This window comes from Micromonospora fulviviridis (assembly GCF_014648395.1).
GTDB lineage: Bacteria > Actinomycetota > Actinomycetes > Mycobacteriales > Micromonosporaceae > Micromonospora > Micromonospora fulviviridis.
The window spans coordinates 112,546-340,205 of the sequence record NZ_BMRA01000002.1; the positions used below are offsets into that span (position 1 = coordinate 112,546).

General features: G+C 74.1%; 205 protein-coding genes, 4 pseudogenes and 1 riboswitch (2 of these 210 only partly in view). Of the genes and pseudogenes, 69 read left to right on the plus strand and 140 right to left on the minus strand.

The window, feature by feature from the left end; all coding sequences use genetic code 11:
• Together IEY96_RS05490 and IEY96_RS05495 are read right to left on the minus strand one after the other, a co-directional pair.
• Positions 1 to 70 carry the 5' end (the start) of a DUF6311 domain-containing protein gene (locus IEY96_RS05490; protein WP_189193708.1) on the minus strand. The gene continues 1,718 nt to the left of window position 1, outside the view, so only the first 70 of its 1,788 coding nucleotides appear in the window; the start codon lies at positions 68 to 70; its stop codon lies beyond the left edge, outside the window.
• Positions 28 to 1,836 (minus strand): DUF6311 domain-containing protein, encoded by a 1,809-nt coding sequence (locus tag IEY96_RS05495; RefSeq protein WP_229791454.1) that lies wholly within the window; start codon positions 1,834 to 1,836, stop codon positions 28 to 30. The genes IEY96_RS05490 and IEY96_RS05495 overlap by 43 nt, the downstream gene beginning before the upstream one ends.
• Positions 1,837 to 2,076: 240 nt before the next feature.
• Between IEY96_RS05495 and IEY96_RS05500 the strand changes: the two genes are divergently transcribed.
• The 3 genes from IEY96_RS05500 (at position 2,077) to IEY96_RS05510 (ending at position 4,920) form a co-directional block, all read left to right on the plus strand.
• Positions 2,077 to 3,261 carry a hypothetical protein gene (locus IEY96_RS05500; RefSeq protein ID WP_189193710.1) on the plus strand — a complete coding sequence of 395 codons (1,185 nt, stop codon included), beginning with the start codon at positions 2,077 to 2,079 and terminating at the stop codon, positions 3,259 to 3,261.
• A gap of 189 nt (positions 3,262 to 3,450) precedes the next feature.
• Positions 3,451 to 4,272 carry a helix-turn-helix domain-containing protein gene (locus IEY96_RS05505; RefSeq protein WP_189194248.1) on the plus strand — a complete coding sequence of 274 codons (822 nt, stop codon included), beginning with the start codon at positions 3,451 to 3,453 and terminating at the stop codon, positions 4,270 to 4,272.
• 66 nt (positions 4,273 to 4,338) lie between these two features.
• Entirely contained in the window at positions 4,339 to 4,920 is a 582-nt protein-coding gene (locus IEY96_RS05510) for a dihydrofolate reductase family protein (RefSeq protein ID WP_189193711.1), read from the plus strand.
• Between the two features lie 346 nt (positions 4,921 to 5,266).
• On the opposite strand, the gene dxs is transcribed toward IEY96_RS05510, so the two are convergent.
• From dxs to IEY96_RS05530, 4 genes are all read right to left on the minus strand, one after another.
• Complete coding sequence (gene dxs / locus IEY96_RS05515) at positions 5,267 to 7,213, minus strand: 1-deoxy-D-xylulose-5-phosphate synthase (protein WP_189193712.1); 1,947 nt, start codon at positions 7,211 to 7,213, stop codon at positions 5,267 to 5,269.
• 69 nt (positions 7,214 to 7,282) lie between these two features.
• On the minus strand, positions 7,283 to 8,443 hold the full coding sequence (locus IEY96_RS05520) for an anhydro-N-acetylmuramic acid kinase (protein WP_189193713.1): 1,161 nt from the start codon (positions 8,441 to 8,443) through the stop codon (positions 7,283 to 7,285).
• A gap of 13 nt (positions 8,444 to 8,456) precedes the next feature.
• Positions 8,457 to 9,695, minus strand: a complete 1,239-nt coding sequence (locus IEY96_RS05525) for a class I SAM-dependent RNA methyltransferase (RefSeq protein WP_189193714.1) — start codon at positions 9,693 to 9,695, stop codon at positions 8,457 to 8,459.
• Positions 9,692 to 11,755: an APC family permease gene (locus tag IEY96_RS05530; protein WP_189193715.1), complete on the minus strand. Its 2,064-nt coding sequence runs from the start codon at positions 11,753 to 11,755 to the stop codon at positions 9,692 to 9,694. Before IEY96_RS05530 ends, IEY96_RS05525 begins: the two co-directional genes overlap by 4 nt.
• Before the next feature lie 157 nt (positions 11,756 to 11,912).
• Between IEY96_RS05530 and IEY96_RS05535 the strand changes: the two genes are divergently transcribed.
• Positions 11,913 to 12,578 (plus strand): potassium channel family protein, encoded by a 666-nt coding sequence (locus IEY96_RS05535; protein WP_189193716.1) that lies wholly within the window; start codon positions 11,913 to 11,915, stop codon positions 12,576 to 12,578.
• A 2-nt stretch (positions 12,579 to 12,580) separates the two neighbouring features.
• A complete protein-coding gene (locus IEY96_RS05540; protein ID WP_189193717.1) occupies positions 12,581 to 13,273 on the plus strand; it encodes a potassium channel family protein in 693 nt (230 codons plus the stop codon).
• A 19-nt stretch (positions 13,274 to 13,292) separates the two neighbouring features.
• Here the strand turns inward: IEY96_RS05540 and IEY96_RS05545 are convergent, their stop codons facing one another.
• The 4 genes from IEY96_RS05545 to dut form a co-directional block, all read right to left on the minus strand.
• Positions 13,293 to 13,967 carry a DUF3159 domain-containing protein gene (locus tag IEY96_RS05545; RefSeq protein WP_189193718.1) on the minus strand — a complete coding sequence of 225 codons (675 nt, stop codon included), beginning with the start codon at positions 13,965 to 13,967 and terminating at the stop codon, positions 13,293 to 13,295.
• The gene (locus IEY96_RS05550) at positions 13,964 to 14,344 is read right to left on the minus strand and encodes an OB-fold nucleic acid binding domain-containing protein (protein ID WP_189193719.1); all 381 of its coding nucleotides are present in this window, start codon (positions 14,342 to 14,344) and stop codon (positions 13,964 to 13,966) included. Before IEY96_RS05550 ends, IEY96_RS05545 begins: the two co-directional genes overlap by 4 nt.
• A 258-nt stretch (positions 14,345 to 14,602) precedes the next feature.
• The gene (locus tag IEY96_RS05555; protein ID WP_189193720.1) at positions 14,603 to 15,256 is read right to left on the minus strand and encodes a DUF3710 domain-containing protein; all 654 of its coding nucleotides are present in this window, start codon (positions 15,254 to 15,256) and stop codon (positions 14,603 to 14,605) included.
• 25 nt (positions 15,257 to 15,281) lie between these two features.
• Complete coding sequence (dut, locus tag IEY96_RS05560) at positions 15,282 to 15,779, minus strand: dUTP diphosphatase (RefSeq protein ID WP_189193721.1); 498 nt, start codon at positions 15,777 to 15,779, stop codon at positions 15,282 to 15,284.
• 86 nt (positions 15,780 to 15,865) lie between these two features.
• On the opposite strand from dut, the gene IEY96_RS05565 reads away from it, so the two are divergent.
• Positions 15,866 to 16,357, plus strand: coding sequence for a DUF3093 domain-containing protein (locus IEY96_RS05565; protein WP_189193722.1), 492 nt, complete (start codon positions 15,866 to 15,868; stop codon positions 16,355 to 16,357).
• Positions 16,358 to 16,378: 21 nt separating this feature from the next.
• Here IEY96_RS05565 and IEY96_RS05570 read toward each other — a convergent pair whose 3' ends face one another.
• Together IEY96_RS05570 and IEY96_RS05575 are read right to left on the minus strand one after the other, a co-directional pair.
• Positions 16,379 to 17,155: a hypothetical protein gene (locus tag IEY96_RS05570; protein ID WP_189194249.1), complete on the minus strand. Its 777-nt coding sequence runs from the start codon at positions 17,153 to 17,155 to the stop codon at positions 16,379 to 16,381.
• Positions 17,156 to 17,368: 213 nt separating this feature from the next.
• Entirely contained in the window at positions 17,369 to 17,665 is a 297-nt protein-coding gene (locus IEY96_RS05575; protein ID WP_091269374.1) for a DUF4193 domain-containing protein, read from the minus strand.
• A gap of 434 nt (positions 17,666 to 18,099) precedes the next feature.
• Here IEY96_RS05575 and IEY96_RS05580 point away from each other — a divergent pair, with 434 nt between their 5' ends.
• A complete protein-coding gene (locus IEY96_RS05580) occupies positions 18,100 to 18,612 on the plus strand; it encodes a LytR C-terminal domain-containing protein (RefSeq protein WP_189194250.1) in 513 nt (170 codons plus the stop codon).
• A gap of 65 nt (positions 18,613 to 18,677) precedes the next feature.
• Here IEY96_RS05580 and IEY96_RS05585 read toward each other — a convergent pair whose 3' ends face one another.
• Positions 18,678 to 19,499 carry an inositol monophosphatase family protein gene (locus IEY96_RS05585; protein ID WP_189193723.1) on the minus strand — a complete coding sequence of 274 codons (822 nt, stop codon included), beginning with the start codon at positions 19,497 to 19,499 and terminating at the stop codon, positions 18,678 to 18,680.
• A gap of 287 nt (positions 19,500 to 19,786) precedes the next feature.
• Between IEY96_RS05585 and IEY96_RS05590 the strand changes: the two genes are divergently transcribed.
• Both IEY96_RS05590 and IEY96_RS05595 read left to right on the plus strand, forming a co-directional pair.
• Entirely contained in the window at positions 19,787 to 21,403 is a 1,617-nt protein-coding gene (locus IEY96_RS05590) for an RNA polymerase sigma factor (RefSeq protein WP_189193724.1), read from the plus strand.
• Positions 21,404 to 21,648: 245 nt separating this feature from the next.
• Positions 21,649 to 21,882 (plus strand): DUF7455 domain-containing protein, encoded by a 234-nt coding sequence (locus IEY96_RS05595; RefSeq protein WP_013284786.1) that lies wholly within the window; start codon positions 21,649 to 21,651, stop codon positions 21,880 to 21,882.
• 172 nt (positions 21,883 to 22,054) lie between these two features.
• Here IEY96_RS05595 and IEY96_RS05600 read toward each other — a convergent pair whose 3' ends face one another.
• From IEY96_RS05600 to IEY96_RS05610, 3 genes are all read right to left on the minus strand, one after another.
• The gene (locus tag IEY96_RS05600; RefSeq protein ID WP_189193725.1) at positions 22,055 to 23,788 is read right to left on the minus strand and encodes a DEAD/DEAH box helicase; all 1,734 of its coding nucleotides are present in this window, start codon (positions 23,786 to 23,788) and stop codon (positions 22,055 to 22,057) included.
• Positions 23,789 to 23,973: 185 nt separating this feature from the next.
• Complete coding sequence (locus tag IEY96_RS05605) at positions 23,974 to 24,624, minus strand: trimeric intracellular cation channel family protein (RefSeq protein WP_189193726.1); 651 nt, start codon at positions 24,622 to 24,624, stop codon at positions 23,974 to 23,976.
• A 40-nt stretch (positions 24,625 to 24,664) separates the two neighbouring features.
• Positions 24,665 to 24,883 (minus strand): DUF3039 domain-containing protein, encoded by a 219-nt coding sequence (locus tag IEY96_RS05610; protein WP_030502976.1) that lies wholly within the window; start codon positions 24,881 to 24,883, stop codon positions 24,665 to 24,667.
• A gap of 88 nt (positions 24,884 to 24,971) precedes the next feature.
• Between IEY96_RS05610 and IEY96_RS05615 the strand changes: the two genes are divergently transcribed.
• Positions 24,972 to 25,907 carry a pseudouridine-5'-phosphate glycosidase gene (locus IEY96_RS05615; protein WP_189193727.1) on the plus strand — a complete coding sequence of 312 codons (936 nt, stop codon included), beginning with the start codon at positions 24,972 to 24,974 and terminating at the stop codon, positions 25,905 to 25,907.
• On the plus strand, positions 25,904 to 26,800 hold the full coding sequence (locus IEY96_RS05620) for a carbohydrate kinase family protein (RefSeq protein ID WP_189193728.1): 897 nt from the start codon (positions 25,904 to 25,906) through the stop codon (positions 26,798 to 26,800). The genes IEY96_RS05615 and IEY96_RS05620 overlap by 4 nt, the downstream gene beginning before the upstream one ends.
• Before the next feature lie 35 nt (positions 26,801 to 26,835).
• Here IEY96_RS05620 and IEY96_RS05625 read toward each other — a convergent pair whose 3' ends face one another.
• Positions 26,836 to 27,192: a DUF3099 domain-containing protein gene (locus IEY96_RS05625; RefSeq protein WP_189193729.1), complete on the minus strand. Its 357-nt coding sequence runs from the start codon at positions 27,190 to 27,192 to the stop codon at positions 26,836 to 26,838.
• Positions 27,193 to 27,298: 106 nt separating this feature from the next.
• On the opposite strand from IEY96_RS05625, the gene IEY96_RS05630 reads away from it, so the two are divergent.
• Together IEY96_RS05630 and IEY96_RS05635 are read left to right on the plus strand one after the other, a co-directional pair.
• Positions 27,299 to 27,610, plus strand: coding sequence for a hypothetical protein (locus IEY96_RS05630; protein WP_229791413.1), 312 nt, complete (start codon positions 27,299 to 27,301; stop codon positions 27,608 to 27,610).
• A complete protein-coding gene (locus IEY96_RS05635) occupies positions 27,600 to 27,911 on the plus strand; it encodes a YlcI/YnfO family protein (RefSeq protein ID WP_189193731.1) in 312 nt (103 codons plus the stop codon). The genes IEY96_RS05630 and IEY96_RS05635 overlap by 11 nt, the downstream gene beginning before the upstream one ends.
• 4 nt (positions 27,912 to 27,915) lie before the next feature.
• On the opposite strand, the gene IEY96_RS05640 is transcribed toward IEY96_RS05635, so the two are convergent.
• The 4 genes and pseudogenes from IEY96_RS05640 to IEY96_RS05655 all read right to left on the minus strand — a co-directional run.
• Positions 27,916 to 29,148 carry a low temperature requirement protein A gene (locus IEY96_RS05640; protein WP_189193732.1) on the minus strand — a complete coding sequence of 411 codons (1,233 nt, stop codon included), beginning with the start codon at positions 29,146 to 29,148 and terminating at the stop codon, positions 27,916 to 27,918.
• A gap of 70 nt (positions 29,149 to 29,218) precedes the next feature.
• Entirely contained in the window at positions 29,219 to 30,418 is a 1,200-nt protein-coding gene (locus IEY96_RS05645) for a low temperature requirement protein A (protein WP_189193733.1), read from the minus strand.
• A gap of 61 nt (positions 30,419 to 30,479) precedes the next feature.
• Positions 30,480 to 31,064 (minus strand): HhH-GPD-type base excision DNA repair protein, encoded by a 585-nt coding sequence (locus IEY96_RS05650; protein ID WP_189193734.1) that lies wholly within the window; start codon positions 31,062 to 31,064, stop codon positions 30,480 to 30,482.
• Between the two features lie 95 nt (positions 31,065 to 31,159).
• Positions 31,160 to 32,374 (minus strand): annotated as a pseudogene (locus tag IEY96_RS05655) (S8 family peptidase); the annotation flags it as partial.
• A gap of 184 nt (positions 32,375 to 32,558) precedes the next feature.
• Here IEY96_RS05655 and IEY96_RS05660 point away from each other — a divergent pair.
• Both IEY96_RS05660 and dtd read left to right on the plus strand, forming a co-directional pair.
• The gene (locus IEY96_RS05660; protein WP_189193736.1) at positions 32,559 to 34,043 is read left to right on the plus strand and encodes a DUF7782 domain-containing protein; all 1,485 of its coding nucleotides are present in this window, start codon (positions 32,559 to 32,561) and stop codon (positions 34,041 to 34,043) included.
• Positions 34,043 to 34,465 (plus strand): D-aminoacyl-tRNA deacylase, encoded by a 423-nt coding sequence (dtd, locus tag IEY96_RS05665; protein WP_189193737.1) that lies wholly within the window; start codon positions 34,043 to 34,045, stop codon positions 34,463 to 34,465. Before IEY96_RS05660 ends, dtd begins: the two co-directional genes overlap by 1 nt.
• An 88-nt stretch (positions 34,466 to 34,553) precedes the next feature.
• Here the strand turns inward: dtd and IEY96_RS05670 are convergent, their stop codons facing one another.
• On the minus strand, positions 34,554 to 35,342 hold the full coding sequence (locus tag IEY96_RS05670; RefSeq protein ID WP_189194251.1) for a sporulation protein: 789 nt from the start codon (positions 35,340 to 35,342) through the stop codon (positions 34,554 to 34,556).
• 225 nt (positions 35,343 to 35,567) lie between these two features.
• Here IEY96_RS05670 and sigB point away from each other — a divergent pair, with 225 nt between their 5' ends.
• Positions 35,568 to 36,554 carry an RNA polymerase sigma factor SigB gene (gene sigB, locus IEY96_RS05675; RefSeq protein WP_189193738.1) on the plus strand — a complete coding sequence of 329 codons (987 nt, stop codon included), beginning with the start codon at positions 35,568 to 35,570 and terminating at the stop codon, positions 36,552 to 36,554.
• A gap of 65 nt (positions 36,555 to 36,619) precedes the next feature.
• On the opposite strand, the gene IEY96_RS05680 is transcribed toward sigB, so the two are convergent.
• Genes IEY96_RS05680 through IEY96_RS05690 form a run of 3 tightly spaced genes read right to left on the minus strand, consistent with a single transcriptional unit; the run spans position 36,620 to position 41,287 of the window.
• On the minus strand, positions 36,620 to 39,175 hold the full coding sequence (locus IEY96_RS05680) for a bifunctional acetate--CoA ligase family protein/GNAT family N-acetyltransferase (RefSeq protein WP_189193739.1): 2,556 nt from the start codon (positions 39,173 to 39,175) through the stop codon (positions 36,620 to 36,622).
• Between the two features lie 25 nt (positions 39,176 to 39,200).
• Positions 39,201 to 40,382, minus strand: a complete 1,182-nt coding sequence (locus IEY96_RS05685) for an acetoin utilization protein AcuC (protein WP_189193740.1) — start codon at positions 40,380 to 40,382, stop codon at positions 39,201 to 39,203.
• Positions 40,383 to 40,429: 47 nt separating this feature from the next.
• Positions 40,430 to 41,287 (minus strand): sulfurtransferase, encoded by an 858-nt coding sequence (locus tag IEY96_RS05690; RefSeq protein ID WP_189193741.1) that lies wholly within the window; start codon positions 41,285 to 41,287, stop codon positions 40,430 to 40,432.
• A gap of 98 nt (positions 41,288 to 41,385) precedes the next feature.
• Between IEY96_RS05690 and IEY96_RS05695 the strand changes: the two genes are divergently transcribed.
• Complete coding sequence (locus tag IEY96_RS05695) at positions 41,386 to 42,072, plus strand: iron-dependent transcriptional repressor DtxR (RefSeq protein ID WP_189193742.1); 687 nt, start codon at positions 41,386 to 41,388, stop codon at positions 42,070 to 42,072.
• A gap of 27 nt (positions 42,073 to 42,099) precedes the next feature.
• On the opposite strand, the gene IEY96_RS05700 is transcribed toward IEY96_RS05695, so the two are convergent.
• The 6 genes from IEY96_RS05700 to IEY96_RS05725 form a co-directional block, all read right to left on the minus strand.
• Positions 42,100 to 42,648: a hypothetical protein gene (locus IEY96_RS05700; protein WP_189193743.1), complete on the minus strand. Its 549-nt coding sequence runs from the start codon at positions 42,646 to 42,648 to the stop codon at positions 42,100 to 42,102.
• Positions 42,649 to 42,777: 129 nt separating this feature from the next.
• The gene (locus tag IEY96_RS05705; RefSeq protein WP_189193744.1) at positions 42,778 to 44,037 is read right to left on the minus strand and encodes a sialidase family protein; all 1,260 of its coding nucleotides are present in this window, start codon (positions 44,035 to 44,037) and stop codon (positions 42,778 to 42,780) included.
• Positions 44,030 to 44,584: an RNA polymerase sigma factor gene (locus IEY96_RS05710; protein ID WP_229791414.1), complete on the minus strand. Its 555-nt coding sequence runs from the start codon at positions 44,582 to 44,584 to the stop codon at positions 44,030 to 44,032. Before IEY96_RS05710 ends, IEY96_RS05705 begins: the two co-directional genes overlap by 8 nt.
• A 91-nt stretch (positions 44,585 to 44,675) precedes the next feature.
• Positions 44,676 to 44,918: a DUF5522 domain-containing protein gene (locus IEY96_RS05715; protein WP_189193745.1), complete on the minus strand. Its 243-nt coding sequence runs from the start codon at positions 44,916 to 44,918 to the stop codon at positions 44,676 to 44,678.
• Between the two features lie 43 nt (positions 44,919 to 44,961).
• Positions 44,962 to 45,939 carry an asparaginase gene (locus IEY96_RS05720; protein ID WP_189193746.1) on the minus strand — a complete coding sequence of 326 codons (978 nt, stop codon included), beginning with the start codon at positions 45,937 to 45,939 and terminating at the stop codon, positions 44,962 to 44,964.
• Positions 45,936 to 46,577, minus strand: coding sequence for a class I SAM-dependent DNA methyltransferase (locus IEY96_RS05725; protein WP_189193747.1), 642 nt, complete (start codon positions 46,575 to 46,577; stop codon positions 45,936 to 45,938). Before IEY96_RS05725 ends, IEY96_RS05720 begins: the two co-directional genes overlap by 4 nt.
• Positions 46,578 to 46,734: 157 nt before the next feature.
• Between IEY96_RS05725 and IEY96_RS05730 the strand changes: the two genes are divergently transcribed.
• The 3 genes from IEY96_RS05730 to IEY96_RS05740 all read left to right on the plus strand — a co-directional run bounded on the left by IEY96_RS05730 (position 46,735) and on the right by IEY96_RS05740 (position 49,682).
• The gene (locus tag IEY96_RS05730) at positions 46,735 to 47,991 is read left to right on the plus strand and encodes an MFS transporter (protein ID WP_189193748.1); all 1,257 of its coding nucleotides are present in this window, start codon (positions 46,735 to 46,737) and stop codon (positions 47,989 to 47,991) included.
• A gap of 96 nt (positions 47,992 to 48,087) precedes the next feature.
• On the plus strand, positions 48,088 to 48,429 hold the full coding sequence (locus IEY96_RS05735; RefSeq protein WP_189193749.1) for a YciI family protein: 342 nt from the start codon (positions 48,088 to 48,090) through the stop codon (positions 48,427 to 48,429).
• 32 nt (positions 48,430 to 48,461) lie between these two features.
• Positions 48,462 to 49,682 carry an RNA polymerase sigma factor gene (locus IEY96_RS05740; RefSeq protein ID WP_373293525.1) on the plus strand — a complete coding sequence of 407 codons (1,221 nt, stop codon included), beginning with the start codon at positions 48,462 to 48,464 and terminating at the stop codon, positions 49,680 to 49,682.
• Between the two features lie 135 nt (positions 49,683 to 49,817).
• On the opposite strand, the gene IEY96_RS05745 is transcribed toward IEY96_RS05740, so the two are convergent.
• The 4 genes from IEY96_RS05745 to nrdR all read right to left on the minus strand — a co-directional run bounded on the left by IEY96_RS05745 (position 49,818) and on the right by nrdR (position 55,174).
• Positions 49,818 to 50,552 carry a nucleotidyltransferase domain-containing protein gene (locus IEY96_RS05745; RefSeq protein WP_189193751.1) on the minus strand — a complete coding sequence of 245 codons (735 nt, stop codon included), beginning with the start codon at positions 50,550 to 50,552 and terminating at the stop codon, positions 49,818 to 49,820.
• Positions 50,553 to 50,699: 147 nt separating this feature from the next.
• Positions 50,700 to 51,635, minus strand: a complete 936-nt coding sequence (locus tag IEY96_RS05750; protein ID WP_189193752.1) for a DUF2332 domain-containing protein — start codon at positions 51,633 to 51,635, stop codon at positions 50,700 to 50,702.
• Positions 51,636 to 51,747: 112 nt separating this feature from the next.
• The gene (locus IEY96_RS05755; protein ID WP_189193753.1) at positions 51,748 to 54,645 is read right to left on the minus strand and encodes a vitamin B12-dependent ribonucleotide reductase; all 2,898 of its coding nucleotides are present in this window, start codon (positions 54,643 to 54,645) and stop codon (positions 51,748 to 51,750) included.
• A gap of 34 nt (positions 54,646 to 54,679) precedes the next feature.
• On the minus strand, positions 54,680 to 55,174 hold the full coding sequence (gene nrdR, locus IEY96_RS05760; protein ID WP_189193754.1) for a transcriptional regulator NrdR: 495 nt from the start codon (positions 55,172 to 55,174) through the stop codon (positions 54,680 to 54,682).
• Positions 55,175 to 55,719: 545 nt separating this feature from the next.
• Between nrdR and lexA the strand changes: the two genes are divergently transcribed.
• Entirely contained in the window at positions 55,720 to 56,502 is a 783-nt protein-coding gene (lexA, locus tag IEY96_RS05765) for a transcriptional repressor LexA (protein ID WP_189193755.1), read from the plus strand.
• 54 nt (positions 56,503 to 56,556) lie between these two features.
• On the opposite strand, the gene IEY96_RS05770 is transcribed toward lexA, so the two are convergent.
• Together IEY96_RS05770 and hflX are read right to left on the minus strand one after the other, a co-directional pair.
• A complete protein-coding gene (locus tag IEY96_RS05770) occupies positions 56,557 to 58,146 on the minus strand; it encodes a hypothetical protein (protein ID WP_189193756.1) in 1,590 nt (529 codons plus the stop codon).
• Between the two features lie 50 nt (positions 58,147 to 58,196).
• Positions 58,197 to 59,660, minus strand: a complete 1,464-nt coding sequence (gene hflX / locus IEY96_RS05775; RefSeq protein ID WP_189193757.1) for a GTPase HflX — start codon at positions 59,658 to 59,660, stop codon at positions 58,197 to 58,199.
• Positions 59,661 to 59,856: 196 nt separating this feature from the next.
• On the opposite strand from hflX, the gene IEY96_RS05780 reads away from it, so the two are divergent.
• Complete coding sequence (locus tag IEY96_RS05780) at positions 59,857 to 61,329, plus strand: NAD-dependent malic enzyme (RefSeq protein ID WP_189193758.1); 1,473 nt, start codon at positions 59,857 to 59,859, stop codon at positions 61,327 to 61,329.
• Positions 61,330 to 61,494: 165 nt separating this feature from the next.
• Here the strand turns inward: IEY96_RS05780 and dapF are convergent, their stop codons facing one another.
• From dapF to IEY96_RS05795, 3 genes are read right to left on the minus strand one after another with little or no spacing between them, the layout of a single operon-like run.
• Entirely contained in the window at positions 61,495 to 62,340 is an 846-nt protein-coding gene (dapF, locus tag IEY96_RS05785; RefSeq protein ID WP_189193759.1) for a diaminopimelate epimerase, read from the minus strand.
• 7 nt (positions 62,341 to 62,347) lie between these two features.
• On the minus strand, positions 62,348 to 63,373 hold the full coding sequence (miaA, locus tag IEY96_RS05790) for a tRNA (adenosine(37)-N6)-dimethylallyltransferase MiaA (protein WP_189194253.1): 1,026 nt from the start codon (positions 63,371 to 63,373) through the stop codon (positions 62,348 to 62,350).
• Positions 63,256 to 63,975 carry a class III extradiol dioxygenase subunit B-like domain-containing protein gene (locus IEY96_RS05795; RefSeq protein WP_189193760.1) on the minus strand — a complete coding sequence of 240 codons (720 nt, stop codon included), beginning with the start codon at positions 63,973 to 63,975 and terminating at the stop codon, positions 63,256 to 63,258. The genes miaA and IEY96_RS05795 overlap by 118 nt, the downstream gene beginning before the upstream one ends.
• Positions 63,976 to 64,177: 202 nt before the next feature.
• Here IEY96_RS05795 and IEY96_RS05800 point away from each other — a divergent pair, with 202 nt between their 5' ends.
• The gene (locus IEY96_RS05800; protein ID WP_189193761.1) at positions 64,178 to 65,386 is read left to right on the plus strand and encodes a DUF349 domain-containing protein; all 1,209 of its coding nucleotides are present in this window, start codon (positions 64,178 to 64,180) and stop codon (positions 65,384 to 65,386) included.
• A 350-nt stretch (positions 65,387 to 65,736) separates the two neighbouring features.
• On the plus strand, positions 65,737 to 67,353 hold the full coding sequence (locus tag IEY96_RS05805) for a cellulase family glycosylhydrolase (protein ID WP_189193762.1): 1,617 nt from the start codon (positions 65,737 to 65,739) through the stop codon (positions 67,351 to 67,353).
• 50 nt (positions 67,354 to 67,403) lie between these two features.
• On the opposite strand, the gene miaB is transcribed toward IEY96_RS05805, so the two are convergent.
• Entirely contained in the window at positions 67,404 to 68,903 is a 1,500-nt protein-coding gene (gene miaB / locus IEY96_RS05810; protein WP_189193763.1) for a tRNA (N6-isopentenyl adenosine(37)-C2)-methylthiotransferase MiaB, read from the minus strand.
• 52 nt (positions 68,904 to 68,955) lie between these two features.
• Between miaB and IEY96_RS05815 the strand changes: the two genes are divergently transcribed.
• Complete coding sequence (locus tag IEY96_RS05815) at positions 68,956 to 69,183, plus strand: DUF2277 domain-containing protein (RefSeq protein ID WP_189193764.1); 228 nt, start codon at positions 68,956 to 68,958, stop codon at positions 69,181 to 69,183.
• A gap of 134 nt (positions 69,184 to 69,317) precedes the next feature.
• Here the strand turns inward: IEY96_RS05815 and IEY96_RS05820 are convergent, their stop codons facing one another.
• Complete coding sequence (locus tag IEY96_RS05820; protein ID WP_189193765.1) at positions 69,318 to 69,797, minus strand: hypothetical protein; 480 nt, start codon at positions 69,795 to 69,797, stop codon at positions 69,318 to 69,320.
• A 224-nt stretch (positions 69,798 to 70,021) separates the two neighbouring features.
• Positions 70,022 to 71,011, minus strand: coding sequence for a selenide, water dikinase SelD (selD, locus tag IEY96_RS05825; RefSeq protein WP_189193766.1), 990 nt, complete (start codon positions 71,009 to 71,011; stop codon positions 70,022 to 70,024).
• A 197-nt stretch (positions 71,012 to 71,208) separates the two neighbouring features.
• On the opposite strand from selD, the gene IEY96_RS05830 reads away from it, so the two are divergent.
• The 4 genes from IEY96_RS05830 to IEY96_RS05845 all read left to right on the plus strand — a co-directional run bounded on the left by IEY96_RS05830 (position 71,209) and on the right by IEY96_RS05845 (position 74,528).
• Complete coding sequence (locus tag IEY96_RS05830) at positions 71,209 to 71,964, plus strand: amino acid ABC transporter ATP-binding protein (protein ID WP_107078201.1); 756 nt, start codon at positions 71,209 to 71,211, stop codon at positions 71,962 to 71,964.
• Positions 71,965 to 72,020: 56 nt separating this feature from the next.
• Entirely contained in the window at positions 72,021 to 72,887 is an 867-nt protein-coding gene (locus tag IEY96_RS05835; RefSeq protein WP_189193767.1) for a glutamate ABC transporter substrate-binding protein, read from the plus strand.
• A gap of 79 nt (positions 72,888 to 72,966) precedes the next feature.
• On the plus strand, positions 72,967 to 73,641 hold the full coding sequence (locus IEY96_RS05840) for an amino acid ABC transporter permease (RefSeq protein WP_189193768.1): 675 nt from the start codon (positions 72,967 to 72,969) through the stop codon (positions 73,639 to 73,641).
• Positions 73,641 to 74,528: an amino acid ABC transporter permease gene (locus tag IEY96_RS05845; protein ID WP_189193769.1), complete on the plus strand. Its 888-nt coding sequence runs from the start codon at positions 73,641 to 73,643 to the stop codon at positions 74,526 to 74,528. The genes IEY96_RS05840 and IEY96_RS05845 overlap by 1 nt, the downstream gene beginning before the upstream one ends.
• Before the next feature lie 67 nt (positions 74,529 to 74,595).
• Here the strand turns inward: IEY96_RS05845 and rny are convergent, their stop codons facing one another.
• The 8 genes from rny to IEY96_RS05885 all read right to left on the minus strand — a co-directional run bounded on the left by rny (position 74,596) and on the right by IEY96_RS05885 (position 83,541).
• Positions 74,596 to 76,362 carry a ribonuclease Y gene (gene rny / locus IEY96_RS05850; protein ID WP_189193770.1) on the minus strand — a complete coding sequence of 589 codons (1,767 nt, stop codon included), beginning with the start codon at positions 76,360 to 76,362 and terminating at the stop codon, positions 74,596 to 74,598.
• Positions 76,363 to 77,219: 857 nt separating this feature from the next.
• Positions 77,220 to 77,924: a 3-keto-5-aminohexanoate cleavage protein gene (locus IEY96_RS05855; RefSeq protein ID WP_189193771.1), complete on the minus strand. Its 705-nt coding sequence runs from the start codon at positions 77,922 to 77,924 to the stop codon at positions 77,220 to 77,222.
• Between the two features lie 145 nt (positions 77,925 to 78,069).
• A complete protein-coding gene (locus tag IEY96_RS05860; RefSeq protein WP_189193772.1) occupies positions 78,070 to 78,768 on the minus strand; it encodes a regulatory protein RecX in 699 nt (232 codons plus the stop codon).
• 14 nt (positions 78,769 to 78,782) lie between these two features.
• The gene (gene recA / locus IEY96_RS05865) at positions 78,783 to 79,829 is read right to left on the minus strand and encodes a recombinase RecA (RefSeq protein WP_091269420.1); all 1,047 of its coding nucleotides are present in this window, start codon (positions 79,827 to 79,829) and stop codon (positions 78,783 to 78,785) included.
• Positions 79,830 to 80,013: 184 nt separating this feature from the next.
• A complete protein-coding gene (locus IEY96_RS05870) occupies positions 80,014 to 80,214 on the minus strand; it encodes a DUF3046 domain-containing protein (protein ID WP_091311984.1) in 201 nt (66 codons plus the stop codon).
• Positions 80,215 to 80,217: 3 nt separating this feature from the next.
• Positions 80,218 to 81,561, minus strand: a complete 1,344-nt coding sequence (locus IEY96_RS05875) for an MFS transporter (protein WP_189193773.1) — start codon at positions 81,559 to 81,561, stop codon at positions 80,218 to 80,220.
• A gap of 70 nt (positions 81,562 to 81,631) precedes the next feature.
• A complete protein-coding gene (locus IEY96_RS05880; protein ID WP_189193774.1) occupies positions 81,632 to 82,774 on the minus strand; it encodes an acyl-CoA dehydrogenase family protein in 1,143 nt (380 codons plus the stop codon).
• A gap of 50 nt (positions 82,775 to 82,824) precedes the next feature.
• The gene (locus IEY96_RS05885) at positions 82,825 to 83,541 is read right to left on the minus strand and encodes a GNAT family N-acetyltransferase (protein WP_189193775.1); all 717 of its coding nucleotides are present in this window, start codon (positions 83,539 to 83,541) and stop codon (positions 82,825 to 82,827) included.
• 93 nt (positions 83,542 to 83,634) lie between these two features.
• Between IEY96_RS05885 and IEY96_RS05890 the strand changes: the two genes are divergently transcribed.
• Positions 83,635 to 84,288 (plus strand): 4a-hydroxytetrahydrobiopterin dehydratase, encoded by a 654-nt coding sequence (locus tag IEY96_RS05890; protein ID WP_189193776.1) that lies wholly within the window; start codon positions 83,635 to 83,637, stop codon positions 84,286 to 84,288.
• Between the two features lie 3 nt (positions 84,289 to 84,291).
• Here IEY96_RS05890 and IEY96_RS05895 read toward each other — a convergent pair whose 3' ends face one another.
• Both IEY96_RS05895 and IEY96_RS05900 read right to left on the minus strand, forming a co-directional pair.
• A complete protein-coding gene (locus tag IEY96_RS05895; protein ID WP_189193777.1) occupies positions 84,292 to 84,990 on the minus strand; it encodes a UdgX family uracil-DNA binding protein in 699 nt (232 codons plus the stop codon).
• 226 nt (positions 84,991 to 85,216) lie between these two features.
• Positions 85,217 to 86,554 carry an aminotransferase class I/II-fold pyridoxal phosphate-dependent enzyme gene (locus IEY96_RS05900; RefSeq protein WP_189193778.1) on the minus strand — a complete coding sequence of 446 codons (1,338 nt, stop codon included), beginning with the start codon at positions 86,552 to 86,554 and terminating at the stop codon, positions 85,217 to 85,219.
• 37 nt (positions 86,555 to 86,591) lie between these two features.
• On the opposite strand from IEY96_RS05900, the gene IEY96_RS05905 reads away from it, so the two are divergent.
• Together IEY96_RS05905 and leuE are read left to right on the plus strand one after the other, a co-directional pair.
• The gene (locus IEY96_RS05905; RefSeq protein ID WP_189193779.1) at positions 86,592 to 87,839 is read left to right on the plus strand and encodes a bifunctional pyridoxamine 5'-phosphate oxidase family protein/GNAT family N-acetyltransferase; all 1,248 of its coding nucleotides are present in this window, start codon (positions 86,592 to 86,594) and stop codon (positions 87,837 to 87,839) included.
• Entirely contained in the window at positions 87,836 to 88,504 is a 669-nt protein-coding gene (gene leuE / locus IEY96_RS05910) for a leucine efflux protein LeuE (protein ID WP_189193780.1), read from the plus strand. Before IEY96_RS05905 ends, leuE begins: the two co-directional genes overlap by 4 nt.
• 16 nt (positions 88,505 to 88,520) lie before the next feature.
• Here leuE and IEY96_RS05915 read toward each other — a convergent pair whose 3' ends face one another.
• From IEY96_RS05915 to IEY96_RS05960, 10 genes are all read right to left on the minus strand, one after another.
• Positions 88,521 to 89,447, minus strand: coding sequence for a sporulation protein (locus tag IEY96_RS05915; RefSeq protein WP_189193781.1), 927 nt, complete (start codon positions 89,445 to 89,447; stop codon positions 88,521 to 88,523).
• Positions 89,448 to 89,566: 119 nt separating this feature from the next.
• Positions 89,567 to 90,631 carry a hemolysin family protein gene (locus tag IEY96_RS05920; protein ID WP_189193782.1) on the minus strand — a complete coding sequence of 355 codons (1,065 nt, stop codon included), beginning with the start codon at positions 90,629 to 90,631 and terminating at the stop codon, positions 89,567 to 89,569.
• A complete protein-coding gene (locus IEY96_RS05925; RefSeq protein WP_189193783.1) occupies positions 90,628 to 91,983 on the minus strand; it encodes a hemolysin family protein in 1,356 nt (451 codons plus the stop codon). The genes IEY96_RS05920 and IEY96_RS05925 overlap by 4 nt, the downstream gene beginning before the upstream one ends.
• A gap of 161 nt (positions 91,984 to 92,144) precedes the next feature.
• Complete coding sequence (gene mnhG, locus IEY96_RS05930) at positions 92,145 to 92,477, minus strand: monovalent cation/H(+) antiporter subunit G (RefSeq protein WP_189193784.1); 333 nt, start codon at positions 92,475 to 92,477, stop codon at positions 92,145 to 92,147.
• A 34-nt stretch (positions 92,478 to 92,511) separates the two neighbouring features.
• Positions 92,512 to 92,775 (minus strand): MrpF/PhaF family protein, encoded by a 264-nt coding sequence (locus tag IEY96_RS05935; RefSeq protein WP_189193785.1) that lies wholly within the window; start codon positions 92,773 to 92,775, stop codon positions 92,512 to 92,514.
• Positions 92,772 to 93,428 (minus strand): Na+/H+ antiporter subunit E, encoded by a 657-nt coding sequence (locus IEY96_RS05940; protein WP_189193786.1) that lies wholly within the window; start codon positions 93,426 to 93,428, stop codon positions 92,772 to 92,774. Before IEY96_RS05940 ends, IEY96_RS05935 begins: the two co-directional genes overlap by 4 nt.
• Complete coding sequence (locus IEY96_RS05945; RefSeq protein ID WP_189193787.1) at positions 93,425 to 94,933, minus strand: Na+/H+ antiporter subunit D; 1,509 nt, start codon at positions 94,931 to 94,933, stop codon at positions 93,425 to 93,427. The genes IEY96_RS05940 and IEY96_RS05945 overlap by 4 nt, the downstream gene beginning before the upstream one ends.
• Complete coding sequence (locus IEY96_RS05950; protein WP_189193788.1) at positions 94,930 to 95,412, minus strand: Na(+)/H(+) antiporter subunit C; 483 nt, start codon at positions 95,410 to 95,412, stop codon at positions 94,930 to 94,932. Before IEY96_RS05950 ends, IEY96_RS05945 begins: the two co-directional genes overlap by 4 nt.
• Positions 95,413 to 95,467: 55 nt before the next feature.
• Entirely contained in the window at positions 95,468 to 98,302 is a 2,835-nt protein-coding gene (locus IEY96_RS05955; RefSeq protein WP_189193789.1) for a Na+/H+ antiporter subunit A, read from the minus strand.
• A gap of 121 nt (positions 98,303 to 98,423) precedes the next feature.
• Positions 98,424 to 98,792 carry a hypothetical protein gene (locus tag IEY96_RS05960; RefSeq protein ID WP_189193790.1) on the minus strand — a complete coding sequence of 123 codons (369 nt, stop codon included), beginning with the start codon at positions 98,790 to 98,792 and terminating at the stop codon, positions 98,424 to 98,426.
• 170 nt (positions 98,793 to 98,962) lie between these two features.
• Between IEY96_RS05960 and IEY96_RS05965 the strand changes: the two genes are divergently transcribed.
• From IEY96_RS05965 to IEY96_RS05985, 6 genes and pseudogenes are all read left to right on the plus strand, one after another.
• The gene (locus tag IEY96_RS05965) at positions 98,963 to 103,744 is read left to right on the plus strand and encodes an Lhr family helicase (protein ID WP_189193791.1); all 4,782 of its coding nucleotides are present in this window, start codon (positions 98,963 to 98,965) and stop codon (positions 103,742 to 103,744) included.
• Positions 103,745 to 104,270: 526 nt separating this feature from the next.
• Positions 104,271 to 104,777, plus strand: a complete 507-nt coding sequence (locus IEY96_RS05970) for a GNAT family N-acetyltransferase (RefSeq protein ID WP_189193792.1) — start codon at positions 104,271 to 104,273, stop codon at positions 104,775 to 104,777.
• The gene (locus IEY96_RS05975; RefSeq protein ID WP_189193793.1) at positions 104,774 to 105,568 is read left to right on the plus strand and encodes an SAM hydrolase/SAM-dependent halogenase family protein; all 795 of its coding nucleotides are present in this window, start codon (positions 104,774 to 104,776) and stop codon (positions 105,566 to 105,568) included. Before IEY96_RS05970 ends, IEY96_RS05975 begins: the two co-directional genes overlap by 4 nt.
• A 45-nt stretch (positions 105,569 to 105,613) precedes the next feature.
• A pseudogene (locus tag IEY96_RS33315) lies at positions 105,614 to 105,787 on the plus strand (DNA-formamidopyrimidine glycosylase family protein); the annotation flags it as partial.
• A gap of 201 nt (positions 105,788 to 105,988) precedes the next feature.
• Positions 105,989 to 106,594, plus strand: a pseudogene (locus tag IEY96_RS05980) (zinc finger domain-containing protein); the annotation flags it as partial.
• 181 nt (positions 106,595 to 106,775) lie between these two features.
• The gene (locus IEY96_RS05985; RefSeq protein WP_189193795.1) at positions 106,776 to 110,387 is read left to right on the plus strand and encodes a fibronectin type III domain-containing protein; all 3,612 of its coding nucleotides are present in this window, start codon (positions 106,776 to 106,778) and stop codon (positions 110,385 to 110,387) included.
• Positions 110,388 to 110,511: 124 nt separating this feature from the next.
• On the opposite strand, the gene pspM is transcribed toward IEY96_RS05985, so the two are convergent.
• From pspM to IEY96_RS06020, 7 genes are all read right to left on the minus strand, one after another.
• On the minus strand, positions 110,512 to 111,291 hold the full coding sequence (gene pspM / locus IEY96_RS05990; protein ID WP_189193796.1) for a phage shock envelope stress response protein PspM: 780 nt from the start codon (positions 111,289 to 111,291) through the stop codon (positions 110,512 to 110,514).
• A 16-nt stretch (positions 111,292 to 111,307) separates the two neighbouring features.
• Complete coding sequence (locus tag IEY96_RS05995) at positions 111,308 to 112,156, minus strand: PspA/IM30 family protein (RefSeq protein WP_189193797.1); 849 nt, start codon at positions 112,154 to 112,156, stop codon at positions 111,308 to 111,310.
• A 167-nt stretch (positions 112,157 to 112,323) separates the two neighbouring features.
• The gene (locus IEY96_RS06000) at positions 112,324 to 112,773 is read right to left on the minus strand and encodes a helix-turn-helix domain-containing protein (RefSeq protein ID WP_189193798.1); all 450 of its coding nucleotides are present in this window, start codon (positions 112,771 to 112,773) and stop codon (positions 112,324 to 112,326) included.
• Between the two features lie 225 nt (positions 112,774 to 112,998).
• Positions 112,999 to 113,562: a CinA family protein gene (locus tag IEY96_RS06005; RefSeq protein WP_189193799.1), complete on the minus strand. Its 564-nt coding sequence runs from the start codon at positions 113,560 to 113,562 to the stop codon at positions 112,999 to 113,001.
• A gap of 98 nt (positions 113,563 to 113,660) precedes the next feature.
• Positions 113,661 to 114,242, minus strand: coding sequence for a CDP-diacylglycerol--glycerol-3-phosphate 3-phosphatidyltransferase (gene pgsA, locus IEY96_RS06010; protein ID WP_148428135.1), 582 nt, complete (start codon positions 114,240 to 114,242; stop codon positions 113,661 to 113,663).
• A 47-nt stretch (positions 114,243 to 114,289) separates the two neighbouring features.
• The gene (gene rimO, locus IEY96_RS06015) at positions 114,290 to 115,828 is read right to left on the minus strand and encodes a 30S ribosomal protein S12 methylthiotransferase RimO (RefSeq protein ID WP_189193800.1); all 1,539 of its coding nucleotides are present in this window, start codon (positions 115,826 to 115,828) and stop codon (positions 114,290 to 114,292) included.
• 75 nt (positions 115,829 to 115,903) lie between these two features.
• On the minus strand, positions 115,904 to 116,827 hold the full coding sequence (locus IEY96_RS06020) for an ornithine cyclodeaminase family protein (RefSeq protein ID WP_189193801.1): 924 nt from the start codon (positions 116,825 to 116,827) through the stop codon (positions 115,904 to 115,906).
• A 95-nt stretch (positions 116,828 to 116,922) separates the two neighbouring features.
• Positions 116,923 to 116,988: riboswitch (guanidine-III (ykkC-III) riboswitch) on the plus strand.
• 52 nt (positions 116,989 to 117,040) lie between these two features.
• On the opposite strand from IEY96_RS06020, the gene IEY96_RS06025 reads away from it, so the two are divergent.
• Together IEY96_RS06025 and IEY96_RS06030 are read left to right on the plus strand one after the other, a co-directional pair.
• Positions 117,041 to 117,355 (plus strand): DMT family transporter, encoded by a 315-nt coding sequence (locus IEY96_RS06025; protein ID WP_189193802.1) that lies wholly within the window; start codon positions 117,041 to 117,043, stop codon positions 117,353 to 117,355.
• A 96-nt stretch (positions 117,356 to 117,451) separates the two neighbouring features.
• The gene (locus IEY96_RS06030; protein ID WP_189193803.1) at positions 117,452 to 117,697 is read left to right on the plus strand and encodes a hypothetical protein; all 246 of its coding nucleotides are present in this window, start codon (positions 117,452 to 117,454) and stop codon (positions 117,695 to 117,697) included.
• Between the two features lie 60 nt (positions 117,698 to 117,757).
• On the opposite strand, the gene IEY96_RS06035 is transcribed toward IEY96_RS06030, so the two are convergent.
• On the minus strand, positions 117,758 to 120,202 hold the full coding sequence (locus IEY96_RS06035; RefSeq protein WP_189193804.1) for a DNA translocase FtsK: 2,445 nt from the start codon (positions 120,200 to 120,202) through the stop codon (positions 117,758 to 117,760).
• Positions 120,203 to 120,315: 113 nt separating this feature from the next.
• Here IEY96_RS06035 and IEY96_RS06040 point away from each other — a divergent pair, with 113 nt between their 5' ends.
• Both IEY96_RS06040 and IEY96_RS06045 read left to right on the plus strand, forming a co-directional pair.
• Entirely contained in the window at positions 120,316 to 120,795 is a 480-nt protein-coding gene (locus tag IEY96_RS06040; RefSeq protein WP_189193805.1) for a type III secretion system chaperone family protein, read from the plus strand.
• Positions 120,792 to 122,369, plus strand: a complete 1,578-nt coding sequence (locus IEY96_RS06045) for a type III secretion system chaperone family protein (protein WP_189193806.1) — start codon at positions 120,792 to 120,794, stop codon at positions 122,367 to 122,369. The genes IEY96_RS06040 and IEY96_RS06045 overlap by 4 nt, the downstream gene beginning before the upstream one ends.
• A gap of 86 nt (positions 122,370 to 122,455) precedes the next feature.
• On the opposite strand, the gene IEY96_RS06050 is transcribed toward IEY96_RS06045, so the two are convergent.
• The 6 genes from IEY96_RS06050 to IEY96_RS06075 all read right to left on the minus strand — a co-directional run bounded on the left by IEY96_RS06050 (position 122,456) and on the right by IEY96_RS06075 (position 129,638).
• Positions 122,456 to 124,012: a S1 family peptidase gene (locus IEY96_RS06050; protein WP_189193807.1), complete on the minus strand. Its 1,557-nt coding sequence runs from the start codon at positions 124,010 to 124,012 to the stop codon at positions 122,456 to 122,458.
• Positions 124,013 to 124,196: 184 nt separating this feature from the next.
• A complete protein-coding gene (locus IEY96_RS06055) occupies positions 124,197 to 125,885 on the minus strand; it encodes a ribonuclease J (RefSeq protein ID WP_189193808.1) in 1,689 nt (562 codons plus the stop codon).
• A 51-nt stretch (positions 125,886 to 125,936) separates the two neighbouring features.
• Positions 125,937 to 126,863, minus strand: a complete 927-nt coding sequence (dapA, locus tag IEY96_RS06060; protein WP_189193809.1) for a 4-hydroxy-tetrahydrodipicolinate synthase — start codon at positions 126,861 to 126,863, stop codon at positions 125,937 to 125,939.
• A 52-nt stretch (positions 126,864 to 126,915) separates the two neighbouring features.
• Entirely contained in the window at positions 126,916 to 127,653 is a 738-nt protein-coding gene (gene thyX / locus IEY96_RS06065) for an FAD-dependent thymidylate synthase (RefSeq protein WP_091321886.1), read from the minus strand.
• Between the two features lie 139 nt (positions 127,654 to 127,792).
• A complete protein-coding gene (locus IEY96_RS06070) occupies positions 127,793 to 128,419 on the minus strand; it encodes a DUF2752 domain-containing protein (RefSeq protein WP_189193810.1) in 627 nt (208 codons plus the stop codon).
• On the minus strand, positions 128,409 to 129,638 hold the full coding sequence (locus tag IEY96_RS06075) for a winged helix-turn-helix domain-containing protein (protein ID WP_189193811.1): 1,230 nt from the start codon (positions 129,636 to 129,638) through the stop codon (positions 128,409 to 128,411). The genes IEY96_RS06070 and IEY96_RS06075 overlap by 11 nt, the downstream gene beginning before the upstream one ends.
• 87 nt (positions 129,639 to 129,725) lie before the next feature.
• Here IEY96_RS06075 and IEY96_RS06080 point away from each other — a divergent pair, with 87 nt between their 5' ends.
• Positions 129,726 to 130,277, plus strand: a complete 552-nt coding sequence (locus IEY96_RS06080; protein WP_189193812.1) for a GNAT family N-acetyltransferase — start codon at positions 129,726 to 129,728, stop codon at positions 130,275 to 130,277.
• Here IEY96_RS06080 and IEY96_RS06085 read toward each other — a convergent pair.
• Positions 130,176 to 131,486, minus strand: coding sequence for a glycosyltransferase 87 family protein (locus IEY96_RS06085; protein ID WP_189193813.1), 1,311 nt, complete (start codon positions 131,484 to 131,486; stop codon positions 130,176 to 130,178). The two genes, IEY96_RS06080 and IEY96_RS06085, sit on opposite strands and share 102 nt — an antisense overlap.
• A 35-nt stretch (positions 131,487 to 131,521) precedes the next feature.
• On the opposite strand from IEY96_RS06085, the gene IEY96_RS06090 reads away from it, so the two are divergent.
• From IEY96_RS06090 to IEY96_RS06100, 3 genes are read left to right on the plus strand one after another with little or no spacing between them, the layout of a single operon-like run.
• A complete protein-coding gene (locus IEY96_RS06090) occupies positions 131,522 to 132,103 on the plus strand; it encodes a GNAT family N-acetyltransferase (RefSeq protein WP_189193814.1) in 582 nt (193 codons plus the stop codon).
• Positions 132,104 to 132,139: 36 nt separating this feature from the next.
• A complete protein-coding gene (locus IEY96_RS06095) occupies positions 132,140 to 133,171 on the plus strand; it encodes a sigma-70 family RNA polymerase sigma factor (RefSeq protein WP_189193815.1) in 1,032 nt (343 codons plus the stop codon).
• Positions 133,172 to 133,181: 10 nt separating this feature from the next.
• Positions 133,182 to 133,562: a VOC family protein gene (locus IEY96_RS06100; protein WP_189193816.1), complete on the plus strand. Its 381-nt coding sequence runs from the start codon at positions 133,182 to 133,184 to the stop codon at positions 133,560 to 133,562.
• A gap of 46 nt (positions 133,563 to 133,608) precedes the next feature.
• Here IEY96_RS06100 and IEY96_RS06105 read toward each other — a convergent pair whose 3' ends face one another.
• The 4 genes from IEY96_RS06105 to IEY96_RS06120 all read right to left on the minus strand — a co-directional run bounded on the left by IEY96_RS06105 (position 133,609) and on the right by IEY96_RS06120 (position 137,944).
• The gene (locus IEY96_RS06105) at positions 133,609 to 134,496 is read right to left on the minus strand and encodes a carbohydrate ABC transporter permease (RefSeq protein WP_189193817.1); all 888 of its coding nucleotides are present in this window, start codon (positions 134,494 to 134,496) and stop codon (positions 133,609 to 133,611) included.
• 1 nt (position 134,497) lies between these two features.
• On the minus strand, positions 134,498 to 135,616 hold the full coding sequence (locus tag IEY96_RS06110; protein ID WP_189193818.1) for a carbohydrate ABC transporter permease: 1,119 nt from the start codon (positions 135,614 to 135,616) through the stop codon (positions 134,498 to 134,500).
• 65 nt (positions 135,617 to 135,681) lie between these two features.
• Positions 135,682 to 136,929 (minus strand): sugar ABC transporter substrate-binding protein, encoded by a 1,248-nt coding sequence (locus IEY96_RS06115; RefSeq protein ID WP_189193819.1) that lies wholly within the window; start codon positions 136,927 to 136,929, stop codon positions 135,682 to 135,684.
• A gap of 25 nt (positions 136,930 to 136,954) precedes the next feature.
• Positions 136,955 to 137,944 (minus strand): substrate-binding domain-containing protein, encoded by a 990-nt coding sequence (locus tag IEY96_RS06120; protein ID WP_189193820.1) that lies wholly within the window; start codon positions 137,942 to 137,944, stop codon positions 136,955 to 136,957.
• Between the two features lie 146 nt (positions 137,945 to 138,090).
• On the opposite strand from IEY96_RS06120, the gene IEY96_RS06125 reads away from it, so the two are divergent.
• Positions 138,091 to 140,190 carry an amylo-alpha-1,6-glucosidase gene (locus IEY96_RS06125; RefSeq protein ID WP_189193821.1) on the plus strand — a complete coding sequence of 700 codons (2,100 nt, stop codon included), beginning with the start codon at positions 138,091 to 138,093 and terminating at the stop codon, positions 140,188 to 140,190.
• Positions 140,191 to 140,290: 100 nt separating this feature from the next.
• On the opposite strand, the gene IEY96_RS06130 is transcribed toward IEY96_RS06125, so the two are convergent.
• From IEY96_RS06130 to truB, 8 genes are all read right to left on the minus strand, one after another.
• Positions 140,291 to 140,758, minus strand: a complete 468-nt coding sequence (locus IEY96_RS06130) for a GNAT family N-acetyltransferase (RefSeq protein ID WP_189193822.1) — start codon at positions 140,756 to 140,758, stop codon at positions 140,291 to 140,293.
• Between the two features lie 217 nt (positions 140,759 to 140,975).
• Positions 140,976 to 141,911: a helix-turn-helix domain-containing protein gene (locus tag IEY96_RS06135; protein ID WP_189193823.1), complete on the minus strand. Its 936-nt coding sequence runs from the start codon at positions 141,909 to 141,911 to the stop codon at positions 140,976 to 140,978.
• Positions 141,912 to 142,010: 99 nt separating this feature from the next.
• On the minus strand, positions 142,011 to 142,778 hold the full coding sequence (gene dapB, locus IEY96_RS06140) for a 4-hydroxy-tetrahydrodipicolinate reductase (RefSeq protein WP_189193824.1): 768 nt from the start codon (positions 142,776 to 142,778) through the stop codon (positions 142,011 to 142,013).
• 59 nt (positions 142,779 to 142,837) lie between these two features.
• A complete protein-coding gene (locus IEY96_RS06145) occupies positions 142,838 to 144,187 on the minus strand; it encodes a M16 family metallopeptidase (RefSeq protein ID WP_189193825.1) in 1,350 nt (449 codons plus the stop codon).
• Positions 144,188 to 144,331: 144 nt separating this feature from the next.
• Positions 144,332 to 146,707 carry a polyribonucleotide nucleotidyltransferase gene (locus tag IEY96_RS06150; protein ID WP_189193826.1) on the minus strand — a complete coding sequence of 792 codons (2,376 nt, stop codon included), beginning with the start codon at positions 146,705 to 146,707 and terminating at the stop codon, positions 144,332 to 144,334.
• A gap of 219 nt (positions 146,708 to 146,926) precedes the next feature.
• The gene (gene rpsO / locus IEY96_RS06155; protein ID WP_043962418.1) at positions 146,927 to 147,196 is read right to left on the minus strand and encodes a 30S ribosomal protein S15; all 270 of its coding nucleotides are present in this window, start codon (positions 147,194 to 147,196) and stop codon (positions 146,927 to 146,929) included.
• 206 nt (positions 147,197 to 147,402) lie between these two features.
• Entirely contained in the window at positions 147,403 to 148,329 is a 927-nt protein-coding gene (locus IEY96_RS06160) for a bifunctional riboflavin kinase/FAD synthetase (protein WP_091312167.1), read from the minus strand.
• 30 nt (positions 148,330 to 148,359) lie between these two features.
• Positions 148,360 to 149,244: a tRNA pseudouridine(55) synthase TruB gene (truB, locus tag IEY96_RS06165; protein ID WP_189193827.1), complete on the minus strand. Its 885-nt coding sequence runs from the start codon at positions 149,242 to 149,244 to the stop codon at positions 148,360 to 148,362.
• Positions 149,245 to 149,353: 109 nt separating this feature from the next.
• Between truB and IEY96_RS06170 the strand changes: the two genes are divergently transcribed.
• Positions 149,354 to 150,382 (plus strand): hypothetical protein, encoded by a 1,029-nt coding sequence (locus IEY96_RS06170; RefSeq protein ID WP_189193828.1) that lies wholly within the window; start codon positions 149,354 to 149,356, stop codon positions 150,380 to 150,382.
• A 70-nt stretch (positions 150,383 to 150,452) separates the two neighbouring features.
• The gene (locus IEY96_RS06175; RefSeq protein ID WP_189193829.1) at positions 150,453 to 150,752 is read left to right on the plus strand and encodes a hypothetical protein; all 300 of its coding nucleotides are present in this window, start codon (positions 150,453 to 150,455) and stop codon (positions 150,750 to 150,752) included.
• Positions 150,753 to 150,781: 29 nt separating this feature from the next.
• Here IEY96_RS06175 and IEY96_RS06180 read toward each other — a convergent pair whose 3' ends face one another.
• The 11 genes from IEY96_RS06180 to rimP all read right to left on the minus strand — a co-directional run bounded on the left by IEY96_RS06180 (position 150,782) and on the right by rimP (position 161,804).
• Positions 150,782 to 152,107 carry an MATE family efflux transporter gene (locus tag IEY96_RS06180; protein ID WP_189193830.1) on the minus strand — a complete coding sequence of 442 codons (1,326 nt, stop codon included), beginning with the start codon at positions 152,105 to 152,107 and terminating at the stop codon, positions 150,782 to 150,784.
• Between the two features lie 657 nt (positions 152,108 to 152,764).
• A complete protein-coding gene (locus IEY96_RS06185; RefSeq protein ID WP_172968016.1) occupies positions 152,765 to 152,974 on the minus strand; it encodes a DUF6186 family protein in 210 nt (69 codons plus the stop codon).
• A complete protein-coding gene (locus IEY96_RS06190) occupies positions 152,974 to 153,384 on the minus strand; it encodes a hypothetical protein (protein ID WP_189193831.1) in 411 nt (136 codons plus the stop codon). Before IEY96_RS06190 ends, IEY96_RS06185 begins: the two co-directional genes overlap by 1 nt.
• An 86-nt stretch (positions 153,385 to 153,470) precedes the next feature.
• Positions 153,471 to 154,517 carry a DHH family phosphoesterase gene (locus IEY96_RS06195; protein ID WP_189193832.1) on the minus strand — a complete coding sequence of 349 codons (1,047 nt, stop codon included), beginning with the start codon at positions 154,515 to 154,517 and terminating at the stop codon, positions 153,471 to 153,473.
• Positions 154,514 to 155,002, minus strand: coding sequence for a 30S ribosome-binding factor RbfA (rbfA, locus tag IEY96_RS06200; RefSeq protein WP_189193833.1), 489 nt, complete (start codon positions 155,000 to 155,002; stop codon positions 154,514 to 154,516). Before rbfA ends, IEY96_RS06195 begins: the two co-directional genes overlap by 4 nt.
• Positions 155,003 to 155,195: 193 nt before the next feature.
• Positions 155,196 to 155,489 carry a DUF503 domain-containing protein gene (locus IEY96_RS06205; protein WP_107077425.1) on the minus strand — a complete coding sequence of 98 codons (294 nt, stop codon included), beginning with the start codon at positions 155,487 to 155,489 and terminating at the stop codon, positions 155,196 to 155,198.
• Between the two features lie 34 nt (positions 155,490 to 155,523).
• On the minus strand, positions 155,524 to 156,573 hold the full coding sequence (locus IEY96_RS06210; RefSeq protein WP_189193834.1) for a TRM11 family SAM-dependent methyltransferase: 1,050 nt from the start codon (positions 156,571 to 156,573) through the stop codon (positions 155,524 to 155,526).
• A gap of 80 nt (positions 156,574 to 156,653) precedes the next feature.
• Positions 156,654 to 159,659, minus strand: coding sequence for a translation initiation factor IF-2 (gene infB, locus IEY96_RS06215; protein WP_189193835.1), 3,006 nt, complete (start codon positions 159,657 to 159,659; stop codon positions 156,654 to 156,656).
• A gap of 93 nt (positions 159,660 to 159,752) precedes the next feature.
• Positions 159,753 to 160,088: a YlxR family protein gene (locus IEY96_RS06220; RefSeq protein ID WP_189193836.1), complete on the minus strand. Its 336-nt coding sequence runs from the start codon at positions 160,086 to 160,088 to the stop codon at positions 159,753 to 159,755.
• 16 nt (positions 160,089 to 160,104) lie between these two features.
• The gene (gene nusA, locus IEY96_RS06225) at positions 160,105 to 161,148 is read right to left on the minus strand and encodes a transcription termination factor NusA (RefSeq protein WP_189193837.1); all 1,044 of its coding nucleotides are present in this window, start codon (positions 161,146 to 161,148) and stop codon (positions 160,105 to 160,107) included.
• Positions 161,145 to 161,804: a ribosome maturation factor RimP gene (gene rimP, locus IEY96_RS06230; protein WP_189193838.1), complete on the minus strand. Its 660-nt coding sequence runs from the start codon at positions 161,802 to 161,804 to the stop codon at positions 161,145 to 161,147. Before rimP ends, nusA begins: the two co-directional genes overlap by 4 nt.
• Before the next feature lie 265 nt (positions 161,805 to 162,069).
• Between rimP and IEY96_RS06235 the strand changes: the two genes are divergently transcribed.
• The 7 genes from IEY96_RS06235 (at position 162,070) to IEY96_RS06265 (ending at position 168,556) form a co-directional block, all read left to right on the plus strand.
• Positions 162,070 to 162,519: a hypothetical protein gene (locus tag IEY96_RS06235; RefSeq protein WP_189194255.1), complete on the plus strand. Its 450-nt coding sequence runs from the start codon at positions 162,070 to 162,072 to the stop codon at positions 162,517 to 162,519.
• On the plus strand, positions 162,516 to 162,956 hold the full coding sequence (locus tag IEY96_RS06240) for a ferritin-like domain-containing protein (RefSeq protein ID WP_189193839.1): 441 nt from the start codon (positions 162,516 to 162,518) through the stop codon (positions 162,954 to 162,956). The genes IEY96_RS06235 and IEY96_RS06240 overlap by 4 nt, the downstream gene beginning before the upstream one ends.
• 69 nt (positions 162,957 to 163,025) lie before the next feature.
• Complete coding sequence (locus IEY96_RS06245) at positions 163,026 to 163,607, plus strand: PadR family transcriptional regulator (RefSeq protein WP_189193840.1); 582 nt, start codon at positions 163,026 to 163,028, stop codon at positions 163,605 to 163,607.
• Positions 163,608 to 163,754: 147 nt separating this feature from the next.
• Complete coding sequence (locus IEY96_RS06250) at positions 163,755 to 164,477, plus strand: ABC transporter ATP-binding protein (protein ID WP_107079393.1); 723 nt, start codon at positions 163,755 to 163,757, stop codon at positions 164,475 to 164,477.
• Entirely contained in the window at positions 164,474 to 167,161 is a 2,688-nt protein-coding gene (locus IEY96_RS06255) for an FtsX-like permease family protein (protein ID WP_189193841.1), read from the plus strand. The genes IEY96_RS06250 and IEY96_RS06255 overlap by 4 nt, the downstream gene beginning before the upstream one ends.
• Positions 167,162 to 167,230: 69 nt before the next feature.
• Positions 167,231 to 167,710: a nitroreductase family deazaflavin-dependent oxidoreductase gene (locus IEY96_RS06260; protein ID WP_189193842.1), complete on the plus strand. Its 480-nt coding sequence runs from the start codon at positions 167,231 to 167,233 to the stop codon at positions 167,708 to 167,710.
• 108 nt (positions 167,711 to 167,818) lie between these two features.
• A complete protein-coding gene (locus IEY96_RS06265; RefSeq protein ID WP_229791417.1) occupies positions 167,819 to 168,556 on the plus strand; it encodes a nucleotidyltransferase domain-containing protein in 738 nt (245 codons plus the stop codon).
• A gap of 15 nt (positions 168,557 to 168,571) precedes the next feature.
• Here the strand turns inward: IEY96_RS06265 and IEY96_RS06270 are convergent, their stop codons facing one another.
• Together IEY96_RS06270 and map are read right to left on the minus strand one after the other, a co-directional pair.
• Positions 168,572 to 169,288, minus strand: coding sequence for a VIT1/CCC1 transporter family protein (locus tag IEY96_RS06270; RefSeq protein ID WP_189193843.1), 717 nt, complete (start codon positions 169,286 to 169,288; stop codon positions 168,572 to 168,574).
• Positions 169,285 to 170,142, minus strand: coding sequence for a type I methionyl aminopeptidase (gene map / locus IEY96_RS06275; RefSeq protein ID WP_189193844.1), 858 nt, complete (start codon positions 170,140 to 170,142; stop codon positions 169,285 to 169,287). Before map ends, IEY96_RS06270 begins: the two co-directional genes overlap by 4 nt.
• 94 nt (positions 170,143 to 170,236) lie before the next feature.
• Between map and IEY96_RS06280 the strand changes: the two genes are divergently transcribed.
• The gene (locus IEY96_RS06280) at positions 170,237 to 170,551 is read left to right on the plus strand and encodes an STAS domain-containing protein (protein ID WP_229791418.1); all 315 of its coding nucleotides are present in this window, start codon (positions 170,237 to 170,239) and stop codon (positions 170,549 to 170,551) included.
• A gap of 19 nt (positions 170,552 to 170,570) precedes the next feature.
• On the opposite strand, the gene IEY96_RS06285 is transcribed toward IEY96_RS06280, so the two are convergent.
• The 15 genes and pseudogenes from IEY96_RS06285 to pcaF all read right to left on the minus strand — a co-directional run bounded on the left by IEY96_RS06285 (position 170,571) and on the right by pcaF (position 188,762).
• A complete protein-coding gene (locus IEY96_RS06285) occupies positions 170,571 to 174,227 on the minus strand; it encodes a SpoIIE family protein phosphatase (RefSeq protein WP_189193846.1) in 3,657 nt (1,218 codons plus the stop codon).
• A 123-nt stretch (positions 174,228 to 174,350) separates the two neighbouring features.
• Positions 174,351 to 175,088, minus strand: coding sequence for a gamma-glutamyl-gamma-aminobutyrate hydrolase family protein (locus tag IEY96_RS06290; RefSeq protein ID WP_189193847.1), 738 nt, complete (start codon positions 175,086 to 175,088; stop codon positions 174,351 to 174,353).
• Positions 175,089 to 175,143: 55 nt separating this feature from the next.
• Positions 175,144 to 175,911, minus strand: coding sequence for a 3-oxoacyl-ACP reductase (locus IEY96_RS06295; protein WP_189193848.1), 768 nt, complete (start codon positions 175,909 to 175,911; stop codon positions 175,144 to 175,146).
• A gap of 1 nt (position 175,912) precedes the next feature.
• The gene (locus IEY96_RS06300) at positions 175,913 to 177,268 is read right to left on the minus strand and encodes an aldehyde dehydrogenase family protein (protein ID WP_189193849.1); all 1,356 of its coding nucleotides are present in this window, start codon (positions 177,266 to 177,268) and stop codon (positions 175,913 to 175,915) included.
• 38 nt (positions 177,269 to 177,306) lie between these two features.
• On the minus strand, positions 177,307 to 178,671 hold the full coding sequence (locus tag IEY96_RS06305; protein ID WP_189193850.1) for a glutamine synthetase family protein: 1,365 nt from the start codon (positions 178,669 to 178,671) through the stop codon (positions 177,307 to 177,309).
• A 165-nt stretch (positions 178,672 to 178,836) separates the two neighbouring features.
• Positions 178,837 to 179,103: a hypothetical protein gene (locus IEY96_RS32510; RefSeq protein WP_229791419.1), complete on the minus strand. Its 267-nt coding sequence runs from the start codon at positions 179,101 to 179,103 to the stop codon at positions 178,837 to 178,839.
• Positions 179,100 to 179,624 (minus strand): phosphotransferase, encoded by a 525-nt coding sequence (locus IEY96_RS32515; protein ID WP_229791420.1) that lies wholly within the window; start codon positions 179,622 to 179,624, stop codon positions 179,100 to 179,102. The genes IEY96_RS32510 and IEY96_RS32515 overlap by 4 nt, the downstream gene beginning before the upstream one ends.
• Positions 179,608 to 180,411, minus strand: coding sequence for an inositol monophosphatase family protein (locus IEY96_RS06315; RefSeq protein ID WP_189193851.1), 804 nt, complete (start codon positions 180,409 to 180,411; stop codon positions 179,608 to 179,610). The genes IEY96_RS32515 and IEY96_RS06315 overlap by 17 nt, the downstream gene beginning before the upstream one ends.
• A gap of 46 nt (positions 180,412 to 180,457) precedes the next feature.
• Positions 180,458 to 180,907, minus strand: coding sequence for an iron chaperone (locus tag IEY96_RS06320; protein ID WP_189193852.1), 450 nt, complete (start codon positions 180,905 to 180,907; stop codon positions 180,458 to 180,460).
• Between the two features lie 261 nt (positions 180,908 to 181,168).
• Positions 181,169 to 182,758, minus strand: coding sequence for an amino acid permease (locus IEY96_RS06325; RefSeq protein ID WP_189193853.1), 1,590 nt, complete (start codon positions 182,756 to 182,758; stop codon positions 181,169 to 181,171).
• 286 nt (positions 182,759 to 183,044) lie between these two features.
• On the minus strand, positions 183,045 to 183,791 hold the full coding sequence (locus IEY96_RS06330; protein WP_189193854.1) for an MBL fold metallo-hydrolase: 747 nt from the start codon (positions 183,789 to 183,791) through the stop codon (positions 183,045 to 183,047).
• A 47-nt stretch (positions 183,792 to 183,838) separates the two neighbouring features.
• Positions 183,839 to 184,339: a DUF456 domain-containing protein gene (locus IEY96_RS06335; RefSeq protein ID WP_189193855.1), complete on the minus strand. Its 501-nt coding sequence runs from the start codon at positions 184,337 to 184,339 to the stop codon at positions 183,839 to 183,841.
• A 113-nt stretch (positions 184,340 to 184,452) separates the two neighbouring features.
• A pseudogene (locus IEY96_RS06340) lies at positions 184,453 to 186,594 on the minus strand (putative bifunctional diguanylate cyclase/phosphodiesterase); the annotation flags it as partial.
• Positions 186,595 to 186,600: 6 nt separating this feature from the next.
• Entirely contained in the window at positions 186,601 to 187,419 is an 819-nt protein-coding gene (locus tag IEY96_RS06345) for an SAM-dependent methyltransferase (protein WP_189193856.1), read from the minus strand.
• 137 nt (positions 187,420 to 187,556) lie between these two features.
• Positions 187,557 to 188,762, minus strand: coding sequence for a 3-oxoadipyl-CoA thiolase (gene pcaF, locus IEY96_RS06350; RefSeq protein WP_189193857.1), 1,206 nt, complete (start codon positions 188,760 to 188,762; stop codon positions 187,557 to 187,559).
• Positions 188,763 to 188,871: 109 nt separating this feature from the next.
• Between pcaF and IEY96_RS06355 the strand changes: the two genes are divergently transcribed.
• The 4 genes from IEY96_RS06355 to IEY96_RS06370 all read left to right on the plus strand — a co-directional run bounded on the left by IEY96_RS06355 (position 188,872) and on the right by IEY96_RS06370 (position 193,101).
• Positions 188,872 to 189,837 (plus strand): glutathione S-transferase family protein, encoded by a 966-nt coding sequence (locus IEY96_RS06355; protein WP_189193858.1) that lies wholly within the window; start codon positions 188,872 to 188,874, stop codon positions 189,835 to 189,837.
• Positions 189,830 to 190,453: a DUF998 domain-containing protein gene (locus tag IEY96_RS06360; RefSeq protein WP_189193859.1), complete on the plus strand. Its 624-nt coding sequence runs from the start codon at positions 189,830 to 189,832 to the stop codon at positions 190,451 to 190,453. Before IEY96_RS06355 ends, IEY96_RS06360 begins: the two co-directional genes overlap by 8 nt.
• A 228-nt stretch (positions 190,454 to 190,681) precedes the next feature.
• Positions 190,682 to 191,971 carry a dicarboxylate/amino acid:cation symporter gene (locus tag IEY96_RS06365; protein ID WP_189194257.1) on the plus strand — a complete coding sequence of 430 codons (1,290 nt, stop codon included), beginning with the start codon at positions 190,682 to 190,684 and terminating at the stop codon, positions 191,969 to 191,971.
• A 62-nt stretch (positions 191,972 to 192,033) separates the two neighbouring features.
• A complete protein-coding gene (locus tag IEY96_RS06370; protein WP_189193860.1) occupies positions 192,034 to 193,101 on the plus strand; it encodes an NADH:flavin oxidoreductase/NADH oxidase in 1,068 nt (355 codons plus the stop codon).
• Between the two features lie 124 nt (positions 193,102 to 193,225).
• Here the strand turns inward: IEY96_RS06370 and IEY96_RS06375 are convergent, their stop codons facing one another.
• The 6 genes from IEY96_RS06375 to IEY96_RS06400 all read right to left on the minus strand — a co-directional run bounded on the left by IEY96_RS06375 (position 193,226) and on the right by IEY96_RS06400 (position 202,519).
• Positions 193,226 to 196,720: an ABC transporter ATP-binding protein gene (locus IEY96_RS06375; RefSeq protein ID WP_189193861.1), complete on the minus strand. Its 3,495-nt coding sequence runs from the start codon at positions 196,718 to 196,720 to the stop codon at positions 193,226 to 193,228.
• Positions 196,721 to 196,809: 89 nt separating this feature from the next.
• A complete protein-coding gene (locus IEY96_RS06380; protein ID WP_189193862.1) occupies positions 196,810 to 197,403 on the minus strand; it encodes a TetR/AcrR family transcriptional regulator in 594 nt (197 codons plus the stop codon).
• 10 nt (positions 197,404 to 197,413) lie between these two features.
• Entirely contained in the window at positions 197,414 to 199,564 is a 2,151-nt protein-coding gene (locus IEY96_RS06385) for a YhgE/Pip family protein (protein WP_189193863.1), read from the minus strand.
• Positions 199,561 to 200,253 carry an ATP-binding cassette domain-containing protein gene (locus IEY96_RS06390; RefSeq protein WP_189193864.1) on the minus strand — a complete coding sequence of 231 codons (693 nt, stop codon included), beginning with the start codon at positions 200,251 to 200,253 and terminating at the stop codon, positions 199,561 to 199,563. The genes IEY96_RS06385 and IEY96_RS06390 overlap by 4 nt, the downstream gene beginning before the upstream one ends.
• Before the next feature lie 121 nt (positions 200,254 to 200,374).
• Entirely contained in the window at positions 200,375 to 201,214 is an 840-nt protein-coding gene (locus IEY96_RS06395; RefSeq protein ID WP_189193865.1) for a GNAT family N-acetyltransferase, read from the minus strand.
• Between the two features lie 78 nt (positions 201,215 to 201,292).
• Complete coding sequence (locus IEY96_RS06400; RefSeq protein WP_189193866.1) at positions 201,293 to 202,519, minus strand: MFS transporter; 1,227 nt, start codon at positions 202,517 to 202,519, stop codon at positions 201,293 to 201,295.
• Positions 202,520 to 202,640: 121 nt separating this feature from the next.
• Here IEY96_RS06400 and IEY96_RS06405 point away from each other — a divergent pair, with 121 nt between their 5' ends.
• The gene (locus tag IEY96_RS06405; RefSeq protein WP_189193867.1) at positions 202,641 to 203,231 is read left to right on the plus strand and encodes a PadR family transcriptional regulator; all 591 of its coding nucleotides are present in this window, start codon (positions 202,641 to 202,643) and stop codon (positions 203,229 to 203,231) included.
• Between the two features lie 63 nt (positions 203,232 to 203,294).
• Here the strand turns inward: IEY96_RS06405 and IEY96_RS06410 are convergent, their stop codons facing one another.
• On the minus strand, positions 203,295 to 204,116 hold the full coding sequence (locus tag IEY96_RS06410; protein ID WP_229791421.1) for a class I SAM-dependent methyltransferase: 822 nt from the start codon (positions 204,114 to 204,116) through the stop codon (positions 203,295 to 203,297).
• Between the two features lie 127 nt (positions 204,117 to 204,243).
• Here IEY96_RS06410 and IEY96_RS06415 point away from each other — a divergent pair, with 127 nt between their 5' ends.
• Positions 204,244 to 204,930 carry a winged helix-turn-helix transcriptional regulator gene (locus tag IEY96_RS06415; RefSeq protein ID WP_189193869.1) on the plus strand — a complete coding sequence of 229 codons (687 nt, stop codon included), beginning with the start codon at positions 204,244 to 204,246 and terminating at the stop codon, positions 204,928 to 204,930.
• A 58-nt stretch (positions 204,931 to 204,988) separates the two neighbouring features.
• Here IEY96_RS06415 and ispG read toward each other — a convergent pair whose 3' ends face one another.
• The 5 genes from ispG to IEY96_RS06440 all read right to left on the minus strand — a co-directional run bounded on the left by ispG (position 204,989) and on the right by IEY96_RS06440 (position 210,001).
• Entirely contained in the window at positions 204,989 to 206,161 is a 1,173-nt protein-coding gene (gene ispG, locus IEY96_RS06420; protein WP_148428262.1) for a flavodoxin-dependent (E)-4-hydroxy-3-methylbut-2-enyl-diphosphate synthase, read from the minus strand.
• Between the two features lie 9 nt (positions 206,162 to 206,170).
• A complete protein-coding gene (locus IEY96_RS06425; RefSeq protein WP_189193870.1) occupies positions 206,171 to 207,418 on the minus strand; it encodes a M50 family metallopeptidase in 1,248 nt (415 codons plus the stop codon).
• Positions 207,418 to 208,629: a 1-deoxy-D-xylulose-5-phosphate reductoisomerase gene (gene dxr, locus IEY96_RS06430; RefSeq protein ID WP_189193871.1), complete on the minus strand. Its 1,212-nt coding sequence runs from the start codon at positions 208,627 to 208,629 to the stop codon at positions 207,418 to 207,420. Before dxr ends, IEY96_RS06425 begins: the two co-directional genes overlap by 1 nt.
• A 306-nt stretch (positions 208,630 to 208,935) precedes the next feature.
• Positions 208,936 to 209,406: a YcxB family protein gene (locus IEY96_RS06435; RefSeq protein WP_189193872.1), complete on the minus strand. Its 471-nt coding sequence runs from the start codon at positions 209,404 to 209,406 to the stop codon at positions 208,936 to 208,938.
• 52 nt (positions 209,407 to 209,458) lie between these two features.
• Complete coding sequence (locus IEY96_RS06440) at positions 209,459 to 210,001, minus strand: GNAT family N-acetyltransferase (RefSeq protein WP_189193873.1); 543 nt, start codon at positions 209,999 to 210,001, stop codon at positions 209,459 to 209,461.
• A 50-nt stretch (positions 210,002 to 210,051) separates the two neighbouring features.
• On the opposite strand from IEY96_RS06440, the gene IEY96_RS06445 reads away from it, so the two are divergent.
• Both IEY96_RS06445 and IEY96_RS06450 read left to right on the plus strand, forming a co-directional pair.
• Positions 210,052 to 210,894: a YhjD/YihY/BrkB family envelope integrity protein gene (locus IEY96_RS06445; protein WP_189194258.1), complete on the plus strand. Its 843-nt coding sequence runs from the start codon at positions 210,052 to 210,054 to the stop codon at positions 210,892 to 210,894.
• Positions 210,895 to 211,008: 114 nt separating this feature from the next.
• Positions 211,009 to 212,610 carry a phytoene desaturase family protein gene (locus tag IEY96_RS06450; protein WP_189193874.1) on the plus strand — a complete coding sequence of 534 codons (1,602 nt, stop codon included), beginning with the start codon at positions 211,009 to 211,011 and terminating at the stop codon, positions 212,608 to 212,610.
• Here the strand turns inward: IEY96_RS06450 and IEY96_RS06455 are convergent.
• A complete protein-coding gene (locus IEY96_RS06455; RefSeq protein ID WP_189194259.1) occupies positions 212,591 to 213,244 on the minus strand; it encodes a TMEM175 family protein in 654 nt (217 codons plus the stop codon). The two genes, IEY96_RS06450 and IEY96_RS06455, sit on opposite strands and share 20 nt — an antisense overlap.
• 107 nt (positions 213,245 to 213,351) lie before the next feature.
• Complete coding sequence (locus IEY96_RS06460) at positions 213,352 to 214,932, minus strand: Rieske 2Fe-2S domain-containing protein (protein WP_189193875.1); 1,581 nt, start codon at positions 214,930 to 214,932, stop codon at positions 213,352 to 213,354.
• A 234-nt stretch (positions 214,933 to 215,166) separates the two neighbouring features.
• Between IEY96_RS06460 and IEY96_RS06465 the strand changes: the two genes are divergently transcribed.
• Complete coding sequence (locus tag IEY96_RS06465; protein ID WP_107074543.1) at positions 215,167 to 215,391, plus strand: DUF2631 domain-containing protein; 225 nt, start codon at positions 215,167 to 215,169, stop codon at positions 215,389 to 215,391.
• 75 nt (positions 215,392 to 215,466) lie between these two features.
• On the opposite strand, the gene IEY96_RS06470 is transcribed toward IEY96_RS06465, so the two are convergent.
• From IEY96_RS06470 to IEY96_RS06505, 8 genes are all read right to left on the minus strand, one after another.
• Positions 215,467 to 216,573 (minus strand): DivIVA domain-containing protein, encoded by a 1,107-nt coding sequence (locus IEY96_RS06470; protein WP_189193876.1) that lies wholly within the window; start codon positions 216,571 to 216,573, stop codon positions 215,467 to 215,469.
• A 30-nt stretch (positions 216,574 to 216,603) separates the two neighbouring features.
• Positions 216,604 to 217,749, minus strand: coding sequence for a dual-specificity RNA methyltransferase RlmN (gene rlmN, locus IEY96_RS06475; RefSeq protein WP_189193877.1), 1,146 nt, complete (start codon positions 217,747 to 217,749; stop codon positions 216,604 to 216,606).
• Between the two features lie 104 nt (positions 217,750 to 217,853).
• Positions 217,854 to 219,266, minus strand: coding sequence for a phosphatidate cytidylyltransferase (locus tag IEY96_RS06480; RefSeq protein ID WP_189193878.1), 1,413 nt, complete (start codon positions 219,264 to 219,266; stop codon positions 217,854 to 217,856).
• Between the two features lie 256 nt (positions 219,267 to 219,522).
• Entirely contained in the window at positions 219,523 to 220,080 is a 558-nt protein-coding gene (gene frr, locus IEY96_RS06485; RefSeq protein WP_189193879.1) for a ribosome recycling factor, read from the minus strand.
• A gap of 86 nt (positions 220,081 to 220,166) precedes the next feature.
• Positions 220,167 to 220,934 (minus strand): UMP kinase, encoded by a 768-nt coding sequence (gene pyrH, locus IEY96_RS06490; protein WP_091268664.1) that lies wholly within the window; start codon positions 220,932 to 220,934, stop codon positions 220,167 to 220,169.
• A gap of 165 nt (positions 220,935 to 221,099) precedes the next feature.
• Positions 221,100 to 221,927: a translation elongation factor Ts gene (gene tsf, locus IEY96_RS06495; protein ID WP_189193880.1), complete on the minus strand. Its 828-nt coding sequence runs from the start codon at positions 221,925 to 221,927 to the stop codon at positions 221,100 to 221,102.
• A 134-nt stretch (positions 221,928 to 222,061) separates the two neighbouring features.
• Entirely contained in the window at positions 222,062 to 222,904 is an 843-nt protein-coding gene (gene rpsB / locus IEY96_RS06500) for a 30S ribosomal protein S2 (RefSeq protein WP_189193881.1), read from the minus strand.
• Positions 222,905 to 223,321: 417 nt separating this feature from the next.
• Positions 223,322 to 224,341, minus strand: coding sequence for a hypothetical protein (locus IEY96_RS06505; RefSeq protein WP_189193882.1), 1,020 nt, complete (start codon positions 224,339 to 224,341; stop codon positions 223,322 to 223,324).
• Positions 224,342 to 224,562: 221 nt separating this feature from the next.
• Here IEY96_RS06505 and IEY96_RS06510 point away from each other — a divergent pair, with 221 nt between their 5' ends.
• The 3 genes in view from IEY96_RS06510 to IEY96_RS06520 are tightly spaced (at most 2 nt apart) and all read left to right on the plus strand, a layout consistent with a single transcriptional unit that may run on beyond the window.
• A complete protein-coding gene (locus tag IEY96_RS06510; RefSeq protein WP_189193883.1) occupies positions 224,563 to 224,922 on the plus strand; it encodes a YraN family protein in 360 nt (119 codons plus the stop codon).
• A gap of 2 nt (positions 224,923 to 224,924) precedes the next feature.
• Positions 224,925 to 226,445 (plus strand): YifB family Mg chelatase-like AAA ATPase, encoded by a 1,521-nt coding sequence (locus IEY96_RS06515; RefSeq protein ID WP_189193884.1) that lies wholly within the window; start codon positions 224,925 to 224,927, stop codon positions 226,443 to 226,445.
• On the plus strand, positions 226,442 to 227,660 hold the 5' portion of the coding sequence (locus IEY96_RS06520) for a DNA-processing protein DprA (RefSeq protein WP_189193885.1). 20 nt of this gene lie beyond the right edge of the window; 1,219 of the gene's 1,239 nt are visible here — the first part of the coding sequence; its start codon is at positions 226,442 to 226,444; the stop codon falls past the right edge of the window. The genes IEY96_RS06515 and IEY96_RS06520 overlap by 4 nt, the downstream gene beginning before the upstream one ends.

Genomic DNA, 227,660 nt, shown 5'->3' on the forward strand with positions numbered 1-227,660 from the left:
GCGCGGGCTCGGGGCGGTCCGGGCCGGTCAGGCGGACGGGCTGGTCAGTGTCCGGACGTCCCACAACCACACGTCCAGCTCCTGCCGGGCGGGCCCGACCAACTGCTCCACGGTGCGGCGCAGCGGCTCGGCGTTCTGCTCGTTCAGCGGCAGCACCACGATGGCGGCCCGCCAGTGCCGCAGCTCGTCGAGGAAGCGCCGGCGCTGCCGGTCGTCGAGCTTCGGCGTACGCCCGGTGGCCTCGACCTCGGCGAGCAGCTCACCGATGCCGCTGGGCCGGCCACCGAAGCGGCCCGGGTCGCCGGTGACCCCGTTGCGCGGCGCGAGGAAGTAGCCCCCGGGGATCTTGAAGGCCAGGTCGGTGCTGGCCGCCCAGCGCATCGGGTCGGTGTTGCCCATGGCCGGCACCGGCACGGAGACCAGCGTCTGGTCCGGCCCGACGTACTGCCGCCACCGGTCGGCCGTGATGAACTTCGGCACGGCCGGGCGGGTGGTGACCCGCAGCGGCATCGGCGCGACGGGCAGCAGCGCGAACACCAGGCCGGCGGCGGTCAGGGTACGCACGGTGCGCCGCTCCACGACCCGCAGCGCCGCCGCCCGCTCGACGGCCAGGGCCAGCAGCACCCCGATGACCACGGTGGTGATGAGGCCGAACCGGGTCGGCACCACGGCGTCCAGCAGTGGCAACCTGACCAGCAGCTCCCACGGGCCGGTGATGAGGTCCCGGTCCCACCACGAGACCCGCTCGCCGAGGGAGAGCACGGCGAAGAACAGCCCCGTCGCGGCGAGCGCCCGGACCACCACCTCCCGGCGCAGCCAGACCACGATGCCGACGGCCAGCAGCGACAGGCTCCAGCCGAAGAAGGCGTTCTCCTCCGAGTAGTTCGGCGCCAGGTTGACGTTGGCCCGCTCGTTGCCGCCCAGCGTGGTGGAGCCGGGCGTGAAGAACGCGGCGATGTCGTTGCCGTAGTCGCGGACCGTGTCGCTGAGCCCGTGGTACGCCATCGGCCCCGCGAACTGCACCCACAGCGGGTAGGCCAGCAGCGCCCCGGCGAGCACCGCGCAGACGGCCAGCCCGACGCCGAGCGGCCGCCACGCGGCGGCCCACCGCTCGCGCTGCTGCACCACCACGCCGACCAGGAACACCCCGCAGGCCAGCGCCGTGAAGAGCAGGATCTCCTCGTTGACGAACGCCTGCGCGGTGACCAGCAGGGCGAGCAGCGCGCCGTCGCGGACCGGCCGGGTGGAGCGGGTCAGCACCAGCACCCGCCACACGATGAACGGCAGCAGGAACTGGCTGATGATGTTCGGATGCCAGTTGGCGTGCGACAGCATGGCCGGCGAGAACCCGCAGAACCAGGCGCCGACGGCGGCGGCCAGCCGGTTGCGGACCAGGTGCCGGGAGAGCACCCGGTACCAGGCGGCGGCCGTGCCGGCGAGACCCAACGTGACCAGGGTGACGAAGGAGACCGCCGGTCCGAACAGGAGGGTCACCGGCACCATCGGGATGCCGAGGGCCAGGATGGCGGTGTTCGCCATCAGGTTGACGCCGTCCGGATAGTTGAACTGGTCGGTGTAGAACGGGTACTCGCCGTGCAGCACGACCCGCACCGAGTGGGCCAGGAAGAACTGCACCTGCGCCGGGTCGCTGCTGTAGAGCGCGGCCACCCGGCCGGCCGGGTCGGCCCAGATCCCGCTGGTCACCCAGAGTGCGGCGAGCAGGAACACCCCGTACACGGCCAGGTCCTGCCGGCGCGGCGTCCACCGCCACCGCCGCCGGACCGCCGGCGCGGCCCCCTCCGGGTCACGCGCGGTGACCGGGGGTTCCTCGACCAGGACGGAGAGCGGTCCGCCCGAGGCGTCCGCGTCCGGCGTCGAATCGCCACGGGGCTCGGCAGGCGTCACAGTCGGCGGAGTCTACCGGAGCAGGAGAATGGTGTACGAATCGCACGCCGCACCGTCCTCTGTGGTCATCAGCCGAAAGGGTGAGCCGGTCGCGGCCGGGTGACCGGACGTCTCGTACCATGTGGGCTTCCGGACACGGCTGGTGAAGACGGGATTCAGGGGGCGTACAGGGTGGTTTCAGTCCGTCGACGCGGCACGACGGTCACCGCGCTGCTGGCCCTCCTGCTGACCGGCTGCGGCCCGGTCGCCGGGCGGCAGCCCGCGGCGCTGCCGGTCGGCTACGACAGCCTCGACGGCACCCTGAAGGTCTGGCCGGCGCGGGGCAACCTGGCCCGCGACGCCGCCGCGACCGCCGGCATCACCGCCGCCGTCCGCGACTGGCGCTCCCCCGTCGACGACCGCGCCCACCTCGCCTCCTCCGGCATCCTCTACTCCGGCGAGGTCGCCGGCTCACCGCTCGCCCTGGTCGCCGCCGACGTGCCCGGCGAGGCCGCCTCCTGGCTGCTGCAACTCGACCGCGACGGGCAGCGCTGGCGGGTCGCCCACGCCACCGAGTACACCGACCCCGGCTACCTGGTCTACTCCGACGTGCTGCCCGTCCAGCAGCCCGCCGGCCGCCGGTACCTCACCTCCGCCCGGGTCGAGCGGCTGCTCGGCCCCGACGGCAAGGCGCTCCCCGCGGCCGACGGCATCACCGGACCGGTCGCCGTGCCCGCCTGCCAGGCGGTGGCGGTGACCGCGACGCTGCGGCCCACCCGCTCGCTGCCGCGCGGCCGGGCCGCGGACCGCGTCCTCGACCTGGGTACGGCCACTCTTGCACCTCGTTATCCGCTCGTGCGGGACGAGACGGGGTCGGGGAAGCGGGCGCTGACCGGGCTGGACACCTGCGTGCTCGCCGGCAAGCGGGGACCGTTCGGGAGCGTGCCGCGGCGGATCGGGGATCGGCAGGCGCCTCGCTCGGTGCCGGAGTCCTGGCCGATGGCGAAGATCTCTGTTCGGTCGCTGGGGTCGATGGCCCTGGGTGGTGGCGAGCCGGGTGAGCTGGAGCAGCTGACGTGGGAGAGCGCTACCGGGACGATGACCGCCGTGGTCTACCGGCCGGCTGGCGGTGGCGCTCCCGTCGTCTCTCCCGCCGATCGGTCTACGACGCTTCAGGCGTACTACCTGCCGGTGGCGGGGCAGCCCCTCGCCGTGCTGAGTTGGCGGGCCCGGGATGCCTCGTTCGCCGCGCCGCCGGGGACTACTCGGCTGGTGGACCGGCCCGGTCTTGTGGTGGTGGCGCAGCCGGATCGGAAGCAGACGTTCAGCCTGGCGGGTACGGAGAAGACCTGGTACCGGTCCGTGGGCGGGCGCTGAGTCCGTCTGCGGTTGCGGTGGTGGGGTTCGGCCCGTGGGTTGCGGCTTCGTTGGCCGCCGCTGGCGATCTTGGTACGAATTGGCCCCTTTAGGGGCCCTTTCCGTCCAAGATCTTCCGCGTTGGTCGTTAGACGAGGGCGATGCCGGCGGGGCGTCGGCGATACTGCGGGCGTGGAGTACGTGTCCAGAGTGCCGCGACCGCCGCTGGACGGGCTGATCGACGACCTTTACTACCTGGAGGGTGCGTCGCCGTACGCCCGGCTGACGCTGCCGCCGATGCCGGCGGCGTTGCTCATCGTCAACCTCGGGGCGCCGTTCCGCATCCGCGCCGGCACCGACATCGAGACGGCCGAGTACGCCGACGGCTGCGTGGTCACCATGCCCACCCGCGCGTTGGAGTTCGGCTACCCACTCCGGACCCGGTCCGTCGGCGTGCACTTCAAGCCGTGGGGGCTGGCGCCGTTCCTGCGGATGCCCGCGGCCGAGCTGTGTGACCGGCCGGTGACGGTAGAGCAGGTTTGGGGCCGGCCCGCCATTGCTGAGCTGCGAGACCGGCTGGCCACGGCGGACGGACCGCACGAGATGCTGACGCTGCTCGAGGAAGAGCTGACACGACGGCTGTGCGAGACCGCCGGCCTGGGACTGGTCCGCCATACGAGCAGCGTCATCGCGGCGACCAGCGGGGCGGTGGCGATCGGCGACCTGAGGGTGGCAGCCGGTGTCAGCAGCACTCATCTGGCACAGCGGTTCAAGGAGCTCATCGGCGTCACGCCGAAGCGGCTGGCCCGCACCTACCGCTTCGCCGCCACCGTGTTCGCGATCAACCCCGCCGAACCGATCGACTGGGGCGACCTCGCCGGTCGCGCAGGCTACTTCGACCAGGCCCACTTCGGCCACGAGTTTCGGGCGTTCACCGGGCTCACGCCGACCCGGTACGTCGAAGTTCGGCGGCAGTTCCTGCGCGAGCATCCCGGCCACGTGCTGGACAGCTGGCCGCTGCCGGCCGATTGATTTCTTACAAGAGCGACAGCTGACGACACGCCAATATGGGGGCATCCCAAAGCAGAGGAGCGCCCCATGGGCAAAGTAGTCATGTACAGCTCGGTGTCGGTGGACGGCTTCGTCGCGGACGAGAATGACCAGCCCGGACCGCTGTTCGACTGGTTGTCCAGCGGTGACGTGCCGTTGGACGAGAGCGGCGAGTTGAAGGTGTCGCAGACGTCTTACGACTACACCCGGCCGTACTGGGACCAGATCGGGGCGACAATCGTCGGCCGCCACGTCTTCGACATGACAGACGGCTGGGACGGGAAGCCTCCGGGCGGGGTCGACCACGTGGTCGTCGTGACGCACCGGCCGAAGCCCGAGGGCTGGGACCCCGAGGCGCCGTTCCACTTCGTCGACGGCGTCGAGGCAGCCGTGGCCACAGCGCAGGAGCTGGCGGGTGACCGCATGGTCGAGGTCGCCGCTGGCGAGGTCGGTGGCCAGGTACTTGCCGCGGGCCTGGTCGACGAGGTGCGCATGGACGTCGTACCCGTCGTGTTCGGGTCCGGCAAGCGCTACTTCGGGTCGGTCCACGCGCAGCACCTGTTGGAGGATCCTGACGTGGTGATTCAGGGCAACCGGGTGCTTCACCTGCGCTATCGGGTGCGCCGTTGACCAATCTGAGGGCTCGCGTAGCGCCAGGCGTGCTGTCGGCGGACCGACGTTGGCGCTGGACCACCATCAAGGGTCAACCACTCCGTGATTACCTGGCTGACGCAAAGAGACTTCGGAAACATCAATCTGATGTGGGTGGAGGGGTTCTTGCAGGTAGTCGAGGACCTGCCCTCGCTCACGGCCATCGAGCTTGTCGGACCCGGGTTACGGCTCCCAACCTGGCCCGAGCCCTCGCCTGGCTCACCCCGCCCCAAGCAGCCGGAGTAGACAGGCCGCGAGCAAGGCATCTAGATGCCGAACGGGCGGCCCCGCGCAAAGCAGGACCGCCCGTTCGACCAAGCTGAGATCAGTTCTTCGCGGTTGCCTCGTCGGCGGCCGTCTCGACGGACTGGGCGTCCAGCCCCGAGATCCACCCGGTCACGTCCCGCGCCACGTCCTGAGCCGTCAGCCCCAGGTCCGCGAGGATCTGCGCCCGGGTCCCGTGCGGGTGCCAGTCCGCCGGCACACCGAGGTCCTTCACCGGCACCCGAACGTCGGCGTCCCGCATGGCCTGGGCGAGGGCGGAACCCACACCACCGACCCGCACCCCGTCCTCGACGGTGACGACGAGCCGGTGCCCGGCAGCCAGCTCGACCAGCTCGGCCGGCACCGGCCGCACCCAGCGCGGGTCGACCACGGTCACGCCGTACCCCTGCTCGGCGACCCGGGTGGCGACCTCCATGCCGAGGCCGGCGAAGGAGCCGACCGCGACGAGCAGCACGTCGGTACGCGCCGACTCCGCCAGCACGTCCACCGGACCGACCCGGCGGACGGCCGGCAGGTCGGCGGCCACGGTGCCGGTCGGGAAGCGCAGGATGGTCGGGCCGTCGTCCACGGCGACCGCCTCGCGCAGTTCCTCGCGGAGGGTGGCCGAGTCGCGGGGCGCGGCGATCCGCAGGCCCGGCACCACGCCGAACACCGACATGTCCCAGATGCCGTAGTGGCTGGGGCCGTCGGGGCCCGTGATGCCGGCCCGGTCGAGCACGAAGGTGACCGGCAGCTTGTGCATGGCCACGTCGAGCAGGACCTGGTCGAAGGCCCGGTTGAGGAAGGTGGCGTAGACGGCGACCACCGGGTGCAGGCCGCCCATGGCGAGGCCGGCCGCAGAGGTGGCGGCGTGCTGCTCGGCGATGCCCACGTCGTACACCCGGTTGGGGTACTTGCGGGCCAGGGTGGCGATGCCGGTGGGCTCGGCCATGGCGGCGGTGATGCCGACCACGTCGGGGCGCTCGTCGGCGATGGCCGTCAGCTCGTCGGCGAAGACGTGGGTCCACTTCACCGACGGCGCGGCGAGCAGCTTGCCGGTCTCGATGTCGAACGCGCCGCCCGGGCCGTGCAGGCGGTCCGCCTCGTCCTCCTCGGCAGCGCGGTAGCCGTAACCCTTGCGGGTGACGGCGTGCACGATCACCGGGCCGCCGAAGTTCTTGGCGGCGCGCAGCGCCGACTCGACGGCGGGGACGTCGTGGCCGTCGACCGGGCCGACGTACTTGATGCCGAGGTCCTCGAACATGGCCTGCGGGGCGACCGCGTCCTTGATGCCCTTCTTGACCGCGTGCAGCACCTCGTACATGGGCCTGCCGACCAGCGGGGTCGAGCCGAGGGCGTCCTTGACGGTGTCGAGCACCTTCTCGTAGCTCGGGTTGAGCCGCAGCGACGACAGGTGGTCGGCGAGGCCGCCGATGGTCGGCGAGTAGGACCGGCCGTTGTCGTTGACCACGATGACGAGGGGGTTGCCGGCGGTGGCGATGTTGTTCAGCGCCTCCCAGCACATGCCGCCGGTGAGCGCGCCGTCGCCGACCACGGCGACGACGCTGCGCTTCTCGCCGCGCAGCGCGTACGCCTTGGCGAGGCCGTCGGCGTAGGAGAGGGCGGTGGAGGCGTGCGAGTTCTCGATGAGGTCGTGCTCGCTCTCCGCCTGGCTCGGGTAGCCGGAGAGGCCACCGCGCTGGCGGAGCTTGTCGAAGCCCTCCTGCCGGCCGGTGACGATCTTGTGTACGTAGGCCTGGTGGCCGGTGTCGAACAGGAGCCGGTCGCGCGGCGAGTCGAAGACCCGGTGCATAGCCAGGGTCAGCTCGACCACGCCCAGGTTGGGGCCGACGTGCCCGCCGGTGCGGGAGACCTTGGCGATCAGGAAGTCCCGGATCTCGGCGGCGAGGATGTCCAGCTGCTCGGCCGTCATCCGCTTCACGTCCTGCGGGCCGCGGACGGTGCCCAGCAGCCGACCGTGGTTGGCCGTGCCCTCTTCAACACTCATGACCGAAGAGTCTATCGGCCACCCGACAGCCCGCAGCGCGGCCGTGGATCTTCCCAGGTCAGGGCCCGATCAGGGGACGACGACCAGCCGGCGCGGCGGATCCGCCGGGGTGGCCGCCCAACCCGGGCCGGCGGGGGTCCAGGCGCCCAGCACGGCGGCCCGGGAGGCCCCGGTGACCGACGGGATGGCTCCGGGCAGCCCGTGCCAGGAGAGCCACCCCAGCAGGGCGAACGCGTACGCCTCCTTGGCCTGGGCCGGCACCCCCAGCTCGTCGGTGGTGCGCAGCCGCCAACCCCCCTCCCCCAGCGCGGCGAGCCGGGCCCGGAGTGTGGGGTTGCGCACTCCCCCGCCGGCGGCGATGACCTCGGTCACCCCGTGCCGGTCGCAGGCGTCGGCGACGGTCCGGGCGGTCAGCTCGGTGAGCGTGGCCAGCACGTCGTCGGCGGCCACTGGCTCCCCCAGGGCGGCCAGCCGGTCGTCCAGGTAGCCGCCGTGGAACAGCTCCTTGCCGGTCGACTTGGGCGGGGGCGCGGCGTAGTAGGGCTCGGCGAGCAGCAGCGCCAGCAGCCCCTCGTGCACCCGGCCGGCCGCCGCCCGGGCCCCGTCCAGGTCGCAGGGGCGGTCCAGAAAGCGCCGGGCCGCCGCGTCCAGCAGGGCGTTCGCCGGGCCCACGTCGTACCCGAGGACCGGCGCGCCGGGCGCGACCACGGTGAGGTTGGCGATCCCGCCGAGGTTGAGCGCCGCGCGCGGCCCGGCGGCCGCGTCGAGCAGCAGCGCGTCGAAGGCCGGGACCAGGGGCGCGCCCTGGCCGCCGGCCGCCACGTCCGCCGATCGCAGGTCGTGCAACACGGGTACGCCCACCCGGGCGGCCACCCGGGCCGGCGCGCCGAGCTGGAGGGTGCCCCGCACCCGGCCCGCCTCGACCCAGTGGAAGACGGTCTGCCCGGGCGACACCACCACGTCGGCCACGCCCCCGGCCAGCTCGACGCCGGCCGCCGCCGCCTCGGCGAAGACCTCGCCGAGGCGATTGTCCAGCCGGCAGACCGCCTCGATGGTGGTGGCCGCCGGGGGCAGCAGCGCGCCGATCTCGGCCCGCAGGTCGTCGGGGTAGTCCAGGCTGCGGTGCCCGAGCGGGCGCAGCCGCAGCGTGTCCCCGTCCCGGGTGAACTCGGCCGCCACCACGTCCACCCCGTCGTACGAGGTGCCCGACATCAGCCCGACGATCTTCATCGGGCCAGGCTAGTCACTCCTCGGGCGGCAGGAACAGCCCGACCAGCTCGACGTGCTGGGTCATCGGGAACAGGTCGAAGCCGCGCAGCGCGGCGAGCCGCCAGCCGGCCCCGGTGAAGGTGCGCACGTCCCGGCCGAAGGCGGCCGGGTCGCAGGCCACGTACGCGATCGCCCGCGGGCCGGCCGCGACGACGTCCCGCACCACCGGGGCGCCCGCGCCGGAGCGCGGCGGGTCGAGCACCACGAGGTCGACGGGGCCGGTGACCCGGCGGCGGGCCAGCGCGGTCTCCACCCGGGCGGCGACCACCTCGACCCGGGGCAGGTCGGCCAGGTTGGCCCGGGCCGCGTCCACCCCCTCCTGGCTCGACTCGACGAGGGTGACCCGGGCGTCGCCGACCCGGCCGGCGAGGGCCGCGGCGAACAGCCCGGCGCCGCCGTAGAGGTCCCAGGCGGTCTCCCCGGGGCGCGGGTCGAGCAGGTCGAGCACCGCCCCCACCAGGGTGTCGGCCGCGGCGGGGTGCACCTGCCAGAAGCCGGACGCGGGCAGCGTCCAGTCCCGGCCGGCGGCCACCTCGCGGACCTCGGCCGGGCCGCTCACCGGGGTGGGGACCCCCTCGGCGAAGGCGACCACGCTCACGTCACCGCCGGTGGAGGCGACCGTCTCGACGGCGTCGGCGTCCGGCCAGCGGGCCCCGCTGGGGGCCAGCACGGGCAGCTCCTGGATGGCCGGGTGGGCGATCCGGCAGCGGTCGATCGGCACGACCTCGTGCGAGCGGTGCTTGAGCAGCCCGGCCCGGCCGGCGGCGTCGACCGCGTAGCGGACCCGGGAGCGCCAGCCCAGCGGCCCGCCGGGCAGCGCCTCGACCCGGACGCCGAGCGCGTCGACCTGGTCGTCGGTGAGCCCACCCAGCCGGGTGAGCTGCTCGCGCACCACGGCGGCCTTCCAGTCGAGCTGGGCGGCCGGCGTGACGTGCTGGAGGTCGCAGCCGCCGCACCGGCCCGGCTTCGCGTACGGGCAGGGCGGCTCGACCCGGTCCGCCGACGCGGTGAGGATCTCCACGGCGTCGGCGCGGGCGAAGCCCCGGTGCAGCTCGGTCACCTCGGCCACCACCCGCTCGCCGGGCAGCGCGTGCCGGACGAAGACCACCTGGCCGTCGACCCGGGCCACGCAGTGCCCGCCCGGTGCGACCGCGTCCACGGTCAGCTCGACCCGCTGCGCCTCCTCCAGCCCGGTACGGGCCGGCGCGGTCACGGGCGGTCCCCCGAACCGCTCTCGCCGGGCGGCGCGGAGACCACCGGCGGGACGGTGGGCGGCAGGGTGCTGCGCGGGGCCACCCGGGGGCCGCGCGCCGGGCCACGGGTGAGCGTGGCGTCCAGCCGGTCCAGGTTCTTGCTGGCGGTCGAGGCGAGCTGCCAGGGCACGCTGGTGACCATCACGCCCGGCTCGAAGAGCAGCCGCCCCTTGAGCCGCAGCGCGCTCTGGTTGTGCAGCAGGTTCTCCCACCAGCGGCCCACCACGTACTCGGGGATGAAGACGGTGACCACGTCGCGGGGTGACTCCCGGCGGGTCGACGCCACGAAGTTGAGGATCGGCCGGGTGATCTCCCGGTACGGCGAGTCGATGACGGTCAGCGGCACCGGCAGCTCGCGCCGCTCCCAGTCGGCCTGGAGGTCCCGGGTGTCCTTGTCGTCGACGTTGACCGTGACCGCGGTGAGCGTGTCCGGCCGGGTGGCCCGGGCGTAGGCGATGGCCCGCAGGGTGGGCTGGTGCAGCTTGCTGACCAGCACGATGGCGTGGTTGCGGGCGGGCAGCACGGCCCGCTGCTCGGTCGGCTCCAGCTCCGCAGAGATCCGGTCGTAGTGCCGGCGGATGGCCAGCATGAGCAGGTAGATCACCGCCATGGCGGCGATCGCGATCCAGGCGCCCAGCAGGAACTTGGTGATCAGCACGATGACCAGCACCACGCCGGTCATCGCCATGCCGAAGGCGTTGATCGCCCGGGAGCGGACCATCCGGGCGCGCGCCTCCGGGTCCCGCTCGGTGCGTAGGTGCCGGTTCCAGTGCCGGATCATGCCGGCCTGGGAGAGCGTGAACGAGACGAACACGCCGACGATGTAGAGCTGGATGAGCCGGGTCACCTCGGCCTGGAAGCCGATGATCAGCACCACCGCGAAGACGGCCAGGAAGACGATGCCGTTGGAGAAGGCCAGCCGGTCGCCCCGGGTGTGCAGCTGGCGGGGCAGGTAGCGGTCCTGGGCCAGGATCGACCCGAGCACCGGGAAGCCGTTGAACGCGGTGTTCGCGGCCAGGAACAGGATCAGCGCGGTCATGCCGGCGACCACGTAGAGCAGCACCGAGCCGTCGCCGAACACGGTCTGGCCGAGCTGGGTGGTGACGGTCTTCTGCACGTACCCGTCGGGCCCGGAGATGATCTGGGACGGGTCCTCGACGAACTGGAGGCGGGTCAGCTTGGCCAGCCAGATGATGCCGACCAGCATGCTGACGGCGATGGTGCCGAGCAGCAGCAGGGTGGTCGCCGCGTTCTTCGACTTCGGGGTCTTGAACGCGGGCACGCCGTTGGAGATCGCCTCGACGCCGGTGAGCGCCGCGCAGCCGGAGGAGAAGGTGCGCAGCAGCAGGAAGATCAACGCGAAGCCGGTGACGCTGTGCTCGGCCTCGATCTGCAAGCCGGCGCTCGGCGCCCGCAGGTCGTCGCCGAGGATGAAGATCCGGACCAGCCCGGTCAGCAGCATGCCACCGATGACGATCACGAAGCCGTAGGTGGGGATGGCGAACGCGGTGCCGGACTCGCGCAGGCCGCGCAGGTTCATCGCGGTGAGCACCACGACCGCGATGACCGCGATGAGCACCTTGTGGGTGGCCACGAAGGGCACCACCGAGCCGAGGTTCGCCACGCCCGAGGAGACCGACACCGCCACGGTGAGCACGTAGTCGACCAGCAGCGCGCTGGCCACCGCGAGCCCGGCCCGGGGCCCGAGGTTGACCGTCGCCACCTCGTAGTCGCCGCCGCCGGAGGGGTAGGCGTGCACGTTCTGCCGGTAGCTGGCCACCACGGTCAGCATCACCACGACGACCGCGAGGGCGATCCACGGGGAGAACAGGAAGGCCGACGCACCCGCGATCGAGAGCGTCAGGAGGATCTCGTCGGGGGCGTAGGCGACGCTGGAGAGCGCGTCGGAGGCGAAGACCGGCAGCGCGATGCGCTTCGGCAGGAGGGTGTGCTGGAGGCGGTCGGACCGGAACGGTCGACCGACGAGGAGTCGCTTCAGCAGCGAGGTGGGTCTGGCCACAACCGCCAAGAGTACGACCACCCCCGGTCCGGTGGTGGGGGTGCCTGATCGCCCCGCTCGCGACCGCGCGGTACGGTCGGTCCCCCGCCGGGCGCGGGGACGTGGCAGGCTCGCAGGCGACGGGTCAGCGGGCGGCACCGTGGGAGGAGCGGACAGCGTGCATGTCGTGATCATGGGCTGCGGCCGGGTCGGGTCGACCCTGGCCCACAGCCTGGAGTCCCGGGGGCACTCGGTGGCGGTGATCGACCAGGACGCGGACGCGTTCCGCCGTCTCGGCCCGGACTTCGCCGGCATCACGGTCACCGGCGCCGGCTTCGACGGCGAGGTGCTGCGCCAGGCCGGCATCGAGCGCGCCGACGCCTTCGCCGCGGTCTCCAGCGGCGACAACTCCAACATCATCTCGGCCCGGCTGGCCCGGGAGACCTTCGGCGTGTCCCGCGTGGCCGCCCGGATCTACGACCAGCGCCGCGCCCAGGTCTACGAGCGCCTCGGCATCCCCACCGTGGCCACGGTGCGGTGGACGGCCGAACGGATGCTGCGCCATTTGGTCCCCGAGGGCAACGTGGAGATCTTCCGCGACCCGACCAGCACCGTCTCGATCATCGAGGTGCCGGTGCACAAGGACTGGATCGGCCGGTCGCTGCGCCACCTCGAGGAGGCCACCGGCGCCCGGGTGGCCTACCTGATCCGGTTCGGGATCGGCACCCTGCCGACCGCCTCCACCGTGGTGCAGGAGGGCGACCAGGTCTTCATGCTGGTGACCGACGACATCGCCGCCTCGGTCACCTCGGTGGCGGCGGCGCCGCCCGAAGGGGGGCAGTGAGCATGCGCATCGCCATCGCCGGCGCGGGCAACGTGGGCCGGTCCATCGCCCAGGAGCTGATCGACAACGGCCACCAGGTGATGTTGATCGAGCGGCAGCCCAAGATGCTCCGGCCCGACCGGGTGCCGGCCGCCGACTGGGTGCTCGCCGACGCCTGCGAGCTGGCCAGCCTGGAGGAGGCCAACCTTGCCGGCTGCGAGGTGGTCGTCGCGGCCACCGGCGACGACAAGGTCAACCTGGTGGTGTCGCTGCTGGCCAAGACCGAGTTCGCGGTGCCCCGGGTGGTGGCCCGGGTCAACCGGGCCGAGAACGAGTGGCTCTTCACCGAGCAGTGGGGCGTGGACGTCGCGGTGAGCAAGCCGCGGGTCATGGCCGCGCTGGTCGAGGAGGCCGTCACCGTCGGCGACCTGGTCCGGCTCATGACCTTCCGGCAGGGCGAGGCCAACCTCGTCGAGATCACCCTGCCGCCCACCGCGCCCTACGTCGGGCAGCCGATCCACGCGGTGCCGCTGCCCCGGGACGCGGCGCTCGTGGCGATCCTGCGCGGCAAGCGGGTGCTCGTGCCCAGCCCGGACGACCCGATCGAGGCCGGCGACGAGCTGATCTTCGTGTGCACGGCGGCGGTGGAGGACGAGGTCCGGGCGGTGATCCTCGGCCCGGACAGCGTCGGGCGCAACCGCGAGCGGCTGCCCTGACCGAGTGGCGCCCGGGGGCTCAGGCCCCCGGCAGCGGCGTCGGCGCGGTCTCCCGGGTGACCCGGCGCACCACCCAGACGGTGATCAGCAGCAGCAGCGCGTACGGCGGGTAGCCCAGGGCGAGCCGGGCCACGCCCAGCGCGGTGTCCTGGTGGGCCAGGTAGAGCCCGGCCTGCACGCCGACCTTGGCCAGCCACACCACGCCCCAGAGCACGGTGAGCTGGGTGAAGGTGCGCACCAGCTTCGGGTCGTCGCGCCACTCGGAGCGGCCCTTGGCCACCAGCACCGACCAGATCCAGCCGACCAGCGGCTGCTTGATGGCCGCCGAGAGCAGCAGGGCCAGGCCGTAGCCGATGCCGTAGAGGATGCCGGGGAGGTAGAAGTCGCGCTCGTCGCCGGTACGCCACGCGATGGCCGCGCCGATGGCGATGCCGACCAGGCCGTTGACCGCGTGCCGCACCGGCCGGCGCTGGGCCAGCCGCAGCCCGGCGATCAGCAGCGCCACCGCCACCGAGGCGATCACGGCGGGACGCAGGTCGCCCACCACGTTGGCGAGCACGAAGACCACCACGGGGATGCTCGACTCGACCAGGCCCCGCCAGCCGCCGAGCTGGTCGGCCATCTGCTCGGCCATGCTGGGCAGCCGCTCGTCCTCCGGCCCGAGTTCCGGCTCGGTGTGCTGTCCGGTCGTCACTTCGGCGACTCCAGCTCGTAGTACGGGTTGTAGATCACCTTGCGGTCGTCCCGTACGGCCACCCGGCCACGGGCGGTGAGGTGCCGGCCCGGCTCGATGCCGGCGATGTGCCGCCGACCGAGCCACACCAGGGTCACCACGTCGCTGCCGTCGTAGAGGTCGGCCTCCAGCGTGGGCAGGTTGGTCCGGGGCGTGTAGACCACGGTGCGCAGCCGCCCGGTGACCGAGACCACCTGGCCGCGCATGCACTGGCGGGCCGGCATGCCGCCGCACTCGGCGCTCTCCCGTTGCAGCTCCTGCGCCTCGATCTCGGCCTCGCTCGCGGTGAGCCGTTGCAGGAACCGCCGCAGCGACACCCGGCTCTCGTCGGTCGTCATGACCTCCGCGTCACCCTCTCCATGCCGGCCGGCTCGTGCCGGCTCCCTGGATCGGCCGGCCGCGCCGGCAGCGGCCCCGCAGGTGGCGGAACCGTCCCGCCAGCGTACGCCGATCCGGCCCGGCGGCGGGACCGGCGTCGGAGGGCGTACGCCCCCGGGGCCGGGCGCGGATCCGCCCGCCGCGGCCTGGCCCGGACACGCGACGGGCCCGGCGTCGTCGACGTCACGCCGACTCCGACCGGGCCCGGATCGCGGTGCTCAGGCCTCGCGCTGCTGCGGCGCGCCCTCCTGCTCGGCCTGCTGCTCGGCCATCTCGCGGGGCAGCCGCAGCGGCAGCGGCTCGCGGACCGGCTTGGCCTCGTGGCCGCGGTCGACGACCAGGCCGTCCAGGCAGGCCGCGAGAGGGCCGGCGGCGACCGGGTTGGTGGCGGCCTCGCCCTGGTAGACCCCGCGCACCATCCAGCGCGGCCCGTCGATGCCGACGAAGCGCAGGTCGGTGATGCCGTCCGGGGTGCGGACGCGGGCCCGCAGCTCGGTGCCGTACTCCCCCTCGACCTCCTGGGCCGCGGCGCCGTCGTTGAACAGCGACTGCCGGATCTCCTCGCGCACCTCGTCCCAGATGCCGTCGGAACGGGGCGCGGCGAAGACGCCGAGCTGGAGGGCGTTCTGGCCGTGCACCAGCACCACCTGCTGGATCACGCCCTGCGGGTCGGCCTGCACCCGCACCTCGACCTCCGGCACCGCCGGGATCTGCAGGCTGCCCAGGTCGAGCCGGGGCGCGTCGGGCGCCTCGGTGACGTCGTACGGGCCGCGGGCCGGCGGCTGCGGGGTCTCCTCGGTGTCGAGGACCCCGGCGTCCCGCTCGTCACGCGCGTGCCGCGCGCCCTCGGCCCGCTTACGGGAGAAGATCACTGCGCCCACCCTCCGCTGTTCGCACTCACCCTGCCACCTCTTCCGTCCGCCCGCCCGCCGGAGCCGGGACCAGCCCGGCGTGCCCGCCGGTGGAGCCGTGCCCGCCGGTCCCGCGCCGGGACGCGGGCAGCTCGGCCACCGGCTGGAACTCGGCCCGGGCGACCCGCTGGACCACGAGCTGCGCGATCCGGTCGCCGCGGCTGATCTTCGCCGGCGTCTCCCGATCATGATTGATCAGGTTGACCAGGATCTCACCCCGGTAGCCGGCGTCGACCGTACCGGGCGCGTTGAGCACCGTCACGCCGAGCCTGGCCGCCAGCCCCGATCGGGGGTGCACCAGGCCGACGTACCCCTCCGGCAGCGCGACGGCCACGCCGGTCGGCACCAGGGCCCGCCCGCCCGGCGGCAGCTCCACGTCCGCGGCGGCCACCAGGTCCGCGCCGGCGTCGCCGGGATGGGCGTACGCCGGCAGCGGCAGCTCCGGGTCGAGCTGTCGTACGGGCACGGGTACGACGTCTGTCACGGTCATCCTCTTCCGTCCGGTCCTTGCGGGGGTGACCCTGCCATCCTGCCGGTTCGCCGGCCGCCCGCGCGCCGTACCCTCGGACTGTGCGTCAGTCGTCATCCTCGACCGCCCCCGTGGCCGCCCCGCCCGGGTACGCGGAGCGCCTCGGGCTGCCCTGGTGGGCCTGGCCGGTCGGCCTCGCCCTCGCCGGGCTGCTCGCCGCCGAGCTGTGGATGGGCGCGACCGGCGTCCGTGCCTGGCTGCCGTTCGTGCTGCTGCTCCCCGCGGCGGTGGCCACGCTCTGGTGGATGGGCCGGATCCGGGTCACCGTCGAGGCCGGCGAGCTGCGGGTCGACGACGCCCACCTCCCGGTGCGCTTCGTCGCCGACGCGGTGCCGCTGGACGCGGCCGGCCGGCGCGAGGTGCTCGGCGTCGGCTCCGACCCGCTCGCGTTCGTGGTGCAGCGCCCCTGGGTGGGCGGCGCGGTGCAGGTGGTGCTGAACGACCCCGACGACCCCACCCCGTTCTGGGTGGTCAGCAGCCGCCGCCCGGTCGAGCTGGCCGCGGCCCTGCTCGCCGCCCGCGACGCCGGCTGACCCGCCCGGCGGTCCCCCGGTTCAGGGGTGCGTGCCGGGCAGCGCGCGCGCCTGGTGGCGGAGGTCCTTGCGGAGCTGGTCGCCGAGGGTGCGGGTGGCCCGCCGGTTGAGGTAGCCGGCCACGGCGGCGCCGGTCAGGAACGGGCCGAGCGTGGTGAGGTTGCGGCCGAATCGGCGCAGCAGGCTGTCGCGCAGCTCGCGGCGGGCGGCGGTGCCCAGCACCGCGCTGACCCCGACCCCCGGCATCATGGGGTTGACCCCGCGCTGGGTGGCCCAGGACTGCACCAGCGCCACCGCCCGCTGCGCTCCCCCGGCGGGCAGCGGCACCCGGTGCACCTCGTGCAGCTCGCCGATCAGCTTCAGCTCGATCGCCACCACGGCGACCGTCTCGGCGGCCAGCAGCACCGGGGCGGAGAGCAGGGTCGGGGTGACCGCCCACTCGACCGCGGCGACCCCGCCGCCGGCCGCGCCGACACCGGCGGTGGCCCGGGCCGCGTTGCGGATCAACCGGTCGGCGAGGGCGTCGTCGTCCAGGTCGGGGAAGTGCTTCCGGAGCGTGGCCCGGTCGCGGATCGGCACGCGCGGGGCGATCTCGGCGACGGTGTCGGCCATCCACCGGACGGCGGCCTTCGGCTTGTACAGGTCGGTGATGCCGCGGGCGCGGGCCTGGCCGACCAGCCGGGTGAGCAACTGCCGGCGGCGGGCCACGGGCAGGTCGTCCGCGGTCAGCGCGGCGACGGTCGCGCCGAGCTGGTCGGCGTCCGTTGTGGGTGGCGCCGGCTCGGCGGAGGCATCCACGTCCGGCGTCCTTCCGGTCGACCGGTCGGCGCCGCCCCCGTCGGCGTCCGGCCCGTCGGCCCGCTCGCTGCGCTCGCTCACCCGTCCGCCCTCCTGCTCCGCGCGGCGTGACAGCCGCCGGTACGAGTCAAGCAGCTTCCCGCCACCGGCGCACGGCGGCTCCATGAGCGGCGGCCCCGTCGAGGAGGCCGCCGCCGGTGTCTCGTGTCGGGGTCAGACGCACTCGCGGCAGATCAGCTCGCCGTTGCGCTCGACCGCCAGCTGGCTGCGGTGGTGGACCAGGAAGCAGCGGGCGCATCGGAACTCGTCCTGCTGCATCGGTAGCACCTTGACCGTGAGCTCCTCGTCGGCCAGGTCGGCGCCGGGCAGCTCAAAGCTCTCGGCCACCTCGGCCTCGTCGACGTCCACGGCGCCCGACTGTGTGTCGACGCGTCGGGCCTTGAGCTCTTCCAGGCTGTCCTCGCCGAGGTCGACCTCGTCGCGACGCGGGGCGTCGTAGTCGGTGGCCATCGGTTTCACTCTCCCATATCGATATGGTCGCTTCCGGTTGTAACGCCGGACGACGCTGTTTCGGTTCCGCTGGCCGGCCACCAAATGTGTCGGTCACCCGACCCGACCGTCGGGGCCGGGCCGCCAGGAAGGAACTCCCCCAGCGAGCGCGGAACCTTACCCCCCCTTTGGGCGAGGCATGTATACCGCCCTCGCGGCAGAGATGTACGCCCCTGCGCCCGAAGTTGTTCCCAATGTGACTCAGGCGACACGAAGATAGGGGTAGTAGTACCCGTTCCCCCGGTGGCGCGCCGGCATGTCGGACTGTTTCCACGCGACGGCCGGACAAGCGTTAACCTCAGCGGCGTACTCGACGGCCGGCGGGGCGGACCGACCGCCGGCGGCCGCCGCCACCCAAACACCGTCCGGGAGCGCCCAGAATGAGTTTTGCGCGAGTGCGGGCACTCGTTGTCGTCGGACTGCTGGCGGTCACCGCCCTGGTCTTCGTCGTAGTCGCGCTGGTCCGCGACACGCAGGGCACGGCCAGCACCGCCGAGGACTGCCCGCAGGGCTGGCCGGTCGCCGACCTGCGCCTGCGGGAGCAGAAGGACGTCAAGATCAACGTCTACAACGGCAACCCGGACGAAGTCGGCCTGGCCGGCAGCGTCGCGGACGACTTCCGCAACCGCAAGTTCCAGGTGAAGAAGGTGGGCAACGCCAAGCCCGTGGACAACGTGGCGGTGCTGCGCTTCGGCCCCAAGGGCGTCGGCTCCGCGCACCTGCTGCGGGCCTACTTCCTCAACCAGGCCAAGCTGGAACCCGACCTGAAGCGCAAGGACGACACGGTCGACGTGGTCCTCGGCAACGGTTTCCAGCAGTTGGCCACCACCACCGAGGTCAACCAGTCCCTCGGCGACCTCGGCTCGCCGGAGGCGCCGGCCGGCAGCTGCGCGGGCCCGGTCAGGTAGCGGTCGGCTCCCGAAAGAGTGGCCTCCCCCGACGGGGCGGCCACTCTTTCCGCGTGTCTGGACCGTCACGGGCCGCCGGAGGCGTCCAGCGCGGCGAGCCGGGTGTGCAGCGGCTCGTGCAGGGCGGGCGGCGCGGCGAGCACCAGGTCCGGGCCGGGCGGCCGGCCCGACAGCCCGGTCACCAGCAGCCCGGCCTCCCGGGCCACCAGCCCGCCCGCGGCGAGGTCCCAGGCGGCCAGACCCTTCTCGTAATAGGCGTCCACCCGGCCCTCGGCGGCCAGGCAGAGGTCGAGCGCGGCGGCGCCCATCCGGCGGATGTCGCGCACCTGCGGAATCAGTTCGGCGACCACCCGGGCCTGGTGCGCCCGGCGTCCGGCGTCGTAGCCGAACCCGGTGGCGATCAGCGCCTGCCCGAGGTCGGTCTCGGCGGAGCAGCGCAGCCGCTCCCCGTCCCGCCAGGCACCGCCGCCCGCGGTGGCCGTCCACTCCTCCCCGGTGGCCACGTTGCGCACCACCCCGGCGACCACCTCGCCGGCCACCTCGGCGGCCAGGGAGACCGCGCAGTACGGCAGCCCGTAGAGGTAGTTGACCGTGCCGTCGATCGGGTCGACGATCCAGCGCACCCCGTCCTCGGCGGCCGGGCCGGTCTCGCCCGTGCCGTACTCCTCGCCCAGCACCGCGTCGCCGGGGCGCAGCGTCCCCAGCGCCGCCAGCACCTGCCGCTCCACCGCCCGGTCGGCGGCGGTGACCACGTCGGTGACGGTGCTCTTGGTCGCGGCGACCGAGACCCCCTCGGCCCGCATCCGGTGCGCGGTGGCCGCAGCGTCCCGGGCCACCTCGACGGCGATCGTGAGCAATTCCTGCGGCGTGGGTGCCGAGGCGGTCATGTTCGTCCCCTTCCGGCACGACCCGGACCGGCCGGTTCGTGCGCGGGTATCATCCTTACAAAGTCCACAACTGCGTCTAATCGGCGGTCCGTACGGCAGGTCCACCGTGCGGCGCAGGATGATCGCCGCAGACGGCGTTACAATTCACCCTGCCCCACGCGCCACGGACCGCCAGCGACCGGCCGGCCCGGGACACGGGGGTCCCTCAACGACATCGCCCGGCACGGCGTCCCGTGCTGCGCCGGACGACCCGGCCGTGCTCGCTCTTCGCCTCCGGAAGGTCATTCGTGACAGAACCACGCCAGACCGGCGCCGACGTTCGCTCGCTCACCGACACCCTGATCGCCCACGCGCAGAGCGCCGGCGGCCAGCTCACGTCGGCCCAGCTCGCGCGCACCGTCGAGTCCGCCGAGGTGACCCCGGCCCAGGCCAAGAAGATCCTCCGCGCGCTCTCCGAGGCGGGCGTGACGGTGGTCGTGGACGGCTCGGCGAGCACCCGCCGCCGGGTCGCCGCCGCCCGGTCCGCCACCCCGGCCTCGCGGGCCACCACCGCCAAGACCACGAAGAAGGCCGCCGCGCCCGCCCCGAAGCAGGCGCCGGCCGCCGAGGAGGCCCCGGCCCCCGCCCCGCGGAAGGCGACGGCGCGCAAGGCCGCCGGCGCCAGCACCACCGCCGAGGTGGCCGCCAAGGCAGCCGCCCCGGCGAAGGCCACCAAGACGACCCGGGCCACCAAGGCCACCGTCGCCGCCAAGAACGCCGCCGCGAAGCCGGCGAAGGACGGGGCCAAGGGCGAGGGTGCCGAGGGTGAGATCGACCCGGAGGAGCTCGCCGCCGAGATCGAGGACGTGGTGGTCGAGGAGCCGGCCGAGCTGACCCAGGCCGCCGAGACCGACGCGGCCAACTCCGCCACGGACAACGACTTCGAGTGGGACGACGAGGAGTCCGAGGCGCTGAAGCAGGCGCGCCGGGACGCCGAGCTGACCGCCTCCGCCGACTCCGTCCGGGCCTACCTCAAGCAGATCGGCAAGGTGCCGCTGCTCAACGCCGAGCAGGAGGTCGAGCTCGCCAAGCGGATCGAGGCCGGCCTCTACGCCGCCGAGCGGCTGCGCGCCGCCGACGAGGGCGAGGAGAAGCTCACCCGCGACATGCAGCGCGACCTGATGTGGATCTCGCGGGACGGCGAGCGGGCCAAGAACCACCTGCTGGAGGCCAACCTCCGGCTGGTCGTCTCGCTGGCCAAGCGCTACACCGGCCGCGGCATGGCCTTCCTCGACCTCATCCAGGAGGGCAACCTCGGCCTGATCCGCGCGGTCGAGAAGTTCGACTACACCAAGGGCTACAAGTTCTCCACCTACGCCACCTGGTGGATCCGCCAGGCCATCACCCGCGCCATGGCCGACCAGGCCCGCACCATCCGCATCCCGGTGCACATGGTCGAGGTGATCAACAAGCTTGGCCGGATCCAGCGCGAGCTGCTCCAGGACCTGGGCCGCGAGCCCACCCCGGAGGAGCTGGCGAAGGAGATGGACATCACACCGGAGAAGGTGCTGGAGATCCAGCAGTACGCCCGGGAGCCCATCTCGCTCGACCAGACCATCGGTGACGAGGGTGACAGCCAGCTCGGCGACTTCATCGAGGACTCCGAGGCGGTCGTCGCGGTCGACGCGGTGTCGTTCTCGCTCCTGCAGGACCAGCTCCAGCAGGTCCTCCAGACGCTGTCCGAGCGGGAGGCCGGCGTGGTACGCCTGCGCTTCGGCCTCACCGACGGCCAGCCGCGCACCCTGGACGAGATCGGCCAGGTGTACGGCGTGACCCGGGAGCGCATCCGGCAGATCGAATCCAAGACCATGTCCAAGTTGCGGCACCCCTCGCGTTCCCAGGTGCTCCGCGACTACCTGGACTGACCGCCACGCGTCAACCAGCCGTGTCGGTTTGATCACCAGCCGTAGAACACTCTCCGGTGACCTGACGGTTGCCCGTTTGTGATCGTTGACGTGGCACCCTTGGTGCACGGCACACTGTCTTCCACGCCAGGTGTGACCTCCGTCCCCGACGGGCACACAGGGAAGGCAGGGCCCGAGAAGGGTGTTGCACGATAGGTGAGCAACCGAAGAGAGTGTTCATCGGTGACGACCAGAGGAGGAAGGCGATGACCCCGACCCTCACGCCGCCGCCCGAGACGGTGAGCCCCCCGGCCGCCGATGAACGGTGCGACCGCTGCAATGCTGCCGGCAAGCTCCGGATCACTCTGGCGGGTGGGAGCGAGCTGGTGTTCTGTGGGCACCACGCGAACAAGTACGCGGAGGATCTCGTGAAGATCACCGTGCGCTACGCGTCGGACCCGGAGTTCAGCTGGCGTGGCGCCGATCTGATGGCGAACTGAGTACGAGGAATCCGCAACTCGACATAAGCCGGCCGGAGGTCCCCAGGGACCTCCGGCCGGCTTTTGCGTACCCCCGGACGGGAGCGTTGATCAAGGAGTTTGCGTCGGAATCGGGCCGGATCCCGACGCAAACCTCTTGATCAACCAGACCGGGCGGGGCGGGGCGGGGCGGTCAGAGGGTTTGGACCGTTGCAATGCGTTCTTCGAGCTGCTCGATCGTGGCCTGGGCGCTCGGGGGGCCGCCGCAGAGGCGGCGCAGCTCGGCGTGGATCTTGCCGTGGGGCTGGCCGGTGCGGTGGTGCCGGGCTGCCACGAGGGCGTTCAGCTGCCGCCGGAGGGCCACCCGACGCTGGGCGGCACTCATCGGGGCCGGGGGCGCCGTCGGGGCCGCAGCGGCCGGCTCAGCGGTCCGCTGGGTGGCCCGGCGCCGCTGCGCGGCGAGCTGCTCGGCCTGCCGCTTGGTGAGCAGCATCGAGACCTGGTCGGCGGTGAGCAGCCCCGGCAGGCCGAGGTATTCCTCCTCCTCCGGGGTGCCCGCCTGGGCGGCCGTGCCGAACGACGCCCCGTCGAAGATCACCTGGTCCAGCTCGGCGGTGGCGGACAGTGCCGCGAACCGCTTCTCCAGCTCGCCGCTGGCCTGGTCGTCCCGCTGGGCGCGCTCCAACAGGTCGTCGTCGAGCCCGTCGGAGTCCTTCGGCTTGCCGAGCACGTGGTCCCGCTCGGCCTCCATCTCGCTGGCCAGCCCCAGCAGGTGCGGCACGCTGGGCAGGAAGACCGAGGCGGTCTCGCCCGGCCGGCGGGCCCGGACGAACCGGCCGATCGCCTGCGCGAAGTAGAGCGGGGTGCTGGCGCTGGTCGCGTAGACGCCGACGGCCAGCCGGGGGATGTCGACACCCTCGGACACCATCCGGACCGCGACCAGCCAGCGCTGCTCGGAGGCCGCGAACGTCGCGATCCGCGCGGACGCGCCCTGGTCGTCGGAGAGCACCACAGCGGCCTTCTCACCGGTCACCTGCTCCAGCAGCTTGGCGTACGAGCGGGCCACCTGCTGGTCGCTGGCGATCACCAGGCCGCCGGCGTCGGGCATGCCGTTGTTGCGCAGCACGGTCAGCCGGGCGTCGGCGGCCCGCAGCACCTGCGGCATCCAGTCACCGGCCGGGTCCAGCGCGGTCCGCCAGGCCTGCGCGATGAGGTCCTGGGTCATCGGCTCGCCCAGCCGGGCGGCCAGTTCCTCACCGGCGTTGGTGCGCCACCGGGTCTCCCCCGAGTACGCCAGGAAGAGCACCGGCCGGACCACGCCCTCGCGCAGCGCGTCGGAGTAGCCGTAAACCGAGTCGGCGCGGGAGCGGAGCAGCCCGTCCCCGCCGCGCTCGTAGCTGACGAACGGGATCGGGTTGTCGTCGGAGCGGAACGGCGTACCGGTGAGCATCAGCCGGCGTACCGCGGGCTCGAAGGCCGCCTTGACGCCGTCGCCCCAGGTCCGCGAGTCGCCCGCGTGGTGGATCTCGTCGAGGATGACCAGCGTGCGCCGGGTCATGGTGCGCCGCCGGTGCACCTGTGGCGCCATGCCGACCTGGGCGTACGTGACGACCGCGCCGTGGAAGTCGGCCGCGGAGTGCAGGTCGGCGTTGCGGAAGGCGGCGTCGAGCTGGATGCCGACCCGGGCGGCGGACTCCGCCCACTGGGTCTTCAGGTGCTCGGTCGGCGCGACCACGGTGACCGCCTCGACCGTGCCGTCGTTCAGCAGTTCGGCGGCGATCCGGAGGGCGAACGTGGTCTTACCGGCGCCGGGCGTGGCGACCGCCGTGAAGTCCTCGGTGCGGCGGCGCAGGTACTCCACCATCGCCTTGCGTTGCCAGGCACGCAGGGGTGGGAACGTGTCGAGCGCCGGCAACCGCGGTGCCACGCGTAGCTCCTCTCCGCTCGCAGGCGGGGACGGGCCCCGCCCGGCCGAGGGCCACGGGTACCGCCGCCCATGAAAACGCCCTCGCGCATGGGTGCCGCGAAGGCCGACTCAGCATAACCAGCGGGGGCGTCACGCCCCACTCGACGCCACGCTGGTCACATCCGCCCACCCCGCCTCGACAGGGCTCAGACCTGCGGTCCCCGGGCGCCGGTGCGCGGCGGCCGCAGGGCCGGCACCGGGGCGGACCAGCGCCGCCGCAGCGCGATCAGGCGCAGCGCGAAGACGAGGACGGCCGCGGCGGTCAGCGGCCCCGCGGTCGCCACGCCGTACGTCGACAGCAGCGCCACCGCGATCGACCCGGCGAGCGCTGCCACGGCGTAGATCTCCCGGCGCAGCACCACGGGGATCTCGCCGGTGAGCAGGTCGCGGCCCAGCCCGCCGCCGATCGCGGTGAGCATGCCGATCATGCAGGCGCCGACGGCCGGCACGTGGGCGTCGAGGGCCTTGAGCGTGCCGGTGACGGTGAACAGGGCGAGACCGGCCGCGTCGAGCACCAGGACGGTGGTGCGCAGCCGGGCGAACTGGGGATGCAGCCAGAAGATGGCGGCCGCGGTGACCGCCGCGGTGACCGCGTACCGCCAGTCGGCGAAGGCCAGCGGCGGCACCTCGTCGATGACCAGGTCGCGGAAGATCCCGCCGCCGAGGGCGGCCACGACGCCGACGAAGACCACCCCGAAGAGGTCGAGCCGTTTGGCCACCGCCGCGGAGGCGCCGGAGGCGGCGAAGACCGCCACACCGGTGAGGTCGGCGAGGAGCAGTGGGGTGGAGGTGGTCACCGCCGCAGGTTACGCGGGCGGCCGGGGAGGCCGCCCGGGATCACTCGGCGTACGAGTCGTAGATCTCCTTGCACTTCGGGCACACCGGGGAGCCCGGCTTGGCCGCCTTGGTGACCGGAAAGGTCTCGCCGCAGAGGGCCACCACGAAGGTGCCCATGACGGCGCTCTCCGCGATCTTCTCCTTGCGGACGTAGTGGAACATCTCCGGGCCGGTGTCGGCGTCCTTCAGCTCGGGACGCTCGAGAACCTCTGTACTCACGTCTACACCTCCAACGGTCCAGTTTTGCAGGTCGATCCGGCCCGGTCCACCTGGGCCCGCGGCGGGAGCGGCCCGTACCGTAGCCGAAGTGACCAACTTTCACATCAGTCTCGGCACCGAGGTGGCCGACGCCCTGCGCGACGGGCGTCCGGTCGTCGCCCTGGAGAGCACCATCGTCTCGCACGGCCTGCCCCGGCCGGACAATCTTCGCGTCGCGCGCGAGATCGAGCAGGCGGTCCGGGACGCGGGGGCCGTCCCGGCCACCATCGGCATGGTCGCCGGTGAACTGATCGTGGGGCTGGACGACGCCCAGCTCACCCGGCTCGCCACGGTCGACGGGGTGAGCAAGCTCTCGGTACGCGACCTGGCCGTGGCGGCGGCGACGGGCGCGGACGGCGCCACCACGGTGGCGGCGACCAGCGCGGTGGCCGCGGCGGCCGGGATCGGCGTCTTCGCCACCGGCGGGCTCGGCGGGGTGCACCGGGAGGCCGCGCAGACCTTCGACGAGTCCGCCGACCTGGTCACCCTGGCCCGGACCCCGATCGCGGTGGTCTGCGCCGGGGTGAAGTCGATCCTCGACGTGGGCGCCACCCTGGAGCGGCTGGAGACCCTCGGCGTGAGCGTGGTCGGCTACCGCACCCGCCGCTTCCCCGGCTTCTACCTCACCGACGCCGGCTTCGACCTGGACTGGTCGGTGGAGTCGCCCGAGCAGGCCGCCGACGTGCTGGCCGCCCGCCGGGAGCAGGGCGTGCACCACGGCGGGCTGATCGTGGCGAACCCGCTGCCGGTGGACGAGCAGCTCGACCCGGCGCTGCACGACCGCACCCTCGCCACGGGCCTGGAGATGCTGGCCCGCGACGGGGTGACCGGCAAGGCGGTGACCCCGTTCCTGCTGGCCCACTTCCACTCCGCCACCGAGGGCGCCAGCCTGGCGGTGAACGTCCGGATCATCCTGCGCAACGCCGACCTGGCGGCGCGGATCGCGGTCGCCTCGGCGGCCCACCGCACCGTTCCCTCGGCATGAGCCCCGCGCCACGCATCATCGTCGTCGGCGACGTGATCACCGACGTGCTCGCGGTGCTCTCCGGCCCCCTGGCCACCGGCTCGGACACCGCGGCCGGGATCCGGTTCAGCGGCGGCGGCCAGGCGGCCAACACCGCGGCCTGGCTGGCCGGACAGGGAGCGGCCGTCACCCTGGTCGCCGCCGTCGGCGACGACGAGACCGGCCGCGAGCGGGTCGCCGAGCTGGACCGGGTCGGGGTGACCTGCGCGGTGGAGCGCCACGAGGGCTACCCGACGGGCACGGTCATCGTGCTCACCCACGACGGGGAGCGCACCATGGTCAGCCAGCGGGGGGCGAACCTGCGGCTGACCGCCGGGCACGTCGACCGGACCGTCGCGGCGGCGCCCGACGCCGGGCACCTGCACCTGTCCGCGTACACCCTGCTGGACGTCGGGTCGCGCGGCGCGGGCCTGCGCGCGCTGGCCGCGGCGCGCGAGCGCGGGCTGACCACGAGCGTCGACGCGGCCTCCGCGGCCCCGCTGCGGCGGGTCGGCACGGCCTTCCTGACCTGGGTACGCGACGTCGACCTGCTGCTGGTCAACACGGACGAGGCGACGGTGCTGGCCGGCGGGCTGGACCCGGCGGCGCAGGCCCGGGCGCTGACCTCGGTGGCCCGGCGGGTGGTGGTGAAGCGGGGCGCGGCCGGCGCGGTCTGGGTGGACCGGACCGGACTGGTCGAGACGGCTCCGGCGCCCGGGGTGGCCGTGGTGGACGTGACCGGGGCGGGCGACGCCTTCGCCGCCGGCCTGCTCACGGCCTGGCTGGCCGGCGCGACCCCCCGCGCCGCACTGACCCGGGCCGGCGACCTGGGCGCCCTGGCGGTCACCACGGTGGGCGCCCGCCCCCAGCCGTGACGGCGGTCGGTCCGGGCGGCTGCCGCCCGGACCGGTCAGGGTTCGGCGTCGATGACCTTGTGGGGGAGTTCCTCGGACGTCAGGGCCATGGGTGGGGTCTCGTCGCGGTGGCGGGGTTGGAACCGTCCGGCCAGCCGGTGCTGTTCCTTGGGCGGGCGGTCGTTGGCCAGCAGCACGGCCAGCCAGGGGATGAGCACCATCCCGAGACCGCAGAGCGGCAGCCAGAGCCAGAGCAGCGGTGCCTTGACAACGACCAGGACCGCACCGATCACCAGGCACGCGACCCGGATTCCCATCATCAGCACGTAACGCTTCTGCCGGCTGGTGAGCTGGTCGTCCTGGCTGCGCGAGGCGTCGGTGATCAGGATCGGCTGATACGCCTGACGCTTCACCACGGACCTCCTCGAGGGGATTACGACTCATCCTGTCACCCCTGACGGTTGATCGGCGAAAATCGTGACAAGGCAGTCCGTGTTACGCCCGTGGTACGCTCGCCCCGTGGGCAACCGGTTCAGCTTCTCCGACGAGGCGTTGGACAACCTGCGGGTCTACGACGTCACGCCGGGGGAAGTCTGGGAGGCCCTGCACAGCACGCGGCGGGTCATCCGGCACCTCGGGGACGACGTCATGGTGGTCTACGCGACCGACCACCGGGGGCGACGCCTCGCGGTGCTGCTGGCCGAGGCCGACGGCACCGACAACGACTGGGACATCCTCTCCGCCCGCGAACTGAGCGACGTCGAGGCCAAGCGCTACGACGACGCGGTGCGGAGGTCACGCCGACGAGGAGGCGGTCACGATGCACCGTAACGAGGCGACCAAGCGGTTCCACGACACCGGCGACGCGCTCGCCGACCTGATCGACGACACCCAGCCCGCGGAGCTGCCCACCCCCGACACCGACGTGCCGATGGTCAGCCGCTCGGTGCGCCTGCCGCTGGAGACGTACGAACGGGTCCGGGCGGCCGCCGAGACGCGCGGCATCGGGGTGACCACGCTCATGCGCCAGTGGATCGAGGCCGGCCTGGCCGACCTCGACGACTCCGCCACGGTCTCCCTGGCCGACGTGCGCCGGGCCCTGGCGGCGCTCTCCCGCCCCACCGCCGCCTGAGCCGTCACGCCTCCGGGCCGCGGCTCTCCGGCCCCGTGCGCCCGATCGGGGAGGCCGACATCTCCGGCGGGCGACCCCGGCTGCGCCGCGCGTCCGCCAGCGCCACCACCGCCAGCACGGCGGCCACCACCCACAGGGCCCGCACGGCGGGACCGTGCGCCAGCAGCGGGACGAGCAGGACCAGCGCGCCCCCGCCGAGAATCCGGGGCAGCGAGATCCGGCCGAAGATCTCGTACTCGAAGCGGGCCCGGCCGGCCAGGAAGAGCAGCGGTCCGCCCACCACGAAGAGCAGCAGGGCCGCGTCGGTCCGGTGGAACGGCTCGGCGATGGCCACCTCGTAGCCGACCGCCGTGGTGAGCACCCCGAGCACGATGACCAGGTGGGTGATCGTGGCCGACGTGCCGAGCCGGCCGGGCACGCGCGCCCGCCGCAGCGCCTCGCCGAGGAGGCGCCCGGCCCGGTGGAAGTAGATCCGCCAGAGCAGCGCCGTGGTGACGAAGGCGACCACGAAGGCGCCGGCGCCCTGGCGGGAGAACTTCTCGCCGCTGTACGTCACGCCGATGACCAGGATCGACTCGCCCAGCGCGATGAGGAAGATCTGCTGGTACCGCTCGGCCAGGTGCTCGCCGGCGATCCGCCAGCCGAGGGTCGGCGAGGATCCGAGCCGCGGCAGCGGCCAGCCCGTGAACAGGGCGGCGTAGTCGAGCAGGAGCGCGAGGGCCCAGAGCGGCAGGCGCATCTCGTCCGGGCCCAGCGCGCCGCCCAGCCAGAGCGGCGCGGTCGCCCCCGCCCAGGCGGCCAGCCGGAGCGGCACCAGCCGCCGCGGATGGCCGCGCAGCGCGGCGGCGATGACCAGGGGCCGTCCGAACATCACCGCCACGTACGCGGCGGCGAACGGCAGCGCGCGCTCCTCCAGGGCCCGTGGCAGCGCCACCCCCATCACCAGGCTGGCGAACATGGTCCCGACCACCACGGCCTGGATGACGGCCTGCTCCGGCTCGTAGCGGCTGGTCACCCAGACGGTGATCGTCCACACCAGCCACAACACCAGGAAGAGCAGCACGGTACGGCCCACCGCGAAGGCCAGCGACCACCCGGTGGCAGGCAGGCTGTTGATGAGCCGCTGCGAGACCCGGGTCAGCGCGAAGACGAACACCAGGTCGAAGAAGAGCTCCAGGAAGGTGGCGCGCGCGGAACTCCCCGGCGGGCGCAGCAGCGCCGCAGCCCCTTCGTCCACCGTGACCCCCGTCCGCCGTCCTGCCTCCCAACGAGGCGGGCGCCGCCCCGGTTGCGTGTCCCCGGGCGGGTCACATCGGCGAGGCAGGGCGTTCCGGCGGGCGGCCCCGGGCCCGCAGCGCGTCCGCCACGGCCATCCCGGTCAGCACCGCCGTGACGCCGGCGGCGATGCCGAGCAGCGGCAGCCGGCTCAGCAGCGGCACCCCGAGGACCAGGAGCAGCAGGCCGACCACGCGGGACCGGGAGACCCGGCCGAACACCTCGTACTCGAACCGGGCCCGGCCGATCACGAACAGCGCCGGGCCCCCGACGATGGCCGCCACCCGGACCACGTCGGCGTGCCCCGCGGGCTCCGCGATGGCCACCTCGTAGCCGACCGCCGCGGTCACGATGCCGGCGATCATCGTCAGGTGGGTCCAGGTGGCCGACAGGCCGAGCCGGGCCGGCTGCCGGGCCTCGGCCACCGCCTCGACCAGCACCGAGCCCGCCCGGTGGAAGTAGATCCGCCAGAGCAGCACGGTGGTGGCGAAGGCGTCCACGAGGGCGATCCAGCGCAGCAGCGTGAAGTCGCTGCCGCTGAACCCGACGCCGGCCACGAAGATCATCTCGCCGAGCGCGATGATGGTGAACTGCTGGTACCGCTCGGCCAGGTGCTCGCCGGTCACCGTCCACGCCGTGGCCGACGCCCGGCCCAGCCGGGGCACCGGCCAGCCGGTGACCAGACCCAGGTAGTCGATCGCCAGGGCCACCCCCCAGCAGAGCAGCCGCAGGTCCTCCCCGACCAGGCCGCCGACGAGCCAGGGCACGGCCGAGACGGCCGACCAGACCAGGATGCGGCTGGACAGGTGCCGCTGGACGTGCCGGCGCAGCGCCACCGTCAGGTAGATCGAGCGGCCCAGCTGAATGGAGACGTACCCGGCGGCGAAGCTCAAGCCGTGCGCGCCGTACGCGTCCGGCACCGAGACCGCCATCACCAGACTGCCGAACATGGACCCGACCATTACCGCCTGGATCGGCGGTTGCTCGGGGTCGTAGTGGCTGGTGGCCCAGGCGGTCAGCGACCAGACCATCCAGAGGGCGAGCAGCAGGAACAGCGTCTGCGCCAGTTCCAGCGGGAGGCGTTCGCCGCCTATCGCCACGTCGGTGATCAGGCGCTGCGAGACCCGGGTGAACGCGAAGACGAAGACGACGTCGAGGAAGAGCTCCAGGAAGGTCGCACGGTGACTGCCCCCGCCGCCGCGCAGGAGTTCCGCCCCCCGCTCGTCCGTCATCACCCGCCCGCCGTGACCGCCTCGACGATCATGCAACGAGCCAGGGTGGGACCGGGTTGCGTCAGCCCTTCGCGGCCTTCGCCTCCGCCTTCATCCGCTGCTTGTACTCGCGGACCCGGCGCAGCGACTCGGGATCGGTCACGTCGGCCACCGAACGGTACGCGTCCACGTCGCCGTAGCCGCCGGCCGCCTCGCGCCAGCCGTCCGGGGTGATCCCGAACCGCTTGCCGAGCAGGGCGACGAAGATCTGCGCCTTCTGCCTGCCGAAACCGGGCAGCTCGCCGACCCGGCGCAGCAGCTCCCGCCCGTCGGCCGCCTCGGACCAGAGCCGGGCCGGGTCGCCGTCGTAACGCTCGACCAGCGCCCGGCACACCTCCTGCACCCGAGCCGCCATGGCCTTGGGGAACCGGTGCAGTGCCGGCGGCCGGGCGAAGATCTCGACCAGGGCCTCCGGGGGGTGTTCGGCCAGCTCCCGGGCGTCCGGCTCGTGGCCGAGCCGCTGGGCGAGCACGTAGGGAGAGGAGAACGCCTTCTCCATCGGCACCTGCTGGTCCAGCACCATGCCGAGGAGCAGCGCCAGCGGGCTGCGCGCCAGCAGCTCGTTGGCCTGCGGGTCGATGGGCAGCGAGAGCGTCATGCCCTCCATCCTGCCCCGCCCGCCGCCGCCCGTGTGCGCGACACGGCCCGGTGGACAGGGGTGGGGTCCACCGGGCCGTGGGGCCGCGCGACGCGTCAGTTGACGACGAAGAGCAGCCGGTTCGGCGAGCCGGAGCCGGGGTTGGTCACCTTGCCGGTGGTGGCGTTGGTGGTCAGGTAGCTGGCCACCTGCGCCGGGCTGTACGACGGGTTGGCGCCGAGCACCAGCGCCGCCGCGCCCGCCACGTGCGGCGAGGCCATCGAGGTGCCGCTCAGCGTGCTGCTGGCGGTGTCACTGGTCCGGTACGCGGAGACGATGCTCGACCCGGGGGCGAAGATGTCCACGCAGGAGCCGTAGTTGGAGAAGGACGAGCGCGCGTCGCTGCTGGTGGTGGAGCCGACGGTGATCGCGGCGGCGGCCCGCGCCGGCGAGTAGTTGCAGGCGTTGGCGCTGGAGTTGCCGGCCGCCACCGCGTACGTGACGCCGGAGTTGACCGAGTTGGTCACGGCGTTGTCGATCGAGCTGCTGACGCCGCCACCGAGGCTCATGTTGGCGACCGCCGGCTTCACCGCGTTCGAGGTGACCCAGTTGATGCCGCTCACCACGCCGGTGGTGCTGCCGCTGCCGGAGCAGTTGAGCACCTTCACGGCGACCAGCCGGACGCCCTTGGCCACGCCGTACCGGGTGCCGCCGACGGTGCCGGCCACGTGGGTGCCGTGGCCGTTGCAGTCGGTGTTGTTGGTGTCGACGGTGTTGGTGCCCCAGGTGGCCCGGCCGCCGAAGTCGGTGTGGGTGGTCCGAATGCCGGTGTCGATGATGTACGCCCGGACGTTCGAGGCCGTGTTCGGGTAGGTGTAGCTGGCGTTCAGCGGCAGGTTGCGCTGGTCGATCCGGTCGAGGCCCCAGGACGGCGGGTTGGTCTGGGTGGCCTGGGCGCGGACCACCCGGTCCTGCTCGACGTACGCGACGGCCGGGTCGTCCGCCAGCCGGCGGGCCTGGGCGGGGCTCAGCTTCGCGCTGTAGCCGGTCAGGGCGGAGCTCCACACCGTGCCGACGCTGCCGCCGTAGCGCTTCGCCAGGCCGGCGGCCCGGTCCGGCACGGCGGTACGGGCGGTGAGGCTGTTCGCGGCGCCGACCGTGTCGCTCTTCAGCACGACGAGGTAGCTGCCGCTGATGGCGTCGGGGGCGGAGGCGTAGCGGACGTCGCCGGTCGGCGCGGCGAGGGCGGGGGTGGAGGCGGCGGCGGCGAGGGCCGCGGCGGCGGCCGTGACGGCGAGCGCGCGCAGCGCACGCCGCCGGGGAACGGACACGTCGGACATCGTCTGGCTCCCTACCGGGCGCTCCCGGGCTCGTGGCCACCGGGACGCCCATCGACGGATGTTGGCGCAGATGCTAGTCATGCATCGATGAACATGAAAGAGATAACGGCCGATACAGTGGGCTGGCGGTATGGATCCGCCGGGTGCCGGCCGGGCGGGCGCCCCGGCGAGGCAGGATGACGACGTGGACCGTCACGACATGCTGCTCTCCCCCGCCGGGGTCGACGCGCTGCGCACCGCCCTGACCCGGGCGCGCTTCACCGCCAACGGCATCGCCGACCGGCTCGGCCCGCAGGCCACCGGCGCGGTCGCCCGCAACGACTACCGGGCCGCGCTGCGCGCCACCGAGGACCGCGATCCGCTGGGCACGCTGATCCGGGTCTTCATCTGCGACCAGACCGAGCCGGAGCCCGTGGTGGCCGCCGCGCTCGCCCCGCTGACCGTCGAGGAGGCGCTCGCCGGGGGCCTCGTCGAGCGGCACGGCGAGGGGCTGCGCGCCGGCGTCGACCTGGAGCCGTACGGGGACGACTGGTTCGTGCTCGCCGACGTGCCGGCCAGCGCCCGGCCCGGCCGCCCGCTGCACGCCGAGCACGTGCTGGGCATCGGCGGCGCCACCCAGACGCTGATCGGCGCGACCGTGCGCCGGCCGGTGGAGACCGCGCTGGACCTGGGCACCGGCTCGGGCGTCCAGGCCCTGCACCTGTCCACCCACGCCCGCCGGGTGACCGCCACTGACGTCTCCGAGCGGGCGCTGCGCTTCGCCGCCACCACCGCCGCCCTCAACGGGCAGGACTGGGAACTGCTCCGCGGCGACCTGGTCGCCCCGGTGGCCGGCCGCCGGTTCGACCTGGTGGTCAGCAACCCGCCGTTCGTGGTCGGGCCCGGCACCACCACGCACGTCTACCGGGACTCGGGCCGGGTCGGCGACGCGATCGGCGCCGAGCTGGCCGCCGCCGCCCCGCACCTGCTCACCGAGGGCGGGACCATGCAGTACCTGGCCAACTGGGTGCACGTCACCGGCGAGGACTGGGCCGAGCGGGTGACCGGCTGGTTCGCCGGCACCGGGCTGGACGCCTGGGTGATCCAGCGCGAGGTGGCGGACCCGATGGCGTACGTCAACCTGTGGCTCACCGACGTCGGCGAGGTGGCCGACCCGCAGCGGATGGCGGCCTGGCTGGACTGGTTCGACGCGCACAAGGTCGAGGCGGTCGGGTTCGGCATCGTCTCGCTGCGCCGCGCCGGCCACGACGAGCCGGTCGTCCGGGTGGAGGACCTGCGCCAGCGGGTGGAGCCGCCACTGGGCGACCGGGTGGGCGAGTGGTTCGACCGGCAGGACTGGCTGCGCGCCCGGGACACCGACGGGTTGCTCGCCGCCCGCTACCGCGCCGCCGACGAGCTCCAGCTGCGCCAGGAGGCCACCATGGGCGAGGAGGGCTGGGCCGTGGACCGCCAGGTCCTCGCCATGCCGCGCGGGCTGCGCTGGTCCGAGGAGATCGACCCGCTGGTGCTCGCCCTGGTCGGCGGCGCGGACGGCCGGCTGCCGCTGCGCGACCAGCTCGCCCTGCTCGCCGCCGCGCACGACGTCGCCCCGGAGGAGCTGGCAGAGGCGGCCGGGCCGATCGTGGCGCACCTGGTCGAGCGGGGCATCGTCGAGCCGGTGGCGGACTGATGCGGGCCGTGGTGCAGACGGTCGGCCGGGCCGCCGTGACGGTCGACGGCGAGGTGGTCGGCGAGATCGCCGACGGGCTGCTGGTGCTGCTCGGGGTGACCCACACGGACACCCCGCAGGTGGCCGCCACCATGGCCCGCAAGATCCACGAGCTGCGCATCCTGGACGATGAGCGCAGCGCCGCCGACACCGGCGCCCCCGTCCTCGTGGTCAGCCAGTTCACCCTCTACGGCGACGCCCGCAAGGGCAGACGCCCGAGCTGGACCGCCGCCGCCCCCGCGGACCAGGCCGAACCCCTGGTGGAGACGGTGGTACGAGAGCTACGCCAACGAGGCGCCAAGGTGGAGACCGGCCGCTTCCGCACCCACATGCTGGTGGAGAGCGTCAACGTAGGCCCCCGCACCCTCCTCCTGGACCTGTAACCCCCGCACCGCCTCGTCGATCAAGAAGTTCGCGTCGGAAATCGGGCCGGCCGAGACGCGAACTTCTTGATCAACGGGGAGAGGCAGGTCAGAAGAAGAGGCCGCGGCGGGAGAGGGACTGGCGGAGCCAGCCGTCGAGCTGGGCGGTCCAGTCGGTGCGGTCCGCCGTGGCGTGGTCGACCGTGAAGCGGCCGAAGGCGTCGCGCCCCTCGGTGAACAGGCCACCGCGCTTGTCCAGCTCCAGCACCACGTGCATCTGGTGCGGGTCGGTGACGAAGGTGAGTTCGAGCTGGTTCATGGCACCCGCGTACTGGGGCGCCGGGTGGAACTCGATCTCCTGGTAGAACGGCAGGCTCTGCCGCAGGCCGTAGATGTGGCCGCGCTCGACGTCGGCCCGGGCGAACCGGAAGCCCAGCCGCAGCAGCGCCTCCAGCAGCCGCTCCTGGGCCGGCAGCGGGTGCACCGCCACCGCGTCCAGGTCGCCCTTGTCGACCGCCCGGGCCACCTCGAGCTCGGTCCGCAGTCCCATGGTCATGCCGTGCAGGTGCTGGCCGTACAGGTCGGTGAGCGGGGTCTCCCAGGGCACCTGGAAGCGGAACGGCACGTCGTACCGCTGCCCCGGGTCCAGCCGGAACGGGCCGGTCACCTGGGCCCGGCCGAACTCCTGCGTGGTGTCGTACTCGGAGTCGCCGCTCTCCACCTCGACCCGGGTGACCAGACCGAGTGCGACGTAGCTCACGTCCACCGGGTGCTCCCCACCGACCACCTGGATCCGGCCCTCCAACTGGCCGCCGGGACGGCAGTTCGGGTTGGCCAGCACCGTCTCCACCGACGGTCCACCCACACCCATCGCCTGCATGAGCCGCTTGAAGACCACCACGTCCTCCGATCGCCTGAGCGTGCCGAGCCTCGCTGGCCGGCCGCTGGCACGGTAACCGGGCCCGGCAAGGCACAGCCGAGGTTCCGCCCGGATTGCTGTCGGGTCCCCGATCGCCTCACTCCCGTTTCACGCGCCGCCCGCCAAGCTGTTCATCACCGGCACCACCGCGCCGGCGAACGGCACGGAACCGGTACGGCACGACGGACACGGGGAGAGACAGAGATGGCCCAGCAGATGATCGAGCACCAGGAACTGGACGTCACCCTGACCGACCTGGACGCCACCGACGAGCGCGGCGTCTCCACGGACCTGGTCCGGGCGTACCTGAACGGCATCGGCCGCACCAAGCTGCTCACCGCGGCGCAGGAGGTCGAGCTGAGCAAGCGCATCGAGGCCGGCCTCTTCGCCGAGGAGAAGCTCTCCACCTGCACCCCGGTCTCCAGCGAGCTGCGCGCCGACCTGGAGCTGATCGCGGCCGAGGGCCGCGCCGCCAAGGACCACCTGCTGGAGGCGAACCTGCGGCTGGTGGTGAGCATCGCCAAGCGCTACACCGGTCGCGGCATGGCCTTCCTCGACCTCATCCAGGAGGGGAACCTCGGCCTGATCCGCGCGGTCGAGAAGTTCGACTACGCCAAGGGCTACAAGTTCTCCACCTACGCCACCTGGTGGATCCGCCAGGCCATCACCCGCGCCATGGCCGACCAGGCCCGCACCATCCGCATCCCGGTGCACATGGTCGAGCAGGTCAACCGGATGGTCCGGGTCCGCCGCGAGCTGTCGGTCACGCTGGGCCGGGAGCCCACCGTCGCCGAGGTGGCCACCGCGCTGGAGATCCCGGAGTACCAGGTGATCGAGCTGATCTCGTACGACCGGGAGCCGGTGAGCCTGGACCAGACGGTCGGCGAGGACGGCGAGAGCGCGCTGGGCGACTTCGTGGCCGCGGTGGACCCCAACGCGGAGCCGGGCGACGCCGCCGCCGACGGCGAACTGCGCAACGAAGTACGCATCGTGCTGGCCACCCTCTCCCAGCGGGAGCAGGCGGTGATCCGGCTGCGGTTCGGCCTGGACGACGGCCGGCAGCGCACCCTCGACGAGGTGGGTCGCGAGTTCGGGCTGTCCCGGGAGCGGATCCGGCAGATCGAGAAGGTGACCCTGCTCAAGCTGCGCGCCCCGGAGCGGGCCAACCGGCTGGAGGCGTACGCCTGCTGACCCCGACCCCGACAGGCCCCGGCGGTTCGCCGGGGCCTGTCGCGCTTGAAGCCGGGGCCTGAGCCTCACAGCCGGCGCGGGCCGGTGTCGGGGCGGGGCGCCTCGGCGCCGGTGCGGACGGTGGCGTGCAGCACCGAGATGCCGTCCGGCCGGGCCAGCACCGGGTTGAGGGTGAGCGACCGCACCCGGGGCTGCTCGTCGGCGAGCCGCCCGACCCGCAGCAGCAGGTCGACCAGGGCGGCCCGGTCCACCGGCGCGGCGCCCCGGTGCCCGCGCAGCAGCGGCGCGGCCCGTGGCTCGTCGACCAGTTCGGCGGCGTCCCGGTCGGTCAGCGGCACCGCCCGCCAGGCCCGGTCGCCCAGCAGCTCGGTGGCCACGCCGCCCAGGCCGAAGCCGACCACCGGCCCGAACGCCGGGTCCTCCACCAGCTCCACCACGCAGGCCACCCCGGGCGGCACCATCGGCTGCACCAGCACGTCCGCGCCGAACACCGGGGCCATCTCGGCGTACGCGCGGCGCAGCGCGGCGGCGTCGGCCAGGTCGAGCCGCACCGCGCCCAGGTCGAGGCGGTGCCGCAGCCCGGAGGCGGCCGCCTTGAGGGCGACCGGCCAGCCGAGCCGTTCCGCCGCCGCCACCGCCTCCTCGACCGAGCGCGCCGGCGCCGACTCCACCACGTCTATCCCGTACGCGCGCAGCAGCGCCGCCGTTTCCGCCCCGTCGGGGCGCAGCGCGGCCTGCCCCGCCGACCGGTCGACCCGGTCCAGCTCGGGCAGCACGCCGGGCGGGCGGCGCAGCCAGTCGGCGTACGTGGTGACCCGGGCCAGGGCCCGGACCGCCTCCTCCACGCTCGGGTACGCGGGCACCCCGACGGGCACCCGGCCGGCGAGGAAGGTGGCCACCACCGGCTTCCCGGTGGTCCGCGCGTCGGGCAGCGCGGCGGTGAAGTCGCCCTCCGGGTCGGTGAGCTGGCCGGGCAGCGGCGGCGCGAAGACCGCCACCACCGCGTCCACCCGCTCGTCGGCGGCGGAGGCGGCGAGCGCGGCGGCGTACTCGGCGGCGGTGGCCCGGGGGCCGACGTCGTGCGGGTAGCCGTCGGCCACGGTGAGGCCCTGGGCCGCGCAGGCCGTGGCGGCCAGCCCGGTCAGCGCCGAGGAGTTGCCCACCACGGCGACCCGGCGGCCGGCCGGCAGCGGCTGGTGGGCCAGGAGCACGCCGACGTCGAGCAGTTCGGCGACGGTGTCCACCCGGATCACCCCGGACTGGGCGAAGAGCGCGCTGACCGCGGCGGCGTCCAGGGCCGGGGCGTCACCGACCCCCGGCGGGCGGGCCAGCGAGGCGAGCGCCACCACCGGCTTGCTGCGGCCGATCCGCCGGGCCAGCCGGGCGAACTTGCGCGGGTTGCCGAACGTCTCCAGGTAGAGGGTGATGACGTCGGTGCCGGGATCGTCCTGCCAGTACTGGAGCAGGTCGTTGCCGGAGACGTCGGCCCGGTTGCCGGCGGAGACGAAGCTGGACAGGCCGAGGCCGCGCCGGGACGCCTCTGCGAGCAGGGCCACCCCGAACGCACCGGACTGGCTGAAGACGCCGACCCGGCCGGGGGCGGGCAGCACCGGGGCGAGGGTGGCGTTGAGGCGTACCGCCGGGTCGGTGTTGGCCACGCCGAGGCAGTTCGGGCCGACCACCCGCATGCCGGCCAGGTGGGCGGCGCGGACCAGGGCGCGCTGGGCGGCCGCCCCGGCCGGGCCGGACTCGGCGAACCCGGCGGAGATCACCACCAGCCCGTGCGCGCCGGCCTTCGCGGCGTCGGCGACCACCTCGGTCACCGCCTCGGGGGCGACGGCCACCACGGCCAGGTCGACGTCCTCGCCGGCGTCGGCCGCCGACGGGTACGCGGGCAGCCCCGCCACGGTGGCCGCGGTCGGGTGCACGGGGACGATCGCGCCGGTGAACCCGCCGTCGCGCAGGTGCCCGAGCAGGGCCGCGCCGACCCCCTGGCCGGTGGTGCTGGCCCCGTAGACGGCGATGCCGCGCGGGGCGAGCAGCCGGGCGATCGAGCGGGCCTCGGTGCGGTGCTCCCGGCCGCGCTGCACCTCCAGGGTCGCCTCGGTGGGGGCGATCGGGAAGTTCAGGTGCACCACGCCGTCGGCGTACTGGCGCTGGACCTGGTAGCCGAAGTCGGAGAAGACCCGCAGCATCGTCCCGTTGGCGGGGAGCACCTCGGCCACGAAGTGCACGATGCCGTAGCGCCGGGCCGCGTCGGCCAGGTGCTCCAGCAGCACCGAGCCGATGCCCCGGCCCTGGTACGCGTCCTCCACCACGAAGGCCACCTCGGCCTCGGGCGAGGCGGGGCCGAGCCGCTCGTACCGGCCGACGGCGACGATCCGGTCGCCGGCCAGCACCACGAACGCCTCCCGGTCGCGGTGGTCGACGTTGACGAACCGTTGCAGGTCCCGCTCCGGGATGCGCGGGTACGGTGAGAAGTAGCGCAGGTAGCGGGTGCGCTCGGAGAAGCGCGAGTGCATCGCCACGATCGCTTCGGCGTCGTCCGGACGAATCTGTCGCAGCTGGACGGTCGTGCCGTCGCTGAGCAGCACGTCCACCGGTTGCTCCACGGTGGTCACCGGTCGGCCCTCCCCACCCGGCGGATCAGTCGCGCGGGTCGTGCGGGTCGAGCCCGAGCAGCGGGAAGACCGCCTTGCGGGTCGCCGCGACGGCCCGGTCCACCGCGGTCGGCTCGCCGCTCGGCTGCCACGGCTGGTACGACGGGTCGACGTCGTCGGTCATCCGCAGCGGCACCTCGTGCCCGGGCCGCCGTCGCGCCGCCAGTTCCCGCCAGCCCGGCGGGGTGAGCGTGGCCGGGTCCAGCGGCTCCCCGGTGGCCACCGCGAGCAGGTGCGTCCAGGCCCGCGGCACCACCTCGACCAGCGCGTACCCGCCGCCGCCGGTGGCCACCCAGCGGCCGTCGCACAGCTCATCGGCGAGCGCGCGCAGTGTCCGGTAGGTGGCCCGCTGCCCGTCGACGGAGAGGTGCAGGTCCGCGAGGGGGTCGAGCCGGTGCCCGTCCGCCCCGCACTGGGTGACCAGCACCTGCGGCCGGAACGCCCGCAGCACCGACGGCACGATCGCGTGGAACGCCCGCTGCCAGCCCGCGTCGCCGACCCCGGGCGGCAGCGGCACGTTGACCGCGGAGCCCTCCGCGCCCGGGCCGCCGGTCTCGTCTGGGAACCCGGTGCCGGGGAAGAGCGCCAGCGGCGTCTCGTGCAGGCTGACCGTGAGCACCCGTGGGTCCCGGTAGAAGATCTCCTGCACGCCGTCGCCGTGGTGCACGTCCACGTCCACGTACGCGATCCGCTCCGCGCCCAGGTCGAGCAGGCGGGCGATGGCCACCGCCGGGTCGTTGTAGACGCAGAAGCCTGCGGCCCGGGCCGGCATGGCGTGGTGCAGCCCGCCGGCCACGTTGACCGCCCGCCGCGCGTCGCCGCGCCAGACCGCCTCGGCCGCGGCCACGCTCGCCCCGGCGATCAGCGCGCTCGACTCGTGCATGCCCTCGAAGACCGGGTTGTCGGAGGTGCCGAGGCCGAAGCCGGCGAAGAGCGGGTCCCGGGGCGCGGCCCGCACGGCGTCCAGGTAGCGCGGGTCGTGCACCCGGGTCAGCAGCGCGTCGTCGGCCGGCTCCGGCTTCACCAGCCGGACCCCGGGCCGGTCCAGCACCCCCAGCTCGCGGGCGAGCGCCATGGTCAACTCGACCCGCACCGGGTCGAGGGGATGGTCGCCCATGTCGTACCCGAGCAGGGCCTCGTCCCACACCACCACCGTGTCGTCGGCCATGGGGCCATCGTCGCACGCGGCCCGGGACGGGCCCACCGCACGCGCGGCTAGCGGCCGGATGTCTCCCCGGTGGCCACCGGACGGTCCGGGTCGGCCACCCAGTTGCTCCACGAGCCGACGTACAGGGCGGCGTCCGGGCGGCCGGCCAGGTGCAGCGCCAGGACCGCCTGGGCGGCGGTCACCCCCGAGCCGCAGTACGCCCCGACCGGCGCGCCCTCGGCCACCCCGGCGGCGGCGAACCGCTCGCGCAGCGCCTCGGCGGCGGGGAAGCGCCCCTCGGCGACGTACCCGGGGGCGGGCAGGTTGGCCGCGCCCGGGATGTGCCCGGCGACCGGGTCGATCGGCTCGGTCTCGCCCCGGTAGCGGGGCGCGGCCCGCACGTCCAGCAGCACGCCGGTGTCGGCGGCGGCCAGCCGGGCGGCCTCCCCCGCGTCCAGCACCGGCAGCTCGCCCGGGGTGACCGTGACGTCCCCGGGCGGGGGCGCCGGAGCCTCGGTGGAGAGCGGCAGGCCGGCCGCGACCCAGGCCGGGAAGCCGCCGTGCAGCACCCGGACCGCCCGGTGGCCGGCCCAGCGCAGCGTCCACCAGGCGCGGGCGGCCGACATGCCGTCGCCGCCGTCGTACACCACCACGGGGTGCCCGGCGCGCACGCCGGCGGCCCGCAGCGCGGCCTGAAGCGCGGCGGGGTCGGGCAGCGGGTGCCGGCCGGCGGCGCCGGGCCGGCCGCAGAGCTCGGTGTCCAGGTCGACGAAGACGGCGCCGGGCAGGTGACCGGCCAGGTAGTCCTCCCGGCCGGGCGGCCCGGCGAGCCGCCAGCGGACGTCGAGCAGGGTGGGCGGGTCGGCGCGGTCGAGCTCGGCGGCGAGCCGGTCGGGCTCGACCAGCAGGTCTTCGGTTCCGGACATGCGGTCCAGTCAACACCATCCGGGTAGCGACCTCGCGGTTCGGCGGCCCTTGATCGTCGGGGGTCCGGGGTAGCATCGAACGCCGGAGGGCCGCTGACGTGAAGCATGACCTGGTCGACACGACCGAGATGTACCTGCGCACCATCCTCGAGCTGGAAGAGGAGGGGGTGCCGCCGCTGCGTGCCCGGATCGCCGAGCGGCTGAAGCAGAGCGGTCCCACCGTCAGCCAGACCGTCGCCCGGATGGAGCGCGACGGCCTGCTCACCGTCGAGGGCGACCGGCACCTGACGCTCACCGCGCTGGGCCGCGGCACGGCGGTTTCGGTCATGCGCAAGCACCGGCTGGCCGAGCTGCTGCTGGTCAACGTGATCGGGATGCCCTACGAGGAGGCCCACGAGGAGGCCTGCCGGTGGGAGCACGTGATGAGCGACGCGGTGGAGAAGCGGGTCTACGACCTGCTCAACCGCCCGACCCGCTCGCCCTACGGCAACCCGATCCCGGGCCTGGAGGAGCTGGGCGACCCGGGCCTGCGGGAGACCGAGACCGCGGAGGGCGAGCGCAACCTGGCCTTCCCGGGCCTCTCCGGGCCGGTGGTGGTGCGGCGGATCTGCGAGAGCGTGCAGACCGACGCGGACGTGCTGCGGCAGTTGCACGCGGCCGGCGTCGACCCGGGCGCCACGGTCACCGTGGCCCAGGAGCGCGACGGCGTCTCCATCGACCGCTCCGGTGACCGGGTGCGGCTGCCCCGCGAGGTGGCCTCCCGGGTCTTCGTCGCGGCCCGCTGACCCGCCCGATCCCACCCCGACCGGCGGTCAGAGCTGCCGGGTGTCGATCACCTTGGCGAGGTTGACCAGCTTCCCGGCCACCTTGTCGGCCTCCGCCGTGGCCGTGCCGCGCGGGCTGGTCCAGCGCAGCGTGGCCAGCCGCCCCTCGCTGGCCAGCCAGCCCACCTCGGCCGTCGGGCCGACCTTCGCGGTCTTCGGCAGCGTGTGCCGGTAGCCGATCTTCCCGAGCTTGGTGACCTTCTTCGCGCCCCGGGGCAGCACGTCCAGGGTGAAGGTCGACGTGTCGATCGACGTGTCGGTCACCGTGAGGGTCAACTCCGGCAGCACGGCCTGCTCGGCGCGGACCACGCAGGTGTGGGTGTCGCCCTTGTCCATGGCGGCGGCCACGTCGAACCTGCCGCCGGTGTGCTTGGCGATCACCGCGAAGTCGAGCAGCCGGCACGCCCCGCCCGACGAGGCCGCGGAGACCTCGACGGCCCTCGGTTCCGCCGCCGGCGCCGCCACCGGCGGGACCTCCCTGGCGCAGCCGGCGGTCAGCAGTACGGCCGAAGCGGCCAACCAGGTACGGGCGCGCACGGGAAGACCTCCGCGATCGTCGGCGGGTGCCCCCCGCCGGAACTCCGTCGAACACCGTACGGGGCACCCGACGGGGGCGAAAGTACCCGGGTGCTCCCGGCGGGCGGCCGCCGGGAGCACCGGATCCGATCAGGGCAGCTCGGGCGGGTCGAGCCAGCTCCAGTTCGCGCCGTCCGTGGAGAGCCAGACACCCTTGCTGTCCGGCCAGCCGGTCTGCACGAAGCCACCCGGCACCGGACGCGGATCGGCCCCCGGCCCCAACGCGGTGCGGCGCCACGTCGCACCGCCGTCGGAGCTGGCGAGCATCAAGGGATCCTCCCCGGCGGAGATGCCGGCCTGGACCACCAGCACCCCGTCCGGCCGCAGTGCGGCGCGGATGGTGCGGTCGCCGACGGCGGCCGTGCCGGCGGCCCGGGTCCAGGTGGTGCCGCCGTCCGCGCTGCGCCACACGACGAGGCTGCCGCGCACCCGACCGATCGCATAGACCGTGCGCCCGTCCCGGGTGGCGACGGCGGGGCCACCGACGTCGTCGGAGGCGGTGAGGTCGTCGGGGAACGCGTGCCGTGACCAGGTGCGCCCACCGTCGCGGCTCACCTCCACGGCACCGCCGGTCCCGATGATCCGGCCGTCGGTGGCGGTGCGCTCGCCGGTGAACCCGCTGACCCACAGGCCCGCTTCGGCGGGCACGCTCTCCACCAGCATCGCGTTGTGCAGTGTCGACCGCCGGCCGAGCTGCACGACGTCTCCGGTGGCCGGGTCGACCGCGACGAGCGGCTCGGTGGTGGGGCCCGAACGTCGGCCGAGAACATGCCAGCCCGCCGGCAGCGCCTCCGCCGTCCGCGGCTGCACCTTTCGCCAGTTCCTGCCGCCGTCCGTGCTGGCGATCCACTCGGCGTAGCGGTCGTCGGGAGCGGACCGGGGAACGTACCGGGCGACCAGGGTGCGTGGTCCGGCCGCCCGCAGGTCCAGCGTGGCGTTGACGGGCACCGGCAGATCACCGGTACGCCAGTGCCGACCGCCGTCCTCCGTGCCCGCCCAGCGGATCCCGCACCCGCCGCACCCGCTCCAGCGCAGGTAGATGTGGTTCAGGTCCCCGGCGACGGGCCGCCCGGTCACCACCCCTTGATCCGTGCCCGGGCTGGGTGTGCCGCCGGGGGTGGGCATGAAGTCCGGGGTACGGACCCCACTGATTCCCACCGACGGCGGCGCCGGAGCGTCCGGACGGGCCGCCACGGCGACACCCGAACCGGCGAGCAGCATGGCCGCGGTCGCGACGGTCAGTACGCGCCGGCGGCGGCGCCGCCGGGCGACGGCGACGACCTTTTCGAACTGGGGCTTGAAGCCGTGGTACGCGGCATCCTTCAGCCCGGTGAAGTCCAGCTCAGGCATGACGCACCTCCTGCTCGGTCCGGCCTGTCGTGCGGGTGGACGCGCGCAAGGGCGGTGGTCGGTCGTCGTCAGCGAGGTGCTCGCCGAGCGCGCGGCGTGCCCGGACCAGTCGGGTCTTGACCGCCTCCACCGAGCACCCCATCGCCAGCGCCACCTCGCTGACCGGCAGGTCCGCCAGGTGGTGGAGCACGACCGTCTCCCGAGCCTCGCGGGGCAGCCGCTGCAGCGCGGCCACGAGGGCGACATGGTCGGCGCTGAGCGCCGGAGCGCTGGACGGTGCCGGGTCGAGCCGGCCCGAGCGCACCAACCCGTGCAGCAGCACCCGGCGACGGTGCCGGGAACGCGCGACGTTCAACGACACCGTCCGCAGCCATGCCTCCGGGTTGGTCACCTCCCGGAACAGGGCCGGCCGGGACAGCGCCCGGACGAACGCCTCCTGCACCACGTCCTGCGCCTCGGCGTAGTCGCCCGTCATCGCGTACATCTGGGCCACCAGGCGGGCCGCCGAGGCGGCGTACACCTGCCTGATCTGCTCCTGCAGGTCCACATCGTCCCCTCCCGAGTCGATCACTTCACTGCGTACGACTGTCGGGCGGGCAGGGCGGTGACATCCTGCCGAACGAGATTCGGCGGTGGACCTAGTCGGTCACGTACGGACAGTGCCGGCATCCTCGCCCGCAGCACGTGCCGCGGCGGGCCAGGAAACCGGCGCTGAGCACGAAGAGCCCGGTGGCCGGGTCGAGGTAGCCGGCCTCACCGGCGGCCAGGGCAGCGGTGTGCGCGGCCAGGATCCACTCCCGGTCGGGGTGGTCGGGCGACAGCCGCGACGGGTGCGGCTCGGTCAACGGCCGGTCCGCCAGCGGTCGTCGCTCTCCGGTCACCGGGCGAGTCTACGGAGCCCGCGTGGCCCCCTCCGGCGCCGGTTCAGCCGTGCCGGGCGAACGCCGCTTCGACCGCCGCCCGGTCCGCACCGCCGGCCAGCAGCATCCGGAGCAGCACCTTGGCCTTGTACGGGTCGAGCAGCCCACCGCAGACCAACCCGCGCCGCCGCAGGTCGGTCTCCGAGCCGACCGCGCCGTAGGTGTCGCGCAGCACCGAACCCGCTCCCGTCCGCGAGGCGAGCACCACCGGCATCCGCGCGGCCAGCTCGCCCAGCGCCGGGGCGAAGTCCGGCGGCACGTGACCCACCCCGAAACCGGCCACCACCAGCCCGTCCAGGCCCGGCGCGAGCGCGTCGAGCAGCGCCAGGTCGTCGTCGAGGGTGACGGTGTGCAGCGCCACCCGGGTGGCGGCGAGCCGGTCCCGGTCCACCGGCGGCAGCGGCGCGTGTCGGGGCGGGCGGGTGAGCAGGCGTACCGCGCCCTCGATGACGTGCCCGAGCGGGCCGGCGTTGGGCGAGGCGAAGGTGGCCGTACTGGTGCTGTGGGTCTTGCGGACGAAGCGGGCGGCGTGGATCTCGTCGTTGAACGCCACGAGCACGCCGAGGTCCCGCGCGGCCGGCGCGGCGGCGACCCGGGCGGCCGCGAGCAGGTTGGCCGGGCCGTCGGGGCCGGCCAGGGTGGGGTTGCGCATGGCGCCCGTGAACACCAGCGGCTCGGGGTGCGGCCAGACCAGGTCGGCGAGGAACGCCGTCTCCTCCAGGGTGTCGGTGCCCTGGGTGACCACCACGCCGGCCGCCCCGTCGGCGACCGCCGCGCCGGCCGCGTCCACCAGGTCCAGGATCTGCCGGTACGCCAGGGCGGCGCTCGGCACCGCCTCGACGTCCCGCACGTCGAGCGGGATGCCGGCCAGCCCCGGTACGGCGGCGGTGAGGTCGGCGCCGGTGAGCCGGCTGACCACTCCCCCGGAGCCGGTGCCCGCCATGGCGATCGTGCCGCCCAGCGTGAAGAGCGCGACGGTCACCGCTCGGCCTTGCGGGCGAGCAGGAACGCCTGCGGTCCCCGGTCGAGTTCCTCCGCTTCGCGGACCAGCGTGGCGTGCACGGCCAGCCCGGCCGCCGTGAGCTGCTCGGCCAGCCGGTCCGGCGGCAGCCAGTACACGTCGTACGAGACGGTGTGGCCGTACGCCTGCTCCAGCCGGATCCGCTCGTCGCCGGCCTTGACCGCGATCAGCAGGTGACCGCCCGGGGCGAGCACCCGGTGGAACTCGGCGAACACCTCGGGCAGCAGGTCCGGCGGCAGGTGGATGATCGAGTACCAGGCCACGAGGCCGGCCAGCGCCGCGTCGGGGATGTCGAGCGCGGTCATCGAGCCGACCTCGAAGCGCAGCTCCGGATGGTTCCGGCGGGCCACCTCGAGCATGCCCGGGGAGAGGTCGACCCCGGAGATGTCGAGCCCGAGACCGCGCAGGTGGGCGGTGATCCGGCCGGTCCCGCAACCCGCCTCCAGCACCGGCCGGCCGGGCCCCACCAGCTCGGCGAACGCGGCCAGCATCCCCCGGTCGAGCGGGCCCTCCAGCACGTCGGGGATCAGCCGTGCGTAGTCCACGGCCACCGTGTCGTAGGCGGCGCGCGTCTCGGTGAGCCAGTTCGGTTCGATCATGAAACCCGACCCTAGTCCCCGGCCGGCCCGGCGTCCGCCCGCACCCGACCCCGGGTAGGCCACGGACGCCTCCGGCCGGCGGAAATGCCGCGCCCCGCGGCGGGCCGGCGGGATACCGTGCCGGGTCGCACGTGACCCCGACGGACAGGCCCCAGCGGTGACCCAGCAACTCACGCCCCCCACGACCGGAACCCGCACCTCGCTGTGGCGCAGCCGGGACTTCCTGCTGCTGTGGAGCGGCCAAACGGTCAGCGAGGTCGGCACCCGGATCTCCGGGGTGGCGGTGCCGCTGCTCGCCGCGGACGTGCTCGACGCCACCGTCTTCCAGGTCTCGCTGCTCACCTTCCTGGCCTGGCTGCCGTACCTCGTCTTCTCGCTGCCCGCCGGGATGCTGGCGGACCGGGTCGACCAGCGGCGGCTGATGATCGCGTGCGACCTGGGTCGCGCGGCGCTGCTGCTGTCGGTGCCGGTGGTCGCCCTGGTCGGGCACCTCACCCTGGCCTTCCTGTACGCGGTGGTCGGGCTCACCGGCGTGCTGACCGTCGCGTTCACCGTGGCGTACCGGAGCCTGCTGCCGGCGCTCGTCCCGGCGGACGCCCTGACCTCGGCGAACGCGCGGCTGGAGGTGAGCGAGAACCTGGCCCAGCTGGCCGGGCCGAGCGCCGGCGGCGTGCTCGTCGGGCTGCTCGGCGCGGCCCGTACCTTCGTGGCCGACGCCGCCAGCTTCCTGGCCAGCGCGGTCACGTTGCTGCTGGTCCGGCACCGCCCGGCGCCGCACGCCAACGTCCGGGTGCCGGTCCGGGCGGCGCTGACCGAGGGGCTCGGTTTCATCCGCCGGCAGCGGATCCTCGCCCTGGTGCTCGCCTGCACCGCCACCTCGAACTTCTTCGTCATGGCCGCCCACGCCATCGAGGTGCCGTACCTGCTGCGCGTGCTGCACGCCAGCCCGGCCACCATCGGCCTCCTGTTCAGCCTGGGCTCGGTCGGCGGGCTGCTGGCCGGCGTGCTGGCCGGACGGGTCACCGCGCTGCTCGGCGGCGCCCGGACCATCTGGGTGTCGATGGCCGCGCCCGGCCCGCTCTACCTGCTGATGCCGCTGGCCCGGCCCGGTTGGGGCGCCCTGCTCTACGCGGTCGGCACGGCGGCGTTCGCGGCCAACGCGGTGCTGTTCAACGTGGCGGCCATGTCCTACCGGCAGCGGGTCACCCCGGCCCGGCTGCTCGGCCGGGTCAACGCCGCGTTCCTCTGGATCTGCTACGGCGCCATCCCGCTCGGCGCCCTGCTCGGCGGCGCCCTCGGCACCCGGCTCGGGCTGCGCCCGGCGCTGCTGGTCTGCGTGCTCGGCATGTGGAGCGCGGCGCTGTTCGTGGTCCTGTCTCCGCTGCGCCGGATGCGGGACTTCGCGACACCGTGAAAAGAGGCAAGATTTTTCCCGGGCCGCTGTCGAATCCGGCCGCGCCCGTCCGTCGGTGAGACGGAAGAGGGAAACGACAACCTCAAGGAGAGACCGATGGCCCAGTACGCAGTCCTCATCTACTCGCCCGCGCCCGCCGACCCGATGGACCTGACCCCGGACTACGTGGCCCTGCTGGAGCGGTACGGGGACCAGGTCGCCGAGCTGGGCGGGCAGATCGTCACGGGGTTCGCGCTCCAGCCGAGCACCACGGCCACGGCGATCCGCGGCGACGTGGTCACCGACGGCCCGTTCATCGAGGCCAAGGAGGTCGTCGCCGGGTTCTTCATCCTGGAGGCGCCCGACCTGGACGTGGCCCTGAAGATCGCCAAGCTGAACCCGGCGACCATCGACGGCGGCGTCGAGGTCCGGCCGCTCTTCCAGCCGCCGGCCGAGTGAGCGACGCGGCCACGGTCGCCGCCGAACGCGCCGTGGCGGACGCGCACCGTCGCGAGTGGGCCTTCGTGCTCGCCGCGACGGCGCGCGTCGCCGGCGACCTCGACGTGGCGGAGGAGTGCGTGCAGGACGCGTACCTCGCCGCGCTGGCCGCCTGGGCGCGGGACGGCGTACCCGACAAGCCGGGCGCCTGGCTGACCGCCACGGCGAAGCGCAAGGCGCTCGACGTGCTGCGCCGGGAGAAGGTGTTCCGGTCGAAGATGCCCCTGCTCGTCGAGCCCGCGGAGGCCGAGATGGCGGAGGACACCGGCGGGGACGCGGTCCCGGACGACCGGCTGCGGCTGGTGTTCACCTGCTGCCACCCGGCGCTGGCTCGGGAGGCCCAGGTGGCGCTGACCCTGCGCCTGGTCTGCGGGGTGGCCACCGGCGACATCGCCCGGGCGTTCCTGGTCACCGAGACGACCATGGCGGCCCGGGTCACCCGGGCCAAGAAGAAGATCGCTGCGGCGCGGATCCCGTACCGGGTGCCGGACGCCGCCGAGCTGCCCGAACGGCTCGACGCCGTGCTCACCGTGATCCACCTGCTCTTCACCACCGGGCACACCGCGCCCACCGGGGCCGGCCTGGTCCGCGCCGACCTGGTCGACCGGGCGGTGCACCTGACCCGGATGCTGCTCGCCCTGATGCCCGACGAGCCGGAGGTACGCGGGCTGCTCGCCCTGCTGCTGCTCACCGACGCCCGCCGGGCCACCCGCACCGATGGCGACGGGCGGCTGCTGGTGCTGGAGGAGCAGGACCGGTCCCGCTGGGACCGGGCCGCCATCGCCGAGGGCAACCACCTGGTGCTCGGGGCGTTCCGCACCGGCCGGGTCGGCCGGTACGCCCTCCAGGCCGCCATCGCCTCCCTGCACGCGGTCGCGCCCAGCTACGCGGCGACCGACTGGCCCCAGGTCGTCCGCCTCTACGACGAGCTGCTGAAACGCTGGTCGTCCCCGGTGGTGGCGCTGAACCGGGCCGTCGCCGTGTCCATGGTCGACGGGCCGGCCGCGGCCCTGGCCGAGGTCGACGCCCTGGCCGCCGACCCCCACCTGGCCGGCTACCACTACCTGCCCGCCATCCGCGCCGACCTGCTCCGCCGCCTCGACCGGCCCGCGGAGGCCGCCGACGCCTACCGGGCCGCGCTGGACCTGGTCGACAACGAGGCAGAACGCGCCTTCCTCGTCGCCCGCCTCGCCGAGGTCACCGAGGCGGATTGATCCGCCGACCGCCGGCCGTGCCCGTCCCGCCGGTCGCGCCTGTCGGGCTGAGTCGGCCGTCATGTCGGCGTCGTTCGTGATGTCAGCTCGATGTGACGTCGGTGCACGCCGCGCCGGAGGGTCGCGGCAACAACCTCAGGATGGACCAGGGGAGACACGGCGGGCCCGGCGCACCGTGCGGCGGGCGTCGCGCCAGGCGATCAGGGCGGTGCGGAGCCGGGGCGAGGTGACCGACCCGCCCCGGCGGCGGGCCCGCAGCTGGTTGACCAGCCAGGCCGGGGCGGCGGCCGCCTCGACCGCGGCGGTCTTGGTGAGCAGGTCGCCGTGGTGGAGGGCGTGCCGGCCGCGGGCCATCGAGGTGAGGCCGAGGTCGGCGAGGGTGGGATCCAGCCAGAGCCACGGTCGCCGGGCGGCCCAGGCCCAGTAGCCGGTGAGCTCGTCGCGGGCGGCGGCCCGCACGTCGTCGTCGCTCATCGGCGGGAACGCCTCGCCGGGTGGGCGGCCGAAGACGGCGTACCCGTGCCGGACCAGCTCCACCCGGGTGATCCCGGACAGGATGCGCTGCACGAGCTGCCCGTGTGTCCACGTCGGATGCTTCCGCTGGACGTCCGGAATGGTGGCGCTGTCGACGTAAACGCAGCCCAGGTGCAGCCCGGCGGCGCTGCCCGCGTCGAGGCGGCGGTGCACGGTCGCGAGCGTGGCCTGCCGGGCGGCGTCGACCGGGCCGTCGATCAGCGCCACCAGGTCGAGATCGCTGACACCGGGCCGGTGGTCGCCGGTCGCCAGCGACCCCGCGACCAGCAGGTCGGTGACCCAGCCGAGCGCCGCGACGTCGGCGGCGAACTCCTCCACGGCGGGCGGCGTCACCATGGCCTCAGTCTACGAACGGTCCATGCGGTCCGGCGGAGCCGCCGCCCTCCGGCGCTCGGCGGTGAATCTTGGAGACTTTCCGTTCCCAGCGAACGGAAACTGTCCAAGATTCACCGTGTCCGGACCGGTCGTCGGGCACGAAGGGCTCTACGCGAACCAGGTGATCGCCTGGCCGTGGCCGCGGGTCCAGGCCAGCGGCTCGCCGTCGAGCGCCAGCACGTTGTGGAACCCGCCGGGCGGCGGCTCCGGCAGCGCCGCGTACGGCAGCACGTCGGGGTCCTCGTTGGCGATCCAGTGCCCGGGCAACCCCCGCACGACCTCGGCGAACGCCTCCCGCCGGGCTGGCGGCACCTGGTACAGCACCGAGGTGTGGAACACCACCAGGGTCGCGTCCCGGGGCGCCCGCGCGGCCAGCGCTGGCAGGTCGTCCACGAGGTCACCCCGGACCAGCCGCGGCGGGTCGGCGGCGGCCACGGCCGACGCGGCCCGCAACCGCTCGCGGCGGTGCCCGTGCTCCGGCCAGATGAGCGCGTCCAGCCACGCCACGTCGGCCGGGTCGGTCACGTCGAGCGGATTGAGGTCCAGGCCGGCCCGCCACACCACCTCGGGCCGGCGGGCCGGGGGCGCCGTCCCGCTGATCGCGCAGTCGAGGACCGGTTCACCCGTGCCGAGCGGGTGGTCGCCGTAGCGGTAGGCGTACCGGTCGGGGTAGAGATTCAGGCCCGCGGAGGCGCCGACCTCCAGCAGGGCGAGCGGCTGCGGCAGCGCCGCCAGCACCGGCAGGAGTACGGCACACCGGCCCGGCTCGTTGGTCTGCGTGGCCCGGACCCGAAGCTCCGCCTCGACGGCCGGCCAGTTCGCCAGCACGTACGCGCGGAAGGCGGCCGGATCCGTGACGGGGCCGCCGAGCAGCCGGACAACGGCGAAGAGCAGGTTCGGCTGGCGCTTGGCCGGCGGCAGGGTGTCGACCCGGGCCAGCAGCTCGTCGTCGCGGGAGACCGCCTCCGACAGCCGCTCGTACGCGTGCGACACCCCGCGCGCCTCCCGCGCGGCGAAGGTGGCGTAGCGGTCCCCGGTGGTCATGGCCCGAGCATCCCAGCCGGACGCCGTCGCGGGCGACGTGAGCTTCGTCCCGTCCCCGGAAAGCCGCGAGCGCGGCAGGGATGTCCCTGCCGCGCTCACGAGCGGTCGTACGTCAGCTGCAGCCGCTGGTCGAGCCGCAGCCCTCGCAGACGTAGCAGCTACCGGCGGGCCGCATCTTGGTGCCGCAGGTGAAGCAGAGCGGCGCGTCCGCGGCCTTGCCGATCACGGCCTCCAGCAGTTCGGTGCTGGAACCCACCGACGGCGCCGGCTTGGCGGCGGCCACCTCGGCCATCTCCTGCGCCGGCTGGGCCACCGGGCCGGTCTTCGGCTCGGGCGCCTCGACCGGGGCGGAGGCGGCCATCGCGGTGAGGTCCGCACCGCTCGCCTCCGCCTCCGCCTCGGCCGCGAGCTGGGCGGCCCGCTCCTTGGCCGTGAAGATGCCCAGCTCCGCGCGGCGCTCGTACGGCAGGAAGTCCAGGGCCAGGCGACGGAAGATGTAGTCCATCACGGAGGCCGCCATGCGCACGTCCGGGTCGTCGGTCATGCCGGCCGGCTCGAAGCGCATGTTGGTGAACTTGCTGACGTACGTCTCCAGCGGGACGCCGTACTGGAGACCGATGGAGATGGCCACCGAGAAGGCGTCCATCACGCCGGCCAGGGTCGAGCCCTGCTTCGACATCTTGAGGAAGACCTCGCCGAGGCCGTCGTCCGGGTACGACGAGGCGGTGAGGTAGCCCTCCGCGCCGCCGACCGAGAACGAGATGGTCTCCGACGGGCGCTTCTTCGGCAGCCGCTTGCGGACCGGCCGGTATTCCACGACCTTCTCCACGACCTTCTCGACCGCGGCTGCCGGGGCCTGGGTCTCGGCGGCGGTCTTGTTGGACTTGGCCACCGACAGCGGCTGGCCGACCTTGCAGTTGTCCCGGTAGATCGCCAGCGCCTTGAGGCCGAGCTTCCAGCCCTCGAAGTAGATCTTCTCGACGTCCTCGACGGTGGCCTGCTCGGGCATGTTGACCGTCTTGGAGATCGCGCCGGAGACGAACGGCTGGATCGCCGCCATCATCCGCACGTGGCCCATCGGGGCGATCGACCGCTCCCCCATGGCGCAGTCGAAGACCGGGTAGTGCTCCGGCTTGAGGCCCGGGGCGTCCACCACGTGGCCGTGGTCGGCGATGTGCTCGACGATCGCCTCGACCTGCTCCTCGGGGTAGCCGAGGCTGCGCAACGCGCGCGGCACGGTCTGGTTGACGATCTGCATCGAGCCGCCGCCGACCAGCTTCTTGAACTTGACCAGCGCCAGGTCCGGCTCCACGCCGGTCGTGTCGCAGTCCATCATGAAGCCGATGGTGCCGGTCGGCGCGAGGACGCTGGCCTGGGAGTTGCGCCAGCCGTTCTTGTCACCGATCTTGTTGCCGAGCGTCCACTGCTTGGTGGCCTCGCGCTGGACCGCGGTGGCCACGGTGCCGGTCGGCTTGATGGCGTCGTTGGCGGCGGCGTGCTTGCGCATGACCCGCTTGTGCGGCTCCGCGTTGCGGGCGTAGCCGTCGTACGGGCCGACGACGCCGGCCAGCTCGGCGGAGCGGCGGTAGGCGGTGCCGGTCATCAGCGAGGTGATCGCCGCGGCGACCTCCCGGCCCTGCTCCGAGTCGTACGGAAGGCCGGAGGCCATCAGCAGCGCGCCGAGGTTGGCGTAGCCGATGCCGAGCTGCCGGTAGGCGCGGCTGGTCTCACCGATCTTCTCGGTCGGGAAGTCGGCGAAGCAGATCGAGATGTCCATCGCGGTGATGACGAACTCGACCGACTTGACGAACTTCTCCACCTCGAATCCGCCGTCGGCGCGCATGAACTTCATCAGGTTCAGCGAGGCCAGGTTGCACGAGGAGTTGTCCAGGTGCAGGTACTCCGAGCACGGGTTCGACGCGGTGATCCGCCCGGTCTCCGGGCAGGTGTGCCAGTCGTTGATGGTGTCGTCGTACTGCAGGCCGGGGTCGGCGCACTCCCAGGCCGCCTGGGAGATGCTGCGGAACAGCTTCTTGGCGTCGATCGTCTCGATGACCTGGCCGTCGAGCCGGCCGCGCAGGTCGAAGCCGCCGCCGTTCTCCACCGCGGTCATGAACTCGTCGGAGACCCGGACCGAGTTGTTGGCGTTCTGGTACTGCACGCTGACGATGTCGGCGCCGCCCAGGTCCATGTCGAAGCCGGCGTCCCGCAGCGCGCGGATCTTGTCCTCCTCGCGCGCCTTGGTGACCACGAACTCCTGGATGTCCGGGTGGTCCACGTCGAGGATGACCATCTTGGCCGCCCGCCGGGTGGCGCCGCCGGACTTGATGGTGCCGGCGGAGGCGTCCGCGCCGCGCATGAAGCTGACCGGGCCGGAGGCGTTGCCGCCGGAGGACAGCAGCTCCCTGGAGGAGCGGATCCGGGACAGGTTGACGCCGGAGCCGGAGCCGCCCTTGAAGATCAGCCCCTCCTCCTTGTACCAGTCCAGGATGGAGTCCATCGAGTCGTCGACGGCCAGGATGAAGCAGGCGCTGACCTGCTGCGGCGACGGCGTGCCGACGTTGAACCAGACCGGCGAGTTGAAGCTGAACACCTGGTGCAGCAGCATCCAGGTCAGCTCGTGCGCGAACACCTCGGCGTCGGCCGGGGTGGCGAAGTAGCCGTACTCCTCACCGGCGGTGCGGTAGGTGCCGACCACCCGGTCGATCAGCTGCTTGAGCGACCACTCCCGCTCCGGGGTCCCCACCGCGCCCCGGAAGTACTTGGTGGTCACGATGTTGGCCGCGTTGACCGACCAGGACTCGGGGAACTCCACCCCGCGCTGCTCGAAGTTGATCGAACCGTCCCGCCAGTTCGTCATCACGACGTCGCGGCGCTCCCAGGTGACCTCGTCGTAGGGATGCACCCCCTCGGTCGTCCAGACGCGCTCGATCTTCAGCCCTGTCCCGGCCTTGTTCCGTGACTTGCTGGTCGTCACGCCCTCGCCCCCCTCGTCAGCGCGGTCACCCACCGCGCGTCGTCAAACTGTCAGAAATCCGTGGAACTCAGCTGGTCGCGCCGGCGGCCTCGACCGCCCCGGCGCCCTCCCGGGCGCGCGCGGCTTCCCGCAGCGTCTCGATCTCGCGCTCGAAGTCGGCGAGCGAGTCGAAGGACCGGTAGACACTGGCGAACCGCAGGTACGCCACCTCGTCGAGGTCGCGCAGCGGCCCGAGGATGGCCAGCCCGACCTCGTGGCTGGGGATCTCGGCGGCCCCCTTGGCCCGGACGGTCTCCTCCACCTTCTGCGCGAGCAGCGCGATGGAGTCGTCGTCGACCGGCCGGCCCTGGCACGCCTTGCGCACCCCGCCGATGATCTTGGTGCGGCTGAACGGCTCGGTCACCCCGCTGCGCTTGACCACCGCGAGCACCGCCTCCTCGACGGTCGTGAACCGCTTGCCGCACTCCGGGCAGGAACGCCGCCGGCGGATGAGCTGACCGTCGTCGGCCTCCCGCGAGTCGACCACCCGGGAGTCGGCGTGCCGGCAGTACGGACACCGCATCGCCTGACCTCCTTCATCGACCGCGGCCCGCCGACCGCCTCCGGGCACGCGTCACCGCGGCGGCACCATCTCTCGATGGCCGCCGCCGGGTCGGCGGTGCGGGAGTGCAGTCGGTAACCGGACCCAACCTGTAGGCGACTTACGCCCGTGCAACCACAACATCTAGGGGTCGACCGTATGTCGTCGCACTAGCGAGGTCAAGTTGGCCGGCGTGTCCGGCGCGTCATCAGAATCACTCACCCGTGCCACCCCGTCCCCGACGTACCGAGGAACCCAACGGCTGGGCGCCGCTCGGGTCACGGGACGTCGAGATGGAACATGCGTTCGAGAGCGACGTACCATTTATCAGAACAGGCGTTCGGAAATCCAGGATTTCGGGGCGACACGCCGACAACAGGTCGTACAGATGTTTGAAAATGGCCGATCTCACCTATACGGTCAACAACGACCGGGCGCGGCGGATCGCGGCGGACCGGTCGACAGCACCACCTGAGCACGCACCACGAGCCGACGAGGCACCCAGCGCCGACCAGGGAGGGACGGACGTGACCGAGGACCGGGCCAGCCGGCAGAAGAACCCGCAGCCGATCGACGGGGCGGGGCCGCCGGCGACCCGTCGACCCCGCACCGCGCGCAGCCGGGCGGCCCAGCCCGCCGTGCGTCCGGTCACCCCGGTGGTCAGCAGCTTCCCCGACCCGACGACGGTCGACCTCACGGCCCGGCAGCGCCGGATCCTGGAGTTCATCCGCACCTGGGTCGAGCGCCACGGCTACCCGCCGAGCGTGCGCGAGATCGGCGAGGCGGTCGGCCTGGTCTCCCCGTCCAGCGTCGCCTACCAGCTCAAGGAGCTGGAGAAGAAGGGCTTCCTGCGCCGCGACCCGAACCGGCCGCGCGCCGTGGACGTCCGGGCCCCGGGCGACGTCGACGACGAGGCGGCCCGCGCCCAGCGCCCCGCCCCGGCGTACGTGCCGATGCTGGGCCGGATCGCCGCCGGTGGCCCGATCCTCGCCGAGCAGGCCGTGGAGGACATCTTCCCCCTCCCCCGCGAGCTGGTCGGTGAGGGCGAGGTCTTCATGCTCCAGGTCAAGGGCGACTCGATGCTCGACGCGGCGATCTGCGACGGCGACTGGGTGGTGGTCCGGCAGCAGCCGACCGCCGAGGTCGGCGACATCGTGGCGGCCATGCTCGACGGCGAGGCGACCGTGAAGACCTACCGGCGACGCGACGGGCACGTCTGGCTGATGCCGCAGAACCCGGCCTTCGACCCGATCCCCGGCGACGACGCCACCATCATGGGTCGTGTGGTCGCCGTGCTGCGCCGCATCTGAGACGAAAAGAAAGGGGTGACCGCCGGTCGGGCGGTCACCCCTTTCTTCGTGCGCTCAGTAGCGGTCGCCCCGGTACTCCCGGCCGCCGCCGGAGAACTGGCCGTACTGCTGGCCCCGGTCGCCGTAGCCGCCGTCGCGTGGATCCCGGCGGTCGTGCTCCCGGCGCGGCGGTTCGCCGCGGCCCGGGCCGTAGCCGCCACCGCCGCCGGGCCGGCCGCCGTAGCCGCCACCGCCCGGGGATCCCCCGCCGTAGACGCCGCCACCCTGCGGGCGACCACCGCCCTGGGGGCCGCCGCCGTAGACCGCGCCTCCACGACCGCCACCGCCCTGCGGTCGGCCGCCGCCGTAGACCCCGCCGGCCGGGCGCCCGCCGTTCGCCGGTGCGCCACCGTAGACCCCGCCCTGGCCGCCACCGCCGCCGTAGACCCCGCCGCGCGGCGGGGCGTCGGGCGGGTTGCCCGACGGCGGGTAGCCGGGGTTGCCCGGGAACTCGTCGCCACGGTCGTCGGTGGGCTCTGCGGGCGGCGCCGGCTTGCGGCGAGCCTTCAGGATGCCGAAGATGCCCGCCCCGACCATGAGCGCGCCGAGCACGCCGAGCGCCGCGATCAGGTACGTGATCTCGTCCAGGGTGAGCCCCTCGATCCAGGACTTCTCCGCGGCCGGCTTGGTGACGTCCTTGCCGGCGTTGGGCAGCGCCTCGACCCCGGTGGTGGCCGGGGGGTAGCTGAGGATGTCGATCGGGTCCGTGGCGTCCAGGAGGCCGCCGTCGGAGACGGTGACGAAGGACCTGCCGTCGGCCGTGTAGGAGATGGCCTCGCCGAACGGGTCGGCGAGGGGGGTGACCCGGGGCTTGCCGGTGGTCAGCGCCCCGACGATGTTGCCGCCGGTCACGTCGAACTCGAAGGCGTCGCCGTAGGTGCGCAGCACCACCTTGCTGCCGTCGGGCGAGCGGGCCGCGCCGGTGACCAGCAGCCGGCCGGGGCCGCCGAGCTTGTTCTCGGTGTTGGTCTTGGGGAGGGTGACCTCGCCGACCTTCTTCATCGGGATGGCCTCGGGGTCACCGCTGCTCTTGAACTTCGCCGTCGGCGTGAAGATCTCCGACTTCCCGGACAGGTCCTTGGTGATGACCAGCGGCAGGTTGTCGTCGCCGACGAGCAGCGCCTCGGCGTCGTGCGGCTCCTTGCCCGGGTAGGTCAGCCGGTGCAGCACCGGCTGCTTCGACCCGGTCAGCGGCATGGTCCAGATCGCGACCCGCTCCCGGCGGGTCTTGGCCTCGACGTTGTCGCCGGTGTCGGCGATCCAGAGCGTCTTCTTGTCCGGCCCGACAGCCAGGTCCTCGGTGTCGTACGGGCCGGAGCCCGAGTAGTTGACCGGGGTCTTGGCGATCGCGCACTTCGTGTCGAGGAAGAAGACCCGCTTACGGCTCGCGATGTCGGTGCCGTCGTTGATCACGACATAGCCGGTGCTGGTGGCGACCAGGCCGGACAGCTCCCGCAGCCGCTCGTCCTCGATGGTGCACTTCTTCTTGGGAGCCACGGCCAGCACGGGGGCCGCGGCGGGTGCCGCCAGGGCGACCCCGGCCGGCGCCACGACCGCGCCGACGAGGCTCAGCGCGATCGTGACCGAGGAGACAGCGTGCCGCATGGCGCCAAGTGTCGCACGACCCGCGTTTCCGGCGGGTGACGCCGGACGGCTCACCGCCCGGCGCCCACCCGTTCCTCGCTGGTGAGCCGGTCCCCCGCCCGGTACGGCGCGAGTTCGGCGGCCAGCGCCTGACCCACCCGGACGTGCAGCAGGGTGCCCTCGGGCAGGTGCGCGGTGCTGAGCACCTCGCCCTGCCGGTGCACCCGGGCCACCAGGTCACCCCGGTCGTACGGGAGCACCGCCCGGACCTCGACGGCCGGCCGCGGCAGCCGCTGCTCGATCGCCTCGCGCAGCCCGTCGACCCCGCGCCCGCTGTGCGCGGAGACGAGGACCGCCTCCGGCCAGAGCCGCTTGAGCCGCAGCAGCGTCTCCTCGTCGGTGGCGTCGGTCTTGTTGATCACCAGCAGCTCGGGCAGCCGGTCGGCGCCCACCTCGGCGAGCACCTCGCGGACCGCGCGGACCTGCTCCTCCGGGTCCGGGTGGGTGCCGTCGACCACGTGCACCACCAGGTCGGCGTCGCCGACCTCCTCCAGCGTCGAGCGGAACGCCTCGACGATCTGGTGCGGCAGGTGCCGGACGAACCCGACCGTGTCGGAGAGGGTGTAGAGCCGGCCGTCGGAGGTGGTGGCCCGGCGGGTGGTCGGGTCCAGGGTGGCGAACAGCGCGTTCTCCACCAGCACGCCCGCCCCGGTGAGGCGGTTGAGCAGGCTGGACTTGCCGGCGTTGGTGTAGCCGGCGATGGCCACCGCGGGCACCGCGTTGCGGGAACGGCGGGCACGCTTGGTCTGGCGTACCGTCGCCATGCTCTTGATCTCGCGGCGCAGCCGCGCGATCCGGTGCCGGATCCGGCGCCGGTCGGTCTCGAGCTTGGTCTCACCGGGACCGCGCAGGCCCACGCCGCCGCCGGCGCCACCGCCGCGGCCGCTACCGCCGGTCTGCCGGGAGAGGCTCTCACCCCAACCGCGCAGTCGCGGCAGCAGGTATTCGAGCTGGGCCAGCTCGACCTGCGCCTTGCCCTCGCGGCTCTTGGCGTGCTGGGCGAAGATGTCGAGGATCAGGGCGGTCCGGTCGACCACCTTGACCTTGGTGCGCTGCTCCAGGTTGCGCAGCTGCGACGGGGACAGCTCACCGTCGCAGATGACCGTGTCGGCGCCGGTGGCGAGCACCACCGCGCCCAGGTCGTCGACCTTGCCCCGACCGATGTACGTGGCCGGGTCGGGCCGGTTGCGCCGCTGGATCAGCCCCTCGAGCACCTGGGAGCCGGCCGTCTCGGCCAGCGCCGCGAGCTCGGTGAGGCTGTTGTCCGCGTCGTCCTGGGTCCCCTCGGTCCAGACGCCCACGAGGACGACCCGCTCCAGCCGGAGCTGGCGGTATTCGACCTCGGTGATGTCGGTGAGCTCGGTGGAGAGGCCGGGGACCCGCCGCAGCGCCTGCCGCTCCGACAGCTCGTACTCGCCCGTGGTGGCGTCGAGCTCGTCGTCCTCGTAGGGAAGGAAGGTCTCCTGCTCTCGCAAACCGCGACTCCTGTCCGTTATGTCTTTTGTCGGGGCATTTCCCGTTCGCATGAGCATCCTGACACGTACCAACGCGCGACGCACCTGCTATATGCCCGTGGCGCTACTAACCGGTAGCGGGGTCGGGTGCCGGCCGACCTGGGCAGGCGAGTAGAAATGCCAGGCGAGCCGCTCAGCGCCGACGGAGGAGTTCTACGTGGCCAACACCCGACTGCCGAGTGCCGGATTCTCGATCACGATCCGGATCGCGGTGCCCGCGGACGCCTCCTCCATCGGGCGGCTGACCACCGCGGCGGGCGAGGCCGGCGCCATCGTCACCGCCCTGGACGTGGTCGACTCCGACCCGACCCACGTGATCGTCGACCTCACCTGCGACACCGCCGACTCCAACCACGCCGACCAGGTGGTCGACGCGCTGACCGCGCTCGACGGGGTGGACGTCCGCAAGGTCTCCGACCGGACGTTCCTGCTGCACCTCGGCGGCAAGATCGAGGTCAGCTCGAAGGTCGCGCTGCGCACCCGCGACGAGCTGTCCCGCGCGTACACCCCGGGGGTGGCCCGGGTCTGCATGGCGATCGCCGAGAACCCGGCCGACGCCCGCCGGCTCACCATCAAGCGCAACACCGTGGCCGTGGTCAGCGACGGCTCCGCCGTGCTCGGCCTCGGCAACCTCGGGCCGGCCGCCTCGCTGCCCGTGATGGAGGGCAAGGCCGCGCTGTTCAAGCGCTTCGGCGGGGTGGACGCCTGGCCGGTGGTGCTGGACACCCAGGACACCGACGAGATCGTGCAGATCGTCAAGGCGATCGCGCCCGCGTACGGGGGCATCAACCTGGAGGACATCGCCGCGCCGCGCTGCTTCGAGATCGAGGCCCGGCTGCGCGAGGCCCTGGACATCCCGGTCTTCCACGACGACCAGCACGGCACCGCGATCTGCGTGCTGGCCGCGCTGACCAACGCGCTGCGGGTGGTGGGCAAGCACCTCTCGGACGTGCGGGTCGTGGTCTCCGGCGCCGGCGCGGCCGGCACCGCGATCATGAAGCTGCTGCTGCGGCAGGGCGTGGGCGACATCATCGCGTACGACCGGCAGGGCGCCCTGCACCGCGGGCTGCCCGACCTCAACCCGGCCTGGCAGTGGCTGGCGGAGCACACCAACAAGGAGAACTACTCCGGCGACCTGCCCGGCGCGGTGCGCGGCGCGGACGTGTTCATCGGGGTGAGCGCGCCGAACCTGCTCACCGGCGAGGACATCGCCACCATGGCCAAGGACGCCATCGTCTTCGCGCTGGCCAACCCCGACCCCGAGGTGGACCCGCGGGAGGCCCGCAAGTACGCCGCCGTGGTCGCCACCGGCCGCTCCGACCAGCCGAACCAGATCAACAACGTGCTCGCCTTCCCGGGCGTCTTCCGCGGCATGCTCGACGCGCACGCCGAGGAGTTCACCGAGGAGATGGCGATCGCGGCGGCCCGGGCCATCGCGGACGTGGTCGGCGAAGACAAGATCAACCCGACGGTGATCGTGCCGAGCGTCTTCGACTCGCGGGTCGCCCCCGCGGTGGCCGCCGCCGTCCGCGCCGCCGCCCAGAACCCGGCCACGACACCCCCGCCGGCCGCCGACCCGGGCCCCGCCGACCTCCCGGAAATCGCGGCCAACGCCAGCGCCACCCCCTGACAGCGCCTTGTGGGTGCATCTGTGGTCGCTAGCGCGACAACAGATGCACCCAAACCCGGCCCCGGCGGCGCGCCCCCGGCGCCTTCAGGTGTTGATCAAGAAGTTTGCGTCGGGAACGGGCCTGTTTCAGACGTAAACTTCTTGATCAACTCGGCAGGGCGGTCGTTACGCGCCAAGCGCGGGCAGCGTGATCTCGCCGGTGGCGATCAGCACGGCTGGGCCGGCGAGCCAGCAGGTCTCGTCGGTGATCGTGATCGTTAGGCGGCCGCCGGGGACGTCGACGGTCATCGTGCCGGTCTCCCGGCCGGCGTCGCGCAGCGCCACCGCGGCCACCGCGCATGCGCCGGTGCCGCAGGAGAGCGTCTCGGCCGAGCCCCGCTCGTAGACCCGCATGAGCACGTGCCCGTCGGTGCCCTCGACCGGCTCGCCGGGGGTGGTGAACTCGACGTTCACCCCGGACGGGAAGACGGACGGGTCGATGTCGGGCGCCCGGGTGAGGTCCAGGACGTTCAGGTCCAGGCTGGCCGGCAGCGCGCAGACCAGGTGCGGGTTGCCCACGTCCACCGCCGCGCCGGTCAGGGTGAGCCCGCCCACCGTGGCGGTGGCCGTGTCGTACAGCCGGGGGCGGCGCATCTCGACGGCGACCTCGGCGCCCTCGACCCGGGCCCGGACCAGGCCGGCCCGGGTGGCCACGGGCAGCGCCGCGCCGGACGGGGTGGCCAGCCCGGTCTCCAGCAGGTAGCGCACGAAGACCCGGGCGCCGTTGCCGCACATCTCGGCGAACGAGCCGTCGGAGTTCCAGTAGTCCATGAACCACTCGGCCTCGCCGGCCAGCGCCACGCCCTCCGGGTGCTTGGCGGCGCGTACCACGCGCAGCACGCCGTCGCCGCCGATGCCGCGCCGCCGGTCGCAGAGCGCGGCGACCAGGCCGGGCGTCAGGTCGAGCGCCCCGTCCGGGTCGGGCAGGATGACGAAGTCGTTGCCGGTGCCGTGGCCCTTGGTGAACTCCACGCCTCCATCATTCCCGATGCTCGGCGACCACCCGCAGCGCAGTGTCGAGAAACGCGGGCGAGGCCGAGTCCAGCCAGTGGATTCGCGGGTCGCGGCGGAACCAGGAGCGCTGCCGGCGGACGAACCGCCGGGTGGCCCGGATGGTCTCCTCGTACGCCTGCGTCTCGGTCAGCTCCCCGGCCAGGTAGCGCAGCACCTGCTGGTAGCCGAGCGCCCGGCTGGCCGTACGCCCCTCGGGCAGGCCCTGGCCGACCAGCGCCCGCGTCTCGTCGACGAGGCCGTCGGCCCACATCCGGTCCACCCGCAGCGCGATCCGCTCGTCGAGCAGCGCGGTGTCCAGGTCGACGCCGAGCTGCACCGACGGGTAGTGCGGCGTCGGCGCGGGCAGCGACGCGGTGAACGGCGCGCCGGTCAGCTCGACGACCTCCAGGGCCCGGACGATGCGCCGGCCGTTGCTGGGCAGGATGCCCGCCGCGGCCACCGGGTCGGCCTCGGCCAGCCGGGCGTGCAGCGGGGCCGGGCCGACCGCGGCCAGCTCCGCCTCCAGCCGCTCCCGCACCGCCGGGTCGGTGCCGGGGAACTCGAACTGTTCCAGCACGGCCCGTACGTAGAGCCCGGAGCCGCCGACCAGCAGCGGCACCTTTCCCCGGGCCAGGATGTCGTCGACCGCCGCGCGGGCCAGTTTCTGGTATTCGGCGACGCTGGCCGGCTCGGTCACCGGCCAGATGTCGAGCAGGTGGTGCGGCACGCCCTCCCGCTCGGCCGGGGTCAGCTTGGCGGTGCCGATGTCCATGCCCCGGTAGAGCTGCATCGAGTCGGCGTTGACCACCTCGCCGTCGAGGGCGTGCGCCAGGGCGATGCTCAGCGCGGACTTGCCCGCCGCGGTCGGCCCGACCACGGCGACGACGGTTCCGCTCACACCTTCTCCCAGTTCGCCACGAAGTAGGCAACGCCGTAGGGGGCCTGGTGGTAGCTGACGTCGCCACGCCAGTCGCCGCCCGCCGCCCGGACCGCGCCGGCCAGCACCTGCCAGGGCGCCCGCCCGGCGGCCTTCAGCTCCGCCGACAGCACCGGGTCCAGGCCGAGCAGGGCCTCGACGTCCGCGCCGGCCAGGGCCGCGGCGACCCCCTCGTCGTACGCGGGCGCGCGCGGGTCGTCGTAGCCGGGCGCCTTGACGCCCCGGCAGGCCGACCCGTCCCCGAGCACCAGCAGCGCGGTCCGCTCGTCCGCCCCCGCCACCAGCTCGGCGCCGAGGGCGGCGCACTCGGCCGGGGACGCGTCGGCGGCGACCGCCCGGGCCAGCCGGGGCAGCTCGGTGCCGGACCGGTTCACCAGCCAGGCGCCGATGGTCAGGCTCAGCGGCAGGCGGTCACTCCCGGCGCAGTTGACCTTCCAGAGCCGCACCTGCCGGTCCAGCCCGAAGGGACGCAGCGAGCCGTGGTCGGCGCTGCCGAACCGTTCCGTCTCCGGCCCGGCGCCGAGCAGCAGGATCACCTCGGGGTCGGCGGCGAGCAGCCGGGCCACGGCCGCGTCGGCGGCGGCGCGGAGGTCGTCCAGCTCGGGCGCGGCGGCGCCGGCCAGCTCGGGCACGATCAGGGGCGGGTGGGGGCAGACGGCGGCGGCGACCAGGGGCACCGGTCCAACCTATCCGTATCCCCCGGTGCGTCCCCGCGCCGATCCGGTCATCGAGGCGCTACGACACCGTATGGTCACGGTCGACGACAGGCGCTCGACACGGACCGGGTCGGACCTGTGACAATGCCGGGAGAACTTTGCTGCGCCGTGGCGGCGATCGCGGGAGGTGTCCCGTCGACGCCGGGAGAACGAGGATGGGCACATGAGCGACTGGACTGCCTTCGGACGGGTCGACGAGGACGGCACCGTCTACGTCAAGACCGCCGAGGGCGAGCGGGTGGTCGGATCCTGGCAGGCGGGGGCACCGGAGGAAGGGCTCGCCCACTTCGCCCGGCGCTTCGCCGACCTGGTGACGGAGGTGGACCTGACCGAGGCCCGGCTCAACTCGGGCGCGGCGGACGCCGGCCACTCGCTGACCACGATCCGGCGGATCCGCGCCTCGCTGGCCGAGGCACACGTCGTCGGCGACATCGACGCCCTGGCCGCGCGCCTGGACAAGCTGGCCACGGTGGCCGAGGAGAAGGCCGGCGAGGCCAAGGCCGCCCGGGACGCCGCCCGCGGCGAGGCCCTCGCGCGCAAGACCGCCCTGGTCGAGGAGGCGGAGAAGCTGGCCGCCGAGTCGACCGGCTGGAAGACCGCCGGCGACCGGCTCAAGGAGATCCTCGACGAGTGGAAGACCATCCGCGGGGTCGACAAGAAGGCCGACGGTGAGCTGTGGAAGCGGTTCGCGGCCGCGCGCGACGGCTTCACCCGCCGCCGGGGCGCCCACTTCGCCTCGCTGGACCAGCAGCGCAAGCAGGCGCAGGGGATCAAGGAGGAGCTGGTCGCCGAGGCCGAGAAGCTCAAGGAGTCGACCGACTGGGGCACCACCGCCAACCAGCTCAAGGACCTGATGGCCCAGTGGAAGGCCGCGCCGCGCGCCTCCAAGGAGGCCGAGCAGAAGCTCTGGGAACGGTTCCGGGCGGCGCAGGACGAGTTCTTCACCCGGCGTAGCGAGGTCTTCTCGGCGCGGGACAACGAGCAGCGCGCCAACCTGGAGCGCAAGCAGGCCCTGCTCGCCGAGGCCGAGGCGCTCGACGTCGACGCCGACCCGAAGGGCGCCCAGGCGAAGCTGCGCGAGATCCAGGCGCAGTGGCACGAGGCCGGCCGGGTCCCCCGCGAGGCCGCCGCCGGGCTGGAGCGCCGGCTGCGCGCCGTGGACGACAAGGTCCGCGAGGTCATGGACTCGGCGTGGCGGCGCACCTCCAAGGAGGACAACCCGCTGCTGGCCCAGATGCGGGCCCAGGTCGCCGAGGCCGAGGACCGGCTGGCCCGGGCGCAGGCGGCCGGCGACACCCGCCGGATCAAGGAGGCCGAGCAGGCGCTCGCCTCGAAGCGGCAGTTCCTCCAGCTGGCCGAGCAGGCCGGCTGAGCCGAGCTTCACCGGGAGCCCCCGGTCCCGCCTCGGGACCGGGGGCTCTCCCGTGTCCGGCGCCGGCCGGGAACGGGAAAGCGTCTTCCCGGCCCGGTCCCCCGGTCGCGTGTTGACGCATCGAGGCGGGCTGATCAAAATGGGCGGCAGAGCCAGGTTCCGCACCGGCGCGAGGGCACGACGGCACGACCCGCCGTCGGGATTCGCCGGTGCCTCCCTCCGCGAGTGGCCGTCCACGTGACACGGCCCGGCGCGCGCTGTCCGCGTACTCGATGACGAGCGGGCCGTCTCCCTTGGTCTTTCCGCCCGCGGCGCTCGCGCGGCGCGGGCATCCGAAGTGGAGCTCGCCAATGCACCGACCCACCGCCCTCGGCGGCGCCCTCGCGGCGCTCGCCACCGCCGCCGCCGGCGTCCTCGTCGCCGCCGCCGTCAGCACCACACCGGCCGCCGCCGCCACCGGCGGCACCGGCACCGGCTACCTGCACACCAGTGGCAACAAGATCGTCGACAGCACGGGGGCCACGGTCCGGCTCACCGGCATCAACTGGTTCGGCATGGAGACCGACAACAAGACCTTCCACGGCCTGTGGTCGAGCAACCCGTGGCGCGGCCAGCTCGACACCATGGCCCGGCTCGGCTACAACACGCTGCGCATCCCCTACTCGAACGACGCGCTGAAGCCGGGCGCGACGGCCACCGGCATCAACGACTTCGTCAACCCGGACCTGGTCGGCCTCTCCCCGCTGCAGATCCTCGACAAGGTCATCGACTACGCGGGCAGCAAGGGGATGCGGGTCATCCTGGACCGGCACCGGCCCACCTCGGCCGGGCAGTCGCCGCTCTGGTACACCTCGACGGTCTCCGAGGCGACCTGGATCGCCGACTGGAAGATGCTCGCCCAGCGGTACGCGAACAACCCCACGGTGATCGGCGCGGACCTGCACAACGAGCCGCACGCCGAGGGCACCAACCCGGCGGCCACCGGCGCCTGCTGGGGCTGCGGTGACACCGCGCGGGACTGGCGGCTGGCCGCCGAGCGGGCCGGCAACGCGATCCTCGGGGTGCAGCCGAACTGGTTGATCTTCGTGGAGGGGGTGAGCTGCCCGAGCGGCGGCCTGTCGAACGTCTGGGACAACGACCCGAGCAACGACGAGGACTGCGGCTGGTGGGGCGGCAACCTGTCGAAGGCCGGGCAGTTCCCGGTCCGGCTCAACGTGGCCAACCGGCTGGTCTACTCCCCGCACGAGTACGCCACCTCGGTCTACCACCAGGCGTGGTTCGACGACCCGACCTACCCGGCGAACATGCCGGCGATCTGGGACAGGTACTGGGGCTACCTCTACAAGCAGAACCTCGCGCCGATCATGATGGGCGAGTTCGGCACCACGCTCCAGGACCCGAAGGACAAGGTGTGGTTGCAGAATCTCATGGCGTACACCGGGACCGGCGTGACCGGGATGTCCTTCACCTACTGGTCGTGGAACCCGAACTCGGGTGACACCGGCGGCATCGCCAACGACGACTGGACCACCATCAACCAGGCCAAGCAGGACATCCTCCAGCCCTACCTGATCCCGCCGACCGGTGGTGGCGGCAACCCCACCCCGACCCCGACCGGGTCCGGCTCGCCGTCCCCGTCACCCACCACGCCCGCGCCGACCGGCGGCTGCACGGCCACGTACAAGCAGGTCAACGCGTGGCAGGGCGGTTTCCAGGGGGAGCTGACCGTGAAGAACACCGGCACGGCCGCGCTCAACCCGTGGTCGGCCACCTGGACCTGGCCGTCCGGGGTGACCCTGGCCAGCGGCTGGAACGCCACCGTCACCCAGTCCGGCACCACCGTCACGGCGGCCGCACCGACCTGGGCGGCGTCGCTGGCGCCGGGCGCGTCCGTGACCATCGGTTTCACCGCCAACGGCACGGCCGCCGCGCCGGGCTCCGTGAAGCTCAACGGCACCGCCTGCTGAGACGCGACGGCCGGGGCCGCCACGGGGCGGTCCCGGCCGTCGGCGGTCGTTCAGTGGGCGGCGCAGCCGCCGGTGGGGGCGGGCACCGCGGCCGGCGCGCCGATCGTCGGCAGCCCGAGCAGCACCCCGGGGGTACGCGGGGAGCGCCCCGCCTCGGCCGCGTCGCCGGCCCGGGTGCGCCGGTGCGACAGCGGCTCACCGTCGGCGTTCAGGTGGTGCGGGGCGGCGTAGGTGACCGTGGTGTGCACGATGTCGCCCGGCCGGATCTGCCCGGCCAGCGACCCGGCGTCGAAGTGCACGAGCCGGCCGTCCCGGGCCCGGCCGGACAGCCGGCCGGTGCGCTCGTCCTTGCGCCCTTCGCCGACCGCGACCAGCACCTCGACGGTCTCCCCGACCAGCTTCCGGTTCTCCGCCCAGGTGATCTCCTCGACCGTGGCGATCAGCCGCTCGTACCGCTCCTGCACTACCTGCTTGGGCAGCTGGCCGTCCATGGTCGCGGCCGGGGTGCCGGGGCGCTTCGAGTACTGGAAGGTGAACGCGGACGAGAAGCGGGCCTCCCGGACCACGTCGAGGGTCTTCTCGAAGTCGGCGTCGGTCTCGCCGGGGAAGCCCACGATGATGTCGGTGGTGATCGCCGCGTCGGGCATCGCCGCGCGGACCTTCTCGATGATCCCCAGGTACTTCTCCGACCGGTACGAGCGGCGCATGGCGCGCAGCACGTCGTCGGAGCCGGACTGGAGCGGCATGTGCAGCGAGTGGCAGACGTTCGGCGTCTCGGCCATCGCGGCGATCACGTCGTCGGTGAAGTCCTTCGGGTGCGGGCTGGTGAACCGGACCCGCTCCAGCCCGTCGATGTCACCGCAGGCCCGCAGCAGCTTGCCGAAGGCGTACCGGTCGCCGAACTCGACGCCGTAGGAGTTGACGTTCTGCCCGAGCAGCGTCACCTCCAGCACGCCCTCGTCGACCAGGGCGCGCACCTCGGAGAGGATGTCGCCGGGCCGGCGGTCCTTCTCCTTGCCGCGCAGGGAGGGCACGATGCAGAACGTGCAGGTGTTGTTGCAGCCCACCGAGATCGACACCCAGCCGGCGTACGTCGACTCGCGCCGGGTCGGCAGCGTGGACGGGAACACGTCGAGGGATTCGAGGATCTCCACCTCGGCGGCGGTGTTGTGCCGGGCCCGCTCCAGCAGCACCGGCAGCGAGCCGATGTTGTGGGTGCCGAAGACCACGTCCACCCAGGGGGCCTTGCGGACGATCTCGCCGCGGTCCTTCTGGGCCAGGCAGCCGCCGACCGCGATCTGCATCCCCGGGTGCTTGTCCTTCACGGGGCGCAGATGACCCAGGTTGCCGTAGAGCCGGTTGTCGGCGTTCTCCCGGACGGCGCAGGTGTTGAACACCACCACGTCGGGCTGCTCGTCGGCCTCGGCGGCGCGCACGTAGCCGGCCTGTTCGAGCAGGCCGGAGATGCGCTCGGAGTCGTGCACGTTCATCTGGCAGCCGTACGTGCGCACCTGGTAGGTGCGCGGGCTGCCCGCGGCTGCGGTAGTCATGACCCGGACAGCGTATCCGGGCGGAGCTGGTCGGACCGAACGAGGAGGAGCCGTGTGCCGGAGCATCAAGACCCTGCGTGAGCCGTACGTCCCGGTGGTGACCGAGGAGGACGTCCGGGCAGCCGCGCTCCAGTACGTCCGGAAGATCTCCGGGTTCCGCGCCCCCGCGCCGCACAACGCCGCCGCGTTCGACTCGGCGGTCGACGCCGTGGCGGCGGCCACCGCCACGCTCCTGGACCAGCTCGTGGTCCGGGGCCAGCAGCCGGCGGCCCGAGGCTGAACCTGCCGGGGCGGCCCCTCGCCGCCGGTCACGCGGCTGGGTGCTCGGCCCGCTGTGCCGGGGCCGGCCCCTCGCCGCCGGTCACGCGGCTGGGTGCTCGGCCCGCTGTGCCGGGGCCGGCCCCTCGCCGCCGGTCAGGCGGCGGCGAGGGCCGGGGCGACTGAGTCGGGGGCCCACCGGGAGCGGTGGCACTGCGACCAGCCCCGGCAGCGGGGATCCGCCACGGTGCAGAGCCGCTGGTCGCTGAGGACCTCGCCGTCGTCGGTCTCGACCACGTCGAAGTGCACCGGGCGGATCGTGCCGTCCGGGCTGACCAGCAGGTGCCGCCCGGCGTCGAGGGTGTCGTCGCGCATCAGGCAGTTGCGGTCCAGCAGCCGGGCCAGCGCCGCGATGCTGGGCAGCTCCGGCAGGCGCTCGGGCACGCCGTAACAGTCGACCACGGTCCCGTACACCCCGGGCGCCTCCCACACGTCGCAGACCACCGCGTACGCGGGAAGCCGGGCCGGGTCGGCCACCGCGAGGGGCATCACCACCCGACCGAGCGCCTCGGCCAGCGCCGGGTAGACCTCCACGGGCGCCGCGCCGTCGATTCTCCAGTTCCACAGCTCGGTCATGCCGCCTCCTCGCTGCGCTCGTCCCACCGGCCTCCGGATCGGGCCTTACTGACGATGGTGGGGTGCATATGACCTCAGCCGGGCGCAAGTTACCGGTCTGTGACCATTCCGGGCAAAATTTCCCCGGGCGACGTTGCCCAGAGTAGCGGGAAGATGACAGTTTATCGGGTATGGTGCCGCGTTCGCGGCAGGAATCACCGGGAGTGGCGCCGCCTTCGCGGCTTTCAGCGGACCCGGATCAGGTGCTCGCTCGCCGGCAGCAGCTCACCGATCACCGTGCCGCCCGGGACCTCGCCCGCGACCAGCAGCCCGCCCGAGGTCTGCGCGTCGGCCAGCAGCAGCCGCTCCCCCTCGTCGACCCCGCCGAAGTCGGTCCACGGGGTCACCCAGTCGAGGTTGCGCCGGGTGCCGCCGCTGACGTACCCGTCGCGCAGCGCCTGCCGGGCGCCGGGCAGGTAGGGCACCGCGGCCGCGTCGATGGCCACGGTGAGCCGGCTGGCCCGGGCCACCTTCGAGGCGTGCCCGAGCAGCCCGAAGCCGGTCACGTCGGTGCCGCAGCGGATCCCGGCCGCGACCGCCGCCCGGGCCGCGTCCCGGTTGAGCCGGGCCATCGAGGCGACCGCCTCGGGGAACCGCTCCCCGGTCCGCTTGTGCCGGGTGTTCAGCACGCCGACGCCGAGCGGCTTGGTCAGCGACAGCGGCAGGCCGGCCCGGCCGGCGTCCAGGGTGATCAGCTCCTCGGGCCGGACCACCCCGGTGACCGCCAGGCCGTACTTCGGGCCGTCGTCGTCGACGCTGTGCCCGCCGGCCAGGTGGCAGCCGGCCTCCCGGGCGACGTCCTGACCACCGCGCAGGACCTCCCGGGCCAACTCCAGGGGCAGCACCTCGCGGGGCCAGCAGAGCAGGTTGAGCGCGACGAGCGGGGTGCCGCCCATGGCGTACACGTCGGAGAGCGCGTTGGCGGCGGCGATCCGCCCCCAGTCGTACGCGTCGTCGACGACCGGGGTGAAGAAGTCCGCGGTGCTGACCAGGCCGGTGCGCTCGTCCAGCCGGACCACCGCGGCGTCGTCGCCGTGCTCCAGACCGACCAGCAGGTCGGCGGCGCCGGTGGCCGGACCGAGGCCGGCGACCATCGTCTCCAGCTCGCCCGGCGGGATCTTGCAGGCGCAGCCGCCGCCGCGGGCGTAATCGGTCAACCGCAGCGGCACTGTCATCCCCACATGATCTCCGCGAACCGTCGTGGCCGCCACTCGGAGGCCCCGTTTGGTGACGGAATTCGGACTCACGGGTACGGCCGTGACCGGTGTTACCGCTCCGTGACCATTCGAGTTGCGTTCCGCCACATCACCCCGCCTACAGTGGCCCAACCGGGGGTCTCGCGACCCCACTTTCCGTACGGACGACAGGGACGGTGGACGACGTGACGACGGGCGAACCGCTGATCGTGCTGGACGGGGTGAACAAGTGGTTCGGCCCCCTGCACGTGCTGGACGACGTGTCGCTCTCCGTCGGCAGGGGCGAGGTGGTCGTGGTCATCGGCCCGTCCGGCTCCGGCAAGTCGACGCTCTGCCGGACGATCAACCGGCTGGAGCCGATCAACTCGGGCACCATCACCTTCGACGGCACCCCGCTGCCGGCCGAGGGGAAGGCGCTGGCCAAGCTGCGCAGCGAGGTCGGCATGGTGTTCCAGTCGTTCAACCTCTTCGCGCACAAGACGATCCTGGAGAACGTCACCCTCGGCCCCGTGAAGGTGCGCGGGGAGAAGCCGGCCGCCGCCCGTGAGCGCGGCCTGGCCCTGCTGGACCGGGTCGGCATCGCCAACCAGGCGGAGAAGTACCCGGCACAGCTCTCCGGCGGCCAGCAGCAGCGGGCCGCGATCGCCCGCGCGCTGGCCATGCAGCCCAAGGCGATGCTCTTCGACGAGCCCACCAGCGCGCTCGACCCGGAGATGGTCGGCGAGGTGCTGGAGGTGATGACCTCCCTGGCCCGCGACGGCATGACCATGGTCGTGGTCACCCACGAGATGGGCTTCGCCCGGCACGCGGCCAACCGAGTGATCTTCATGGCCGACGGCAAGCTCGTCGAGGACGCGCCGCCGGCGGAGTTCTTCGCCAACCCCCGCAGCGAGCGGGCCAAGGACTTCCTCTCCAAGATCCTCACCCACTGAGCGTCCGTAGTGGAGTGCGCCGTCCCCCGGCGGCTCCGTCGAAGAAGGAGATGAGTATGCGTATGAAGCGCGTGGCGGCGGTCGCCGCGGCGGCGACCTTGGCGCTCGGCATGAGCGCCTGCGGCGGCGACGGGGACGGCGGCTCCGGCAGCAGCGGGGCCAAGGGCATCATCGGCAAGGCGCAGAGCCAGAAGAAGCTGGTCATCGGCGTGAAGGCCGACCAGCCGGGCCTCGGCCTCCAGACCGGCAGCCAGTACGAGGGCTTCGACGTCGAGATCGGCAAGATCGTGGCCAAGGGCCTCGGTGTGGACGCCGGCAACATCGAGTGGAAGACCACCGTCTCGGCCAACCGCGAGCCCTTCATCCAGCAGGGCACCGTCGACCTGGTGGTGGCCACCTACACCATCAACGACGAGCGCAAGAAGAAGGTCAACTTCGCCGGGCCGTACTTCATCGCCGGCCAGGACCTCCTGGTCAAGGCGGACTCCACGCTCGCCGGCCCGGAGGCGCTGGACGGCAAGACGGTCTGCTCGGTGACCGGCTCGACCCCGGCCAAGCGGATCCAGACCGAGCACCCGAAGGCCAAGCTCCAGCAGTTCGACTCGTACTCGAAGTGCCTGCCGCTGCTGGAGAGCGGCAAGGTCGACGCGGTGACCACCGACGACATCATCCTGGCCGGCTACGCCGCCCAGTCCCAGTACGCCGGCAAGTTCAAGGTGGTCGGCAAGCCCTTCTCCACCGAGCCCTACGGCATCGGCCTGAAGAAGGACGACAAGGACGGCTGCGAGAAGGTCAACGAGATCCTCAAGGCCGCTGCCTCGGACGGCTCCTACAAGGCCGCCTGGGACGCCACCCTGGGCAAGAGCGGCAAGGCCGCGCCCGAGCTGGACACCACCAAGCTGACCAACTGCGGCAGCGTCTGACCGGTTCCGGGGCCGGCATCCCTAGGGGTGCCGGCCCCGGCCTGTCACGACGCCGACGACGTGCCCCGGGAGTCGACGCATGCACGTATTCGCTGATCCGACCAACCTCGACGCGTACCTGTCGGGCTTTCTCTGGATCCTCAAGCTGACCGGCGCGTCGGCGGTCCTCGCGCTGGTGCTCGGCGTGCTCCTCGCCGCGTTCCGGGTCTCCCCGGTGCCGGTACTGCGGGGCTTCGGCGCGGCCTGGGTCAACATCTTCCGCAACACGCCGCTGACGCTGATCATCTTCTTCTGCTACTTCGGCCTCTACACGACGCTCGGGCTGACCCTCTCCGACGACCTGGACCTGAACAACTACTGGCTCGGCGTCGTCGGCCTGTCGGTCTACACCGCCGCGTTCGTCTGCGAGGCGGTCCGCTCCGGCGTCAACACCGTCCCGGCGGGTCAGGCGGAGGCGGCCCGCGCGATCGGGCTGACCTTCTTCCAGACCCTGCGGATCGTGATCCTGCCGCAGGCCGGGCGGGCCGTGGTGGCCCCGCTGGGCAGCGTGCTCATCGCGCTGTGCAAGAACGCCACGATCGTCGGCACCATCGGCCTGATCGAGGCGTCCAGCGTGATGAAGGACCTGATCAACAGCAACGGCGACGCGGTGATCGCGATCTTCGCCGTCTTCGCCGGCACCTTCGCCGCGCTCCTCATCCCGACCGGCTACTTCTTCGGCTGGCTGGCCAACCGACTGGCGGTGAAGCGCTGATGAGCACCAGCACCGTTCTCTACGACCACCCGGGGCCGCGGGCGCGCGTCCGCAACGCGGTGCTCAGCGTCGTCTTCGGCGTCGGCCTGGCCGCCCTGCTCTGGTGGGTCTACGCCAAGTTCGACCAGGCCGGGCAGTGGGAGGGCAGCCTCTGGCAGCCCTTCACCGAGGCGCCGACCTGGACCCAGTTCATCCTGCCCGGCCTGCGGCAGACCCTGCTCGCCGCCGCCACCGGCATGGTGCTGTCGCTGGCCTTCGGCATCCTGTTCGCGGTCGGCCGGCTCTCCGACCACTGGTGGGTCCGGGTCCCGGCCGGCGCGGTCGTGGAGTTCTTCCGCGCCGTGCCGCTGCTCCTCATGATCTTCTTCATCTTCTACGGCGTGCCGTTCCTCATCCAGGGGCCGGTCCCGGCGTTCTGGGCGGTGGTCGTCGGTCTGACCCTCTACAACGGGTCGGTGCTGGCCGAGGCGTTCCGCGCCGGCATCCGCTCGCTTCCGGGCGGGCAGTCCGAGGCCGCGTACGCCGTGGGCATGCGGAAGAGCCAGGTGATGCGGCTGATCCTCGTGCCGCAGGCCGCCCGGGCCATGCTGCCGGTGATCGTCAGCCAGCTCGTCGTGCTGCTCAAGGACACCGCGCTCGGCTACATCGTGGCCTTCCCCGAGCTGCTCCAGCGGGGCGTCAACGACCTCTCGGCCAACCGGGGCAACGTGGTCGCCGCCGCGATCGTGGTGGCCGCCATCTACATCGTGATCAACTCGCTGCTGACCACGCTGGCGAACTGGCTGGACCGGCGTACCCGGCGGCGGGGCTTCCGGATCCCGAAGCAGGCCGCGGCGCCGGACTCGACCCCGGCCGGCGGCGCCACGGTGGCCGAGCCGCAGGGCTGACACCGACCCGTCGCGAAGGGCCGGCCCGGATCACCGGGCCGGCCCTTCGTCGCTCTCGCCGTCGTGGTCAGCGGGCGATCTCGGTGACCCGGGACTCGCGCACCACGGTCACCCGGATCTGACCGGGGTAGGTCAGCTCCTCCTCGATCTGCTTGGCCACGTCCCAGGCCAGGACCGCGGCGCCGATGTCGTCCACGTCCTCCGGCTTGACCATCACCCGGATCTCCCGGCCCGCCTGCATGGCGAAGACCTTCTCCACACCGAGCTTGCCGGCCGCGATCTCCTCGATCCGCTCCAGCCGCTTGACGTACGCCTCCAGGCTCTCCCGCCGCGCCCCCGGCCGCCCGCCCGAGCAGGCGTCCGATGCCTGGGTGAGCACGGCCTCGATGGTCTGCGGCGGCACCTCGTTGTGGTGCGCCTCGATGGCGTGCACCACGTCCTCGCTCTCCCCGTACTTGCGGGCCAGGTCGGCGCCGATGATGGCGTGGCTGCCCTCCACCTCGTGGGTGAGCGCCTTGCCGATGTCGTGGAGGAAGGCGCAGCGCTTGATGGTGGGCACGTCCAGCCGCAGCTCGGCGGCCATGATCCCGGCGATGTGCGCCGTCTCCACCAGGTGCTTGAGCACGTTCTGCCCGTACGACGTCCGGTAGCGCAGCCGCCCCAGCAGGGTGACCAGCTCCGGGTGGATCTCGGTGATGCCGACCTCGACCAGGGCGTCCTCGGCGGCGCGGTGGCAGAGCTCCTCGACCTCGTGCCGGGCCAGGTCGTAGACCTCCTCGATCCGGTGCGGGTGGATCCGGCCGTCCAGCACCAGCTTCTCCAGGGTGAGCCGGCCGACCTCCCGGCGTACCGGGTCGAAGCAGGAGAGCAGGACCGCCTCGGGGGTGTCGTCGATGATCAGGTTGACCCCGGTGACCGACTCGAAGGCGCGGATGTTGCGCCCCTCCCGGCCGATGATCCGCCCCTTCATCTCGTCCCCGGGCAGGTGCAGGACGCTGACCACGCTCTCCGCGGTCTGCTCGCTGGCCACCCGCTGGATGGCGTCGACCACGATGTGCCGGGCGCGCTGCTCGGCGGTGTTCCGCGCGTCGGCCTCGATCTCCCGGACCAGCAGCGCGGCCTCCCGCTTGGCCTGCCCCTCGATCGACTCGACCAGCTCGGCCCGGGCCGTGTCGGCGGTCAGCCCGGCCACCCGCTCCAGCTCGCGGCGGCGCTGCTCCTCCGCCTCGGCGAGCGCCTGCTCCCGCTCCACCAGTGCGGCCTCCCGGGCGGCGAGCGCGGCGCTGGCGGCGGTGAGCTGCCGCTCCCGCTCGGCGAGCCGCTCCACCTCCTCGGTGTGCAACCGCTCCCGCTCGTCCATCCGGGCGGCCCGCCGCTCGACCTCGGCGGCCTGCTCCCGGGTGGTCGCGGCGAGCACCGCCACCTCCCGCTCGCCGCTGCGCCGGGCCGCGGCGCGAAGCTGCTCGGCGTCCGTCTCGGCCTGCTTGTGCGCCCGCTCCAGCACCGTGTCGGCCTCGGCCCGGGCGTCGTCGAGCACCCGGCGGGCCTCGGCCCGGGCCGCCTTCGCCTCGGCCTTGGCGGCGGCCGCCTCGGCGCGGGCCGCGGCGGCGGCCGACTTCGCCACGTCGATGGTGCTGTTCGCCTCGTCGGCGGCGGTGCGCAGGGCCGCCAGGGACTGCTCCTGGCGGTCCTTCTCGGCGATGAAGGCCGGATCCTCCGGGGCCGGCGCGAGGCTGAGCCGCCGCAGGGTACGCACGCCGAACAGGACGGCGCCGACCACCACGACGACGAGCAGCAGCACGACCGCGAGGATGACGACGTCGAAGCCGCTCATGCGGCTGCTCCGAGCCGGTGCGCGCCTTCTGCGACCCGGTCCGGGCAGCCGCCCGGCGAGGAGCGGCCGGCAGCGCCTGGAAGACCGCCGGTGAACCTGTGCCGCCCCGTCATGGCCGCCTCCCCTGAACGTCGTCGCCGCAGGCGGCGTGCGGATGGGCACGCACCTGCGACTCTGGACGCCCGACCGGAGCGGCTGGCTGTGGGTAGCTTTCCGTCGGCGGTGCCCACGCGAGGGCATCGCCGGCGGCCGGTTGCAGTTGTCGGGTCGGCTCCGGACCGGCCGTCCGGAGCTTGCCGTCAAGGGCCGGTGAAGCTGGCCAAAGTGATGCTGTTCTGTTACGCGATCTATGTTGTGCGCTTAGCCTGCGCTGGTCGGGCAATGTGAGCCTGTATGGCGAGGCTAGGTCTCCGGGGGCCGTTCGGTCAAGAACTCATGATCAAACCACCCGGACGGAGCGAAGTTGCGGCGTCACGCAGAGCTGTCCAGATGCCGGACACGGCCGGACAAATTTCCCCCGTCCCGGCCGCCTCGGTCACGTTCCCGACCTGCTCAGAGCCGCAACGCGACCGTCACCGGCCGCCGCTCGGGTTGACCTGTCGCCCCGGTCGGCGGGCCGGCAACTTTCCGCAAGGGTGACTCGCATGTCACCCCTTGCCGCCCATCCGGCGCCCGATCCGGTCCGCGGACGCTGACGCGTGAACGACCCACCGCCCCTCCGGTCGGGTGCGCGGATCCTGGCGAGTTTCCGTTCCAGGCGAACGGCACCTCTCCAAGATCGCGGCGCACCAGGAGAGCGCGAGGGAGCGGGCGCGGGGACGCAATTGACGGGGGGGCAGCGGGCGCGACGTTGGCGCTCAGCGGGCGCCGAGGGCGTGGGCCGTCATCACCAGCGCCGGGTTGTCCGGGGCGACGGTGCCGTCCGGCAGGACCAGGGTGTCCTCCAGGCCGATCCGGGTGTCCAGGCCACGGCGGACCGCCTCGGCGAGCACCGGCCAGGTCGCCGGGCCCTCGCCGTGCAGCAGCACCGGCGGGCGGTCGCCGGGCAGGGCGGCGAGGATGGCGGCGGCGTCGGCAAGGGCCACGTCGACCGGTTCGGCCAGGCACTCGACGAGAACCCGCCCGGTCGGCACCGGCCAGCGGCGCCAGGCGTCGACCGCGGCCACCGTCCAGAGGCCGGCCTCGACCATGACGCCCCGCTCGTGCAGGGCGGCCGCGACGGCCGCCGCACCGGGCTCGTGGGCGTTGACCGAGGCGAAGTCGGGCAGCACCGTCCAGGCGCGTACGGCGGCGACCCGGTCGGCGGGCTCGGCGGCGATCCAGGCGCCGGTGCTCACCCCGACCGGCAGGCCGGGCCGGGCGGACCGGATCGCGGTGACCGCCGCGGCGATCACGGCCGGGTCAAGGGACTCGGCACCACCGGCGTCACGCGGGTGCACGTGCACCGCCGCCACCCCGGCCGCCGCGCACCGGACCGCCTCGGCCGCCAACTCGTCCGGCGTCACCGGCACGGCGGGATGCTCCTCCCGCCGCCGTCCCCCGTTCAGACACGCCTTCAACACGGCCGCCCACCTCCCCAGGAGTCGATCATGATGTTGTCGGCCCCGACCCGGCCCGCGCGCCGGCCCGCGCCAGGCCGCGGAAGGCCGCACCAGGCCGCGGAAGGCCGAGCCAGGCCGTGGCAGGCCGAGCCAGGCCGGGGCCGGGTCAGTCGAGGGGGCGGGAGGTGGGGTCGAGGTCGTTCTCGGCGTCGGCGAGGGCGTCGGCGTCGATGTGTTCGGCGAACTCGGCCGCCTCGGCGCTCTGCGCGGCCAGCGCGTCCTTCACGGCCCGGATGGCCACGCCGGCCGGGTAGCCCTTGCGGGCCAGCATGCCGACCAGGCGACGGAACACGGCGTCGGGCTCGCCCCGGGCCGAGCGCAGCTTCCGCTCCACCAGCACCCGGGCGGTCTCCGCCTCGGTCTCCTCGTCGATTTCGTCGAGCGCCTCGCCGGCCACCTCGCCGTCGACGCCGCGCTGGCGCAGCTCGTTGGCGAGCGCCCGGCGGGCCAGCCCGCGGCCGGTGTGCCGGCTGCTCACCCAGGCACGGGCGAAGGCGGCGTCGTCCACGATGCCGACCTCGTCGTAGCGGTCGAGGACCTGGTCGGCGACCTCCTCGGAGATGCCCCGCTTCGCCAGGGCGCCGGCCAGCTCGGCGCGGGTACGCGGCCGGACCGCGAGCTGCCGGAGGCAGATCTCCCGGGCCAGCTCGGCCTCGTCGCGCGGCGGCGCGGGCGTCGCCTCGGCGTCGGGCTCCTCGGCCCGGCCCCGGCGGCCGCGGCGCGGCCGGGGTGGGGTGGTGGCGTCACCCGTGCGGGGCGGGCTGGCGTCCCAGCCCCGCCCCGTACGGGCGCGTCGTCCTGCCACGGGTCAGCCGGGGATCAGAAGTCGACCGGCGGCAGCTCCGGGCCGCCGGCGGCGTCGCCCGCGCCGGTGCCGACGCCGAGCTTCTCCAGGATCTTCTTCTCGATCTCGGCCGCCACGTCCGGGTTCTCCCGGAGGAACTCGCGGGCCTTCTCCTTGCCCTGGCCGAGCTGGTCGCCGTCGTAGGTGTACCAGGCGCCGGACTTGCGGATGATCGCCTGCTCCACGCCGACGTCGATCAGCGAGCCCTCGCGGGAGATGCCCTTGCCGTACATGATGTCGAACTCGGCCTGCTTGAACGGCGCGGCCACCTTGTTCTTCACGACCTTGACCCGGGTGCGGTTACCGACCACGTCGGTGCCGTCCTTGAGGCTCTCGATGCGGCGCACGTCGAGCCGGACCGAGGCGTAGAACTTCAGCGCCCGACCACCGGTGGTGGTCTCCGGGCTGCCGAACATCACGCCGATCTTCTCGCGGAGCTGGTTGATGAAGATCGCCGTGGTGCCCGTGTTGTTGAGCACGCCGGTGATCTTCCGGAGCGCCTGGCTCATCAGCCGGGCCTGGAGACCCACGTGGCTGTCGCCCATCTCGCCCTCGATCTCGGCGCGCGGCACCAGGGCCGCCACCGAGTCGATCACGATGATGTCGATCGCGCCGGAGCGGACCAGCATGTCGGCGATCTCCAGCGCCTGCTCACCGGTGTCCGGCTGGGAGACCAGCAGGGCGTCGGTGTCGACACCGAGGGCCTTCGCGTACTCCGGGTCGAGCGCGTGCTCGGCGTCGATGAAGGCGGCGATGCCGCCGGCCCGCTGGGCGTTGGCCACCGCGTGCAGGGCGACCGTGGTCTTACCGCTGGACTCCGGACCGTAGATCTCGACGACCCGGCCGCGCGGCAGGCCGCCCACGCCGAGCGCCACGTCGAGCGCGATGGAGCTGGTGGGGATGACCGCCGTCTGCACGACGGGCCGCTCCCCCAGCCGCATCACCGAACCCTTGCCGAACTGCTTGTCGATCTGAGCGAGAGCAAGGTCGAGTGCCTTCTCCCGGTCCGGCCCTGCCGCCATCGTTGCCACCCCTGCCTTCGCCGGCGTCTTTCCTGAGCTTCGCGTCACGCGGACACGCTAGGCGCTGGGTCCGACAGAAAACCAGCCGACGGGCCGCGAGCTGTGGACGAGCACCCCGCTGTGGACAATAGCCGAACAGGTGTACGACTCGACAAGCGACACGCGGAACCGGCGAAAAGGCTGCTCAGCGTAGTCGCGCGGGCACCCGGTCGGGATACGCGGCGACCACCGCGCGCCACACCACGTGCGTCTCCTCACCCCCCGCGAGGGCCTGTTCGATGGTCCGCCCGCCGAGCTGGGACAGCACCTGGTCGCTGGCGATGCTGGCCGCGTAGCCCGGCCCGAACGCCTCCTCCAGCCGTGCCCAGAAGTCGGTCAGCCGCACGTGTCACTCCTCCTTGTCGGGCACCTCGTCCGCGGGACGCCGGAGTTCCTCCGGCGCCCCGACCGGCGCCGGACGCAACGCTAGCGCCACCAGCGGCACCACCGCGATCGCCGCCAGCAGGGTCAGGGTCGGATAACCCACGGCCCGCATGACAAACCCGCTCGCCGCCGCCGCGCCCGCCCCGGCCAGTCCCATGACCAGGTCGGACAGGCCCTGCACGCCGGGCCGGTCGGCGGTGGGCACCGACTCGGACAGCAGCGTCGAGCCGGCCACCATGGTGCCCGACCAGCCCAGCCCGAGCAGGGCCAGACCCACCGAGAGCAGCGGCGTGTGGTGCCCGGCGGTGCCGGCGACCGCGCAGGCGGCCAGCAGCAGGGCCACCCCGCCGAGGATCACCGGACGCCGGCCCAGCCGGTCGGTGAGCCAGCCGACCAGCGGGGAGAGCGCGTACATGCCGGCGATGTGCAGGCTGAGCACGATGCCGACCACCCGCAGCACGTCCGCGTCGGAGTGCGACTCGCCGAGGCGTACCGGGGTCATCGACATCACGGCGACCATCACCAGGTGGCCCATGGCCACCGCGGCGATGCCGAGGCGGGCGGCGGGCCGGTCGCGTACCGTGCGCCAGGCCGCGACCATGCCCGCGCGGCGCCGGGCCGACGATCCCGGTGCGGCGCCCGGGTCGGCCGGGATCTCGGCCGCCGCCAGCCGGCGGGCGGTGAGCAGCGGGTCCGGCCGGAGCAGCACCGCCAGTACGGCGGCGGCCAGCACGAACGCGGCGGCGCTGAAGGCGAACGGGCCGGCCAGCGCCGGCAGGCCCCAGCCGCGGGTGGTGGCGTCGGCGAGCGCGGCGAAGTTCGGCGCGGCCACCGCGCCGATGGTGGTGGCCCAGACCACGAGCGAGAGCTGGCGTCCCCGGCGGGCCGGCTCGGCCAGGTCCACGGCCGTGTAGCGGGCCTGGAGGTTGGCCGCGGTCCCGCCGCCGAAGAGCAGCATGCCGAGGAAGAGCAGCGGCACCAGGTGCACCACGGTGGAGACCACCACGAGCACGCCCCCGACCGCCCCGACCAGGTACGCGGTGACCAGCCCCGGCCGCCGCCCCCGGGCCGCCATGATCCGGGTGACCGGCACGGCGAGCAGCGCGGCGCCGACCACCCCGGCGCTCTGCGCCACCCCGGCCAGCGCGGTGCCGGCGACCCGGGCGGCGAGCAGCGCGCCGACCGAGATGCCGATGGTGACGCCGATGCCGCCGATGATCTGGGTGAGGAAGAGCAGCCGGACGGTGCGCCGCTGGATCGGGGCGACGTCGAGCCGGCTCGTCGCCGGCGTGGTCAGGTCGGTGGCCATGACGGATGCTCCTCGGGTAAGGGGTGACCCATCCTCCCGCACCCGACCGGGTCACCGGCACCCGGTTTAGCTAGAGGCCGAGCCCCCGGCCGATGATCTCCTTCATGATCTCGGTGGTGCCGCCGTAGATGGTCTGCACCCGGCTGTCCAGCCAGGCCTTCGCCACCGGGTACTCCAGCATGAAGCCGTAGCCGCCGTGCAGCTGCACGCAGCGGTCGGCGACCTTGTTCTGCAGCTCGGTGGTCCACCACTTGGCCTTCGCGGCGTCGGTCACCGAGAGCCGGCCGGCGTCGTACTCGGCCACGCAGTGGTTCACGAAGGTCCGCGCGATGGTGACCTCGGTGTCCAGCTCGGCCAGGAGGAACCGGTTGTGCTGGAACCGCCCGATCGGCCGGCCGAACGCCTCCCGGGAGCGGGCGTAGTCGAGGGTGAGCGCGAGCAGCTTCTCCGCCGCCGCCACCGCGGCCACCGCGATGCTCAGCCGCTCGCGGGGCAGGTTGGCCATCAGGTGGTAGAAGCCGTGGTTCTCGGTGCCGATCAGGTTGTCCGCCGGCACCCGGCAGTCGTCGAAGAACAGCTCGGCGGTGTCGTTGGCCTTCAGGCCGACCTTGGCCAGCCGCCGGCCCCGGCCGAAGCCGGGCGTGCCGGTCTCCACCACGATCAGGCTCACCCCGTGCGCGCCCTGGTCGGGGGCGGTCTTGGCGACCACCACCACGAGGTCGGCCAGCTCGCCGTTGGTGATGAACGTCTTCTGCCCGTTGAGCACCCAGCTGTCGCCGTCGCGGACCGCGCTCGTGCGGATGCCGGCCAGGTCGCTGCCCGCGCCGGGCTCGCTCATCGCGATGGCGGTGACCAGGTCGCCGGAGCAGAAGCGCGGCAGCCAGCGCTTGCGCTGGTCGTCGGTGGTCAGCTCGGTCAGGTACGGGGCCACCACGTCGTTGTGCAGCCCGAAGCCCAGCCCGGTGCAGCCGGCCGCGATGATCTCCTCGTCGAGCACCGCGTTGAACCGGAAGTCCCGCTGGCCGCCGCCGCCGTACTCGGGGTCCACGTCCATGCCGAGCAGCCCGGCCGCGCCCGCCTTGCGCCACACCTCCCGGTCGACGATCCCGTCGGCCTCCCAGCGGTCGTGGTGCGGCACGGCCTCCCGGGCGAGGAACTGGCGGCACAGGTCCCGGAACTCCTGGTGGACGGGCTCGTAGAGATGCTGCTCCATGGCGGCCAGTCTGGCACCGCGCACCCGTCCTGCCCAGAGGCGAACCGTGCTCAGCTCCACCAGGTGGCGTCGGTGACCGGGACGAAGCCGAGCGAGTCGTAGAGCGGTCGGCCGGCGCGCGCCGCGGTGAGCGTCATCGGCACCTCGCCGAGCCGGCCGAGGACGCCGTGCAGCAGCGCCCGCCCCACGCCCCGGGAGCGGTGCTCGGGCAGGCTGGTCATCCAGTACAGGCCGACCGCCTCGTCCCGCACGGTCAGGCAGGCGCCGGCCGGCTCGCCGCCCGAGTGGACCAGGAAGAACCGCACCTCGGGCCGGTCCAGCAGGGCGGCCGGGAACGCCTCGCCGGGGCGGCGCGGCCGGAGCGGTTCCAGGGGGAAGCCGCGCACGATCACGTCCTCGACGGTGTCGAGCTGGTCGGGGCGCTCGACCGGGGTGACCGGCAGGGACGGTGCGGGCAGCGGAGCCGGACGGCGGACCAGCACCGGCAGGCTGCGCGGGGTGAGGCCGAGGTCGGTGAGGTCCACCGCGGCGTACTGGTCCTCGACGGTGACCGGGCCGACCCGCCGGCGGACCAGGTCGGCCAGCGCGGCCCGGTCGTCCGGGGACGGGTCCGGGGCGCGCAGCAGGATCCGCAGCCCGGTGCGGGGGCTGCCGGTCACCGCGAGGAGGCCCGGCCGGCGTACCAGCCCGTGGCCCCGGGCCTCGGCGAGGGCCGTCCAGAGGGCGGCGGCGTTGCGCACGGACAGGTCAAGATCAGCGGCGGTCATGCCGCGACGCTACGGCCCGCGCCGTCCGCCGCGCAGGTCCATTCCGCCGCCGTCGCACTGGTCCAGTGCCCCCGGGTACGCCAGCATGGCGGGATGAGCACGCTGACCGGAGCGCAGATCGCCGACGCCGACCTGGACGGCTGGGCCTATCTGCTCGGCGCCCTGCAGACCCGCATCCGTACGCCGAACTTCGCCGCCGGACTGTCGCTGGTGGACGCCATCGGCGCCGAGGCCGAGCGGCGGGACCACCATCCCGACCTGGACCTGCGCTACACCCACGTCGACGTGCGGCTCTGGTCGCACGACGCGGGCGGGGTCACCGACCGCGACATCCGGCTGGCCCGGGCCATCTCCGCGCTCGCGGCCGAGGCCGGCCTGTCGCCGGCGCACACCGGCGTGTCCCGGCTCGAACTCGCCCTGGACAGCCCCGACTTCGCCGCCGTGCTGCCGTTCTGGCGGGCGGTGCTGGGGGTGGAGCACCGGGCCGGGCCGGGGCCGGGTGACGAGGTGCGCGATCCGGCCGGCGCGCTGCCCACGGTGTGGTTCCAGGAGTCCGGGCGGGACGAGCCCCGCCAGCGCTGGCACCCCGACGTGTGGGTCGACCCGGCCGAGGTCCAGCCGCGCATCGAGGCCGCGCTCGCCGCCGGCGGGACGCTGGTCAGCGACGCGGAGGCACCGCACTTCTGGGTGCTCGCCGACTCCGACGGCAACCGGGTCTGCCTCTGCACCTGGCAGGGGCGCGACTGAGCCTCAGCGCAGCGCGCGGGCGGCCACCTTCAGGTCCTTGACGAGCCCGTCGTACGCGACGTCCTGGTTCTCGGCGCGCAGCACCGCGGACGGGTGGATGGTGGCCAGCAGCCGGGCCGCCGGGGCGTCGGCGACCGTGCCGGCGCTGTCCACCGGGACCCGGGCGAAGTCCTCCGGGTGCTGGGCGGCGGCCGGCCACGGCATCAGCTCGCCGCGCTGCTTCGTGACCCGGAAGGTCGGGCCGAGCAGGGCCTTGGCGGCGGTGGCGCCGAGCACCACCACGATCTCCGGGTGGAGCCGGGCGAACTCGGCCACCAGCCAGGGCCGGCAGGCGGTGATGTGCACCCGGTCCGGCGTCTGGTGGATCCGCCGCTTGCCGCGCAGCTCGAAGCGGAAGTGCTTGACGGCGTTGGTGAGGTAGATGTGGCCGGGGTCGATGCCGGCGTCGTCCACCGCCTTGCGCAGCAGCCGGCCGGCCGGGCCGACGAACGGCAGCCCCTTCTGGTCCTCCATGTCGCCGGGCTGTTCCCCGACGAGGACCACCCGGGCGCTCTCGTCGCCGCGGCCGAACACCGTCTGCGAGGCGTCCCGGTAGAGCTCGCAGCCCTGGCAGCCGGCCGCGGCGGCGCGCAGCTCGTCGATCGTGTCCGCCTGCGGCGGGATGAACTCCTGGGCTCCGGGGGCGCTCTCGGTCTCGGCCATCCCTGCTTTATATACCGGTTTCGGCATCGACGCCGGATGCGCCCGGGGCCGGGTCAGTATCCGGAGCCGCCGCCACCGCCGCGCGAGGCCAGCGCGATCGCGATGATCACCAGGATGATCACCACCGCCGCCACGCCGATCCAGAGACCGGTTCGGGATCCGTTCGAAGCCATGGTTCGCACCTCCGGGCCGCGGTTACCCGCCGGCGACCGGGCCATGCCACGGCTCAGGCGCTGAAGCCGGCGGGCGACGGCCGGACCGCGCGGGCCACGGCGTCGGCGAGCGGGCCGAGGTCGGCCTCGTCGAGCGTGCTGACGGTGATCCGCACGCCGGGCGCCGCGGCGATCCGGTTCAGCGCGCCGGGGGCCACCGACCAGCCGGCGTCCCGCAGGGCGGTGACCGCGACCGTCTCGTCCGGCACCGGCACCCAGACGTTGATGCCGGTCCGCCCGTGGGCGGCCAGCCCGCGCGCCGCGAGGGCGTCGACCAGCCCGTCGCGCCGCCGCTCGTAGCTCTCCGCCGCGCGGCCCACGAGGTCGGCGGTGGCGGGGTCGCGCCAGAGCGACAGGACCAGCCGTTGCAGCACGGTGGAGACCCAGCCGGCGCCGACCCGGGACCGGCCGGCCACCCGGGCCACGGTGGCCTCGTCGCCGGCCAGCACGGCGAGCCGCAGGTCCGGGCCGTAGGGCTTGCTCACCGACCGGACGAAGGCCCACGCGGGGGTCGCCCCGGCGAGCGGGTGCAGGGGTACGCGGGCCAGCTCGGCCGCGTGGTCGTCCTCGATCAGCAGCAGGTCGGCGCGGCCGGCGAGGAGCGTACGCAGCTCGGCGGCCCGGTCGGCGGAGACCGCGGCGCCGGTGGGGTTCTGGGCCCGGCTGGTGACGATCAGCGCGCGGGCCCCGGCGGCCAGCGCGGCCCGGACCCCGGGCGCGGTGGGGCCCTCGTCGTCCACCGGCACCCCGATGGCGCGCAGCCCGAGCGCGGCGAGCAGGTCGAGCAGGTTGGCCCAGCCGGGGTCCTCGACGGCCACCGCGTCGCCGGGGCGCAGGTGGGCGGCGAGCAGCCGTTCGATGCCGTCGAGCGCGCCACCGGTCACGGTGATCTCGTCGGCCGGCACCCCGTCGGCGGCGAGCCGGTCCCGGGCGGCGGCGGCCAGCTCGGGCAGGACGGCGTCGGCCGCGTATCCGCCGGGTGCGCGGAACTCGGTGGCGAGCGCGGCCAGGTGCGGGCCGAGTGGCGGCAGCAGCCGGCTGTCGGGATTGCCGGCGGAGAGGTTGCGGCCGCCGGGCAGCGGCGGGGGCATCAGCGCGGAGCGGCGGCTCGCCACGGGCGGGCGGGGGCGGACCCGGGTGCCGTGCCGGCCGGCGGTGACGACCAGGCCGCGCTGCCGCAGCTCCTGGTACGCCTTCGCGACGGTGGCCGGGCTGACGCCGAGCTCGACGGCGAGGGCGCGGACGGCGGGCAGGGCGGCGCCCGGGGCGAGGTCACCGGCGCGGATGCCGGTTTCCACGCTCGCCGAAATCGCCGCCGACGAGGAGCCGCTGATCTGATAACGTGCTGCCACAGTTCGGAGATTGTACTAGCACGAAGGTGGATGTCGCATGTACCCCCCGACCGAACGGACCACCGCCACCCGAATGCGGGCCCGGATGAGCTACGACGAGGCCGCCGCCCACGCCGTGCTGGACGAGGCGTACCACTGCACGCTCGGGTTCACCGTGGACGGCGAGCCGCGACTGCTGCCCACCCTGCACGTCCGCGTCGGCGACACCCTCTACCTGCACGGCTCCACCGGCAGCCGGCCGCTGCTCGCCGCCCGCGACGACGCCGGGCTGCCGATCTGCGTCGCGGTGACCCTGCTCGACGGCCTGGTCTTCGCCCGTTCGCAGTTCAACCACAGCGCGAACTACCGGTCCGTGGTCGCCCACGGCACCGCCCACCTGGTCACCGACGAGCGGGAGAAGCTCGCCGTGCTCACCGCGCTGGTGGAGAAGGTGGCCGCCGGGCGCAGCACGGACAGCCGCCCGCCGAGCCGGCGCGAGCTGGCCGAGACCGCCGTGCTGGCGCTGCCGCTGCGCGAGGTGTCGGTCCGCGCCCGGGCCGCCGGGGCCGACGACGATCCCGTCGACCTCGACCTGCCGCACTGGGCGGGGGTGGTGCCGCTGCGGCTCGTCCCGGGCGTGCCGGAGCCGGCAGCCGGGGTGACCGCGCCGGTGCCCGCGTACCTGCGGCCGGCCCCGTCGCCCTGGCTGGAGCCGGTGGTGCTGCGCGGCGACCACGTGGTGCTGGAGCCGCTCGACGAGTCCCACGCCGAGGAGCTGTACGCCGCCCTCGACGACGAGGAGGTCTGGCGGTACGTCGGCACTCCGCGCCCGGGCGGCGTCGAGGAGATGGCGGCCTACGTCCGGTCGGCGTTGGACGCCCACCGGCGCGGGGTGCGGATGCCCTGGGTGCAGCGCTGCGCGGTCACCGGCGCGGTGGTCGGCACCACCTCCTACTACCAGCCGGACCCGGACCTGCGGACCGTGGAGATCGGCTACACCCAGCTCGGCCGGCCGTGGTGGCGCACCGGGATCAACACCGAGGCGAAGCTGCTGCTGCTCACCCGGGCCTTCGAGGAGCTGGACGCCATCCGGGTCACCTGGCAGACCAGCTCGCTCAACGAGCGCTCGCAGCGGGCCATCGAGCGGCTCGGCGCGGTCCGGGAGGGGACCCTGCGGTCCAACCGGCGGCGCGCCGACGGCACCTGGCGGGAGTCCGCGCTCTACTCGATGCTCGCCTCGGAGTGGCCAAACGCACAGGTCACCCTGCGGGAACGGCTTCGCCCGGCGGTGCCCGCGGCGTCATGATGACCGGCGTGCTGGGGATCACCGACATCTGGACGTACGTGCTGGGCACCGTGGCGATCGTGCTGCTACCCGGGCCGAACTCGCTCTTCGTGCTCTCCACGGCGGCGCGCCGTGGCGTGGCGGCCGGCTACCGGGCCGCCGGAGGCGTGTTCGTCGGCGACTCGGTGCTGATGTTCCTCTCCGCCGCCGGGGTGGCGTCGCTGCTCAAGGCGTACCCGGCGCTCTTCCTCGTGATCAAGTACGCCGGCGCCGCGTACCTCGGGTGGTTGGGCCTGGCCATGCTGCGCGGCGCCTGGCGGCGCTGGCGCGACCGCAACGACCCGGCGACGCCGCGGCTGATCGACGCGGCGGAGCCGGCGGCGGTGCGCAGCCCGTTCCGGCGGGCGCTGGTGATCAGCCTGCTCAACCCGAAGGCGATCCTCTTCTTCATCTCCTTCTTCATCCAGTTCGTCGACCCCGGGTACGCCTGGCCGGCGCTGTCCTTCCTGCTGCTCGGCCTGATCGCCCAGGTGACCAGCGCGCTCTACCTGACCGCGCTGATCCTCACCGGCACCTTCCTGGCCGCCCAGTTCCACCGCCGGCAACGGCTCGCCGCGACGGGCACCACGGCCGTCGCGGTGCTCTTCCTCGGCTTCAGCCTGAAACTCGCCACCGCCTCGGTCTGACCCGCGACGGCCCCGCTCAGGTGCCGTCGCCGCCACCGCCGCCGCCGACGCCCGCGCCGCCGGCCGTGCCGCCGAGACCGTAGCCGGGGGCGACGGGCTCGTCGGGCGGGCGGCTGACGTGCGCGGACTCGCTGATCTTGGCGGACCAGTCGGCGTGCGCGGCGGCCGCCGCGTGCCGGTCGATGGCGTGCCGCAGCCAGCCGTCCACGGTGGCCACCCAGTCGCGCCGGTCGGCCCCCGCGTGCCAGGCCCGGAACCGGCTGATGCTCTGGTGGGTGATCCCGGCCAGGGAGAGCCGGCGGTCCATCCAGAGCAGCACCTCCAGCCCCGCCGCGTTCGTCACGAAGATCACCTCCAGTTCGGTGATCGGGCCGGCGTAGAGCGGGGCCACCCAGTAGCCCAGCCGCTGGTGGAACGGGAGCGCCTGCTCCACCCCGGGCAGCCGCCCCTGCTGGAGCCCGGCCTGCCGCATGACGAAGCCGAGGGTCTCCAGCGCGGCGAGGACGTGCTGCTGGGTGGGGATCGGGTGCACGAACACCGGCACCATGGCGCCCTGGTCCAGGTCCGGGTCGACGGACACCTCGGTACGCAGCCCGGTGCGCAGGCTCATCAGCGGAACCCCGCCGAAGATCGTCACCGGGGTCTCCCACGGCAGCGGGATCGCGAAGTCCACCGCCCGCCGCCGGTCCGCCGGCACCACGAACCGGCCGGCGATCGGCACCTGGTGGTACTGGACCAGCCGGCGGGGCGACTCCGGGTCCTCCGGCTCGACCTGGGCGACCAGGCCGAGCCGGATGTGCCGGACGGCGACGTCGTTGCCGCCGGCGGCCAGGGTGACCCGGCCGGGCAGGCGCAGGCCGGGGCGGGTGCTCGGGTTGGGCAGCGTGGTGCTCACCGACAGCCCGGTCCACACGGACTCCGACGACACCCCGGTCAGCCGCATGCCGCCGGCATTCCCGCTGCCCGCTCCCCCATTCGCCGCCCGCGGCTCACGGTGTGGGTGCGTCTGTTGTCGCTGGAGCGACAACAGACGCACCCGAAGCGGCTCCGGAGAGCGGGGCGTCAGCGCATGCGGCGGCCTCGGGGCACCGGGTCGGTCTCGTCGTCGAACTCGCCGATGACCTCCTCGAGGAGGTCCTCCAGTGCGACGAAGCCGATGGGCCGGGTGGGGCCGCCGCCGTTGCTGACCAGCGCCAGCTGGGCCTGCCGGCCCCGCATGGCGGCCACCGCCTCGGTGACCGACGCCTCGCCGGGCAGGGTGAACGCCGGGGTCATCAGCTCCTCCGCGGTGGCGGGCCGGCCGGTGGTGACCGCGCGGACCGCCTCGCGGACGTGGACGAGGCCGCAGACCTCGCCGCCCGCGTCGACCACGGCCAGCCGGGACCGGCCGCTGTCCCGGGAGACGTGCTCGATCCGCTCGGCGGTGTCGTCCCGGCGTACCGTGACGATCCGGTCGAACGGCTCCATCACCTGCGCGACGCTGGTCCCCTGCAACTCCAGCATGCTGGTCAGCATCTGGTGCTGCTCGGCGCCGAGCAGCCCGTGTTCGCGGGACTGCTCCAGCAGGATCCGCAGCTCGTCCGGGCCGTGCACCTGGGCGAGCTGGTCCTGCTGGCGGACGCCGACCAGCCGCAGCACGGCGTTCGCGAGGGCGTTGAGTGCGGACAGCACCGGGCGGGCGACCCGGGCGAAGGCCCGGAACGGCAGCGCCAGCAGCAAGGCCGAGCGCTCCGCGTCGGTGATGGCCCAGGACTTCGGGGCCATCTCGCCGACCACCAGGTGCAGGAAGGTCACCAGGGCCAGCGCGAACAGCAGCCCGACCAGGTGACTGACCGCGTCCGGCAGCCCGACCGCGTGCAGCAGCGGGCTGAGCAGGTGCTCGATGGCCGGCTCGGCCAGCGCGCCGAGGCCCAGGGTGCACAGGGTGATGCCGAGCTGGGCGCCGGCCAGCATGAGGCTCAGCTCGCGGACGCCGTCCAGCGCCGCGCGGGCCGCCCGGCCGCCCCCGGCGGCCGACTGTTCCAGGCGGTACCGCTTCGCCGCGACCAGCGCGAACTCGGCCGCCACGAAGAAGCCGTTGAGCGCCAGGAGCACCGCGGAGAAGAAGAGCGCGAACCCGGGGCTCATGCCGCCTCCTCCCCGTGCGCGCCGGCGGTCGTCCGAAGCCGGACGGAGTCGGCCACGTGCCGGTCCACGGCCAGCACCTCGACGAGGGCGCGCGGCTCGGCGTCCGGCTCCTCGCCGTCGACGGCGAGGGCGATCTCCAGCCGGTCGCCGACCTCGGGCACCCGGCCCAGCTCGCGCATGACCAGGCCGGAGAGGGTGTCGTACTCGGGCGCCTCGGGCAGCGCGATGCCGGTGCTGTCGGCGACCTCGTCGATCCGCCAGCGGGCCGGCACCACCCAGGAGCCGTCGTCCTGCCGGGCGGGCGCCCGCTCCGGCGGGTCGTCCTCGTCGCGGATCGGCCCGACCAGCTCCTCGGCGATGTCCTCCAGCGTGATCACGCCGGCGAAGCCGCCGTACTCGTCGACGACGCAGGCGAGCTGGCGGTGCCCGACCCGGAGCCGGTCCAGCACCGTCGGCAGCGGCAGCGTCTCCGGCACCAGCAACGGGGGTACGGCCACCGCGGCGACCCGGGTGGTCGCCCGCTCGGCCGGCGGCACGCCGAGCACGTCGGCGATGCCGACCACCCCGACCAGGTCGTCGACGCCCTCGGCGCCGCGCACGGGGAACCGGGAGTGGCCCGTGTCGAGCAGCTCGACGACGCGGCTGACCGGCTCGTCGGCCCGTACGGTGTGCACGTCGACCCGGGGGACCATGGCCTCCCCGGCGGTCAGCTCCCGGAAGTCGAGGCCCCGGTCGAGCAGGTCGGACATCTCGGCGTCGAGGTGCCCCTCCTCCCGGGACTCGGCGATGATCTGTTCCAGGTCCTCCGGGGTGGCGCCGCTGGGCAGCTCCTCGATCGGCTCGATGCCGAACCGGCGGAGCAGCCGCACGGCGGCCCGGTCGAAGAGGGTGATCACCGGTCCGGCGATCCGCAGGTACATGAGGGTGGACCCGGCGAGCGCCCGGGCGAGCGGCTCGGCGCGGGCGATGGCCAGGTTCTTCGGGGCCAGCTCGCCGAGGACCATCTGGACCACGGTGGCGATGAGCAGGGCGAGCACGACCGACAGCGGCAGGGCCAGCCCGCTGGAGACCCCGGCGAGGCCGAGCAGGTCGGCCAGCCCGGCGCCCAGGTACGGCTCGGCGGCGTAACCGACCAGCAGGGCGGTCACGGTGATGCCGAGCTGGGCGCCGGAGAGCATGAACGAGAGCCGGCCGGTCACCTCCAGGGCCCGGGCGGCGGCGCGGTCGCCACCGTCGGCGAGCTGCTTGAGCTTGCCCCGGTCCACGGCGACGTAACCGAACTCCTGGGCCACGAAGTAACCGGTGGCGGCGGTGAGCACGATGATGAGGACGAGTCCGACGAGGATCAACACGGGACGTTCAGGGCTCCCGGGGCCGTCGGGTCCAGAGGTTGCCGGGCACGACCCGGCTGGCTACTGCTGCCCTCCTGGGCAGAGGAGTCGATCATGTCGCCATTTTATCGGCGGCGGCTGGACGTCCGCTGAGGGTGCCGGAAGCCTCCCCGCTGTCCGGTTCACCGCCCGGCCAACTCGTCGACGTCCAGCAGGTCCCGGTCGATCCGCCCCGAGCGGTAGGCGGCCCGCCCGATCATCTGCGCGGCGACCGGCGCGGTGGCCAGCTGGAAGACCGCCACCAGCGCGATCATGCCCAGATCCGACGGCGTACGCAGGCGCAGCGCCAGGCCGACGAGGAGCAGCAGCACACCGAGCACCTGCGGCTTGGTGGCGGCGTGCATCCGGTCCAGCACGTCCGGGAAGCGCAGCACGCCGATCCCGGCGACCAGGCTGAGCAGCGCCCCGGCCAGCAGGCAGAGCCCGCCGAGCCAGTCCGCGACGGTCCCGATCATGGAGTGCGCCCCTGCATCCGGGGGCGCCGGGCGGTCACGCGTCCTCCCGGACGGCGAAGCGGACCAGGGACACCGAGCCGACGAAGCCGAGCAGGGAGAGCACCACGAGCACCGGCAGCGTGGTGGCGTGGCGGTTGACGGCCGCCTCCGCGCCCACGGCGCCCAGCATGGTGGCGAGCAGCAGGTCGGCGGCGACGACCCGGTCGAGCAGGGACGGGCCGCGGTAGATCCGGGCCAGGGCGAGCAGCGCGGTGACCGAGAGCAGCACGGTCAGCGCGACGGCGAGGAGCACGGTCACGGATGGTTCCTCCGATCGACGGGTTCGGGACTGAGCTGGCGTACCTCCGCGGGGGAGCCGACGGCGCGGACGATGCGCCGTTCGACGGCGAGGATCCGCTCCCGGCTGCCGGTCAGGTCCTCGGGCCCGCGGACGTCGAGGACGTGGACGTAGAGCACCCCGTTGTCGCGGTCCACCTCGAGGATCAGGGTCCCCGGCACCAGGGAGATCACCTCGGCGGTGAGCGCCAGGTTGAGGTCGGTGCGGATCCGCAGCGGCACCGCGATGATGGCGCCGCGCGGGCGGTAGCCGGGGCGCAGCGCGACGGCGGCGACGTGCAGGCTGGCGCTGACCAGTTCGCCGGCGAAGGTGACCGCGAGGACCAGCAGCGGGCCCGGTCGCAGCCGCCCGCCGAAGGTGACCGGCGGGAGCGGGAAGAAGAGCAGCACGGCCGCGCCGACCACCAGGCCGGCGAGCACGTTGCCCCAGGACAGGTCGCCCCAGAGCAGCAGCCAGATGGCGACCAGCCAGCCGAGCGCGATGGCCTGGTCGCGCCGCCGTCCGCCGCGGCCCACGGTGGGCGCGGGGGCGTCGGGCGCCAGGCTGGGCGGCGGCCGGCCGGCCGCCGGCTCCCCGTCGCCGGCCGCCCGGCCCGCCGGCAGGTCGTCGGTCACGGCACGTCCACCGGCAGGACCGCCCGGACGTACGGGGTGCGCTGGCGCAGGTCGGTGGCGGCGTCCACGGTGACCCGGAACAGCGGGCCGGCGGCCAGGGTGAGCGCCAGGCCGAGCACCACCAGGGCGGCGGTGGCCCCGACCATCAGCCCGGGCAGCCGGACGGCCGGGCGCGCGGTGGCCAGCCGGGGCGCCCGCCAGAACGCGATGTTCCACACCCGGGAGGCGGCGTAGAGGGTGAGCAGGCTGGTCAGGGCGCCCGCCCCGACCACCACGGCGGGCAGCGTCCCACCGGCCGCCACGCCGGCCTGGAGCAGGCCGAGCTTGCCGAGGAAGCCGGAGAACGGCGGGATGCCGGCCAGGTTCATGGCCGGCACGAAGAAGAGCACGGCGAGCAGCGGGGCGATCCGGGCCAGGCCGCCGAGCCGGCGCAGGTCGGTGCTGCCGGCGCGCTCCTCGACCAGGCCGGCGACCAGGAAGAGGGTGGTCTGGATGGTGATGTGGTGCACCACGTAGAAGATCGCCCCGGCCAGGCCGGCCACGCTGCTCAGCGCCACCCCGAAGATCATGTAGCCGATGTGGCTGACCAGGGTGAACGAGAAGAGCCGCTTCAGGTCGGACTGGGCCGCCGCGCCGAGGATGCCGACCACCATGGTCAACCCGGCCACCACCATGAGCAGGCCGGAGACCTGGCCGCCGGGGAAGAGCAGGGTCTCGGTGCGGATGATCGCGTACACGCCGACCTTGGTGAGCAGGCCGGCGAAGACCGCGGTGACCGGGGCGGGCGCCGTCGGGTAGCTGTCCGGCAGCCAGGCGGAGACCGGGAAGACCGCCGCCTTGATGGCGAAGGCGAGCAGCAGGGTGAGCTGAAGCGCCAGGCGTACGCCGGGCGACAGTGCGTCGAGCCGGCCGGCGAGCTGCGCCATGTTCAGAGTGCCGGTGGCCGCGTACACCAGCCCCACCGCGGCCAGGAAGATCATCGACGACAGGATGCTGACCACCACGTACGTCGAGCCGGTGCGGATCCGGGTCTCGGTGCCGCCGAGGGTGATCAGCACGAAGCTCGCGGCCAGCAGGATCTCGAAGCCGACGAAGAGGTTGAACAGGTCCCCGGCCAGGAAGGCGTTGGTCACGCCGGCGGTGAGCACCAGGTAGGTGGGGTGGTAGATGCTCACGGGCGCCGTCTCGCCGGTCTCCCCCCGTCCCTGGCCGATCGAGTAGAGCAGCACGCAGAGGGTGACCGCCGAGGAGACCACCAGCATCAGCGCGGCCAGTTGGTCGGCGACCAGCACGATGCCGACCGGCGCGGGCCAACCGCCCACCCGGACCACCACCGGCCCGTGCCGGTACGCCTCGACCAGCAGCGCCACCGCCACCGCCAGGGTGGTGGTCAGCCCGATCACGCTGACCAGCCGCTGCAACCGGGGCCGGTTGGTCAGGATCAGGGTGAGCGCCGCGCCGAGCAGCGGCACCACCACGGGCAGCGGCACCAGGGCGGCGCTCATGGCTCCTCACCGCGCCGGCGCAGCCGGCGCAGCGCCGGCTCCGGGTCGACCTGTTCCGGGTCGTTGTCCGGCCCCTCGCCGCCGAGGTCCGCCGTGGACACCTCGTTGCGCTCGGCGAGCCGGACGATCTGCCGGTCCTCCAGGTCGTCCTGCACCTCGTCGTCGCCGGTCAGGTACCAGCTCCGGTAGGCCACCGCGAGCAGGAACGCGGTCAGCCCGAACGTGATCACCACAGCGGTGAGCACCATGGCCTGCGGCAGCGCGTCGCTCATCGCGGCGCTCGGCGCGCTGCCGACCAGCGGCGCGGCCCCGGACCGGCCCCCGAGCAGGATCAGCAGGTTCACCCCGTTGCCGAGCAGGATGACGCCGAGCAGGATCCGGGTCAGGCTCCGCTCCAGCAGCAGGGTGACGCCGGTGGCCACGAGCACCCCGACGGCGATCACCAGCACCAGGGTCGGCCCGGCCGCGCCCCGGGTCACCGCGGCACCTCTGTTCGCGACTGCGGGGCTCGCGGAACCGGCTCACTCCTCGCGCTCACGGGCCCTCCCCCTCGCGCTGGACGGCGAGCCCCCGGCCGGGTTCGCCGGCCGCCTCGACGTGCCGGTCCACCTCGGCGCCGAGGCTGCGCAGGATGTCCAGCACCAGACCGACCACGATCAGGTAGACGCCGATGTCGAAGAAGAGCGACGTGACCAGGTAGAAGTGGTCGACCAGCGGCAGCCAGAGGTCCACCTTCACGCTCTCCAGCACCCGGCCGGTGAGGAGCAGCCCGAGCACGCCGCCCCCGACCGAGACGGCCAGGCCCGCGCCGAGCACCGTGCCCGCCCCGACCGGCGCCGCCTCGGCCAGCTCGTACCGGCCGCCGGCCAGGTAGCGGAGGGTCAGCGCGAGGCTGGCCACCAGGCCGCCGGAGAAGCCGCCGCCCGGGGCGTTGTGCCCGGAGAAGAGGAGGAACAGCGAGAAGAGCAGCACCGTGTGGAAGATCAGCCGGGTGACCACCTCGAAGACGATCGAGCGGCGACGCTCGTGCAGCGTGGCCCCGCCCCGCAGCCAGACCGTCCGCCGGTCCGTGCGCGACCGGACCGGGCCGGGTCGGCGCGGCCGGGGCCCGGTGCGGGACCGCTCGAAGATCAGGCTGGCCACCCCGGTCGCGGTCACCACCAGCACCGAGATCTCCCCCATGGTGTCCCAGGCCCGGATGTCCACAAGCGTCACGTTGACCACGTTGCGGCCGTAGCCCTGCGCCACGGCCAGGTCGGGGAAGGCCGCCGAGATCGACGGGGTACGCCGGGCGCCGGCCGCGGCCAGCGCCAGGCCCGCCATGACCAGGCCGGCGGCCACCCCGATGCCGCGGCGCACCCAGCGACTGCGGCGCAGCGGGCGGGCCGAGAAGCGCTCCGGCAGCCGGCGCAGCACCAGCACGAAGACCGCGATGGTGGCGGTCTCCACCAGGAACTGGGTGAGCGCCACGTCGGGCGCGCCGTAGAGGACGAACATCATCGCGGTGCCGTAGCCGGTGACGCCGACCAGCAGCATGGCGGTGAGCCGGCGCCGGGCGCCCACCGCGAGCAGCGCGGCCACCGCGATCACCACGCAGACCACCAGCTGGGCCGGGTTGTCCCAGACGGCGATCTCGGTGAGCCACGGCCGGGTGGCCAGCATGGCGCCGCCCGGCACCAGCACCAGGACGACCAGCACGGTGCCGAGGTACTGCGGCAGGGCGCCGCGCTGGGTGGCGCCGGTGACCTCGATGGCGAACCGGTCGAACCGGTGGGTGACCCACTCGTACCCCTGGTTGCCGCCGACCGGCGAGCGCAGCCGCGTCAACGCGGGGGCGAGCGGGCCGCGGACCAGGTGCAGCACCACCCCGCCGGCGATCACCACGGCGGAGAGGCCGAGCGCCAGGGTCGGTCCGTGCCAGAGCGCCAGTTTCTCCTCGACCGGGCCGAACAGCTCGGCGTACGGGCGGAGCAGGCCGCCCAGCCAGCCGGCGGCCGGGCCGGCAGCGAGCCCGGCGACGGCCAGCAGGGCAGGGGGTACGAGCATCGCGGCGGGCGGCCGCTCCACGTCGGTGACCGGGACGCCCGGCCGCGAGCCGAACGCGCCCCAGAGGAACCGGATGCTGTACGCGACGGTCAGCGCGCTCCCCACGACCAGCACGGCGAGCACCACCGGCCGCCCGGTGAACGCGCCGAGCACCGCCTCCTTCGCCACGAAGCCGAGCAGCGGCGGCAGGCCGGCCATCGAGGCGGCGGCCAGCGCGGCGAACGTGGCGAGCACCGGCGCGCTCCGGCCCACCCCGGACAGGTCGCGCAGGTCCCGGCTGCCGGCGCTGTGGTCGAGGATGCCGACGACGAGGAAGAGCGCCGCCTTGAACAGGGCGTGCGCCAGCAGCATGGCGACGCCGGCGAGGGCCGCCTTCGGGGTGCCCGCGCCGAGCACCACGGTGAGCAGGCCGAGCTGGCTGACCGTCCCGTACGCCAGCAGCAGTTTGAGGTCGGTCTGCCGCAGCGCCGCCCAGCCCCCGGCGACCAGGGTGAGCAGCCCGGCGACCACGGTGACCGGCCGCCACGGCCCGGCCGGCGCGAGCGCCGGGCCGAGCAGCCCGACCAGGAACACCCCGGCCTTCACCATGGCGGCCGCGTGCAGGTAGGCGCTGACCGGGGTGGGCGCCGCCATCGCCACCGGCAGCCACGAGGTGAACGGGAAGACCGCGGACTTGGCGAGGGCGCCGGTGAGCACGAGCAGCACCGCGACCGCCAGGTAGCCGCCGCCGGGCAGCGGCGCGGCGGTGACGACCGACCACCGGTAGCTGCCGACGTGGTGGCCGAGCAGCAGGAAGCCGACCAGCATGGCCAGCCCGCCGAAGGTGGTGACGGTCAGCGCCTGGGCGGCCGCCCACCGGCTGGACCGCCGCTCGGTGCTGTGCCCGATCAGCAGGTAGGAGAAGACCGTGGTCAGCTCCCAGAAGACGTAGAGCAGCAGCAGGTCGTCGGAGACGACCAGGCCGAGCATCGCCCCGGCGAAGGCGACCATGACGGCCGCGAAGCGGGCCAGGCCCGCCGAGCCGGCGTGGAAGTAGCGGGCGGAGTAGACCAGCACCAGCGCGCCGACGCCGCCGACCAGCAGCAGCATCAGCCAGGACAGGGTGGTGACCCGCAGCGCCACGTCGAGGTGGAGCTCCGCGATCCACGGGTACGTCTCGACGACCGCGCCGCCGTCGCGGACCGCGCCGGTGTGCGCCACCGCCCAGCCGAAGGTGGCCGCCGGGGCGAGGGCGAGCAGCAGGCACGCGCGGGGGCCCCACCGGCGGACCAGCAGCGGGGCGGACAGGGCCGCCACCAGGTGCAGGATCAGCAGGACGAGCACGCGTACTCCCGGTCGAGGTGACAGCGCGGCGGGGCACGCTGCGGCCAGGACCGATCACACGCCACATTCCCGCCCAACCGGGCGGTTTTCGGGAAACCCGCCCGACGCTCGGGCCTCCCCCTCAGCGCAGGGCGGGGTCGGGGGCGGAGCGGTCGCGGCGGGGCGTCTCGACCAGCAGGTCCGGGCGGCCGAGCTGGCGGACCGCCTTGTTGACCACACGCTGGGCGGCGGCGAGGGAGCGCACCGGCAGCAGCTTGCCTCGGCTCTCGCGGCGCAGGACGAAGTAGTGCACCGCGGCGCGGACCAGCCCCCGGTCGGCGGCGCTGGAGTGGGCGGTGGCGACGACCAGCTCACGCAGGCAGCGGGCCAGGTCCTCGGCCAGTTCGAGCTCGGGGCCGTGCAGACCGGTGCGGAGCGTGGCGAGGTGACTGTCGACCTTGCGGATGAGCACGTCGGTCCCGGACCCGCCGCCTCGCCCCTGCACGGTCATCCAAGCCCTCCACCCCACACTGCGTTGCGGGTGAAGTTACTTTATGTTGCGCGGTACAAGCAAGCAGTTAAGTAAGACTTAACGCCTTCAAGGCCACATCCGTCGCTTAAGGCCCCGTCCCGGACAGAACAACGTCCGGCGAGGACTGGTTGTCACACCGGCGAGGCAGGATGGAGGGCGTGGCGGACGAGGTGACCCGGGGCGCGGCGGTCCTGGCGGATTTCGGCGCGGCGACCCGGGAGTGGTTCACCGCGGCCTTCGCCGCGCCCACCGCCGCCCAGGCCGGCGCCTGGCGGTCGGTCGCCGCCGGGCGCAACGCCCTGGTCGTCGCACCGACCGGCTCCGGCAAGACCCTGGCCGCCTTCCTCTGGTCGCTGGACAAGCTGGCCAAGGAGCCGCCGCCGGCCGAGGCGCGGCAGCGCTGCCGGGTCCTCTACGTCAGCCCGCTCAAGGCACTGGCCGTCGACGTCGAGCGCAACCTGCGCGCCCCGCTCACCGGCATCCGGCAGGCCGCCACCCGGCTCGGTCTCACCCCGCCCGACATCACCGTGGGCATGCGCACCGGCGACACCCCCGCCGACGAGCGGCGGGCCTTCGCCCGGACTCCCCCGGACATCCTCATCACCACGCCCGAGTCGCTGTTCCTCCTGTTGACGTCGGCGGCCCGCGACTCGCTGCGCGGGGTCCGCACGGTGATCGTCGACGAGGTGCACGCCGTCGCCGGCACGAAGCGCGGCGCCCACCTGGCGCTCTCCCTGGAACGCCTCGACGCGCTGCTGGAGACGCCCGCACAGCGGATCGGGCTCTCCGCCACGGTCCGGCCGATCGACGTCTGCGCCCGCTTCCTCGGCGGAGCCCGCCCGGTCGACGTCGTGCAGCCGCCCACCAGCAAGACCATCGAGGTCAGCGTCCAGGTGCCGGTGGAGGACATGACCCGCCTCGACGAGCAGGAGCCGCCGGAGGACGCGCTGGGCGGGATCGGCCCGCGCCGGGCGTCGATCTGGCCGGCCGTCGAGGAGCGGGTCTTCTCGCTGATCCGGTCGCACCGGTCGACCATCGTGTTCACCAACTCGCGGCGCAGCGCCGAGCGGCTCTGCGCCCGGCTCAACGAGCTGGCCGCCGAGGAACTGGAGGCGGCGGCCGCCCCGGACGGCGGCCGCGTGGCCCGGGGCGGCGAGCCGGTGGGCGTATCCGAGCTGTTGGCGGGGTTCGACGGCCCGGCGGGCGGCGACGGCGGTCCGGCGGGCGGCGCTCCGGGGGACGGCCACGGCCCGGCGGACGGTGCGGACGCGGCGGACGGTGCCGGCTCGGTGCGGCGGCGCGGGGCCGACGCGTTCGGCGGGCCGGTGGGGCCGCTGCGCGCGCCCCGGCAGCCGGCCGAGGTGATGGCGCAGTCCGGTGCGGCGGCCGGTGCGCCGCCGGTGATCGCCCGGGCGCACCACGGCAGCGTCTCCCGCGAGGAGCGCAAGCACATCGAGGAGGCGCTCAAGTCCGGGCAGCTCCCGGCCGTGGTCGCCACCTCCAGCCTGGAGCTGGGCATCGACATGGGCGCGGTCGACCTGGTCGTGCAGATCGAGGCGCCGCCGAGCGTCGCCGCCGGTTTGCAACGGGTCGGCCGGGCCGGGCACCAGGTCGGCGCGGTCTCCCGGGGCGTGGTCTTCCCGAAGCACCGCGGCGACCTGCTCTCCTGCACCGTGGTCGCCGAGCGGATGGGCGCGGGCGCGATCGAGGAGCTGCACTACCCGCGCAACCCGCTCGACGTGCTGGCCCAGCAGATCGTGGCGATGGTCGCCCTGGAGCCGTGGCGGCTCGGCGACCTCGCCGTGCTGGTCCGCCGCGCCGCTCCCTTCGCCGAGCTGCCCGAGTCGGCGCTGCACGCGGTGCTCGACATGCTCTCCGGGCGCTACCCGTCGACCGCCTTCGCCGAGCTGCGGCCCCGGCTGGTCTGGGACCGGGCCGCCGACGTGCTCACCGGTCGGCCCGGCGCGCAGCGGCTCGCCGTGACCAGCGGCGGCACCATCCCCGACCGGGGCCTGTTCGGGGTCTTCCTGGCCGGCGCCGAGCGGGCCGCCCGGGTCGGCGAGCTCGACGAGGAGATGGTCTACGAGTCCCGGGTCGGCGACGTCTTCCTGCTCGGCTCGTCGTCCTGGCGGATCGAGGAGATCACCCCCGACCGGGTGCTCGTCTCCCCCGCCCCCGGCCAAGCCGCCCGGATGCCGTTCTGGAAGGGCGACCAGCTCGGCCGCCCCGTCGAGCTGGGCCGCGCCATCGGCGCCCGGGTCCGGGCGCTGCTGCGCCAGTCCGACGCCGACGCCGTGGCCGCGCTGCGCGCCGGCGGGCTGGACGACTGGGCCGCCGGCAACCTGATGGCCTACCTGCGCGAGCAGAAGGAGGCCACCCGGTCCCTGCCCGACGACCGCACGGTGGTGGTCGAGCGGTTCCGCGACGAGCTGGGCGACTGGCGGCTCGCCGTGCACTCGGTGCTCGGCGCCCGGGTCAACGGCCCGTGGGCGCTCGCCATCGGCCGCCGGCTCGCCGAGCGCTACGGGGTGGACGCCCAGGTCATGCCCTCCGACGACGGCATCGTGGTCCGGCTGCCCGACACCGCCGAGGAACCGCCCGGCGCCGACGTGGTGGTCTTCGACCCCGAGGAGATCGCCCAACTGGTCGAGGAGTCCGTCGGCACCTCGGCGCTGTTCGCCTCGCGGTTCCGCGAGTGCGCGGCCCGGTCGCTGCTGCTGCCCCGCCGCGACCCGCGCCGCCGGCAGCCGCTCTGGCAGCAGCGCCAGCGCGCCGCCCAGCTCCTCGACGTGGCCCGCGAGTACGCCGACTTCCCGGTCACCCTGGAGGCCGCCCGGGAGTGCCTCCAGGACGTCTTCGACCAGCCCGCGCTGGCCGAGCTGATGCGCGACCTCGGCGCCCGCAAGGTCCGCCTCGTCGAGGTGGAGTCCGAGCGCCCGTCGCCGTTCGCCCGCTCGCTGCTCTTCGGCTACGTCGGCGCGTTCCTCTACGAGGGCGACGCGCCGCTGGCCGAACGGCGGGCCGCCGCCCTGGCCCTCGACTCCGGGCTCCTCGGCGAACTGCTCGGCCGGGTCGACCTGCGGGAACTGCTCGACCCCGCGGTGCTGGCCGAGACCGAACGGCAACTGCGCTGGCGCACCGAGCAGCGCCGCCCCCGCGACGCGGAGGACGTGGTCGAGCTGCTCCGGGTGGTCGGCGACCTGAGCGAGGCCGAGCTGGCCGAGCGGGGCGTACCGGCCGGATGGCTGGACGAGCTGGAGGCGGCCCGGCGGGTGCTGCGGGTCCGGATCGCCGGCGAGGACCGCTGGGTGGTCGTCGAGGACGCCGCCCGGCTGCGCGACGCGCTCGGCGTGGCGCTGCCCGTGGGGGTGGCCGAGGCGTACCTGGAGCCGGTGGCCGACCCGCTCGGTGACCTGGTGGCCCGCTACGCCCGCACCCATGGCCCGTTCGCGGCGGCCACCTGCGCCGCCCGGTTCGGGCTCGGGGTGTTCGTCGTCGAGCAGACGCTGCGCCGGCTCGCCGCCACGGGGCGGGTGGTCTCCGGCGAGTTCGCGCCCGACAGCGTCGGCACCCAGTGGTGCGACGCCGAGGTGCTGCGGCTGCTGCGCCGCCGGTCCCTCGCCGCGCTGCGCCGGGAGATCGAGCCGGTGCCGCCCCGGGCGCTCGCCGCGTTCCTGCCCCGCTGGCAGCAGGTCGGCTCGTCGGCCCGCGGCGTCGAGGCGGTCGCCGCCACCGTCGAGCAGTTGCAGGGCGTGGCCGTGCCGGCGTCCGCGCTGGAACGCCTCGTGCTGCCCGCCCGCATCGCCGACTACTCCCCCGCCCAGCTCGACGAGCTCTGCGCCAGCGGCGAAGTGGTCTGGGCCGGCTCCGGCGCGATCTCCGGCGGCGACGGCTGGGTCACCCTGGCGTACGCGGACGTCGCGCCGCTGCTGCTGCCCCCGCCGGACGAGGCGCTGGCCGTCACCCCGCTGCACGAGGCGGTGCTCGACGCGCTCGGCGACGGGCAGGCGCTCTTCTTCCGGTCGCTCTCCGACCGGGTCGGCTCCACCGACGACACCGCCCTGGCGGCGGCGGTGTGGGACCTGGTCTGGGCCGGCCACCTCACCAACGACACCCTCGCTCCGCTGCGGGCGGCGCTCGGCGGCGGCGGCGCGCACCGGTCCCGGCCGGCCGCCCCGCGCACCCGCTACCGCCGCCCCGGCCGGGTGGCGCTGCCCAGCCGCGGCGGCCCGCCCACCGTGGCCGGCCGCTGGTCCCGGCTGCCCGAGCGCGACCTCGACCCCACCCGTCGGGCCGCCGCGCTCGCCGACCTGCTGCTCGAACGGCACGGCGTGGTCACCCGCGGCGCGGTCATGGCCGAGCAGGTGACCGGGGGCTTCGCGGCGGTCTACCCGGTGCTCTCCGCGCTGGAGGAACGCGGCGCGGCCCGGCGCGGCTACTTCGTCGAGGGGCTGGGGGCCGCCCAGTTCGCCGTGCCCGGTGCTGTGGACCGGATCCGCGCGCTCGCCGATCCCGCCGACGACAGCCGGGGCCGGGGCGGGCCGACCATCGTGCTCGCCGCCACCGACCCCGCCAACCCCTACGGCGCGGCGCTGCCCTGGCCCGACCGGGTGGTCGACTCCGGCGACGGGGCGGCACCGACCACCGGGCACCGGGCCGGGCGGAAGGCCGGGGCGCTGGTCGTGCTGGTCGGCGGCGACCTGGTGCTCTACGTCGAGCGGGGCGGGCGGACCATCCTCTCGTTCACCGACGACACCGACGTGCTGGCCGCGGCCGGCAAGGCGCTCGCCGACGCGGTGTACTCCGGGGCGCTGGGGGCGATCTCGGTGGAACGCGCCGACGGCGAGGCGGTGCACTCCTCGCCGCTGCGCGACGCGCTGACCGCTGCCGGCTTCCGCGCCACCCCCCGCGGCCTCCGCCTCCGCGGCTGACCCCGCCCCGCACCCCGCGCCGCCGCACGCTCACGCCCCACGCCCCACCGGTCGCGCCCGCGCTCGGCGCCCAGCGCCCCACCGGCCGCGCCCACGCCCATGCCCGCGCTCGGCCTCGGCCCTCGGCGCCGCCGCACGCTCCCGCCCCACGCCCCACCGGTCGCGCCCGCGCCCAGCGCCAGCGCCAGCGCCAGCGCCGGCGCCGGCGCCGGCGCCGGCGCCGGAGATCTTGGACGGAAACGGCCCCTATAGGGGCCTTTTCATACCAAGATCTTGTGACGGTCCCGCGATGCGGGCGAGTTTCCTGAGGGGTGGGAGAGCAGGCTCGTTGAGATCGGCCTCGGGGTGTCTGCGGCTCGGCGCGGAATGCCTGCCACGCCACGAACCGGCGCGACCGGGCGGTGCCGGCCGGCACGCGGCGGGGCAAGTGCGCGGAGCGGGGGCGGTGCCTGCGCTGGACGCCGACCACACGGATACGTGGTGCCTCGCTCGTTAGGGTGTGCTGCGCAGACGACGAGGGGGACCGATGGCCTCGATCCAGGTACGACCCGCCGGACCCGGCGACCAGGCCGATGTCGCGGCCCTGCACCGACGGGAGTGGGGCGGCCCGTACGTGGTGGTCCACGACACCCGCTACGACCTGCGGGAACTGCCCACGCTGGTGGCTGTGGACGGGGCGGGCGGGTTCGCCGGGGCGCTGGTGCACCGGCTCGCGGACGGTGGGCTGGAGGTGGTGAGCCTGGCCGCCACGGCACCGGGCAACGGCGCCGGCAGTGCCCTGATGGCCGCCGCCGAAGCACTCGCCGCGGCCGCCGGGGCGGACCGGCTCTGGCTGGTCACCACCAACGACAACCTCCGGGCGCTCCGCTTCTACCAGCGCCGTGGGCTGCGGATCGTGGCGGTGGACGCCGGCGCGGTGGACCGGGCGCGGGCGGTGAAGCCGAGCATCCCGTACCTCGGCGAGGACGACATCCCGCTCCATGACGAGCTGCGGCTGGAGCGGCGGCTCACCGGGTCGGAGGTTCGGCCGTGACCGGTCCCGACGGAAGCGCCTGGATCTCGCTGACCACCGACTACGGCCTGGCCGACGGGTTCGTGGCGGCCTGCCACGGGGTGCTCGCCCGGCTCGCCCCGGCCGCCCGGGTGATCGACGTGACCCACCTGGTGCCGCCGGCGGACGTACGCCGGGGCGCGGCGGTGCTCGCGCAGACCGTGCCGTACCTGCCGGTGGGCGTGCACGTGGCGGTGGTCGACCCGGGCGTCGGCACCGCCCGAAGGGGTGTCGCGCTGGCCACCCCGGGCGGGCTGCTGGTCGGCCCGGACAACGGGCTGCTGCTGGACGCCGCCGAGGCCCTCGGCGGGATCACCGGGGCGGTCGAGCTGACCAACCCGGCCTGGCTCGCCCCGACGGTCTCCCGGACCTTCCACGGGCGGGACGTGTTCGCCCCGGTCGCCGCGCGGCTGGCGCTCGGCGCGCCGCTGGCCGAGGCGGGGCCGGCCGTGGACCCGGCCACGCTGGTCCGGCTGCCCGCGCCGCTGGTCCGCGCCGACGACACGGGCTTCACCGCCGAGGTGCTGACCGTCGACCACTTCGGCAACGTCCAGCTCGCCGCACCCGGTGAGCTGCTGTCCGGGCTGCCGGAGCGGGTACGGGTGGCCGGCCGGGCGGCGGTGCGGGGGCACACGTTCGGCGACGCGCCGGCCGGCGGGCTGGTCGCGTACGTGGACTCGGCCGGGCTGGTGGCGCTGGCGGTCAACACCGGCCGGGCCGTGGACCTGCTCGGCGTACGTCCGGGCGAGGTGGTGACGGTCACCGGCGGCTGAGCCGCCCCACCCTGCGGATCCGGCGGGCCGAGGGAGGATGGAGAGGTGCCCGAAGGCGACACCGTCTGGAACACCGCCCGCGTCCTCCAGCGCGCCCTGGCCGGCGCCCGGCTCACCGGCTCGGACTTCCGCGTGCCGCAGCTCGCCGCGACCGACCTGACCGGCTGGACCGTGCACGAGTCGGCCAGCCGGGGCAAACACCTGCTGCTCCGCCTCACCGCGCCGACCGACGCCGCCGCCACCCAAACCACCGACACCGCACGAGCCGACGCCCCGCGAGCCGACACCGCACGAGCCGACGCCGCACGAGCCGACGCCCCGCGAGCCGACGCCCCGCGAACCGACGCCCCGCGAGCCGACGCCCCGCGAACCGGCGCCGCGCGAGCCGACGCGCCACCAGCCGGTGCCGCAGCCGCGAGCGGGCGGGACTGGACGCTGCACTCGCACCTGCGGATGGACGGCGCCTGGCGGGCGTACGCCCCGGGCGAGCGCTGGGCGGCCCGTCCCGCGCACCTGATCCGGGTGGTGCTCCGGTCCCCCGGCGCGGTGGCGGTTGGCTACCACCTGCACGAGCTGGCCCTGATCCCGACCGCCGAGGAGGAGTCCCTGGTCGGCCACCTCGGCCCGGACCTGCTCGGCCCGGACTGGGACCCGGACGAGGCGGTCCGCCGGCTGGCCGCCCACCCGGACGAGACCATCGGGGAGGCGCTGCTGGACCAGCGCAACCTGGCCGGGGTGGGCAACCTCTACAAGTGCGAGGTGCTGTTCCTGCGCGGGGTCTCCCCGTGGACGCCGGTCCGCGCGGTGCCCGACCTGGCCGGCACGGTCGGCCTCGCCCAGCGGCTGCTGGCCGCGAACCGGGGCCGCTGGACGCAGAGCACCACCGGCTCGCTGCACCGCGGGCAGACCAGCTACGTCTACGGCCGCCGGGCGCAGCCCTGCCGGCGCTGCGGCACGGCGATCCGCAAGGAGGAGCTGGGCGAGCGGGTGACCTACTGGTGCCCGGCCTGCCAGCCGGACCGCTGAGCGGGACGGCGCGTGGAACTTCCACGAACCACCCAAGATCGCCCGAGATAGGGACGATTGGGTAGTTCCCTCCCGCACCTTCGGCGTCGCATGCTGCGGTGGAGTGCTCACCGATCGTCAGCAGCGCGTACGCCCGCCACGTCGGGGTGACGGCAGGCGCGCCCCGACCCCGGGGAGAGCCATGGTGCTGTTCCGCAGACTCCGGCCGGGATGGACGGACCGGGCCGCCCGGACCGCCGAGAACCACACGCCGACGGTGCCCGCCGCCCGCCCCGCCGAGGAGGAGACCGGGCCCACCCCGGCCAGCCTCGACCCGGCCGCCGTGCCGCGCTGCTTCGGCCCGGTGCCGAACTTCGCCGCCAGCCCGCTGCCCGCGCTCGACCGGGACGGCCGTCCGGTGCCCGGCACCGGCATCCGTAAGTTCGTCGACCCGCTGCCGGTGCCCGGCCCGCTGGCCGCCGCCGGGCTGGGCGCCCGCCTGCCGGTCGCGGTCCCCGACACGATCACCTGGCCGGGCTGCGACTACTACGAGATCGGCCTCCAGGAGTACGCGCAACGCCTGCACCGCGACCTGCCGGCCACCCGGCTGCGCGGCTACCGCCAGCTCAACCTGGGCACCGACGCGTCCGGCCACAACACGGTGAGCCCGCCCGACCGGCCCTGGCACCTCGGCCCGATGATCGTCGCCCGGCGCGGCCGGCCGGTCCGGATCAAGTTCATCAACCAACTGCCCACCGGCCGGGCCGGCGAACTCTTCCTGCCGGTCGACGAGACGGTCGACGGGGCCGGGACGGGCCCGCTGGACGGGCCCGCGCCGTATCCGGGAAACCGGGCGGTGCCGCACCTGGCCGGGGCGCAGACGGGGTGGATCAGTGCCGGCAACCCGTGGCAGTGGGTCACCCCGGCCGGCGAGATCACCCCGTACCCGACGGGGGTGGGGGTGAGCCCCGTGCCGGACATGCCGCCGCCCGGCGCGGGCGCCACCACGCTCTACTTCCCCAACGAGCAGAGCGGCCGGCTCATGTGGCTGCACGACAACACCCTCGGCCTGTCCCGGCTCACCGTCTACTCCGGGCAGCTCGCGCTCTACCTGCTCACCGACCCGGCGGAGGAACGGCTGGTCGACGACGGGGTACTGCCGGCCGACCAGCTTCCCCTGGTGATCGAGGACAAGACCTTCGTGCCGGACGACGCCCAGCTCGCCGCCCAGGATCCCACCTGGGACCGGGACCGCTGGGGCGCCAAGGGCAGCCTCTGGCACCCGCACGTCTACCAGCCCCGGCAGAACCCGTACCGGAGCACCGGCGGGAACCCGACCGGGCGCTGGGACTACGGCCCGTGGACCCACGACCCGGACGGCGGGGCCAGCCCCTGGGTCGCCCCGGTCCCGAACCCGCACCACGATCCGGTCACCGAGCCGGACGAGCCGCCGCTGGCGCCGGGCGTGCCGCACCCGTCGGCCGTGCCCGAGGCGTACGGGGACACGCCGCTGGTCAACGGGGTCGCCTACCCGTACGTGGAGGTCGCGCCGCGGGCGTACCGGTTCCGGATCCTCAACGCCTGCGCCGACCGGGCGCTCAACCTCCAGCTCTACCGGGCCGGCTCGGACCGGCCCCTGTGGACCGAGAGCGGCGCTCCGGGCGACCCGCGCGCCGGCGAGGTGCCGATGGTCGACGCGGCCCGGGCCGCCGGCCGGCCGGCGCACTGGCCGGTCGACGGGCGCGAGGGCGGTGTGCCCGACCCGGCCGCCGCCGGACCCGAGCTGATCCAGATCGGCAACGAGGGCGGCCTGCTGCCCGCCCCCGTGGTGCGGCCGAACCGCCCTGTCAGCTACCGGTACGACCGCCAGGACCCCACCGTGCTCAACGTGGACGGGCACACCCTGCTGCTCGCGCCCGGCGAGCGGGCCGACGTGGTGGTGGACTTCGCCACCGTCCCGCCGGGCAGCACGCTGATCCTCTACAACGACTGCCCGGCGCCGCTGCCCCGGTTCGATCCCCGCTACGACCACCACACCGACGCCCCGGACCGCACCGCCACCGGCGGCCTCCCCGCCACCCACCCCGGCTACGGGCCGAACACCCGGACGCTGCTCCAGATCCGGGTCACCGGCACCCCGGCGGCGCCGTACGACCGGGACCGGCTCGCCGCCCGGCTGCCCGGCGCGTACGCGGAGAGCCAGCGACCGCCGATCGTGCCGCAACCGGCCTACGACGCGACCTTCGGCACCCGCACCTCCGGCGAGACGCTGGTGCCGGCGCGTGCCACCTCGGTCACCTTCACCCCGACCGGCGCGGTTGCCCCGGTCACCCTGCCGCTGGCGGTGAAGTCGGTCGGGCAGGTCTTCGAGCCCCGGCACGGCCGGGCCGTGGGGCGGCTCGGCGTCGGCCACCCGAACGCCGGGGCGCGGACCCCGGCCACCCTGCCGCTCGGCCCGGTCGACCCGGCCACCGAGGTGCTGTACGCGACCGAGCCGACCGTGCCGGTGGGCGCGCCGGCCGACGGCACCCAGCTGTGGCGGATCGTCGGCGACGCACCCCGCACCCATCCCGTGCACATCGAGGGCTGCGACGTGCAACTGGTCAACCGGGTCGGCTGGGACGGCACGGTCCGCCCGCCGGACCCGGGCGAGCTGGGCTGGAAGGACACCGTCCGGGTCAACCCGCGGGAGGACGTGATCGTGGCCCTGCGCCCGGTCCCGCCCACCCTGCCCTTCAAGATCGGCGACAGCGTACGGCTGCTCGACCCGACCCGGCCGGCCGGCGCCCGCCTGGACGCCAGCCCGGTCAGCCCCGTCGACGGGCGGCCCGCCGTGGTGGTCAACCAACTGGTGAACCTGGGCTGGGAGTACCGCTGGCAGACCCGCTCGGCGGGGCTGCGCGACCAGGGCATGAGCCGGCCGCTGGTGCTGCGGGTGGCGCCCAAGGCGCCGACCGGGCTGACCGCCACCCCGGCGCCGGGCTCGGCCACCGCGCTGCCCGCCATCGCGCTGGCCTGGACCGGCAACGGGAGCCGCCCGCCGGCGACCAGCCACCGGCTGCAACGCGCCACCGACGCGGCCTTCACGGCCGGGCTCACCGAGATCACCGTGGCCGCCGCGGCCACCCGGTACACCGACGCGACCGTCACCCCGGGGATCACCTACCACTACCGGATCCGGGCCGAGAACGCGGTGAGCTGCTCGGCCTGGTCGAACAGCGTCCCCGCCTCGGTGCAGCTCACCGCTCCGGCGAAGCTGGCCGCCGTGGTGCCGCCGGCCGCGCCGCTGCGGGTCGCGCTGCGTTGGGCCAACCGCTCCTTCGCCACCGGCGTGGACGTGCAGCGGGCCACCAACCCGACGTTCACCAGCGGGCCGGGCACCACGGCCATCGCCGTCGGAGAGGCCCACCTCGACCCGGCGGTCGCCCCGGACACCACCTACTACTACCGGGTACGCACCACCTACCTGGGCGCGGCGTCACCCTGGTCGACGGTGTCCACCGTGACCACCCCGCCCCGCCCCGGCCTGCCGACCGCGGTGCTCGCCACCGCCACCGCGCCCGCCCCGGACACCGCCACGGTGATCCTGAGCTGGTCGGCCAGCACGCCGGCCGGAGCGGGCGCCGGCTTCGTGGTGCAGCGCGCCACCGACGCCGGCTTCACCCACGACGTGGCCACCTTCAGCGTCACCGCCCGAGGCTTCACCAACACCGGCCTGGCCCGAGGCACGACCTACCACTACCGCATCCGCTCCACGAACGTGGTGGGCACGTCCCCCTGGACCACCCCCACCCAGGTAACAACCCCCGACTAACCCACCCACCCCGCCCGGCTGCGCTCCCGTCGTTGATCAAGGAGTTTGCGTCGGAAGTGGGGCGAATCCTGACGCAAACTTCTTGATCAACAAGGCGGAGGGCAGGGGAGGAGGAGGCGCGGGGTCAGGGGGTGCGGAGGGGGGTTTGGGTGGTGCGGAGTTCGGCGAGGGCGCCGGCGACGCCGTGCAGCAGGTCGGTGGCCTCGGTGAGGCGGGCGGCCGAGGGGTCCTGGGTGCTCGGGTGGGCGTCCTCGGCCACGTAGCCGGCCGCGGCCACCACGAGCCGCTCGTAGGCGGCCACCCCGCTCTCCAGCTGCTCGACCAGGGTGGCGTGCGCTTCGGCGAGGGACCCGCGCGCCTCGGCCGGGGCGAGCTTCAGGGCGCGTTCCACGCCGGCCACCCGGTTGGCGAGATCACGCAGGGAACGGTCGGCCTCGGCCGCCTCGCGGACGGCCGGCTCGGCCAGCCCGGTGAGCCGGCCGGCCAGCCCGGCCAGGGTGAGCGCGGCCCGGTCCAGCCGGGCCCATGCCTCGGCGGCGGTGGTGCCGCGCAGCGCGAGGCGGGAGCGGACCCGGCGTACCTCGGCGAGGACGCCGGGGCCCACGGGCAGCCGCTCGACGGCGGCGACCAGCCGGGCCCGGGAGCGGGCGGCGGCCTCGGCCGGGTCGAGGGCCGGCGGGGCCGGCACGGCGGCGAGTGCGCGCAGGTCGACCCAGCGCCAGGCGGCCAGTGCGATCGCGCTGCCCGCGGCGCCGGCCCAGGCCGCGTCCGGCAGGCCCAACCCGGCGTACGGGGTCAGCACGGCGGCGGCGCCCCCCAGCCCACCGGCCAGGACGCTCCAGCGCCGCGCGGACCGGCGCAACCTGCGCAGCCGGCGGAAGTGCCGCGCCCGCTCGTCCACCATCGGTCTCCCCCGTCCCCTAGCTCGTGGTGCTCTCCCCGGTGCCACGCTCCCGGCTCATGGTGGCCCGGATCTCGTCGAGGCGGGCGGCGGCCGGGTCGGTCGGCTGGCCCACGGCGGGGCGCTCCTGCCGGCCGCCGAGCTGCTCGCCGGCCATGCTCGACCGGATCTGCTCCAGTCTGGCCGACCCGGCCGAGTCGAGGGTCGCCTTCTGGATCTCCAGCATCCGGCCCTCGACGGAGTTGCCGGCCAGCTCGGCCCGGCCCATCGCGTCGGCGTAGCGGCGCTCGATCCGGTCCCGGACCTCATCCAGGGCCGGGGTGGTGCCGGGGGCGGTGAGCGAGGACATGGACTCCAGCGAACGGGCCACGCTCTCCTGCATCTTGGCCTGCTCCAGCTGGCTGAGCAGCTTGGTGCGCTCGGCCAGCTTCTGCTGGAGGATCATCGAGTTGTTCTCGACCGCCTTGCGTGCCTGTGCGGCCGCGCCGAGCGCCTGGTCGTGCAGGGTCTTGAGGTCCTCCGTCGCCTGCTCGGCGGAGACCAGCTGGCTGGCGAGCAGCTGCGCGGACTGCTCGTAGCGCGCCGCCTCGGTCTCCTCACCGCGGCCCCGGGCCTGGTCGGCCAGGACCAGTGCCTGCCGGGCGTTGCCCTGGAGCTGCTCGACCTCGGTCATCTGCCGGGACAGCTTCATCTCCAGCTGGCGCTGGTTGCCGATGACCGCGGCCGCCTGCTGGACCAGCGCCTGGTGCTGCCGCTGGGCCTCCTCGATGGCCTGCTGGATCTGCACCTTCGGGTCGGCGTGCTCGTCGATCTTCGCGCCGAAGAGCGCCATCAGGTATTTCCAGCCCTTGACGAACGGGTTCGCCATCTCCGCCTTGTCCCCTCAGTAGCGTCACGTCGCCTCGACCGGGGTCGACCGGCGAGCCGCGCGGTGTGCCTCCATCGTCCCAGTCGGACGCCAACCCCGGCACCCGTACGACCCTGATCAACAGTACGACGTGGCCACCACCGGCGGCCATGTCGCGGCGGGTGGGATCAGGCGGCGCAGACCACGTCCCGGTCCGCGGGGCGGACCCGGGTGCTGCGCAGCGTCGCCTTGAGCGGCGAGTCCTGGCGGACCTGGACGGACACCGAGCCGTCGGAGGTGACCTGCCGGACCCCCCGGCTGGTCGCCTTGCGCACGGCCGCCGGTGCGACCGGCGTCGACTCGACCGGCTCGTCGGCCATCGGGACCAGCACCCCGGGCATCTGCTCCGCCAGCGCGACCGTGTCGCTGACCTCGCGCAGCAACTCGGAGAGGCGGGCGCCGAGCGCGTCGCAGATCGCGGCCAGCAGCTCGCTGGAGGGCTCCTTCTGGCCGCGCTCGATCTCGGAGAGGTAACCCAGGCTCACGTTGGCGGCGGACGAGACCTCGCGGAGGGTGCGGTGCTGCCCCTGCCGGCGCGCCCGCAGTGCGTCACCGATCACACGGCGTAGCAGGACCATCGCACCTCCCCCTGTACGGGACCACCATCTCCGGCCGCGCGTGCCGCACCGGGCGCGGTGGACCGGCCCGGCGCCGACGTCGCCCGCCGGAGCCTTCCCGCAACCGTACCCGTTGGTCGCCTCGACGACATCCCACCCCGCCTCTCCAATCCTGCGGAACCGCCCGCGCGGGCCGGCCGACGGCCCCGGGCCGGTGGTCCCGGGGTCGGGCGGGTCGCGACCGGCTCACCGCTGTCCGGCCCCCGCCCGGTCGGCGTCGCCCGCGGCTTCCGCCTCGTCGGCCTCGACGGCGGCGTGGATCTGCTCGGCGAGCAGGCGCAGCGCCTCGATCACCGCGGCCGCGCGGATGTGGTCCCGGCCACCGTCGAGGCGCAGCTCGCGTACCTCGGTGCCGCCGGGACCGGACGCGGCGACGTAGACCAGGCCGACCGGCTTGCCGTCCTGGGGCTCGGGCCCGGCCACGCCCGTGGTGGCCAGCCCCCAGTCGGCGCCGCAGCGCCGCCGCCCGCCCTCGGCGAGGGCGGCGGCCACGTCCGGGTCGACCGGTCCGCGCTCGGCCACGAGGTCCTCCGGTACGCCGGCCAGCTCCGACTTCAGCTCGGTGGCGTAGACCACGAGGCCGCCCCGGAAGATCCCGCTCACCCCGGCGATCTCCACGATGGCGGCGGAGAGCAGCCCACCGGTCAGCGACTCGACGGTGGCCAGGGTCTCCTTGCGCTCGTGCAGGCTGTGCACCACCGAGGCCGCCGGACTGCCGGCGGGCCGCTCGTGGTTCGCATCCGTCCCCATGCCGGCCCCTTCTTCCCCCACCGCCGCGACCTACTCATCGTGCGCACCGAATCGCCGATCATGAGGTTATCGCCGACGACGCGCCGCGCCGGCCGGGCTCAGCGGGTGGGGCGGCGCAGCCGGAGGGCCTGGGCGATGTAGTCGAAGCCGGTGACGACGGTGACCACCACGGCCGCGCCCATGATCCAGGGGCCGACCGGGGCCAGCGCGTCGGGCATCGGCCAGAGGTACCAGGTGATCGCCAGGATCTGGAGCGCGGTCTTGATCTTGCCGCCGCGGCTGGCCGCGATCACGCCGTGCCGGATCACCCAGAAGCGCAGCGCCGTGATGCCCAGCTCGCGCGCGAGGATCACCACGGTCACCCACCAGGGCAGCCGGTCGTACCAGGAGAGCAGCACCAGGGCGGCGCCGGTGAGGGCCTTGTCGGCGATCGGGTCGGCCACCTTGCCGAGCGAGGTGACCAGCCCGAACCGGCGGGCGATCCAGCCGTCCACCAGGTCGGTCGCCGAGGCGACCACGAAGATCAGGCAGGCCGCCATCCGCCAGCCGGCGTGGCTCATCGCGGAGGCGACCACGGTGACCGCGAACACCGGAACCAGCACCAGCCGCACCGCGGTCAGCACGTTGGCCGCGTTGAGCAGGGGCACCGGGGCCGCCACGGTCGACTCCGCCCCGGTCATGTCCGGCACCGCCCCACGTGGCTCCCCCGTTCTGTCCGGACCCGCCGTCACCGTGCCGCGCCGGGCGCCGCCGAGATCATCTCATCCGGTACGGCGACCAGGTCGACACCCTCGGTCGCGGTGACCGTGGCCCGGACCAGGTCGCCGGGGCGCAGCGCGGCCAGGTCCACCCCGCCGCCCTGCGGGGCGACCAGGGTGGTCGAGCCGTCGACCTCGGGCGCCTGGTGGGCGGCCCGCCCCTCGACCACGCCGTCGGCGACCGAGTCGACCAGCACCTCCACGGTCGAGCCGAGCCGCTCCTCGGCCCGCTGCGAGCAGAGCTCGTCGGCGAGCGCCGCGAGCCTGTCGTAGCGCCGCTTGATCGTCGCGGCGGAGACCTTGCCGGGCAGGCCGGCGGCCTCGGTACCGTCCTCGTCGCTGTAGTCGAACACGCCGATCGCGTCGAGGCGCGCCTCGCTCAGGAAGCGGGTCAGCTCGGCCACGTCCTGCCGGGTCTCGCCGGGGAAGCCCACGATGAAGTTGCTCCGCGCGCCCGCCTCCGGGGCCAGCTCGCGGGCGGAGGCGAGCAGCTCCAGGAACCGTTCGGTGGAGCCGAACCGGCGCATCCGGCGCAGCACCGGCTCGCTGGAGTGCTGGAACGACAGGTCGAAGTACGCGGCCACGCCCGGCGTGGTGGCGATCACCTCGACCAGGCCGGGCCGGGTCTCGGCGGGCTGGAGGTAGCTGGCCCGCACCCGCACGATGCCGTCGATCGCGGCGAGCTGCGGCAGCAGCTTCTCCAGCGCCCGGGGGTCGCCCAGGTCCTTGCCGTAGGAGGTGGAGTTCTCGCTGACCAGCACCAGCTCGCGGACGCCGGTCTTGGCCAGCCACTCCGCCTCGGCGAGCAGCTCGTCGGGGGTACGCGAGACGAACGCCCCACGGAACGCCGGAATGGCACAGAACGCGCAGCGCCGGTCGCAGCCGCTGGCCAGCTTGAGCGAGGCCACCGGCCCGGTGTCGAGCCGGTGCCGCAGCACCTGCCGCAGGTGCGCCGGGGTGTGCTCGTCGGCCTCGGTGGCGACCCGGGTCGGGGTGCCGTGGCCGGGCAGCGACACCGCCGCCTCGCGACGCTTCACGGGGGTGAGCGGCAGCAGTTCGCGCCGGTCGCGCGGGGTGTGCGCGCCCAGCGCCTCGCCGGCCAGCACGGCGTCCAGCCGGGCCGCGATGTCCGGGTAGTCGTCGAAGCTCAGCACCGCCTGCGCCTCGGGAAGGCTGTCGGCCAGCTCGCGGCCGTACCGCTCGGCCATGCAGCCGGCGGCGACCACCTTGGCGCCGGTGTCGGCGGCGGCCAGCAGCGTCTGGATCGAGTCCTGCTTGGCCTTCTCCACGAAACCGCAGGTGTTCACCACCACCACGTCGGCGCCCTCGCCGTCGGTGGTCACCTGCCACCCGTCGGCGTGCAGCCGGGCGGCCAACTCCTCCGAGTCGACCTCGTTACGGGCGCAACCCAGCGTCAGCAGGGCGACGCGACGGCCGTCGGCGGGAGACGACAGCTCCGTCGGACGCGCCGAGCTGGAGCTGTCGGAAGGGGAGGTGGCAGACACCATCCGAGGGTACCGGGCCGCGGCGGGAACCCCACGGCGGCGGGCCGCCGGCATCGGCCGGCTCACACGCGCCGCGGGTCAGCGGGCCGCCGCGCCGACCCGGGCCAGCCGGTCGAGCAGGAAGACCTCGGTGCCGGCCAGGCCGGTGGAGCAGAAGACCGAGATCTGGTCCGCGCCGGTCCTCCCCGGGACCGCTCCGGCCAGCACCGCGCCCAGGTCGCGGAGCCGGTCCGCGTACGGCTCGACGGCGGCGAGCATCGGCGGGGCGTACGCGGCCGCCTGCGCGGGAGAGTCGGTGACCAACAGGTCGGCGGCGTCCAGCAGGTCGGGCCCGAACTCGTGCCGGTCGACCTGCTTGAAGCCGACGGTGTTGACGTGGGTGCCCGGGGCGAGGTCGGCGGCGGCCAGCACCGGTGTGGTGCTGGTGGTGGCGAGCACCACGAGGTCCCGGTCCCGCACCGCGGCGGCGGCCGAGTCGACCGCGCGGGCCGGCACGCCCAGTTCGGCCCGGACCCGGGCGGCGAACGCCTCCCGGCGGGCCGCCGAGCGGCTGTGCACGGTCACCTCGCGCAGCGGGCGGACCGCGGCGGCGGCCCAGACCTGCGTCCACGCCTGGCGTCCGGAGCCCACCACCCCGAGGGTGGCCGCGTCGGGGCGCGCCAGCGCGTCCACGGCCACCCCGCCCAGTCCCCCGGTGCGCCGCGAGCCCAGCTCCTCGCCGACCGCGATGGCGCGCACCGCCCCGGTGCCCGCGTCGTGCAGCACCACCAGCTGCCCGCTCTCCGGGTGCCCGAACGTGTCGTACGAACGGAAGCCGTACCACTCGCCGGTGAGGTGCCCGGCCGTGAGCACCATCCGGCCGCCGCCGAGCGGGGCGGACGCCCGGGGCGGGGCGATCAGCCGCCCCTCGTACGCGGCCAGCAGCGCGTCCCGCATGGCGGCGACGGTGAGCGGGGCGTCCACGGCCGCGGCGACGTCCTCGTCGGAGAAGAGCACGGTCATGCCGACCATGGTGCAACCTGAAGTTCGCGTGAACTCCAGCGAGGGTGGGGTTCGTCACCGTGCCGGCCCGCCGGCCCGGGCGGTGCTAGCGTCGGCCTCGGCGGCCCCGTGCCGCCCCGGACGAGTGGTGGGCGTACCCGGTCAGGCCAAGACGCCCCGCGTGACCGCCCGTCCCGGCCCCGGTGGCCGGGCCCGTCCCGTCAGAGGTGCCCCATGGCCTGGCTCGTGCTCGTGCTCTCCGGACTGCTGGAGACCGCCTGGGCGATCGCCCTGGACCGCAGCGCCGGCTTCACCCGCCCGCTCCCCTCCCTGGTCTTCGTCGTCTCACTGGTGGCCAGCATGGCCGGCCTGGCGTACGCGCTGCGCGACATCCCGGTCGGCACCGGCTACGCCGTGTGGGTCGGCATCGGGGCGGTCGGCACCGCCGTGGTCGGCATGGCGGCGCTGGGCGAGTCGGCCAGCCTGCCCCGGATCGCCTGCCTCCTGCTCGTGGTCGCCGGCGTGGTCGGCCTCAAGCTCTTCCACTGACCACCTCCGGCCAGCCCGGACGTCCGGTTTGGACGCCGGGCCGGTGCGGGTAGTTCTCCCTCGCCCCACCCGAGGAGACCCACTACGGAGGACACCATGGCCGACATCCACGCCACCGCCCGCCCGCGCAGCAGCGCGGCCCGCGTCTGCACGATTCTCGCGTTCGTCTTCGCGGTCATCGCGATCTTCTTCCTGCCGCCGCTGTTCGGCCTGGTCGGCCTGGTGCTCGGCATCGTCGGCGCGGTGCTCGGCGACAAGCCGCTCGGCTGGTACGCCGCCGCCGCCAGCGTGGCGGGCGCCGTCATCGGCATGATCATCGGCTACGCCATCTACAACTCCTGACCCGTACGCGTCAGGGCCCGCCGGGAGCACCGGCGGGCCCTGACGTCTGTCCGGGACGGGTCAGTCCTCGCCGCCGCGCAGGCCGACCAGGACCTCCTCCAGCTCGTCCGGCTTGACCAGCACGTCGCGGGCCTTGGACCCCTCGGACGGGCCGACCACGCCCCGGGTCTCCATGAGGTCCATGAGCCGGCCCGCCTTGGCGAAGCCGACCCGCAGCTTGCGCTGGAGCATCGAGGTCGAGCCGAACTGCGAGGTGACCACCAGCTCCACCGCCTGCACGAGCAGGTCCAGGTCGTCGCCGATGTCCTCGTCGATCTTCTTCTTGCTGTCCTGCGCGGGGGCCAGCACGTCCGGGCGGAACTCCGGCTCGCGCTGGTCCTTGCAGAACTTCACCACGTCGTGGATCTCGCGCTCGGTCACCCAGGCGCCCTGGATCCGGATCGGCTTCGACGCGCCCATCGGCAGGAACAGCCCGTCGCCGCGGCCGAGCAGCTTCTCCGCGCCGGGCTGGTCGAGGATGACCCGCGAGTCGGCCAGCGAGGAGGTGGCGAAGGCGAGCCGGGACGGCACGTTCGCCTTGATCAGGCCGGTGACCACGTCCACCGAGGGACGCTGGGTGGCCAGCACCAGGTGGATGCCGGCGGCCCGGGCCAGCTGGGTGATCCGGACGACCGAGTCCTCCACGTCGCGCGGCGCGACCATCATGAGGTCGGCCAGCTCGTCCACGATCACCAGCAGGTACGGGTACGGCCGGATCTCCCGCTCGCTGCCCGGCGGGGCCTTGATCTCGCCGTTGCGCACCTTGCGGTTGTAGTCGTCGATGTGCCGGACCCCGTTGGCGGCGAGGTCGTCGTAGCGCATGTCCATCTCGCGGACGACCCACTCCAGCGAGTCGGCCGCCTTCTTCGGGTTGGTCACGATCGGGGTGACCAGGTGCGGGATGCCCTCGTAGCCGGTCATCTCGACCCGCTTCGGGTCGATGAGCAGCAGCCGCACCTCGTCCGGGGTGGCCCGGGTCAGGATCGACACCAGCAGCGAGTTGAGGCAGGACGACTTGCCCGCGCCGGTCGCCCCGGCGATCAGGATGTGCGGCATCTTGGCCAGGTTGGCCACCACGTAGCCGCCCTCGATGTCCTTGCCGAGCGCCACGACCATCGGGTGGTGGTCGCTGGTGGCGGCCCGCGAGCGCAGCACGTCGCCGAGCGCCACGTTCTCCGGGTCGGTGTTCGGGATCTCCACCCCGACCGCGCTCTTGCCCGGGATCGGGCTGAGGATCCGCACGTCCGGCGACTTCACGGCGTACGCGATGTTGCGGGAGAGCTGGGTGATCCGCTCGACCTTGACGCCCGGCCCCAGCTCGACCTCGTAGCGGGTGACCGTCGGGCCGCGGGTGAAGCCGGTGACCGCGGCGTCCACGTCGAACTGCTCGAAGACGCCGGTCAGCGCGGCGATCACCTCGTCGTTGGCCTTGCTCCGGGTCTTCGGGGCGGCCCCGCTGCCCAGCATGTTGGCCGGCGGCAGCGTGTAGTCGCCGGCCAGCCCGGTGAGCGCGAGCTGCTCGGCGCGGGTGGGCAGCGGCGAGTGCTCCGGCGGCTCGACCGGCTTGCGGCTCGCCGGCACCTTCTTGCGCGGCAGCACCAGGGTGTCCTGGAGGTCGACGCCGTCGAGGTCGTCGTCCGCGTCCAGCGGGTCCACCGGCGGCGGGAGGCGCTTGGCCGCCCGCTTGCGGGCCGGCTTCGCCGCCGCCTCGGCCTCGGCCTCCTCGGCGTCGGCCGGCGGGACCGGGGCGGCGCGCAGCCCGAGCCGCTCCGGGATCTTGTTGATCGGGGTCGCGGTGACCACCAGCAGCCCGAAGACCAGCAGCAGGAGCAGCAGCGGCATGGCCACCCAGGCGGTGACCGCGGACTTGAGCAGGTCGCCCACGCCGGCGCCGAGCAGGCCGCCCGCGTAGTCGCGCTGGACCTCGTCGACCGGGTCCTGTCCGATGTGCAGCATGGCCGCCGTGGCGAGCAGCATGGAGCCCCAGCCGACCAGGCCGCGCCCGCGGTGCGCCGGATCGGCCGGGGTCCGCATCAGCCGCCAGGCGCCCACCATGAGCAGCACCGGCAGCACGATGGCGATCGCCCCGACGAAGAGGCGCACGGTGTCCGCGAGGTGCCGGCCCACCGGCCCGGCGCCGCCGGACCAGATGCCCACCGCACTGAGGATGGCCAGGCCGAACAGGAGCAGCCCGGCGCCGTCGCGGCGGTGCTCCGGGTCCAGCTCGCGGGTGGTGGCGGCCTGCCGGCCGGCGGCCCGGAAGGCCCAGCCCACGCCGTGCGCCAGCCCCATCCACAGGGCACCCAGCGCGCGGCCGAGGAAGGCCGCCGGGCTCGGCCCGGGGGCCGGGCGCCGCCGGGCGGTCGCCCTGGTCGCCTTCTTGGCCGGCTGGCGGGCACGGCTGTTCGTGGTTCCGCGCGGCGACGCGCCGCGCCGCCGGCTCGCCTGAGAGGTACGGCCCGCCATACAGTCACCGTAACGGCGGGACCCGGCAGATCGCCGCTTTTCCGGGTCGTGTCCGCGCGTCGCGGCACGAATCCACCGCCGTTTGTGTTATTCGCCTCAGAAGGGATGCCCGCATGGCGTCGCCGGAGATCGAGGACGGTCCGGACGGCCCCCTGGCCGGACACCCCCAGGCGCTGCGACCGCTGACCGGCGAGCTGATCGCCGCCGTGCTGGCCATCCGGGGGTACGCGGTGGCCCGGGACGCCGACGGCGACCTCGTGGGCCGCTGGGACCGGAGCCTGATCTGGTTCTTCCGGCGGGGCGGCGCCGGTGAGCTGCTCCAGGTGCGCACCGTCACGGCACACCGGTTCGGCATCGAGCACGTGCCCGACCTGCACGCCTTCTGCAACGCCTGGAACCACGACCGGCTCTGGCCGAAGGCGTTCGTGCACGTCGCCGACGACGGGCTGGCCCAGGTCTGCGGCGAGGTGACCACCGACCTGGAACGTGGGGTCACCCCGCACCAGCTCGACCAGCTCGTCGACTGCGGGGTCACCACCGGCTGCCAGCTCGCCGCCGCCGTGGCGGACCTGCCCGGCGGGGTGGTCCGGTGACCACCTCCCGGGACCGGGGCCTGGCCGGCGCGCTCTCCGACGCCCGGGACCTGCCCGACGGCGAGGCCCGCTGCGCCGAGCTGGAACGCATCGCCGCCCGGGCCGACGCCACCGGCGACCCGCGTACCGGCCTGGCGGCGCGGTTCGCGCTGGTCGAGGCGTACCTGCACCTGGGCGAGCGGTGGCGGACGGTGGAGCCGGTACGCCGCTGCGTGGCCACGGTGGACCGGCAACCGGGGCTGCTCGACGGCCCCGGCGAGGTCGAACGGCTGCACCGGCACCAGCGGCAGGCCGTGGAGGCGCTCTTCGGCACCCCCCGGGTGGCCCTGGACCAGGCCCGCTCCCTGTTGGACGATCTCGCCGACCGGCTGGGCCCGGACGCCGAGCCGGTGGCCGAGCTGCGCTGCCGGCTCGCCGACCACCTGGGCGACGAGCCGACCGCCCGCCGCGAGTACGACCGCTGGTCCGCCGGCGACGGGTCCGACCCGGTGGCCGGCTGTGCCGGCTGCGCCCCGGCCCGCCGGGCCGAGCTGCTGGCCGGCTGGGGCGAGCCGGCGGCCGCCCTGGCCGCGCTGGAGCCGGCGCTCGACGGCGAGCCGGGCTGCACCGACCAGCCGGAGCGGGCCCTCGCCGCGGGGATGCTGCCCTGGCTGCGTACCGGGGAGGCGGCGCGCGCCGCCCGGGCGCACGTGCGGGCGTACCGCCGGCACCGCCGGGAGCGGGCGGCGTTCCCGCAACTCGCCGCCCACCTGCGCTTCTGTGCCCTGGGCGGGCACCTGGCCCACGGGCTGGACGTGCTGGCCGAGCAGCTGCCCCGGCTGGACCACCCGGCCGACGACCTCTCCGCGATGGAGTTCGCCGCGGCGGGCGCGCTGCTCTGCGGGCTGGCCGTCGAGGCCGGTCTCGGCGGGCGGCGGATCCACCGCCCCGGGCACGGGCCCCGGCCGGCCGCCGAGGTGGACGTGGCGACGCTCGGCGGCCAGCTCCAGGCCCTCGCCACCACGTTGGCCGGCAGCTTCGACGCCCGCAACGGCACCGGCCACCAGTCCGGCCGGATCGCCTCCTGGCTGGCCGAGCGGCCGCTCGCCGACCCGGTGCCGCTGCCCGACGAGGACGACGTGGGGGCCGACCACGACCCGGCCGAGCCCGGGCCGCCCGGCGAGGAGGACGTCGCCCCGCTGAGCCTGCGGCTGCTCACCGCCGCCCTCGACGCGCGCGGCGACGCGTACACGCTGGATCCGGACGGCACCGTGGTGGGGCGCTGGAGCGAGGCGGTGGTCCAGTTCCGACGGCTCGGGCCGCAGGGCGAGGTGCTGCACGCCCGGGCCGTGGCGCTGCGCCGGCTGCCGGCCGCCCGCCGCGCCGAGGCGTACGCGTTCTGCAACGCCTGGAACCACGACCGGCTGCTGCCGGCGGCGTACGTGCACGACCCGGGCGACGGGACGCTGCTGCTGGCCGCCGACGTCACCACCGACCTGGCGTACGGGGTGGCCCCGGCGCAGCTCGTCGTGCTGGTCACCGCGGCGGTCAGCACCGGGGCCGCGTTCGCCGAGGCGGTCGCCGCGCTGCCCTGACCCCGGGCGCGGCGCGGCCCCCGGCCACCGGGCGGTGGTGGACGGGGGCCGCGGTCCGGTGCCGCCGGGGTCGACCCGGCGGCGGCTCAGCGGGCGGAGAACGCCAGGGCGTACTCGCCGGCGCCGGCCAGCCCGACCACGCGGTAGCGGTAGGCGCCGGCCGGGGTCTCGGCGGTCAGCCGGGCGAGGCCGTCGACGCTGTCGGCGCGGGCCACAGTGCGGAACGCGGTGCCGGTGAACCGTTGCAGCTCCAGCGCCACCCGGGCGCCCGCGGACACGCACGCCTCCTGGGCGCCGCCGGACACCCGGAAGAAGCGGCCGTCCGGTTGGACCTGCGCCCGCCCGGCGGCGATCCGGCCGGTCCGGCTCACCTGCCCGGTGCAGGCGGCCGCGTCGCCGGCCGGCGGGGTGGCCGGCGCGGTGCTCGCCGGCGGCGCGGTGGACCCGCCCCCGGCCGGCGGCGCGGAGGGCGCCGGCTGGCCGCCCGCGGTGACCAGGGTCAGGTTGTTGCGCTGGAGGATCTCGTTGACCGGCTGGAAGAAGGTCACCCCGCCGCTCGTGCAGTCACCGGAACCGCCGGAGGTGACGCCCTGCGCCTGGTCGCCGGAGAGCCAGGCGCCGCCCGAGTCGCCCGGCTCGGCGCAGACGTTCGTCCGGGTCAGCCCGGTGACCGTCCCCTCCGGATAGTTCACCGTGGCGTTCTTGGCCTGGATCACCCCGCAGCGGGTGCCGGTCGTCGAGCCGGAGCGGCACACCGAGGCGCCGACCGGGGCCTCGGTGGAGCCGTTCACCGGCACCGTGCCGCCGTTGAAGTCGTTCACCACGCCCTGCGGCGTCCACTGGCCGTTGACCTCGACGACGGCCCAGTCGTCGCCGGGGAACGAGGAGGCGGCGAAGGTGCCCTGGGCGACCCGGTTCGCGCCGGTGGTCCGGTCCCCCGGCCGGCCGCAGTGCCCGGCCGTGACGAAGCCGCCGACCACCGAGAACCCGACCGAGCAGCGGCCGGCGTCGTTGATGAAGTACGCGTCGCCGCCCCGCACGTCGAACAGCGGGCGGGGCGCCTCGTCGGCGGTCCGCACCCGTACCGCGCCGGCGGGCACCCCGCTGGCCTCGGCGAACCGGCGGCCGGCCGCCTCGGCGCCCGGCTGGGCGACCACCACCACCGAGTTGGTGGGCACGTCGACGTACCAGCCCGAGACGTCCGGGGTGGCGTCGCGGCCGGCCGCGTCGAGGCGGGTCTTCACCGCGTCCAGTTCGGCGACCCCGCGGTCGACCCGCTTCGGCACCGCGCCCGCGGCGGTCACCCGGGCCGCCTGCGCGGGATCGGCCACCGCCACGTTGAGCGTCGTGCCGTCGGCGCCGAGCCAGCTGCCGCCGTAGTCGGCGCCCAGTTCGCTGCGGAGTTTCGACACCGTGCCGGACGCCCACCGCTCGGTCTTCAGCCGCCGGGCCGCCTGGTCGCGGGTGAGCGAGAGGTCGCGGCTCAGCGCGTCCAGCACCTCGGGCGCGACGCCGTCGGACGCCGCCGGGGCGGTCCGCCGGGTCGCCGGGTTCTCGCCGGCGAACGACGGCAGGGTCACCGCCGCCGCCGTGCCCGCCGCCGCCACCAGTACGCCGATGGCTGTCATCCGTCTGCGGTCCATCCGCCACGCTCCTCCCGGCCACGCGGGGTACGCCTGCCGGAGCGGTATACGGAGACGGACGCCGATCGGTTGAAGGCGACCGGTCAGAATCGACCGAGGGTGGCGGGACGGCTTCGCGGCGTACCCGTCGAATGCGACGCCGGCCCACCGCGGACGGTGGGCCGGCGTGCGGTGCGTGCGGCGGTCAGACCTCGACGACCGTCGGCACGATCATCGGCCGGCGGCGGTACGCGTCGTTGACCCAGCGTCCGACGGTGCGCCGGACGATCTGCTGGAGCTGGTGCGGGTCGGTGATGCCGTCCGCGGCGGCCCGGTTCAGCGCCTCGGTGACCAGCGGGATGACCGGGTTGAACGCCTCCGGGTCCTCGGAGAAGCCCTTCGCCGAGAGGGTCGGCCCGCCGACCACCTTGCCGGTGACCGAGTCGACCACCACGGTGGTGGCGATGAAGCCGCCGTCGCCGAGGATCCGGCGCTCGGTGAGCAGCGACTCGCTGACGTCGCCGACGGCGAGGCCGTCGACGTAGACGTACCGGCTCTTCACGTGGCCGACCAGGCTGGCGCGCCCGTCGACCAGGTCGACCACGTCGCCGTCCTCGCAGAGCACCACCCGGTCCGGCGCGACGCCGGACTCGATGCCGAGCCGGGCGTGCGCCCGCAGGTGCCGCCACTCGCCGTGCACCGGCATGAGGTTGCTCGGGCGGGTGACGTTGAGCAGGTAGAGCAGCTCGCCGGCGGGGGCGTGACCGGAGACGTGCACCTTGGCCACGTCCTTGTGGATCACGGTGGCGCCGGCCCGGGCCAGCCGGTTGATCACCCGGTAGACCGAGGTCTCATTGCCCGGCACCAGCGAGGACGCGAGCACCACGGTGTCGCCGGGCGCGATGGTGATGTGCCGGTGGTCGCCGCTGGCCATCCGGCCCAGCGCGCTCATCGGCTCGCCCTGCGAGCCGGTGGACATGAGCACGATCTGCTCGGGCGGCAGCGTGGTGGCCTCCTCCAGCCCGACCACCAGGCCCGGCGGGATGTTGAGCAGGCCCAGGTCGCGGGCGATGCCCATGTTGCGCACCATCGACCGGCCGATCAGCGCCACCTTGCGGCCGTGCTCGACCGCCGAGTCGAAGACCTGCTGCACCCGGTGCACGTGCGAGGCGAACGAGGCCACGATGATCCGCCCCTTCGCCTTCGCGAAGATCGAGTCGAGCACCGGCCCGATCTCCCGCTCCGGGGTGACGAAGCCGGGGATCTCCGCGTTGGTGGAGTCGGAGAGCAGCAGGTCAACGCCCTCGGCGCCGAGCCGGGCGAAGCCCGCCAGGTCGGTGATCCGGCCGTCCAGCGGGAGCTGGTCCATCTTGAAGTCGCCGGTGTGCAGCACCAGGCCGGCGCCGGTGCGGATGGCCACCGCGAGCGCGTCGGGGATCGAGTGGTTCACCGCGAAGAACTCGCACTCGAACGGGCCGAGCCGCTCGCGCCGCCCCTCGGCGACGGTCAGCGTGTACGGCTGGATCCGCCGCTCGGCCAGCTTCGCCTCGACCAGCGCCAGGGTGAACTGCGAGCCGACCAGCGGGATGTCCGGCTTGTGGGCGAGCAGGTACGGCACCGCGCCGATGTGGTCCTCGTGGCCGTGGGTGAGCACGATGGCCTGCACGTCGGCCAGCCGGTCCAGGATCGGCCCGAAGTCGGGCAGGATCAGATCCACGCCCGGCTGCTCGACGTCGGGAAAGAGCACCCCGCAGTCGACGATCAGCAGCTTGCCGTCGTACTCGAAGACCGTCATGTTCCGGCCGATGGCGCCGAGTCCGCCGAGCGGGATGATCCGCAGGCCGCCCTCCGGCAGCGGCGGGGGCAGCTCACCCTCGATGTGCGCCTCGGTCACGCGTCACCTCATTCTGCGACGCCGTCGCGCGGCGTCCGTCGTGTCGTTCGATCATTCGGGTAGGGGCAGGCCCGCCGCGGCGCAGTCGGCGCGCAGCTGGGCCAGTTCGTCGCCGGTGGCGTCCACCAGCGGGGGTCGCACCGGGCCGGCCGGCAGGCCCTTGGCCGCCAGGCCCGCCTTCACCAGGATCACGCCCTGGGTCCGGAAGATGCCGGTGTACAGCGGCAGCAGCCGCCGGTGCAGGGCGAGCGCCGTGGCGGTGTCGCCCGCCTCGTACGCCTCGATCATCTGCTTGGTCTGCACGCCGGTGAAGTGCGTGGAGGTGCCGACCACGCCGACCGCGCCGACCGCGAGAGCGGGCAGGGTCAACGCGTCCTCGCCGCAGTAGTACGCCAGGTCGCTGCGGGCCAGCACCCAGGAGGTGGCGGTGAGATCGCCCTTGGCGTCCTTCACCGCCACGATCCGGCCGTGCTCGGCCAGCTTGACCAGGGTGTCGGTGGCGATCTCGGTGCCGGCCCGGTGCGGGATGTCGTACAGCATGATCGGCAGCCCGGTGGCGTCCGCGACCGCGGTGAAGTGGCGCAGCAGCCCGCTCTGCGGCGGCTTGTTGTAGTACGGCGTGACCACGAGCAGGCCGTGCGCGCCGGCCTTCTCCGCCTGCGCGGCCAGCTCGATGGTGTGCCGCGTGTCGTTGGTGCCCACGCCGGCGACGATCCGGGCCCGGTCGCCCACCGCCTCCGCGACGGCGCGGATCAGGGCCTCCTGCTCCGCGTCGGTGGTGGTCGGCGACTCGCCCGTGGTGCCGTTGAGCACCAGCGCGTCGTTGCCCTGCTCGTCGACGAGGTGGCTGGCCAGCCGGACGGCCCCGTCGAGGTCGAGCGATCCGTCGGCGGTGAACGGGGTCACCATGGCCGTGATCAGTCGTCCGAACGGGCGCGAGGCACCCCGGTTCGGGGCGGCAGGGAGGTCGTGCGTCATGTTCACAACCTAGCGGACGACCACCGGGGCCCCGGCGGCGAAGGGCGACGACTCACTCGGCGTGCGGAGAGGCCGCCACCTCGGTGCCGTCTGGCAGCGTGGAGATCACGAAGTCGGCGAACACGTTCGGGGCGACCCCCTGGAGCTGCCGCAGGCACTCCACGGCCAGCTCGCGGATCTCCACGTCGGCGTGCTCGGTGGCGCGCATCTTGATGAAGTGCCGCCACGCCCGGTAGTTGCCGGTCACCACGATCCGGGTCTCGGTGGCGTTGGGCAGCACCGCGCGGGCCGCCTGCCGGGCCTGCTTGCGGCGCAGCGTCGGGTTGGGCTCGTCGGTGAACCGGGCCTCCAGCCCCTCCAGCAGCTCGGTGTACGCCCGGACCGCCGCCTCGCTCGCCTCGACGAACTTCTTGTGCAGCTCCGGGTCGTCGGCGATCACGGCCGGCTCGACCATGGCCGCGTCCCGCTCCGGGACGTAGCGCTGGGACAGCTGGGAGTAGGAGAAGTGCCGGTGCCGGATCAGCTCGTGGGTGAAGGACCGGGACACCCCGCTGAAGTAGAAGCTCACCGAGCCGTGCTCCAGCACGGAGAGGTGCCCCACGTCCAGGATGTGCGCCAGGTAGCCGGCGTTGGTCGCGGTGGCCGGGTTCGGCTTCTTCCAGCTCTGGTAGCAGGCCCGGCCGGCGAACTCGGCGAGCGCCTGACCGCCCTCCGCGTCGGTCGACCACGGCACGTCGTCCGGGGCCTGGAACTGGGTCCACGCGATCAGCTTGACCTGGGGCTGCACCATCTCCGGCATTCCTGCGACTGTAGTGGCCGGTGGGCCGGCCGCGAAAGTTGGGCGCGCGGACGTGAACCAGCGCACCAGCGGCGAATCCTGGACACTTCCCGTCCGCGCCGGCGTCAGGTGTCCAAGATCTCGGTGCGGGTCAGACGTAGAGCGAGGTGAACGGGGCCCAGGGCAGGTTGCGGGCCACCGAGAAGGCGAGCCAGAGGGCCAGGAAGCCGCCGATCACCTTGGGGCTGATCCGCAGCTCCGGCAGCCGCCAGCCGAACGCCCGGTTCCCCGCCCAGCTCACGAACAGCCAGGCCAGGAACGGCAACGAGAAGACGAAGAGGAAGTGGTGCCGGGCGGCGGCGGGGAGGTCGGCGTGCAGCACGTACCAGAGGGCGCGGGTGCCGCCGCAGCCCGGGCAGTCCAGCCCGGTGGTGAGCTTGAGCAGGCAGGTCGGCCGGGCGTCCGGGTCGCTGTTGGTGGGGTCGCTGAGCAGGGCGTACGCCATGCCCAGGCCGACGCAGCCGAGCGCCGCGAGGGGCACCGCCCAGCGCGGGGCGCGGGCGTGCAGCCGCAGCACCAGGCGGGTGAACCGGTCCGGCTCGACCGGCGGGTAGGCCACCCCGGCGGGCCAGGTCGCCGCCCCGGCCGGGTGCTCCTCGTGCGGCCCGTAGTGGGCGTGCGGCCCGGCGGCGTGCGCGACGTGTGGCCCGGGCGGGACCGGGTGCGGGTCGGGCGCGGCGGCCGGCCGGTCAACGCTCGTCACGCGCTCACCGTACACCCGCCACGCCCACCAGGGCGGCGGCCAGCGGGGCGGCCAGGTCACCGGCGGCGGGCGGGGCGACCGCGTCCAGGCCGAGCCAGCCGGCGAGCCGGTAGAGCTCGGCGGCGAGCGCCACGGCGGTCTCCCCCGGGTCGGCGCCCGGCTCGACCCAGGCGGCCGGCACCAGCAGCACCCCGGCCTTCCGGTCGGCCTTGAGGTCGACCCGGGCGGTGAACCGCTCGCCCTGGAGGAAGGGGAGCACGTAGTAGCCGTGGACGCGCTGCGGCGCGGGCACGTAGATCTCGATGCGGTAGGTGAAATCGAAGAGCCGCTCGGCGCGGGCCCGCTCCCAGACCAGCGGGTCGAACGGGCTGACCAGGGTGTTGCCGCGCACCCAGCGGGGCAGCCGGGCCTGCGCGTGCAGGTAGGCCGGCTGCCGCCAGCCCGACACGGTGACCGGGGTCAGCTCACCCGCCTCGACCAGCTCGGCGATCGCCTGCCGGGCGCCGGCCACCGGCAGCCGGAAGTAGTCGCGCAGCTCGGGCTCGGCGGCCACGCCCAGCGACCGGGCGGCGATCGCCACGAGCGTGCGGTGGGCGTCGGCGTCGCTCGGGGTGGGCGCGTCCAGCACGGCGGCCGGCAGCACCCGTTCGGGCAGGTCGTAGCGGCGGGCGAACGAGGTGGTGCGGTCGGCGGCGGTCACCTCGCCGGCCCAGAACAGGAACTCGAGCGCCCGCTTGACGGTGGACCAGTTCCACCCCCAGTTGCCGGTCTCGCGCGGCGCGTCGTGCTCGATCTCGGCGGCGGTGAGCGGGCCCCGGGCGGCCACCTCGTCGCGCACCCAGGCGACCAGCTCGGGCTGCTCCTGGGCGATGCGGCGCATCCCGCCCCAGGCCGCGTCGTGGGCCCGGGCCATCCGCCAGCGCAGCGCCGGGTGCAGGCCCACCGGGACCAGCGACGCCTCGTGCGCCCAGTATTCGAACAGTTCGCGGGGGCGCCGGTAGGCCGCGGTGTCGAGCAGGCTGGTCGGGTAGGGCCCGAGCCGGCTGTAGAGCGGCAGGTAGTGCGCGCGTTGCAGGACGTTGACCGAGTCCATCTGGATCAGCCCGACCCGGTCGAGCACGCGGCGCAGGTGCCGGCGGGTGGGCACGCCGGTGGGCGTCGGGTCGGCGAAGCCCTGCGCGGCCAGGGCGATCCGGCGGGCCTGGGCGAGCGAGAGCGATTCCGGTGCGGCCATCGTCGGGGACCTTAATCCACCGGTACGACACGACGACTCGCAGCGCGGTGGCTGGACCGATCGCCCGACGCGGCATAGAACGGACAGGTGCCCACCATCCGCCGGGAGGAACCGGACGACGCGGAGGCGATCGCGCGGGTGCACATCCGCGGCTGGCAGGCCGGCTACGCCGGGATCATGCCGGACGAGGTGCTGAACCGGCTGAACCCGGCCGCCTGGGCGCAGCGCCGCCGGGATCTCGGCACGGCCGACCCGGAGCACCCGTTCACCACGCTGGTCGCCGAGGTCGACGGGGTCGTCGTCGGGTTCACCACCTTCGGGCCGTACCGGAACAACCAGGACCGGGGCGACCTGGACGCGCGGTACGGCGAGGTCCTGGCGCTCTACCTGGAGCCGGCGCACTGGAGATCCGGGATCGGGCGGGCGCTGCACGCCGCGGCCCGGACCGGGCTGGCGGAGCGGGCGTGGACGGAGTACCGGCTCTGGGTGCTCGCCGACAACGCCCGGGCACGCCGCTTCTACGAGCGGGCCGGGCTGTCACCCGACGGGGAGGAGTCCACCTACCCGGTGCCGCTGCACGGCGGGCGCGACCCGGTCCGGCTCCTCGAGCTGCGCTACACCGCCCGGCTCGACGGCTGACCCGGCGGGCCCGCCCCGACCGGCGGGGCCGCCGCCGATGGGCGCGGTCCAGCGGCGGATCGGCAGGGCGAGCAGCAGCGCCAGGCTGATCCAGACGTAGGTGTTGCTGCCCAGGAAGCCGTCCACCCCGGTGAAGTCCTTCTCCCAGGCCCAGACGATCCGGCTGGTCAGGAAGGCGTACCCGATGAGCGCGGCGGCCAGCAGCAGGCGGCGCCGGCGGCTGCGGGCGGGCGCCGCCATGCCGTTGTCGACCAGCAGGATCAGCCCCGGCAGCAGCCAGACCAGGTGGTGCACCCAGGTCACCGGGCTGACCAGGCACATGGTGGCGCCGGTCAGCGCCAGGCCGGTGGCCTCGTCGCCGGCGGCCACCGCGGCCCGGGAGCGCCAGCCCCAGACGACCAGGGTGGCGAGGACCAGCACCAGCCAGGCGACGGTGCTGGGGTGTCCCGGATCGAGCCGGGCCACCACCCCGCGCAGCGACTGGTTGGAGACGAAGGCCAGCTCGCCCACCCGGTCGGTGTTCCACAGCGCCTCGGTCCAGAACTCCCGGGAGGCGTCCGGGAAGAGCGCCGCGGCCACCAGGGTCGCGGCGGCCGCCGCGCCGATGGCGGTGAACGCGGCGCGCCAGCGGCCGGTGACCAGGAGGTAGACGATGAAGATGCCGGGGGTCAGCTTGATCGCGGTGGCCAGCCCGATGCCCACCCCGGCCCAGCGGCTGCGCGCCGGCAGCAACCGGAGCAGGTCCACCGCCACGAGGAACAGCAGCAGCATGTTGACCTGGCCGAAGTTCACCGTCTCGCGCATCGGCTCGTAGGCGGCGGCCAGGCAGAGCGCCACCGCGAGGACGAACCAGCGGGTCCAGCCGGCGCGCCGGGCGACCGGGTCGAGCAGCCACCAGATGACCACGGCGCTGACCACCACGGTGGCGGCCACGCTCACCGCGATCGCCGCCGGCCACGGCAGGTACGCCATCGGCAGCATGACCAGCGCGGCGAACGGCGGGTAGGTGAAGCCGTACTGGGTGCCGCCCTTGAGGAAGTCGTAGATCTCCCCGCCGTCGTGCACCCAGAAGGTCAGCGCGCCGTAGTAGACCTTGAGGTCGAAGAAGCCGTGCCGCACGGCCGCCACCGAGAGGAAGGCGGTCACCGCGCCGGCGAGCGCGACCACGACGACGACCTGCGCGATCGTCCGCCTGGCACCCTGCGCCACCGTCGCCCTCCTCGCCCTGCGTAGGCTCACGTGCCATGGCTCTCGGGTACGTCCGCCCCGCGCGTCCGGAGGACGCCGGCGAGATCGCACGCCTCCAGCTCGCCACCTGGCGGGCCGCGTACCGCCGGATCCTGCCCCGGCACGTGCTCGACAACCTGGACGAGGCCTACCTCGCCCGGCGGTGGAGCGCCGCGGTGCAGGAGCCGCCCTCGGGCGCGCACCGCGTGCTGGTCGCCGTCGAACAGGCCGAGCAATCGTATCTGGTGGGGTTCGCCGCCTCCGGTCCGGCCGACGCCGAGGCGCTCGCGCCGAGCGAGCCGGCCGAGGCGCTCGCCGACGGCGTGGCGGCGGTGACCGACCTGCTGGTGGAGCCGCGCTGGGGCCGGCGCGGGCACGGCAGCCGCCTGCTCGCCGCCATGGTCGACCACTGGCGGGAAGACGGCTTCACCCACGCGGTGGCCTGGGCGTTCGACGCGGACGCGGCGACCCGGAAGTTCCTCACCTCGACGGGCTGGGAGCCGGACGGCGCCGCCCGCGCGCTGGACGTGGACGACATGCTGGTCCCCCAGGTCCGCCTGCACGTCGGCGTCCCCACCGAGCCGGCCACTTCTTCCTGAGTACGCGCTGTCGGAGGTAGCGCCTACCGTGGCGGCATGACGACTGCACCCGCGCCGGTGACCAGTGACCTGGAGCCGTTCCGGGTCGAGCTGACGGGCTACGCCTACCGGATGCTCGGCTCGGTGTTCGACGCCGAGGACGCGGTGCAGGAGACCCTGCTGCGGGCCTGGCGCGGCCGGGACGGCTTCGACGGCCGGTCCAGCCTGCGCACCTGGCTCTACCGGATCGCCACCAACGTCTGCCTCGACCTGCTGCGCGGGCGCGGCCGGCGGGCCCTGCCGGTCGACCTGGGCGGCCCGGCCGCGCCGGTGGCCGAGTCGATCGGCACGCCGGTCGGCGGCTGGGTCGAGCCGGTGCCGGACACGGCGGTGCTGCCGGCCGACCCGGCCGAGCTGGCGGTGGCCCGGGAGTCGGTGCGGCTGGCGTTCGTGGCGGCGCTCCAGCACCTGCCGCCCCGGCAGCGCGCGGTGCTGATCCTGCGGGACGTGCTGCGCTGGCGCGCCGACGAGGTCGCCGACCTGCTCGACGCCACCGTGCCGGCGGTCAACAGCGCGCTCCAGCGGGCCCGGGCGACCCTGGCCGGGGTGCGCGCCGAGCACCGCGTCGGTCCGGATCTCGACCCGGTCGACCGCGACCTGCTCGACCGCTACGTGGACGCCTTCGCCCGCTACGACATCGACGCCCTGGTCGCGCTGCTGCGCGCGGACGCCGTGCAGAGCATGCCGCCCTACCGGATGTGGCTGCGCGGCGCGGCGGACATCGGCCGCTGGCTGGGCGGGCCGGGCGCCGAGTGCCGGGGCTCCCGGCTGGTGCGGGTCGCCGCGAACGGCGTACCGGCCCTGGCGCAGTACCGGGTCGACCCGGCCGGGGGCCACCAGGCCTTCTCGATCACCGTGCTGGAGTGCGCCGAGGGGCGGATCGCCCGGCTCACCCACTTCCTGGAGCCCCGGCTCTTCCCGCGCTTCGGGCTGCCGACCCGGCTCGATCCCCGACCGGCCGATGAATTTCCGCCCCCTGCGCCGTCCACCCCTGGTAGGCACGACGGAGGCGGCGCGCCGGCGGAGTGAGGAGCGGGTCATGTTCAGGGACACGAAGGCGTTCAGCGGGTTCTCGGTGGACGACCCGGATCGCGCGGAGCGGTTCTACACCGACGTCCTGGGGTTGCGGGTGTCCCGGGACGACGCGATGGGCGGCCTGCTGACCCTGCACCTGGCCGGCGACCGGCCGGTGCTGGTCTATCCGAAGGCCGACCACCGGCCGGCCACCTACACGGTGCTCAACTTCCCGGTCCCGGACATCGACCGGGCGGTGGACGAGCTGGTCGCGCGCGGGGTGCGGTTCGAGCGCTACGAGGGCATGCCGCAGGACGACAAGGGGGTCATGCGGGGCAACGGCCCGTCGATCGCCTGGTTCACCGACCCGGCCGGCAACGTGCTGTCGGTGCTCCAGGAGAGCTGAGCCGGGGTCGGCGGTCCCGGCACGGGGCGGGACCGCCGGCCGCCGGTCAGCCCTTGTCGGCGCCCTCGTTCGCGCCGCGGACGAAGTAGCGCTGGAAGATCACGAAGAGCACCGCCACCGGGATGGTGGCGAGCAGCGCGGCGCCCAGCTTGAGCGGATACTGGGTGCCCTTGCCGAGCGACCCGCTGACCAGGTCGGCCAGCCCCCGGGGCAGGGTGAACAGGTCCGGGTCCTGCACCGAGACCAGGCTGTGCGGGAACTCGTTCCAGGAGCCCTGGAACGACAGGATGGTCAGCGTGATGAGGGCCGGCCGTGCCATCGGCAGCACCACCGACCAGAACGTGCGGAAGACGCCCGCCCCGTCGATCCGGGCGGCCTCCTCGACGCTGACCGGCACCGACTCGAAGAACTGCTTCATGATGAACACACCGGCCGCGTCGGCGAGCAGCGGCACCACCAGGCCCGCGTAGCTGTCGTAGAGGCCGAGCTGCTTGAGCACCAGGAACTTCGGGATCAGCAGCACCACGCCGGGCACCGCCATCACCGCGATGACCGCGGCGAAGAGCCCGGCCCGGCCCCGGAAGCGCAGCCGGGCCAGCGCGTAGCCGGCGAGCGAGTCGAAGAAGACCCGGCCGAGGGTGACCAGCACGGTGACCAGCAGCGAGTTGCCGAGCCAGAGCGGGAAGTTGGTGCCGGCGAAGATCCGCTCGAAGCCCGCCAGGGTCAGCGGGTCGGGGATCGGCGACAGCGGGTTCGCCGCCGCGTCCGGCTCGGTCTTGAGCGAGTTGCCGAGTTGGATGACGAACGGGTAGAGGAAGACCAGCCCGAAGGCGATCAGGACCGCGTACCCGAGGATGCGGTTGACCCGGGCGCGCGGCCCGCGGTCGGCGCGGCGCGCGACGGGCGCCGCCGGCCGGTCGGTGAGCACGGCCATGTCAGGACCCCTCCGGTACGCGTCGCCGCCACCACCGGGCCCGCCGGGGCTCGTCCCGGTCGGCCATCACCCGGCGCTGGAGCAGGGTCAGCAGGATGATGATGAGGAACAGCACGAAGGAGATGGCCGCGCCGGCGCCGTAGTCGAAGTCCCGGAAGGCGGTCCGGTACGACAGGTACGCCGGGGTGAGCGTGGTCTTGGCCGGGTCGCCCTGGCTCATCACGTACACCTGGTCGAAGACCTGCCAGGAGCCGATCAGGCCGAGGGTGAGCACCAGGAAGGTGGTCGGCTTGATCAGCGGCAGGGTGACGTGCCGGAAGCGCTGCCAGCGGCTCGCCCCGTCGAGGGTGCTGGCCTCGTCGAGCGCCACCGGGACGTTCTGCAGCGCGGCCAGGAACATCAGCATGAAGGTGCCCGAGGTGGTCCAGATGACCAGGCTGATGATCGAGACCATGGCCACGCTCGGGCCGGCGAGCCAGTCCCACCAGGTCAGGCCGAACGGCCCGCCGGAGGTGAGCGCGCCGGGTGGGGTGTCCACCCCGACGGCGCCGAACAGCAGGTGCAGCACACCCCGGGAGTCGGCGAACCACTCCGGCCCGTCGACGCCGAGGAGGCCGAGCAGCTTGTTGACCGCGCCGGAGTTGGCGAACAGGAACAGGAACACCACGCTGATCGCCACGGAGCTGGTGACCGAGGGGAAGTAGAACGCGCTGCGGAAGAAGCCCTTCCCCTTGAGCATCCGGTTGTTGACCACCAGGGCGAGGCCGAGGGCGAGGACGGTCTGCACCGGCACGACGATGCCCACGTAGTACATGTTGTTGCGGATGCTCGTCATGAAATCGCGGCGGTCCAGCCCGTCCTCGGTGAACAGCCGGCTGTAGTTCTTCCCGCCCACGAAGGGCACGTCGCCGGTGAACGGGCTGCCCTGGCCGTTCCAGTCGGTGAGGCTCACCCAGAGCGCCATCAGGATCGGCAGCAGCAGGAAGAGCCCGAGGATCACGATCACCGGCGCGACGAAGAGCCAGCCGGCGACGTTCTCGTTGCCGCGGACACCGCCGCGACGGCGGCGTGGCGGCCGCACCGGTGTGGTGGCCGGGGCGCGCAGAGCTTCGGTTGCCATCTCCCCTCCCTCCTTGTCCGTGGGAGCCGGCGCGGAGGGGCCCGGCCGGGCCCCTCCGCCACCGCTCAGCCGCCGAGCGCCGCCTTGGCGTTCTTGTCGAAGTTGGCCAGGATCGTCTTCGGGTCACCGGTGGCGAGCCCCTGGAGGCCGGCTTCCAGGTCGCGCAGGACGCTGTCCATCTTCGGGGCGTTCACCGGGCCCTGGCCGTACGCGGCCCCGTCGATGAACGGCTTGTCCGCCGGGAAGGCGGTGGTGTACTGGTCGCGGACGGACTGCCGCGACGGCATCACGCCGAACGCCTTGGCGAAGGTCACCTGCTGGTCGCCCGCGGTCATCGCCTCGACGAACTTGATCGCCTGGTCCTTGAACTTCGACTTGGCCGCGATGCCCCAGCACTGGGTGAAGGAGAGGGTGCCCTGCCCCTTCGGGCCGGCCGGCAGCGGCACGACCTTGTACTTCACCTTCGGGAAGTCGTTCTGCAGGGCACCCTTGATCCAGTTGCCCTCGATGGTCATGACGGCCTTGCCCTTGCCGAACGCCTCCCCGGACCAGCCGGCGTCGAGCTGCTTCGGGAACTTCGCGTAGCCGTTGGTGAGCAGGGACTTCACGTACTGGAGGGCCTGGAGGTTCTCCGGGGTGTCGGCGGTGGCCTGCTTGCCGTCCTTGCTCATCAGCCAGCCGCCGTTCTGCACCATGAAGGCGCCGATCCGGTCACGGGTGTCGCCGAGGGCGAGCGCCACCATGCCCTTCGCCTTGATCTTCTGGCTGACGGCGGTGAGCTGGTCCCAGGTGGTCGGCACGTCGGCGTCGGCGAGGCCCGCCTTCGCCCAGAGGTCGGTGTTGATCTCCAGGGCGAGGGTGGAGAAGTCCTTCGGCGCGCAGTAGAGCTTGCCGTCGTAGGTGAACGTGGTGCGCAAGCTCTCGTAGAAGTCGTCCTTGTTGCTGATCTTGTCGCCGTACGGCTCCAGCGCCCCGACGCTGGCGTAGTCGGCGAAGCGGCTCGCGTCGACGTAGAAGACGTCCGGCGGGGTGCCGCCGGCGAGGGCCTGGCCGAGCTGCTGGGTGAGGTCCTGGGCCGGGGTCACGGTGGCGGTGTTGCCGCTGGACGAGGCCCACTTGGCGGCCGCGTCCTGCACTGCCTTGGTCTCGGCCTCGCCGGAGGAGCCGATCAGGATCTGGAGGCTGGCCGGGCCGCTGGACTGCTTGGTGTCGCTCCCGGAATCGTCGAAGCCGTTGCCGCACGCGGCGGAGCCGAACAGGGCGACGGCGGCGAAGCCGGCCACCGCCGCCCGGGTGAGGGTGCGAGGTGTCATCTGACTCTCCTGGTGGGGGATGTGGTCACGCCGTGTGCCGGAGCACCAGCGCGGGGGTGAGCAGCACGTGCGGGTCGGTGGGCTGGCCGTCGAGCAGGCCGGTGAGCAGGTCGACGCAGCGGGCGGCGGCCGCGGCGAGCGGCTGGCTGACGCTGCTCAACCCGACCGCGGCGGCCACCGGGGTGTCGTCGAAGCCGACGACGGCGACCGGCGCCGCCGCGCCCCGCGCCGCCTGGAGCGCGCCGAGGGCGAGCGAGTCACTGGCGCAGACCACCGCGGTCGGCGGCGCGTCGCGGGCGAGCAGGTCGCGCAGCTCCCGCTCGCCCTCGGCGATGCCGTCCTCGGTCTCCCGGCGCAGGCCGGCCACGTCGAGGCCGGCCGCCGTCATCGTGGTACGCCAGCCGGCGCACCGGTCGTCGCCGACGCCGGAGCCGGTCGGCCAGCCGAGGAAGGCGATCCGGCGGTGGCCGGTGTCGAGCAGGTGCCGGGTGACCTGCGCGGTGCCGGCGGCGCCGTCCACGTCGACCCAGGGGTGCCCGTCGAGGGCGTCCCAGGGCCGGCCGAAGGTCACGAAGGGCACCTCGCGCTCGGCCAGCCACGCGGTGCGCGGGTCGCCGTGCTTGGTGCCGGTGAGCACGAACGCGTCCAGGTCGTACGCGCCGAGCAGGTCGTCGTAGGTGCCGATCTCCTGGTCGTCGTCCCGGGCCGTGTAGAGCAGGACCCGGTAGCCGGCGGCGTCGGCGGTCTCGGTGAGGCCGTGCAGGAACCGGTCGAGCACCGAGCCGTTGATCCCGTCCCGGGTGGGCTCGATGCGGACCGCGATGAGCCGGGACCGCCCGGTCCGCATCTGCCGGGCGGCCTGGTTGGCGCGGTAGCCGAGGGCGGCGATGGCCTCCTCCACCCGCCGCCGGGTCTCCTCGCGGACGATGTGCGGCGCGTTGAGCACGTTGGAGACCGTCTGGCGGCTCACCTGGGCACGCCGGGCCACCGTCGCGATGGTCACCTTTTCAGCCACGAAATCCCTCTCGCCGCCTTGAACGATCCAACTCCGATACGGCAGGATTAGATCGTTCAAAGTTTCTGGAATGTTTCGCACTTTGCACCGGCCGGAGCCATCTGTCAAGACATCCCCGGCCCACCGATCAGCACCGGGAGTTCCCCTTGTCCGAACGCCACCTGCAACCGCTGCTGCACGACCTGGTCGGCGTGGTGCACGCCCCCACCAGCGCGCTGGGCGACGCGGCGGGCCAGATCCGGCCGCACGGCGTCCAGGGCGCCTTCCACGCCGACGCCCGGGTGCTCTCCCGCGCCGAACTGCGCCTCGACGACCGCGAGCCGGAGCCGCTGACCCGGGGATCGGCCGGGCCGCACGGCGCCCGCTTCGTGGCCCTGGCCCGCTGGCTCGGCGACCCGACCCCCGACCCGACCGTGCGGGTCGAGCGCACCCGCCAGGCCGGGCCGCACGGCCTCACCGAGGAACTCGTCGTGTCGTCCACCGCCACCGGCCCGGTCCGCACCACGGTCAGCGTCGACCTCGGCTGCGACCTCGCCCCCATCGAGCTGGTGAAGTCCGGCGGGAGCGGCGTGCCGCTGGAGGCCAAGGCCGGCGAGCCGGGCCGGGTCCAGTGGGCCGCCGAAGGGCTCACGGTGACCGTGACCGGCGAGGCGGCCACCGTGGACGCCGCCGGCGACCGCGCCACCGCACCCCGGCTGAGCTGGCCGGTCACGCTCGCCCCCGGCGAGTCGGCGACGCTGCGCTGGCGGCTCGCCGTCACCGACCCGAAGGCCGTGGTGACCGCCGCCCCGCCCGGCCCGGGCTGGTCCGAACCGACGGTACGCGCCGACGACCGCCGCCTGGTCCGGCTCCTCGACCGCTCCCTGGCCGACCTGCGCGGGCTGCGGCTGGCCGAGCCGGGCCACCCGGAGGACGTCTTCCTCGGCGCCGGCGTGCCCTGGTTCCTCACCCTCTTCGGCCGGGACAGCCTCTGGGCCGCCCGGATGATGCTGCCGCTCGGCACCGAACTGGCCGCCGGCACGCTGCGGGTGCTGGCCCGCCGGCAGGGCGTCCGGGTCGACCCGGCCACCGGCGAGGCGCCCGGCAAGATCCTGCACGAGCTGCGCCGGCACGAGTTCACCCTGGACGAGGGGCTGCGCCTGCCGCCCGCCTACTACGGCACGGTCGACGCGACCATGCTCTGGGTGGGGCTGCTGCACGACGCCTGGCGCTGGGGACTCGCCGCCGACCAGGTCGAGCCGCTGCTCCCGCACCTGGAGGCCGCGCTCGGGTGGCTCGGCGAGCACGCCGACGCCGACGGTGACGGCTTCGTCGAGTACGTCGACACCACCGGCCACGGCCTCGCCAACCAGGGCTGGAAGGACTCCGGCGACGCGGTGCGCTTCCGGGACGGCCGGCTGGCCGGGCCGCCCATCGTGCTGGCCGAGGTGCAGGGGTACGCGTACCAGGCCGCCGTGAACGGGGCCGACCTGCTCGACGCCTTCGGCCGCCCCGGCGCCGACCGCTGGCGCGCGTACGCCGACCGCCTCGCCGCCCGGTTCCGCGCCGCGTTCTGGGTCGACGGCCCGTACGGCCCGCAGCCCGCCCTGGCGCTCGACCGGGACAAGCGCCCGGTGGACTCGCTGACCAGCAACATCGGTCACCTGCTCGGCACCGGGCTGCTGTCGGACGCCGAGTCGGCGCAGGTCGCCGCCCTGCTCTCGACCGAGGCCATGGCGGGCGGCTTCGGGCTGCGCACCATGTCCACCGACGACGCAGGGTTCAGCCCGCTGTCCTACCACTGCGGGTCGATCTGGGCGCACGACACCGCCATCGTGCTCGGCGGGCTGGCCCGGGCCGGTCACCGCGAGGCGGCGCTACGGCTGGCCGACGGCCTGCTGGGTGCCGCCGAGGCGTTCGACTACCGCCTCCCCGAGCTGTACGGCGGGGACGACCGGGCGCTGCTCGGCCGGCCGGCGCCGTACCCGGCGGCGTGCCACCCGCAGGCCTGGTCGGCGGCGGCGGCCGTGCTGCTCCTCCAGGCCGGCCTGGGCGTCTACCCCGACGTGCCCGCCGGCCGCGTCGACCTCCGCCCCCTGGCCGGCCCCGAACTCGGCGCCCTGACCGCCCAGGGCCTGAGGATCGCCAACACCCCCGTCACGGTCACGGTCGACCACACCGGCACCCCGACGCTCACCGGCCTCCCCCCGTCCCTCCACATCCCCACCCCCCGCCCACCCACGGACCCCGCCCACACCCCCGCCTGACCCGCCTGACCCCTTTGAGTTGATCAAGAAGTTTGCGTCGAAAATCGGCTGCGGCCTGACGCAAACTTCTTGATCAACAGGGTGAGGGGGTGTGCGGCGGTCAGGGTGGGGTGAGTTCGGCGATCAGTTCGTCGTCCTCCAGGGCGCCTGTCGGGTGGAAGCCCAGGGAGCGGTAGAGGGTCGCCGCGGGGGTGTTGTCGGGGTGGTAGCTCAGGCGGATGGGGTGGCCTGCCTCGGCCAGCCAGTCGGTCAGGGTTTTCACGACGGCGCGGCCGATGCCGCGGTCCTGTTCGGCGGCGTCGATCACCATGCCGCCGATCCAGCGGGAGTCGTCGTCGTCCACACCCCACATGACGTGTCCGACCACCGTCTCGTCCGCGTAGACGGCGAGCGAGGTCCAGACGTCCGAGCGCATGGTCAGCACCAGGTAGCGGGCGGCCAGCGCGGGCACGAAGTCCCGCTGGTCGTCGCGGGGGGCGACGTCGGCCACCGCCCGCCAGTTGTCGTCGTCCACCGGCCGCAGGGTCACCCGGCGGCCGGCGCGGTCGCACTGCCCGGAATCGATCATCGCGGTCAGCCTAGGGCCGGCCCGCCCACCCGGCCATCGCTTTCGCCGGAGCCGCCACCCCGCACGCGGCCCGCACGGCCGGCCGCCGGGCGGACGGCCCGCAGGGCCAAGGGCCACCGGGGACGGCATCGCCGAGGGAGCGGTATCGGCGGGTCTCGGACACCGCCACCTCGGCGAGCTGGAGTCGATCAAAGCCGGGGGACGCCGGCCGTGACGGTCAGCCGGCCGACGCGGTCGCGGCGGCGTCCAGGTAGGGGCGGGGGTCGCCGGCGCCGAGGTCGGTGATGCCGGCGCTGTGCAGGGCGCCGATGGCCAGGGTGCGGCGCACGGCGGCGAAGGTGATCACGTGGCCGATGGTGCCGCCCAGCGTGTGGGTGGTCGGCGGCGCGCAGGTGGTGTCGACGAAGGTGTCCGCCAGGGTGCCGGCGGCCAGCGTCCGGGCCACGAAGGCCTGCCAGTCGCGGCCGGCGACCCCGTGCCGGGCGGCCAGCCCGGACACCGACCGGTCGCTCTCGTCGGGCCACTCGCCGCCGCGCAGCGCCGAGAGCCAGTGCTCCTCCTGGGTGACCATGGCGTTGATCAGCGAGCGGAGCGTGGGCTGCTCGTCGATGGTCTCCACGGACACGGTGACGGGCCGGTCGAGCACCTCCTCGTCGAGCCTGCCAGCGCGGTCGATGATCGCGGTGAGGGTCTCGACGTGGTGGTCGACCAGGTGCTGGAGAACGTTCATGGGGGTCTCCTGACGTGCCGCCGGCAGCCGCAGGCCACCGGGCGGTTGGAAGTGGACGCCGCTGGGGCAGGGCAGCTCCAGCTCGCGGAAGGTCAGCGGCGGGCGCCGCCGGACCACGGTCGGGGCGACGCCGTACGACCGCTGGAAGGCGCGGGTGAACGCCTCGTGCGAGCCGTACCCGGCCTCGACGGCGATGTCGAGGACGGTTCGGTCGCTGGTGATGAGCCGGTGCGCCGCGCGCTCCAGGAGCAGCCGGCGGCGCAGCGCGCCCGGCGGTTCCCCGGTGGCCGCGGCGACCAGCCGGTCGAAGTGGAACCGGGACAGGTGGGCCCGGGCGGCCAGATTCGCCGGTCCGGTCTCCGGGTGGTCCAGGGCGACCTGGAGCACGTCGAGGAGGCCGGTGAGTCCGTCCGTCTGGGTCATGTGGACAGCCTGCACCCGCCGGGGGCGGCGTCGCTTGATCGGCGTTGCGCACCTGCGCGCCGCCGGCCGCCGTCAGGTGCGGCCGGTCAGCGGCGGGAGTCAGTCGAGCAGGGCGTCCAGGCCGACGGTGAGGCCCGGCCGGTGGCGCACCTCGCGCACCGCCAGCAGCACGCCGGGCATGAACGAGGCCCGGTCGTACGAGTCGTGCCGGATGGTCAGCGTCTCGCCCGTGGTGCCGAAGAGCACCTCCTGGTGGGCGACCAGGCCGGTGGCGCGGACCGCGTGCACGCGTACCCCGTCGATCTGGGCGCCGCGGGCGCCGGGCACCTCGTCCCTGGTGGCGTCCGGCGCGGGCCCGAGCCCGGCCTCGGCGCGGGCCTGGGCGACGAGCCGGGCCGTGTGGGTGGCGGTGCCGCTGGGCGCGTCCAGCTTGCGCGGGTGGTGCTGCTCGATGATCTCGACGGACTCGAAGTGCCGGGCCGCGCGGGCGGCGAACTGCATCATGAGCACCGCGCCGATGCCGAAGTTGGGGGCGATCACCACGCCGACGCCGGGCTTGGCGGCCAGCCAGCCGCGCACCTGTTCGAGCCGCTGCCCGGTGAAGCCGGTGGTGCCGACCACCGCGTTGATGCCCTGGTCGATGCACCAGCGCAGGTTGTCCATGACGACGTCGGGGGTGGTGAAGTCGACGACCACCTCGGCGCCGGCGACGGCGGAGAGGTCGTCGCCCTGGTCGATCGTCGCCACCAGGTCCAGGTCGCCGGCCGCGTCGACGGCCTTGCAGACCTCCATGCCCATCCGGCCGCGGGCGCCCAGCACACCGACCCGGACCGCCTCGGCCGGGTCCTTCTCCTGCTCGTCAGTCACGGGGCACAACCTATCCCAATCGGGACGGGGCCACCCCGACGGACCGGGAAGCGGGACGGTCAGCGCGCGGCGAAGGCGGACTCGTCGAACGGGCCGACCACGGCGAGGGACATCGGCCGGCCGAGCAGCTCGGCGGCGAGGGCGTTGACGTCGTCCAGGGTCACCGCGTCGACCCGGGCCAGCAGCTCGTCGACCGGCATGAGGTTGCCGTAGAGCAGCTCGCCCTTGGCCAGCCGGCTCATCCGGGAGCCGGTGTCCTCCAGGCCGAGGACGAAGGAGCCCTTGCTCATCCCCTTGCCCCGGGCCAGCTCGGCCTCGGTGATGCCGGTGGTGGCCACCCGCTGGAGCTCGGCCCGGGTCAGGTCCAGCACCTCGTCCACCTTGCCGGGCGCGCAGCCGGCGTAGACGGCGAACAGGCCGCTGTCGGCGTACTGGCTGGCGTAGGAGTAGACCGAGTAGGCCAGGCCGCGCTGCTCCCGGATCTCCTGGAACAGCCGGCTGGACATGCCGCCGCCGAGCACGTTGTTGAGCACCCCGAGGGCGAAGCGCCGCTCGTCGAGGCGGTCGATGCCGGGGCAGCCGAGGATGACGTGCGCCTGCTCGGTCTCCTTCGGCTCGACCAGGGTGGCGGCCGGCTTCGTGCGTACCGCCGGGGTGGCCGACCGGTGCGGGGCCGGCGCGGCCGGGTCGGTGTCCAGCGGGGTGCCGCGCAGCGCCTGCCGGACCAGCTTGACCACGGCGGCGTGGTCGAGGTTGCCGGCGGCCGCGATGACGATCTGCGGCGCGGTGTAGCGGCGGCGGTAGAAGCTCTGGATCTGCCGCCGGGTCATCGGGGTGACCGTCTCCTCGGTGCCGGAGATCAGCCGGCCGAGGGGGTGGTCGCCGTAGACGGCGCGGGCGAAGAGGTCGTGCACCTCGTCGCCGGGCTCGTCGTCGTGCATGGCGATCTCTTCGAGGATGACGCCGCGCTCGGTCTCCACGTCGGGAGCGGCCAGCACCGAGTCGGCGACCAGGTCGCACATGACGTCGATGGCCAGCGGCAGGTCCTCGTCGAGCACCCGCGCGTAGTAGCAGGTGTATTCCTTGGTGGTGAAGGCGTTGGTCTCGCCGCCCACCGCCTCGATCTCCGAGGAGATCTCCAGCGCGCCGCGCTTGTTGGTGCCCTTGAAGAGCAGGTGCTCCAGGAAGTGCGCGGCGCCGGCCTGCGGCCCGGTCTCGTCGCGCGAGCCGACCGCCACCCAGATGCCGAACGAGACGCTGCGCATCGCCGGGATCGCCTCGGTGAGCACCCGCAGGCCGCTCGGGAGCACGGTGCGGCGGACGGTGCCGCCCAGCGGGTCGTCGCTGAGCGTGCGGGTGACCGCCCGGGCCGCTCCGCCCGCGGGGCGCGCGACCTCGGACGACGTCACCCCCCGTCGAGACGCCGGGAAGGACGAACGCCGGGTCCGACTCACGAGGAACCTGCTCTCAGTTCGACGAGGGGTGGGTGGTGCGGGGGTGACGAACGAAGCCGGCCGGGTGACGCCGTGGGCGTCACCCGGCCGTTCGGTGAATCAGCTGTGCCGGGTGCGGCGCCGCGGACGGCCGTCGCCGCCGCCCTCGCCGCCGCCCTCGCCGCGCTCCGGACCCCGGGCGCCGCGCTCGCCGCCACGCTCGCGGTCGCCGCGGTCCCGCGGGCCACGGTCGCCGCCGCGGTCCCGGCCGGCCGGACGCTCGCCACCGGCGGCCTCCTCGGCGGCCGGCGCCTCGGCGCCCTCCGGGCGGACCTTGTCCAGGTAGATCTTGCCGCGCTGGTCGATGTCGGCGATCTCGACCTCGACCTTGTCGCCGACGTTGAGGAAGTCCTCGACCTTCTCGACCCGCTTGCCGTCGCCCACCTTGGAGATGTGCAGCAGGCCGTCGCGGCCCGGGAGCAGCGAGATGAAGGCGCCGAACGCGGCGGTCTTCACCACGGTGCCGAGGAACCGGTCGCCGACCTTCGGCAGCGTCGGGTTGGCGATCGCGTTGATCCGCTCGACCGCGGCCTGGGCCGACGGGCCGTTGGTCGCGCCGACGTAGATGGTGCCGTCGTCCTCGATGGAGATCTCGGCGCCGGTCTCGTCCTGGATGGCGTTGATGGTCTGGCCCTTCGGGCCGATCACCATGCCGATCTTGTCGACCGGGATCTTCACGGTGGTGACCCGCGGGGCGTAGTCCGACATCTCGGCCGGCGCCTCGATGGCCCGCTGCATCACGTCGAGGATGGTCTGCCGGGCCTCGTTCGCCTGCTGGAGCGCGGCGGCAAGCACGTCCGACGGGATGCCGTCGAGCTTGGTGTCGAGCTGGAGCGCGGTGACGAAGTCCCGGGTGCCGGCGACCTTGAAGTCCATGTCGCCGAACGCGTCCTCGGCGCCGAGGATGTCGGTCAGCGTCACGTACTGGGTCTTGCCGTCGACCTCGTCGGAGATGAGGCCCATGGCGATGCCGGCGACCGGCGCCTTCAGCGGCACACCGGCCGAGAGCAGGCCCAGCGTCGAGGCGCAGACCGAGCCCATCGAGGTGGAGCCGTTGGAGCCGAGCGCCTCCGAGACCTGCCGGATGGCGTACGGGAACTCCTCGCGCGACGGCAACACCGGGATCAGCGCGCGCTCGGCGAGAGCGCCGTGGCCGATCTCGCGCCGCTTCGGCGAGCCGACCCGGCCGGTCTCACCGGTCGAGTACGGCGGGAAGTTGTAGTTGTGCATGTAGCGCTTGCGGTTCTCCGGGGACAGCGTGTCCACCATCTGCTCCATGCGCAGCATGTTCAGCGTGGTGACGCCCAGGATCTGGGTCTCGCCCCGCTCGAACAGCGCCGAGCCGTGCACCCGCGGCAGCACGCCGACCTCGGCGGTCAGCGGGCGGATGTCCCGCGGGCCGCGGCCGTCGATGCGGACCTGCTCGCGCAGCACCCGGTTGCGGACCTCGGACTTGGTCAGCGACCGGAAGGCGGCGGAGAGCTCCTTCTCGCGGCCCTCGAACCGACCGCCGAGCTCCTCGGCGACCTTGGCCTTGACCCGGTCCAGGGCCTCCTCGCGGTCCGCCTTGCCGGCGATCTTGAGGGCCTCGGCGACCTCGGCGCGGGCCACCTCGGCCACGGCCTCGTACGCGTCGTCCTGGTAGTCCAGGAAGACCGGGAACTCGGCGACCGGCTTGGCGGCCACCTCGGCCAGCTCGCTCTGCGCGCGGCACAGCTCGCGGATCGCCGGCTTGGCGGCCTCCAGGCCGCTGGCCACGATCTCCTCGGTCGGGGCGGTGGCGCCGTCCGCGATCAGGGCGACGGCGTGCGGCGTGGCCTCGGCCTCGACCATCATGATCGCGACGTCGCCGTCGGCCAGCGCCCGGCCGGCCACGACCATGTCGAAGGTGGCCCGGGCCAGCTCCTCCAGGGTCGGGAAGGCGACCCACTGGCCGTCGACGTGCGCGACCCGGGTCGCGCCGATCGGGCCGGAGAACGGCAGGCCGGACAGCTTGGTGGACATCGAGGCGGCGTTGATCGCCACCACGTCGTACGGGTGCTGCGGGTCGAGCGCCAGGACGGTCTCGACGACCTGGACCTCGTTGCGCAGGCCCTTGACGAACGACGGGCGCAGCGGCCGGTCGATCAGCCGGCAGGTGAGGATGGCGTCCTCGCTCGGCCGGCCCTCGCGGCGGAAGAACGAGCCGGGGATCCGGCCCGCGGCGTACATCCGCTCCTCGACGTCGACGGTCAGCGGGAAGAAGTCGAACTGCTCCCGGGGCTGCTTGCCGGCGGTGGTGGCGGAGAGGACGACCGTCTCGCCCAGCTGGGCGATGACGGAGCCGGCGGCCTGGCGGGCCAGGCGGCCGGTGGAGAAGGTGATCTCGCGGGTGCCGAACGACCCGTTGTCGATCACGGCGGTGCGGGATTCGGTGCCGAGGTTGGTCTCGGTCATGTGCTGTGGTGCTCCTTCGCGTCGTCGGCCCACGACACGGGGAACTGCTCAGGCGGCCGGTCTTCGATCGAAGCGCCCGGGTGGCCGGCATGATGCCGGGATTCCCGGGGGCCACTACCGGAGACCGGTGCTGACCGGCTCCCTCTCGGTTGTCGCGCGGCCGGGTTCTTCGGTGGTACCGGAACGGGGGAGCGGCCGAGTGGCCACTCCCCCGTCACGTCATCGGCGCAGGCCGAGTCGCTCGATGAGCGACCGGTAGCGGTTGATGTCCTTCTTCTGGACGTAGTTGAGCAGCCGGCGGCGACGGCCGACCAGCAGCAGCAGCCCGCGGCGGCTGTGGTGGTCGTGCTTGTGCACCTTCAGGTGCTCGGTGAGCTCGGCGATCCGCTTGGTGAGGACCGCGACCTGCACCTCCGGCGAACCGGTGTCGCCCTCGGCGGTCGCGTACTCCGCACGGATCTTGGCCTTGGCTTCCTGGTCGAGCGCCATGTTCTCCCTGTTTCGTGGAACGTTCGATGAGGTCCGTCGGATCGGTCGGAGTGACCGGGGAACGGACCGGTTCCTCGCACCCGCGGCGTCGTGCAGGCACGCGAGGCCCCACGTCGGTCAGCCGACGTCCCCGCAAGACTACCAGCCCGGCCGGGTAGCGCCCGGTGAAGGGCCGCGAACGGGCCCGCCGGCCGGCTCCGGCACGCTCAGCCGACCGCCCGGCGGGTCCGCTCCACGTCCTCGGCGATCTGTGCCACGAGCGGCTCGATCGCGTCGTACGTCCGTTGTTCCCGCAGGTGTGCCACGAAGTCCAGGGCCAGCCGCTCGCCGTACAGGTCGCCGGTGAAGTCCAGCGCGTACGCCTCCACCCGGCGCTCGCGGCCGGAGAAGGTCGGGTTGGTGCCGATGGACACCGCCGCCGCGAGGGGCTCCCCGCCCCGCCGCACCAGCCGGGCCGCGTACACCCCGTCGGCGGGGACCGCCGCGTACCGGTGGGTCAGCAGGTTGGCGGTCGGATAGCCCAGCTCACGCCCGCGCTGGTCGCCCCGGACCACGACGCCCTCGACCCGGTGCGGGCGACCCAGGGCGGCGGCCGCCGCGGCCACGTCGCCCGCGTCGACGCAGGAGCGGATGTACGTGGAGGAGAAGACCGTGCCCGCCTCGGCGACCAGCGGGGCGCCCTCCACGCCGAAGCCGAAGGTGCGGCCCAGCCGCTCCAGCAGCGCCACGTCGCCGGCCGCCCGGTGCCCGAACCGGAAGTTGTCGCCGACCACCACGAGCGCGGCGTGCAGGTGCTCGACCAGGATGTCGTGCACGAACGCCTCGGCCGGCAGCCGGGAGAACTCCGGGGTGAACGGCACCACGCAGAGCACGTCCGCGCCGAGCGCCTCGATCAGCTCCGCCTTGCGGGCCGGCTCGGTGAGCACGGCCGGGTGCGAGCCGGGGCGCACCACCTCGGCCGGGTGCGGGTCGAAGGTCACCACCACCGACTTGACGCCCAGCTCGCGGGCGCGCGCCACGGCGTGGCCGATGGTGGCCTGGTGGCCCTTGTGCACCCCGTCGAAGACGCCGATGGTGACCACCGAACGTCCCCAGCCGCCGGGTGCCGCCTCGTACCCCCGCCACCGCTGCATGCCGCTCCTCCCCTGTCCGCCCACGCGCCGTCAGGCGGGGGCCAGCACGATCTCCGCGCGGGCCCGGCCGTCCCGCTCGCTGACGATAGCGATCAACCCGCCGTCCGGGCCGAAGACGGCGTACGGTCCCGCGATGCCGGCCGGGTCCAGCGGCCCGCCGTGGGAGAGCACCCTGGCCTCCTCGGGCGTGGCGTCCCGGCGCGGGAAGTACCGGTCGGCGGCGGCGTCGAGCGGCAGGTTCACCACCTCCGGGGCGCGCTGCTCCAGCGCGTCGAGGGTGGCCGCCTCGGCCAGGGTGAACCCGCCGACCGCGGTGCGACGCAGCGCGGTGAGGTGGCCGCCGACCCCGAGCGCCAGGCCCGCGTCCCGGGCGATGGCCCGGATGTACGTCCCGGACGAGCAGGTCACGTCCACGTCCACGTCCACCACGTCCGGGGCGTCCCGGCGGATCGCCAGCACGTCCAGCCGCGAGATGGTGACCCGCCGGGCCGGCAGCTCGACGCTCTCCCCCTCGCGCACCCGCTTGTACGCCCGCTGCCCGTCGATCTTGATGGCGCTGACCGCGCTGGGGACCTGGTCGATTTCGCCGGTGAGCGCGGCGAGCGCGGCGCGGACCGCCTCGTCGGTGACCGCGCCGGCCGGGGTGCTGGCGATCACGTCGCCCTCGGCGTCGTCGGTGACCGTCGCCTGGCCGAGCCGGATCGTCGCGGTGTAGCTCTTGCCGGCGCCGATCACGTAGGTGAGCAGCCGGGTGGCCCGGCCCACCCCGATCACCAGCACGCCGGTGGCCATGGGGTCCAGCGTGCCGCCGTGCCCCACCCGTCGGGTCCGGGCCAGCCGCCGGATCCGCGCCACCACGTCGTGCGACGTCATGCCGCCGGGCTTGTCGACCACGATCAGACCGTCTGCGCTCACGACCGCAAAGCCTGCCAGATGCCGGTCCCGGTCCGGCCGGGGGATACCGCGCCGAGCGACAAGGTGGGACACTCACTGACATCTCGCCCACTCCCAACCGGAGGCCGCGATGACGGACGATCGACCGGACTCGGCACCACCGCGCCAGCCCGCCCCCGCGCCCGGCCACCGGCCCGGACCGGCGGCGGCGCCGGAGTGGCCGCGCCAGCCCCCACCCGGCGCGGTCGGCCCGCGCCGCGACGGCGGCCAGCGGAGCTGGCCGGGCCGGCACTCCGGCTCCCTGCTGACCGGCGTGACGGCGCTGCTGCTGCTCGCCTTCGTCGGGGTGGTCGGCGGGGCCGTCCTGGTGTCGATGCCGTCCGCGGGTGGGCGGCCGGTGGTGTTCCCGACGTTCGGCCCGCCGTCCGGCCCGCCGTCCGGCGCACCGTCCCCCACGTCCGCCGCGTCCGCCGCGCCACCCCGGGCGTCCACCCCCTTCGACGGCACGCCGGCCGCCGGGTTCCCGCAGGGGCAGGCGGGGATCGTCCTGCCGGCCGCGAAGCGGACCGGCCCGTTCACCGAGAAGCAGGTGGCGGCCGCGCTGACGAAGGTCCGGACGGTCCTGGTGACGGCGCGGCTGGACCGCCGGTTCATCACCGACGACGACCCCGAGCCGCTGGTCCGGCAGTTCGCCCGGGACGCCCGCGCCGGCATGCGCAAGGCCTTCGCGTCCGACACCTTCGCCGCGTACGCCACCCGGTTCGCGCCCGGCGCCCGGCTCACCGCCGACCAGCCCAGGGTGAAGGGTCGGATCAGCTACCGGTCCACCAAGGACGCCGACGGCATCCGCATCCTGGCGGTGACCACCAACTTCGTCTGGTCGTACGCCTTCGCGACCAGCAGCACCGTGCCGGGCGACGGGCTCGTGGTCGTGCACGACACGGTGGTGTGGAGCATGCCGCATCCCGACGACGTCGAGTCCAGCTCGAAGGGGCTGTGGATCGAGGACGCGAACTCGTACGCCGCCAACATCGACTGCGCGGCGTACGAGAAGGGCCTGCTCGACCTGGGCACCCACAGCTTCGACGGCCCGGGCGGCCCGGACCTGGACGCGGTCTTCGACCCCGCCGCGACGCTGGACCTTCCGGACACCTGCTGAGCGGGGCCGCGCGGGAGGCTGGGTTCCGGCACACTGCCGCCACCCCCTTCCTCGCGCCCAGGAGCCCCGCATGAGCACCACCCCGCCGTCGCACCAGCACCGTCCCCGGGTCGACCTGCCCGACTGGATGCGGAACCCGGAGCCGCCTCGGCGCACCCTCGGCCGCCGCCTCTCCGATCTCGTCGACGGCGTTCCGGCCCTGGCGGCGGCGCGCCGCCGGCTCTGGGCGTGGCAGGGGCGCACCCGGTTCAGCGAGCGGCACCCGGTGGTCTCCGCGATCGCGTCCTTCGTGGTGGTGGCCGCGGTGGCCACCGTGCTGGTGGTCGGCACGCTCTACCTGTTCCACATGATCACGCAGCACGAGATCTGACCCTCGCCCGCGAGTCCTGGCGGAGGCGGTCAGCGGACCGCGCCGACCACCGCCCAGGCACCGGAGCGCAGCCGCAGCAGCAGGGCGACCAGCCGGAGCACCACGAACAGGGTCAGCCCGGCCCAGATCCCGCCCAGCCCGAGGTCGAGCCCGTAGGCCAGCCAGATGGCCGGCAGGAAGCCGCCCAGCGCGGCCACGATGGTGAGGTTGCGCAGGTAGCGGACGTCCCCCGCGCCGATCAGCACGCCGTCCAGGGCGAACACCACGCCGCCGATCGGCTGGAGCGCGACGAACCAGGGCCAGGCGACCATGGCCTGCTCGCGTACCTGTGGATCGGAGCTGAACCACGACGGCACGAGGCCGGCGCCGGCGGCGATGACCACCGCGAACGCCACGCCGCAGAGGCCGCCGAGCAGGGCGATCCGCCGGGCCAGGGCGCGCGCCGCGGCGGCCTCCCCGGCGCCGAGCGCCGCGCCGATCAGGGACTGCGCGGCGATCGCCAGGGCGTCCAGCACCAGGGCGGTGAAGAACCAGAGTTGTACGGCGATCTGGTGCGCGCCGACCGCGGCGGCGCCGAACCGGGCCGCCACGGCGGTCGCCGACAGGAAGCTGGCCTGGAAGGCGACGCCCCGGATGAGCAGGTCGCGGCTGAGCGCCAACTGCTGGCCGATGAGCCGGGGCCGGGGGCGCAGCGGGACCCGCTCCCGGACCAGGGCCGCCGCGAACAGGCCGCCCGAGATGGTCTGCGCCACCGCGTTGGCCACCGCCGAGCCGGCCAGGCCGAGCCCGGCCGGGTACACCAGCAGCGGGCAGAGCAGCGCCGAGAGCAGGTTGGGGCCGAGCACGAAGAGCAGCGGTCGGCGGGTGTCCTGGATGCCGCGCAGCCAGCCGTTGCCGGCCGCCGCCAGCAGCAGACCGGGCGCGCCGAGCGCCGCGATCCGCAGCCAGGTCGCGGCGGCGTCGGCCACCTCGCCCGGGCCGCCGACGAGGGTACGCGCCAGCCAGCCGCCCCCGACCTGGATGGCGAGCGCCACCAGCACGCCGACGCTCAGGGCGAGCCAGGACGCCTGCACGCCCTCGGCCACGGCCGCGGCCCGGTCCCCCGCACCGAACCGCCGGGCCGACCGCCCCGTGGTGCCGTACGCGACGACGGTGCCGAGCCAGGCGGTGAGCGTCAGCACGGTGCCGCCGACGGCGAGCGCGGCCAGCGGGACCCGACCCAGATGCCCGACGACCGCCGTGTCGACCAGCACGTAGAGCGGCTCGGCGGCGAGCACCACGAGGGCCGGCAGCGCCAACGCGGCGATCCGCCGCGCCGTGGCGGACGGGGCGGCGGGCGCGACTGTCTGACTCATCGCCGCCGATCCTGGCACGCCCCTCGTAAGGAACGCAACCCCACCCGTCACTTACCGACTCGGCCGCGCTCCTCCCTCGATCATGAGGTTGGCGGCAGCTGCGGAGACCAGAAACGCCGCCAACCTCATGATCGAGGGGCGGCGCGGGGAGTGGGCAGGCGGGCAGGCGGGCAGTGCGGGTAGCCGGCTGCGGCGGTGACGTCGTTCGTGCGGCGTCACCGCCGGGCGGCCACCGTCACTGACGGGTGTCCATCGAGGTCTGCAGAGCGCGGCGCATCTGCTCGCGCGCCTCGTCGGTGGTGTTCTCGGTCTGCGGCTTGCGCTTGGTCGCCATGGGAGTTCCCTTCCAGGGTGCGGACCACCGGCGCGCGGCGGCCCTACGGGGCGTCCGACCCTCCAGCCCGGCGCGCGTCGACCGCGCCGCGGCGTGGAGCCGTCGGCCTGCTGAGCGCCGGCAGCGGTCCGGGATCACCGGAGCGGCTCCCTGGCAGCGTGAGCCCGGGTCGGTCTGACCCTGGAGGGAGGCGGCACCGGGTGTGGCACCACCGCCCATGACCAGCGCCGAAGCGCCGGCCCCCACCCAAATTAACGTTCACTTTCCAGATGCTGCCCACTGTTCCCGCGATACGGACAGCACGGAACGGGTCGGGCGGCGGCTCAGCGGGCCAGGAAGTGCCAGCCCAGCCACCACCAGAACCCGAACAGGCCGATCCGCCCGACCGGCACCGGGCCGACCTCGTAACGCATCACGAAGGCGCAGACGTCGGCCAGGGACGGGATCCGGGAGCCCTCCCGCCGGGCGGCCCACTCGACGGCCGCGAAGAGCAGCAGCGCGGCCAGGAAGCCGCCGATCGCCAGGGCGCGCATCATCGGCGGACCAGTCCCCAGAACGCGGTCAGCCAGGCGAACCAGGCCGCCGAGCGGACCAGGTGGTCCTCCAGCATCGGGTCGGCCAGCCGGGAGAAGGTGGGAAACTCGTCCCCCACCGACAGCACGAAGGTGGCCCCCTCGAAGACCCCGAACACGGTGACCGGCAGCAGCCACCAGAGCGCGCCGGGCGGCAGCCGCCGCGGCGCCGGCCGCCGGGGCGGCACCCGGTTGCTCAGACCGACCCAGATCAACGCCCCGCCGGTGCCCAGGGTGTAGAGGTTGGCCGAGGCGGAGAAGGACGGCAGTTGCCCGCCGACCAGCGAGAGGCAGATCAGCACCGGCACGGAGACGACCGGGCGGTCCCAGGCCCGGGGCGCCTCGACGGTGAGCTCACGGGGGTGATCCATCACCCGATTGTCCCCAGTGTCACGGAGCGCGGGAAGACCGGCACGCCCCGGAGTAAACCCCGGTTCCGGCCCCGGGACGGAGTGGGTCAGGCGGGCAGCAGGGCGCCGGACAGTTCGGCGCGGATGCGCTCGACCACCTCGTCGACCGTGCCCCGTCCGGTGAACCCGGCCGCGAACCGGTGGCCGCCGCCGCCGAGCACCGTCGCCACCCGGCTCACGTCGACCGCACCCTTGCTGCGCAGCGAGACCGCCCACTCGGCGTCACCGGCCTGCTTGACCACGCAGCTCACGTCCGCCTCGGCGGTGCAGCGCACCGAGTCGATCAGGGCCTCCAGCACGTACGCCGGCTGGTCGTGCCGGGCCAGGTCGTCGCGGGTGGCGTAGGTCCAGACCAGCCCGTGCCCGGCAGCGGCCGCCGGCTCCAGCCGGGCCCGGCCCAGCACCTCGCCGAAGAGCCGGACCGCGCCGAACGGCCGGGTGTCGAAGATCTGCCGGGAGATCTCCCCCGGCCGGATCCCGGTGGCCAGCAGCCGGGCCGCCATCTCGTGCACGGCGGGCGTGGTGGCCTCGAAGCGGAACGAGCCGGTGTCGGTGCTCAGCGCCACGTAGAGGCAGGCCGCGATCTCCGCGTCCAGCGCCACCCCGAGCCGGTCCAGCAGCCCGAGCGCGACCACCGAGGTGGCCGCCGCGTGCGGGTCCACGAGGTGGATGCCGCCGAACCCGGTGTTCGAGGCGTGGTGGTCCAGCACCAGCGCGGTGCCCGCCTTGTCCAGCCGGTCGACCAGGTCACCCAACCGGGACTCGCTCGCCGCGTCGAAGCAGATCACCAGGTCCGGATCCGGATACGCGTCGTCCTGCGCCACGAGCAGGTCGGATCCGGGCAGCCAGCGGAACGGCTCGGGCACCTCCGGCGGGCCGGGGAAGGTCGCCTGGAGCTGCCGTACGCCGAGCCGGCGTAGGCCCAGCCCGAAGCCGAGCATGCTGCCCAGCGCGTCGCCGTCCGGGTTGACGTGGCAGATGAGCAGCACCCGCGCCGTGGCGGGGAGCCCGCGTACCGCCGCGACGGCGGCCGCCCAGTCGGTGTCGGTCGGGCCGGCACCGGCCGGCGGGCCGCCCGCGGCGGAAACGCTCACCGGCGGTCGCCGCCGCGCGGCTCGTCGTCCTCGGTCTCCTCGTCCTCGACCTCGGCGTCGGAGTCCTCGTCCTCCACCCGGTACGGCTGCGGCTCGCCCGCGTACTGGGCCTTGGCGGCCAGGCGCTGGACCTCGGCGTCGGCGTTGCGGGCCGCCGCGAGCAGGTCGTCGATGTGCTTGACCTGGTCCTGCACGTCGTCGAGGACGAAGGTCAGGGTCGGCGAGTGGCGCAGCCCCAGCGCCTTGCCGACGGTGCTGCGCAGCATGCCCTTGGCGCTCTCCAGCGCGGCGGCGGTGCTGGCCTGGGCCGTCGCGTCGCCGAGCACGGTGTAGAAGACGGTGGCGTCGCGCAGGTCGGCGGTGATCCGGGCGTCGGTGATGGTGATCATCCCGAGCCGGGGGTCCTTGATCTGGCTCCGCACCACCGACGCGACCAGTTCACGGATGCGCTCCGCGTGCCGGCGTACCTTGGCCGGATCCGTCATGTCCCCCACCTCCAGGGCTTCGTGCTCGCTACGACGGCTCCAGCCCGGCGCGTGTGGCGCCGAGCGACCTGGAGCCGTCGGCCGGAGACGGACGGCACGGCGCCGCCGGGTCCGACCGCCCAACATCCCGAACATTACCCGCGCGATCGCCGCCCCCGCGCGGGGCCGCCCGTGCCGGCGACGAGGAGGCCGGTCAGTCCTCCTCGCCGTACAGGCGGCGGCGGACCGACAGCAGCTCGGTCTCCGGACGAGCGGCCACCAGCCGCTCGCAGGAGTCGAGCACCTCGCGGACGTGCGCCGGCTCGGCGGCCACCACGGCCACCCCGATCTGGGCCCGGCCGTGCAGGTCGAGCGCCCCGACCTCGGCGGCGGACACCTCGAACCGGCGCAGCGCCGCGACGATCGGCCGGACGTACGACCGCTTGGCCTTCAGGGACCGGGAATCCCCCGGGAGCAACAGGTCGAATTGCGCGGTTCCGGTGTACACGGCGAGCAACGGTACGGCAGGAGCGCCGCCCCGGTCACCCGTTTTCCTCCGGCGCGACCGCCACCAGCACGTCCCGCTCGATCGCCTGGTCGACCCGGTGCGCGAGGTCCCGCCAGCCGGGCCCGTCCACGACCCGCAGGCCGGCGGCCGTCAGCACCGCCTCGGCCTCCGCGCGCGGGGCCACGTGGGTGTTCCAGGACAGCCCCAGCGCCCCGCCCGGGCGCAGCAGCTCCCGCCAGACCGGCACGGCGGCCGTGAGCAGATCCAGGGGGCTGCGGGAGAGGCCCGCGTCGGTGCGGCTGCCGTGCGCCACCCCGTACGGGGCGTCGGTCACGATCACGTCGGCGCAGCGGGGACGGAGCACCTCGCGGGCCCGGGTGGTGTCGGCGTGCAGCACGGTGACCCGCTGGGTCGCCCCGGCCCGGTGCGCGTCCCGGGACGGCGCGACGACCGTCTCGAACCGCCGGGCCACGAGCTTGCGGTCCCGCCGCACCGGCACCATCTCGGCGGTGTGCTTGAGCCGCTTGCGGCGCAGCCAGGTACGCAGGAACGCCGCGTACGCGTCCACGTCCTTGCCGTCGTGTTCCACGCCGATGCCGTCGTAGCCGTACATCAGCGCCTGGTTGAGGGTGGTGCCCCGGCCGCAGAGCGGGTCGAGCACCACGACCGGCCCGTCCAGCATCCGGGGCGCCGAGGCCGACGCCAGCAGGGTGACGTTGAGCAGCAGCCGGGTGAACTGCTCGTTGGTCTTGCCGGTGTACTTGGGGATGGTGATGAGGTCGGAGTCGTACCGGGCGAGGGGGTGCAGCGGCACCGGCCGCAGCAGGTCGTCACCCACCCGCTCGAAGAGCGCATACGCCGCCGACAGGTTCGCCAGGTGAGCCAGGTCCCGGGGGCCGGGCTCCGGGGCGGCGAACGTCAGGTACTCCACGCCGCCGATGCGTTCCACGGCGGCGTCGACCGGCGGCGCGTCGAGCACCCCCGACCCGGCGAACACGGTCAGTTCGGCGCGGGCCAGCCGGCCGGCGGCGTCGGCGTAGACCCGGTTGGCGGAGGGGGCGAGGAGCAGCGCGTACCTGAGCACGCCGAAGATTGTCGCAGCCTGCGGAAACGGCGACGGCCGGGACCCGAAGGCCCCGGCCGTCTCCGTCGTGCTCACACCGCTCAGGCGCGCGGCTTCTCCCGCATCTCGAAGGTCTCGATGATGTCGCCGACCTGGACGTTGTTGTAACCGCCCAGCGTCAGACCACACTCGAAGCCTTCGCGGACCTCGGTCGCGTCGTCCTTGAATCGCTTCAGGGAGCTGATCGTGAGGTTGTCCGCCACGACCGACCCGTCCCGCAGCAGCCGCGCCTTGGCGTTGCGGCGGATGAGGCCGGACCGGACGATACAGCCGGAGATGTTGCCGATCTTGGACGAGCGGAAGACGTCGCGGATCTCCGCGGTGCCCAGCTCGACCTCCTCGTACTCCGGCTTGAGCAGACCCTTGAGCGCGGCGTCGATCTCCTCGATGGCCTGGTAGATGACCGTGTAGTACCGGATCTCCACGCCCTCGCGGTCGGCGATCTCGCGGACCTTGTTGGCGGCCCGCACGTTGAAGCCGATGATCGTGACCGCCTCGGACGAGGCGCTCGCGAGCATGACGTCGCTCTCGGTGATCGCGCCCACGCCCCGGTGGATGATCCGAAGCTGGACCTCCTCGGGGATGTCGAGGTTGAACAGCGCGTCCTCGAGGGCCTCCACGGAACCGGAGACGTCGCCCTTGAGCACCAGGTTGAGCGAGGTCTTCTCGCCCTCCTTGAGCTGCTCCATGAGCGTCTCGAGGGTGGCCCGGCCGCGGGAGTTGGCGAATGCCGCCGCCCGCCGTCGCGCCTGCCGCTGCTCGGCGATCTGCCGCACGGTCCGGTCGTCCTCGGCGGCCAGGAAGGTGTCACCCGCACCCGGCACCGTGGTCAGACCCAGCACCATGACCGGACGCGCCGGCCCGGCCTCGTCGACCGGCTTGCCGTTCTCGTCCAGCATGGCCCGGACCCGGCCGTGCGCCCCACCGGCGACGATCGAGTCGCCGGCCCGGAGGGTGCCCTTCTGCACCAGCACGGTCGCCACCGCACCGCGGCCCTTGTCCAGGTGCGCCTCGATGGCGACACCCTGCGCCGGCCCGTCGATCGGAGCGGTCAGCTCCAGCGACGCGTCGGCGGTCAGCAGCACGGCCTCGAGAAGCTCCTCGATGCCGATGCCGGGCTTGGCCGCCACGTTGACGAACATGGTGTCGCCGCCGTACTCCTCGGCGACCAGGCCGTACTCGGTCAGCTGCTGGCGGACCTTGTCCGGGTTCGCCTCCGGCTTGTCGACCTTGTTCACCGCGACCACGATCGGCACGTCCGCCGCCTTGGCGTGGTTGAGCGCCTCGATGGTCTGCGGCATCACGCCGTCGTCGGCCGCCACCACCAGGATCACGATGTCCGTCACCTGGGCACCACGGGCACGCATGGCGGTGAACGCCTCGTGACCCGGGGTGTCGATGAAGGTCACCGCGCGGTCCTCGCCCTCGTGCGGGACGTGGACCTGGTAGGCGCCGATGTGCTGGGTGATGCCACCCGCCTCGCCGGCCACGACGTTCGCCTTGCGGATCGCGTCGAGCAGCTTGGTCTTACCGTGGTCGACGTGACCCATGACGGTCACCACCGGCGCACGGCTGACCAGGCGGTCCGCCGCGACCTCGGCGTCGAGGTCGATGTTGAACTGCGCGAGCAGCTCGCGGTCCTCGTCCTCCGGGCTGACGATCTGCACGTCGAAACCGAGGTGCTCACCCAGCAGCAGCAGGGTTTCGTCGGAGCAGGACTGGGTCGCCGTCACCATCTCGCCCAGGTTGAACATCTCCTGGACCAGCGAACCCGGGTTGGCGTTGATCTTGTCGGCGAAGTCCGACAGCGAGGCGCCACGGGACAACCGGACGACCTGACCCTGGCCCCGGGGAGCACCCGAGGACATGGTCGGGGCCGACAGGTTGTCGAACTCCTGTCTGCGCTGCTTCTTCGACTTGCGACCGCGGGTCGGCCGGCCACCGGGACGCCCGAAGGCACCCGCGGCGCCACCGCCACGGCCACGACCGCCACCACCCGGACGGCCACCGCCACCGGCCGGGGCACCCGGACGGAAACCGCCGCCGGGAGCACCACCGCCGCCACCGGGACCGCCGCGGTAGCCACCGCCACCGCCGCCGCCACCGGGACCGCCGCGGAAACCACCGCCGCCGCCACCGCCACCGGGACCGCCGCGGAAACCACCGCCGCCGCCACCGGGACGACCCGCGCCGCCACCGGGGCCACCACGACCGCCACCGGGACCGCCGGGGCGACCCGTGGTCGGCCGCTGGCTCGGCATGGAGGCCGGGCTGGGCCGGGGCGGCATGGACGCCGGGCTGGGCCGCGGCGGCATGCCCGCCGGGCTCGGCCGGGGACCGCCGGCACCGGCGGCCGGAGGCCGCTGCTGCTGGCCACCCTGGATACCGAACGGGTTGTTGCCGGCGCCGCGCGCCGGCGGACGACCGCCCGGACGGGCACCCGGGCCCGGGGTCGGGCCACCGGGACGGCCGGCGGCCGGGGCACCCGGACGCGGCGGCGCCGCGTTCGGACCCGGACGCGGCCCCGGACGGGGACCACCCTCGGTCGGGGGCTCGCGGCGGACGTTCTCCCGCTGCTGCTGGCGGGCGGCCTGCGCGGCCTTGACCGCGGCCTCCTGCTCAGCCTTGAGGGCAGCGGCGCGCGCCTCGGCGGCCGCCACCTCGATGTCGTGCGCGCTCGCCGGCTTGGCGACCGGGGTCGCCGGCTGCGGCGGGCCGGGGACCGGGCCCTTGGGCTTCGGTCCAGGGGTCGGCGCGGCCGGCCGCCGGGGCGGCATCGGCTTGGCCGAGACCCGGGGGGCGCCCGGGGTCGGGGTCGGCGTCGGGGTCGTCGCCGGGCTCGGGGCGGCCGCCGCGGGGGCGGCCTGCGCCGAGGTGCCACCGGCGGACGCGACGAATGCGCCACGCAGCCGTCGGGCGACGGGCGCCTCGACGGTGCTGGACGCGGACTTCACGAACTCGCCCATCTCCTTGAGCTTGGCGAGAACGGTCTTACTCTCGACCCCGAGCTCCTTGGCGAGCTCGTGTACGCGGGCCTTTCCTGCCACTGCACTCCTCACTCCGAGGTCGTGCGGGCAGTACCCGCAGCGACCTCACTCGTGCACTTGAAGCCTGGTCATTTCAGGGACTTCATCGTGTGCTCATGTCGGTCGTCCTACCTTGCTAGCGACCCTCGACCGGTCGGGTTGACCGGTCGTCGGGGTTTGCGCGTCAACGTGCTCCGCGAGCGCACCGTGGTCGAGGACCCCGGTGATGCGCAGTGCCCGCCCGAAGGCGCGGCGCCGCACCGCCTGCGCGAAGCAGGCCGGATCCGGGTGCATGTTCGCTCCCCGACCCGGCAGTCTGCGGGCCGGATCAGGCCGGAGGCTGTAATGACCAGCCTCGTCCCCGACCGCGACCATCCGCAGCAACTCGCTGGCCGGCGCTCGCTTCCGGCAGCCCACACAGGTGCGCTCCGGCAGCGCGCGTCGTGCCACTGGAGGAAGTCTACCCCTAGCTGCTCGAGATCGCGCCGCCCGCCTCGGGAACGTGATCAGCTCCGCCCCGGCCGGCCGCTCCGCTCTGCTCCGCGTCGGAGCGGATGTCGATCCGCCAACCGGTCAACCGGGCCGCGAGCCGGGCATTCTGCCCTTCCCGCCCGATGGCCAGCGAGAGCTGGAAGTCCGGGACGGTCACCCGGGCGGTACGGGTGGCCAGGTCGACCACCTCCACCCGGAGCGCCTTGGCCGGCGAGAGCGCGTTGCCGACGAAGGTGGCCGGGTCGTCCGACCAGTCGATGATGTCGATCTTCTCGCCGTGCAGTTCGCTCATCACGGCGCGGACCCGCTGGCCCATGGGGCCGATGCAGGCGCCCTTGGCGTTGACCCCCGGGGCGGTCGAACGCACCGCGATCTTCGTGCGGTGACCTGCCTCACGCGCGATGGCGCCGATCTCCACGGTGCCGTCGGCGATCTCCGGGACCTCCAGGGCGAAGAGCTTCTTCACCAGCGCCGGGTGCGAACGGGACAACGTGATCTGCGGACCGCGCATTCCCTTGGCCACGTGCACCACGACGCAGCGGATCCGCTCGCCGTGCGCGTACCGCTCGCCGGGGACCTGCTCGGACTGGGGCAGGACGCCCTCCAGCTTGCCCAGGTCGACGCTGACGATGCCCTTCTCGGACCGCGCCTCGTGCGCCTGCACCACGCCGGTGACCAGGTCGCCGTCGCGGCCGACGTACTCGCCGAAGTGCACCTCGTCGGTGGCCTCCCGCAGCCGCTGGAGGATCACCTGCTTTGCGGTCATGGCGGCGATCCGGCCGAAGTCGTGCGGGGTGTCGTCCCACTCCCGGACCACGGTGCCGTCGGCGTCCACCTCCTGGGCGTACACCGAGGCGGTCCCGGTCTTGCGGTCGATCTCCACCCGGGCGTGCGGCTCGGCGCCGTCGGTGTGCCGGTAGGCGGTCAGCAGCGCGGTCTCGATCGCCGCGAGGATCGTGTCGAACGGGATCTCCCGCTCGCGCTCCAGGGCGCGCAGCGCCGCGAGGTCGATGTTCACCTCTCCTCGTCCTCCAGATCTTCGTCGTCGTCGTCGATGTCGGTGTCGTCACCGATGTCCTCGTCGGCCACCTCGTCCAGGCGGTTGAACTCCACCTGGACCCGGCCGGGTCCCAGCTCGGCGTACGGGTGCTCGGCGCGGCCGGCGTCCGTCTCCAGCGCCACGCGCTCGTCGTCGGCGGCGGCGATCCGGCCGGTGACCTGCCGGTCCCCCTCGGGGCCGTGGACGGTCACCTTGACCAGCCGGCCAGCGTTGCGCCGCCAGTGCCGGGGCAGGGTGAGCGGGCGGTCCACGCCGGGCGAGCTGACCTCGAGCTGGTACTCGCCGGCCACGATGTCGCCGCCGGCCTCCTCGGCGGCGTCCAGCGCCGCCGAGACCGCCCGGGAGACGTCCGCGACCGCGTCGAGGTTGATCCCGCCGTCGGCGTCCACGATCACCCGGACCACGTGCCGGCGGCCGGCGCGGGACACGGAGAGGTCCTCCAGGTCGTAGCCGGCGGCGGTGACCACCGGCTCGATCACCTCGCGCAGCCGCGCCTTGCGCGCGTTCAGGTCGCTGCGGGGTGCGCCGCCCCGTTCCGCGCCACGGGGGCCCTCGGACCGGCGGGGGCGCCCGGAGGGCCCCGTCGGCCGGGTGGCACGGCCACGCTGCGTCATTCGGCGCACCTCTCTGCTGTTGCCACGGACCCGGTGGGCCCGTCGTGTCGCTGCCCGGGCGGGCCGGTCGGCCCGCCATGCCGGGACGCCACCGGGGCGTTCGCGCCCGGTGGCTGCGCAGAGCGTAACGCGCGGGCCGGGCGGCGGCCCGGTCGGCGCACCGACGCCACTGGCCCACAGCGCGCCGGAGATGGTGTTGACTTGTCCGGTGGCGACGGGCAGAACGACAACGGACCAGGGCGTACCGGGGCATTCCCGGCGGATGCTGCTGCGCGCCGGGGCGCTGCTGGCGCTCGGCGGCGCGGCCGTGCCGCTGACCGGCTGTGATCTTTTCGACCGCGACGACGAGTCACGACCCCCGGATCCGCTGGAGCCGCTCGCGGCCGAGGCCACCGCGCTGGAGGCCCGCCACCGGGCCGCCGCCACCGCCGTCCCGGCGCTGGCCGAGCGGCTCACCGCGATCGCCGACGCGCACCGGGCGCACGCCGAGGAGTTGCGCAAGGCGATCGGGCGGCCGGCACCGTCCGGCACTCCCGCCGCCGTCCCGTCGGTGGCCCCCGCCGATCCGGACACCGTCCGGACCGAGCTGCGCCAGGCCGAGCAGGAGGGCCGGGACAACGCCGCGAAGGCGTGCGCCGCCGCGCCCGCCGAGCGGGCCGCGCTGCTCGGCTCGATCGCGGCGGCCCGCGCGACCCACATGGAGGCGTTGAAGTGAGCCCGACCAGCGGCCCGGCCCAGGCCCTCGGCGACGCGCTCGCCGCCGAGTACGCGGCGATCTGGGCGTACGGGGTGATCGGCGTGCACCTGACCGAGGCGGCCCGCTCCGCCGCCCGCGCCGCCGAGGCGGCCCACCGGTCCCGCCGGGACGCCCTCATCCTCCAGCTCAGCTCCGGCGGCGGCCAGGTCCCCGCCGACCGGGCCGGCTACGCGCTGCCCTACCCGGTGACCGACCGGGCGAGCGCGCTCAAGCTGGCCGTGGAGATCGAGGAGCGGACCGCCGGCCACTGGCGGGCGGCGCTGCCGCACACCACCGGTGCCGACCGGAACAAGGCCCTCGCCGCGCTCACCGACTGCGCGCTGCGGGCCACCCGCTGGCGGCGCACCGCCGGGGTGACTCCGATCACGGTTCCGTTCCCGGGCAGGCAGACCTGAGCTGAGCCCCGGTCACCCGCCGGAGCCCTGCGGTTGCGGACCGCATACCAGGTATGCATACTCCACGCCATGTCCATCCGCCACGGCCTGCTCGCCCTGCTCGAGCGTGGCCAGATGTACGGCTACCAGCTCCGCTCGGCGTTCGAGGAGTCGACCGGGTCGACCTGGCCGCTGAACATCGGGCAGGTGTACACGACGCTGGCCCGGCTGGAGCGTGACGGCCTGGTCCGCTCGCTGCCGGAGAGCGAGGCCGGGCAGCGGCCGTACGAGATCACCGACGCCGGGCGGGCGGACCTGGCGCTCTGGTTCGCCACGCCGATCAGCCGGGCCGACCGGCCCCGCGACGAGCTGTCGATCAAGCTGGCCCTGGCCCTCACCACCCCCGGCGTGGACGTCCGCGCGGTCGTGCAGACCCAGCGCAGCGCCACCATGCGGGCCCTGCAGGAGTTCACCCGGTTGAAGTACGCCAGTGACAAGCCGGAGGACCTGCCCTGGCGCCTCGTGCTGGACGCGATGATCTTCCAGGCCGAGGCCGAGGTCCGGTGGCTCGACCACTGCGAGACCAGCCTGGTCCGCCACCGCCCGGCGCCGAGCCGGCCGGTCACCCACCCGGAGGCGGTGGACCGGGCCGACGAGGAGGCCCGGCGGTGAGCGCGAGGAGTGAGCCGGTCTTGCGAGCCCCGCAGTCGCGAACGAAGGCGGCGCGGCGAGCCCGGCGGTCGCGAACGAAGGCGGCGCGGTGAGCGCGAGGAGTGCGCGGGTCTTGCGAGCCCGGCCGTCGCGGACGAAGGTGGCGCCGTGAGCGGAGTGCTGGAGCTGCGGGCGGTGCACCGGACCCACGGCGCCGGGGAGGCCGCCGTGCACGCGCTGCGCGGGGTGAGCCTCACCGTGGCCGCCGGCGAACTGGTGGCGGTGATGGGCCCCTCCGGCTCCGGCAAGTCCACCCTGCTCGCCCTGGCCGGCGGGCTGGACCGGCCGACCGGTGGCGAGGTGCTGGTCGAGGGCGAGGCCCTCGGCGGCCTGCCCGCCCGCGACCTGGCCCGGCTGCGTCGCCGCCGGATCGGGTACGTCTTCCAGGACCTGAACCTGCTCGGCAGCCTCACGGCCGTGGAGAACGTGGCGCTCCCCCTCGAACTCGACGGCGCCGGTGTGCGGGCGGCCCGCCGGCTCGCCCTGGCCGCGCTCGCCGAGGTGGACGTGGCCGGGCTGGCGGACCGGTTCCCCGACCAGATGTCCGGCGGCCAGCAGCAGCGGGTGGCGATCGCCCGCGCCCTGGTCGGCGAGCGCCGCCTGGTCCTCGCCGACGAGCCCACCGGCGCGCTCGACTCGCAGGCCGGCGAGGCGGTGCTGCACCTGCTGCGCCGCCGGGTGGACGCCGGCGCGGCCGGGGTGCTGGTCACCCACGAGGCGCGGCACGCCGGCTGGGCGGACCGGGTGGTCTTCCTGCGCGACGGGGTGCTGGTCGACTCGACGGCCCCGCTGGTCGGCGTCGAGCACCTGCTCAGCGGCAGCGGTCGGTGAGCCGGGGCCGGCTCGCCGCCACGCTCGGCTCGTGGCGGGCCGCGCTGCGGATCGCCCGCCGGGAGGCCCGTCGGGCGCGCCGGCGTACGGCGCTGGTGCTGGCGATGATCGCGCTGCCGGTGCTCGGTCTGAGCTTCGCCGCGGCGAGCTACGACATGGCCGAGCTGACCCGGGCGGAGCAGGTGGACCGGCGACTGGGCGGCGCCGACGCGGAGCTGCGCTGGGCCGACCTGAGCCCGATCCTCCAGGACGCCTGGGGGGAGCAATCCTGGCCGGTCGAGGGCGATCCGGTGTCCCGCACCCGCCCCGTGACGACCGACGAGCTGCGGGAGCTGCTGCCCGCCGGCACCCGGTTCACCCGGCTGCGCCGGTGGGTGCCCTTCGAGGTCCGGTTCGACGGCCGGACCGTGTCGTTCGACGCCCGCGCCGTCGACCTGACCGACCCGATCAGCCGGCCGTTGGCCACCCTGCGCGAGGGCCGGCGGCCCACCCGCCCCGACGAGATCGCGGTCAGCCGGGCCGCGCTGCGCCGGCTGGACGTCGGCCTCGACGCGCCGGTTCGGACGATCGACGGCACGACCTACCGGGTGGTCGGGGTCGTGGAGTTCCCGGACAACCTGGGCGAGGTGGTGGCGCTCCGGCCGGAGCTGCCGCCCGGTCCGCTCGGCCCGGCGGACGAGAGCTGGCTGGTGGACCTGCCCGGGCCGGTGGACGGGGCGCTGGTCGACCGGCTGAACGCCCGGGGCGTCCTGGTGTCCGCCCGGAACCCGCTGCCCGGCCTCTCGGAGATCGGCGCGGGCCCCGACCTGCCCGACGCCGAGGAGACCGGCAACATGGTGCTGGTCGGCGGGCTCGGCCTGCTGGAGGTGGTGCTGCTGGTCGGCCCGGCCTTCGCGGTCGGCGTACGCCGCCGGCGGCGGGACCTCGCCCTCGTCGCGGTGGCCGGCGGGGACGCCGCGCACCTGCGCCGGATCGTGCTCGCCGACGGGGTGGTGCTCGGCGCGGGCGGGGCGGTGGTCGGCCTGCTGCTGGGCATCGGCGCCGCGATCGCCGGGCGGCCACTGGTCGAGCAGTACCTGATCCAGCAGCGTTTCGGCGCGTACCGGGTCTTCCCGGCGGCGCTCGCGGCGATCGCCGTGGTGGCGGTGCTGGCCGGCGTGCTGGCGGCGCTCGCCCCGGCCTGGGCGGCGGCCCGGCAGGACGTGGTCGCCGGGCTGGCCGGCCGGCGCGAGCCGCCCCGGCCACGCCGACGCTGGTTGGTGCTCGGGGCGCTGCTCACCGTGACCGGCGCCGCCGTGGCCGCGTTCGGCGCGACCCGCACCACCCCGACCGGTGTCCTGGCCGGGGTGGTCCTGGGCGAGCTGGGGCTGGTCTTCTGCACCCCGACGCTGATCGGTGTCCTGGCCCGGACCGGCCGGCTGCTGCCGCTGGCGCCCCGGCTGGCGCTGCGCGACGCCAGCCGCAACCGCTCGTCGGCCGCGCCCGCCATCTCCGCCGTGATGGCGGCGGTGGCCGGCAGCGTGGCCCTGGGCGTCTACGTGGCCAGTGACGACGCCCGGCAGCGGGCGGCCTGGCAGCCCGGCCTGCCCCCGGGCCACGTGCTGCTCCAGCGCACCGACGGGCGGACCACCGGCCCGCTGCCCACGGCCGGCGAGGTGGCGGAGCGGGTCCGCTCGGTGCTGCCGGGCGCCACGGTGGTGCCGCTCGCCGCACCGGAGTGCGCCCGGCCGGAGGCCCCGGACGACTACTGCGTCGCGACCGCGGTGCGCCCGCCGGAGCAGCGCTGCCCGTACGACCCGATCGATCCCGGGCAGCCCTCGGCACGGACGGACCCGCGCTGCGTCCGGCCGTTCCGCGAGCCGAGCGACCTCTACCTGCCGGCGCTCGTGGACGACGGGGCGAGCCTGCCCGCGCTCACCGGCGCCCCGGCCGAGGAGGTGGCCGCGGCCCGCCGGACCCTCCAGGCGGGCGGGGTGGTGGTCACCGATCCCCGGCAGGTGGTGGACGGGCGGGTCCGGGTGGAGGTCAGCCACGGAACCGGCGCCCCGATGGCCGCCGGCACGCTGCCCGGGTACGTGCTGCGCGGCGGCCTCCCGGTGGACCGGCTGGTGGTCTCCCCGGCGGCGGCCACCACGCTCGGCCTCGTCGCCGCGCCGCTGGGCTACCTGGTCGACACCGCCGACCCGCCCACCGACCGCCAGCGGGACCGGCTGACCGCCGAGCTGACCGCGGTCGCCCCGCTGGCGGTGCAGGTGTCGGCGGCCGGGCCGCCGTCCGACCAGCGCCCGCTGCTGCTCCTGCTGGCCGGCGCCGCCGGCGTGATCACCCTGGGCGCGGCCGCGGTGGCCACCGGCCTCGCCGCCGCCGAGGGCCGCCGGGACCTGTCCACCCTCGCCGCGGTCGGCGCCGATCCCCGGGTACGCCGGGTGCTGTCGCTCTGCCAGGCCGGGGTGATCGCCGGGCTCGGCTCGGTGCTGGGCATCCTGGCCGGCCTCGGCTCGGCGGCCATCATCCTGGTGTCGCTCAACCGGCGGTACACGCAGTCCTGGCCGGTGGAGCCGCCGTACCCGCTGGTGGTCCCCGGGTCGACGCTGACCGTGCTGGTGGTGGTGCCGCTGGTGGCCATGGTCGGGGCGGCCCTGCTCACCCGGTCCCGGCTGCCGGTGGAGCGCCGGCTGGACTGATGGCGCTCGATCCGCTCCGGCCGATCGGGGGGGGTGTCGCGGGCGGCGTGCGGGCGGCACACTGGGCAGGTGTCCGCCGTGCAGTCCCTCACCCGTCGTCTCGGTCACCAGAAGTGGTTCGCGGCCACCATGCGCCTTCTCGTCCCCGCCGACCGGCTGGTCGGCCGGCTGACGAAGGGACGGGTGGTCGCCTTCGGGCTGGTGCCCTCGCTGGTGCTCACCACCACCGGCCGCCGTTCCGGCAAGCCGCGCAGCAATCCCCTGCTCTACGTCCCGGACGGCGACGCCTACGTGGTGATCGGCTCGAACTGGGGGCAGCAGCACCAGCCCGCCTGGTCGCTGAACCTGCTCGCCCAGCCGGCCGCCGAGGTCGACGTCAAGGGGCGCCGGGTCCCGGTGCGCGCCGAGCCGATCAGCGGCGAGGAGCGGGAGCGGCTGTTCGCCCGGCTGGTCGACGAGTGGCCGGCCTACCGCACGTACGTGGAGCGGGCCGGCGGCCGGGAGATCCGGGTGTTCCGGCTGGTCCCGGTGGGCGAGCCGGCCGCCTGACCCCCGGGCGCGGCGAGCCGGCCGGGCCGGTCCGGCTGGCTAGGGTGGTGGTCGGTCGACGCGCGCCGGGCCGCCGCCGGGCGAGCCGCGCGCGGAACGGAGGTGGACGTGGACGCCAGCGGCGCCGGGCTGGACACCGACCGGTACCTGGACGATCCCCGGTGGCGGGTCGCCGAGCGGGTGAGCGACGCGGCGCTGCGCCGGTTCCCCGCGGACATCCTCGCAGTCGCGGTGCACGGCCCGCTCGCGCACGGCGACGACGACGGTGGCGGGAACGGCGAGGTGGGGCTGCTGGTGGCCACCTACCGGCCGGGCGGCGGGCCGTCGCCGGCCACCCGCCGGGTGGACGGGGTGCTGGTCGACCTCACCGTGGCCGGGGCCGACGACTACCTGCGGCAGGCCATGGTGATCACCGCGCTCTGGCCGCTCACCGCGGACCGGTACGTCACCACCCGCGCCCTGCACGACCCGACCGGCTGGCTGCGAACGCTCCGCGACGAGCACCTGGCCCGGCTGGCCCGGGCCCGGCCGGCCGAGTTCACCGCGGCGGCCCGGCAGGCGTGGTACCGCGGCAGCGCGGCGCACGCGCGGGCGCTGCGGCTGGCCGAGTGGTACGAGACCGACCCGGCGCTGCTCATGCTCGGCGAGGCCCGGCTGGCCGCGGCCACCGTGCAGGGGCTGCTCAGCCGCACCTACTTTCGGGACCCGGGTGACGCGGTGCGGCGCACCGGCCTGGCCGGGGCGGACATGACCGAGGTGGGCACGGTGCTGGCCCGTCAGGCCGAGGAGCTGACCGCCCGGGGCCGCCCCGTCGACGGCACCGTGGAGGACCTGCTCGGCGGCTGACGCCCACCGGGCTCGTCAGCCGATCCCGCCCTGGATGCCGATCAGTGCGCCGACCAGGTAGGTGGCGCCGGCCGCGAGGGCGCCGAGCAGCAGCTGCCGCAGCCCGCCGGCCCACCAGGGGCGGTTGGTGAACCGGGCCACGACCGCACCGGCCGCGAAGAGCCCGATCCCGCCGACGCCGAGCGCCAGCGCCAGGCTGGTGAAGCCGAGCAGGTAGGTGACCAGCGGCACCAGCGCGCCGACCGAGAAGCAGAGGAACGAGGAGATCGCCGCCGCCCACGGGCTGGGCTGCTCGTCGGGGTCGACGCCCAGCTCCTCCCGGACGTGCATTCGCAGCGCCTCCTCCGGGTTGCGCCGGACCGCCTCGGCGACCTGCGTGGCCAGGTCCCGGGGCAACCCCCGGGCCACCCACGCGTCGGCCAGCTCGCGGGCCTCCGCCTCGGGGTGCCGTTCCAGCTCGCGCCGCTCCTTGGCCACCTCGGCGGCCACCTGCTCGTTGGCCGAGCGGACGCTGGTGTACTCGCCCAGCCCCATCGAGATGGCGCCGGCCACCAGACCGGCCGCGCCGGTGAGGACGACGCTGCGCGGGGAGACCCCGCCGCCGCCGACGCCGGCGATCAGGGCGATGTTGGTGACCAGCCCGTCCATCGCGCCGAACACCGCCGGCCGGAGCCAGCCGCCGGACACGTCCGCGTGGTGCGCCTCGCGCAGCGCCGCCGGGGTGTCGGTCACGGCAGGGTCAGGATCTCGTAGCCGTCGTCGGTCACGACGATGGTGTGCTCGAACTGCGCCGTCCACCGGCGGTCCTTGGTGACCACGGTCCAGCCGTCGTCCCACATGTCGTACTGGTGCGTGCCGAGGGTGATCATCGGCTCGATCGTGAAGGTCATCCCGGGCTCCATCACGTCGGTGGGGCGCGGGCTGTCGTAGTGCGGCACGTAGAGGCCGCTGTGGAAGGACTCGCCGATGCCGTGGCCGGTGAAGTCGCGTACCACGCCGTAGCCGAACCGCTTGGCGTACGACTCGATGACCCGGCCGATGACGTTGATCTGGCGGCCCGGCGCGACCGCCTTGATGCCGCGCATCATCGCCTGGTGGGTCCGCTCGACCAGCAGGCGGGCCTCCTCGCTCACCTCGCCCACGCAGAAGGTGGCGTCGGTGTCGCCGTGCACCCCGCCGATGTACGCGGTCACGTCGACGTTGATGATGTCGCCGTCCTGGAGCACGGTGGAGTCCGGGATGCCGTGGCAGATCACCTCGTTGAGGCTGGTGCAGCAGGACTTCGGGAAGCCCTTGTAGCCCAGCGTCGAGGGGTACGCGTCGTGGTCGCAGAGGAACTCGTGGACCACCTTGTCGATCTCGTCGGTGGTGACCCCCGGCTTGCAGTGCTCCCCGGCGAGCTGGGTGGCCTGGGCGGCGAGCCGGCCGGCGATCCGCATCTTCTCGATGGTCTCCGGCGTCTGCACGTGCGAGCCGCGCCACTCCTGCGGCCGCTTCTTGCCCACGTACTCGGGACGCGGGATGTGGGCGGGAACCGCTCGCCACGGGGTGAGCGTGCCTGGGGTCAGCGGCGCACGGACGGTCATGACGACAGCCTATCGCCGGGCGCCTCGTGACCCCCGCCACGGCCCGCTGGCGCAGGTTGTTGCCGCGCCGCAAGCGCTGTGCCATTGTTGCTCCGTGGATCAAGGGGGCGCACCGGCCGTCTTCTCCGTGACCGCGGAGCTCGACGGTGACCAACTACGCGTCCGGGTGGCCGGCGAGGTCGACATGGCGACCGCCGAGACCATGTACCAGACCGTCCTCGGCGAGGCCGCCCGGCACATCACGCTCGACCTGCGGTCGGTGACCTTCTTCGACTCGGCCGCGATCCACGCGGTGGTCCGGCTGGCCCAGCAGTTCCCCGGCGCGCTGACCGTGCTGCCGTCGCGGCAGGTCCGGCGGGTGCTGGAGATCTCCGGCCTGGGCGAGCAGGACTGGCTGGCGCAGACCTGAGCGGCGGCCCGCCGGGGCGTCAGTCCGCCAGCCGGCGGCGCAGGATCAGCTCGGTGCCGTGCTCCGTGCGGGTCACGGTCATCTCGCCGAGCGCCTGGATCAGCGCCAACCCGCGACCCCGGAAGCTCGACCCGCTCGACTCCCGCCACCGGCCGCTGTCGCGGATCGTGGCGGTGACCGTCCGGTCCTCGATGGTCACCTCGACGCCGATCACCGGCTCGGCCGGGGCGACCGGGTGCTCGATGGCGTTGGCGGCGGCCTCGGAGATGGCGACCGTGAGGTCGAACAGGTCGGTCTCGACGACGTGGTGGGCGACCAGGAAGTCCTCCAGCCGCTTGCGCAGCACGCTGAGCCGGGTCGGGTCGGCCGGCAGCCGCAGCGCGAAGCGGTTCAGCTCGGTCGCCTCCAGCGCGAGCACCGCCACGTCGTCGTGCCGGGTCCGCCCGGCGACCCGCTCGACCATCGCGTCGACCAGGTCGGCCACGTGCTCGCCCGGGGTGGTCGCGTCGGCCCGGAGCTGACTGAGCGCGGCGTCGATGCCGACCTTCCGGTCCTCGATCAGCCCGTCGGTGTAGAGCAGCAGCCGGCCACCGGGGGCCAGTTCACCGTCGACGGTCCGGTACGCCGTGCCGGGGATCGCCCCGACCGGCGGCCCGAGCGCCCGGTCGTGCAGGAACACCGCGTCACCGTCCCGGATCAACAGCGGCGACGGGTGACCCGCGCTGGCGTACCGGAGCCGGCCGGTGCGCGGGGAGAAGCGGAGGCAGACCACGGTGGCGAACGAGCCGCCCTCGGTGGAGCCGACCAGCCGGTTGAGCCGGGTCAGCGCCTCGCCCGGGTCGTAACCCTCCAGCACGTACGCCCGCAGCGCGTTGCGGAGCTGGCCCATCGCGGCGGCGGCCCGTACCCCCTTGCCGACCACGTCACCGATCGCCAGCACCAGCTCGTCGTCGGCGACGCCGATCACGTCGTACCAGTCGCCGCCCACCTCGACGTCGGCGCTGCCCGGCAGGTAGCGGCTGGCCACCACGGCGCCGGGGAGCTGCGGCAGGGTGCGCGGCAGCAGGCTGTGCTGGAGGGTGGTGGCGATCCGGTGCTCGGCCTCGTAGAGCTGGGCGTTCTCCAGCCGCACGCCGACCAGCCGGGCCAGCTCGGTGAGCGCCGCCTGCTCGGCGCCGCCGCCCTCTCGGCGCCAGACCCGCAGCTCGCCGAGCTGCTCGTCGGTGGTGCCGGTCAGCGGCAGCACCACCGAGGGCTCGGCGGAGACGTCCCCGCCGCCGTCCGCCTCGTAGCAGGCGCCGGTGGCGGTGACCACCACCCGGGCGGCCTCGGCCAGGCTGAGCGCGTGCCGCGCGGCGACGCGCACCACGTCGGCGGTGGACCTGGCGGTGTTGATCGCCACCGCGGCGTCGGCGAGCGCCCGCAGCCGGCGGATGATCTGGCCGCGGAGCTGGCCCAGCTCGACGTTGGCCCGGACCCGGGCGATCAGCTCCTGGCTGGAGAAGGGCTTGGTGAGGTAGTCGTCCGCGCCGACCGAGAGCCCGGCGACCTCCTCGGCCGCGCCGGCCCGGGCGGAGAGCAGCACGATCGGCACCCCCCGGGTGGCCGGGTTGGCGCGCAGCGCGGTGACCAGCCCGAATCCGTCCAGCCGGGGCATCATCACGTCGGTCAGCACGAGGTCGAACGGGGAGTCGACCGCCAGCCGCAGCGCCTCCACGCCGTCCGGCACGGTGACCACCTCGTACGACGGGGAGAGCAGCCGGCTCACGTGCTCCCGCAGGTCGGCGTTGTCGTCGGCGACCAGGATCCGACCCGCCCCGCCCGGCGCGCCGCCTGCCTCCGGCAGCCCGCCGGGGCGCGCCACCTCGTCGGTCCAGAGCGCGGTCTCGGCGACGTAGAGCCGGGCCTGCTCCGGCTCGGTCAGCGGCACCGGGGCGAGGGCGGCCACCCGGTCGCCGGGCAGGTGCGCGTGCCCGAACGGCACGCGCACCGTGAAGGTGCTCCCCCGGTCGACGACGCTGCGCGCCTCGACGGTGCCGCCGTGCATCTCGACCAGCTCGCGGACCAGGGCGAGGCCGATACCGGTGCCCTCGTGGGTACGGGAGCGGGCCCCGGGCACCCGGTGGAACCGCTCGAACACCTGCGGCAGCTCCTGCGGCGCGATGCCGACGCCGGTGTCGGTCACCTCCAGCACGGCGGCGCCCTCACCGGCGCGGACCCGGACCCGGATCTCGCCGTCGAAGGTGAACTTGACCGCGTTCGACACCAGGTTGAGGACGATCTTCTCCCACATGTCCCGGTCGACGTAGACGGGCGCGGGCAGCGGCGGGCAGTCCACCACGAGGCGCAGCCCGGCCCGCTCGGTGGCCGAGCGGAAGGTGCTGGCCAGCCGGGCCGTGTAGTCGGCCAGATCGGTGGGCTGGTATCGGGCGGCCAGCCGGCCGGACTCCAGCCGGGAGAAGTCGAGCACCGTGTTGACCAGCTTGAGCAGCCGCAGCGCGTTGCGGTGCATCATGGCCAGCCGATCGAGGTACGCGTCGGGCAGGGCGCGGTCGGCGAGCAGGTCCTCCAGCGGCCCGAGCACCAGGGTGAGCGGGGTGCGGAACTCGTGGCTGACGTTGGCGAAGAAGTTGGTCTTGGCGCGGTCGAGGGCGGCCAGCTCGGCGGCCCGGGCCCGCTCCTGCTCGTACGCCCGCTGCTTGCCGACAGCCCGGGAGATCTGGGCGGCGACCAGGTCGGCGAAGTGGCGGTAGTCGTCGGTGAAGGGCAGCCGGCGGGCCACCCCGAGCAGCAGCACGCCGGCCGGCTCGTTGGTCGCCGTGAGCGGCAGCAGCAGGGCCCGGTCGGCGGCGTCCGGCGGCACCGCGCCGAGCAGATCGGCGGTGGAGACCCAGCGGGGTTCCTCCGGGAAGCCACCGGGGCGTGGGGGGCCGCCGGCGATCGTGTCGGGGTCCACCCCGGCGCAGCCGGCCAGCGCCGGGACGCCGTCCTCGTCGTGCAGCCAGACGGCGCTGAACGGCACGTCGGCCCGGTGCCCGTCGAGCACCTCGGCGACGGACCGGCCCAGCTCCGCGGTGCTGCGCACGTCGGCCAACTCGGTGCCCAGCTCGGCCAGGGCCCGCAGCCGGCGCTCGCCGAGCACCCGCCCGGTGGTCTCGTTGACGAAGCAGAACACCCCGCTGACGCTGCCGTCGGCGTCGCGGATGGGGTCGTACGAGATGTCGAAGTAGACGTCCTCCAGGAAGCCGTGCCGGTTGAGCACGAAGGGGTGGTTCTCGCCGCGGTAGGGCACGCCGGTGCGGTGCACCCCGTCGAGCAGCGGTCCGAGCACGTCCCAGGTCTCCGCCCAGTGCCGGCGGGCGGACTGGCCGAGCACCGCCGGGTGCTTGTCGCCGATGGTGGGCCGGTAGGCGTCGTTGTAGAAGGCCAGGTGGTCCTGGCCCCAGAACAGCACGATCTGGGCCCGGGACGACAGCATGGTGCTGACCGCGTGGCAGAGCGCGGGGGACCAGCCGTCCGGGGTGCCGAGCGGGGTGCCGGACCAGTCGAAGCCGCGCAGCCGCTCGCCCATCTCGCCGCCCGCGGCGAACGCCGCGGTCAGCAGTGGAGAGAGTTTCGCCTCCCCGGTCCCCGAGGACGAACGACCAACGTCCCCGCCCCCCTGGGCCGAGCCCATGCAGCCTCCCGCTCCGGCCATGTCCACGACGACCGGCGCGATCACGCCGGTCGTCCCCGCCTACTACCCCGACGGACGAGCAACGTAACGCATGTCGCCGGTCGGGCGCTGGTTACCTACGCCTCATCCTGACGCAACCGGCGGCAGGGGGCGAGTCGGGCGGGCCGGGGCGCCGGCCGCCGCGCGGACCAGCGCGGCCACCGGCCGGGGATCGGCGTCGTTCTCCGGGTGCCACTGCACGCCGAGCAGGAAGCGCCGCGCCGGATCCTCCACCGCCTCCACCACCCCGTCGTCGGCCCAGCCGGTCACGGCCAGGCCGCCCGGGTCGGCCACCCCCTGATGGTGGTACGAGTTGACCTCGTCCACCCCGGCCATCACGGCCCCGGCCAGGCTGCCGGCGGCGAACCGGACCGGGTGCGACCCGTACACCCCGGGGGCGGGGCGGTGGCGGTCGTGGCCGACCACGTCCGGCAGGTGCTGGTGCAGCGTGCCGCCGTAGGCCACCGCGAGCAGCTGCATGCCCCGGCACACGCCGAGCACCGGCAGGTCGGCGGCGAGCGCGGCGGTCAGCAGCGCCAGCTCCCCGGCGTCCCGGTCCGGCCGGCTCTCGGTTCGCGGGTCGGGCGGCCGGCCGTACCGCTCCGGGCCGACGTCGGCGCCGCCGGCCAGCAGCAGCCCGTCGAGCACCCGCAGCACGTCGGCGTCGGTGTCGTCCGGGGGCAGCACCACGGCCCGGCCGCCGGCCGCGGTCACCGCCCGGACGTACGCCTGCGGCACCAGCGCCGCCGGCACGTCCCGCCACACCGCCCAGCCGGCCGGCTCGACGTACGCGGTGACGCCGATCACCGGACGCCGACTCACTGAGGTGGCACCGTTCGCGACTGCGGGGCTCGCAACCCCGGCTCACTCCTCGCGCTCACAGTGGCGTCACGTACGCGCCGGTGATCCCGCCGTCCACCACGAACTGCGCGGCCGTCATGAAGGAGGCGTCGTCGCTGGCCAGGAACGCCACCGCGGCGGCGATCTCCTCGGGGTTGCCGAACCGGCCCATCGGCACGTGGACGAGGCGGCGGGCGGCCCGCTCCGGGTCCTTGGCGAACAGCTCCAGCAGCAGCGGGGTGGCGACCGGGCCGGGGCAGAGCGCGTTGACCCGGATGCCCTCCCGGGCGAACTGCACGCCCAGCTCCCGGGTCATCGCCAGCACCCCGCCCTTGCTCGCCGTGTACGCGATCTGGGAGGTCGCCGCCCCCATGAGCGCCACGAACGAGGCGGTGTTGATGATCGAGCCCTTGCCCTGCCGCCGCATGTGCGGGATGGCGTACTTGCAGCAGAGGTAGACGCTCGTGGTGTTGACCCGCAGCACCCGCTCCCAGGCGTCCAGCCCGGTCTCCAGGATCGAGTCGTCGTCGGGCGGCGAGATGCCGGCGTTGTTGAACGCCACGTCCACCCGGCCGTGCCGCTCGGCCACCCCGTCGAAGAGGTCGCGGACCGCCGCCTCGTCGGCCACGTCGGTGGCCACGAACTCGCCGGCCACCTCGTCCGCGGCCCGCTTGCCCGCCTCGGCGTCGATGTCCACGCAGACCACCCGGGCACCCTCGGCGGCGAACCGCCGCACGGTGGCCAGGCCGATGCCGCTGCCCGCCCCGGTCACCACGGCGACCCGGTCCTGAAGCCGTCCCTGCATCTCACTCCTCCGTGCTGATGAACACGTTCTTGACGTCGGTGAAGGCGTACAGCGCGTCCGGGCCCAGCTCCCGGCCGAGGCCGGAGCGCTTCATCCCGCCGAACGGGGTCCAGTAGCGCACCGAGGAGTGCGAGTTGACGCTGAGGTTGCCGGACTCGACCGCCCGGGCCACCCGGACCGCGCGGCCCACGTCCCGGGTCCAGATCGAGCCGGAGAGGCCGTATTCCGTGTCGTTGGCCAGGCGGATCGCGTCCGCCTCGTCGTCGAACGGGAGCACCGAGACCACCGGGCCGAAGATCTCCTCCCGCCAGTGCCGGTCCGCCGGGGAGTCGGCGAGCAGCACGGTCGGGGCGTGCCAGAAACCGGCGCCGTCGGGGCGGGTGCCCGTGAAGGCCACCTTCGCCCCGTCGACGTACCCGGCGACCCGGTCCCGGTGTCCGGCGGAGATCAGCGGGCCCATCTCGGCGCTCTCGGCGGCCGGGTCCTCGACCCGGAACGCCCGGACGGCCGGTTCGAGCAGTTCCAGGAAGCGGTCGTACACCGATCGCTGGACCAGGATCCGGGAGCGGGCGCAGCAGTCCTGGCCGGCGTTGTCGAAGACCGCGGCCGGCGCGCTGGCCGCCGCCTTCGCCAGGTCGGCGTCGGCGAAGACCAGGTTGGCGGACTTGCCGCCCAGCTCCAGCGTCACCCGCTTCACCTGGGCGGCGCAGCCGGCCATGATCCGGGTGCCGACCTCGGTGGAGCCGGTGAAGCAGACCTTGCGTACCGCCGGGTGGGTGACGAACCGCTCGCCCACCACGCTGCCCTTCCCGGGCAGCACGGTGAAGACGCCCTCCGGCAGGCCGGCGTCGAGCGCCAGCTCGGCCAGGCGCAGCGCGGTCAGCGGGGTCAGCTCGGCCGGCTTGAGCACCACCGTGTTGCCGGCGGCGAGCGCCGGGGCGAAGCCCCAGCCGGCGATGGGCATGGGGAAGTTCCACGGCACGATCACCCCGACCACGCCGAGCGGTTCGTGGAAGGTGACGTCGAGCCCGCCGGGCACCGGGATCTGGTGCCCGGTCAGCCGCTCCGGCGCCCCCGCGTAGTAGTCGAGCACGTCCCGGACGTTGCCGGCCTCCCAGCGCGCGTTGCCGATGGTGTGGCCGGCGTTGCGCACCTCCAGCAGCGCCAACTCCTCCCGGTGCGCGTCGACCACGGCGGCGAACCGCCGCAACAACCGCGCCCGATCCCCCGGCCCCACGGCACGCCACGTCTCAAAGGCAGCCGCCGCCCGCTCGATGGCCGCGTCCGTCTCGGCGAGCGAGGTGGCCGGCACCTCGCGCAGCGGCTCACCGGTCGCCGGGTTGATCACCTGGGTCACGCGCCCCACCCTTCTCCTGGCTGACGGGGAGCGCAAGGTCAGAGGCGCTCGAAGCCACGGACCAGCTCCCAGTCGGTGACGGCGGCGTCGAAGGCGGCCAGCTCCACCCGCGCGTTGTTGGCGTAGTGGGCGACGACCTCGTCCCCGAAGGCGTCCTTCGCCGTCTCCGAGGACTCCCAGAGCGTGAGGGCGTCCCGGAGCGTGCCGGGCACCCGCTCGGCGTCCCCGTCGTCGTACGCGTTGCCGGCGCACTCCTCGCCCAGCTCCAGCTCGCGCTCGATACCGTGCACCGCGCCGGCCACCAGCGCGGCGATCGCCAGGTACGGGTTGACGTCGGCGCCCGGCACCCGGTTCTCCACCCGCATCCCCTGGCCGTGCCCGACCAGCCGCAGCGCGCAGGTGCGGTTGTCGGTGCCCCAGCGCAGCGCGGTCGGGGCGAACGAGCCGGGCTGGTAGCGCTTGTAGGAGTTGACGTTGGGCGCGAAGAGGAGGCTGAACTCGCGCATGGTGGCGAGCAGCCCGGCCAGCACCCGCTGCCCGGTGGTGGACAGGTGCGCCGGCCCGTCGCCGAGCATGGCCGAGCGGCCGTCGGCGTCGCGCAGCGAGAAGTGGATGTGGCAGGAGTTGCCCTCACGCGCGTTCGGCTTGGCCATGAAGGTGATCGACATGCCCTCCTGGGCGGCGATCTCCTTCGCCCCGTTCTTGTAGATGACGTGGTGGTCGGCGCAGGCCACCGCCTCGTCGTAGCGGAAGGCGATCTCGTGCTGGCCGAGGTTGCACTCGCCCTTGGCGCTCTCCGGGACCAGCCCCGCGCCGGCCATCTGGTTGCGGATCCGGCGCAGCAGCGGCTCGACCCGTGCCGTCCCGAGCAGCGAGTAGTCCACGTTGTACTGGTTGGCCGGGGTCAGGTCGCGGTAACCACGCCGCCACGCCTCCTCGTACGAGTCGCGGAACAGCACGAACTCCAGCTCGGTGCCGGCGTACGCGGTCAGCCCGTGGGCGGCCAGCCGGTCGAGCTGGCGGCGCAGGATCTGCCGGGGCGAGGCGACCACCGGGCCGGAGCCGTCCAGCCACTCCAGGTCGGCCAGGAGCATCACGGTGCCGGGCTGCCAGGGCACCCGGCGCAGGGTGTCCAGGTCGGGCCGCATGGCGAAGTCGCCGTAGCCGCGTTCCCAGCTCGACATGGCGTACCCGTCGACGGTGTTCATGTCGACGTCCACGGCCAGCAGGTAGTTGCAGCCCTCGCTGCCGTGCGCGACCACCTGGTCCAGGAAGTAGGGGGCGTGGAACCGCTTGCCCTGGAGGCGGCCCTGCATGTCGGTCAGGGCGAGCACCACCGTGTCGATCTCGCCCTCGGCGACCGCGACGCGCAACTGTTCCAGCGTGAGCGGAGCTTTCCTCATCGGCGCGCCTCCATCACCAAGGTCTACTGGCAGAACCGGATCACCGTCAATGCCCGTTCCGGACACCATGGCAAACGCAACGGTCAGTCACGGCCCGCGCCCGGGCGAGGATGCCGTGGGCAGGTCCGGGACGTGGTCCGGGTCGGGCCTGCCGAGCCGAAGGGACTAGGAAGCCGGTCCTGGTGCGGCGAGTGCGGCGATGAAGACCTCCTGATTGGTCTCGACGTAGGCGACTTCGCGTCGGGTCCACGCGACCAGTTCGGCCGAGCGTGCGCGCGGGACCGGTGCGGCTTCGTCGGCCGACGTCTCCCGCCAGAACGTCTCGTTGCGGCGTAGGCGCTCGCGGATCGCGCCCGGTAGGCGGTCGCGGTCGGTCGGACCCAGGCCGTACGCGTCGGCCAGGGTCCGCACCTGGCGGGCCTGTTCCGTCACCGGTCCCCGGTCCGGCCGGGACGAGACGCACCAGGCCCACGCCAGGTAGCCGACGTCCTCTCCAACGGGTCGCCGGGTGCCGCGAAGTCGAAGTCGATGAACGCGATCGGCTGTCCGTCACGGAAGACCGTGTTGTTCGGGCCGGGATCATGATGACAGATCACCTCGCCACCGAGTGTCGGCGCGAGGTCCCGCGTGGCGTCGTGCAGTCGTCGTAGCAGCCTCGCCGCTTGGCCGACCTGATCGTCGGTGAAGCGCTGCCATCGTGGCGGAACGTGGCCCGGCACGAACGACAACACGTCGCGACCGTGCTGGTCCTGCCCCAGATGCCGAGGGCAGCCGTCGAAGCCCTGCCTGGCGAGATGGGCCAGCAGCCGCGCCACGAAACACGACGCGGGTGAGGCCGGGCGACGCACCGTGTCTCCGACCCGCACCACGCCAGCCGTCAGACGCCCGCCAGCCAAGGGCAACTCCAGGTCGCCGCCGGGGATCTGCGGGCAAGGATCAATCCTTTCCTGCACGCTGGTTCTCGACAAGGGCCAGCAGGGCGGCGTGGGTCTGCTCGTCGGCGGCCGCGATGAGACCGCCCGCCCCCGCGTGCAGCGGCTGGCCGTCGATCCCGGTCACCACACAGCCAGCGGCCTGACAGAGTGCGATGCCGGCCGCGAAGTGAACGCTGCCGCTCAGGTGGCCGTCGGTCACGTAGGCGGCGCGCCGGCCGGCGGCGACCCAGGCCACCGCCAGGGTGGTGGAGACGACACGGGGGCGGAACTGCTCGATGAACCGTTGGTCGGCAAGTAACCGGGCGGCCCGGAAGACGCGCTCATTGGGGAACGGTGGATCGAGATTGACGTCCACCAGCCTCGACTCGGCCGACGGAGCGAGTTGCTCGTCCACGCCGCCGCGGCGCACGTGGGCACCACCCCCGTCGGTCCAGAACACCTCTTCGGTGAACGGGTCCGCCGAGGCCGCCACGACGACCTGCGTTCCGGCTCGCAGGGCGACGTTGACCGAGACCAGCATGTTGCGTACGGCGTAGTTCAGCGTCCCGCACAGCGGATCGACCAGCCACGTGCGCCCGTTCCCGCCGGTTCCCGTGCGCCCGCTCTCCTCCGCCACCACGAGGTCGTCCGGCCGGGCAGCCCGCAGGACGTCGAGGATGGCCTTCTCCGCTTCGATGTCGGCCGTGGTGGCGAAGTCTCCCGCGGACTTCTCGAAGCGTGTCAGCGCTGCCCCGTACCGGGACCGCACGACCGCGGCCCCGGCTGCCGCCGCTTCGATTACCAGATCCCGGTCCTTGATCGACATGCACGCACAATAGATGCCGGGCGGGGCTCGCGGTTGCCCGCGACGGTCAGGAGACCGCGGCCTTCACGAGCGCGACGACCTTCTTCTCCACCGCGGGGCTCCACTTCTGGAGCGCGTACGACACCGGCCACAGGTCGCCGTCGTCGAGGTTGGCCGTGTCCTGGAAGCCCAGGGTCGAGTACCGGTAGTTGAACTTGCCCGAGTCCTGGAAGAAGACGACGATCTTGCCGTCGGCGTTCGCGTAGGCGGGCATCCCGTACCAGGTCTTCGGCGACAGCTGCGGGGCCGCTGCGGTCACCGCCGCGTGCACGCGCTCGGCGAGCGCGCGGTCGTCCGGCGCCATCTGCGCGATCCGGTCAAGGACCGCCTGGAGGTCGTCGGCCTTCTTGGCGCCCTTCTTGCCCTCGGCGCGCAGCTCGGCGGCGCGCTCCTTCATCGCGGCGCGCTCCTCGGCGCTGAAACCATCGGTCACGGTCGTGGCGTTCTTCGCGGACATTCTCGGGCTCCCTCTCGCTGTCAGGCTCGGCGTCCTGCCGGCTGCCTGGGAAAAGGCTAGGCCCGACGGCATCCTGGTCGCTTCTTGATTCCTGATCGGTTCGCCGGCCCCGACGAGGCTTCTGGGTGGCCCGCTGTTCAGCGCGGGACCGCCCGCCGCCACTCGCGTGCCAGGAGGCCGTAGACGACGAGATCGCGTCGTTCGTTGGACCCAGCGCTCCTCGCCGGCGCCGGGTGAGCCGGCGCCGGCGAGGAGAGTGGGTCAGGCCGGGTCGTCGGCCGGTGCGGCGTCCGCGGCGGGGCGCTGCGCCGGAACGTCGACGGTACGGCGGGGGCCGGTGAACCACTTCCGGGCCGAGGCGTACCACCAGACGGCCACGCCGAGCAGCACCCCGCCGATGGCGAGCGGCGCGTAGTTCACCGCCGTCCAACTGAACTCCGCGTTGCCCGGCACGCCGGCCGGCACGATCGGGAGCACGAAGTAGACGGAGATGATCGCGATCTCGATCACCGCGATCCAGCCGAGCAGCTTGTACCTCCGGCCCAGCGTCCACGGGCCCGGGACGAACCGGTCCCCCATCCGCAGCCGCAGGAAGATCGGGATGAGGAAGGACAGGTACAGCCCGATCACCGCGACCGAGACCACCGCGTAGAAGGCGATCGGCACGCCGGCCTTCTGGTAGAGCGCGGGCAGGGTGAGCACCAGCCCGGCCAGGGTGGCCGCGATGATCGCGTTGACCGGGGTGCCGTTGCGGTCCACCCGCGACCAGAGCCGCCAGCCCGGGACCGCGCGGTCCCGGCTGAACGCGTACGCCATCCGGGACATCGAGGTCACGCAGCTCATCCCGCAGAAGAACTGGCCGATGGTGGAGATGATGATGACGGCCTTGAAGAAGAACGGGGTCAGCGCGGACTCGAAGATCGCCCCGGAGAAGCCGCCCGCGGAGTTGATCGCGTCCACGTCGGTGGCCGCGAAGAGGAACGCGAGCAGCAGGATCCAGCCGCCCACCGCCGAATAGAAGATCGACCGCCAGAGGCCCTGGGCGGCGGCCTTCGAGGCGCCCCGGGTCTCCTCGGAGACGTGGGCGCAGGCGTCGAAGCCGGTGATCGTGTACTGGGTGAGCAGGAAGCCCAGCGGCAGCACGTAGAACCAGAACGTGAGCCCGCCGGTGTCACCGTCGCCGAAGCCGGAGTTGTTGAACCGCTCGGTGAAGACGAACTTGAAGCTCTGGTGGTCGTCGGGGACCAGGACCAGGATGAGCACCACCGCGGCCGCGCCGGCCACGTGCCACCAGACCGAGACGTTCTGGAGTACGTCGATGACGTGGTGCCCGTAGATGTTGATCAGCCCGTGCAGGGCGAGGATCACCACGAACAGCCCGAAGGTCTGGTGCGGGGTGCCGGCCCAGCCGTCGAAGAGCGCGGAGAGGGTGAGGTTGAGGAAGGTGGCGCAGCCGTAGTCGACCGAGGCGGTCACCGCCACCAGGCCGATCAGGTTGAGCCAGCCGGTGAACCAGCCGTGCACCGGCCGTCCCATGGTCGCTGCCCACCAGTAGATCCCGCCGGCGGTCGGGTAGGCCGAGACCAGCTCGGCCATGCAGAAGCCGATGATCAGGATGAACAGCGAGATCAGCGGCCAGCCCCAGGAGATGGCGACCGGCCCGCCGTTGTTCCACGCCTGGCCGAAGGTGGTGAAGCAGCCGGCCAGGATCGAGATGATCGAGAACGAGATGGCGAAGTTGGAGAAGCCGCTCCACTTGCGGTGGAGTTCCTGCTTGTAGCCGAGTTCGGCGAGCCGTCGGGCGTCGTCGTCCATCGGTTGTTCAGCGGTCGGCGCGGGCGTCGTGGCCACTGCACACCTCCTCGAGGTGGATTCCCCGGTGCGAGTGGGCAAAGTGTGATCCCGCCGATCAAGGCGGTCAATACGGCAGCCGTGGGAATCTCACGGCCGGCACGGCTAATTGCGTTGCCGGGCGAGACCGTTCCGGGGCATCCTTGAGCCCGTGACCAGGCCCGATCGCGACGGGCCACCGCCGGGCGCTCGGCAACGCCCGGTGCGCGGCGGCGCGCGGCGTCCACCTCTCTCTCACTGAAGTACGGCGGTTCGCCGTACCCCCGGACGCCCGCGCCGCCGCTCCCTACCTCCCGACCGAGCGCACCAGGCCCGGCACGGCGACCTCCACCGGCCCGGCGTACCCGCGCCGCGCCGCCGCCACCGCCTCCGCCGGATCGGTCCCGGGCCACAGGTGGGTGAGCAGCACCCGGCGGGCCCCGGCCGCGGCCGCGTACCGGCCCACCTCGGCGGCGCTGGACAGGTTGCCGGCGTGCCGGTCCGGGATCTCCACCGGATACGTGGCCTCGGCGATCAACAGGTCGACGTCCCGGGCCAGCTCGACGAGGTCCGGGCTGCTTCCGGTGTCCCCGGTGTAGGCCAGCACCGCGTCCCGGCCGGTGAACCGGGCGCCGACGTTGGGCACCCAGTGCGGCAGCGACCAGGTGTCCACCCGGAACGGCCCGAGATCGAACGCCACTCCCGGCGCGAGGGCGGCCAACCGGTACACCTCGTCGACCAGACCGGGCTCGTCGATGGCGAGCAGGCGATCCAGGGCTCCGGCGGGCGCGTACACGGGCAGCGGCGGGCCGGACCGGTCGGCCAGCACCCGGGCCCGCAGCAGCGGTTGCAGGTCGGCGCAGTGGTCCGGGTGGCCGTGGCTCACGTACACCGCGTCGACCTGTGCCGCGGGGACGCGCGCCAGCAGCGGTTGCAGGGTCGCGTACCCGGGGTCGACCAGCAGCCGGAAGCCCGCGTGCTCGACCAGGAAGCCGGAGCACGGCTGCTCGGCGGTGGGCCAGGCGCCGAGCCCGCCGAGGACGGTGATCCGCACGGGGCGACCATAACCGGCGGAAGCGGCGGAACGCTGCCCCGAGCCGGTCAGGCGAACAGCAGCCCGGCCACCCAGAGCACGGCGATGACCAGGCCGGCCAGGAACTCGACCAGCATGGACAGCCCGGCCGCCTTGAGCGCCTGCACGGTGGCCGGCCAGGCGAGCTGGTTGCTGCCCAGCCGCAGCCGTTCGGCGCCCCAGATCCCGCCCATGAAACCGATCGGCAGGCCGACCACCGGGATGACGAAGAAGCCGACCAGGCCGAGCAGCCCGCCGGCCAGCAGCGACGAGGTGGGCACGCCGGTCCGCTTCAGGTTCCGCCCCGGCCAGAGGTACTTGACCACGCCGCCGCCGACGGCGACCACGGTGGCGGCGGCCAGCACCGCCCAGCGGCCCGGCCCGGCGTCGCCGAAGATCGCCCACACCAGCACGCCACCCCAGCAGAGCGGCAGCGCGGGCAGCCCGGGCACCAGCACCCCGGCCAGCCCGGCCACGATGGCCAGCGCGGCCACCACCGACACCACCGCCTGCGAGTCGCTCAGGCTCACCGCGTCTCCTCCCCGGCGGCGCGGGCCTGCGCCCGCCCGGCTCGCTGTTCCGGCAGGTGGGCAGGGAACCCGTCGCCATCCGAGGCGTCACGGAGGGGCCCCGCCGCGGCGGCCAGCCGGGTACGGATGTCGGCGGCCGGCATCGGGGCGCCGAACCAGCGGCCCTGCCCGGTGTCGCAGCGCAGCGACCGCAGCCGCTCCGCCTGCACCTCGGTCTCCACCGCCTCGGCGGTCACCCACAGCTCCAACGCGTGGGCCAGCCGGACCAGCGCGTCCACGATCCGCTCGTCGCGGTGGTCGGCGGCCACGTCCGCCCCGTCGGCCCGGATCCCCTCGACGAACGGGCCGGCCAGCTTCAGGCACTGGATCGGCAGCCGCCGCAGGTACGCCAGGTTCGAGTAGCCGGTGCCGAAGTCGTCGATGGCCAGCCGGATCCCGAGGTCGGCGAGCTGGTGCAGGGCGCGCAGCGGCTCGCCCGCGGTGCCCATCACGGCGCTCTCGGTCAGCTCCAGTTGCAGCAGCTCGGCGGGGAGCCCGGTGCGCTGCAACGCCTCGGCGACGGTCTCCACGATGGCCGGGTCGTCGGCCTGCCGGGCGGCCAGGTTCACGCTCACCACCAGCCGCGCGTCCGGGTACGCCCGCCGCCAGCCCTCCGCGTCCCGGCACGCCTGCCGCAGCACCCAGGCGCCGAGCCGGACGATCAGGCCGGTCTCCTCGGCCAGCCCGATGAACCGGTCCGGGCCGATCAGCCCCAGCTCCGGGTGCTGCCAGCGGACCAGCGCCTCCACGGCCACCATCGAGCCGTCGAGCAGCGAGACGATCGGCTGGTAGTGCAGCACGAACTCGCCCCGGTCCAGCGCGGCGGGCAGGTTGGCGGCCAGCGCGGAGCGGGCGATGTCGGCGGCGCTGCGCTCCGGGTCGTAGACCGCCCAGCGGCCCCGCCCCTCGGCCTTGGCCCAGTAGAGCGTGGTGTCGGCGGCCTTCATGAGGTCGGAGACGCTGGTCTCGGCGGCCGGGCACTCCACGATGCCGATGCTCGCCGAGACGGCGAGCTGCTGGTCGCCGACGTGGACCGGGGCGGAGACCGCGGCCAGGGCCAGCTCGGCCACCTCCACCGCGTCGTCGAGGCCGCCGTCGGAGTCGACCAGGATGACGAACTCGTCGCCGCCCATCCGGGCCACCAGGTGGCCGCGGCCGGACACGCAGTCGGCCAGCCGCCGGGCGATCACCTTGAGCAGCCGGTCGCCGAGGTCGTGGCCGAGACTGTCGTTGATCGCCTTGAAGCCGTCCAGGTCGATGAAGCAGAGCCCGACCCGCTGCTCCGGCCCGGCGGTGTCGAAGACCTGGCCGAGCGTCTCGAAGAAGAGCGTCCGGTTGGGCAGGCCGGTGAGCGGGTCGTGCAGCGCCTGGAAGCGCAGCCGCTGCTGGAGCTGGTACCGCTCGGTGATGTCCTCGATCATCGCCACGGTGAACCGGGGGCGGCCGTCGTCGTGGCGGATCAGCGAGACGGCGAGGTCGGTCCAGACCACGGTGCTGTCCTTGCGGTAGTAGCGCTTCTCCACCCGGGCGCTGTCCCGCTTGCCCTCGATCAGCTCCTGGTACAGCTCCCACATGCCGGCGGCGTCGTCGGGGTGGAACAGCCCGTCCACGGTGAGTTCGCGCAGCTCGGCCACCGTGTAGCCGAGCATGTCCGCGAACGACTGGTTGACCTCGATGATCCGCCCGTCCACCCCGGCGATGCCGATGCCGATGGCCGCCCCGGTGAACACCGCGCGGAACCGGGCCTCGCTGTCCCGCAGCGCCTGCTCCACCGCGTCCCGGGCCTGCCAGGCCGAGCGGGCGATCCGCTCCTGCTGGCTGAACACCCGGTCGCGCAGCGCCCGGCCGAAGCCGGCGGCGAACGCACCCTGCATGGCGGCGATCCGCTCCCGCACCTCGGGCACCTCCACCCGGGTGGGCAGCACCCAGGGCAGGAAGCGGTCACCGAGCGCCTGCACCGACCAGTCGAGCACCCCGGGCTCGGTGAGGTGCGCCTCGACCAGGGCCCGCCCGACGTCCTCCGCCGGCTGGGCGGAGAACGCCGGGGCGAGCAGGGCCCGGCCGAGGCGGACGGTGTGCGCCAGCAGCAGCCGCTCGGTCTCGGCCGCGCTCAGCGGCACGAACCCGATGCGCCGCACCGCCCGGGCCCATTCGGCGGCGTACGCCGCGGCGCCCGGCCGGCTGACGTCGCCCCCGTCGGGGTCCGGGGCGCGCATGTCGGGTCAGCCGGCGGTGCGGTCGTACCGGGCGACGCCGCCGAACGCCCCGAACCGCTCGGGGTGCTCGTCCACGTCGGACGGGGAGTCGGGCCGCCACAGCGGCATGTGCACGACCCCCGGTTCGAGCAGCGTCCAGTCGCCGAAGTAGCCGGTGATCTCGGCCCGCGAGCGCAGCGTGATCTCGGTGGCGGTACGCGCCGACAGCCGCTGCGCGTCGAGCATCTCCTGCGGCTGGTCCTCGAAGGTCGAGTGCGAGATGACCAGGAAGCTGCCGGGCGCCGCGGCGGCCCGCAGGGTGGCCAGGATGTCGCCCGGCCGGTCCTCGTCGGGGATGAAGTGCACCACCCCGGCGAGCAGGATGCCGACCGGGCGATCGAAGTCGATCAGGCCGCTGGCCCGGGCCTGGTCCAGGATCAGTTTCGGTTCCCGCAGGTCGGCCAGGATCGCGGTGGCCCGGTCGTTGCCGGCGAGCAGTTCCCGGCTGTGCGCCACGGCGACCGGGTCGATGTCGACGTACACGATCCGGGCCTCCGGGTTGGCCGCCTGGGCGACCTCGTGCACGTTGCCGACCGTGGGAATCCCGGAGCCGATGTCGAGGAACTGGTCGATGCCGGCGTCGAGCAGCACCCGTACGGCCCGGCGCAGGAACTCCCGGCCGGAGCGCATGGTGGCCGCCAGGTTCGGCGTCATGGCGGCGATCTGCTCGGCGAGCTGCCGGTCGATCTCGAAGTTGTGCGCGCCGCCGAGGAAGTAGTCGTAGACCCGTGCCGCGCTCGGCCGGCTCAGGTCGATCTCGGCGGGCAGTCCGTCCGACGTCTGCATCGCTCGGTCCCCCAGGTCGTCGCCGCGGGTGGCCCGGCAACCGGGCCGGCCCCGCGGCATGGTGTGGTCCACACCACTCTATGCGCGCGCACCCACGAACGGGAGATCCACTGTCGACGGTGCCGGCCCGCCCGCTGTCAGGCGGCCGACTCCAGCAGCAGCGAGATGCCCTGCCCGACGCCGATGCACATGGTCGCCAGGGCCCGCTGCCCGCCCCGCCGGCGCAGCTCCAGCGCGGCGGTGAGGGCCAGCCGGGCGCCGCTGGCGCCGAGCGGGTGGCCCAGCGCGATCGCCCCGCCGTTCGGGTTGACGTGCTCGGCGTCCTCGGGCAGCCCCAGCTCGCGCAGCACCGCCACCGACTGGGCGGCGAACGCCTCGTTCAGCTCGATCACGTCGAGGTCGGCCAGGCCCAGGCCGTGCCGGCCGAGCAGCTTGCGGGTGGCCGGGACCGGGCCGATGCCCATGATCCGCGGTGGCACGCCGGCCGCCGCCGCCCCGGTCACCCGGGCGAGCGGCGTGAGGCCGTAGCGCTCGACGGCCGCCGCGGAGGCGACCAGCAGGGCCACCGCTCCGTCGTTGACGCCGGAGGAGTTGCCGGCGGTCACCGTGCCGCCCTCGCGGAACGGGGTGGGCAGCGCGGCGAGCTTCGCAAGCGTGGTCTCCCGGGGGTGCTCGTCGACCTCGACCAGCTTCGTCTCCCGCCTGCCGGCCGGCACGGTCACCGGCACGATCTCCTCGGCCAGCCGCCCGTCGGCCTGTGCCTTGGCGGCGCGCTGCTGCGAGCGGTACGCGAACTCGTCCTGCGCGGCGCGGTCGACGCCGAAGTCCGCGGCGACGTTCTCCGCCGTCTCCGGCATCGAGTCGATGCCCCACCCCTTCTTCATGAGCGGGTTCACGAGCCGCCAGCCGATGGTGGTGTCGTACACCTCGGCGGCGCGGGCGAACGCGGCCGTGGCCTTCGGCATCACGAAGGGCGCCCGGCTCATGCTCTCCACCCCGCCGGCCACCAGCAGGTCGGCCTCACCGGCCACGATCGCGCGGGCGGCCGTGGCGACGGCGTCCAGGCCGGAGCCGCAGAGCCGGTTGACCGTGCTGCCGGGCACCTCCTCGGGCAGCCCGCCGAGCAGCGCGGCCATCCGGGCCACGTTGCGGTTGTCCTCGCCGGCCTGGTTGGCGCAACCCAGGATCACGTCGTCGGTGCGGGCCCAGTCCACCGAGGGGTGGCGGGCGACCAGCTCCCGGATCACGTGCGCGGCCAGGTCGTCGGGGCGGACCCCGGCGAGGGCGCCGGCGTACCGGCCGATCGGGGTGCGGACACCGGCCACGAGGTATGCGACGGTCATCGGCGCTCAGTCCTTCGGGGGGTGGGCGGGGGTGGCGGCGGGTCGCCCGCCGGGTCACGGGGACGCCCGGCGCCAGGATATCCGCGCCCGGAACGGATAGGTTGGCCGCATGGCCCGGGCCCAGTTCAGCGCAGAGAACGCCGGCGGCGGCGCGTTCGTCCGCCAGCCCAACCGGTTCACCGGTCGGGTCACCCCGCACTCCACCTCGCCCGAGGGCGGCGGCCCCGACGACCAGGGCCGCTGGCCGCTGGAGGCGGGCCGCTACCGGCTGATCTGGTGCCGGGCGTGCCCGTGGGCGCACCGGGCCCGGATCGTGCGCGGCCTGCTCGGCCTGGACGAGGTCATCTCCCTGGGCACGGTCGACCCGATCCGCGACGAGCGGGGCTGGCGGTTCAGCCTCGACCAGGACGGCTTCGACCCGGTGCTGGGCATCGGGTTCCTCAGCGACGCGTACCTGTCCACGGACCCCGACTACACCGGCCGGGTCACCGTGCCGGCGCTGGTGGACACGCTGACCGGCCGGGTGGTCACCAACGACTATCCGCAGCTCACCCTCGACTTCTCCACCGAGTGGCGGCGGTTCCACAAGCCGGGGGCTCCGGACCTCTACCCGGTCGAGCTGCGGCCGGAGATGGACGCGCTGATGGCGGAGATCCACCGCGACGTCAACAACGGCGTCTACCGGTGCGGCTTCGCGACCTCCCAGGAGGCGTACGACGAGGCGTACACGGCGCTGTTCGCCCGGCTGGACGCGCTGTCGGAGCGGCTGTCCGGGCGGCGCTACCTCATGGGCGAGCAGATCACCGAGGCCGACGTGCGGCTCTTCACCACGCTGGTCCGCTTCGACGTGGCCTACCACGGGCACTTCAAGTGCAACCGGCAGAAGCTGACCGAGATGCCGGTGCTCTGGGCGTACGCCCGGGACCTGTTCCAGACCCCGGGCTTCGGCGAGACGGTGGACTTCGACCACATCAAGCGGCACTACTACGCCACCCACGAGATGATCAACCCGACCCGGATCGTGCCGCTCGGTCCCGACCTGTCCGGCTGGACCACGCCGCACGGACGTGGCTGACCCGGACGTCCTCCGGGCCGCCGCCGCGTCCGGCGCCGCCGGCTGCGCCCTGGCCGGGGCGGTCGCCGTGACGGTCGCCGTGGCCGCCGGTCCCGGTCCGGGCCTGACCGGGTACGTCAGCGAGGCCGGCGTCACCGACAGCGGCTACGCCGGGGCGTACCGGATCGGGGTGTTCGCCCTGGCTGCGGCGCTGCTGCTGCTCGCCGCGGCGCTGCCCCCGGCGCTGCGGGCCGCGGCCGCGCTGCTGGTGGCCGGCGCCGCCGGCACGGCGCTCTCCGGGGCGGTGACCTGCTCCACCGGCTGCCCACTGCCGCCGTTCGAGGCCGCCACGGTGGCCGACCTGGTGCACGGCGGCGCGAGCATCGCGGCAACGGCCGCCGTGGTCTTCGCCATGCTGGCGCTGTTCGTGCACCCGGCGGCGGGCCGGGCGCTGCGCCGGGTCGCCGGGGTGGCCGCGGCCCTGGCGCTGCCGCTGTCCGGGGCGGTCGGGCTGGCCATGCTGCTGGTCGGGCGCGGCGGCCTGGTCGGGATCCTGGAGCGGCTGCTGCTCGCGGTGGCCGCCGGGTGGGGGCTGGCCACCGCCGCCGTGCTGGGCCTGGCGCACCGCCGATCGTGACGAACGGCGCGGATCACCCCTGTAAGGAGCGTCACGCCTATCGCTCCTTCCACCGGGGAGCCGGCCGGGAGTAGCGTCGGTAGGCGATGACCAACGTCTGGCACCTCACCGTGCGCCTGTACGTCGACCTCCGACGGCAGGCCAGCGGCATCTGTCCGGCGCAGCCGCTCTCCTGACGCTGCCCCGTTCACCCCACCAGACCTTGGACAGATCCCCATGGCTTCCGCCCTGCGCAAGTTCCCCTTCTCCGTGCAGATCCTGCTCGGCCTCGTCCTCGGCGTGGCGCTCGGCTTCCTCGCCCGCGCCAACGACCTCGCCTGGCTGACCAGCACCCTCGACACCGTCGGCGGCCTCTTCGTCCAGCTGCTCAAGCTGGCCGTGCCGCCGCTGGTCTTCACCGCCATCGTGGTCAGCGTGGTCAGCCTGCGCGGCGTGGCCAACGCCGCCCGGCTGGCGCTCAAGACGCTGCTCTGGTTCGGCCTCACCGCGCTGGTCGCGGTGAGCATCGGCATCGGCCTCGGCCTGCTCACCAACCCCGGCAAGGGCGTCACCCTCGACGTGGCCGGCGCCACCGCGCCGAAGAAGACCGGCTCCTGGACCGACTTCCTCACCGGCATCGTGCCGACCAACCCGGTCGGCGCGTTCGTCGAGGGCAACGTCCTCCAGATCGTGTTCCTCGCCCTCGTGGTCGGCGCCGCCGCGCTGCTCATCGGCGAGGCCGCCGAGCCGTTCGTGACCCTCAACCGCTCGGTGCTGGCCATCGTGCAGAAGGCGCTCTGGTGGGTCATCCGGCTCGCCCCCATCGGCACCCTCGGCCTGATCGGCAACGCCGTCGCCTCGTACGGCTGGGACCTGCTGGCCCCGCTCGCGAAGTTCACCACCGCCGTCTACGTCGGCTGCGCCATCGTGCTCTTCGTGGTCTACCCGGTGGTGCTCATCGCCGCCGGCCGGCTCAACCCGCTGCGCTTCTTCGCCGGCGCCTGGCCCGCCATCGAGCTGGCCTTCGTGTCCCGCTCCTCGGTGGGCACCATGCCGGTGACCCAGCGCTCGGTCGAGCGCCTCGGCGTCCCCCGCGAGTACGCCTCCTTCGCCGTGCCGTTCGGCGCCACCACGAAGATGGACGGCTGCGCCGCCATCTACCCGGCCCTCGCCGCGATCTTCGTGGCGCAGGTCTTCGGGGTGGACCTGGGCGTCACCGACTACCTGCTGATCGCCTTCGTCTCGGTGGTCGGCTCGGCCGCCACGGCGGGCCTGACCGGCGCCATCGTCATGCTCACCCTGACCCTCAGCACGCTGGGCCTGCCGCTGGCCGGCGCCGGCCTGCTGCTGGCCATCGACCCGATCCTGGACATGATCCGGACCGCCACGAACGTGGCCGGCCAGGCCCTGGTGCCGACCGTCGTGGCCGCCCGCGAGGGCACCCTCGACCGCACCGCGTACGACTCGGCCGGCAAGCGCGACCTGATCGACGCTGTCGACGCTCCGGAGAGCGAGCGGCTCACCCCGGTGGCCGCCTGAGCACATCGTTTCCCTGGGGGGAGGGCTTCGGCCCTCCCCCCGCCGCGTTGAAGGATGACCACATGAGTGCCCTGTTCACCCCGCTGACCCTGCGCGGCGTCACCCTGCCCAACCGGGTGGCGCTCGCCCCCATGTGCCAGTACAGCGCCGGCCCCGACGGCCTGCCCACCGACTGGCACCGCGTCCACCTCGGCTCCCGCGCGGTCGGCGGCGCCGGGCTGATCATCACCGAGGCGACCGCCGTGGTGCCCGAGGGCCGGATCAGCCCGCAGGACACCGGGCTCTGGTCCGACGCGCACGTCGAGGCGTGGCGACCGATCACCGCGTTCATCGCCGCCCAGGGTTCGGTTCCGGCCGTGCAGCTCGCGCACGCCGGGTTCAAGGCGTCGACGTACCGGCCGTGGGCCGGGCACCGCGGCGGCGTGCCGGACGCCGACGGCGGCTGGACCCCGGTCGGCCCCGGCGCCGAGCCGTTCCTGCCGGACTACCGCACGCCGGCCGCGCTGGACGAGGCCGGCATCGCCGGGGTGGTCGAGGCGTTCGCCGCCGCCGCCCGCCGGGCCCTCGACGCCGGCTTCGCCGCCGTGGAGATCCACGCCGCGCACGGCTACCTGCTGCACGAGTTCCTCTCGCCGCTCACCAACCACCGGACCGACGGCTACGGCGGCGACCGCGCCGGCCGGATGCGGCTGACCCTGGAGGTGGCCCGCGCGGTCCGCGCCGCGGTCGGCGAGACCGTGCCGGTGCTCACCCGGATCTCCGCCACCGACTGGGTGGCCGGCGGCTGGACCGTCGAGGACAGCGTCGTGCTCGCCGGCGAGCTGGCCGCCGCCGGCGTGGATCTCGTGGACACCTCCTCCGGCGGCGCCTCCGCCGCGGCGAGCATCCCGGTCGGCCCCGGCTACCAGGTGCCCCTGGCCGCCCGGATCCGCCGCGACGCGGGCGTGCTGACCGGCGCCGTCGGCCTGATCGTCGAACCCGAGCAGGCCGAGCAGATCGTCGCCGACGGCGAGGCCGACCTGGTCCTCCTGGGCCGCGAACTCCTCCGCGACCCCTACTGGCCCCACCGCGCCGCCGCCAAACTGACCCCCACCCCCACCTGGCCCGACCAGTACACCCGCGCCTTCTGACGCTCCCGCCGGACGCCCGCCGGGGCCTCCGCGTCGATCATGAAGTTGGCGGTGCCGTCCGCCCGGTCTGTCGCCGCCAACTTCATGATCGCCGGGGTGGGGCCCCGCCCGGGTGGGAGGACCGTCAGCCGGCCAGGTGGCCCCAGCGGGACTCCAGGTCGTGCCACGGGCCCTGGGCGGCCACCGTGCCGTCGACCAGCACCACCACGTGGTCCGCGCGGACCAGCGCGGCCCGCTTCGCGGTCGAGCCGACCACGGTCACCCCGTGCTCGCGCAGCGCGGCCCAGAGCGCCAGCTCCGTCGTCACGTCCAGCGCGGACGAGACGTCGTCGGCGACCAGCAGCTCGGTACGCGGCGCGAGCGCCCGGGCCAGCGCCAGCCGCTGGAGCTGCCCGCCGGACAGCCGGGTGCCCTTGTGCCCGATGAGCAGCCCGAGCCCGCCCCCGGCGGCCGCCAGGTCGTGGTCGAGCTGGGCGGTCGACACCGCGCCGGCCGCGTCCACCTGGTGCCCGAGCGCGATGTTGTCGGCCACCGTGCCGGAGAGCACCCGGGGCAGCTGCCCCACGTAGCCGACCTGGTTGGGGCGGAGGAACAGCTCCGGCTCGGTGACCGGCTCGCCGTTCCAGCGCAGCGTGCCGATGTGGTGCACGATCCCTGCGAGCGCCCGCAGCAGCGACGACTTCCCCGCGCCGACCGGCCCGACCACCAGCACCAACTGCCCGCGTTCGACCGTCAGGTCGACGTCCCGGACGGCCAGGGTGCCGTCGGAGTGCAGCGCGCCGAAGCCGGTCAGCTCCAGCCGGCGCAGCGGGTGCCGGGGCGGCGGTTCGGGAGCGGGGGCGGTGCCGGCGGCCAGGTCCAGCCCGGGCACCGTCGCCGAGTACGTGGCCACTCCGCTCATCGCGACGGTCCGCCGGGTCCACACGCGGGCCGACGGGTAGTGCGAGACCAGCGAGGCGGTGGTCCAGGCGAACCAGCGGGCCGCGCCGAGCGTGGAGACCGCGACCAGGGTGGCACCGGCGGAGAGCCCGCCGGCCAGGTAGAGCGCCCAGGCCCCGATCGGCAGCAGGCCGCTGGCGATCGACGGGGTCGATCGGGCCCACACCTGCATGGCGATCTCCCGGCGCTGCCGGTCGCTGCGCACGGTGTCCAGCTTCGCGAGGTGGTGCAGCACCGGGCGGGTGGCGCCGGCGAGCTTCACCGTGCGGGCGGCGGAGAGCGAGGAGACCAGGGCCGTGGCGAAGGCGGCGCGCGCCTTGACGGTGCCGGCGGCCGTGCGCTCCAGCCGGGGCCCGAACAGGGTCGCCGCCAGCCCGGAGACCACCATGGTCCCGACGAAGAACAACGCGGGTACGAAGCTGCCGGTCACCAGGGTCATGGTGATCACGATGGCCAGCGAGATGAACTGGTCCATCAGGTTGTCGGCGAGCTGCACCACCCGGTCGGTGTCACCGCCCTGCGCCACCACCTCGGCCGGGGTGTGCCCGCTCACCCGGCGCGCCCCGGTCTGCCCGTGCACCAGCCGCGCGCTGATCCGCAGCATCTGACGGATCCACCACTGCGGGAACCACAGGTTCGTCAGGTACGGCAGCGGCAGCACCACCAGCAGCGCGGCGACGATGCCCAGCGCCGGCAGCCACGGGTCTCCCCCGCCGACCACCTCGGCCCAGAGCCAGGGCAGCACCGAGCCGTCCAGCCCGAGCAGGGTCATGATGATGAACAGGCAGACGGAGACCAGCCCGTACCGCGGGTCGTTGGTGCCCAGCCGGAGGATCTCCCGCAGGGTCCGCGCGGGCGGTGGGTCGGGCAGCGGCGGCGGGTCGGTACGCGGCACCGCGACCTGGCGCGGCAGGGTGGCCGGGGCGGCCGGCCCGGCCGGCTCGTCGGGCCATTCGTCGGGGCCGTCCAGGAGTTCCACCCCACCGCGGCGCGCGCCGGCGCCCGCGTAGGCGCTGGCGTGGCTGGTGGCGAGCAGCTCGGCGAAGCGGGCCGACTCGCGCAGCGGGCCGGCCTCCAGCACCGCGCCGTCGGCCATCATGACGACCTCGTCGCAGCGGCGCACCGAGGAGAGCCGGTGCGCGATGACGATGCCGATCCGGTCGGTGAGCAGCCGTTCGGTGGCCTGGCGTACGCGGTCCTCGGTGACCGGGTCGAGCCGGGCGGTGGCCTCGTCAAGGATCACCACGTGCGGGTCGCGGACCAGGATCCGGGCGAACGCGACGAGCTGCTCCTGCCCGGCGGAGAGCACGTGCCCGCCCTCGCCGAGCCGGGTGTGCACGCCGTCGGGGAGTTCGGCGATCCAGCCGGCCAGCCCCAGCTCCTCCAGCGCCCGGGTGGCGTCGTCGAGCAGGTCGGGGTCGAAGAGCGCGACGTTCTCGGCGAGCGTGCCGGCCAGGATCTCGGTGCGCTGGGGCACCACGGCGATCCACCGGCGCAGCGCCTCGACGTCGAGGTCGACCAGGTCGGTGTCGCCCAGGAAGACGGTGCGGGACGGCACGTCCACGGCCCGGGTGAGCACCTTGGCCAGCGTCGACTTGCCGGAGCCCGTCCGGCCGACCAGGGCGTAGGACCGGCCGCGGGCGAAGGTGAGGGTGACGTCGCGCAGCGCTGGCCCGCGCTCGTCGCCGGTGGCCGGGTAGCGGAAGGTGAGCCCGCGGACGGTCAGGTCCCCGTCCACCGGGGCGGCGCCGCCGGTCGGCTCCTGCCGGGAGTCGGCGAGCAACTGCACCCGCGCCCACGCGCCGAGCGCCTGTTGCAGGTGCGGCACCCAGCGGGCGATGTGCTCGACGGTCGCGCCGAAGGCGAGGGCGAGCAGCCAGATCGCGGTGAGCCGGGCGGCGTCCACCCGCCCGGTGGCGAGCGCCCAGGCGCCCGCCAGGACCACGGCGGCGATGCCGACCCGGACGCCGCCGGCGGCCAGCGCGGTGACCCGGGCGGACAGCCGGAAGACCCGGCCGCCCCGGGCGATCACCTCGGCCGCCCGCCGGGCGTAGAGGCGCAGCACGTACGGCCGGGCCAGGCTGGTGCGCACGTCGTCCTGGCCGTGCACCGCCTCCTCCATCACGGCGGCCAGGTCGGACCAGGCCTCCTCCTCGACCATCCGGGCCGGGGCGATCCGGGCGGTGGGACGGCGAAGGGCCACGCCGAGCAGCGCGGTGAGCAGGATCATCCCGACGCCGGCCGGCCACCAGACGACCAGCGCGCTGACGGTGGCGAGCAGGCAGACGGCGACGCCCTGGACGAGCCGTACGCCGGTGTTCCGCATCTCGGCGGCTACCTGGTAGACGTCGTTGTCGATCCGGTCGAGCAGCTCGCCGACCGGGGTGGTCTCCAGGGTGGGCAGGTCCTGCCCGAGCGCGACCCGGCAGAGCCGGCGGCGGACGTCGGCGGACCAGTCGGCGGTGAGGCCGGCCATCAGCAGGCCGATGAGCAGGTCGGTGACCACGGCGGCGACCAGCGCCACGGCCAGCGCCGTGAACCAGCCGAGCGACCGGTGCACCAGCACCGGCCCGGCCAGCGCCGAGGCGGCGGCCTGACCGCCGGCGCCGAGCACGATGAGCAGCAGGACGACCGCCATCCGGCGTGGTGCGGTGGCCCAGAGGTCGCGGAGCAGGCGCATGGACAGTCCTCCGGACTCGGGTCGGTGGGGGCGGTGCCCCCAGCCTCACCCGGCCGGCCCCGGCACTCAAACGATTTACCGCCGCGGCGTCACGTCTGGGCGACCCGGCGGACGATGCCGAGCAGCGCCTCCTGCACGTCCTCGATGGGCCGGTCGGGCTGGAAGACCAGCCAGTCCACGGCCACCACGAGCCCGACGCCGAACAGCGCCGAACTGGCCGTGCGCACGTCCAGGTCGGCGGGAAGGTCGCCGCTGGCCACCCCGGCGCGTACGGTCTCCGCGATCACCTCGATGGCCTCGCCGCGCAGCAGCCGGAGGGTCTGCTGCCACTCCCGGTTGGTCCGCCACATCTCCGAGAGCAGGAGCTGGGCAAAGGCCCGGTAGCGGCGGATGTACTCCAGCTCGGCGCGGACCAGCGAGGCGAGCGCCTCGCGCGGCGGCAGCCCGGCGACGGCGGCCCGGAAGTCGGCGGTGAGCAGGCCGATCCCGTGCCGCAGCAGCTCCTCGAAGAGGACCGTCTTGGACTCGAAGTTGTAGTAGACGGTCCCCTTCGCCACCCCGGCCCGGGCCGCGATGTCGTCCACCGTGGTGGCCGAGAAGCCCTGCTCGGCGATGAGCTCCACCGCCGCCACGAAGAGGCGCTGCCGGGTGTCCTCCCGCCGGCGGGTCCGTCCGTCCGTCACCCGCCCATCCTCACATGGTCAGTTCGGGGTGCAGCTTGGCCGGGGTGAGCCGGCGGGAGCGGCGCGCCGCGCCGACGGTGAGCGCCATGGCGCCCGTCCCGAAGGCGAGCAGCACCAGCGCCCCGGTGACCACCGGCCCGGCCGGCCCGCCGTTGATGGTGTGCCGCAGGCCGCCCACCACGTACGTCATCGGCAGCCAGGGGTGGATGGCCTGGAAGAAGCCGGGTGAGGTCTGCACGGGGTAGGTGCCGCCGGAGGAGGTGAGCTGGAGCATCAGCAGGGCCAGCGCGGCGAGCCGGCCGGCGGGGCCGAGCGCCACGCCGAGCAGCTGCATGATCGCGGTGAACGCCAGCGAGGTGAGCGCGAGCAGCCCGAAGGTGGCCGGCCCGTGCCGCGGGTCGAGGCCGAGGGCCAGGGTGACCACGGTGTAGAGCACCGCGACCTGGGCCAGCCCGATCGCTGCGGCGGGCAGCCAGCCGGCGAGCACGACCCGCCAGCCGGGCGCGTCGGACATCACGTGCCGCCGGTTCACCGGCCGCAGCAGCATGTAGGTGATCATCGCGCCGACCCAGAGCGCCAGGGCCAGGAAGTACGGGGCGAAGCCCACCCCGTACGAGCCGGCCGGGTGGTCGGAGTGGCGGATCAGGCCCACCGGGTCACCGAGGACGTCGGCACGGCTGTCCGCGTCGTCGTACCCGGGCAGCTTCTTCTCCCCGGCGGCGAGCCCGTCGGCGAGGTCGCCGGCGCCGCCCTCCAGCTTGGTCAGCCCGTCAGCGAGGCGGTTGCTGCCGCTGCTGAGCTGGGCCAGGCCGCCGTCGAGCTGCCGGGCGCCGGTGGCGAGCCGGTAGAGGCCGCCCCGGAGCTGGTCGGCGCCGTCCGCGGCGTCACCGATCCCGTCGCGCAGCTTCGCGCTGCCCTGGGCCAGGGTGGTGAGCCCGCTGGCGAGCTGGTCGACCTTGGCCCGGGCCGAGGCGACGTCGTCGGCGAGGTGCGGCGCGGCGGCGGCCACGTCGCGGGCGGTCCGCGCGACCTCGGTCATCTGCTTCTTGAGCGCGGCGAGGTCGGTCCTGTCCAGCGCGGTGACCATGGCCCGGGCGGCGGTTACCGCCTGGTCGGCGGCCTTGCGGGCGGCGACCAGGTTCGGGTCGTCGGCCAGTTCCGGGTGCTCCTTCACCAGCGCGTCGAGCCGGTCGCGCACCTTCTCGGCCTGGCCGACCACCTCGTCGGCCCTGGCCGGCAGCGCGTCGAGGCCGTCGGCGAGCGCCTGCGCGCCCTCGGCGACCAGCGTGGCGGCCCGCTGGATGTCGCCGGCGTTCCTGCGGAGCAGCGGCTCGTATTTGTCCGCGGCGGCGTCGACCTGCTTCGCGGCGGCGCGGGTCTCGGTGGCCGCCCGGTTGGCGCCGTCGGCGATCTGCGCCGCCCCGGTGTAGAGCTGGTCCAGGCCGGCGGCGAGCTTCGTCGCGCCCTGCACCGAGGTGTTCAGGCCGCCAGCGAGCTGCCCGGCGCCGTCCTCGGCGGTGCCCAGCCCGTCGGCGAGCTGGCCGGCGCCCTGCTGGGAGGTGCCGAGCCCGTCGTGGATCTTCCCGGCGCCGTCGGCGGCGCGGCCCGTCTCGGCCTTGGCGTCGGTGAAGCCGATGAGCATCTTGTCGAAGTACGACGCGGCCGTGCTCTCCGCGGCGGCGGCCCGGATCTCGCTGAAGGCGGAGCGGGCGAGCAGCCCGGACAGGTAGTTGGTGGCGTCGTCGTTGACCACCTTCAGCTCGCCCCGGCGGGCCGGCCGGTCCGGCTCGGGGCTGGCCGCCAGGGTGGCGGAGAAGTCCGCCGGGATGGAGAAGACCAGGTGGTAGCGGCCGTCCCGGAGCCCTTCGGTGGCGTCGTCCTGGTCGGTCACCGTCCAGCCGAAGACCTTCCGGTCGAGCAGCTCGTCGGTGAGGTCCCGGCCGGCGTGCACCTCGCTGCCGTCGCTGGCCTTCGCGGGCCGGTCGGCGTTGACCAGGGCGACCGGGATCCGGTCGAGGTTCCCGTACGGGTCCCAGAAGGCGTAGAGGTAGAGGGCGCCGTAGAGCAGCGGGATGACGGTGAGGACGGCGAGCGCGGCGCGCGGCAGCCGGCCCCGGGTCATGCGGCGCAGCTCGAACAGCGCGAGTCGAACGACACTCATGCGGTCACCTCGGAGGCCAGGGCGGGGGTGGGCAGGGTCGGGTCGCCGATCCGGTGCGTGATCGCGGCCACGCCCGGCTCGACGGCGCGGGCGCTGGCGACCACGGCGTACCCCTGGTCGGCGAGGCGGGACAGGGCGGCCCAGATCCAGGCCCGCTCCGGGGCGTCGGCGCCGGCGTCCACGTCGTCGGCGACGATCAGGTTCGGGCCGCTGAGGCTGGCCAGCACCAGCCCGAGCACCTGCCGCTCGACGGGGGTGAGGTCGCGGCCGTACCGGTCGGGGTCGAGCGGAGCGTCGGTGAAGCCGGCCCCGGCGATCGCGGCGGCGAAGGCGTCGCGGCGGTAGGCCCGCCGGGCCCGCCCGGCCGCGACCGGGACGAGCTGCCGGCGGCGGCGCGGCACCGGCCCGAGCAGCAGCAGCCGCTCCTGGATGTGCTCGGCGACGGTCAGCGTGGGGTCGGGCTCGTGCACCCCGGCGACCTGCCCGAGCGCGGCCGGCCCCCGGCGGCGCAGCTCGCCGTGCGTGTGCGGGAAGCGCCCGGCCAGGGCGAGCAGCAGCGAGGTACGCCCGCTGCCGGGCGGGCCGGTGACGGCGTGCAGCTCGCCGGCCTCGGCGGTGAGGTCGACGTCCCGGTACACCCAGCCGCGGCGGGTCCGCAGCCCGAGTCCGCTGGCCTCGACGATCTTCATCGCACCGTTCCCGACTTCTAAACTGACTGGTCAGTACAAAAACATGCCCAGCATAGCGGCGGGTGTCCGGTTCGGCGCAAGGTGAGGCGACGTGATCCCGGCCATGCGCCGGGGATCGTCGTCAGAAGAGCACGGTGGCGAGCGTGCCGACCGGGCGGAAGCCGCAGCGCTCGTAGACCCGGCGGGCGGGCAGGTTGAAGTCGTTGACGTAGAGACTCACCGTGGGCGCCACCCGCTCCAGCGCGTCCCGCACCACCGCCGCCATGGCCGCGGTCGCGATGCCCCGGCCCCGCCACTCCGGCGCGACCCAGACGCCCTGCACCTGGGCGGTGCGCCGGGTCACCACGGCCAACTCGGCCTTGAAGACCACCTTGCCGTCCACGAACCGGGCGTAGGCCCGGCCCGCGCGGACCAGGTCGCCCACCCGCCGCCGGTAGCCGCGCCCGCCGTCCTCGGCCAGCGGCGACACCCCGACCTCCTCGGTGTACATCGCCACGGCCGCCGGGAAGAGCCGGTCGACCTCACCGCCGCGCACCCGGCGCACCTCGGGGTCGGGCGCCACGGCGGGCAGCGCGTCCGTGGCCAGCAGCGGCTGGTTCGGGCGTACGTCCCGGGCCGGCCCCCAGTAGGCGGAGAGGCGGTCCCAGAGCCCGAGCACCGCGTCGGCGCGGCCCACGATCGAGGAACAGAGCCGTTCCTCGGCGCTCAACTGGTCGGCGAAGGCGGCCACCGCCGACTCCGAGGCGAGCACCGGGGTCAGGTTGCCGCCGAGCCAGCAGATCGACTCCAGGTTGCGGCGCGGACCGTAGCCGAGGATGCGCCCCTCGGCCCGCCACCAGGCCAGCCCGCGCGCCGCCACCCGCTCGGCGACCTGCGCGCCGGCGTAGGGGTCGAGGTCGAGCAGCCGTTCGACCGCGCGGCGCTCCGACTCCCCGAGTTGGCGTACCGGCACCGTGAGCACGGATACCAGCCTGCCAGATGCACCCGGGCCCGCGCGGGCCGACCTGAGGACGTCGGACGATCGGTGGTGAGTGGCGGCTCAGCCCACCGGAACCGGTGCCGGGTCCGGCAGGGCGGGCCGGGTCCGGGCGGCCCAGCGCACCACCGGCGGCACCAGCGCCCCGAGCACCAGGAACAGCCCACCGAGCAGCAGCCAGCCCGGCACGCCCCAGCCGACCGCCAGGGTGGTCACCACCACCGGGGCGACCATGGAGCCGAGCTGCATGCCCATGCCGTACGCGCCCTGGTACTGGCCCTGCGCGTGGGCGGGGGCGAGCCCGAACGAGATGCCCCAGCCGGCCGCCGCGTGCCACAACTCCCCCACCACGTGCACGAGCGCGCCGGCGAGCAGCAGCGGCACCGCCACGGCCACGGGCACGCCCCCGCCGGCCGCGAAGAGCGCGCAGGCGACCGCGATCACCGCGCCGGCCCGGCGGGCCGCCCGACCGGCCCCGGCGAGGTCCTCGGTGCCCCGCGAGGCGCGCACCTGGAAGAGGACCACCACCACGGTGTTGACCAGCAGGCAGGCGGAGATCAGCCAGCGCGGGGCGGTGGTGTGCCCGGCGATCCACAGCGGCAGAGCGATGTTGATGAGGCTGAAGTGCATCGACATGAGCCCGTCGAGCACGGTGAAGGCGAGGAACGGGCGGTCCCGCAGGGCGATGAGCCGCGGCCCGTGGGTGGGCGCCGGCACCGGCGGCACGGGCGGCAGCCGGAGCAGCACCGCCGCGGCCAGCAGGTAGGTTGCGCAGTCGAGCAGGATCAGCGACACGTACGCCGTGCGGGTGTCGGCGGCCAGGCCGAAGCCGGCCAGCACCGTGCCGACCGAGATGCCGACGTTGGTGACCGCCCGCAGGTAGGCGCGGGTGCGTACCCGCTGGTCCGGCGGCACCGCGCCGGCGATCAGCGCGCCCCGGGCGCCCCGGGTCGCCGAGTCGGCGACCGCCATCAGCACCCCGACCGCCAGGAACCCGGCGAAGGAGCGGACCGCCACGAGGGCGGCGGTGAACCCGGCGGAGGCGACCAGCGCGGCGAGCTGGAGGCCGCGCGGCCCGAGCCGGTCGGCCAGGTAGCCCATGGGCGTGCTGGTCACCAGGCTCACCAGCGCCGTGATGGTGAGCGCGAGGCCGACCTGGGTGACGGTGAGCCCGACCGAGCGGGTGAGGAAGAGCGCGCTGGCGGTGAGCCAGGTGCCCCGTCCCACGGTGTTGATGAGGGTGGAGAGGGCGAGGGTCCGGGACGGCCCCGGTTCCGGAAGCAGGCGCACGCCGACACACTAGCAAGACGTACGTACGGTTTGTGGTCCCGCCCACACCGTGACTTGTCGACGATGCGTTGCCGATATATCGTCGATGCATCAGTGATAGCCCGGCAGAAGGAGTTACCCGATGAGTTTCCATCGACGGATGCACGCCGTGCACGACGAGATGCGGATGCGCGGCTTCGGCTTCCCGCCCGTACCCCCGGGCCCGCCGCCGTTCCCGCCCGGACCGTTCGGTCACGGCCACGGCCGGGGCGGGCGGGGCCGCGGGCGCGGCCGCCGGCCGAACGTGCGCGGCGCCGTGCTGGCCCTGCTCACCGAGCGGCCGATGCACGGCTACGAGATGATCCAGGAGATCGACTCCCGGACCGGCGGGGCCTGGCGGCCCAGCCCCGGCTCGATCTACCCGACCCTGCAACTGCTGGAGGACGAGGGCGTCATCGCCGCCGCCCCGGACTCCGACGGCGGGCGCAAGCGGTTCGCGCTCACCGAGCAGGGGCAGACCGAGGCCGCCGAGGCGGCGCAGACCCCGCCCTGGGGCGAGTTCGCCGAGCAGACCGTGAACAGCTGGCACGACATCCGCGACGCCGGCGCGCAGGCCATGAACGCGCTGCGGCAGGTGATGATGACCGGCACCGACGACCAGCGGGCGCGCGCCGCCCAGGTGCTCGACGAGACCCGGCGCAAGCTGTACGCCATCCTCGCCGAGTCCGAGTGAGTCGCCGCCTGGCGTCCGCCGGCCGGGGTGGTCACGGGACCGCCACCCCGGCCGGCGCCGCCGTCAGCCGCGCCGACGGGCGGTGACCAGCAGGTACTCCCAACGCATCACCCCGGCCTCGGTGTGCCGCCGGGCCAGGTCGGCGAGGTCCGCGTCGAGGGCCGCGACCCGCTCGGGTCTCTCGGCGTTCGCCCGGTAGACCGCGATCGTCGGCCCGTAGTGGGCCTTGAAGTAGTCGCGGAACTCCTCCGGGGCGGCGAACCGGTCCACGGTGACCACCTCGCGGCGCAGCACGAGATCGGTGACCCGGTCACCGAGCAGGGCGCGGACGTGCTCCTCGTCCCCCCACAGCGGCGGCGGCTGCGCGCCGGTCGGCGGTGCGGGCGCGTACGGCTTCATGGTGGCGAACAACTGCCCGATGAAACCCTCCGGGGTCCAGTTGACCAGGCCGATCGTGCCGCCCGGCCGGGTGACCCGGACCAGTTCGTCGGCGGCGGCCCGGTGCCGGGGCGCGAACATCACCCCCACGCAGGACAGCACCCGGTCGAACTCCCCGTCGGCGTACGGCAGCGCCTCGGCGTCGGCCTGCTGCCAGTCCAGCGTCACCCCGCGCCGCGCCGCGAGGTCCCGCCCGATCTCCAGCAGCTCCGGGGTCAGGTCGCTGGCCACCACGTCGGCCCCGGCCAGCGCCGCCGGAACGGCCGCGTTGCCGGTGCCCGCGGCCACGTCCAGAACCCGGTCACCGGGCCCCACGCCGGCCGCCCGGACCAGGGTGGCCCCCAGCTCCGGGATGACCTCCGCGGCCACCGTGGCGTAGTTGCCGAGCGCCCACATCCGCCGGTGGCCGGCCTTCACGGCCCGGTCCTGCTCCACTTCGTCGATCATCATGAGCTCCTCCGTCTCGTCCTGAGGGGGACGGTAGGCAGCGGAGGAGCGGCCACCCAGTACGAGATGTGTACCGGTCCCGACAGGTTCCTGGCCCCGCCGTCGGCCCCGGCGTAGCGTCCCCGCCATGGGGGCCTCCTACCACCAGTTCTGCCCCGTGGCGAAGGCCATGGAGCTGCTCGACGAGCGCTGGACGCTGCTCGTCGTGCGGGAACTGGTGAGCGGCTCCGAGCGCTTCAACGAGCTGCGCCGGGGCCTGCCCCGGATGTCGCCCACCCTGCTGTCCCGGCGGCTGCACCAGCTCGTCCGCGCCGGCGTGGTGGAGCGGCACGTCGACGGCGCCGACGTGCGGTACGTCCCGACGCAGGCCGGACGCGAGCTGCGGCCGGTGCTGGAGGCGCTCGGCGCCTGGGGGGTGCGCTGGATCGGCGAGCTGGGCGACGCCGACCTGGACCCGAAGCTCCTGCTGTGGGACATGCACCGGCACGTCGACCACGGGGCGGTGCCGGCGGGGCGTACCGTCGTGAACTTCCGCTTCCGGGACGTGCCGGCGGAGCTGCGCGACTGGTGGCTGGTCATCGCCACCGGGGAGGCCGACGTCTGCGACGTGGACCCCGGGCACGAGGTGTCCGTGAGGGTGACCGCGGACCTGCGCGCCCTGGTCCAGGTGTGGCTGGGCGACCTGGACTGGCCGGCGGCGCTGCGCAGCGGGGCGGTGGCGGTGGCCGGGCCGGAGGCGCTGCGGCGGTCCCTGCCCCGCTGGTTCACGCTCTCCGAGTTCGCGGCCGTGCCCCGGCCCGTGACGCGGGCCTGAGACGACACGTGCGGCCGCCCCCGGTGGGGACGGCCGCACGTCGTCGGTGAACCGGTGGTCAGTGCACGGTGACCGTGGCGCCCGGCACCAGGCCGCGCAGCTCCTCGGGGATCTCGGCGCCCATCTCGTCGGCGATCCGGAGCGCCTCCTCGATCAGCGTCTCCACGATCTGGCCCTCGGGCACGGTCTTGACGACCTGGCCCTTGACGAAGATCTGGCCCTTGCCGTTGCCGGAGGCGACGCCGAGGTCGGCCTCGCGGGCCTCGCCCGGGCCGTTCACCACGCAGCCCATGACGGCCACGCGCAGCGGCACCGGCAGCCCTTCCAGGCCGGCGGTGACCTCCTCGGCCAGCTTGTAGACGTCGACCTGGGCGCGGCCGCACGACGGGCAGGAGACGATCTCCAGGCCCCGCTCGCGCAGGCCCAGCGACTCCAGGATCGCGGCGCCGACCTTGATCTCCTCGACCGGCGGGGCGGAGAGCGAGACCCGGATCGTGTCGCCGATCCCCTCGGCCAGCAGCGCGCCGAACGCCACCGCGGACTTGATGGTGCCCTGGAAGGCCGGGCCGGCCTCGGTCACGCCCAGGTGCAGCGGGTAGTCGCACTTCTCGGCGAGCTGCCGGTAGGCCCGGATCATCACGACCGGGTCGTTGTGCTTGACCGAGATCTTGATGTCCCGGAAGCCGTGCTCCTCGAAGAGCGAGCACTCCCAGAGCGCCGACTCGACCAGCGCCTCGGCGGTGGCCTTGCCGTACTTGGCCAGCAGGCGCTTGTCGAGCGAGCCGGCGTTCACGCCGATCCGGATCGGCACGCCCGCGTCGCCGGCCGCCTTCGCGATCTCCTTGACCTTGTCGTCGAACTGCCGGATGTTCCCCGGGTTCACCCGGACCGCGGCGCAGCCGGCGTCGATCGCCGCGAAGACGTACTTCGGCTGAAAGTGGATGTCGGCGATCACCGGGATCTGCGACTTCTTGGCGATCGCGGGCAGCGCCTCGACGTCGTCCTGGGAGGGCACGGCCACCCGGACGATCTGACAGCCGGAGGCGGTCAGCTCGGCGATCTGCTGGAGGGTGGCGTTCACATCGGCGGTCAGGGTGGTGGTCATGGACTGCACCGAGACCGGCGCGCCCCCACCGACCGGCACCGAACCGACCATGATCTGGCGGCTGGCCCGGCGCGGGGCGAGCGGCGGCGGCGGTACGGGGGGCATACCGAGACTGACAGCGGTCACTTCAGGCACTCACCTTGAGAAGAGCGTGATCGGGTTGACGACGTCCGCGGTGACGGTCAGCAGCGTGAAGGCGCCACCGATGAGGATCACCGCGTACGTGAGGGGCATGAGCTTCAGGTAGTCGACGCGGCCGGGGTCGGCCCGGCCGATGCGGGCGTAGAGCCAGGAGCGGGCCCGCTCGAACCAGGCGATGGCGATGTGGCCGCCGTCCAGCGGGAGCAGCGGCAGCAGGTTGAACACGCCGATGAAGAAGTTCAGCGAGACGAAAAGCATGAAGAACACCAGCCAGGCGTTGTTCTCCACGGCCTCGCCGCCGAGCCGGCTGGCGCCGACCACGCTGATCGGGGTGTCGACGTCCCGCTCTCCGCCGGTGACGGCGTTCCAGAGGGCGGGGACCTTCTGCGGGATCCGCTGCATGGCGTGCAGGGTCTGCACCGCCATGTTCCCGGTGAAGTCGGCGGTGGCGCCCAACGCCGCGACCGGACCGTACTCGACCCGGGTGGGGGTGGTCGGCTGGAGCGCGACGCCGAGCGCGGAGACCGCCGACGTGGCGCCCTTGGGGTCGCCCAGCGGCGGGCGCTGCACGGCGGCCAGGTCGACGGTGGCGGTGCCCGGCTTGCCGTCGCGGACGTACTCGACGGTGGCCGCGCCGGGCTTGGTGCCGCGGACCACGTCCAGCATGTCGCCCCAGGTGGAGACCGGCCGGCCGTTCACCGAGGTGATCCGGTCGCCGTCCTGGAGCTGGGCCTTCGCGGCCGGGCTGGCCGGGTCGCCGGCCTGGCAGGCCCGGGCGGCGTTCTCCACGACCACGCACGGGGCCAGGGCGATCACGGCCGGCTCGGCCTTGAAGCCGTCCTCCGTGTTCGGGAACTCCGGGTTGGGCAGGCCGGCGGAGACCGCGAGGATCCAGAGGGTCACCAGGGCCAGGGCGAAGTGGGTGATCGAGCCCGCGGACATCACGATCGTCCGCTTCCACACCGGGTAGCGCCACATGACGCGCTTCTCGTCCCCGGGTTCGACGTCGTCGTCCTGCGGGGTCATCCCGACGATCTTGCAGAAACCGCCGAGCGGGATGCCCTTGACGCCGTACTCGGTCTCGCCCCGCTTGAACGACCAGAGCGTCGGCCCGAAGCCGACGAAGTAGCGGGTGACCTTCATCCCGAACGCCTTGGCGGTGAGCATGTGCCCCGCCTCGTGCAGGCTCACCGAGATGAGAATCGCCAGGGCAAACAGCGCCACCCCGAGCAGGTAACTCATCAGGCTCCTTCCACCGACCCGACGATGATCTCCTGGGCGTGCGCCCGTGCCCACGATTCCGCGGCGAGCACGTCCTCGACGGTACCCGGTTCGTCGAAGTCGGGAGCGTCCTCCAGCACGCGCTGGAGGGTGTCGACGATGCCGAGGAAGGGCAGCCGGCCGGCCACGAAGGCCGCCACGCACTCCTCGTTCGCCGCGTTGTAGATCGCCGGCCGGCAGCGCCCGGCCTCGCCGGCCGCCTTGGCCAGCGCGACGGCCGGGAACGCGGCGTCGTCGAGCGGGAAGAACTCCCAGGTGTGGGCTGCCGTCCAGTCGACCGCGGCGGCGGCCCCGGGCACCCGGTCCGGCCAGCCGAGGCCGAGGGCGATGGGCAGCCGCATGTCCGGCGGGCTGGCCTGGGCGAGGGTGGAGCCGTCGGTGAACTCGACCATCGAGTGGATCACCGACTGCGGGTGGACCATCACCTCGATGTCGGCGTAGGGCACGTCGAACAGCTCGTGCGCCTCGATCACCTCCAGCGCCTTGTTGACCATGGTGGCGGAGTTGATCGTCACCACCGGCCCCATGTTCCACGTCGGGTGGGCCAGCGCCTGCTCCGGCGTGACCTCGGTCAACTCGTCGCGCCGCCGGCCCCGGAACGGGCCGCCGCTGGCGGTCACCACGAGCCGGCGCACCTCGCCCCGGGTGCCTCCGCGCAGGCACTGCGCCAGCGCCGAGTGCTCGCTGTCGACCGGAACGATCTGCCCCGGCCGCGTCACCGCGGCCCGGACCAGCGGGCCGCCGGCCACGAGGGACTCCTTGTTGGCCAGGGCGAGGGTACGCCCGGCGCGCAGCGCCGCGAGGGTCGGCGCGAGCCCGAGCGAGCCGACCACCCCGTTGAGCACCACGTCGCACGGCCACCCGGCCAGCTCGGTCATCGCGTCCGGCCCGGCCACGATCTTGGGCAGCTTGAAGTCGCCGGTGGCCCAGCCGCGCCGGCTCGCCTCGGCGTAGAACGCGAGCTGAAGATCCTGGGCGGCGGACGCCCTGGCCACCCCGACCGCCTCCACGCCCAGCTCCAGCGCCTGCGCGGCGAGCAGTTCCACGTTGCCGCCGCCCGCCCCGAGGGCCACCACCCGGAACCGGTCCGGGTTGCGCCGGACGATGTCGATGGCCTGGGTGCCGACCGAGCCGGTCGAGCCGAGCAGAACGAGGGCGCGGGGAGACGTCACCCGCCCATTCTTCCCCAGCCCTCCTGAACGCCCGCTGGGAGCCTCACTCCCCCGCTTCCGGCTCCCCCTCGGGCGCTTCCTCGTCCAGCAGGTCGGCCGGGTCGACGCTGAACTCGAACGGCTGCCGCATCACGAAGGTGGCGCCGGCCCGCGGATCAGGTTGATCTCGGGATAGACCCAGAGCCCGGACCGCCGGGCGGCACGGTGCAGCAGCACAGCCTGTCCGGTTCCGACGCGGATCTTGGAAACTTTCCGTTCGCAGCGAACGGTAAGTGTCCAAGATCCGCGAGCGAGGTCGGGGAACCGTCAAGCCAGCAGGCCTCGGGCCCCGAGGAGTGCGAACAACTCCTGCTGCTTCTCCGCCGGAAGGGCGACCGTCGGGATAAAGATCACCTGACCCCCGTCGAGCTTCACGAACAACTGCTCCCCGAACTGCTCGACCCGGGTCACCGCCGACCAGCGGACCAGGCCGTTTCCCACCTCGGTCTCGTACCGCAGGCCCTCCTCGGAGTGGGCCCAGCGGGTCGGCGCCGAGTGTCGGCGCCATGCCGCCTTCACCACCCGGTGCAGCGTCAGGGCCGGGGCGAAGAAAAAGAAGAGCACGGCGCTGCCGGCGAGGACAGGCACGACGATCCGGGGCTCCGGGAGCAGGGCGACGACCGCCAGTCCACCCAGGGAGAGTCCCGTGCCGCGGTAGGGGATGAAGGCGTGGCGCAGGTGCCGGCGGTAGGCAGCGGTGAACCTGACCCGGTCCTGCACGGCCTCGAACTCGATCATCACGGCAGCGGACGATACGGCCGGCGCCCGCCGGGTGATCTCCGTCGAACGGTTACTCCGGGCGGGCCAGGACGAAGGTTTCGAGTTCCGTGCCGCCGTACCAGTCGGTGCGGGTGCCGACGTGGGTCATGCCGAGGCGGCGGGCCACCGCCATCGACGGCTCGTTGCCCGCCATCACCACGGCGTGGACCTGCCGGGTGCCGGTGGCGAACTCGCGCTCCAGCACGGCCCGGGCCGCCTCGGTGGCGTAGCCGTGCCCCTGCGCGTCGGGGTGCAGGTGCCAGCCGACCTCGATGTCGTCGGTGGGCGTGACCCCGTCCCGGCCGGGCAGCGGCTTGAGCAGGACGCTGCCGACCGCCCGGCCGGCCTCGCGCGGCTCGATCGCCCAGAGGCCCCAGCGGCCGGCGTACGGCGCGTAGCGCTCGCGCCAGGAGTGCACCCGCTCGCGCGCCTCGGCCGGGTCGGTCATCCGCCCCGCGCCACCGCCCAGCCAGCGCATCACCTCGTCACGGGAGTAGATGTCGTAGATCCGGGCCAGGTCGTCCGGCGACTCGGTCCAGTCCCGGACCACCAGCCGCTCCGTCGAGGTGATCACACGTCGGATCGTAATGCGTGCCGACCCGCCGTACGGGGAACCGGATGGCGATGGGTGAGCGGTGGCAGACGGCGAGACGGATCACCAGTGCGGCGTTCCGGCCGGTACGCGGGCGGGACCTCTCGCTGCACGCCGCCGCGATCACCTTCTACGGGGCGATCGCCGTGGTGCCGGTGGCGCTGCTGGCCATCTGGCTCACCGGGCTGGTGGCCGGGGACGACCGGGTGCGCCGGCTCACCGCGTACGCCATCAACACGCTCCCCACCGACATCGGCGCCGACCGCGCGGTGGCCGCGCTGGTGGAGGCCGGGTTGGGGCTTACCCCGCTGCTGGCGCTGGCCTCGCTGCTGCCGGCGTCGCTCTACGGCGAGGGGCTGCGCCGGGCGTTCGTCTCGGTCGCCGTCCCGCGCGGCCAGGCCGGGAACCTGGTCGGCTGGCGGGGCCGGCTGCTGCTGCTCCCGCTGCTCGCGCCGGCCCCGGCGCTGCTGCTGTCGGTCCTGTTGGCGCTGCCGCTCACCACCCATCTGGTCAGGCAGGGTGGCTGGCTGGGCGCGCTCGGTGTGGTGCTCTCCTTCCTGGCCACCTGGCTGGTGCTCACCCCGGTGCTGATGTGGGTGTTCCGGGTGGTCGGGCCGGCCGCCCCGGACTGGTTCGCCACGCTGGCCCTGGGCTCGTTCACCGCGGCGAACCTCTCCGGTTTCCTGCACGGCTTCGTGCTGTTCTGCTCGCTGCCGCTGGACCTGGGGGCGCCGTTCGGCGGGTTCGACGAGATCGGTGGCGGGGTCGCGGTGCTGCTCTGGCTCTACCTGTTCCACGTGATCGTGCTGGCCGGTTACTCGGCCACCCTGGTGTTCTCCCGCTGGCGTGCCGGCCGCGCCGCCGCCGGCGTCTGACCGCCCGGAGTCGATCTCCGGTGACTCGGCGGCGGGGCCGGACCACCCTCGCTGCGGCTCGGCTCCGGCCGACCCCTCCCCGGACGGGGCCCCGCGCCACTAGGCTGCCCGGGCATGAGCGAAGCGAGTGAGCTGCCGTCCCGCGCCGACGTCGTCGTGGTCGGCTCCGGGCACAACGGCCTGGTCTCGGCGATCCTGCTGGCCCGCGCCGGCCTCGACGTGCTGGTGCTGGAGGCGGCCGAGGTGATCGGCGGGGCGACCCGCACGGAGAACCCGTTCCCGAAGGTGCCCGGGCTGCGGCACTCCACCGGGTCGTACCTGCTCGGGCTGATGCCGCCGGAACTGCTCTCCACCCTCGACGTGACGATCCCGGTGCTGCGCCGCGACCCGCACTACTTCCTGCCCACCCCGGGCGGGCTCGGCTCGCCGTACCTGCTGTTCGGCAGCGACACGGCGGCGACCCGGCGGCAGCTCACCGAGATGTTCTCGGCGGCCGACGTGGCCGCCGACGACGCCCTCCAGGCCGAGCTGGCCCAGCTCCGGGAGGACCTGGCGCCGGCCTGGCTGGCCGAGCCGCTGCCGGTGGCGGAGACCGCCGAGCGGTACGTCCGGCCCGCCCTCCGGCAGGCCTTCGTCGACCTCGTGCAGGGCTCGGTCGCCGACTACCTGGCCCGCTTCGATTTCCGCTCCGAGCTGCTGGTCAGCATGTACGCGGTCACCGACGGCCTGTCCGGGCTGAACGCCGGCCCGGACGACCCGGGCACCGGGCACAACTTCCTGGTCCACAACATGTGTCGCCTGCCCGGCTCGGGGGGCACCTGGATGATCGCCCAGGGCGGGATGGGCACGGTCTCCCGTACCTTCGCCGACGCGGCCCGCGCGGCCGGCGCCCGCATCCTGACCGGTACGCCGGTCACCGCGGTCACCGTCGACGGCGGCGCGGCCTCCGGGGTGGTGCTGGCCGACGGGCGGGAGGTCGCCGCCTCCGTGGTGCTCGGGGCCTGTGACCCGTACCGGCTGATGGACCTGTTGCCCGGCGGCGCGCTCCCGGCGGAGCTGGGCGCGCGGATGGCGGCGGTCCGCCGGCCCGGCACCACGCTCAAGCTCAACCTGGCGCTCACCGGCCTGCCCCGCTTCTCCTGCCTGCCGGAGGACGCGGCAAGTCCGTTCGGCTCCACCATCCACCTGCTCCCCGGCTCGGCCTCGCTGGTCGGCGCCGGCGGCGAGCCGCCGATGGCCGCGCTGCGCGCCATGTGGGCGGACGTGCAGGCCGGGCGGCTGCCCGAGGAGCCGACGATCGAGTGGTACCTGCACACCACCGTCGACCCGTCGCTCTCCGACGGCGCCGGGCACCACTCGTCGGCGCTCTTCGTCCAGTCGGTTCCCTACGAGCTGGCCGGCACCACCTGGGACGCGGCGCTGCCCGGCTACGTCGACCGCCTGATCGACATCTGCGAGCGGTACGCCCCGGGCACCCGCGACCTCATCGCCGACGCGGTGCCGCTGCCGCCGCCGGGCATCGAGGCGCACTTCGGCATCACCGGCGGGCACATCCACCACGTCGACAACACCGTCTCGTTCACCGACCGGATGCCCTACGCCACCGGGATCGACGGCGTCTACGCGGGCAGCGCCGGCTGCCACCCGGCCGGCAGCGTGATCGGCGCGGCCGGGCACAACGCCGCCCGGCGGATCCTCAGCGACCTCGGTCGCTGACCTCGCCGCCGGCCTCGGCGGAGCGGGGCAGGTCGCCGGGGCGGCGGACGAGGGAGAGGCCGACGAGCAGCAGCAGGTAGAGGAGCAGGCTGACGATCGGGTCGACGAAGACGAAGGCGAAGGCGACGGTGTAGAGCAGCGGGCGCACCACCAGCCGCCGCGAGACCGCCCGCGCCAGCTGCGGGTCCAGGTCAGGGTGGAGCAGCCGGTGCCGGCGGGCCCACCACCAGCTCAGGTTGAAGAAGAGTGACTCGCCGAGCACGGTGCCGAGGTACAGGGCGGCCGTCAGCCGCTGCTCGGTCTCGCTGCCGCGCAGGTTGTCCGACAGCAGGTCGGCGGTGAACGGGATCGCCGCCACGAAGAGCAGCACGAGCAGGTTGAACATGAGCAGCACCTGGTCGACGCGGACCACGTACCGCCACATGTTGTGATGGCCGAGCCAGATCTGGCCGGCGATCCCGAAGGTGATCACGTACGCCAGGTAGGTCGGCCAGGCCTGGACGAGGGCGTCGGGGAGCTGCCGCCCGGGATCCCGGGCCGGCCCGTTCTGGAGCAGTTCGACGGCCATCACCGTCAGCACGACCGCGAAGACGCCGTCGCTGAACGTCTCCACCCGGGAGGCGTCCCGGGTCATCTCCCGGTCACGCCCGAACCGGTAGCCGCCCCTGCCCGCGCCGTCCGCCACGCCGCCCCCTTCCCGACCTGATGGTCACCCGCCGGGGGCGGCGCGCGGGGGGAAACTCAGCTGACCGCCTCGCCGGCGGGGGCGGGGGTGTCCGCGTCGGCCCGGTGCGCGCGGATCTTGTGCCCGACGCTGGTCAGGCAGCGGCCGCTGGACAGGTCGAACTTCCACCCGTGCAGCTGGCAGGTGAGCTGGTCGCCGTCCACGATCCCGAAGCGGCTCAGGTCCGCCTTGAGGTGCGGGCAGCGGCGCTGCACCACCCAGCCGTCGAGGGTGATGTCCTCGGCGTCGACGGCCCGCTCGTGCTCGTCGTACCAGCCCTCGGCGTACTGGAGGCGCTCCTCGGAGAGGCACTTGAAGAACGCGTACACGAACTCGTTGTACTGGCCGATCCGGGCCGCCGAGAACCGGCAGGAGAGGAAGAGCGAGTTGACCCAGTCCACCTCGCCGATGTGCAGCAGGTGCTCGATCAGCGCCCGCTCGGTGCGGAAGCGGTACCGGACCTTCTCGTCCGCGTACGGCCGCACCTCCTTGCCCGGGAAGTCCACCACGATGGATTCGACGCTCTCGCCGTCGTAGCCCACCAGGTCGAAGCGGACCGGGCCGCCGACGCCCTTGGCCAGGTAGATCGACTCGTCCAGCAGCGGTTCGATCCGGCGCTTCATCTCGCCGAGCACGTCGACCTCGGGGTGCCGCCAGGACGCCTTCTCCGCCTCGATGATCGGGCGCTTGCGCTCCCGCATCTCCTCCAGGTGGGCCCGCTTGTTCGCGAAGAACTCCTCGACCGGCACCGGGTGGGTGGTGGTCGCGCCCTCGGTGGTGACCTCGGCGACGCTGCCCGGCAGCAGCACGATGCCGTTGGTGCCGCCGACCTTGGCGTACTCCGACAGGAACACCGACTGGTCGGGGAAGATGTTCCCCTCGTCGCCGAAGATGTCGTTGAACTGGAACAGCTCGTCGTCGAGGAAGCAGGGCGGGCCGGCGATCGGGAAGACGTGGTCCGCCTTCAGGTCGTCGATGTAACGCCAGGTGCGGTCGAACTGCCGCTCGCGCTTCTGCTTGCCGAACGCGGTCTTCGCCGCCTGCGGCAGCTCGTAGACCATCGGGTACCAGATCGCGCCGGAGAACTGGAGCAGGTGGGCGTGCACGTGGCCCAGCTCGGCGAAGACCGTGAGGTCGGTCGGGCGGGCGTCGTTCTGGTTGAGCAGCCGGACCCCGTCGTACTCGACCCAGAGCGAGGAGTCGCCGATCGGGCCGTCGGTCGGGCTGGTCAGCGCCTGGATCATGATCTTCAGGCCGCCGGGCAGCTCCACGACCTGCTCGTTCGGGGCCTTGAGGAACTTGGTGAAGCCCAGCTCCCGCAGCTCGTCCTCCATCTCCGAGGTGGGGAACTCGGGGAGCAGGACGGTGGCGTCCTTGGAGACGTGGTCCCGCAGGTTCTTGGCATCGAAGTGGTCCCGGTGCAGGTGCGACACGTACAGGTAGTCGCACTGGCCGAGGGTCGCCCAGTCGAGCTGGGAGTTGTCCGGGAAGGGGAACCAGGAGGCGAAGTAGGCGGGATTGACCCACGGGTCGCACAGGATGCTGCCCGCGGCCGTGTCGATCCGCATGCTGGCATGGCCCGTACCGGTCACTCGCACCGCAGTCCCCCTCAAAAAGACAATCAGGCGTACGTCAAGACGCTACCGGAGGCAGTGTGGTCACCGTTCCGCGACGCCGGTAGTGGCCTTCCGCCCCGGCCGGGCGGGTCCAACGGCCCGGGGCGCCGGGCGGGCCCGCAGATCCGGGCCCGCGATCAGGGCGGACCCCGCACCGGGGCCGTCACGGGGCGTGCCAGACTAACCGGAGATCCGATCGCGAGGGAAGGACCGACAGTGGCAGGAAGCGAGCCGGTAACCGCGCCAGATCAGCACAAGCCCGGACACCGCAGGTCCGGACGGATCGGGGCGGTGCTGTCGGCGGCGGTGTTGGTGCTCATGGCGCTCTGCGGCAACCACGAGGGCAACGTGGAGAACATCTGGCTGTTCGGGCTCGCGGCGCTGCTGCTGGCCATCGTCATCGGCGACGCCGTGCTGCGCCGCAACGGCCTGCGGTCCTGACCGGCCCGCACCCGGCCGGTACGCACGAGGGCCCGCCCCCGATCGGGGACGGGCCCTTCGTCGTCGTCGGCGGGCTCAGTGGCCGAGCAGGATGTCCTGCACGTCCTTGAGCGCGGCGTCGACCTCGGCCTCGAAGTAGCCGCCGGGCACCAGCCCGAAGCGCAGCGTGTCCAGGTCCTTCGGGTTCACCGGCATCGGGTTGCGGCCCTGCATGCCGCCGAGCAGGGTCTCGAAGAACCGGTCGACCTGGTCGGGGTCGTACCCGCTGCCGAACCGGCGCACCTGGAAGCTGCGGCGGATCTGGTCCACCCGGTAGAGGTCGCTGCCGGGCGGGCCAGCCATCGGCGGGCCCACCATCGGCGGACCGGCCATCGGCGGGCCGGACATCCCGGGACCACCGCCGTAACCCTGGTCCGGGGCGCCGTAGCCCTGGTCCGGGCCGCCGCCGTAGCCCTGGTCCGGGCCGTAGCCCTGCTGCGGCAGCGGCGGCGGGCCGGCCGGGCCACGGCCGCGCGGGTCACGCAGGTCCCGCTCGGGCATCCGGATCTCGGCGGTCATGTCGGTGCGGCCGTGCCGGCCGGCCTCGAAGCCGTCGAAGCGCTGCTCGTCCTGGCCGTAACCGCTCGGGCCGGGGGGCAGGCCGCGGGCGGGCGGGCCGCCGTGCCCCATCGGGGCGCCCGGACCCATCGGGCCGGGGCCGCCCGGGCCGCGGGGTGCGTCGTAGCCGCCGCGCGGGCCGTCGTACCCGCCGGCGAAGGCGCCGGTCGGCTCGTCGTAGCGGTTGCCGTAGCGGTCGGCGGGCGGGCCGGCCTGCGCGGGCATCGGCCGCGGCGGCATCGGGGGCTGCGGCACCGGCGAGAGGCCACGGTCGTCGCGCATCGGCGGGCCCAGCCGGTCGGCCATCCGGGGATCGCCACCCCGCCCGCCGGGGGCGCCGGCGCGCTCCTCCAGCTCGGCGAGCTGCCGCTCCACCCGGTCGAGGTGCAGGTCGACCTGCCACTCGTCGTAGCCGTTGAAGCGGACCCGGAAGACGACGTCGTGGACCTCCTGGGAGGCCACGGGCGCGCCGACCGGCTGGCCGGCGAGTGTCGCCTCCACCCGGTCCAGGAAGGCGTCCACCTCGTCGACCTTGTATCCCCGGCGGAGCGCCTTACGCCGGAAACGCTGACCCTGACTCGCCACTATGTCTCCTGGTCTCGTACCGCTACGCCGTCACGCCGTTGCGGCGCGTGGGTCGCTGTCCCTGTCCTCGGCGGCGGCGAGCTGCCCACACGCCCCGTCGATCTCGCGACCCCGGGTGTCCCGCACCGTGGTGGACACCCCGGCGTCGCGCAACCGCCGGACGAACTCCCGCTCGACCGGCTTCGGGCTGGCGTCCCAGCGGCTGCCCGGAGTCGGGTTGAGCGGGATCAGGTTCACGTGGGCCAGCTTGCCGGCCAGCAGCCGCCCGAGCAGATCGGCTCTCCACGGCTGGTCGTTCACGTCCTTGATCATCGCGTATTCGATGGACACGCGACGCCCCGTCGTGTCCGCGTAGTCCCACGCCGCGTCCAGCACCTCGGACACCTTCCAGCGCTGGTTGACCGGCACGAGTTCGTCGCGCAGCCCATCATCGGGGGCGTGCAGCGACAACGCAAGGGTCACTGAGAGGTCTTCGCTGGCCAGTCGGCGGATGGCCGGGACCAGGCCGACCGTGGAAACGGTGATGTGGCGCTGGGACAGGCCGAGCCCCTCCGGGGCCGGGGCCACCAGCCGGCGGATCGCCGCCACCACCCGCGAGTAGTTGGCCAGCGGCTCGCCCATGCCCATGAACACCACGTGCGACAGGCGCGGCGGGGAGCCGGCCACCGCCCCCGAGGCGGCCACCCCGGCCAGGTAGACGGCCTGGTCGACGATCTCGGCGGTGGAGAGGTTGCGGGTCAGACCGGCCTGGCCGGTCGCGCAGAACGGGCAGGCCATGCCGCAGCCCGCCTGGCTGGAGATGCAGACCGTGACCCGGTCCGGGTAGCCCATCAGCACGCTCTCCACCAGCGAGCCGTCGTGCAGCCGCCAGAGCGCCTTGCGGGTGGCGCCGTCGTCGCAGGCCATCTCGCGTACCGGGGTGAGCAGGGTGGGCAGCAGCGTGCCCGCCAGCCGCTCGCGGGTGGCCGCCGGCAGGTCGGTCATCTGCGCCGGGTCGCGGACCAGCCGGCCGAAGTAGTGGTTCGAGACCTGCTTGGCGCGGAACGCCGGCTCCCCCAGCTCGGTGACGAGCGCCTGCCGGCCCGGCAGGTCCAGGTCGGCGAGGTGACGGGGTGGCATCGCGGGCCGGCGGCCGCGGGCGTCGGGGTCTACGGAGATCAGCGGGAGGCTCGTCATGGCGCGTCCAGTCTGACACGCCGAACGGGGGACGCACCTGTCCGCGGGTGCCGAATCGGCACCGGCCGGCCGGCCGGTGCGACGCCAGCCGCGTGATTCACGCCTCAGCCCGCCATCGGCACGAAGACGGCCAGCAGCAGGTACGCGGTCGGCACCGCGAACAGGATCGAGTCGAGCCGGTCCATCAGGCCGCCGTGCCCGGGGAGCAGGTTGCTCATGTCCTTGACCCCGAGATCGCGCTTGATCATGGACTCGGCGAGGTCGCCGAGGACCGCCGCGCCGGAGATCGCCATCCCGAACAGCGCGCCCCACCAGGGGGCCACGTCGAGGAGCAGCCAGAGCAGCAGGGCGCTGCCCGCGGCGGCCGCGGTCACCGAGCCGGCGAAGCCCTCCCAGGACTTCTTCGGGCTGATCGTCGGGGCCATCGGGTGCTTGCCGAAGGCCACGCCGGCCGCGTAGCCGCCGGTGTCGGAGAGCACCACGGCGACCAGGGTGACCAGCACCCGCAGGTGGCCGTCGTCGGGGGCGGCCGCCAGCATCGCCGCGAAGCCGCCGAGGAAGGGCACGTAGACCGCGATCAGGGTGGCCGCGGTGAGGTCGCGCTGGTAGTTGCCGGGGCCGTCGCCCAGCCGCCAGATCATCGTGCCCAGCACGGTGACCAGCAGGCCGAGGCAGAGCGCGTCCGGGCCGGCGAACCAGGCCAGCCCCACCGTGATGACGCCACCGGCGACCAGCGGCACCAGTGGCGGGTGGGCGCCGCTGCGGCGTACCGCGCGGGCCATCTCCCAGGAGCCGATCGCCACCGCGGCGGCGATCACGGCGAGGAACGCCGGCAGGTAGAAGAAGAGCGGCACCACGATCGCCGCGCCGAGGGCCAGTCCGACGCCGATGGCGGCCGGCAGGTTGCGGCCCGCTCGTGAGGTCCTGGGCTGGACGGTCGGGGGACGGTCCGCGCTGGCCCGTCGCCGACCCCTCGACCCGCGGGCCGCCGGCCGCTCCGGGTCCGGTCCGGGCTCGTCGCGCACCGGCGGGAGCTGGGTGGTCGGTTCGTCCCGCACCGGCGCGATCTGGGCGGTCGGGTACTCGTCGTCCGGCCGGCCGTGGCTCCGGTCACGCGGGCCCGCGTCGTACCGTTCCCGCGGGTCGGCGCCCCGGTCACGCGGGTCGTGGCCCCACGGGTCCCGGTCCGGGGTCCGGAAACCGCCCGGACCGGCGTCCCGGTGGCCCCGCCCGGCGTCCACGTGGCCCGGGCCGCGGGGGCCAGGCTCGTCGCGCCAGCCCCGCTCCGGGGCCGGCGGTCGGTCGTACGGCCGGCGGCCGCGCGGCGCGTCGTGGCCGTCAGCCGGCCGACCGTAGGGGTCGGCGGCGGGGCGGCCGGGCGGGCGCGCGTACGCCTCCGGCCCGGCAGCCGGTCGGCGCCAGGGCCCGGGCTCCAGGTCGGTCTCCGGCCAGGGCAGCGGGGCCGGGCGGTCCCAGCCGCGCGGCTCGGCGTTGCCGTAGGGGTCGGGGTGGGACATCACGCACCGGCAGGCGGTACGGGAGCCACCACATGACGCAAGACCAAGACAATCCCCTACAGCCGCGAGCAGTTTCGGTTGACCGGCCCGACGGCCGGCCGATCCCCGCCGTTCACCCGGTGGTGGGCGGGAATCGTGCCGAGCCTACTGCACCCGGGAAGCCCGCACGGCGGACGCCGCCCGGCACGACGACGGCACCGGGCCGCCACCCGTGACGGGCGGCGGCACACCGGTGCCGTGGCGGGTACGCGGGCGCTCAGACCTCGAGCAGCTCGTTCTCCTTGTGCTTGACCAGCTCGTCGACGGTGGCCACGAAGCGCTGGGTCAGGTCGTCCAGCTCCTTCTCCGCGCGCCGGCCCTCGTCCTCGCCGACCTCGCCGTCCTTGACGAGGCGGTCCAGCTCTTCCTTGCCCCTGCGGCGGATGTTGCGGACGGCGACCTTCGCCTCCTCGCCCTTGTGCCGGGCGACCTTGATCATCTCGCGGCGCCGCTCCTCGGTCATCTGCGGGAGCACGATGCGCAGCTGGTTGCCCTCGTTGTTCGGGTTGACCCCGAGGTCCGAGTCGCGGATCGCCTTCTCCATGGCGTTGATCTGCGAGTTGTCGTACGGCTTGATGATCACCATGCGCGGCTCGGGCACGGCGATGGACGCCATCTGCGGCAGCGGGGTCGGGCTGCCGTAGTAGTCGATCACGATCCGGGAGAACATCGCGGCGTTGGCGCGACCGGTGCGGATCCCGCCGAACTCCTCTTTGGCGTGCTCGATGGCACGCTCCATCTTCTCCTCTGCCTCGAGGAGGGTGTCGTCGATCACCGGTCTCCTCGCCTCCTTCTGTGCTCGTCGTGGGCTGTGCGGGTGCTGCGGTTGTCGGAGGACCGCTGCCGGCTCGGCGGAACCGGTCAGGCGGTGATCAGCGTGCCGATCTTCTCACCGCCGACGGCACGGACGATCGTGTCGTCGCCCTGGGCGCCGAAGACCAGCATCGGCAGGCCGTTCTCCATGCAGAGGCTGAACGCCGCGGCGTCGGCCACCCGCAGGTTGCGGCGCAGCACCTCGGAGAAGGTGATCGAGTCGAGCTTGCTCGCCGTCGGGTCGATCCGGGGGTCCGCGGTGTAGACGGCGTCCACGCCGTTCTTGCTCATCAGCACCACGTCGGCGCGGATCTCCAGCGCCCGCTGGGCGGCCACCGTGTCGGTGGAGAAGTACGGCATCCCGGCGCCCGCGCCGAAGATGACCACGCGGCCCTTCTCCAGGTGCCGGATCGCCCGCAGCGGGATGTACGGCTCGGCGACCTGGGCCATGGTGATCGCGCTCTGCACCCGGGTCTCGATGCCCTCCTTCTCCAGGAAGTCCTGGAGGGCCAGGCAGTTCATCACCGTGCCCAGCATGCCCATGTAGTCCGCGCGGGCCCGGTCCATGCCGCGCTTCTGCAGCTCGGCGCCGCGGAAGAAGTTGCCGCCGCCGACCACCACGGAGACCTGCACGCCGCGGCGCACCACGGTGGCGATCTGCCGGGCGATGGCCTGCACGACGTCGGGGTCGACGCCGATCGCGCCGCCGCCGAAGACCTCACCGGAGAGCTTCAGCACCACCCGGCGGGCCCGACCGGGCGGCGGAGCCGTGGGGTCATCCGCCGCCAGGCTCCGGTCACTCACAACCTGCGTCATCCGCCCCGCCCCTTCCATCGCGCACCTCGTGGGTGTCGCGTACCGCGTAACTGCCGCTGCCGACCCTATGTGACGAGGAGGCCGCGGTGCCTGTCACGTACACCGGCGGCCTCCTCGTCGAAGATTTCCCTGCGCCCGGGCGCGTCATGCGCCCGGTGCGGCGGCTCAGGCCTGGCCGACCTCGAACCGCACGAAACGGGTCACCTCGATGCCGGCGTCGGCCAGCAGCTGCTTCACCGTCTTCTTGTTGTCGGCGACCGACGCCTGCTCCAGCAGGACGAAGTCCTTGAAGAAGGCGTTGACCCGGCCCTCGACGATCTTCGGCAGCGCCGCCTCGGGCTTGTTCTCCTCGCGCGCGGTCTGCTCGGCGATGCGCCGCTCCGACTCGACGGTCTCGGCCGGGACCTCGTCGCGGGTCAGGTACTTCGGGCGCATGGCGGCGATCTGCATGGCCACGCCGCGGGCGTCCGCGTCGCCGGCCTCGTCGGTCTTGCCGGCGTACTGCACGAGCACGCCGACCGCCGGGGGCAGGTCCTGGCTCTTGCGGTGCAGGTAGACCGCGGTGTTGCCGTCGAGCTTGGCGAAGCGGTTGAGCACCAGCTTCTCGCCGATCTTGGCGGACTGCTCCTGGATCAGGTCGGCCACGCTCTTGCCGTCGATGGTGCTGGCGAGCAGCTCCTCGGCGTTGTTCGCGCCGCTGGCCACACCGTGCTCGACCAGCTGCTGGGCCAGCGCGATGAAGGCGTCGTTCTTGGCGACGAAGTCGGTCTCGCAGTTGAGCTCGAGCAGCGCCTGGCCGGCGTGGGCGATGAGGCCGTTGGCCGCCGTGCGACCGGCCCGCTTGCCGACGTCCTTGGCGCCCTTGACGCGCAGGATCTCGATGGCCTTGTCGAAGTCGCCCTCGGCCTCGGTCAGCGCCTTCTTGGAGTCCATCATGCCGGCGCCGGTGAGGTCCCGGAGCTTCTTGACGTCCGCGGCGGTGAAGTTGGACATGACTCTCTCTTCGGTGTTTGAGACTGCGTTGGATGGTCTGGCTGCCGGTTACCCGGATCCGGGCCGGTTCTGCCCGGCGTACCCGTCGCGCCCCACCGGCCGGGAAATCGGACGGTGGGGACGCGACGGCGAGATCACTCCGCGGCGGCGGTCGCCGGCTGCTCGGTCGCCGGCTGCTCGTCGGCCTTCTTCGGCTCCTCGAGCAGCTCGCGCTCCCACTCGGCCAGCGGCTCGTCGGCGCCGACCTGGCCCGGCTCGGGCTTCTCGTCGGTGCCACGGCCGCGGCCGGAGCGGGCGATCAGACCGTCGGCGACGGCGGCGGCGACGACCTTGGTCAGCAGCTCGGCCGAGCGGATCGCGTCGTCGTTGCCCGGGATCGGGAAGTCGACCTCGTCCGGGTCGCAGTTGGTGTCGAGCACGGCGATCACCGGGATGCCCAGCTTGCGGGCCTCGTCGACGGCGATGTGCTCCTTCTTGGTGTCGACCACCCAGACCGCGGCCGGGAGCTTCTGCATGTCACGCAGGCCGCCGAGGGTCTTGGTCAGCTTCTCCTTCTCGCGGGAGAGCTGGAGGGTCTCCTTCTTGGTGTAACCGGCGGCGGTGCCGCTCAGGTCACCCAGGGCCTCGAGCTCCTTCATCCGCTGGAGCCGCTTGTACACCGTCTGGAAGTTGGTCAGCATGCCGCCGAGCCAGCGGTGGTTGACGTACGGCTGGCCGACCCGGGTCGCCTGCTCGGCGATGGCCTCCTGGGCCTGCTTCTTGGTGCCGACGAAGAGGATGCTGCCGCCCCCGGCCACCGTGGTGCGCACGAACTCGTACGCCTTCTCGATGTAGTCGAGGGTCTGGCGCAGGTCGATGATGTAGATACCGTTGCGCTCGGTGAAGATGAAGCGCTTCATCTTCGGGTTCCAGCGCCGGGTCTGGTGCCCGAAGTGGACACCGCTTTCCAACAGCTGGCGCATGGTCACGACGGCCATGGTGGGTACTCCCTGTTCATCCCTGGTTGTGCCGTCCGGCCGGCGGCCGGACGCCTGGCGCCCGGTCGCCGGCCAGGGTGGGCCCGATCAGGATCGGGACCAGGGAGGCCGTCGCCCCACGAGAGGTCCGTGGAGAGGGCGCGCGAGGTCGACCGCGCGAGGCGGTCGCCAGTCGACCAGTGTACGCCCCTTCTCCGCCCCCCGGTCCCGGGGTTCGGGAACCCCCATCCCGCCCCTTTCCGGACGCCCGACGCCGGTACGGCGATACCTGACATCTCGGACCTGGCCGGGGCGGCTCGGGCATCGGCCGGCCGGCCGGGTCAGCGGGCGGCGAGGCGGGGCGGCGCCGGCACCGGCCGCCCGACCGGGTCAGCGGGCGGAGAGGGCGGGGGCGCCGGCACCGGCCAACCGGCCGGGTCAGCGGGCGGCGAGGGCGGCGGCGAGGAAGAGCACCAGTCCGACGGTCAGGTAGGCGGTCGGCGGGCGGAGCCAGCCGCGGCTGCCGTCGGCGAGGGCCAGCCCTCCGGTGCGCAGCCCGTACAGGCCGGTGCCGAAGATCGGCAGCCCGACCACCAGGAACGTGCCCACCACGACGTGCGACGTGGAGACCGGGTCACCGACCAGGCCGCGCAGCAGCACCCGCAGCGCGGGGATCTCCAGGACGAGCACCATCACCGCCAGCAGGACCGCGAGCGCGGGGCGGCGGGTCCGGTAGACGCCGTCGCCGGGCGGCGGGCCGTCGAGCCGGGGCGCGACCGACGGCATCGGGCCGGTCGGCATCTCCAGCGGGTGCGGGGTCGGCGCGGCCGCCAGCTCCGGCCCGGGGCCACCCGGCCGCTCTCCGACGACCAGCGGGGTCGCCGCACCGGGACCCGGCCGGTCCCCCACGATGATCGCGCCGGCGTGGGTGGGCTCGACCGGACGGCCCGGCTCGACGACCGGGTAGCCGCCCAACGGGCCGGGGCGGAGCGGGTCGGCGGAGCGGTCCGCGCCGAACGGGTCGCCGGCGCCGTGCGGCGCCGTGCCGAGCGGGACGCCGGTGTTGTGCGGCGCCGAACCGAGCGGGACGCCGGCGCTGTGCGGCGCCGAACCGAGCGGGACGCCGGCGCTGTGCGGCGCCGTGCCGAGCGGGTCGGCGGCCTCGCGGGCCGCGCGCCGGCCGCCGCGCTCCCCCGGCAGCTCACCGGAGGTCTCCACGGGGTCGGCCGCCCGGCGCGACCGCCAGCTGTCCGTGTCGTCGCTCAGCGGGTCGGCGCTCCCGAACCGGCCGGGGTCGCCGTACCGGTTCTCGCCGGTGCGCTGCTCCGGGGCGCGGAAGTCGTCGTCGCGGTAGCGCGGCTCGCCGGCGGCGCGCCAGTCCTGCTCGTACCCGCGGTCGCCCCACTGCGACCCCTGCTCATCCTCGGGAAAGCTCCGTCGTCCGTCCACGACCGGCACGGTATGCGACCGGCACCACGCGCGCCATCCGGGCCACCCGGCCTGTCGTCGCTGGTCACAACGGCATCGGCGGGTCATCGTGAGCACACGCTCGGTGATCGGCCAGCCAGGGCCTAGCACAGGGAGCGCATGATCGTCCGCCCATCCACAGGGCGTCCCGTCGTCCACAGGACGCCCGCTCGGCGCCCCACCGCCGCCTCGACCGCCGCACGCTCACCGGCATGACGAAGCGGAACCAGGCCGTCGGGGCGTACGGCGAGCGGTGCGCGGTCCGGCACCTCATCGAGGCGGGGCTGCGCCCGGTCGCCCGGAACTGGCGGTGCCCCGAGGGGGAGATCGACATCATCGCCTGGGAGGGGCCGGTGCTCGCCATCTGCGAGGTGAAGACCCGGCGTACGGAGGAGTTCGGCACTCCGGCGGAGGCGGTGGTGCGGGCCAAGGCGCGACGGCTGCGCGGGCTGGCCGCCCGCTGGCTCGCCGAGACGGGCACGACCGCCGAGGAGGTCCGCTTCGACGTTCTCGCGGTCCGGCTCCCGGTCACCGGGCCGGCCCGGGTCGAGCACCTGAGGGGCGCGTTCTGATCATGAGCTACGCCAAGGTGCTCTGCGTGGGCCTGGTCGGAATGGCCGGGCACGTGGTGGAGGTCGAGGCCGACCTGGCCCCCGGGCTACCCGGCATGGTGATCTCCGGCCTGCCCGACACCGCGCTGCACGAGGCCCGGGACCGGGTGCGCGCGGCCATCGTCAACTCGGGCCAGCGATGGCCGAACCGCCGGATCACCCTCAACCTGCTCCCGGCCACCCTGCCGAAGCACGGCTCCGCCTTCGACCTGGCGATCGCCGTGGCGGTGCTCGGCGGCTCGGGCGAGCTGCCGCTGGTGCCGCTGGAGGCCACGGTGGTCCTCGGCGAGCTGGGTCTCGACGGCACGGTCCGCCCGGTGCGCGGCGTGCTGCCGATGGTCGCCGCCGCGGCCCGGGCCGGGTTTCCCCACGTCGTGGTGCCCGCCGGCAACGCCGCCGAGGCGGCGGTGATCCCCGGCGTCCGGGTACGCGCCGCCGACACCCTGCACCGGCTGGTCGCCTTCGTCCGGGACGGCACGCCGCTGCTCGCCCCGCCGGCCGACGCGCCCACCGCCGAAGCCGGCGGACCGGATCTCGCCGACGTGGCCGGGCAGCGGCTCGGCCGCCGGGCGTTGGAGGTGGCGGCGGCCGGTGGTCACCACCTGGCGCTGCTCGGCCCGCCGGGCGCCGGCAAGACCATGCTCGCCGAGCGGCTGCCGTCGGTCCTGCCGGAGCTCGACGACGACGCCGCCCTGGAGGTCACGGCCCTGCACTCGATCGCCGGCCTGCTGCCGCCCGGTGGCCGGCTGCTCCGCCGCCCCCCGTTCCAGGCGCCCCACCACACGGCCACGGTGCCGGCGCTGGTGGGCGGCGGGTCCGGACTGGCCCGGCCCGGGGCGGTGTCGCTGGCCCACCGGGGCGTGCTCTTCCTCGACGAGGCGGCCGAGTTCAGCAAGGGGGCGCTGGAGGCGTTACGCCAGCCACTGGAGAACGGCCGGGTCCGGGTGGCCCGGACGCAGGGCTCCACCGAATACCCGGCCCGTACGCAACTGGTGCTGGCCGCGAACCCGTGCCCCTGCGCGAAGCCGTCCGGCGACGCCGACTGCGAGTGCACCCCGCTGGCCCGGCGGCGCTACCTGGGCCGGCTCTCCGGCCCGCTGCTCGACCGGGTCGACGTGCAGGTGCGGCTGCCCCCGGTACGCGCGGCGGAGCTGTTGCAGACCGGCACGCCCAACGAGTCGTCCGCGACGGTGGCGGCCCGGGTCGCCGAGGCGCGCCGGGCCGCCGCCGAGCGCTGGGGCTCGACCGGTCGCCGGTTGAACGCCGAGATCCCCGGCCCGTACCTGCGCCGGCCGCCGTGGTGCCTGCCGGGGCGGGACACCCGTGAACTGCGGAAACGGCTCGACACGGGCTCGCTGTCGGCGCGCGGCTTCGACCGGGTCATCCGGCTCGCCTGGACCATCGCCGACCTGGACGGGCGGGCTCGCCCCGACGGCGGGGACATCGCGGAGGCCATCCAGCTGAGGACGGGAGAGGGCGCATGACGGACAGGGCGGAGCGCCTGCTGGCACGGGTGGCGTTGACCTGGCTCGCCGAGCCGGGCACCTGGTCGGTCCACCGCCTGGTCGACCAGCTCGGCCCGGTCGCCGCGCTCGACCTGCTCCTGGCCGGCGAGGCGCCGGACCGGGCGCTGCGGTCGGCCGTGGCGGCCCGCTCCGCCGTGGGCGAGGCGCGAGCGGTGGCCGAGCAGGCGCTGGCCCGGACCGAGCGGCTCGGCGCGCGGGTGGTCACCCCCGACGACGAGGAGTGGCCGGCCCGGGTGGCGGACCTGCGCGGTCTGCTGCTGTCGGGCGCGGCTCGCCGGGTCGACCTGGAGACCGCGCCGCCGCTCTGCTTCTGGGTACGCGGGGCGTGGCCGCTGGGCGAGGCCCTCGCGCGGTCGGTCGCCGTGGTCGGCGCCCGGGCGGCCACCCCGTACGGCACGCACGTCGCCACCGAGCTGGGCTACGGGCTGGCCGACCGGGACTGGACGGTGGTCTCGGGCGGCGCGTTCGGCATCGACTCCGCCGCGCACCGGGGCGCGCTGACCGCCGGCGGGCTCACGGTCGCCGTGCTGGCCTGCGGGCTGGACCGCCCGTACCCGATGGGCAACGCCGCGCTGTTCGACCGGATCGCCGAGACGGGCCTGCTGGTGAGCGAGTGGATGCCCGGGGCGGAGCCGCTGCGGCCCCGGTTCCTCATCCGCAACCGGGTGATCGCGGCGGCGACCCTGGGCACGGTGCTGGTGGAGGCGGCGGCCCGCAGCGGCGCGACCCAGACCCTCAACCGGGCGATCGGCGTGGGCCGACCGGGGATGGTGGTGCCGGGGCCGGTCACCTCCGCCATGTCCGTGGGCGCGCACGAGGCGCTCCGGGAGCACGACAGGGCGCGGCTGGTGACCGGCACGGCCCATGTGCTGGAGGAGGTCGGGCGGATCGGCTACGACCTGGCGCCGCCAGCCCGCGCGCCGGAGTGCCCGCGGGACCGGCTCGACGACGAGGCGGCCCAGGTGCTGGAGGCGCTGCCCCGGCGGAAGGCGATCGGTCTGGAGGGCGTCGCGGCGCGCGCCGGGGTGGACCTCCGCACGGCGATGCGCAAACTCTCCATGTTGGAGGAACTGGCCATGGTGGTACGCCGCGACGACGGCTACGCCCTGGCGCCACCGACCGGGCGTGGCACCGGTGTTGGCCGGGCACCGACCACCGCCGGTCCGGGCCGGT

What these genes read in the sequence shown, in the direction of transcription:
- IEY96_RS05510 (WP_189193711.1), top strand. Translation starts at nt 4,339, where the DNA reads ATGGGCAAAGTAGTCATGTACAGCTCGGTGTCGGTGGACGGCTTCGTC.
- dxs (WP_189193712.1), bottom strand. Translation starts at nt 7,213, where the DNA reads ATGAGTGTTGAAGAGGGCACGGCCAACCACGGTCGGCTGCTGGGCACC.
- IEY96_RS05520 (WP_189193713.1), bottom strand. Translation starts at nt 8,443, where the DNA reads ATGAAGATCGTCGGGCTGATGTCGGGCACCTCGTACGACGGGGTGGAC.
- IEY96_RS05540 (WP_189193717.1), top strand. Translation starts at nt 12,581, where the DNA reads ATGCGCATCGCCATCGCCGGCGCGGGCAACGTGGGCCGGTCCATCGCC.
- IEY96_RS05550 (WP_189193719.1), bottom strand. Translation starts at nt 14,344, where the DNA reads ATGACGACCGACGAGAGCCGGGTGTCGCTGCGGCGGTTCCTGCAACGG.
- IEY96_RS05575 (WP_091269374.1), bottom strand. Translation starts at nt 17,665, where the DNA reads ATGGCCACCGACTACGACGCCCCGCGTCGCGACGAGGTCGACCTCGGC.
- IEY96_RS05585 (WP_189193723.1), bottom strand. Translation starts at nt 19,499, where the DNA reads ATGACCGCCTCGGCACCCACGCCGCAGGAATTGCTCACGATCGCCGTC.
- IEY96_RS05595 (WP_013284786.1), top strand. Translation starts at nt 21,649, where the DNA reads ATGACCCCGACCCTCACGCCGCCGCCCGAGACGGTGAGCCCCCCGGCC.
- IEY96_RS05620 (WP_189193728.1), top strand. Translation starts at nt 25,904, where the DNA reads ATGAGCCCCGCGCCACGCATCATCGTCGTCGGCGACGTGATCACCGAC.
- IEY96_RS05635 (WP_189193731.1), top strand. Translation starts at nt 27,600, where the DNA reads ATGCACCGTAACGAGGCGACCAAGCGGTTCCACGACACCGGCGACGCG.
- IEY96_RS05645 (WP_189193733.1), bottom strand. Translation starts at nt 30,418, where the DNA reads ATGACGGACGAGCGGGGGGCGGAACTCCTGCGCGGCGGCGGGGGCAGT.
- IEY96_RS05650 (WP_189193734.1), bottom strand. Translation starts at nt 31,064, where the DNA reads ATGGAGGGCATGACGCTCTCGCTGCCCATCGACCCGCAGGCCAACGAG.
- dtd (WP_189193737.1), top strand. Translation starts at nt 34,043, where the DNA reads ATGCGGGCCGTGGTGCAGACGGTCGGCCGGGCCGCCGTGACGGTCGAC.
- sigB (WP_189193738.1), top strand. Translation starts at nt 35,568, where the DNA reads ATGGCCCAGCAGATGATCGAGCACCAGGAACTGGACGTCACCCTGACC.
- IEY96_RS05685 (WP_189193740.1), bottom strand. Translation starts at nt 40,382, where the DNA reads ATGGCCGACGACACGGTGGTGGTGTGGGACGAGGCCCTGCTCGGGTAC.
- IEY96_RS05690 (WP_189193741.1), bottom strand. Translation starts at nt 41,287, where the DNA reads ATGTCCGGAACCGAAGACCTGCTGGTCGAGCCCGACCGGCTCGCCGCC.
- IEY96_RS05705 (WP_189193744.1), bottom strand. Translation starts at nt 44,037, where the DNA reads ATGCCTGAGCTGGACTTCACCGGGCTGAAGGATGCCGCGTACCACGGC.
- IEY96_RS05725 (WP_189193747.1), bottom strand. Translation starts at nt 46,577, where the DNA reads ATGATCGAACCGAACTGGCTCACCGAGACGCGCGCCGCCTACGACACG.
- IEY96_RS05735 (WP_189193749.1), top strand. Translation starts at nt 48,088, where the DNA reads ATGGCCCAGTACGCAGTCCTCATCTACTCGCCCGCGCCCGCCGACCCG.
- IEY96_RS05745 (WP_189193751.1), bottom strand. Translation starts at nt 50,552, where the DNA reads ATGGTGACGCCGCCCGCCGTGGAGGAGTTCGCCGCCGACGTCGCGGCG.
- IEY96_RS05750 (WP_189193752.1), bottom strand. Translation starts at nt 51,635, where the DNA reads ATGACCACCGGGGACCGCTACGCCACCTTCGCCGCGCGGGAGGCGCGC.
- nrdR (WP_189193754.1), bottom strand. Translation starts at nt 55,174, where the DNA reads ATGCGGTGTCCGTACTGCCGGCACGCCGACTCCCGGGTGGTCGACTCG.
- IEY96_RS05770 (WP_189193756.1), bottom strand. Translation starts at nt 58,146, where the DNA reads ATGCGGCACGCTGTCTCCTCGGTCACGATCGCGCTGAGCCTCGTCGGC.
- IEY96_RS05800 (WP_189193761.1), top strand. Translation starts at nt 64,178, where the DNA reads ATGAGCGACTGGACTGCCTTCGGACGGGTCGACGAGGACGGCACCGTC.
- IEY96_RS05805 (WP_189193762.1), top strand. Translation starts at nt 65,737, where the DNA reads ATGCACCGACCCACCGCCCTCGGCGGCGCCCTCGCGGCGCTCGCCACC.
- miaB (WP_189193763.1), bottom strand. Translation starts at nt 68,903, where the DNA reads ATGACTACCGCAGCCGCGGGCAGCCCGCGCACCTACCAGGTGCGCACG.
- IEY96_RS05820 (WP_189193765.1), bottom strand. Translation starts at nt 69,797, where the DNA reads ATGACCGAGCTGTGGAACTGGAGAATCGACGGCGCGGCGCCCGTGGAG.
- selD (WP_189193766.1), bottom strand. Translation starts at nt 71,011, where the DNA reads ATGACAGTGCCGCTGCGGTTGACCGATTACGCCCGCGGCGGCGGCTGC.
- IEY96_RS05835 (WP_189193767.1), top strand. Translation starts at nt 72,021, where the DNA reads ATGCGTATGAAGCGCGTGGCGGCGGTCGCCGCGGCGGCGACCTTGGCG.
- IEY96_RS05840 (WP_189193768.1), top strand. Translation starts at nt 72,967, where the DNA reads ATGCACGTATTCGCTGATCCGACCAACCTCGACGCGTACCTGTCGGGC.
- IEY96_RS05845 (WP_189193769.1), top strand. Translation starts at nt 73,641, where the DNA reads ATGAGCACCAGCACCGTTCTCTACGACCACCCGGGGCCGCGGGCGCGC.
- rny (WP_189193770.1), bottom strand. Translation starts at nt 76,362, where the DNA reads ATGAGCGGCTTCGACGTCGTCATCCTCGCGGTCGTGCTGCTGCTCGTC.
- recA (WP_091269420.1), bottom strand. Translation starts at nt 79,829, where the DNA reads ATGGCGGCAGGGCCGGACCGGGAGAAGGCACTCGACCTTGCTCTCGCT.
- IEY96_RS05875 (WP_189193773.1), bottom strand. Translation starts at nt 81,561, where the DNA reads ATGGCCACCGACCTGACCACGCCGGCGACGAGCCGGCTCGACGTCGCC.
- IEY96_RS05880 (WP_189193774.1), bottom strand. Translation starts at nt 82,774, where the DNA reads ATGGAGCAGCATCTCTACGAGCCCGTCCACCAGGAGTTCCGGGACCTG.
- IEY96_RS05885 (WP_189193775.1), bottom strand. Translation starts at nt 83,541, where the DNA reads ATGACCGCCGCTGATCTTGACCTGTCCGTGCGCAACGCCGCCGCCCTC.
- IEY96_RS05890 (WP_189193776.1), top strand. Translation starts at nt 83,635, where the DNA reads ATGAGCACGCTGACCGGAGCGCAGATCGCCGACGCCGACCTGGACGGC.
- IEY96_RS05895 (WP_189193777.1), bottom strand. Translation starts at nt 84,990, where the DNA reads ATGGCCGAGACCGAGAGCGCCCCCGGAGCCCAGGAGTTCATCCCGCCG.
- IEY96_RS05905 (WP_189193779.1), top strand. Translation starts at nt 86,592, where the DNA reads ATGTACCCCCCGACCGAACGGACCACCGCCACCCGAATGCGGGCCCGG.
- leuE (WP_189193780.1), top strand. Translation starts at nt 87,836, where the DNA reads ATGATGACCGGCGTGCTGGGGATCACCGACATCTGGACGTACGTGCTG.
- IEY96_RS05915 (WP_189193781.1), bottom strand. Translation starts at nt 89,447, where the DNA reads ATGCGGCTGACCGGGGTGTCGTCGGAGTCCGTGTGGACCGGGCTGTCG.
- IEY96_RS05920 (WP_189193782.1), bottom strand. Translation starts at nt 90,631, where the DNA reads ATGAGCCCCGGGTTCGCGCTCTTCTTCTCCGCGGTGCTCCTGGCGCTC.
- mnhG (WP_189193784.1), bottom strand. Translation starts at nt 92,477, where the DNA reads ATGATCGGGACCGTCGCGGACTGGCTCGGCGGGCTCTGCCTGCTGGCC.
- IEY96_RS05945 (WP_189193787.1), bottom strand. Translation starts at nt 94,933, where the DNA reads ATGAGCGCCGCCCTGGTGCCGCTGCCCGTGGTGGTGCCGCTGCTCGGC.
- IEY96_RS05960 (WP_189193790.1), bottom strand. Translation starts at nt 98,792, where the DNA reads ATGACCGTGCAGGGGCGAGGCGGCGGGTCCGGGACCGACGTGCTCATC.
- IEY96_RS05965 (WP_189193791.1), top strand. Translation starts at nt 98,963, where the DNA reads ATGGAGGGCGTGGCGGACGAGGTGACCCGGGGCGCGGCGGTCCTGGCG.
- IEY96_RS05970 (WP_189193792.1), top strand. Translation starts at nt 104,271, where the DNA reads ATGGCCTCGATCCAGGTACGACCCGCCGGACCCGGCGACCAGGCCGAT.
- IEY96_RS05985 (WP_189193795.1), top strand. Translation starts at nt 106,776, where the DNA reads ATGGTGCTGTTCCGCAGACTCCGGCCGGGATGGACGGACCGGGCCGCC.
- pspM (WP_189193796.1), bottom strand. Translation starts at nt 111,291, where the DNA reads ATGGTGGACGAGCGGGCGCGGCACTTCCGCCGGCTGCGCAGGTTGCGC.
- IEY96_RS05995 (WP_189193797.1), bottom strand. Translation starts at nt 112,156, where the DNA reads ATGGCGAACCCGTTCGTCAAGGGCTGGAAATACCTGATGGCGCTCTTC.
- IEY96_RS06000 (WP_189193798.1), bottom strand. Translation starts at nt 112,773, where the DNA reads ATGGTCCTGCTACGCCGTGTGATCGGTGACGCACTGCGGGCGCGCCGG.
- IEY96_RS06005 (WP_189193799.1), bottom strand. Translation starts at nt 113,562, where the DNA reads ATGGGGACGGATGCGAACCACGAGCGGCCCGCCGGCAGTCCGGCGGCC.
- pgsA (WP_148428135.1), bottom strand. Translation starts at nt 114,242, where the DNA reads ATGACCGGGGCGGAGTCGACCGTGGCGGCCCCGGTGCCCCTGCTCAAC.
- rimO (WP_189193800.1), bottom strand. Translation starts at nt 115,828, where the DNA reads ATGGTGTCTGCCACCTCCCCTTCCGACAGCTCCAGCTCGGCGCGTCCG.
- IEY96_RS06020 (WP_189193801.1), bottom strand. Translation starts at nt 116,827, where the DNA reads ATGACCGTGCTCTTCTCCGACGAGGACGTCGCCGCGGCCGTGGACGCC.
- IEY96_RS06025 (WP_189193802.1), top strand. Translation starts at nt 117,041, where the DNA reads ATGGCCTGGCTCGTGCTCGTGCTCTCCGGACTGCTGGAGACCGCCTGG.
- IEY96_RS06030 (WP_189193803.1), top strand. Translation starts at nt 117,452, where the DNA reads ATGGCCGACATCCACGCCACCGCCCGCCCGCGCAGCAGCGCGGCCCGC.
- IEY96_RS06035 (WP_189193804.1), bottom strand. Translation starts at nt 120,202, where the DNA reads ATGGCGGGCCGTACCTCTCAGGCGAGCCGGCGGCGCGGCGCGTCGCCG.
- IEY96_RS06040 (WP_189193805.1), top strand. Translation starts at nt 120,316, where the DNA reads ATGGCGTCGCCGGAGATCGAGGACGGTCCGGACGGCCCCCTGGCCGGA.
- IEY96_RS06050 (WP_189193807.1), bottom strand. Translation starts at nt 124,012, where the DNA reads ATGGACCGCAGACGGATGACAGCCATCGGCGTACTGGTGGCGGCGGCG.
- dapA (WP_189193809.1), bottom strand. Translation starts at nt 126,863, where the DNA reads ATGACGCACGACCTCCCTGCCGCCCCGAACCGGGGTGCCTCGCGCCCG.
- thyX (WP_091321886.1), bottom strand. Translation starts at nt 127,653, where the DNA reads ATGGTGCAGCCCCAGGTCAAGCTGATCGCGTGGACCCAGTTCCAGGCC.
- IEY96_RS06075 (WP_189193811.1), bottom strand. Translation starts at nt 129,638, where the DNA reads ATGGCCGCACCGGAATCGCTCTCGCTCGCCCAGGCCCGCCGGATCGCC.
- IEY96_RS06090 (WP_189193814.1), top strand. Translation starts at nt 131,522, where the DNA reads ATGGCTCTCGGGTACGTCCGCCCCGCGCGTCCGGAGGACGCCGGCGAG.
- IEY96_RS06095 (WP_189193815.1), top strand. Translation starts at nt 132,140, where the DNA reads ATGACGACTGCACCCGCGCCGGTGACCAGTGACCTGGAGCCGTTCCGG.
- IEY96_RS06100 (WP_189193816.1), top strand. Translation starts at nt 133,182, where the DNA reads ATGTTCAGGGACACGAAGGCGTTCAGCGGGTTCTCGGTGGACGACCCG.
- IEY96_RS06105 (WP_189193817.1), bottom strand. Translation starts at nt 134,496, where the DNA reads ATGGCCGTGCTCACCGACCGGCCGGCGGCGCCCGTCGCGCGCCGCGCC.
- IEY96_RS06110 (WP_189193818.1), bottom strand. Translation starts at nt 135,616, where the DNA reads ATGGCAACCGAAGCTCTGCGCGCCCCGGCCACCACACCGGTGCGGCCG.
- IEY96_RS06115 (WP_189193819.1), bottom strand. Translation starts at nt 136,929, where the DNA reads ATGACACCTCGCACCCTCACCCGGGCGGCGGTGGCCGGCTTCGCCGCC.
- IEY96_RS06130 (WP_189193822.1), bottom strand. Translation starts at nt 140,758, where the DNA reads ATGATCGATTCCGGGCAGTGCGACCGCGCCGGCCGCCGGGTGACCCTG.
- IEY96_RS06135 (WP_189193823.1), bottom strand. Translation starts at nt 141,911, where the DNA reads ATGACCCAGACGGACGGACTCACCGGCCTCCTCGACGTGCTCCAGGTC.
- IEY96_RS06150 (WP_189193826.1), bottom strand. Translation starts at nt 146,707, where the DNA reads ATGACCGAGACCAACCTCGGCACCGAATCCCGCACCGCCGTGATCGAC.
- rpsO (WP_043962418.1), bottom strand. Translation starts at nt 147,196, where the DNA reads ATGGCGCTCGACCAGGAAGCCAAGGCCAAGATCCGTGCGGAGTACGCG.
- IEY96_RS06160 (WP_091312167.1), bottom strand. Translation starts at nt 148,329, where the DNA reads ATGCAGCGGTGGCGGGGGTACGAGGCGGCACCCGGCGGCTGGGGACGT.
- IEY96_RS06170 (WP_189193828.1), top strand. Translation starts at nt 149,354, where the DNA reads ATGACGGACGATCGACCGGACTCGGCACCACCGCGCCAGCCCGCCCCC.
- IEY96_RS06175 (WP_189193829.1), top strand. Translation starts at nt 150,453, where the DNA reads ATGAGCACCACCCCGCCGTCGCACCAGCACCGTCCCCGGGTCGACCTG.
- IEY96_RS06180 (WP_189193830.1), bottom strand. Translation starts at nt 152,107, where the DNA reads ATGAGTCAGACAGTCGCGCCCGCCGCCCCGTCCGCCACGGCGCGGCGG.
- IEY96_RS06185 (WP_172968016.1), bottom strand. Translation starts at nt 152,974, where the DNA reads ATGCGCGCCCTGGCGATCGGCGGCTTCCTGGCCGCGCTGCTGCTCTTC.
- IEY96_RS06190 (WP_189193831.1), bottom strand. Translation starts at nt 153,384, where the DNA reads ATGGATCACCCCCGTGAGCTCACCGTCGAGGCGCCCCGGGCCTGGGAC.
- rbfA (WP_189193833.1), bottom strand. Translation starts at nt 155,002, where the DNA reads ATGACGGATCCGGCCAAGGTACGCCGGCACGCGGAGCGCATCCGTGAA.
- rimP (WP_189193838.1), bottom strand. Translation starts at nt 161,804, where the DNA reads ATGACGCAGCGTGGCCGTGCCACCCGGCCGACGGGGCCCTCCGGGCGC.
- IEY96_RS06245 (WP_189193840.1), top strand. Translation starts at nt 163,026, where the DNA reads ATGTCCATCCGCCACGGCCTGCTCGCCCTGCTCGAGCGTGGCCAGATG.
- map (WP_189193844.1), bottom strand. Translation starts at nt 170,142, where the DNA reads ATGACCGTCCGTGCGCCGCTGACCCCAGGCACGCTCACCCCGTGGCGA.
- IEY96_RS06285 (WP_189193846.1), bottom strand. Translation starts at nt 174,227, where the DNA reads ATGGGCTCGGCCCAGGGGGGCGGGGACGTTGGTCGTTCGTCCTCGGGG.
- IEY96_RS06295 (WP_189193848.1), bottom strand. Translation starts at nt 175,911, where the DNA reads ATGCAGGGACGGCTTCAGGACCGGGTCGCCGTGGTGACCGGGGCGGGC.
- IEY96_RS06305 (WP_189193850.1), bottom strand. Translation starts at nt 178,671, where the DNA reads ATGAGGAAAGCTCCGCTCACGCTGGAACAGTTGCGCGTCGCGGTCGCC.
- IEY96_RS06315 (WP_189193851.1), bottom strand. Translation starts at nt 180,411, where the DNA reads ATGTCGATCAAGGACCGGGATCTGGTAATCGAAGCGGCGGCAGCCGGG.
- IEY96_RS06320 (WP_189193852.1), bottom strand. Translation starts at nt 180,907, where the DNA reads ATGTCCGCGAAGAACGCCACGACCGTGACCGATGGTTTCAGCGCCGAG.
- IEY96_RS06345 (WP_189193856.1), bottom strand. Translation starts at nt 187,419, where the DNA reads ATGCAGACGTCGGACGGACTGCCCGCCGAGATCGACCTGAGCCGGCCG.
- pcaF (WP_189193857.1), bottom strand. Translation starts at nt 188,762, where the DNA reads ATGACCGTCGCATACCTCGTGGCCGGTGTCCGCACCCCGATCGGCCGG.
- IEY96_RS06355 (WP_189193858.1), top strand. Translation starts at nt 188,872, where the DNA reads ATGGCCCGGGCCCAGTTCAGCGCAGAGAACGCCGGCGGCGGCGCGTTC.
- IEY96_RS06370 (WP_189193860.1), top strand. Translation starts at nt 192,034, where the DNA reads ATGAGTGCCCTGTTCACCCCGCTGACCCTGCGCGGCGTCACCCTGCCC.
- IEY96_RS06375 (WP_189193861.1), bottom strand. Translation starts at nt 196,720, where the DNA reads ATGCGCCTGCTCCGCGACCTCTGGGCCACCGCACCACGCCGGATGGCG.
- IEY96_RS06385 (WP_189193863.1), bottom strand. Translation starts at nt 199,564, where the DNA reads ATGAGTGTCGTTCGACTCGCGCTGTTCGAGCTGCGCCGCATGACCCGG.
- IEY96_RS06390 (WP_189193864.1), bottom strand. Translation starts at nt 200,253, where the DNA reads ATGAAGATCGTCGAGGCCAGCGGACTCGGGCTGCGGACCCGCCGCGGC.
- IEY96_RS06405 (WP_189193867.1), top strand. Translation starts at nt 202,641, where the DNA reads ATGAGTTTCCATCGACGGATGCACGCCGTGCACGACGAGATGCGGATG.
- IEY96_RS06410 (WP_229791421.1), bottom strand. Translation starts at nt 204,116, where the DNA reads ATGATCGACGAAGTGGAGCAGGACCGGGCCGTGAAGGCCGGCCACCGG.
- IEY96_RS06415 (WP_189193869.1), top strand. Translation starts at nt 204,244, where the DNA reads ATGGGGGCCTCCTACCACCAGTTCTGCCCCGTGGCGAAGGCCATGGAG.
- IEY96_RS06425 (WP_189193870.1), bottom strand. Translation starts at nt 207,418, where the DNA reads ATGAGTTACCTGCTCGGGGTGGCGCTGTTTGCCCTGGCGATTCTCATC.
- IEY96_RS06435 (WP_189193872.1), bottom strand. Translation starts at nt 209,406, where the DNA reads ATGATCGAGTTCGAGGCCGTGCAGGACCGGGTCAGGTTCACCGCTGCC.
- IEY96_RS06445 (WP_189194258.1), top strand. Translation starts at nt 210,052, where the DNA reads ATGGGTGAGCGGTGGCAGACGGCGAGACGGATCACCAGTGCGGCGTTC.
- IEY96_RS06450 (WP_189193874.1), top strand. Translation starts at nt 211,009, where the DNA reads ATGAGCGAAGCGAGTGAGCTGCCGTCCCGCGCCGACGTCGTCGTGGTC.
- IEY96_RS06455 (WP_189194259.1), bottom strand. Translation starts at nt 213,244, where the DNA reads ATGACCCGGGACGCCTCCCGGGTGGAGACGTTCAGCGACGGCGTCTTC.
- rlmN (WP_189193877.1), bottom strand. Translation starts at nt 217,749, where the DNA reads ATGACGAGCCTCCCGCTGATCTCCGTAGACCCCGACGCCCGCGGCCGC.
- IEY96_RS06480 (WP_189193878.1), bottom strand. Translation starts at nt 219,266, where the DNA reads ATGTCCCACCCCGACCCCTACGGCAACGCCGAGCCGCGCGGCTGGGAC.
- pyrH (WP_091268664.1), bottom strand. Translation starts at nt 220,934, where the DNA reads ATGACGCAGGTTGTGAGTGACCGGAGCCTGGCGGCGGATGACCCCACG.
- tsf (WP_189193880.1), bottom strand. Translation starts at nt 221,927, where the DNA reads ATGTCCAACTTCACCGCCGCGGACGTCAAGAAGCTCCGGGACCTCACC.
- rpsB (WP_189193881.1), bottom strand. Translation starts at nt 222,904, where the DNA reads ATGGCCGTCGTGACCATGCGCCAGCTGTTGGAAAGCGGTGTCCACTTC.
- IEY96_RS06510 (WP_189193883.1), top strand. Translation starts at nt 224,563, where the DNA reads ATGACGAAGCGGAACCAGGCCGTCGGGGCGTACGGCGAGCGGTGCGCG.
- IEY96_RS06515 (WP_189193884.1), top strand. Translation starts at nt 224,925, where the DNA reads ATGAGCTACGCCAAGGTGCTCTGCGTGGGCCTGGTCGGAATGGCCGGG.